Raw genomic sequence first — 223,707 nt, 5'->3', positions numbered from 1 at the left:
TCAAACTGCTCGTGGTCGATCTGTAGGCCTTTATCGAGCAGTTCCTCTTTCGCCGTCGATGCTTTCATTCACGATCGAGGTTCTCATGGCCGAACAAAAACCCACTCGCTAGAGGTGTAGTATTTAAACAAGTCCTCAGATCCAGGTCTAAGCAGTCTGATTCAAACGGACTTATTAGTAGTTGAAACGAAAACCCTCGCTGGAGGTTCGCCTTATATACACCCGGCTCACCCATAGCAACATCTACACTGATGTAGCATCGAGATTGGAGCGAATGGCTGACTCGTTGTGGTACCCGTCCGTCGAAGACGTCGTCGCCATCCACGACGACATCGTCGCGGAGTACCCCGACACTCCCGCCGGTGTTCGGAACCGCGGTGACATCGAGTTCGTATTGAACTACATCGAAGCGGGCAGCTTTGGTTCCTCGCCGGACACATCCACGAGAAGGGTTATCACCTCCTCCGGCTCCTCGTCGCCAATCATCCCTTCGTCGATGCGAACAAACGAACTGCGCTCAACGTGACGGTCGTCTTTTACTTCCTCAACGGATATCGGTTCGAATACGACGACGAAATCAGGACGATTCTGAAGGAATTCGGCACCGACGAAGCGGCTGTTGACGAGGAGAATACTACCGAGTATCTGCGATCCCACACCGCGGAACTGGATCTGGCCGGCGAGATCGAGGAGTGGCGAGACGAACTCGTCCGACACGGGCTAGACCAGTTGACCGGCGATTCGTCGGACCCGAACGATTAACGGCGTTCGACGCGTCCGTTCAGGCATGGCCACCGAAGAAAGCGCAGAAACGGCCTCCCCGCTTGATGACGTGATGGAGGACATCCGGCGGGAACTGGTTCGACGGGTCGCGGAGGACGACCGAGATGCGAACCGGGACATCTACGACGCTCTCGAAGACGAATAACCAGACAGTACCGAGCAATCGTTAGTCGGAGCCGGCCAGACCAAATCACTCTGCGAGTGATTTTCTCTATCGAATCCAGCTTTGCCTGTACGCGACCCCCACCGATGCACCAGTAGGCGGCCACCTGTCGAACGAAAGCACATCCTTGGAGTATTCCGACGTCTACTCCGACGCCGTCATGCGATTAGAAGACTACGGGCGCGACGGGATTTGAACCCGCGGCATCTTGGTCCGGAACCAAGTGCTCTGTCCGCTGAGCTACGCGCCCACACGAACGCGTATTTCGGGCGAGCGTTTAACGCTTCTGTCTCGGTGTCGCGTCCGCGCCGCCGTCGGGCGATACGGACGGGCCACGGCGACGCCGAGCCGTGGATCCTCCCGCGGATCGTCCGGTAAACGGGCGGACGACGTGAAGGCGGTTCAGACGGCGTACGCCCGGGTGGTCGCCACGAGCGCCTTCCGGTAGTCGCTCTCGGTCGGGTCCGGTCCGAGCGCGAGGAACCGCCGTTTAAACGCGTTCACGTCGACCGCGGGCGCGTCGCTTCCCGCGGCGCGGGCGAGGTCGTAGATCCGGTGGGTCGGCGGCGCGATGTCGTGCCGCTCGATCAGCGCGAGCGCGAACGCGGCGTTCACCGCGGTGATCTCCGGGTCCGCTCCCGCGGTCGACGGGTGCGATCCGGGGCGGGGCGGATCAGGGCGGTCCGCGACGGCGGCCGCCAACGTCGACTCCAGGAACCCGAGCAGTTTGTCCGCGGGGGCGACCGAGAGCGTGATGTCGTCGGCGTAGATGTCTTTCATGTGGTTGGCGATCTGGTAGCAGTGCGCGAACTTCTGTCGCTCGACGCGCTCGCCGGCGAGCCCGAGGTAGAGCGCCTCCTCGGTCGATTGGACGTGTGAGGCGTGACCCTCCTCGTAGCGGGCCATGTGCGAGAGCTCGTGGACGGCCAGCTCGCGCGCCATCGCGCTCGTCGCCGCCCGTCGAGAGACGTTCAACACGTGGTGGTCCCGGTAGTGGCCGGCCCACGTCCGTTCGTCGGGGTCCTCGCGAACGCGCACGCGGACTGGGTTCTCCAGCGAGAACTCGGTTTCGAACAGGTCGGCCGCACTCAGAAAGGGGTCCGGGGGGACGTCCCCCTGTACGCGGAGATCCATGCGTGTATTTGACATACCGTCTGTGGATAAGTCTCTTGCGGCGCTTCGGGCCTCCTCGACCGATCCGTCCGCTTCCGTTCCATACGTCCAAACCGATCCGGCCGCTTCCGCTCCGTCCCACACCGCCCCGTTCGCCTCGTCGCGCGACCGTTTATGTCGTCGCGCGCTCGATCGGGACGCATGACCGTGTACGTGGCTTACCGGGGCGGCCTTCACGTCGTCGACGTCGACGAGAGCGGAGCCCCGCACGATGGCTCCCCTGACGGGGTCCTCCTCGCGGATCGCGACGTCGAGTGTCTGGCTGTCCACCCGGATGCGCCGGACCGGGTGTTCGCCGGGACGTTCGGCGGGGGACTGTACCGCACGGCGGACGGTGGCGACTCCGTCGAGCGCGTCGGTGTCGACGGGATCGACCACGACGCGGTGACCGCGGTGGCGACGTCGCCGGTCGATCCGGACGAGGTCTGGGTCGGCACCGAGCCGTCCCGGCTGTACCGCTCGACCGACGGCGGCGACTCCTTCGAGGAGGTGTCGGGGGTGGCGACGGTTCCGTCCGCGCCCGAGTGGTCGTTCCCGCCCCGCCCGGACACCCACCACGTGCGCTGGATCGAGGCGTGTCCCGCGGACCCCGAGCGGTGGTACGTCGGCGTCGAGGCGGGCGCGCTGGTGGTCACCCCCGACGGCGGCGGGACGTGGATCGACCGCCCGCCCGGCTCCCGCCGCGACAACCACACGCTCGCGACCCATCCGGACGCGCCAGACCGCGTCTACGCTGCCGCCGGCGACGGATACGCCGAAAGCGACGACCGGGGAGCGACGTGGACGACCCCGCAGGACGGGCTCGACCACCGGTACGTCTGGGGGCTCGCGGTCGACCCCGGCGACCCCGACACCGTCCTCGCGAGCGCCGCCGCCGGGGCGGGCGACGCTCACCGACGGGGGAACGCGTACCTGTATCGGAAGCGCGGGTCGTCCTCGCCGGTGACCGACGGCAGGGCGGACGGACCCGACGCCGGATCGGCAACGACGTGGGAACGGCTCGACGACCGCGGGATCCCGACCGGCGAGGGGACGTACCGCGCCGTCCTCGCGGCGGGCGTCGCCCCGGGCGAACTGTGGGCGGTCCACGACCGTGGGCTGTATCGGACACGCGACGCCGGCGACTCCTTCGATCGAGTGCCGGTTCGCCTCCCGGAGGCGACTCCGCGTGCGCTCGTCGTCGCTCCGTAGCGGGGCGATCGGCGGCTCAGTCGTCCGCGAGACGTTTGTGCATGACCGTGGCGCTCGCCGGACAGTAGTCCGCGAACTGCGCGGTCTCCCGGATCGCGTCCGGGACCGCCGCCCGCGCCACGCGTCCGTAGCCGCGTCCCTCGAAGAACGCCGTCGCCGTCGTCGTGAGGAGGAAACAGTCGACGACGCCCGCGTCCCGAGCCGCGGTCTCGAGCGCGTCACACACCGCCGTGCCGTAACCACGTCCTCGAACGCCGTCGGCGACGACGACGGACCGAAGGAGCCCGACCGATCCAAACGTCTCGACTCCGCCCACACCGATGGTCTCCCCGTCGTGAACGGCGAGGGAGAACGCCTCGGGTTTCGATCGGACGTCGTCGGTCGGGAGCCCGTTGTCCCGCAGGAGGCGCTCGACGGTCCCGATCCTCCCGGCCGTTTCGGCGGGTCGGAGCGTCACTGTGGGGTCGACCATACGTCCCGTTGGGGCACGGCCCGCAAAACCGTCACGGCCGCGTCGGGACGTCCCGTCACAGGGGGAGCGCGGAGGCCGTTCCGCGGGTTACCGGTCGTTCCGCTCCGGCTCCTGTCCGTCCTCGGCCACGATCGGGAGGCGTATGCTGACGACCGCGCCGCGGGGGTCGTTGTCGGCGTACGAGACGGAGCCGCCCGCGTCGTCGACGACCCACCTCACGAGCCAGAGGCCGAGCCCGGAGGCGTGCTCGATCGGTGTCTCCTGGCCGCCGGTGAGCGACGGCCGCTCCTGCGGGGGGATCCCCGGTCCGTTGTCGGCGACCGACAGCACGGCGTCATCGCCCTCGCGCTCGACGGTCACGGTCACCTCGGGGTCACGGTCGCAGTGGTCGATCGCGTTCGTGACGAGCTCCTCGACGGCGACCGTCACCCCGGCACCGGACCGAACCGTCGCCGGCATCAGCGTGGCGTCGACGATAGCGCCCGGGTGTGCGCTCCGGAGCGTCGCGAGCGCGTCGGCGACCGCGTGATCGAGCCGGAGCGGGTCGTCGGTCCCGTCGCGCCCGTGGAGGATGGACCGGAACCGACGGGCCGCGTCCGACAGCGACAGGAGGCTCTCGGCGGCCGACCGTATCCGCGCCGTGTGGAAGGCGGGATCATCGGCCTCGTCCTCCAACTCGGCGACGTGGCCGAGGACGACGTTGAGTCGGTTTCGGAGGTTGTGTCGCAACACTCGATCGAGCACGGCGAGACGGATCTCGCGTTCGCGCCGATCCGTGACGTCGCGCTGGAACCCGAGGAAGTACTCCACCGCCCCGTCGGGGCCGTGTATCGGGGCCACGTCGAGCGCGTTGTACCACCGCGTTCCGTCGGCCCGTTCGTTGAGTAGCTCGACGGAGACGGGTTCGCCCTCGTCGATCGCCCGTCGAACCCGCGCGATCGTTTCCGGATCGGTGTCCGCACACTGGAACAGTCGCGGGTTCCGACCGAGCACCTCCTCGTGGGACCATCCGGTCAGCCGCACGAACTCGTCGTTGACGTAGACGAGGGGGTTGTCCGGCAGCGAGGGGTTGGTGATCGTCATCCCCACCGTCGCGGTGTCCATCGCACGGCGGTACAGCCGAAGCTGATCCTCGCGGGCCCGCCGCCGGGAGACGTCGTGAACGACCACCTGCACGTCCGCGTCGGGGATCCCTTGGCGAGCGGCGACGTCCGGACCACGGGTCGGACCGTCGGCCGGGCCATCGGTCGGCTCCGCGGGCCCGTCGTCGACCGCGGTCGCCGCGATCTCCGTCGGGATCGACCGGCTCCCACCGACGATCGACGCCTCCACGGGACCCGTCTCGCCGTCCGACGACAGCCCGTCCAGCAGCGACGCGACCCGGTCGCGGTCCGACTCGGCGATCAGCGAGATAAACCGGGTCCCGTCGACGGCTTCCGCGGCGGGCGCGAGCAGCCGGGTCGCCTCCGCGTTGCGGTACACGACCACGCCGTCCGAGAGCAGGAACACCGCGGCCGGCGTCCGCTCGATGAGACGGCGGTACCGCTCCCGGCTCCCGGCGAGCGCCGCCGACAGCCGTCGCACCGACAGCGCGCCCTCCAGCCGCCGGCACAACACGACCGATCGAAGCGGCGTCCCCAGCACGTCCGTAACGACGTCGGCCGCGGAGTCCGGGAGCGCGGCGAGCGCCGCCGACGCGTCGCCGGGCGCGACGAGCAGGCACGGCCGGATCCCATCGCCGTCGATGCGGGCGGCCCGGAGCGCCCCTTCGGCCGCCCGAAGCGAGGCGACGTCGACCAGACAGCAGTCGAAGGCGACCGTCGACAGCTCGTCGGGGGCCGCCACGACCGGATCGTAGCCGTGGCGATCGAGCCACTCCACGAGCAGCCGACGGTCCTCGCCGGGGCGGAGACAACAACAGATCCGCGCGTATGAGCCCTCACGTCGCTCCTCACCGGAGCCGCGTTCGTCTCCACTCCCGCCGGAGCCGCGTCCATCGCCATCCGCATCGGAGCCGTGTCCATCGCCGCGCCCGTTCCGTCGTCGATCGTCGCCGCCGGATCGGTCGGTCATTCGGTCACTCGTCGCCCGTGAACTCGGGGGTGCCGGTGAGTATCCCGCGGAGGTTTCGGAGCGGTTCGCCGAGGGCGATCCCCTCCGCCGTGATCTCGAATTCACGGAGGGTCCGCTCGAAGTCGCTCGCGCGCTTTTTCAACACGCCGGTCGCCTTCCGGAGCTCGCCGTCCATCTCCAGGTACCGGATGAAGAGGATGGTGTCCGCGAGGTAGCTGATCCGGTCGCTCGTCGGCTCGAAGTCCCCGGTGACCGTGCCGACGTCGTCGATGAGCAGCGTCGTCACGTCCATGTTCCGGAGGTACCGGCACAGCGCGTGGATCTCGCGGACGAGGTCGTCGTCCTCGCCGCGTATCGACAGCCGGTAGCCGGCGAGACCGTCGATCATCACCGTCTGAGCTCCTCGGTTCTCGACCTCCTCGCGGACCCACGCGGCGAACTCGTCGGCCGAGACCTCGAGCGGCTCCACCTCGACGAGCGACAGCGTGCCGTCCGCGCGCATCTCGTCGATGGGGATCCCGATCGCTTTCGACCGGTGCGTGAAGGAGGCGACGTCCTCCTCGAACAGGTAGATCACCGACCGCTCGCCGCGGGCCGCCGCCTCCTTCGCGAACTGGCTCCCGGTCGTCGTCTTGCCGGCCCCGCTGGGGCCGGAGACGACCGTCACGCTGCCGCGCTCGATCCCGCCGTGCAGGAGGGCATCGAGGTCGTCGACGCCCGAGGAGACCGTGTCCCCCGAGAGCTGTCGGCGATGGTCGGTCGGAACGAGCTTCGGGTACGTCCAGATCCCGTCGTCGTCGATCCGAACGGTGTGAGAGCCCGAACGGAACCCGGAGCCCCGAAACTTGTTCACCGTCACCGTCCGCCCCTTCCGCTCGTGGCGGAGTTCGAGGCTCCCGTCACAGAGGAACTCGAGGTCGCCGACGGCGTCGTTGCCGATGGGCTGGGCGGTAAAGAGCGTCGTCACGTCGTTGTCGGTGAGGTACCGCATGAACGACGCCGCCTCCCGGCGGAACTGGTAGTCGTCGCGCACGAGGTTCCGGAGCTGCGTCAACGGGTCGACGAACGCCCGGTCCGGTTCGACGCGATCGAGGGCCTCGATGATCCGGCCGCTCACCTCGCCCGATTCGACCTCGTCGGCGGCGAAGACGCCGTACGTCCGGTCCTCGGTGAACACGTCCGCGCCCGGGGTGAGGTCCAGGAACTCGACGCCGTCGAGGTCGAACCCCAGCGTGGCCGCGTTCTCGCGGATCCGCTCCGTCGGCTCCTCGAAGTTGACGAACAGCGTCGACTCGCCGGCGTCCGCGCCGGCGGTGAGGTAGTGGAACCCGAGGACGGTCTTCCCCGTGCCGGGCCCGCCCCGAAGCAGATACGACCGGTTCGGGAGCAGCCCCCCGTCGAGAACCGTATCGAGCCCGTCAATGCCGGTGCTCGCTCGGGCGTCGTTTCTCATTATCTACGTCTCCCGTTCGACGGGCATGAAGGTAACTGAATCAGGAGTCGTCGCGATCGCGCCCCCTCAGAGGTCCGCGGTCCGGATCCACATCCCCTTCGAGGCGGGCGCGGAGCGCTCGAACCCCCACCGCTCGTAGAAGCCGTCGACGTCCGCCAACAGGTTGACGTAGCCGCCGTCGGGCGCGTTCTCTCGCAGCCAGTTCGCCAGCGCGTCCATCATCGCGGTGCCGAGCCCGCGCCCCTGGTGTGGCGGCGTGACGGCCATGTCGGCGACGTGGAAGACGGAGCCGCCGTCGCCGACGATCCGCGCCATCGCGACCGTCTCCGGCTCGCGGCCGTCCCCGACCGCGACGACGTGGACCCCGTACGTCGTGTTCGGCAGGCCGCGCGCGACCGCCTCGCGGCTCCGCTCGGCCATCCCGGCGGCCCGGCGCAGCCGCAGGAAGTCCGCGACCGACGGCGTCGTCTCCCGGAGCTCGTATCCCTCCGGAACCGCCGGATCGGCCCGGCGAGGGCCCCGTTGCGGGACCCGTTCGGCGTCGCTCATACGCGTTCTGGGTGCGGGGCGAGAATGACCGTTTCGGAAGGACGTGAGAGCGACCGTCCCGGAAGGACGTGAGAGCGACCGTCTCGGAAGGGTGCGGGCCGCGGGGAGTCGAGGAACGGGAGGCCGTCGGGGCGGGACCCCCACCGAGGGATCGCGCTCCGGGCGGGATCGCGGTCAACGACCGCTCGGAAGCGGGGCGTCTACTCCTCGGTCGCGTCGTCGGCGTCCGTCGCGTCGCCGTCCTCCGCGTCCTCCTCGTCGTCCGGCTCCGCGAGGAGGTCACGCTCCGCGAGGATCGCCTCCAGCTCCTCGTTCGAGGGCTGGGTGAACGTCTCGTCCTCGACGGTGATCGTGGCGACGCCGACGCCGTCGGGGGTGAGCCCGTCCTCGTTGGTCTGCCCGAGCGCGTCGAGCGCGAGCCCGAGCGCCTCGTCCGTCGTGAGCCCCTCGTCGTACTCCGCCTCGAGGAACTCGCGGAGGTCGCTCCGGTCCGAGCCGATCGAGAGCGCCTTCCACTCGTATGGCGTGCCCGACGGGTCCGTCTCGAACAGCCGGGGCTCGCCGTTCTCGATGCCGCCGACGACGAGGGCGACGCCGAACGGGCGCGCGCCGCCGACCTGCGTGTACTGCTGGATGTGGTCAGTGATCGTCTTCGTCAGCGTCTCGATCCCCATCGCTTCGCCGTAGCGCAGGCGGTTGATCTGCGCCTGTCGGCGCGCGAAGTCGATGAGCTGGCGCGCGTCGGCGACGTGGCCCGCGCTGGCGATGCCGACGTGGTCGTCGGCCTTGTGGAGCTTCTCGACGCTCTCGGGCTCCATCAGCGGGGAGCGCGCGCGCTTGTCCGCCGCGAGGACGACGCCGTCGGCCGCACGGATGCCGACGCTCGCCGTCCCTCGTTTCACTGCCTCCCGCGCGTACTCGACCTGGTAGAGCCGACCGTCGGGGGAGAAGATGGTGATGCCGCGGTCGTACGCCTGTTGTTGGGATTGGCCCTGCATGATATCACTCGGTGTCGAACGCCGTCGCGCCGACGTCCCCCGACCCGGTCCGCACGTCGTACGCGTCCCCACGCACGACGGCGGTCGCGTCGGCGTCCGCGAACGCGACGTCTCGCTGTGTTAGATCGCCGCCCGCACGACCCATATATCTTTCCTCACAGGCACGCACCGTGCCGGAGATCCCGCGGACGTGGATCCCAACCGGGTCGCCGCCCACCTCGCTCACGCAGGCGATCGCCGCGCGTGCGTCGTCGACGTGGCCGCGCCGCACCCGGAGTATCGCCTCGCCCTCCCCGTCGGCGTGCGAGAACGCGAGCAGTTTCAGCCCCGCGTCCGCGCTGCCGGGGTCTCCGAGAAGGTTGCCCGCGGCGTACCACACCGCACGCTGGAAGCCCCGACGCGACACGTCGGCGTCGGGCCACGTCTCGATCCCGACCGCGACGTACCGCCAGTGCGGCCGGAGGTGTTTCGGGAGGTGTTTCATCGGCGTTCGTTCCCCGTCATTCCGCGCCGGGCACCTCGTCGCCGGACCCGATCCGCTCGGCGACGAGCACGCCGACCTGGTCGTGGACGCGCTCGGCGACGACGACCGCGAAGCCGACGTCGGTGAACGCCTCGACGAGCGTCCCGACCGTCGAGGGGTCGTCGACGTCGGGGTTGTAGAACGGCTCGTCGGGGTCCGGCCCCTCGAAGAACATGACGTCGCCGAGGACGATCCGGCGCGCGCCCGTCCCGGCCATCACGCGGATCGCCGCGCGCTTCTCGTCGTCGTCGAGGTGATGGAGCGCGAAGTTGGAGGTGACGACGTCGACCGCGCGGCCCGTCGGGACGTCGGGGTCACGGAACTCGCCGTAGCCGAACTCGACGTTTTCGATCCCCGCGTCCGCGGCCTTGCGGCGCGCCCGATCGAGCATCCCTTCGCTAATGTCGCGGCCGATCACCCGCTCGGCGTCGGGCGCGAGCGCGAGGGCGATCGCGCCCGTCCCGGTGCCGAGGTCCAAGACGACGTCGTCGCGGTCGGGGTCGGCGTACTCGATCACCAGCGCGGCACACGCGCGGTACTCCGCGCCCTTTTCCTCGTCGTAGTCGGCCGCCTGCTCCGTGAACCGGGCGGCCATCTCCTCAACGCTGCGTTTCATACCGTCCACGTCGGACCCCCGGCTCAATGAAGCCCTCGGAGAGCCGCTCCCGGTTCCGCTCCGCGATACCCCCCCACGCCCGGAGCCCCTCGCGGACCCACTCCGGGTCGAAGCCGGCGGCCTCGCCGACGGCGACGACCTCCCGCGGGGCGCGGAGCTCGAGGTGTGACCCCGCGTTCGCGCTGACGACGTGAGGCGCGTCGTAGTAGGTCACGATCTCGCGGAGCTTGCGGAGCGCGGCGAGGCTCCGCACGCGCTGGCCGCCGGTCGCGCGCAGGACGGGCCCGAAGTCGAACTCCACGTGGACGCCGTTGTCGCGGGCGGCCTTCGCGAGGACGTGGTTGAACCCGCCCCCGCCGCGCGTCGGGCGGACGAGGACGTCGACGCGCGGCTCCTCGACCGCGAAGCGGTTCAGCCGGTCGTCGCCGCCGACGACACAGACGACGGTCCGATCGGGGCGGTAGTTGCCGACCGCGCCGCCGGCGCTGCCCGGGTCGTCGGCGTCGATCTCGACCGCGTCGACGACGTCGACCCCGTAGCGCTCACGGATCGCGACGGCGTCGCCGCCCCGCGGCTCGTCGGCGTCCGCGCCTCCAGAGTCGCCCTCTCGTCGACCGTCGTCGCCCGAGTCAGCCTCCCGTCGTCCGTCATCACCCGCATCGTACCGATCGCCCTCGCCCGCCTCGCCGATCCCGGGGAGCGCGTCGCGCGTCCGCACGACGATCCCGTCGTACCCGTGGCGGGCCGCCGTCCGGGCGTGGCGGGAGACCGTGGCGTCGCCGTCGGGATACGCGTGGACCGCCTCGTACATGTCCCTCGCTTCTCGACGGGGGGGTTTCGTCGTTGCGTTTTCGGCGGGGAGTTGGACGAGGCTTTCGGCGGGGGCTTTCGGCAGGAGCTTTCGGCGGGGGCTTTCGGCAGGAGCTTTCGGCGGGGGACTTTCGGCAAGGGTTCTCGGTGGAGGTTCTCGGCGACGGTCGACTACCCGTCCGCCCGGAGCTCGCGCCAGGACCACACGAACCGCTGGAGCGCCGTCACGTGGGTGAAGACGGCGAAGAAGACGACCGACCACTCGACCAGCGTGAACCCGTAGACGGCGGGGTTCGTGACCGTCGCGACCGCGGCGACGACGCCGACGATGACGAGGATGTCCGCGCGGCCGAGCAGCCCGCCGTAGATCCGGCCGAGCCCTAACGCGTCGCCCTGCGTGCCGAGGTACGCGGTGAGCAGCACGCCGGAAACCGCCAGAATGCCGAGCCCGTGCTGTCCGACGCCGACCGCGAGCCCGCCCAGCACCATGACGTCGCCGTACCGGTCGAGCACGTGGTCGAGGAAGTCGCCGAAGTCGGAGGCCGTGTCGGTCGCGCGCGCCACCGCGCCGTCGAGCACGTCGAGGAACCCCGTGAGCAACACGAGGACGGCGGCGACGCCGTACCACGCGGGCTCCGACCCGCCGAGGACGAGCGCGTACCCGCCCCCGGCCGCGGTGCCCACGGAGACGATCGTGATCGCGTTCGCGGAGACGCCGACGCGCTCGGCGGCCGCGACGAACGGGGCGATCGCCCGGTTCGCGACCGGCCGCAGCCTGTCCAGCGTCATCGCTTCCCCCACCCGCCACGTTCGGTGGCCATGCTACGCGCCGCTACTCGGGGGCGGGCCATAAGTCGACGTGGTCGCGGCGAACGAACAGCGCGGCCGCGGCGACTGGAAAGCACGGGCGCGGCGACCGCAACGCGTTGCGCGACGAACGAAAAGAGTTGTATCGCCCCGCCCGGAGTACCCGCGTATGTCGTCGTCCCCGCGCCGCTGGAGCCCCGGTTCGGTCGGTTCGCGGAGCCTGCTCGCGGTCGTCGCGATCGCGGTCGCCGGGCTCGCGCTCCGCCTGTTCGATCTCGGCGGGCGAGTGTTTCACTGGGACGAGGGGCGCGTCGGCTACTGGACCCTCCGGTACGCCGAGACGGGGGAGTTCGCGTACGCGCCGATCATCCACGGGCCGTTCCTCCGTATCGTCAACGCGACCGTCTTCGGCGTCCTCCCGCCGACCGACGGGACCGCCCGGCTCGTCGTCGCGGTCGTCGGCGGGCTGCTCCCGCTGTCGGCGTGGCTGTTCCGGGCGCACCTCGACCGCGCGGAGGTCGTCGCGCTCGCCGCGTTCCTCGCGTTCAACCCGTTGCTCGTCTACTACTCGCGGTTCATGCGCAACGACGTGTTGGTCGGTGGCTTCGCGCTCGTCGCCCTGGGGTTCGCCGTCCGCGCGCTCGACACGCGCCGCCTCCGCTACCTCTACCCCTCGGCGGCCTTTCTCGCGCTGTCGCTGTCGACGAAGGCGAACACGATCCTCTACGTCCTCTGTTTCGCGGGCGCGGCCGCGCTCGTGGTCGACCACCGGCTGGTCCGGCGCGTGCACGCCGGCGAGTCGGTTCGCGGCGTGTGGCGAGCGTGGCGGGCGGCGGCCGGCGAGGCGCTCCGGGACGCCTCCGGCGACCGGCCGGCGCGGCTCGTCGTGCCGGCCCACCTCCTCGGCGCGGCCCTGACGTTCCTCGCGATCATCGTCGCCCTGTACGCGCCGCGGCCGCTGCTGTACGCGTCGCTCGAGGACCCATCGCTCTGGCTGACGGTGATCCACGAGGCGACGGTCGGGTCCGCCCGCGAGCTCGTCGACCTGTGGATCGCCGGCGACATGCAGTCGAACCCGTACCTGGAGTTCCTCGGCCACGAGCTGGAGACGCTGGCGTACGGGGCCGCCGTCGTCTGCGCGTTCGCGATCGTCGGCGTCGTCGTCGACGGCTACGTCTCGGACACGTCGGCGACCGTGGCGGAGGATACGGGACGGGACCCGGGAGGCGATGCGGCGCGGACCGCGGGAGACGATGCGGCGCGGACCGCGGGGGACGATGCGGGGCCGACGCGGGCGGACGGCGGAGCATTGGCTCGGTCCGGCGAGGGAGCGTCGCCCCCGGGGGCCGCGACGGTCCCGGGGATCCCTGCGGGACGGAGTCGGGCGTTCGTGGCGTTCGCGACCTACTGGGCGCTGGCGAGCCTCCTGGGGTATCCCGCGGCCACCGACATCAACGCGCCGTGGTCGGCGGTCCACGTCGTGATCCCGCTGACGGTCCCCGCCGCGGTCGGCGTCGTCTACGTCGCGCGCCGCGGCCTTCGGGCCGCCCGCCTCGCGGACCGCGAAACCGCCGCGCTGGCCGCGGTGGTGCTGCTCGTCGCCGGCGCGGGGATGGTCGCGCCGACGGCGACCTACTGGAACTCGACGGACGCCGGCCAGACCGAGATGGTGCAGTGGGCCCAGCCGCACAACGACCTCCGAGTGTCGCTCGACGACGCCGAGGCCGCCATCGCCGCGAACGGGGGCGACGTCGACGTGCTGTTCGTCGGGGGGGATATCGACGACCGCGACGCGGCCTTCTACGTCGCCGACGAGTCCGCCGCCGACGACAAGGGCGCGCCGGGCGGCTGGTACGACCGGCTCCCCCTGCCGTGGTACTTCGAGCGCGCGGGAGCGACGGTCGACAGCGTGCCGCCCGACGCCGACCACGCCGCGGTACTCGCGGACGCGCCGCCCGTGGTGGTCGTCCCTGCGGCGGACCGCTCGGCGGTCGACCCGCACCTCGACGGCCACGTCGCCCGCGAGCACGAGCTCCGGCTCTGGTCGTTCCCGGTAGTCGTCTACGTCGACGAGGGCGCGGTGGCGGCCGCCGACCGCGACCGCCGGGGATGACTCCGCGGATCGGACCGGGGATCCGGTACCGGGTATCCGGCATCCGGTACCGGGCACCGGCCGGCGGTCGGTGACCCGCGTGTAGTGGCGGTGGCGGTTTATCAGTCGGCGTAGCGGCGACGTCGAACACTGATGCGGAGGCGTCGACGGTTCGGTTCGACGGTCGCGGTTCGACGGTTTCGATTCGACGGTCGCGGTTCGAAGCGATCCTCGAATCACGACCACGCCGCGACCGTCCCGCACCTCACGCCTCCCCAGCCTCGTCGGCCGCCGGTGGCGGCCGACTCCCTCGCGCTCGGTTCGCGCCCAGCGGGCGCTCACCGGAGCGCGCCGGCCGCGTCGTGACTGATAAGGGCTGTCGCGGGTCGCGGGTCACCGGTCGCCAGTCACCGGTTTCCCAGATCGATCCCTTATAAGCGCCGTTGTTGAATGCCCGACCTAACCGGTTATAAGAGTCGTCGCCGCTCACCCGGTCCGGTCCCTCATCAGTCTCGCATCGCTCACCCGGTCCGATCAGCTATCCGCTGTTGGCAGGGGGTCGGTCCGACGGCGGTTCGTCGACGATCGGTCCCCGAACCCTTTTAAGCGCTCCCGAACGCGCTCGGGCGGGCGATATTCGGGGCATAACAATCCCGGGAACGGACGAGGGGCCGGCATGGAACCGGAGACCGTTCGGTCGCGGTGTGACGAGATCCTCGATCAGGTCGCGCGGGCGGTCGTGACCGAGCGGTCGACGCTGGAGACGGTCCTCACCGGCGTCGTCGCCGACGGGCACGTCCTGCTGGAGGACGTCCCGGGGACGGGAAAGACGCTGACCGCGCGGTCGTTCGCGGACGCGATCGGCGTGTCGTTCAACCGCGTGCAGTTCACGCCGGACCTCCTGCCGGCCGACGTCATCGGCTCGAACGTCTTCGACGAGGCGACCCGCGAGTTCGAGTTCCAGCCGGGGGCGGTGTTCGCCAACGTCGTGCTCGCCGACGAGATCAACCGCGCGCCGCCGAAGACGCAGGCGGCCCTGCTGGAGGCGATGGAGGAGGGACAGGTGACCGTCGACGGCGAGACGTACCCGCTGCCCGACCCGTTCGTCGTCATCGCCACCCAGAACCCGGTCGAGTCGGACGGGACGTTCGAGCTCCCGGCCGCACAGACGGACCGCTTCATGGTGAAAACCAGCCTCGGGTACCCCGACCGCGTCGGGGAGCTCGAGCTGCTCGACCGTCGGGCGTCGCGCGCGTCGAAGGCCCCCTCGGTCGAGCGCGTCTGTACCGCCGAGCGGCTCGACGGGATCCGGGCGTTTCCGGAGTCGGTCCGCGTCGCGGGCGCGGTCCGCGAGTACCTCGTCGACGTCTCGCGGGCGACGCGGACCGACGACCGCGTGCGGACCGGGGTGTCCCCCCGCGGGATCCAGCGGTTCTTCGAGGCGGTCCGCGCGCGGGCGGCGCTCGCGGGGCGGTCCTACGTCACCCCCGACGACGTCAAGGCGATGGCGCGACCGGTGTTGGCCCACCGGATCGTCGTCACCCCGGACGCCCGCGTCGACGGGGTCCCGGCGACGGCGATCGTCGCCGACGTCCTCTCCGCGACGCCCGTGCCACAGCGCCCCGAGTGATCGCCGTGACGTCGTCGGGAGCCGAGTCGACCGGGCCACTGCCCAGTCGTTCACCGATGGGAGCCGAGCGAGAACGCGACCGCGGCCAACAGGAGCGCGACCAGCGCCCCGAACGGGAGCCCGTCGATCCCGAGGCGGGCGACCCCGAGGACGACGACGACGGCGACGGCGGCGACCCCGACGCCGGCCCCCGCGTGGACGAGCTCCGCCCGGGCGGTGGCGGCCCCGTTGTCGGCACCGACCTGTCCGCCGAGCGAGACCGCGTTCTCCGCGGCGTCCCACGAGAGGACCGTCGCCGCCGTGGCGACAACCAGCGCCGTCGTCGAGGCCCCGCGGACGAACCCGGCGGCGAGCACCCCGAGGAACACCAGCCCGACGCCGGCGTCGACGACCCCCCGCGCCCATCGGAATCGCGCCGGGACGAGCGCGACGGCGAGCACCCAGAGCCCGAGGAGCCCGGGTAGCAACACGACCCGATGGGTCACCTGTGCCGGTCGTAGGACGGCGTCCACGAGCGCGACGGCGACGACGAGGGACCCACAGAGCGCGAGCCCCGCGCCGCCGAGGGCGACGACGGACCGCCCACGCAGCCACGCCCGACCGCCGAGCGCGACCATCCCGACCCCGACGGCCGTCGTGGCGACGATCCGCCGCTGGATCGCGGTTTCGGTGACGAGACCCGTCGCGAGGAGCCCGAACCCGAGCGCGAGGACGACGCCCGCGGACGTCGGCCGCCGAACGAACCGCTCCGGACCGCCCCCGTCCGGCGTCATTGGCCCCACCGCTCCACCGCGGCCACCCCGGCCAGCGCCGCGCCCAACGGCTCGGCCGGGTCCCAGTCGACGGCGGGGATCCCCGCGTTCCGGAGGGTCGTCAGCCGGTTCGAACGCTCGATCCGCACCAGCCGGCTTCCGGGGGTCCGATCGGTCGTGACGTCCGGGCTGACGACGGTGACCGGGACGCCGTCGCTCTCGAACCGCTGGGCGATCCGTGACCCCACGTCGTCACAGAGCGGGGTCAACAGGAACACCTGCGTGTCCGGCCCGATCGCCTGCCGCACCCGGGCGAGCCGCCGGTCGAGCGTCGCCGTCTCGCCGCCGGTCGCCCCGCTTCCGTGGCTCGTTTTGCCCCCGTCGCTCGCCGCACCACTCCCGTCGCTCGCCGCACCACTCCCGTCGCTCGCCACACCACTCCCGTCGCTCGCCACACCACTCCCGTCGCTCGCCGCACCACTCCCGTCGCTCGCCGCACCACCCCCATCAGCCGGCGGCGACCCCGCGAGGGTGGTCCCGCTCGCCAGCCGCCGGTGGAACCGGTCGGCGTGGTCGCGGCCGCTTCCCGGGGGGAGGAAGCCGTCTCCACGCCCCCTTCCTTCGCCCCCTTCGCCGCCGGCTGCCGAGCGCCCGAACGTGGCCACCCCGACGCGGTGGCTCGCCGCGAACAGCGCGTCGCCGATCCGTCCGGCGGCGTCGGCGGTGAGCGCGACCGCGTGCGGCTCGGTGGCGTCGCTCGCGAGGACGGCCTCGGGCCGTGCGTCCACGCAGATCAGGGCGTCCGCGTGTCGCTCCGTCCGGAACGACACGGCGGTGAGCTCGCCCGTCCGCGCGAACCGCCGCCAATCGATCCGGCTCGCGGGGTCCCCCCGCTCGTATCGGTCGACGGAGTGGAACTCGATCCCGCTCCCGCCGTCGTCGGTGGCGAGCGGGCCGACCCGGTGGCGGCTCCGGGCGCGCAGGGGGACCGTCGGGAGCCGCGAGGCGCACTCGACCGCGTCCGGCTCGGCGACCGTCGTCTGGACCTCGATCGCCCCGCTTGCGTCCCGACAGAGCACCGTCGCCGGTCCGAACCGGTGGCGGCCGGGCCGCGCCCGGAGCTCGTACCGGCACGTCGCCTCCCCGCCGGGACGCAGCGTCGTCGCCAGTCTTGGCGAGCCGTCCCGAACCGGGAGCATCGGCGGGACGCCGTCGACGACGCGGAGGTCGAACAGTGTCCTGTCGCCCTCGTTCCGGACCGTCGTCGAGACCGTCACGGGGTCGTCGGCCGACGGCGACCCCGGGTCGATCCTCCGCGTGACCGAGACCGTCGGGTCGGGTGCCGCGGTGGCGTGCGGGTAGGCGGCGAAGGCGACGCCGATCCCCGCGGCCAGAAGCAGCGCGGGGCGCTTCGCCAGCACGCCGACGGCCATCGCGAGGAGAGCGACGGCCACGACGCCCCGCCAGCGCCCCGTGAACCGGGTCGTGGTCGCGGAGCTGCTGGCGGACGTATCCGCCATCACGCGTCACCCCCGTCCGCCCGGCTCCGCTTCGGCGGGTCGCTTCGGCCCGCTCTCGGCGCGTTGCGTTGGCCCGCCCCGTTCGATTCCCGGCCCGTCCGCTCGATGGCGTCGACGGTCCGGCGGAACGCGTCGTCCCCACGGACCGCGTTCCGGAGGGTCAGCGCCGCCCGCCCCGTCCACCCGCCGGCGTGGTCCCGGTCGACGAGGTATCGGGCGGCGACGGGGTCGTCCGTCCACGTCCCTTCGGCGACCCGCTGCTCGGCCACGGCGCGCGAGCACCCCTCCGCGCGGGCCGTCGCGCGGACCGCCGCCCGTTCGAGACGGTCGCGACGGTCGTGACGGTCGTGACGGGCCGCAGTCTGTCGATCGCTGCGGAAACGAGCCGAAAACCTCGCCCCCCGGCGGTCCAGGTCCGCGCCCGGATACGGCCCCGATTCGACGCCCTCGACGACCGTCGGGGTCGCCTCGTCGATCCCCCGGACGCGACGCGACGCGGCGACGAGCCCGGAGAGCGCGACCGCGGCGACCCCGAGGACGGCCACGACCACGTAATCGCTCCCGAGCGTCTCGATCGCCGCACCGACGGCCGCCTCGACCGGGAGCCGCTCGGCCGTCCCCGGCACGAACGCGACGACGAGTCCGACGCCGAACACCGCGACCCCGACCGCGACGAGCGCCACACGGACGACTCGCGCGGCGGTCGCGAGCGCGCCCGTCACGGGTTACCTCCGCCGAGCCGACGGAGGCCCTCGCGGGCCCGATCGGCCTCCTCGGCGGCGGCGACGCCGCCGTAGTGGACGCGCTCGAACGCCGTGGCGATGGCCTCGACGGCCGCCTCGTCAAGCCCGCGGTCGCGGGCGAGCGCCCGACACTCGCCCGTGGTCGTCGTCTCGGGGTTCTCGAGTGCGAGCCGCCGGACCAGCGCGACCCACGCCCGATCGACGTCGGTCGACGGCTCGGTTCCGGGCCAGGCGTCGACCCGCGAGGAGGACCCGCCCGATCCGCTCGACCCATCCGACCCGTCCCGCGTTCCCGCCAGGAGCCGGGCGAGGAGCGCGCGCAGGCGGTCGCGGTACCGGTAGCCGAGCGCCACCGCCGCCACGAGGACGGCGAGCGGGAGGATCGCCCGAAGCACCGCGGCCAGGAGGGCGAGCAGGCGGTCGAACAACGTCGATTCCTCGGGGTCGGCGAGGCCACCGTCACCCCCCACGCCGCCCGGCCCCTCTTCGTCGCCGCCGTCGCCCGAACCGTCCTCGGGAGCGTCGCCACCGCCCGGTCGCTCTTCGGGCTCGTCGCCGCCATCCGGACCGCCGATCGGAGGACCGAGACCCGGGCCCGCGTCGCCGTCCTCTGGCGTCTCCGACCCCTCTCCGTCCCCCGTTTCCTCCTCTTCTTCGTCGACGTCGCCCATCTCCTCGAGGATGCCGGCGGCGTCGCCCTGGCCGATCGGAAGCCGGTCCCAGTCGGGGTTGATCGCGTCGTCCGGGTCGGTCGTCAGCGACGTGTCGAGGGTCGTCGAGGCGACGCCCAGCGCCGACACCGACAGCAGGGCGATCACCACGGGCATCGCTCGTCTCGGGTTCATCTCCCTCGGGACGATGCTCGGCGATCGGTCCGACCCGGGGATCGACCGTCGCTCGGACCCGGCGATCGACCGTCACTCGGACCGGGGGATCGACCGTCGCTCGGACCCGGCGATCGACGATCGGTCTGAGCCGGTCGGCGGTCGGGGGCGCGTTTCGGCCGTGGCTCGGCGGCGGCCCGCTGCATTCGGCGGAGCGAAGCGTGTCGCGGCCATAGTTATACGCGGCCTATCCGCCACACCCCGCTCGACTTCGCTCGCTCGCCCTTCGTCGCCCCGGCGGGTTCTACCGGTCGGTCGAGCGGCGTCCCGGACCGTCCTCGCCCGGGACCGGCCCGGTGCGGGCCGATACCGTCCGGTACGCTCCGGATACCGATCGGGTTGGCAACCCTTATCCTGCGGCCTCCGATACTCACGCCCATGTCAGTCACGTTGCCAGGGCCGACGCTCGGGGTCGTCGGCGGCGGACAGCTCGGCCGGATGCTCGCGGAGGCGGCCGCGCCGCTCGGCGTCGACGTCGTCGTCATGGACCCGACGCCGGACTGCCCGGCCGCGTCGGTCGCGCGCGACCAGATCGTCGCGGCGTTCGACGACCCGGCGGGGCTCGACGAGCTCGCCGCCCGCGTCGACGTCCTCACCTTCGAGATCGAGCTCGCGGACCCCGAGCTGCTGGCGGAGGCGAGCGCCGCCCACGACGTCCCGGTCCACCCGGATCCCGGGACGCTCGAGACGATCCAGGACAAGCTCGTGCAGAACGAGGCGCTCGCGGACGCGGGGGTGCCCGTCCCGGAGTTCGTTCCGGTCGCGACGGCCGACGGGCTCGAACGCGTCGTCGAGGAGTTCGGCGGGGCCATGCTGAAGGCGCGCCGCGGCGGCTACGACGGGCGCGGCAACGTCCCCGTCGCGGAGCCGGCGGACGCGGCGGCCGCGTTCGACGCGATCGGCGGCGACGCGATGGCCGAGCGGTTCGTCGACTTCGAGCGCGAGATCGCGGTGATGGGGCTGAAGGGGGCCGACGGGGAGACGCGGACGTACCCCGCCACGGAGACGCTCCACCGCGAGGAGATCCTCCGTGAGAGCGTGACGCCGGCCCGCGCGGACGACGCGGTCGTCGCGGCGGCGGAGGCGGTCGCGCGGGACGTCCTCGACCTGCTCGACGGGCGGGGCGTGTACGGGATCGAGCTGTTCGAGACGACCGACGGCGACGTGCTGGTCAACGAGATCGCCCCGCGGCCGCACAACTCGGGCCACTGGACGATCGAGGGCGCGCGGACCTCGCAGTTCGAGAACCACGTGCGCGCGGTGCTCGGCTGGCCGCTCGGCCCGACGGACCCCGTCGCGCCCGCGGTGACCGCCAACCTCCTCGGCGACGTCGAGGAGGCGGGACCGGCGACGCTCCGCGGCGTCGAGTCGGTGTTGGCCGCGCCCGATGCCGACCTGCACTGGTACGGGAAAGCCGACGTGCGCCCGCTCCGGAAGATGGGCCACCTCACGGTCACCGGACGCGGCGAGGACGACGCGGACGCCGACCGCGACGCGCTGCTGTCGCTCGCGCGGGAGCTGCGCGACGGCGTGACGTTCCGGGCGGCCTGACGGCAGGACGGTCCGGGCGGACTGACGAAGGCCCGACTGCGGGCCCCTCCGGTAGCTACTTACTCGTCGCTCCGGACCGGTAGCGTATGTCGGAGCGTTACGACGTCATCGTCGTCGGCGTGGGCGGAATGGGGAGCGCGGCGGCGTACCACCTCGCCGACCGCGGGCTCGACGTCCTCGGGTTGGAGCAGTACGACGTCCCCCACGACAAGGGCTCCTCGCACGGCGTGACGCGGATCATCCGCAAACCGCAGTACGAGGACCCGGCGTACGTCCCCCTCGTCGAGCGGGCCTACGAGCGGTGGCGCGACCTCGAGGCGTTCACCGGGCGGGACCTGCTGTACACCACGGGAGGGATCGACGCCGGCCCGCCGGACAGCGACGTGGTCCGCGGATCGATCGCGTCGTGTCGGGAGCACGACCTCGACCACGAGGTCCTCGACGCCGCCGCGGTGAACGAGCGCTTCCCGGGGTACGACCTGCCGGCGGACCACCGGGCGGTGTACCAGCCCGACGGCGGCTTCCTCGTCCCCGAGCAGTGTATCATCGCCCACGTCGAGGCCGCGCGGGCCGCGGGCGCGACGATCCGCGCCCGGGAGGCCGTCCGGGACCTCACGCCGCGGGGGTCCTCCGCCCTCGACGACTCCGAGGGCGCGGACGGGAGCGTCCGGGTGACGACGACGAAGGACACCTACGAGGCGGACCGCGTCGTCGTCACGGCGGGGGCGTGGGCCCCGAAGCTCCTCCCCGAGTTGGAGGGGATCGCGGTGCCGGAACGGCAGGTGCTCGCGTGGCTGCAGCCGCGGACCCCCGCCCGGTTCGAGCGCGACAGGTTCCCCGTCTTCGTCCACGAGACGGACGAGGGCCACTACTACGGGTTCCCGCGACACGACGTGCCCGGCTTCAAGTTCGGGAAGTTCAACCACCTCGGCGAGACGGTCGACCCGGACGCGATGGGCCGGGAGCCGCGCCCGCGCGACGAGCGGGTGCTCCGCGAGTACGCCGAGCGCTACTTCCCGGACGGCGCGGGCCCGACGACGAAGCTCGCGACCTGCACGTTCACGAACACCCCGGACGGGCACTTCGTGCTCGATCGGCTTCCGGACGAGCCGCGGATCACCGTCGGGGCCGGCTTCTCCGGACACGGCTTCAAGTTCGCGAGCGTCGTCGGCGAGGTGCTCGCGGACCTCGCCGTCGACGGCGACACCGACCACGACGTCGACCTGTTCCGGGCCGACCGGTTCGCGTAACGAACCCGTCGTCCCGGCTCTGTTGAAAGCCTCTGGAAGAGATATCTCGTGACTCGATTGCGGTCAATACAGGGGAGCCACGTATCGATGCCGAACGTTGACCTCGCCACAATACGTCAGCAACGGCGTCGACGAGCTGATCCGCGGTGAGAACGAATTCGAGGCAACGCACGACAGTTCGACCGAACACTAGCGAAGTGCCGTTTCTCACGGAGAACAGCGGTTCCGTCGTGTCCGGCCGCCTTTCCTCGCTCGCGCCGTACTCTGCCGACCGTCCCTCGGCCGCATCACATCCCGCAACTCCTTATAAGCCGCCGCCGAATCTCGGCGTATGCCCACGGTGCAGGACCTCATCGACCGACTCGAGGCGGAGGCCGAAGCGGACGCCGACCCGACGACGACACCCGACGTCGGGATCGTCATGGGGTCGGACTCGGACCTCCCGACCATGGCCGGCGCGTACGACGCGCTCGAGACGCTCGGCTTCGCGGAGCAGACCGACTTCGACGACGCTCCCGACGCGCGGTTCACCTACGAGAGCTACGTCGTCTCCGCACACCGCACGCCGGAACTCATGTACGCGTACGCGGAAACGGCGGCCGCCCGCGGCCTCGACGTCGTCATCGCGGGCGCGGGCGGGAAGTCGGCGGACCTCCCGAACATGACCGCGTCGATCGCGTACCCGATCCCGGTGATCGGCGTCCCGGTACAGGAGAAGTCCGTCGACTCGGTGATCGGCATGCCGACCGGCGCGCCGATCGTCGCCGTCGACGCCGGCAAGTCGTTCAACGCGGGGCTGTCGGCGGCCCAGGTGCTCGCGCGCGAACACGACTCGATCGAGGAGCGGCTCGTCGACTACCACGAGGGGTTAAAAGGCAGTGTCGCGGACGTCTCGGCGGACCTCCACGACCTCGGGATCGACGGGTTCCGCGAGAAACACGGCGGGTAGCCGGCCGGCCCCGTCGACGGCCCGCCCTGGTGTCCCGTCCGCCCGCCGGCGGATCCGGCCGGGTTCCCCGGTACCCCACGGGGTTTATCACCGAGTCACCAAGGGCGCACACCGACCGTGAAGGCGACGTTACGGGGGATCGACGACGGCGTGAACGAGCTCCGGCGCGACCCGCGGACCCCGGTCCTCGTCATGGTCGCCGTCGGCTGGTTCCTCTCGCTCGGCGTCCGACTCGTCTACCCCGCCGTCATCCCGCACCTCCGGACGGCGTACGGGATCACTCTCTCGACCGCCGGACTGCTCCTCACCGCGCTGTGGCTCGCGTACGCGCTCGGGCAGCTCCCCGGCGGGATCCTCGCCGACCGGTTCGGCGAACGGGCGGTGCTCGTGACGAGCACGTTCGTCTCCGGGGTCACCCTCGGGCTGGTCGTCGTCGCCGGGGTCGTCGAGCTCCTGTTCGCGGCGACCGTCCTGTTCGGGCTGAGCACCGCGCTGTACGGCGTCTCTCGCTTCACGATCCTCTCGAACGTCTACCCGGAGAACGACGGCACCGCGATCTCCATCACGATGGCGGCCGGCGACCTCGGAAACTCTCTGCTGCCGCCGTTCGCCGGCTTCCTCGCGGTCACGTTCGCCTGGCAGTTCGGCTTCGCGTTCGCGGTCCCGCTGTTCCTGCTCGCGGCCGTCGGGCTGTACCTCACCGTTCCGGCGGGTGCGGACGGCGAACGCGGGCAGCGCGACGACGACGCCGACGACGCCGACGGCCGTGTCGAGGGAGACGACCGCGGGCGGCTACCCCGCGCGCTCGACACGGCCCGTGAGGTCGGCCGCGGCCTCCGGAGCCGTCCCGTGATCGTTGTGACGGGGATCCAGACGCTCGCGTACTGCGCGTGGCAGGCGTTCACCGGGTTCTACCCGACGTACCTCATCGACGTGAAGGGGCTCGCGCCGACGACGGCGACGCTGCTGTTCGGCGGCTTCTTCGCGATGGGCGTCCTCGTGAAGCCGATCACCGGGCGGGGATACGACGTGTACGGGGTCCGGCGAACCCTCCCGACGGTGCTCGTCGTCGCCGGCGGCTCCCTCGCGGTGCTCCCGTTCGTGGGGTCGTTGCCGGGGCTCGTCGTCCTCACGCTGTTTCTCAGCAGCCTCCTCGGGTACGCGTCGGTGACGCTCCCGTACCTCACGAGCGCGCTGCCGACGGCGGTTCAGGGATCGGGGCTCGGCGTGCTCCGGACCGGCTACATGGTGATCGGCGCGGCGAGCCCGGTCGTCGCCGGAACGCTCGCGGACGCCGGCCGCTTCGACGAGGTGTTCCTGCTTCTGGCCGGGCTCGTCCTCGTCGCCGGCGTGTGCTGTGTGCTCCTCCCCCGAGCGTCGTCGACGTAGCTCCGGTCTCACGGTCGATCCGCCGGTCCGGCGGGCGCTTGCCCATTCGGCCGGCGCGTCGGCGCGCGCACACGAGAATCAACGCTTATGAGGGGGCGGTTCAAACCCCCGCACGTTACGGAGACCTATATGAGCGATTGGATAGCGATCGGCGCACTGGCGGCCGTCGGCCTGTTCATCCCGTTGGGGATGATGGTAGTGTCGGCGTTGATCCGCCCAAGCGTGCCGGAACAAGGCAAAAGTACCATCTACGAGTCCGGCGAGACCCCGACGGGCACGACGCGGATCCGGTTCAACATTCAGTACTACATGGTCGCGTTGCTGTTCGTCGTCTTCGACATCGAGACCGTGTTGCTGTTCCCGTGGGCCGTCATCTACCGGCCGGCACTGGAGCAGGGCGTCCCGATGTGGGACCTCCTGTGGCCGATGCTGGCGTTCGTCGGGATCCTCGCGGTCGGACTCGTCTGGGCGTGGCGGACGGGCGCGGTCAAGTGGACCAAAAGCCCCCGCGCGACCCGCAGAAAGACGGAGCGTGACGTGAACCAATGAGCAGCGAACAGCAACCCTTCATCACCGACGAATCGCGCGTGGTCACGAAGACCCGAGACAGCCGCATGGAAGGCCAGGGGGACCGGTTTAACTCCCGCCTGCGCGAGGCGTTCGGCTCCTCGCCGTTCATCCTCACCAAGTTCGACAAGTTCCTCAACTGGTGTCGCGGCTCCTCGATGTTCATGCTGCAGTTCGGGATCGCCTGCTGCAGCATCGAGATGATGCACACCTACGCGGTGAAACACGACCTCGACCGCTTCGGCTCCGGGGTCCCGCGCGCGTCGCCGCGGCAGGCCGACGTGATGATCGTCCCGGGGACGATCGTCTCGAAGTTCGCCCCGCGGATGAAGCGCGTCTACGACCAGATGCCCGAGCCGAAGTTCGTCGTCGGGATGGGGTCGTGTACCATCTCCGGCGGTCCCTTCCAGGAGGGGTACAACGTGATCAAGGGCGCGGAGGAGGTCATCCCGATGGACATCCACGTCCCGGGCTGTCCGCCCCGCCCCGAGGCGCTCGTGTACGGCGTCGTCAAGCTCCAGGAGCGCGTCGCCAACGGCGAGGCCGCCCCGGTGACGGTGAAGCCGTACGAGCTGGAACAGTTCTCGGACCTCGAACAGGACGAGCTCGTCGACACGCTCGTGGACCAGATCGACGAGGACGAACTCGTCATGCGATACAACTTCGCTGATTCGCCATGAGCCTCGAACCACTAGACTCCCCCGACGCCGACGTCGTCCCCGACCGGACGCCCGAGGAGCTGGAGGCGTTGCTCGGTGACCTGGTCGTCGGACGGGACGACCACCTGAACGCCCCCGGCTTCGTCATCCGACCGGACACGGTCCAGGAGACGCTCTCGACGCTGAAGTCCGAGGCGGGCTACGACCACCTCTCGGTCGTCACCGCCCAGGAGTACGAGAACCGGTACGAGTCGATCTACCACCTGAAGAAGTTCGACGACCCGACCCAGGAGGTCAGCGTCGTCGTCCCCGCCGACAAGGACCACCCGGTCTCGGAGTCGGCCGAACCCGTCTTCCGCACGGCCGACTGGCACGAGCGGGAGGCGTACGACCTCATCGGGATCGAGTACGACGGTCACCCGGACCTGCGTCGGATCCTGCTGCCGGAGACGTGGCAGGGGCACCCGCTGTCGCTGGATTACGACCAGAACCAGCCGCAGATCGCGTCGCTGCCCGCCCACGTCAACCCGATCCAGGAGCACCACAAGGACGCCGAGTCGGACACGATGTACCTCAACATCGGCCCGCACCACCCGGCGACACACGGCGTGCTCCACCTGAAGACGGTGCTCGACGGCGAGCAGGTCGTCGACGTCGAGTCCGACATCGGCTACCTCCACCGCTGTGAGGAGCAGATGGCCCAGAACGGAACCTACCGCCACCAGATCATGCCGTACCCCGACCGCTGGGACTACATCTCGGCGGGCCTGCTCAACGAGTGGGCGTACGCGCGTGCGGCGGAGGACCTCGCGGACATCGAGGTGCCCGAGTACGCACAGGTGATCCGCACGATGGGCGCGGAGATGTGCCGGATCGCCGCACACATGCTCGCGCTGGCGACGTTCGCGCTCGACGTGAACGGGGACTTCACGGCGACGTTCATGTACGCGATCAACGACCGCGAGCGCGTCCAGAAGCTGCTCGAGGACCTCACGGGCCAGCGGCTGATGTTCAACTACTTCCGGCTCGGCGGCGTCGTCTGGGACCTGCCGGAGCCGCGCGAGGAGTTCTTCTCGAACACCCGCGACTTCCTCGACCAGCTGCCCGGCTCCGTCGAGGAGTACCACGACCTCATCACCTCGAACGAGATCTTCCAGATGCGGACGATCGACACGGGGATCCTCCCGCCGGAGGTCGCGAAGAACTACGGGGCGACCGGTCCCGTCGCCCGCGGCTCCGGCGTCGACTACGACCTGCGCCGCGACGACCCCTACGGCTACTACGACGAGCTGGAGTGGGACGTCATCACCGAGGACGGCTGTGACAACTACAGCCGCCTGCTCGTCCGGATGCAGGAGGTCGAGGAGTCCGCGAAGATCATCGGCCAGTGTATCGATCTCCTCGAGGACTGGCCCGAGGAGGAGCGGAACATCCAGGCGAACGTGCCGCGCACGCTCCGCCCCGACGACGACGCGGAGATCTACCGCGCCGTCGAGGCGGCGAAAGGCGAGCTCGGGATCTACATCCGCTCGGACGGGACGGACAAGCCCGGCCGGTTCAAGATCCGGTCGCCCTGCTTCTCGAACCTCCAGACGCTACCCGAGATGGCGAACGGCGAGTACATCCCCGACGTGATCGCCGCGTTAGGGAGCCTCGACATCGTGCTCGGGGAGGTGGACCGCTGATGTCGGCGGCCCCGGCACAGCTGTTCCCCGAGTTCATCGCCGAGACGCTCGGGCTCCCCGGCGTGGCCGGCGAGGTCGTCGCCGCGCTGATCGCGGCGTTCGTCGTCGGCAACATCGTGCTGGCGTTCACGGGCGTCGCGGGCCCGTGGGCGAAGCGGAAGATCACCGCGGCGTTCACGGACCGGGTCGCGGTCGACCGCGTCGGGCCGTTCGGGCTGCTCATCATCCCGGCGTCCGCGGTGCAGCTGCTCGCGAAGGAGCTCATCGTCCCCGAGGGCGTCGACCGCCCGACGTGGGACCTCGCGCCGATCGTGTTGCCCGCGTCCGCGCTGCTCGGCTTCGCGGTCATCCCGATGGGCCACCTCGGCCCGGTGAACCTCCAGCTCGCCGACCCCGAGGTCGGGTTGGCGCTGGTGTTCGCGTTCGCCTCCATCGCCTCGGTGTCGCTGGTGATGGCGGGCTACGCGTCGAACAACAAGTACTCGATGCTCGGCGGGCTGCGCGCGGTCGCACAGAACCTCGCCTACGAGATCCCGCTCATCGTGACGGCGATGTCCGTCGTCATCTTCGCGGGGACGCTCCAGATGAGCGGCATCGTCTCCGCCCAGCAGGAGGTGCTGTTCACCGTCGGCGGCTTCGACGTTCCCGCGTGGTACGCGCTCGTGAACCCGTTCGCGTTCGTGCTGTTCCTCACGGCGAACATGGCGGAGATCGGGCGGAACCCGTTCGACATCCCCGAGGCGCCGACTGAGATCGTCGCGGGGTACCAGACGGAGTACTCCTCGTCGTACTTCGTGCTGTTTTACCTCGGCGAGTTCGTCCACATCTTCCTCGGCGGGGCGATCCTCGCCGTGACGTTCCTCGGCGGCGCGGCCGGCCCCGGACCGGAGAGCATCGGGTTCGTCTGGTTCGTGGTGAAGATATGGGCGTTCTTCCTGTTCACGCAGTGGTGCCGCTCGGCGCTGCCCCGCGTCCGTATCGACCAGCTCATCGAGATCGGCTGGAAGGGAATGCTGGTGCTGTCGTTCGCGAACCTGGTCCTCACGGCGGTGCTCGTGGGGGTGATTGTGTAATGATCGGACTCATGAAATCGATGGCGACGACGATGAAGCACGCGCTCGACGGGAAGACCTTCACGGTGAAGTACCCTGAGGAGGCCCCCGACGTGAGCCCGCGCTTCCGCGGCGTCCACAAGTTCAGTCAGGAGCGGTGTATCTGGTGTCGACAGTGCGAGAACGTCTGTCCGAACGACACGATCCAGATCGTTCAGGACGACCAGCGAAACGGCGAGCAGTACAACCTCCACATCGGACAGTGTATCTACTGTCGGCTGTGTGAGGAGGTCTGCCCCGTCGACGCGATCCTGTTGACCCAGAACTTCGAGTTCACCGCGGACACGAAGGACGACTTCGTGTACAACAAAGAACAGCTCAAGAACGTCCCGTGGTACAAGGGTATCGACCCGTTGGAGTCCCGTAATCCCGACCGCAGCGCGTGGATCGGCGAGGGCGACGGCGAGGTCGACTACCAGTAGCGGGCCGTCTCGAAATCTTCAAAGGGCTTCTCAAAGGAGACAGATACAATGGTTTATGAAACCATCGCGTTCGCGCTGTTCGCCGCGGTGACGTTGGCGTTCAGTGTGGGCGTCGTCTTAGCGCGCGACGTGTTCCACGCCGCGCTGCTTTTAGGCGGTGCCCTGACGAGCGTCGCGGTGCACTACGTGATGTTGCAGGCGGAGTTCTTGGCCGCCATGCAGATCCTCGTCTACGTGGGCGGGGTTCTCATTCTCGTCACGTTCGCCGTGATGCTCACGCGATCGGAACGGAACACGGAGGTGAGTAGTCTATGAGTGACACGGGCGGTTCAAGCCGGATCGTTCCGGCGCTCGCGGTCGGGGCGCTGTTCGCCCTGATGGCGGTGACCGCGATAACGGCGGAGTTCGGGGAGGCGGCGGGCTTCCCCGAGGGCGAGTCGGTCGTCCACAACATCGGGTACGCCCTGTTCAACCTCGGCGACCACGGCGTCGCGACGATCCCCTCCGAAGGGTTCCTCGCGGCGTTCCTGATCGTCGCGGTCGCGCTCGACGTCGCCGTCGACGGCGCCATTTACCTCGCGAAGCGCGAGGAGGAGGGCTCCATCGTCTCGGCGGTCGGTTCGGCGTTTACCGACGGCGGGCGTAGAGGGGGTGAGCGGTAATGGTGCCGCCGGAGTGGTACCTGCTGTTGTCTGCCGCCATCTTCTGTATCGGGCTGTTCGGCGTCCTCACGCGGCGGGACGCGCTGTACTTCCTCATGAGCGTCGAGCTCATGATGAACGCCGCGAACATCAACCTCGTCGCGTTCGCGCTGTACTACGGCGACCTGACGGGACAGGTGTTCGCGCTGTTCGTCATCGCGCTGGCGGCCGCGGAGGTCGCGATCGGGATCGGTATCATCCTCGTGTTGTATCGTAACTTCGGTGAAACGGACGTGACTGTTCCAAGGGAGATGAGGTGGTAAGATGACGTTACTCGATATCACGGAGGCGGGACGATGGTAGACGCGTTCGCGTACGTGCCGGCCATCGTGCTGTTGCCGTTCTTCTCGTTCCTGGTGGCGCTCGGTGCCGGAAAGTACCTGCCGAAGGGCGGCGCGTTCGGCGGCATCGCCGCGACGGCGGGGTCGTTCCTGCTGTCGCTGTGGGTCGCCGCCACGGTGCTCGGCGGCCGCACGTACAACGAGACGATCTACACGTGGGCGGGCGGCGACCAGTTCGAACTGACGTTCGGGCTGCTCATCGACCCGCTGTCGGCGCTCATGCTCGTCATCGTGACGCTCATCGCGCTGCTCGTGCACGTCTTCTCGCTGGGGTACATGAACGACGAGGGCGAGACGGGGCTCCCGCGCTACTACGCCGGGCTCGGCCTCTTTACCGCCTCCATGCTCGGGTTCGTCGTCGCCGACAACCTGCTCATGGCGTTCATGTTCTTCGAGCTGGTCGGGCTCTGCTCGTACCTGCTCATCGGCTTCCACTTCCGGCAGCCGGGGCCGCCGTCGGCGGCGAAGAAGGCGTTCCTCGTCACCCGCTTCGGTGACTACTTCTTCCTCGTCGGCCTCGTCGCGGTGTTCGCGACGTTCGGCACGGCGCAGTTCGCCGGGCCGGAGTCGTTCCCCGCGCTCGCCGAACAGGCGCTGAACGGGAGCTTCGACGCGTGGACGCCGCTCGGCCTCGGCGTCGAGCAGTGGTTCACGATCGTCGGGCTGCTCGTGCTCGGCGGCGCGGTCGGCAAGTCCGCGCAGTTCCCGCTGCACACGTGGCTCCCGGACGCGATGGAGGGCCCGACGCCGGTCTCCGCGCTCATCCACGCGGCGACGATGGTCGCGGCCGGCGTCTACCTCGTCGCCCGGATGTTCGGCTTCTACGCGCTGACCCCGACGACGCTCGCGATCATCGCGTTCGTCGGCGGGTTCACGGCGCTGTTCGCCGCGACGATGGGCGTCGTGAAAGAGGAGCTGAAGCAGGTGCTCGCCTACTCCACCATCTCGCAGTACGGCTACATGATGCTCGCGCTCGGCGCGGGCTCGTACGTGGCCGCGACGTTCCACCTGCTGACGCACGCCTTCTTCAAGGCGCTGCTGTTCCTCGGTGCCGGCGCGGTCATCATCGCGATGCACCACAACGAAAACATGTGGGACATGGGCGGGCTGAAATCGAAGATGCCCGTGACCTACTGGACGTTCCTCGCGGGGTCGCTCGCGCTCGCGGGCATCTTCCCGTTCTCGGGCTTCTGGTCGAAAGACGAGATCCTCTATGAAGCGTTCATCCACGGCCTGAGCGATCCGCTCCTGCTCGGCGGCTGGATCATGGGGCTGCTCGCGGTGCCCGTGACCGCCTTCTACACGTTCCGCATGGTCTTTTTGACCTTCCACGGCGAGCCGCGCTCGGAGACGGCGCGTGACCCGCACGCGGTGCGGTGGAACGTGAAGGGGCCGCTGACCGTGCTCGGCTCGCTGGCGGTCGTCGCCGGCTTCGTCAACATGGTGCCGGTCCAGAAGCTGCTCGGGATCGAGGGGATCGACTTCCTCACCCAGTGGCTCGACAACGACTTCGGCGGGATCGACGGCGTGAGCTACTCGCACTACAACGACCTGCTCGCGACGTACGCCGGCTACGAGGCCGGCGAGATCGCCGGCAGCGCGGAGACGACGCTGATCGTCGCGGCCGGGCTCTCGCTCGGGCTCGCCGTCCTCGGCGTGCTCGTCGCGTGGAAGCTCTACGACGTCCCGGAGCCGACCGAACACACGGCGAAGCTCGGCGGCGCGAAGGACGTGCTGTACAACAACTACTACCAGGACGAGGTGCAGGTGTGGCTCGCCTACCGGACGGAGGACGTCGCGGGCGGCGCGGACACCTTCGATCAAGGGATCATCGACGGCGTCGTCAACGGGATCTCCTCGGTGAGCCTCGCCGTCGGTGACCGGGTCCGCCGGATCCAGACCGGCGTCGTCTCACAGTACGCAGCCATGCTCACCCTCGGGCTGGTGGTGCTGATACTCGTCCTCGGCGTTACCGGGGGGTGGTTCCTATGATACTCGAAGCACTGATCGCGTTCACGTTCGCGAGCGCGCTGGTCGTCCTGCTCGCTCCGAACGAGTGGGCCGGACGGCTCGCGTTCGCGCTCAGTCTGGTTCCCTTCGTCGGGAGCCTCTACCTGTGGTCACAGTTCGAGGCGGGTGGTAACGCCCTCACGGGCGGCACCATCGCCTTCGAGACGCGCATCGAATGGCTGGAGGTCGGCGGCCGGTCGGTGTCCTGGTTCGTCGGGCTGGACGGCATCAGCCTCCCGCTCGTCGTGCTCACGACGTTCCTCGTGCCGCTGGCGATCGTCAGCGCGTGGACGCCGATCGACACGCGACAGAGCCAGTTCTACGGGCTCATGCTGTTCATGCAGGCGAACCTGATCGGCGTCTTCACGGCGCTCGACTTCTTCCTCTGGTTCGTCTTCTGGGAGGCCGTCCTCGTGCCGATGTACTTCCTCATCGGTATCTGGGGCGGCCCCCGCCGGAAGTACGCCGCGATCAAGTTCTTCGTCTACACGAACGCGGCGTCGCTCGTCATGTTCATCGGGTTCATGGCGCTCGTCTTCGGGCTCGGTGACTCGGTGAGCTCCTTCGCGCTGCCGGAGATCACCCAGGCGATCGCGGCCGGCGAGCTCGGCAGCTGGTTCGGGATCGCGCCCGGGACGCTCGCGATGATCGCGTTCCTCGCGATGTTCTTCGGGTTCGCCGTGAAGGTGCCCGTCGTCCCGGTTCACACGTGGCTGCCCGACGCTCACGTCGAGGCACCGACGCCGGTGTCGGTCATGCTGGCTGGCGTCCTCCTGAAGATGGGGACGTACGCGCTGCTCCGATTCAACTTCACGATGCTGCCCGAGCAGGCGTCCGCGCTCGCGGTCCCGATCGCCGTCATCGCGGTGATCAGCGTGATCTACGGCGCGATGCTGGCGCTGGCACAGCAGGACCTCAAGCGCATCGTCGCGTACTCCTCCGTCTCCTCGATGGGCTACGTCATCCTCGGGCTGGTCGTGTTCACCGAGTACGGCGTGGGCGGCGCGACGTTCCAGATGGTCGCACACGGCCTCATCTCGGGGCTGATGTTCATGGCCGTCGGCGTCGTCTACAACGCGACGCACACGCGGATGGTCGGCGACATGGCCGGCATGGCCGACCGGATGCCCGTCGCGGTGGGGATCCTCGTCGCCGGCGCGTTCGCGTACATGGGCCTGCCGCTGATGGCCGGCTTCGCGGGCGAGTTCTTCATCTTCGTCGGCGCGTTCGGTGCCGACGCGGCGCTCCCGTACGCGCCCGTCTTCACCGCGCTGGCGATGTTCGGTATCGTGATCGTCGCCGGCTACCTGCTGTCGGCGATGCAGAAGACGCTGTTCGGGCCGTTCCGGCTCGAAACCGACTACGAGGTCGGCCGTGCGCCCGTTCACGACGTCGCGCCGCTCGCGGTGCTGCTCGCGGCGATCATCGTGCTCGGCGTCGCGCCCGACCTGTTCTTCGAGATGATCCGTGATGCTGTCGGCCCCGTGGTAGAGGGGGTGACCGTCGATGGTTGAACAGCTCCCCGAGTGGGCCGCGCTGGCCCCGGCACTGACGCTGGCGTTCACCGGGCTGGCGCTGCTGTTGGTTGACACGATTCGGCCCGAAGCGCGGTCGAACACGTCGATGGCCGTCACGAGCGCGCTCGGCGCGCTCGCGTCGCTCGGCTTCACCGTCTGGTTCGTCGTCGCGGGCACCGGCCACGCCGACACCGGCGGCGCGATCTACCTGTTCGCGGACGCGATCAAGGTCGACACGATGGCGCTGTTCTTCACCGCCATCTTCGCCTCGGTGACGGCGCTCGTCGTCGTCGCGGCACACGACTACTTCCACGACCACGAGAGCCCGGCGGAGTTCTACTCGCTGGTCATGTTCGCGGCGACCGGGATGTCGCTGCTCGCGGTCGCCAACTCGCTGGCGATCGTGTTCGTCGCCTTGGAGATGGCGTCGCTGCCCTCGTACGCGCTGGTCGCGTTCCTGAAACGCGACCGCGGCAGCGTCGAGGCCGGCCTGAAGTACTTCCTCGTCGGGGCGGTCTCCTCGGCGATCTTCGTCTTCGGCATCTCGCTCGTGTACGCCGCGACCGGCTCGCTGATCCTCGGCGACGTCGCCGAGGGCATCGCGAACCTCGACGGCCTCACGGGCGTCGCCGGCCTCGGGATCGTGATGATGATCGGCGGGGTCGCGTTCAAGACCGCCTCCGTCCCGTTCCACTTCTGGGCCCCGGAGGCGTACGAGGGCGCGCCCGCTCCCGTGAGCGCGTTCCTCTCGTCGGCGTCGAAGGCCGCCGGCTTCGTGGTCGCGTTCCGCGTGTTCACCGAGGCGTTCCCCGTCGGGGCGTCGCTGTCGGCGGGCATCGACTGGGTGCTCGCGTTCGGGATCCTCGCGGTCGTGACGATGACGCTCGGTAACTTCGCGGCCGTCGTGCAGCCGAACGTCAAGCGGATGTTGGCGTACTCGTCGGTCGGCCACGCCGGCTACGCGCTGATCGGGCTCGCCGCCCTGTCGGCGGGCAGTGCCGGCAACAGCTCCGTGATGGGTGCCGCGATGGCGCACCTGCTCGTCTACGGGTTCATGAACACCGGCGCGTTCCTCTTCGTCGCGATGGCGGAGCGATGGGGCGTCGGACGGACGTTCGAGGACTACGCGGGGTTAGCGAAGCGCGCGCCGATCGCCTGTACGGCGATGGCCGTGTTCATGTTCTCGCTGGCCGGGCTGCCGCCCTTCGCCGGGTTCTTCTCGAAGTACTTCCTGTTCATGGGCGCGATCGACAACGGCTTCGTCTGGCTGGCGGCGATCGGCGCGATCAACAGCGTCATCTCGCTGTACTACTACAGCCGGGTCGTCAAGGCGATGTTCCTCGATGACCCGTCGACGCCGACCGCGCTCGACACGCTCGACGTCAAGCCGACGGCGCTGTACGCGGCGGTCGTCTTCGCCGCGGTCGGCACCGTCCTGCTGCTGCCCGGCTTCGGTCCCGTCATCGAGACGGCCGAGGCGGCCGCGTCCGCGCTGTTCTAACGCGGCCCCGGGCGGTTTCACCGCGGATCCGTGCGGTGCTAACGCGGGCCCGTGCGCTTCGGGTCCGACGGCTTTCGGTTCGGGCTTCCGTACTTCGTTTTTCGAGATATCTCGTCCGTCGCTCCCCGTCCGTTCGCGTCGGAGTCGCCCGACCGAGAGGATTTAACACGTCCGCGGAGAGGGTAGCGGTATGGCATCCACGCCCACCGTCGATCACCGCCTCAGCGACCGCGACGAGAACGTCCACCTCGGGATCTGGGACAACTCGCTCGATCCCGCCCTCACGGTGGAGTCGGGCGACGTCGTCCGCTTCGAGTGTCGTGGCGCGCCGAACGGCTCGCTCGACGCCGAATCGACGGTCGCGGACCTGGCGAACCGGTCGTCGGCCGGACACCCACTGACGGGCCCCGTCGCCGTCGCGGGCGCGGAGCCGGGCGACGTCCTGCAGGTCGACCTCCTCGCGTTCCAACACAAGGGCTTCGGCGTGAGCTACTTCCCGCCGGGCGAGTCGGGGCAGGGTCTGCTCCCCGAGGAGTTCCCGGAGCCGGGGATCCACGTGTGGGACCTCGAGGGTGACGTAGGCCGGTTCGTGAACGGGATCGAGGTGCCGCTCGACCCGTTTCCGGGCGTCGTCGGCGTCGCGCCCGCGGCGGACGGCGAACACAGCACGACCCCGCCGCGGCGCGTCGGGGGCAACATGGACGTCAAACACTTCACGGCCGGGTCGACGGTGTACCTCCCCGTCGAGGTCGCGGGCGCGCTGTTCAGCGTCGGCGACTGTCACGGCGCACAGGGCGACGGCGAGGTGTGTCTGACGGGTATCGAAGCGCCGATGTTCGTCACCGCGCGCCTCTCCGTGCAGACGGACATGGCGATCGACCAGCCGCGGTTCGAGACGAACGGGCCGTTCACGCCGACCGGTCACGACGAACGGATGTACGGGACGACCGGGATCGCCGACGACCTGATGGAGGCGACGAGGCTGGCGATCCGCCACATGATCGACTACCTCCACGAGGAGCGAGGGCTCACGCGGGCGGAGGCGTACATCCTCTGTTCGGCGGCGGTCGACCTGAAGGTGAGCCAGGTCGTCGACGCGCCCAATTGGACCGTCTCGGCGTACCTCGCGGAGAGCCTCTTCCCGCCGACGGACCGCACGGATCGGGAGGAGTAGCGAAGGGGCCGAGAGGGACGGGTCGGTGCGGCGGGAGGAGCGGGTCGGCGAATCGCGAAAAACGAGTCGGTCGACGGCCGTTACAGGTCCTCCGCGACCGCCTCGATCACGCGGGCGCTCGTCCGGACGCCGTTCTCGAAGCAGTCGACGTCGAGGTGTTCGTTCGGCGAGTGGTTCCCCTGGTCGTGGTTGGCGTAGGGGACGACGAGCACGGGGACGTCGGCGAGCGCGTCGACCTCGCGGAAGTACGCCGCCGGGAGGCTGCCGCCGAGGACGGGGAGTTCGATCGGCGACTCGCCCCACACCGTCTCGAGCGCGCGATCGACCGGGTCGGCCGCTGGCGTGTCCACCGGGGTCTTCATCGGCGGGAACGTGCTGTGTTTCGTCGCCTCGACGTCGGGGTTCACCGCGTCGAGGTGCGTCTCGATCGCCTCGAAGACCGCGTCCGGGTCCTGTCCGGGGACGAGCCGACAGTCGAACTTCGCCGACGCGACCGCGGGCAGCACCGTCTTCGTTCCCTCGCCCTGGTAGCCGCCGGAGAGCCCGTTGATCGTCAGCGTCGGCCGCGTGAGCAGCCGCTCGTAGTAGGGGCGCTCGCTCGCGAAGTGGGTCAACTCGAGCTCCGCCGCGATCGACTCGGCGTCGTCGGGGATGGCCGCGACGAGCTCGCGGTCCGCCTCCGTCACCTCGATCCCGTCGTGGAAGCCGTCGACGACGACCTCGTCGCCGTCGGCCGCCCGCATCGACGACAGCGCCTCGACGAGCTCGTTGGTCGCCGCGGGCACCGGCCCGCCGAAGTTGCCCGAGTGGAGGTCGGTGTTCGCGGTGCGGTGGTCGAGCTCGACCGAGAGCACCCCTCGGTTGCCGTAGATCAGCGTCGGCTTCCCCTCGCGGACGCCGTCGGCGTTCGCGACCGCGTGTCGCGGGCCGTCGGCGACGTAGACGAGGTCGACGTCGGCGAGTTCGGCCGGCTGGGACCGGAGGTACTCGCGGAGCCCGTCGCTACCGCTCTCCTCGCCGCCCTCGACCACCAGCTTCACCTCGACGTCCGGGAAGGCGTCGGCGGCGAGCAGGGCGTCGACCGCGAACGCGTGCGCCGCGAACTGCCCCTTGTTGTCGCCGGCCCCGCGCGCGTAGATCGAGCCGTCGCGGATCGTCGGCTCGAAGGCGGGCGACTCCCACTCGTCGTCGTCGCCCGGCGGCTGGACGTCGTAGTGGCCGTAAAACAGCACCGTCGGGACGTCGTCCTGGGTGTCCCCGTCCGCCGCCCCGGAGCCGTCGGTCGGGCCGCGTTCCGCGTACACGACCGGGTAGCGGCTCGTCTCGATGGCGCGGGCGTCGAGCCCGGCGTCGGCGAGCGTCTCGACGACGAGGTCGGCGGCGTCGTCCATCCCCTCCCCGGTCGTCGAGACGCTCGGCTGGGCGAGCAGCTCGAACAGTCGGTCGCGGTAGTCGTCGAGGCGGTCGTCTATCGTCGTCGCGAGCGCGTCGGTCGGCATGCCTGCACCGACGCCGGGGTGGGCCCTCGGGTTTGTGGTGCCGGCACGGTCGGCCGGTGTTCGTGTCGACCGGTATGCGTATCGCACGGTGTTCGCATCGGGATCGGAGACCGCGTCGGGAGGACGTTCGCGTCGCCCGACCGCCGCCGGGTCGGGAGTCGACCGAAACGACAAGGGCGTTCCGGGCCGAACGCCCGGACATGGCTACCCTCCTCGTCGTCGGCGGCAGCGGGTTCATCGGGCGGTCGGTGTGCCGGATGGCGGTCCGTGACGGCCACGACGTCCGGAGCGTCTCGCGTCGGGGTCGCCCCGACGTCGACGCGCCGTGGACGGATCGAGTGTCGTGGACGAGCGCCGACCTCTTCCGCCCGAACGTCTGGCGTGACCGGCTCGACGGCGTCGACGCGGTCGTCCACTCGGTCGGGACCCTGACGGAGGCCCCGACCGAGGGCGTCACGTTCGAGCGGACGAACGGCGACGCGGCGGTGATCACGGCGCTGGAGGCCGAGCGCGCGGGCGTCGGGACGTTCGTCTTCCTCTCGTCGGCGGTGAAGCCGCCGGGCGTCCGGGGCGCGTACTTGATCGCGAAACGGCGCGCGGAGGCGTCGATCGCGGGGCTCGATTTCGACGCCGTAACGCTCCGCCCGGGGCCGGTGTACGGGCCCGGACAGACGCACTTCCCGAGGCCCGTCAACGCCCTTTTCCGGCTCGTCGCGTCGGTCCCGCCGCTGGCCGAGCGGCTCGGGGAGTCGCGGCCGCTCGCCGTGGAGACGGTCGCGCGGGCGGCGTACCGGACCGCACTGGACCCGGACGAGACCCTGCTCGACGTCGCGGACGTGCGGCGCTTGGGGCGGTGACGGGACGGTGACGGGACGGGCGACCGTCGCTCCCGCGGCACTGGGGCGACGGCTGGGAGGGAGCGAAGGCGATGGCTGGGAGGGAGCGAAGGCGACGGTGCGAGGGCGACGACTCGACGACTCAACGATGCGACGACGCGACGCCGGACACGGGGGGCGGGTGACCCGTGGGTAACGACGACGCCCGGATCGACATGACGACGGGAGCGATCCCGCCGCGGCTGTTCCACCTCGCGTGGCCGCTGGTGCTCGGGAACCTCCTCCAGACGCTGTACAACCTCGCGGACATGTTCTGGGTGGGACGGGTGAGCACCGAGGCGGTCGCGGCCGTCTCGTTGATGTTCCCGCTGTCGTGGCTGTTCGTCTCCACGGCGATGGGGCTGACGGCGGCGACGATCGCGCTCGTCAGCCAGCACGTCGGCGCGGGCAACGACCGGCGGGCGGACGCGATCGTCGCCCAGACGTGTCTGCTCGCGACGGTCGTCTCCGTCGCGCTCGCCATCCTCGGGTTCGCGACGCGTCACTGGCTGTTGTTCTGGATCGGCGCGCGAGACGCCGTCTTCGTCGAGGCGCTCGCGTACATCGAAGTGATCTTCCTCACGCTGCCGCTCACGTTCCTCTTTTTCGCCTTCCGGTCGTCGTTACAGGGCGCGGGCGACACGAAGACGGCGATGTGGCTCGTCGCGGTGTCGGCGGGGCTCAACATCGTCATCGACCCGTTCTTCATCCTCGGGTGGGGGCCGTTCCCGGCGCTCGGCACGCAGGGGGCCGCGGTCGCGACGCTCATCGCCCGCCTGTTCGCGACCGCGATCGGGATCTGGATCCTGGTGAAGGGCGACTGGGGGGTCCAGCTACACCTGCGTGACCTCCGACCGGATCCCGAGATCCTCCGGAAGCTGATCGACGTCGGCTACCCCGCGACGATCGACGGCTGGGCGCGGTCGTTCGCGGCGGTCGCGATGGCGGCGCTGGTCGCGCGCTTCGGCCCGGCGGCGACCGCGGCGTACGGGATCGGCGTCCGGCTGATGTCCGTCTCGTGGACGGTCGCGGGCGCGGTCGGGCAGGCGACGGCGACCGGGGTCGGCCAGAACCTCGGGGCGGGCGCGCCGGAGCGGGCGGTCGCCGTCGCCCGGGTCGCGACGCTCGCGACGATGGGGCTGTTGGGCGTCGCCGGCGGGCTGGTGTGGCTGTTCCCCGCGCCCGCGATCGGCGTCTTCATCGACGACCCGGCGACGATCGCGGAGGGAGTCGTCTTCCTGCGGATCGTCGCGCTGTCGTGGGCGTTCTTCGGCGGCCTGATGGTGATTCAGGGGGCGTTCCGCGGGGCGGGCCACACGAAGGCCGCGATGGCGCTGTCGATGCTGTCGCGGTGGGTGTTCCGGATCCCGCTCGCGGCGGTGCTCGCGTTCGGGGCCGTGGCCGTGACCGTCGGCGGGTTCGCGGTCGGCCCCGTCTCGGTGCCGGCCGTCGACGTCGGCTACACCGGGCTCGATTGGGGCGTTGCGGGGCTCTGGTGGGCGTACGCGGCCGCGGCGGTCGCCTCCTTCGTCGTCGGCGTGGGGTGGTTCCTGCGGGGGACGTGGACCGAGGCGGTCATCGAGGACTCCGGGGACGGCGACGCGGACGCACGCGAGGGGTCCGTCCCGGAGACGACCGACGACTGAGGCGGCGGGGGAGCGCGGACGGGGTCAGTCGTGTAACGGGCGTCGGTGTTTGCGTTCGGGCCGACTGCGACACCTTTTCGGTACCGACGCGCGACCGCCGCGGTATGCGTCGGCTCCGTCTCCCGCTCGTACCGAAGCCGCTCCGTTGGGGGGTCGTGCTCGCGGTCGCCGGCACGATCCTCTACTACTCGATCCTGACGCCGCCGGGGTCGGGCACGTTCCGAACCGGCCCGCTCGGGTTGATCCCCTTCTCCGACTGGCTCCACTTCCTGGCGTACGGCGGGTTGGCGGCCACGCTCGCGTACGCGCTCCACGACTCGCCGCGCACGGACCGGCAGGTGCTCGTTCTCGTCTTCGTCGTCGCGTTCGGCTACGGCGCGGCGATCGAACTCCTGCAGGCGACGATCCCCTCGCGGACGTTCGACGTCGCGGACATGGCGGTCAACGCCCTCGGCGCGGCGATCGCGGTGGGCTGCTGGCGCGTGCTCTCCCGATACGCGCGCTTCTACCGGGCGGCCCGGCCGACCGACCTGGAGGCCCCGATCGAGTCGCCGTAGAACGACGCGACGGTGGTCACTCCACGTCCCGCAATACCGTCTCCCCGGGACGCGTCCGCGCGCCGGTCGCCAGCGACACGCCGGCGTTGAGGCTCGTGTCGATCCCGGTCCGGGCGTCGTCGCCGCAGACGACGCCGAACTTCCGGCGCCCCGTCGACGTCGACTCGCCTTTCACCCGGAACCGGACGGGTTCGCCGTCGTGTCTGAGGTTCGCGACGTTCGTTCCCGCCCCGAAGTTGACGTCCCGCCCGAGCACGCTGTCGCCGACGTAGCTCTGGTGGCCGACGGTCGCGCCCGCACAGAGCACGCTGTTTTTCACCTCGACGGCGTGGCCCACCGAGGCACCCTCGCCGAGGTAGGTGACGCCGCGCACGTACGCGTTCGGGCCGACGGTCGCGCCCGCGTCGAGGTAGGCGGGGCCCTCGATCGTGACGCCCTCGCGGACGGTCGCGCCCTCGGCGACGAAGACGGGGCCTCGGAGCGTCGCGCCCTCGCGGACGGTTCCGTCGATACGAACCTCGTCCGCGTCCGCGTCGGCGACGGCCTCCGCGACCGCCTCGGGGACCTTCCACTCGTTGGCGGCCAGCAGCTCCCACGGCCGGCCGACGTCGAGCCAGCGCTCGAACGGGACGGCCCGGACGGTCCGCTCGCGGCAGGCCCGCTCGAGCACGTCGGTCAGCTCGAACTCGCCGCGCTCGGTCGCCGGGACGTCGGTCCAGTCGGCGGCCGCGGCGGGGAAGACGTAGACGCCGGCGTTGATGAGGTCCGACGGCGGGTCGTCGGGCTTCTCGACGACGCCGACGACGCGGTCGCCCTCGGTTTCGAGCACGCCGTACGCGCGCGGGTCGTCCACGCGGTAGCTCCCGACGGCGGGGCCGCCCGCGAACAGCTCGCGCAGCGAGGGGGCGTCGTACAGCCCGTCGCCGTTGAGGACGGCGAACGGGGCGTCCGCGAGCGCGGGGACTGCCCGCCGAACCGCGTCGGCCGTGCCGCGCTGTCGCTCCTGGACCACGTACTCGACGTCGACGCCACGGTGAGCGTCGCCGAAGCGGTCGCGGACGGCGTCGGCCTCGTAGCCGACGACGACGACGAAGGAGGTGGCCCCCGCGTCGACCGCGGCGTCCATCGCGTGTTCGACGAGCGGCCGCCCGGCGACCGGGAGGGTCGGCTTCGGCCGGCGGTCCGTCAGCGGTCGCATACGGGTCCCCTGCCCCGCGGCGAGCACGACTGTTTGCATGGGTCGGCAACCGGGCGGTCGCCACTAATCGCTTCCGGGATCGGCGCTGGCGTTCCGGGATCACGGACGGCGGTTCGCGACCGACGAACCAGGACTCGCGAACCGCGGCTCACGGACCGCGCCCGATCCCCGGTCGGGGGAGAAGGTTAACGGTCACGGCGCGACACCGATCCGTCATGTTCGGAACGAGCGGCATCCGCGGTCCGGTCGGGGAGGAGGTGACGGCCGCGTTGGGGCTTCGGCTCGGCCGCGCGGTCGGGTCCGACGCCGACGTCTCGCGTGCAGTCGTCGGCCGCGACCCGCGAGCGAGCGGTATCCCGCTCGGGGACGCCCTCTCGGCCGGGTTCCGCGAGGTCGGCGTCGACGTGGTCCGGCTCGGGATCGCCGCGACGCCGACGATCGCGCGCGCGGTCGGGTCGCGGGGGGCCGACGTCGGCGTCGCCGTGACCGCCTCGCACAACCCGCCCCCGGACAACGGCTTCAAGCTGTGGAACCCGAACGGGCAGGCGTACCGCGAGCGCCAGCGCGAGGCGGTTACGGAGCGGCTGGAGGCGGGCACACCCGACCTCGTCGGTGCGGCCGACATGGGGTCGGAGTCCCGCTGGGACGGCGCGGCGGACGCTCACCGCGCGGCGCTGCTCGAGGCGGTCGATGGCGGTGCTGACGCCGACGCCAAGGCGGACGTCGGGGGTGGCGCCGAAACTGATCTCGACCTCGACGTGATCGTCGACGTGGGGAACGGCGCGGGCGGGCTCACGGCCGACGCGCTCGTCGCGCTCGGCTGCCGCGTCGAGACGCTGAACGCACAGCCGGACGGGCGCTTCCCCGGCCGGCCGAGCGAGCCCACCGCCGAGACGTGTTCGAGCCTCACCGCCCTGGTCGGGGCGACGGGCGCGGACCTCGGGATCGCCCACGACGGCGACGCCGACCGGACGATGGCGGTCGACGACCGCGGCCGGTTCGTGTCGGGCGACGACCTGCTGGCGGTGTTCGCGCGGCACGCGGTCGAGGCTGCGAGTCCGGCGCATGGGGGGCAACCCGACGACGGTCCGGGCCCGACGGTGGCGGTGCCGATCGACACGAGTCGGGCGGTCAGGGAGCACCTGCGGGCGGTCGGCGGCGACGTCGTGCGGACGCGGGTCGGCGACACCTACGTCGCCGAGGCGGTGACGGAGCCGGGCGTCGTCTTCGGCGGCGAGCCGAGCGGCGCGTGGATCTGGCCCGCGGGGACGCTGTGTCCGGACGGGCCGCTCGCGGCGGTCCGGCTGGCCGCGCTCGCCGCCGAGCGCCCGCTGTCGGAGCGCGTCGACGCGGTCCCGACGTACCCCATCGTTCGCGAGAGCGTCGCGGTCGACGACGGGGACAAACGCGCCGTGATGGCCCGCGTCGCCGAGCGGGCGGCGGAGGCGTACGACGACCCGTCGACGCTCGACGGCGTCCGGGTCGACACCGACGCCGGCTGGTTCCTCGTCCGCGCCAGCGGCACCCAGCCGCTGATCCGGGTGACGGCCGAGGGGGAAACCGAGGCGGACGCGACCGCTCTCCTCGCCGACGCCCGGGCGCTGCTGGACGGGTCCTGAACCGTCCTGAAACTCGGCCAACGTTTCGAGAAAGCTTTTACCCGCTTACCGAAAACGGTGGGCCATGCAAGCCGTCGTACTCGCCGCCGGGCAGGGGACCCGCCTCCGACCCCTGACCGACGACAAGCCGAAAGGAATGGTCGAGGTCGCGGGGAGCCCGCTCCTCACGCACTGTTTCGACAGCGTGATCGATCTGGGGGCCGACGAGCTGCTCGTCGTCGTCGGCTACAAGAAGGAAGTGATCATCGACCACTACGGCGACGAGTACGACGGCGTGCCGATCACGTACGCCCACCAGCGGGAGGCGAACGGGCTCGCGCACGCGCTGCTCACCGTCGAGGAGCACGTCGACGACGACTTCATGCTCATCCTCGGCGACAACGTCTTCCAGGCGAACCTGCGCGACGTCGTGCGCCGCCAGCGCGAGGACCGCGCGGACGCGGCGTTCCTCGTCGAGGAGGTGCCGTGGGAGGAGGCGTCGCGGTACGGCGTCTGTGACACCAACCAGTACGGCGAGATCACCGACGTCGTCGAGAAGCCCGACGACCCGCCGTCGAACCTCGTGATGACGGGCTTTTACACGTTCACGCCCGCCATCTTCCACGCGTGTCACCTCACGCAGCCCTCCGACCGCGGGGAGTACGAGCTCTCCGACGCCATCGACCTCCTCATCCAGTCGGGCCGCACGATCGACGCGATCGGGCTCGACGGCTGGCGGATCGACGTGGGGTATCCCGAGGACCGCGACGAGGCCGAGCGCCGCCTCACCGGCGACGTCGCGGGGGCGGACGCCGAGGACGCCGAAGACGCCGAGGGCGCGGAGTCGTAGTCGGGCCGCCCGGATCGCAACGACCGCCGACCGCCGATCGGTGATCCGCGCCGCCGATCCATCCATCGAACAGCATCGTCGATCGACCACCGACACCACACTTCATGACACAATGACGCTCACGACGGCCGTCGTGCTCGCCGGCGGCGAGGGACGCCGCCTGCAGCCGCTGACCGCGAACCGCCCGAAACCGCTGTTGCCCGCCGGGGGACGCCCGATCCTCGAACACGTGTTCGACGGGCTCGTCGCCGACGGGATCGACGAGATACACGTCGTCATCGGCTACCGCGGCGACCGCGTGCGGGACCGGTTCGGTCCGACGTACCGCGGCGTCGACCTGGTCTACCACCGGCAGGCCAAGCGGCTCGGGAGCGGCCACGCGCTGTTGCAGGCGCGGGCGGCGATCGACGAGCCGTTCCTCGTCGTCAACGGGGACCAGCTCGTCGAGCCCGGGCTCGTCGCCGACGTGACCGACAGCCACGAGGGGACGGACGCGCTCGCGACCCTCGGGGTCGTCCGCACCGCGGCCGCGACCCGGTACGGCGCGGTCGAACTGGGCGCGGACGGCGAGGTCGTCGACCTGATCGAGCGCCCCGACGAGGGCGACCACGAGCTGTTGAACGCGGGCGTGTACGCCTTCGACCGCGGTTTCTTCGACGTGCTCGCGGAGTCGCCGCGGGTGGACGGCTCGATCCCGCTGCCGACGGTCGTGGCGCGGGTCGCCGACGCCGACGGCATGGCGGTCCGGGGCGTGCGGACGGAGGGGTTCTGGACGGACGCGACGTACCCGTGGGACCTCCTCGAAGCGTCCCAACACCTGATGGCGCGCGGCTGGATCCGCGTCGCCGGCGGCGGCGGCGACGCCGGTGATCGCGACGACGCCGGTGATCGCGACGACGTCGGTGATCGCGACGAGACCGCGACCGACCGCTGGGTCGCGGATTCGGCACGGGTGCACCCGAGCGCGACGCTTCGGGGGCCGGTCGTGGTCGACGACGACGCGGTGATCGGCCCGGGGGCGGTGGTCGGCCCGAACGCCGTCGTCGGGCGGAACGCGACCGTCGAATCGAACGCGGTCCTTCGCGGCACCGTCCTCGACGAGGACACGCGCGTCGGCGCGAACGCGACGCTCGTCGACTGCGTCACGGGCCAGCAGGCGCGGATCGGCGCGGGCGTGACCGCCGCGGGCGGGCCCGCCGACGTCCGGATCCGTACCGACGTCCATCCGGACCGCCGGCTGGGCGCGGTGATCGCCGACCGCGCGACGGTGGGCGGCGGGGCCACCCTCGCGGGGGGCGTCCTCGTCGGGCCGAGCGCGACGGTCGGCGACGGGACCCGCGTGCGGAGCAACGTCGCCGCCGACGAGGTGGTGCGGTGATGTCTCGATGGTTCGACGGACACGAGGTGACGCGATAATGTGCGGGATCGTCGGCTACGTCGGCGACGGCGACGCCACCCGGGTGTTGCTGTCGGGGCTCAACCAGCTGGAGTACCGCGGCTACGACTCCGCCGGGATCGCCGTGAGCGACGGCGGGGGCGAGATCTGCGGCGACGGCGGAGTCGACGCGAACGGCGGCGTGAGCTCCGACGGTGCCGGAATCGACGTTCGCAAGCGCGCGGGCGAGTTGGAGAACCTGGAGGCGGCGATCGAGTCGGGCGCTCCGACGGGCTCGGTCGGGATCGGCCACACGCGCTGGAGCACGCACGGGCCGCCGACCGACCGCAACGCGCACCCGCACACCGGCGAGACGGGCGCGGTCGCGGTCGTCCACAACGGGATCATCGAGAACTACCGGGCCCTGAAGGAGGCGCTCGTCGACGCCGGCCGGACGTTCGAGAGCGACACGGACACGGAGGTCGTCCCGCACCTCATCGAGCAGGCGCTCGCTGACGGCGCGGACCCGGAGACGGCGTTCCGGCGGGCGGTGTCGCAACTGGAGGGGAGCTACGCCATCGTCGCCGTCTTCGAGGGGGTCGACGCGCTGTTCGCGGCGCGGAACGACTCGCCGCTCGTGCTCGGCGTCGGCGACGACGGCTACCACGTCGCCAGCGACGTGCCGGCGTTCCTCGAGTTCACGGAGCGGGTCGTCTACCTCGAGGACGGCGAGACGGTGGTGGTCCGCGGCGACGGGGCCACCGTCCGCGACGGCGACGGCGACGTCGTCGAGAAGGCGGTGACGACCGTCGACTGGGACGTCGAGGACACCGGCAAGAGCGGCTACGACCACTACATGCTCAAGGAGATCCACGAGCAGCCGACCGCGCTCCGGCAGTGTCTCTCGGGGCGCGTGAACGAGCTCGACGGGACGGTCGAGCTGCCGGAGGTCGACGGGGTCCCCGCGCCGTCGACGGTCCACCTCGTCGCCTGCGGGACGTCGTATCACGCGGCGCTCGTCGGCGCGGCGCGGTTCCGCGAGGCGGGGACGCCCGCGCAGGCGTTCCTCGCGAGCGAGTACGCGGTGCGGACGCCGCCCGTCGGCGACGCGCTCGTGATCGGCGTCACCCAGAGCGGCGAGACGGCGGACACCCTCGCCGCGCTCCGGGCCGCGCGCAGTCGCGGGGCGCGGACGCTCGCGGTGACGAACGTCGTCGGCTCGTCGGCGGCCCGCGAGTGCGACGACGCGGTGTACATCCGGGCGGGCCCGGAGATCGGCGTCGCGGCCACGAAGACGTTCACCAGCCAGGTCGTGTCGCTATCGCTGCTCGTCGAGCGGCTCGCCGGGTCGGCGACCGGGTCGGAGGCGTCGCGGGAGCGGCTCGCGGCGCTTCGCGACCTGCCGGGGCTCGTCCAACAGGTGCTCGACGAGTCCGCGGCGGCCGCCGTCGCCGAGGCGTACGTCGGCCGGGACGGCTACTTCTTCATCGGCCGGGGGCCGAACCACCCGGTCGCGCTGGAGGGCGCGTTGAAGTTCAAGGAGATCACCTACGAGCACGCCGAGGGGTTCGCGGCCGGCGAGTTGAAACACGGGACGCTGGCGCTCGTGACCGAGCGGACGCCCGTGATCGCGGTCGTCACCGGCGACGACGCGGCCGCGCGCAAGACCGTGAGCAACGTCAAGGAGGTCGAGGCGCGCGGTGCGCCCGTGATCGCGGTGACCGACGGCCGCGCCGGCGTCGCCGAGTACGCGGACCACACGCTCGCGCTGCCCGACGCGCATCCGAGCGTCCTCCCCCTGCTCGCGAACACGCAGCTCCAGCTGGTGGCGTACCACGTCGCGAACCGGCTCGGCCGGTCGATCGACAAGCCGCGGAACCTCGCGAAGAGCGTCACCGTCGAGTAGCGCCGGCGACCGTCGGTGCCCGTTTCGACAGCGGGGTCTCGATCGTACGCCCGCATTACGGTCCGGAACCGCCGTTCCACCGTCCCGGTCGCGTCACGACTATGCAGGGCTTACTTCCGCTTGATCCGTCATTACAATGACTCGATAGGCCTCTTACGTGCCTATGTCGAGTCGACGGGCCGTCGTCTGGTGGGCGTGCGTAGCGGTGTTTCTGTCGGGGGTCGTTCTCGGCGGCGTGGCCCTCGTCGGATCGTCCAGTGCCGATACCCACGCCGGGATCAACGTGGTCGAGGCCGACCTGGTCGACGGTTCGATCGTCGAGGGGGGGCGCGCCGAGGCGACGGCGCGCGTCGAGAACGACGGCGACCGAAGACAGGTCCTCGTCGTGGCACTCACCGCGAACGACGCGACCGTCGCCAGTCAGCTGGTTTCCGTGCGCGGCGGCGAGTCGAGGGAAGTGCGTCTCACCTCGCGGTTCGACGAGGCGGGCGAGTACGTGATCGCGGCGAACGGCGTCGAGGCCGGAACGCTGACCGTCGAGCCGGTACCGGGGGTGGACGTGACGGACGTGGAGCTCGATTCCGGATCGGTCCCCGAAGGAGCGGCGGTCGGGATCACGGCGACCCTCGAGAACGGCGGCGACCAACGCGACGTCCTCGTCGTGGCACTCGAAGTCGACGACGCGACCGTCGCCAGCCGACTGGTTTCCGTGCGCGGCGGCGAGTCGAGGTCGGTCCGTTTCGTCGAGTCGTTCGACGAGGCGGGCGAGTACACGATCGCCGTGAACGGCGTTGAGGCCGGAACGCTGGTCGTCGAACCGACGCCTGAACCAACACCGGAGCCAACGCCGACGCCGACGCCTGAACCCACGCCGACACCCGAACCAACACCGGAGCCAACGCCGACACCCGAACCAACGCCTGAGCCAACACCGGAGCCAACGCCAACGCCTGAACCAACGCCTGAGCCAACACCGGAGCCAACGCCAACGCCTGAACCAACACCGGAACCAACGCCGACACCTACGCCGACGCCTACGCCAACGCCTGAACCAACACCGGAACCAACGCCGACGCCGGAACCGACCCCAACACCGACGCCCGAACCCACGCCGACACCGGAACCGACCCCAACACCGACGCCCGAACCCACGCCGACGCCCGAAGTCGCTCCCGCCGAGATCGCCGCCATGCTCGCCGATCCGGTCGTCACCGTGGGCGAGCCGGCGGTCGTGAACGCGACCGTCGAGAACGCCGCCGAGCTCGACGGTGAGCGCTCGGTCGAGCTCGAAGTCGACGGCGTCGTCGTCGCCAACGAAACCGTCTCCGTCGATGGCGACGAGGCGGCGAGCGTCTCCTTCACCGAATCGTTCGACGAGGCGGGCGAGTACGCGATCGCCGTAAACGGCGTCGCCGCCGGACCGCTGGCCGTCGAACCGGCTGCCGAACCCGAGCTCTCAGTGACGAACGCGACCGTGGACCCGAACGCGATCCTCGCAGGTGGATCCGTCGAGGTCGCGGCGACGGTCGAAAACCGCGGCGAGCAGGCCGGCGAATCCGATATCGGACTCGAGATCGGCGGAGAGATCGCCGATCGTCGGACGGTCTCCGTGTCGGGCGGCGGCTCGGAGCGCGTCTCCTTTACCGAATCCGTCGACGAAACCGGGACGTATGAGATCGCCGTGAACGGGACCGTGGCGGGAGCACTGACCGTCGAAGCCGACGACGGCGACGAGGCGGACACGGTGGACGGTTCGGACTCGTCAACGACGTCGAGTTCGTCGGGTTCCTCCGGGTCGTCGAGTTCGTCGGGTTCCTCCGGGTCGTCGAGTTCGTCGGGTTCCTCGTCCACGTCGGGAACCGGAACCGGTGCGAGCAGTTCCGGCGGGAGTAGCTCCGGCGGCGATTCCGCCGAGCCGACGACGACCCGATCGATGGCCGACGGCACCGTCGTGGTCGAGGTGACCGGCGCGAGCGGCGATCCGATAGCCGTGCCGCTGGAGGCGTCCGGCCCGTCCGAGGCGGATCCCGCGGTGTCGCTGTCCGCGCTCGTGATCGACCCGCGTGACGACCGCGCCGAGTTCGAGGCCACGATCACGGCTCCGTCGGCGGGGCCTGGAGGGCTCCCCGCCATCCTGCACGGTGAGGCGCTCGCGTACGTCGACCTCCGGACGGACCTCGACGCGAACGAGACGACCGACGTGACCCTGCGTTTCGACCTCGACCGGGCCGCGATCCCCGACGAACTCGACTCCGAGGCCATCGAGGTGCTGCGGCACGCCGACGACGAGTGGACCACGACGGACGTGGACCACGACGTCGACGGGGACACACACACCGTGACGCTTCCCGAGGCCTCGCCCGTCGCCGTCGCCGCCCTCGAACCCGGCACCGTCGAAGTCGTGGACGCCGAGGTCCCCGCCGGCTGGGTCCGTACCGGTCACGAGACCACGGTGCAGGCGACCGTCCGCAACCCCGGCGACCGGCCGGAAACGCACACCGTGACCGTCCGCATGGACGGCGAAGCGGTCGGGGAACGGACGGTGTCGCTCGAGCCCGGGGAGACCGAGACCCTCGATATCGGGTTCGAACCAACCGGTGACGGGGCGGTGACGCTCGACGGCACCGAGGCGGGCGTGATCGCCGTCGGAGACGGCCCCGAGGATCGATCGGGGGACGAGTCAGGCGACGGTTCTGGAGACGGCTCCGGGGACGACCCCGAGGACGGCGGAGCCGTCCCGGAAGGCGAGGCCGACACGTCGGACGGCGTTCCGGGGTTCGGCCCGGTCGCGGCCACGGTCGCGCTCCTGGTGGCGACGCTGTTGGGTCGGGTGCTGGTGGGTCGGCGTTGGCGAGTCGAACGCTGACGAGTCGGGCGCTGGGTGGCCGATCGCCGGTGGATCGGGAGCGACGCTTCTGAACGAGCGGGGGGTCCGGTAGGTCCGGACGCGACCGTCGAAGCCGGGTCGTCCGAGGGATCGCGGCGGAGGGGAGCGAAACCGCGGTCGTTTTGTGTGCCCCTCGTAACCGTCGGATATGCACGTTCTCGTCACCGGCGGGGCCGGCTTCATCGGGGGCCACCTCGCCGAGGCGTTCCTCCGCGACGGCCACGACGTCACCGTCCTCGACAACCTCGAACCGTTCTACGCGGAGGGGATCAAACGCCACACGCTCGAGGTCCACCGGTCGGTCGCCGACGCGGGCGACGCGACGTACCGATTCGTCGAGGGCGACGTCCGCGACGCCGACACGGTCGCGGCGGTCGTCTCGGACGCCGACGTCGTCGTCCATCAGGCCGCACAGGCGGGCGTCCGCGAGAGCGTCGACAACCCGCGCAAGGTGGCCGACATCAACGTCGACGGGACGGTGAACCTGCTGCAGGCGTCGACCGAGGCGGACGTCGACCGGGTCGTCGTCGCCAGCTCCTCGTCGGTGTACGGAAAGCCCGTCTCGCTGCCGTACGAGGAGTCGCACCCGACCGAGCCCGTCAGCCCCTACGGCGTCTCGAAGCTCGCACAGGAGCACTACGCGCGCGTCTACACGGAGCTGCACGGGCTGCCGACGGTCTGTCTGCGCTACTTCACCGTGTACGGCCCGCGGATGCGCCCGAACATGGCGATCTCGAACTTCGTCTCCCGGTGTCTCAACGGCGAGCCGCCGGTCGTGTACGGCGACGGCACGCAGACGCGCGATTTCACCTACGTCGCGGACGTCGTCGACGCGAACCGGACGCTGTTGACGTGCGACGCCGCCGACGGCGAGGTGATGAACGTCGGCAGCGCCGACACCATCTCGATCCAGGCGCTCGCGGAGACCGTGCGCGACCAGCTCGCGCCCGAGCTCGCGATCGAGTACGAGCCGGCCCGGGAGGCGGACGCCGAACACACCCACGCGTCCGTCGCGAAGGCCCGCGAGCGGATCGGCTACGAGCCGTCGCGGTCGATCGCCGAGGGCGTCGGCGAGTTCATCGACTGGTACCGCGCGAACCGCGAGTGGTACGAGCCGCTCGTGCGGTCGTCGTAGCCGGACGCGATCGGCGCGGAGAGGAAGGGGCGGTTGGTGGGGAGGAGGAGGTGGAGGAGGAACCGATCGGCGAGGTGGAGGAGAGAGGTCGGTGGGAGGAGCGACTCGACGAGGAGACGGGCGGTCGGCGGGTCAGACGACGACGGAGACGACGCCGCCGCCGACGATCGCGAGCCCGCCGAGGCCGAAACAGACGGCCCAGAAGGGGACGCGCTCGACGACCCGCATCAGCGCGTCGATGGTGAGGTAGCCGACGAGCGCGCTGACGACGAGCGCCACGAGCGCCGCCGTCGGGCTGATCCCCGGCAGTCCCCCCGCCCCGAGCACGGTGAGCGCCGCGCCGCCGAGGCTCGCGGGGATCGAGAGGAGAAACGAGAGCCGGAACGCCGCGGGCGGGTCGTAGCTCCGGAAGAGGAACGCGCTCGTCGTCACGCCCGACCGGGAGATGCCCGGCAGGATCGCGACGCCCTGGACCGCGCCGACGAGCACGGAGTCAGCGAACGTGGGCTCGGTCGTCCCGCCCATCGACACCGACTCGGAGGCGATCTGCAGGACGCCCGTGGCGATCAGGAGGACGCCGATCGCGGCGATGAAGACGCCGCCGGTGAGCTGCCCGGCCAGGTCGACGGCGAACACGTACAGCGGGATGCCGACGAGCCCGGTCATCGCGCAGGCGACGACGACGTAGCTCGCGATCGCGTTGTCGTCCTCGTAGGCCGCGTCGGGCCGCCAGCCGGGGACGGCTCGGGCCGCGGTCCGGATCTCCTCGCGGTAGTACGTCGCCGCCGACAGCGTCGTCCCGACCTGCAAGAAGAGCGCGAGCTGGAGGGCGGTGTCCGGTTCGGTCCCCGCGAGCGTGAGGAACAGCGCGAGGTTCCCCTGGCTGGAGACGGGGAGCCACTCGACGACGCCCTGTACGATCCCCGCGAGCACCGCGACGAGGAGTTCCGTGGTGGTCACTACGCGTACTGCGGCCAGCCGGACACTTAAGAAGGGGCGATCCGGGGCGGGCGGCTACCGCGGGCCGTCGCTCGCGTCGGAGTCGTCGTCCGCATCGGGGTTGTCGCCCGTGTCGGCGTCGCTCTCGCCGTCCTCGCCGCCCGCGTCGCTCTCGCCGTCCTCGCCGTCACGCCCCGGGGGGTCGGGCGGTTCGAACGCGGCGATCGCGAGCTCGACGGGGCGGGTCTCCCGGAGCGTCGCCCAGTCGCGCGTGTCGCGCGCGGCGACGAGCCCGGCGACGGCGAGCGCGAGCCCGACCGCGAGGGTCGTCGTCGAGGGGCCGCCGCGGAGGGCACCGATGGCGACGACGAGCCCGAGCGCCGACAGCGCCAGGCCGGCGACGCGCAGCGGGGTCGCCCGGGCCGTCTCGGCAGCGTCGCGGGCGAGCCCGACCGCACGCGAGCCCGCCGCCGCGCCCGCGAGGGCGTCGACGACGCGGTCGAGGACGCGGAGGACCGGGCCGACCGTCCGCGTCTCGCGGAGGTCGATCACGATCACGTCCGGGTCGGGCTCGGCGGTGAGCCAGCGGTAGAGCGCGGAGCCGCGGGTCCACCGGGCGGCGCGCCCGCCCACACCGCGTGCGACCGAGAGGAACCACGAGCCGGCGAGCGCGGGGGCGTCCGGGGTGCGGTCTCGGGTGTGGTCCGGGGTGCAGTCGGCGGTGCGGTCCGGAGTTCGATCCGGGGTGGAGTCGGCGGTGCGGTCCGGAGCGCGGTCCGCGGGGCTCATCGGTCGACGCGCACCACCTCGGCCTCGACGGTGACGGTGCCGAGGTCGAGGACGACCGTCGAGCCGGTGCGTAGCGAGTCGCCCTTGAACCGGACGCCGGTCGGGGTCTCACGCACCTGGAGGTCGGCGGTGATCGTCACGTCGCGCTCCCTCGGGTGGTCGACGACGTTGACGGTGCCGTCGTCGCCGGTCGCGATGATGATCGACGGCTCCGTCTCGACGGCGGTGACCTCCGCGACGGGGTCGTCGACGGGGCCCTCGGTCATGCCCGGCTCGACCGCGTCGGCGGTGTCCTGACGGACCTCGTCCATCCGAAGGGTGACCGTGCGGGTCGCGGTCTCGCCGAGCCGGAAGTCGCCGCCGACGCGCTCGATCTCGGCGTCGAGCGTGTAGTCGGCCGCGGGCAGGCTGACCGACTGGCCGCGTCGGAGCGGGACGCCGCCGAAGCGCGTCCGGTCGTCCTCGCGGTGAGCGTCGAGGACGGCCTCGACGTAGAGGCGGCTCCGGTCGGCGTCGCGGGTGGCGAAGGTCGCGACGTCGTCGATCGTCGCGACGGTGCGGCCAGCCAGCCGGACCTCGTCGCCGGGGGTCACGCTCTCGGCGGTCTCGGCGTCGAGCGTGTCACGGAGGACGACCGTCCGCTCGTCGCGGTCGAGCGCGGCGTCGTCGCCGACGGCCCGGATCCGTCCGTCGACGACGTAGCGGTCCGTCTCGAGGTCCAGCGTGCGGCCGAGCCGCGGCGGCGCGTTCGCGTACCGCACGGCGTCGTCGTCGAGCTCGCCCGCCAGTTCGACGCGGAGGGTGACGCCGACGTCGCCGCCGTGGGGCGTCACGTGGACGTCCGTCACCGTGAGCGTCGAGTCGGCGTCCGGCTCGTACGTGTCGCCCTCCCGGACCGCGTCGGCGACGTAGGCGGGCTGGGGGCCCAGATCGAGGGTGGCGTAGGTGGTCTCGATGTCCGGCGCGTCGGGTTCGGGGTCGGGGTCGCCCGCGAACACGAGCGCGACGCCCGCGACGCCCACCGCGAGGACCACGAGCACCACGAGCACGTCGACGACGTTGACCACGCCGAACAGGTCGCCGTCGTCGTCGATCAACTCCATCGGTGATCCCCCGAGTATGACATTACACAGACGATATTAGCCGTAAAGTAAAACGCTGCCGTTCGTCGCTGCGCTCGGCCGCCGCGTTCAGGGCCGAGGAGTGCCCCTCCGGAACGCGTTCGAGGAGTCGCTGCCACGCTCCGGGCGTCACGGCCCGCAGCGCTCGCCGTGGCTATCTGAACGCTTTTGAACTCACCGGATAAGGGGTCCGACGTGGAAGGTGAGCGCATACTCGTGACGGGGGGTGCGGGATTCATCGGCTCGAACCTCGCGAACCGCCTCGTTCCGAACAACGACGTGATCGTCGTCGACGACTGTTCGCTCGGCACCGCGGACAACCTCTCGCCCGACGTCGAGTTCCACGACCGATCCGTGCTGGACGACGCGCTCCCGACGGACGTGGACGTCGTCTTTCACCTGGCCGCGCTCTCCTCGTACGCGATGCACGAAACGGACCCACGGCGCGGCGTGCGGGTGAACGTCGAGGGCTTCGTCAACGTCGTCGAACAGGCTCGACGGGACGGCTGTGACGCGGTCGTCTACGCGTCGAGCTCCTCGGTGTACGGGACGCGGACCGACCCCGCAGCCGAAGCGACGACCGTGTCGGCGAACACCGGGTATGAGGCCTCGAAACTGGCTCGCGAGCGGTACGGCGAGTATTTCTCGGCCCACTACGACATGTCGATCGCCGGGCTCCGGCTTTTCTCCGTGTACCAGGGCTACGGCGGCGCGGAAACTCACAAAGGGAGGTACGCGAACGTGATCGCCCAGTTCGCGGCCGACATCGCCGACGACCGGCCGCCGGTGGTGTACGGCGACGGGACACAGACACGGGACTTCACGCACGTCTCCGACGCCGTGAGGGCGATCGAACTGGCCGGTGCCCACCGGCTGGACGGCGTCTACAACGTCGGGACCGGCGACCACCACTCGTTCAACGAGATCGTCGACCTGTTGAACGAGACGTTGGGCACGGACGTCGCCCCCGAGTACGTCGCCAACCCGATCCCCGGGTCGATATACGTCCACGACACCCGTGCGGACGCCTCGAAGATCGGTGCGGCGACCGGCTGGGAAGCGGAGATCGACATCGAAGCGGGCATCGAAGCCGTGTGTGAACCGTACTGACCGGGCCGTGAGCCACGGTCGGCCAGCGACGTATCGCCGGCAACGACGGGGGCGTGCCAGCGCGGCGGCGCGGGCGGATTACTGCGGCGCAGGCGGGTCACTGCGGCGCGGGTTCAGGTCCACGGGCGGGTTGCCGCCCCTCCGTCGGGAGTCGACGCGGCCTGCACGATCCGAAAAGGGCGACGGGTCGTGACCGGAAGGGATCGGAGCGTCCGGCCGGAATCCGATGAATTATCCATAGGGCCCGTATCCAGAGCGCATGAGCGGGGTCGAAGCGTCCAACGCCGTACTCGGTTCCACCGCCCTGATCCCGGTTCTCGAGGTGGTGCTAGTCGTCGCGATCGCTCTCGTCGGCTGGCATTACGTCGGCTATCCGCTGACGATCGGTGTGCTCGCTCGGACAGCGGCACGGGGTGGAAACACGGGGAACACGGGGAACGCGAGGAACGCGGGGAACGCGACGCACGCCTCGGCGAGGAACGGGCCTCGGCCATCGGTAGCGATCGTCCTCACCGTGTACAACGAGGGCGACCGGATCGTCGATCGGATCGAGAACTGCTACGCGTCGACGTATCCGAGCGAGGAGCTTCGGATCGTCGTCGCCTCCGACGGCTCGACGGACGACACGGTCGACCGCGTCGCGGCCGCGTTTCCGGACGTGACGGTCGTCGACTGCGCCGTCCGGAACAAAGCGCGGACGCGGCACCGGGGCGTCGAGACGACCGACGCCGAGGTCGTCGTCTTCACCGACGCCGAAACCAGGTTCCACCCCGACTGTCTCGAACGGCTGATCGATCGGTTCGCCGATCCGACCGTCGGCGTCGTCTCCGGCTCGCTCGTCTCGAACGACTTCGAGGAGGGATCGATCGGGACGACGATGGGGTGGTACTGGCGATGGGAGTACTTCCTCAGGGCGAGCCAGAGCGACTTCGGGCTCCTTCCGAAGCTCTCGGGCGCGCTCATGGCAGTCCGCCGGTCGTGTTACGCCCCTGCGGCGGAGGGGATCGACCTCGACCAGACGGCGGGACTCGACGCGGTCCGTGAGGGGTACCGCGTCGTGTACGAACCGGCCGCCGTCGCGACGGAGCGCTTCGCGACGACGCCGAGCGGCGAGTTGGTCACCCGACGCCGCCTCACGATCCAATCGTGTACGACGCTGTGGCGGTATCGCGACGTGTGTAGCCCGCGTCGGCGTCCGCTGTTCACGGCGTCGACGGTCTCGTATTGGCACCTCCGATACGCGATCCCGTGGCTGTTGCTCGCCATCGCCGTTTCGAGCGTGAGCCTCGCGCCGACGCACGCGGCGGCGTTCGGGATCGCCCTGCTGGTCGGCGCTGCGAGCGGCTGTGCCCTGGTGGGTGCCGTCCTCGATCGGCTCGGAATCACTCTGGTGCCGTTCTCGATCGCGTTCGCGTTCGCCTGGGCGAACGCCGGGCTGTTCCTCGGAACGCTCGAGTTCCTCGCCGGGCGGCGAGTGAACTCCTACAAACCGATCTGAGGCCGGGGAACTCGTCGACGTGCTCGGCGGCTTCGTCAGCCCCGTCAGCCCCGTCAGCCCCGCGTGTCGTCGTCTCGTCCGTCGAGCGCGGTGCGAACCGCGGCCCGCATTCGGTCCCGAAACCGCTCGTCGTCGAACCGCTCCGCCGACTCGCGGAGCGCGTCACGCAGCCGTCGCTGCAGCGCGTCACGCGTCAGGACGCGCTCGATCGTTTCGACCGCGTCCCCGTCGTCGTACATGGCGTCCGGCGCTCCCCGAAGGATCTCCCGTTGGCCGCCGCTCGCGTGGACGAACGGGACCGCTCCCGCCACGACCATCTCCGCGATGGCGATGCCGAAGTGTTCGTTCCGCATTCCGTGCAGCCCGTATCGATGCGTCGTCAACAGCTCGAACAGCCGGTCCCTGGACACCGCGCCGTCGACGTGGACGAAGGGCAAGGCCTCGGCCTTGGCTCTGACCGCCCTCGCGTAGCCGGCGTTATCGTCCGGACCGACGAGGTGGTAGTGGACGTCGTGTCCGCGGTCGACGAGCGCCGCGACCACGTCGATGGACTCGAGCAGCCGTTTCTCGGGCGACAGGCGGCCAACCGAGACGAACCCGTTCTCGCGGCGGTCCCAGTCGACGCCCTCGGCTCGGCCGACGGAGACCGGCGGGTAGCAGACCTCCGGGGTGAGTCCGTAGGTGTCCTCGACGACGCCCGCGGTCCAGTGCGAGTTCGCGAACGCGACGGCGTCGGACAGCGGGTTCTCTGGGATCCGGTAGACGAGGTCACAGCCGCGGAGGTAGGTCCGGTAGACGAGGCCGCCCCGGTCGGACGCGTCCGGTTCGGCCCGGTCGAACGTCGGGTAGTGGACGTACTGGACCGACGGCCCCGTCAGGTCGTACTCGTCCATCGTACTGACAACGAGGTCGTACTCGGATTCGACGGCGCGCAGATAGCGGTTGAACGCGAGCTGTTTCATCCGCCACAGCCGGTGAGGAAACGTCTCGAAGAACCGAGCGAGCGGCCGAGGGGCGAGCCGAACGGTCACCCGGTCCGGGTCGACGTCCGTCCCGAAGTACGCGTTTCGCTCGGCAATCGCCGGCGGCTTGTCGGTGACGAGCGTGACGTCGTACTCCCGTTGCAGCGCTTCGAGCGTACAGAGCAGCACCCGTTCGCTGCCGCCCTCACCGAGCGGGGCGTGTGCCACGGCGATCGTCTCCATCGGGTGGCGTTCACCGCAGGGGTGTATACGTGTACCGTTCGGCCGACCGATACGGTCTTGTCTCCCGGGCGTGCACTCCGAGCATCGATCCGATGCGTCCGCTCCGCGTGGCGGTTCTCGACCCGGGCGGGTTCACGCCGCCGTACACGCACCGTCTCTGTTCGGCGCTCGGCCGGCTGGGACACGACGTCCGCCTGTTCACCGCGCCGTCCGACTTCGCGACCGGGTCGGTGGGGGCTCCCCGGGCGTACTCCCGCGAGGAGTTCTTCTACCGATGGGTGACCCGCACGTTCGAGCGCGAGGGCCTCGGCCGCCTTTCGGCGAAAGGGGTCGAACACGTCCGGGATTCGGTCCGTCTCGTGGCCGCGCTCGAGCGGTGGCGGCCCGACGTCGTTCACGTCCAGTGGTTCCCGCTGCCGCCGATCGACGTCCTCGTGCTCGAGCGCCTGGCGGCCGTCGCCCCGGTCGTCCACACGGTTCACGACAGCGAGCCGCGGTCGCGGGCGCGGCTCGCGCGCGTTCGACGCCTCGGCACCGACCGCCTTCGCCGGCGGTCGGCGCGGCTGATCGCTCACACCGAGTACACCCGGACGAACCTGCGCGCCCGACGCGGGATCGACGACGACGCGATCGCGGTCGTCCCGCACGGCCTGCTGCACCGGCCGCGGGACCCCGAGCCGTCGCGAAGGAGTGACGGGTCGTCGCGAGGGGACCCCGAGCCGTCGCGGGGGGAGTCCGGGTCGTTGCGACGGGACTCCGGGTCATCGCGGGGGGGCGACGGGGCGGACCACCCCGCTGACGCCGAGTCCCGCGTCCTGCTGTTCGGGTCGATCAAGCCGTACAAGGGGCTCGACACGCTCGTGCGGGCGGTCTCGCACCTGCCGCGGGCGGTGCGGGCGACGACGACGCTCCACGTCGCCGGGCGGGCGCGGATGGACCTCGCGCCGATCACGGAGCTCGCGGGCGAGCTCGGCGTCGCCGACCGGATCGAGTGGGATCTCGGGCACGTCGACGACGCGGGGCTCCGCGACGCGTTCGACCGGGCGACGGTCGTCGCGTTACCGTATCGCCGCATCGACCAGAGCGGCGTCCTCCTGACGGCGATCGCGCGCGGCGTCCCGGTCGTCGCCGCCGACGTCGGCGGCTTCTCCGAAACGATCGACGACGGGACCCACGGCCACCTCGTCCCGCCCGCCGACCCGCGGGCCTTCGGGTCGGCGCTCGGCCGCGTGCTGGCCGACCGCGTCCATCGGTCGCGGCTGGAAGCGGGGATGGCGACCCGTGCGCGCGAGTGGCCCAGCTGGGAGGCGATCGCCGCACAGACCGTCTCGGTGTACCGGGACGCGGCGTGACGGTCGCGGGTGGGTGGATGGGTCGCGGCCGGGGACCCGGCACTCACGTCGGCGAACGGATGCGTTTATCAGGGCGGTGGCGTTTCGTTCGGGTAGTAGCTGTTTCATCTCCATGGCGACGAACGACTCCGAATCCATCTCACGGCGGCAGAAGATCGACGCGCTGCTCGACGTCGCGCGGTACAAGCCCCGGTTCACGGCCGGGATCGTGGTGCTCGGCGTCGTTGCGGCGGTGCTCGAGGGCGTGGGGCTGAGCTTCATCCTGCCCATCGTCGACCTGGTGCAGTTGGAGGACCCGGCGGCGGAGGCCGACGGGCTGCTCGCCGTCTTCGTGACGGTGTACGGGGCACTCGGGATCCCCTTCTCGCTCGGGTTCGTGGTGTTGGGCGTGTCGGCGGTGATGGTCGCGCGGTACACGACGAGCTTCGCGGTGGCGTGGCTGCGGGAGGCGGTGCGGACCTACTACATCCGGGACCTACAGGACCGGGCGTTCAAGAACGCGCTGCACGCGCGGGTGGAGTACTTCGACGAGGAGGGTTCCGACGACATCCTGAACGCGATCGTGACGCAGACGACGTACGCGGGGCGGGTGATCCAGCGAGTGATTCAGCTGTTGGAACAGGCGTTTCTGGCGATGGCGTACTTCGTGATCGCGCTGGTGATCGCGCCCCTGCTGACGCTCATCACCGTCGTGATCCTAGGCGGCTTCACCGTCTTCTTCCGCGTGGTGATCGAGTCCGGCTACGACATCGGCGATCGGGTCGCGGACGCAAACGAGGAGCGACAGGAGGCGGTGCAGGCGGGGACACAGGGGATCCGTGACGTTCGGATCTTCGGCGTCGCCGACGAGCTGTACGGGGACTTTCGAGACGCGATCGAGAAGTTCACTACGGAGCGCATCACGCTCCGGCGGAACGAGGCGGCGATCGACAAGTTCTACAACCTCGTCGTGGCCGTCTCGGTGTTCGTGCTGATCTATCTCGCGCTGACGTTTGCGGATCTCTCGCTCGGTGCGCTCGGGGTGTTCCTCTTCGCGATGTTCCAGCTCGGTCCGCGGGCAAGTAACGTGAACAAGCTCTACTATCAGGTGGAGAACGACCTCCCACACCTCGTGCGGACGCTCCAGTTCGTCGACGAGCTGGAGACGTATCAGGAGCCCGAGGACGCAACACGGGAGGTACCTGAAGAGGTGACGCACGTTGAGTTCGATGACGTCCACTTCTCGTACAACGAGGAGGAGGAGGTGCTCCGCGGGATCGACTTCGAGGTCGAGAAGGGAGAGTTCGTCGCGTTCGTCGGGCAGTCGGGTGCGGGGAAGTCGACCATCGTCTCGTTACTTGCGCGGATGTACGACCATGATTCGGGAGAGATCCGAGCGAACGGAGTCCCGATCGGTGAGGTGGACCTTGCAGAATGGCGCGACCGGATCTCGGTGGTTCGTCAGAATCCGTTCATGTTCAACGACACGCTGCGATACAACCTCTCGATCGGAAATCGGGACGTAAGCGAGGCGGAGCTGGATCGTGTGTGTGAGATCGCGAAGGTGGACGAATTCCGAGACGACCTACCTGAGGGCTACGATACGCTGTTAGGTGATGAAGGCGTTCGACTGTCGGGTGGACAGAAGCAGCGTGTGGCACTGGCGCGGGCCCTGATCGAGGACGCTGATCTTCTGATCCTCGACGAAGCGACCAGCGACCTCGACACGAAGCTTGAACGGCAAGTGCAGGCGGCGATCGAGGAGATGGACCGGGAGTACGCCATCGTCACGATCGCACATCGACTGTCGACGGTGAAGAATGCGGACCGTATTTATACTGTAGAAGGTGGTAAGATCGTCGAATTTGGGTCACATGATGAACTGCTTGGACAAGACGGAAATTATTCGGATTTATACCGAATCCAAAATGTAAAATAGAACCGACTAGTATGATACGTTATGCGGATTGAGTATTACAACCAAAGACGACATGCGTCTAAAAGCTGCATAGTATCATAGAATGCTCCAAAGCTACTCAAAAAAGATTCAAGGATGGTTTGCTGGAGATATTTTAAATGTCAATAATATTAGATTATATGCCCCCACCGAAACAGTTGATCCATGGCTTAAAGGTCATATAATACAAGGTAGCTATGAGAGTGCAGAGAGATCATTAATAAACAACTATTTTCCAACAAACACAGACATAATTGAATTGGGGGCCGGAATTGGATATATCTCATGTGTTGCAAACAATACAAAAAACGAGCACCATACACATGTTGCGGTTGAACCAAACAAGCAATTAATTAGCCTTCTGGAAAGGACGCGAGATCTAAACAATTCAGATTATGAAATTATGAGTGCTGCGTATTCTCCTGATAGTGATACTGTTAATCTTACCGTCCAAGAACGATTTTGGGGCGGAAGTCCACATAATACTAAGGGAAAACACAGTATGACTGTTGATTCAACTAATATAAAACAACTTTGTGAATTGTACAACCTTGATACATTTTCACTAATTTGTGATATTGAAGCATCAGAAGTAGATCTAATTGAATCTGAATTAGAAACACTTGAAAATCACTGTCAGTTTATGCTCATTGAATGGCATGATAACAAACCTCGATTTGAAGATCTTCATGACCGAATTCAACGGGCACGGTCGACGCTTGAGACGTCGTTCGACAAGATCACTTCTTCGTCGAACGTGGTAGCATATAGTAATCCCAGATTCGATTAGTTATTATATACTCCGACAATTTATATATTGTTCTAAAGTGTTTTAAATAATATAATTCATATCTCAATATTTTGTGAGAGGTATTCACACATCAACACGGAGAATCCCTTCCTTGCTGAGTTGCTGAAATCCTTCTGGGGTCCAGATGCCATCAATCCGATATAGTATGACATAATCTATGTCTATAGTCCACACTCCGATTAGATGAAATTCAAGAGGTATCGAAGTGGATTGTGTCTAATACACGGTGATAAATTCGATCGAGCTTTGAGCTCCAATCTGCCTGTGCTGCTATTTCCTTGCGAATATTCTTGTTTGTCTCCCATGAGAGAGCTTCATCACATGCGTTCGAAAAGTCAGACGATTGAGCGGACGTATGTATGTATACTCCATTCTGAGTCCATTGGTCCGTGGAGGGTAGCCCGCAGCCAACTACTGGAAGGCCACTGGCCAAGTACTCATGAAACTTGAGTGGGAACACGGCTTCATTATACTCAATCTCTCGGTACGGCATGAGTCCGACATCAAGACTGTTCATTACTTTCGGAACCTCATGAGGTTCAACCGCACCGATCCAAGTGACGTTTGAAGTCTCTAGTAGATGGTCGATATCTACTCCATATCGTGGCCCAACTAGAATGACATTCCATGACGGATTCGATTTTGCGATTCCATCTAATACTTGATAATCAATTTTCTTTTTTAATTTTCCTACAAACCCTAATCGTGGGCGATTGAATTCTTCTATTTGATCGTATGTCTCCTTCGCATTAAATTTGTCAAGATCAACCCCCGTTTCTTCGAGATGGATCGGCGCAGTTGTATGTGCTTTTAGTTTATCATATAAATATTCAGATGAGGCAAATACGATGTCCGTGTGATCCAGTATCTTCTTTTCATTTAATAGTGAAAATAGAGCTGAGATTCTGTCTCTATATGACTCAAGTATTCCCTTCTCATGCCTGTATTTCCAGCCAGTAGTAGTGTGATTGTCACTACAATCGTATATGATCGCATCCCATAGGTCCCTATTTTCACAAAGAAAAGAAAATTGTGGGGAGTAGTACCATAGAACGGTCTTCTCTCCAAGAAATTGTCTGATCTTTGATTCAATTTCCCTTTTGAAATAGCTCTTGAAAACAGGTCTATCTATTAACCTATTCCGAAGTCGTACTGGGCCACACTGTGTCGGAACTGTGATCTCTCGGATTAGACCATTTTTATTCTCGCTTTTCCATTCAGAGATAGCATCAGGGTAAATCCAGAGAACCATATTAGTCGTAGGTAGATTGGACAGATAATTTGCTAATCGGTGTTCTCGATGTGGTATCTCGTGGGCATACTCGTGGTCACCCACAATGACATGTGTGATCGTATTATGCACCATTATTGAATTGGAGTGGCCTGATAATGTAGTATCTACCGATGTGTCTTGTTGAATCTGGTCTCGAATTGCTGTTTGGCTTTTGAGTAATGCCCTTCTGCAGGAAATTATAATACTGCTGAACTGTCGCTATCAAGTCGAAGAGGGTAAGCACTGGGTCAGCGATGCCCGACATGGTAATTTACCGAGCGGATTGTTTTGTTAAGCACGTTAGTAGTGCCTTCGTCCTTTTCGAGTCAAAAGATACAGTTCGCTAGTGCAGATGTCCTTCCAAAGAACAATGAATGGATGAAATTATGATGGTTGAAATCATGTGACTGAATACTCGGTGATTAATTTGATCAGACAAAGAATTTTAGACATTTCATCACTATGTGCAAGTCGTGGATTAAAAGCAGCTATGAACAAAGTACGTAATGAATTTAAACGCTATCATCGGAGAGTAATATATATGTTGAATCGTTCTATATTGTATGGCTGTGATATAATATATATCAACCCAAATCAGATCTGTCGATCAACAGGGAGAGTGGGTGCATATGAATATAGAAGAGCCGATGTAGGCATTGTCCTCGATGGAAACTGGGATAAAGAAGGTACTACTTATCACAAGAAACGATTTTATGAGTCTATTCAAAGACGTTTTGATCATGGAATAGATTGGGAATGTACTACGTTAGCAGAATATAAGAAATCAAATGATAAAGAATTCGATTCTTACACTGAAAGAATAGAAGATCTGTGTTACGACATGAAAGAGAATGGATATAAATCACAGGAAGAATTGTCAGAAAAACCATATTCGATACCTCTTTCAAAGGATCTTTACTGGGATGAAATTGCTGTTGATATTGGTCGAGATGGTGAATTCCTTTGGGTAGATGGACGACACAGGCTTGCTATCGCACAATACCTTAATATAAAACAGATACCTGTTGTCGTGATTGCTCGTCACCAAAAGTGGCATGATAAATCTTCAAGATATAATAGAGAGTCGCGTTAATTCAAGCACGTTGTGGCAACGGCAAAGGCTCGGAGCCACGATCCTATTGTCTTAACTCTTCCTTTTTACATATTTGAAAAGAAGAATGTAAGATAATCTGGCATTCCTAAGGAGCACCTCTACTCTCTTCACAGAATGAAAGATTAGGAACCTCTCCGCAGTTGCACCGACATGACTCTTACAGATATTTTGTAACTTAATTCCAGTGTTTTCATCGAAATATATCCCAAACAGATTGACAGGTGGCTCTGTAGTTTTGGTACACGGTGCCGGATTTCATGGGTATCGAACGCTCCGGCGAAGGTTGTAGACGGTGGCTTTCAGCAGCATTTCGCGGAACTCTAACCACCAGCTCTGCGCACGCACGGCGGAGCCGAGCGTGCGCTTAATCGATGAGAAGATGGTTTCTGACATAGAACGTTGATGGTAGCGACCACCGTCTATGCAGGCGTTGTAGCGTGATCGGGTGGATTCATGACCCGGTATTTAATCAATGGTCAGATCCCGTTTTCGCGGAGTTCATCGCGGAAGGATTTGGCGTCATAGCCACGATCAACAGTGAGACTCCGAAGGTCGTCGGTCTTGCGTCGGCGACCTACGGGCCGATCTTCGCATCGTGTTTCTTTGAGGTCGTTGAGTGGATGTCGATAATGTCCGTAATTCGATATCTATGGGAGCCAACTTTTAGCGCTCGAACGCGGTAGTTCGTGCGGTTGGCGTAGTGACGGCTGGGCTGATCACGGTCAAAGCCAGTCGAATCGATAGCAGCGTGGCCGGTGCGTTTCTCGGCGCATCAGCCGAGAAACGCACGCCACGTCTTGGTCGGAATCCGCTCAAACCACGTGCGAAGCACCGTGTAGTGTGGAAGCCTAGTGAGTCCGACCTCTTCAAGAACGCCGGGCATTTCTGAGAGCAAATCCACCACAACGCGGTAGGATTTGACCAACTCGATGCGGAGTGCATGCACGGTGAGCATCGCCCACTCGGCGAACCCGCCTCCCCTCGGAGTCGGCGGGCTCGTCCGGATTAGCAACAACTGATCTAGCCTTAGCGACCGTAACACGCGTGAAGAGACGGATTTCGGATATCAAACCAATCTGTCTCTTCGCTTTCTACGGCAATAACGCAGTCGAATCCCTCGCGTCTAGCGGAACTACAGAGCCAGGTAATTATGGGTCTACAGTTAGTTTGCTGTGCGATAGAGACAATACCCCAAGCATATGGAACTTATCACTGATCCATGAGTGAGGCCAATAGTAGAAAATGTCTCAAATAATTGTATAATGATCATTGTAATTGTTAAGCTGAGTAGAAACTGATCTTCATTCGACATATTTGTTCTGGAAAACCTAGAAAGTATGATATAGTGGAAAAGAATGTACGAGATACCACCAACAATACCAGTATGAAGAAACATGCGAAGATACGAATTGTGCGGTGAATAGCCTTCAAACCTCTCTGGAAGTAATGGAGACATGAAATCGTATCCAAGGTTATACCCCATTCCAGCTATTGTGTTATCCCTTATGAGATTAGCAGTTGCTTCCCATAAAAGTAATCTATTTGTAAAATCGACAGGCAGCAAGTATAGTAACTCGATTCTACCGAGCAGTGCTATTGCTATGACTAAAGAGATCGTAGTGAAAACACAGTCTACAATCACTCGGCTAAGACTACCAATATTCAATTTATTCATAATAAATAGAGATGCATATATTAATACACCAGAAAAGAATATTAATGAGCCAGATCGGCTGCCAGTAAGATACAAACATATCGCTGACAGGGAAAAGAACAGTAAGTACCTCCACTTCCGCGTTTTTAATAATAAGTATGCCGAGACCAACGATCCGGGACCAACAAGACGAGCTAGGCCATTAGGATTGCCGAATACTGATTGTATTCTCAGTACCTCAACATTTGTTCCGAGGATCCGTATATTATGGCCTGTGTGCAACTCAACAGGTAATACAACTATTTTAAATTCTCCGACTAAAAGAGGTAGTAATCCAAGACTTCCTAGTAGAGCAGATAATAATGCAATATAGTGTAAGAAGACATTGAGTGATACCGCTTTTGGTACCAAGTAGAGTAGCATAATAAGAATACTTGATAATGTAACCGCCATCCCAACTTCCACAAGCGATTGCGTAATCACTGTGGAATATATATAGATAAGTATAAATAAAATTAAAAAAATAAAGCTTTGACGACCCCATACTCCCATCTTTGAATCATTTTCAAGAAGAATCGTTAAGGAGAGTAACGATATATATAATACCATTGATATTTGGGTGAATAATCTAGCTTGCCCTTGATTATATGTAGCAACGGTGAAAACAGATAGTATCAGTACGATCAATACCGATCTGTCACGAAAAAGAAGCGGACTAAGTGATTTTAAAAAGGAGCCACTGTTCATTATCTCTGATCGATCATTGATGTGCAAATACCTATATATTGCGAATCACTTTTAACTTTATACGAATGCTGTAAAAAGGATGGCTTCAGAAGCTCCTCTTGTCAGTGTTGTTATTCCTACTTACAATCGACCGAAAATGGTTAATGAAGCAATCAAGAGTGTTTTAGACCAATCATACCAGAATATTGAAATATTGGTTATCGATGATGCTTCAACCAAGGAGATAAAGTTCCTATATGATCAGAACCATAACATTTATTACAAAAAATTCGAAAAAAATCAAGGTGCCAATGCTGCACGTAATTGGGGTATTAAGAATGCCAATGGAGAGTATATTGCTTTTCTTGATGATGATGATCAATGGAAGAAAACTAAGATAGAAAAGCAAATAAATAAAATTCATCGAAATGATTCTGTTGGTGTCGTCTATACTGGGCAAGAATTTGTAGATGGGAATGGGAATACAATTAAAACTTTTACTCCTACCGTCCGTGGAAATATACGACGGTATTTGTTCTCTGGAGGTGTCATTGGTGGCTTTTCCAGTGTCTTAGTGAGTCATCATTTGATAAATTCCGTTGGTAAGCCAGATCCAGAATTGCCAATCATGCAGGATCGGGAATGGTGGATAAGATTGGCATCAGATACTAGTTTTGAGTCTGTTCCTGAACCACTTGTTATTCGTAGATTTGGTGAATATGATCAGATCGGTGACCGGCATACCGAACTTCGTGATGTTGCATATCCAAAAATATATGAAAAGCATAAAAATTTAGCGAAGAGTGAAGGCGTACGATTCCAACTAAGATTCAAATCAATGTTTCTTAAACGTATTGGCAGATCTGCACTATACCTTGGTAGATACTCTGAAGCTAGGAGGTATTTATTTAAATCGATCATGTATAATCCATTGTCTGTTGGCACAATTTTATTATTTATTATTTCGCTCGGAGGAAGCCCTTTATACCGATTTGCTAAGTATTTTAGAGACAAGATTCGTGCTCTCACGTGCATCTAATGCTGATAGAGTGACACTCGTTTCTCGATCAAAAATTTCAAATCCCATCATCAAGTTCTTCTTTTGAGAAACTGATGAAACCTTTAATCATCTCAAACCTATATCCAGATAAATGTCGTCCAGTATATGGCATATTCGTTCAGTATCAAGTAAAAACTCTGCAACGAATGGGTCACGATCCAGAAGTTATTTCCCCACACCCTTATATTCCGTCTCTTCCAGGTATTTCTGAAAAATACAGATCACTTCATAGAGATGTTCCATACAAATTGCAAATGGACGGTATAACGACTCGGTATCCTCGAACAATCTCACTACCAAATAAGCACACTCAGGCATTAACCGCGATTATCTCTCGCTTTCTTTCTCGTAAATGGATCTCGTCCCTAGAAAACGATAATTTCACACCGGATGTGATTAATGCACACGTTGCGAATCCAAACGGATATGCATCTATTCCGGTTAGCAAGCATTTTGATGTTCCACTCGTGACGACGGTTCATGGAGCAGATCTAAATCTTCTGTACGAACAATTCTTTAATCGCTTTATAGTAAATGAATGTCTGACACAATCTGATGCTGTTCTTGTGAATAGCCAGAAAATAAAACGGCAAATCCCGGAGCATGTAGCAAGGGAAACGGAAATTCACGTTATCGCAAACGGAATTCCAGTCTCAAAAATAGATGAAGTAAAAAACAGGGACGTTCCCGCTGAGATCTCGGAAGATAAGCTGACAATCATCTCAGTTGGTGACTTAATACGATCCAAGGATCAATTGACTGCTCTTAAGGCGCTTTCCCAGCTAGATATTGATTATCAATATATTCTCATTGGTGATGGACCATACCGACAAACCTTAGAAGAATATGTGGAAGAAATGAATATGGAGGACGTGCTATTTCTTGGAGAGATCCTAAATGAAAAGGTATTTGAGTACCTTTGGAACTCTCAGGTTTTTGTGCTTCCCAGTTACCGCGAAGCGTTTGGTATTGCATATCTAGAGGCCATGGCATGTGAATTACCCGTGATTGCCTGCCAAAATGAGGGCCCAGAAGAATATATTACACATGGAAAAGAAGGATATTTAATCAATAAACAAGACCACGAGGAGTTGGGATCTTATTTATTAAAATTATCGCGTGATAAATCGTTACGAGATGATTTAGCGGCTTCTGGAAGAAATATCGCGCAAAATTATTCGTGGGAGACGAACGTACAGGAAGTGGAGCGTATCTACCGATCTCTAATCAACGAGCAATAGTGCAAGAATGATGATCCAAATAACTCCTCTGATATCACTAGAAATAATTCTCGTGGCCACGTTTATATTGTGTTTGAGTTCAATGCTACATACGTTCTTTTTTTACCCGGCCACATTGTATTTATATAACAGATTGTGTTCCAGTGACCAAGCAGTTCAGTTAGACAAGCTTCCATCCACCGCTCTCATCATTGCAGCGTACAATGAGGAGGACGTCATTGCCGAGAAGATAGAAAATAGCCTCAAATTAGAGTATCCCACCGATCGACTCAACGTCGTCGTGTTCTCAGATGGATCCGACGATACAACGGACGAGATCGTTCGGTCATATGAAAATCAGAATGTTACTCTCGTACGTATCGAGGGTCGAGTTGGAAAGACCGAGTGTCAGAATCGCGTGGCCAAACTCGTTGATGAGGAAATCCTCGTCTTCTCCGACGCGAACAGCATGTACGAGCCCGATGCGCTGAAGGAGTTAGTTCGAGGGTTTACACCCCGCATCGGGTGCGTGGTCGGCGAGCTCCGCTACCACGATTCGAGTAACGTGGAGGGAGAATCAGTCTATTGGCGGTACGAGTCACGGATCAAGCGACTCGAATCAGCCACAAGTTCACTCATCACAGGTAACGGTTCAATCTACGCAGTACATGCCGAATCATACGTCCCACAACCGGCCGATGCGATCAGTGACTTCACCGAACCGCTATCTATACTCCGAAACGGAGGGCTGGTGAAATACGCACCGAAAGCCGTCGCATGGGAAGAGACTGAAAAGAATGCCACTAACGAATTGAATCGTCGGATCCGGATCGTTACCCGGAGCTGGAACAGCATTGTCAGATACCCTGATCTTTTAAACCCACTCTCACATCCTCGCATCGCCTATCAGTTGTGGTCTCACAAAGTTCTTCGATGGTTATCACCCGTATTCCTTCTCGCCATCGCCGTTTCAAACGTCGGCTTGGTCGCCCTTTCTAACCCGACTTTTTACACTATTCCTCTCGTCGGTCAAGGCGTATTCTACTCACTCGCTGTCGCCGGGTATTTCTCTGAAAAGGGGTACTTAAAACACCGCGCAATAATCCACATTCCGTTCTACTTTATCCAAGCCAACTACGGAATGTTCCGTGGATTACTCAACTTCCTTCAGGGATCAAACGTCATTGTCTGGGATACAAGTGACCGGACATAGATCCAACTCTCGTATTTGCTTTACTTGTTTTATTATTCATTACCTCGAATCGAATATTCACTTAATATGCACCATATCGACCGCATTCCCCCTTGAAGTGTGAATTACCGGCGCGTGGCTGAGATCAGATGAAATCACAAGCGACCTCCACACGCCACCGCTGCAAGTGAAGCGGCGGAAACGGGTGGAGTCTGGCGGGGTGTGGTGAGGTGGCGGAGCGAGGTGTGGTTGGGCGGGATGCAGTGATGAAGGCGGACCGTCGACGCGACGGACGACCGGAGGCGTCGACCGTGACGAATCGATCGGCGTCGACGAGAGGGGGTCAACGGGGGGCATGTCGGCCGCCGGCCGGGTCGATCGACACCCACACCCCACCGTGTCGAGTGTTCTCGTCGTCGACGATGACGCACGCCACGACCGACGTGACCGGGGGGCCCCAACGGTGGTGTCGAGAGTACGTTTCGTCTGTCCGGCACCCGGGACGGACCACACGGAGAGAGTACGTTTCGTCTGTCTCGCTCCTTGGCGGGCCACAGAGGGAGAGTACGTTTCGTCTGTCTCAGGTCTCCCTGAGGGAGAGTCTCGCCGGCGACCCTTTTAGGGGCCCGAAGTAACCTCCCCGCCGCCGTCGTCCGGATCGACGACCCTGTCGCAGGCGGGTCAGCCTCCGAACCCACCAACCGAGACAGACGAAACGTACTCTCCCTCTCCTTCCTTCCTTCCTCTCCTTTCTCTCCTTTTCCTCGCTCCTCGATGAATTATCGGGACCCGCACTCTGAGACAGACGAAACGTACTCTCTCCCTCGATAACAAACGTCCAAAATAGCTATGGTCCAACGGTCCCAACACGACGGTATGTCGAGCGGGACCATCGATATCGACGAGTTCGAGAACGCCGACGACGACGGGTTCGAGGAACGGAACGACACCGAGCGGATCGTCCTGTTTCTCGACGAGAACGACGACCGTGCGTGGAAGGCGGCGACGATCGCCGACCGGCTCGGGCTCGATCCGGACGCCGTCAGTGCGATCCTCTCACGACTGAAACAGCGGGGCCTCGTGCGACACAAGCGCCCGTACTGGGCGATCGCTGACGACGAGGAACGGCTCCGGGCCGCCTATCGGCTGCACCGATACCACGAAACCGCGAACGAACGGTACGGCGAGGAGCGTCTCGAGGAGCTCCGAACCGACGAGACGGAGCGCGTGCAGTGACCGAGTTCGACGCACTCGAGCGCGGCGATGTCGTGTGGGGAACTGACCCGCTCTCTGACAAAGGCCGTCCGATGCTCGTATTGGGGACGCCCAGGTTTTCCAGCCACGGGCTGCAACTCATTACGGTCCCGATCTCGACGAAGACCTATCACGAGGAGTCGCTCGTGCTCCGAGACGACGACTACGCGGGCGATCCGCTCGGGAAACGGAGTCACGTCCTCGCGTGGTCGTTCGCGACCCTCAACAGCGCTGCAGAGGTAGCGTTTTACATGACCTCCCTCGTCGATGACCGCCTCGAGGACGTGGCGACACGATCGATCGGCTACGTTTCCCGATGAACCGCACGATATCCGGCTCTGGTGAATCGCTGTAAGGCGGCAGGCTAGGTCGTCAAATCAAAGGCAGAAAGCGGGAAATCGGCAATGCGTGACGTCGAAGAAGTTCCGCTTCACGAGCAAAGCGGTGTCTGTAGTTAACAACGCTGTTGGTGACCGAGGCGAAGCCGCTGCCCCCGAAAGGGACGGGAGATTCACCGACTACGGCGTCGTTTCGCACCCCTGTCTCCGGCTCTAGTGATTCATCAGAGCCGACGAAACGTACTCTCTCCGTTTCTCTCACGGACCCAATCCAACGAGACGGAGCCGGCCGGAGCGACGCCGGCGGCGGCTCCCTACGGCGTGTCGAGAACCGTCCGCAGATCGCTTACGACCGCCCATATCTGCCGGATGACGATCTTCAGATCGTACCAGAACGACTGCCGGCGGATGTACTCGAGGTCGTAGCGGAGCTTCTTTCGCGGCTCCGTGCTCTTCACGTCGTTGACCTGGGCGAGCCCGGTGAGCCCCGGCTTCACGAACCAGCGTTTCCGCCACGAATCCGTCTCGCGCTCCAGGAGGGTCTCCTCTTCGGTCCAGGCCGCTCGCGGACCGACCACGCTCATGTCGCCTTTGAGGATCGTCCACAGCTGCGGGAGCTCGTCGAGGTGGGTCCTCCGGAGGACGCGCCCGACGCGGGTGATCCGGTCGTTGTCCGCGTCCGCCGAGGGCGTCGCCGACGCCCCTTTCGGGGTCATCGACCGGAACTTCGCCACCGTGATCGTCTCGCCGAGCCCGGCGGTCCGCTCCTGTTGATACAGGACGGGACCCCGATCGTCGAGCGTGATCGCGACCGCGATCGCGACCATGACCGGCGCGAAGACGACGAGACCGACGATCGCGAAGGCGACGTCGAACACGCGCTTGAAGAAGTAGTCCTGGACGTCCCACGGTTCAACCTCGACGTCGACGAGAGGGCCCTCCCCGCTCCCGGCGGTCAACACGCTGTCGGCGAACGCGCGGTGGACCTTTGCCGCGACGCCGTGTTCATAGCAGGCGTCGAGCGTGCCGAAGAACTCGGCGCGGTCCGGCTCCGAGAACGCGAGCACCACCGTGTCGACGTCGTGGCCGACGAGCAGGTCCTCGATCCGGGAGAGCCCGCCGAGCCGATCGATCTCCGGGGCCCCGCCGTCGGCGACCGCGGCGATCCGCTCGCGCTCCGTCCTCGCGAACACGGCGGAGGGGGCGAGGTACCCGAGGAACGAGAACGACGTTTCCGCGGCGAGCCGGCGGATCTGCTCGGCGTCGTCGCCGACGATGATCGCGCGGCTGGGCTCGGTCCGGGGCTGCCGGCGGATCCCGACGAACCACGCGGGCACGAGCAGGAGGAGCAGCCCGATCGTGATCGTGAGCGTCGCGCGTGGCACCCGCAGCGACCACTTGAAAAAGCCGAGCGTCGCGATCGCGAGCCCGGCGACGAGCACGCGCTTCTGTGCCAGCAGGACCACGTCGAGCATGCGCCGCGGTCGGGGCTTGTACAGCGGGATGAGGCTGCCGACGATCGCGAGCAGGCTCAACCCCACGACGAGGAAGAGCCGGTCGCCCGACAGCACGATCGGGTCGAGCCGGTCGAACAGCGGGACGTACGTCGTGAACAACGACTGTGGAACCGGGTGGTTCGCGATGAGCGTGGCGGCCGCTGCGAGCGCGGCCACGCCGAACACGCTGAGGAGACGGTATCGCCACCCGGAGAGCATTACCCGATTCGTATCATTGAGTGTATAAAAGAACTGTGAACGAGCCGACGGAATCGACCTCCTGGTCTCCACTCACTCGTTGCTCTCGTCGTTGTCGTCGCTGTCGTCGTTGTCGTCGCTGTCGTCGCTACCGTCGACGACCTCGCCACCGTGGACTGCCTCCGACGACACGGCCACCGCCCTCTCGCCATCGTCCGCGCCCGCAGCGTCGAGCGTCCCGCCTTCCGCCTCGTACTTTCCGGGGTGGGCGACGACGACCGAGAAGGCCCCCTCGTCGTCCGCGGTCGTGCGGCGTTCGTACGTGAGCGACTCCCCGTCGACGTCGACGTCCGCCCGAACGAGCACGGTCGCGCCGGGTTCCGCCTCCCCGACGAGCGTCGCGCCCGCGACCGGGCGGAACACCTTGATCCCCTCGTCTGCGGTGGTGAACGCGAGCTGGAAGCGCCCGGAGCCGTCCGCCGTCCCGCTCGCGCTCCCGGCTTCCTCGAACAGCTGGGCGTACGTCGTCTCCGGTGGAACCTCGGCGTCCACCTCGTTGACGGCCACGTAGCCGACGCGCCCCTGGAACTCGTCGGCGTGTGCGTCCGGGTCGGCGTCCCGAATGAACGGCTCATAGGTTCGCTGTGCGTAGCCGTACGTGTCCGACTCCCCGCTGACGGCGTAGTTGTACATCCGGTTGCGTCCCCATCGGCTCAACACGAAGTCCTCACCGTCGTGCTCGGCGGCATCCGCGGCGATCCAGTCGATCGCCTCGGCCTGCTCGTCGGTCGGGGCGACCGCGTCCATCACCGCGGGGACCATGAACAGGCTCAGGCTGGCGACGACCAGAACCGCGCCGACGGCGTAGCCGGCGCGCTGCCACGAGCCGCCGGGGAGGCCGAGATCGAATCGAACCCGTTCCTCACGGTCACCGAAGGGGGCCGGGCGTTCCGCGACGTCGACGACGGAGAGCAGGTGGACCAAGCCGAGCCCCGCCAGCACCGCGACGACTCCGGTCGCCTCGCCGGCGAACCGGATCTGGACGAGCGCGAACCCGATCAGCGCGTACGCGTAGCCGGCGACGACGAGCCAGCGCGGTTCGTGGTCGTGGACGCATCGCCACGTCACCCAGCCGAGCACCGGCAGCGCCACGAACAGCAGCCAGCCGAAGTGGTCGACGGGGCCGAAGAAGACGCCGTAGTCGGCGTCGAACAGCGACCGCGTCTCGGCGGCGTAGTCCCGACCGAGCAACGAGTCGCGCGCGCGATCGGTCAGCCGGTCGGCCTCGTCCGGGCGGAGGCGTCCGAATCCGAGCCAGAGAGGAACGACGCTGAACGCCGCGAGCCCGAGGTGGATCCCCGGGTGGGCCCCGCTGTGCTGGAGAGCCGCCGCGGCACCCGCCACGAAGGCGACCCCGACGCAGACCAACAGGAGCGAGTAGACGGCCACGGGTTCCTGCCACCCTGCCTGCGTGTGTAACGCGTACGCGAGCAGGAACCCGACCCCGAGCGCGCTCACGAGAGGGACGGCGGCGACGAGCGGGTTCCATCCGGCACGCATGTCCGAGGTCGCACGGATCGACGCGTAGACGGCGAGCCCGACGAGGAGGACGGGCGAGCCGTTCCACGTGTGGACCATCGCGGCGAAGACGACGCCGAGGGCGGCGACGACCAGCCACGTCGCGGGCGAGGTGAGGTGTCGGAGCCGCTCCGTCGCGGCGCGTCGCTCCTGGTCGCGAGCCAACCAGAGCACGCCGACGATCGAGAGAGTGAGCCAGACGTAGTCGACGGCGTGGTGGTCGAAGAACCCGATCCCCGAGTAGAGGGCGTGCCCGGGGAGCAGCGCGAAGGCGACGACGGACGCCACCGCGACGCGCTCGTCGTTCGTCGTCCAGAGCGCGACGAGGTAGACGCCCGCGCCCACGACGAGCGCGCACGCGATCGGGATCCACGCGACGACCATGGCGGCGTCGTCGGCCCCGCCTCCGAGCGCCTCGGTCGCCCACCAGCCGATGGTGTACGTGAGCGGCTCGCCGCTGGCTCGCCCTCCGAGCACGCCGGCGATCCCCTCGAAGTCGAGCGGGTCGACGTCCGACGCCGTCAACCGCTCGACCCAGTAGAGGTAGTGGTACGGGTCGTTACCCGGCAAGAGGACGCGGTCCTCGCGGAAGACCCGGCGGATCGTCACGACCCGCATGAGCATGAGCAGGGCGAACGCGCCGACGAGCCCGACGAGGAGATCGCGGTGGGCCCCGTCGCGGACGTTCTCGACGCGTTCGCGAACCCGCACTCCGATCCCGGTTCCCTCGCCCGTCTCCCCCGCCGCGCCGCCCGTGTAGGGGTCGCCGTCGAGCGCGGCGCGGACGGCGTCGGGGTCGGCGAGTCGGTAGTCGCCGTCGCGTTTCGTCACGATCCCGCGCGAGACGAGCTCGCCGAAGGTGCCGGAGTCGACGTCGACGTCGTCGAACGTCCACGGGCCCGCGACGTCGACCGCGAGGGCGTCCTCGAGCGCCGCCTCGACGTCGGGGCGCTCGTCGAGGAGCGCGCGCGTCTCCGCGTACGGGTCCGCCATATACTCGACACCTGCGCGGGCGACCGAGTAAAGCCCTGCGTTGCCGCGCGCCCGCGGGTCGACTACACCGACCACCACACGTCCACCGCGCGTCGACCACACGCCCACTGACACGCCCACCGCGTGCCGGTCGATCGCGGACCCGTCGACGGCACCACGTCGATCTCTCGCCGACCCACGACGGCCCTCCGCGACCGACGACGACAACCCCCCGTCCCGCTCGCCACAAAGCATATATGCCGGATCCCGGGAGACGGCGTCAGACGCCCGTTTGCGGGAGTGTGACGCTTTCACACGCCACCCCAATCAACACAAAGTATTTATAACGAGCGACAAAGGTTTCGGGTGTACCCCTACCCAAGTGGCAGTACATGAGTATCTGCGACCGAGTCCGGCCGCACCCCGAAGAAACGTAGGCGTCGACGAAGACCGGGCACCTCTCCGAGGTCAGGAGAAAGCTGCTGTCGCGTGCAGACCGCAACTAAACAATGACAAACGACAATAACACACGCAAGAAGGCCAACGCGGTCTTCTTCAGTGCTATCATGGTCCTTTCCATGGTTGCAATCGGCTTCGCGGCGATGCCGGCTGCGGCCGCGGGTAACGACCATGGCGACTTTACGTATGACCCGTCCAACCCCTGGCAGGGAGAGGACGTAACGACTGAAGACCTCGGTTCCACTGACGGTCAGCAGTTCCAGCTTCGCCGTGTAACTGGAACTGACGATGGTCAGGTGTCCAGCAGTGCGTTCATTGAGGACGTCTCTGCGGGTACCGATGGTGAGGTTACCATCGATACCGAGGACCTCGATGCCGGTGATTACTTCATTTCCGGTGGAGACTCCTCTAACATCGTCCTCAACCGGACGCCGATGCAGGGCGACACCTTCGAGATCCGTATTCAGGACCTCGACGCTGACTTCGACGATGACGAGGTCGCTGACGCTGGTGGCGACTCCACCACTGACCTCGAGATCGACTCGAACCGTGGTACGTACACGCTGAACGTCAGCGCTGACGGCGACCTCGACGACGAGGAGCTGTTCGGCATCTTCGCTCCTGACGAGGACTACGACGACGCTTCCACCGACGACAACCGCACCGCCGTTGGTGACACTCCGAACGAACTGTTCGGTCCGTTCGACGCCTTCCTCTACGAGACGGATGAGGAGGACGCTGACGAGAAGATCGGTCTGTACCAGATCAACGACCGTGAAGAGGAAGTCGACTTCGACGGCATTGACGACGGCGACTACGAGTTCCTCTTCGAGGTTGACGACACGGCCGCCGAAGACACCGCAGAGATCACCGTTCGCGACGTTGCGGACGCCGAACTCGAATTCGTTGACTCCACCGTTAGCACCGCACAGGGTGGTGTCACTAGCGTGACGATCGCAGCGAACGACGCCGCAGACGAGGGTACCCTCGTCATCGGTGAGGAAGACGACTTCGGCTACCAGCTGAACGTCACCATCGATGACTTCAACGATGATGACGAGATCACGGTGTACTTCAACACCTACACCGCTGGCACGAGTTCCAGCGGTGAGGTCGAGGCACACGGCGACGTTATCTGGGTCGATGAGGATGACCTTGACGAAGACGCCGGGATCAGCGTCGACGAGGAAGTGACGGACGACCTCGAGTTCATCCTGAGTACGGGTGACTACGACATGTCCGTTCTCGCCGAGATCGGTGACTTCGAGGAGACCGTCGAGAACCCCGACGACGTCGGGTCGCTCCTCATCGAGGACCGCGAAACGAACGAACTCAACGTCTGGACGGCCTCCGACGACACTGTTGACGACATCGACGACGTCGAAGACGTGCTCGCCGGTGCCGGCGCAGGCAACATCACCGAGCGCGACCTCGTCGCGCAGGACGACTGGGCCATCCACCAGCTCGACGCGACGGGCCTCGAGGGGATGTTCCAGTACATCGAAACGAATGATGGCGTCGAACTCACGGACCTGATCGACAGCCAGGCTGGTCAGTCTCTCTTCGAGGAGAAAAACAGTGACCGTGCAGCCCGCATCCGTCTCCGTGAGACGCGTGACAGTGCTGGTCCGAACACCGCACGCCGCGTTGTTGACCTCACCACGAACGACGTCGAGGTCATCACGACGCCCGGTGAAGACGGCGTCTTCGTCGCGATCAACACCGACGATTGGAACGACGAGAACACCGCGTTCACCAGCGGGAGCAACCCGGAAGCTCTCGATGACGAAGAAGACTACGAGTTCAACATGAACTTCCGCGTCGAGGACGAGTGGCTCCTCGAGTGGGACTCTGAGGACGACGACGACCTCGACGACCTCTTCGAGGAGATCGACTCCACGTACGACGTTGAAGAGCGTACCGGCGAGTTCGCCGAGGACCCGTACAACGTGACGGCCACTGAGGACGTCGAGCTGACGGCCATGACGAACATCGCACCCGGTAGCGAAGTCAACATGCGCGTCCGCTCGTCGGGCGACACCCGTCCCTCGTTCATCATGACCGAGAGCGACCTCGAGGTCACGCAGAACGAGGACGTCACGGGTACCTTCGACTTCAGCGACACGAACACCGGCGACACCTTCGACCTCTCGGTCCGCTCGGGCGGCTTCCCGGAGCAGCCGGAAGCTGACGGCAACGTTGTCGACGCCGTCGAAGAGGAGACGGAGACGCCGGAAGAGACTGAGACGCCTGAGGAGACCGAGGAACCGGAGACCGAGGAACCGGAGACGGAGGAGCCGGAGACCGAGGAACCCGAGACTGAGGAACCCGAGACTGAGGAACCGACGGACGATGACACGCCCGGCTTCGGCGCTGTCGTCGCCCTCGTCGCCCTCATCGCCGCCGCGTTGCTCGCGACCCGCCGCCGTCCCTAACACGGACGACAGCTGAGCGCGACCACCGCACGGCGACCCAGGTTTCAACCACCGGCCCACGCGGGTCGGCCCCTTCGCGGCTTTCTTTATCACACTCATACCGGCCAGCGACGACCACCGCTCGCGGTTCGTGCTTTTCGAGCAGGCCACAACGCCCATACGGCCACACCGAATAGAGGGTTCCATGCCCGACCGCCTCGAACGAGACGTACTCGACGATGTCCACCGACACCGAGAGACACGTGATGTCGGCACCCGGACTGCCTTCGACGTTTCGGCGGACCCCCCGGACGGCGAGGCACGCGCGACGGTCGCTCTCGACGTTGAGACGCCGCTCTCCGAGCGTGAGGCGGAGCTCCGAGAACAACTGGAAGCGGGCGAGATCGACGAGGAGGAAGCTCAGGAACTCTACCAGGAGGCCCAACAGACGATCATCGACGGACTCATCGAGGTGATCGAGACCCATGCCACCACCCGCGACGGGCTCGACGTCGTCGAAACCCGGTATCGGACGGCCTCCGCGCTGGTTGACGGGGAGGCGCTGAAGATCGTCCGCCTCGTCGATCACGAGAACGTGAGCGCCGTCCTCGCCGCCGCGGACTTCGAACCGCCGGACGCGAACGATGACGATGACGCTCGCGGCGGGTAGCGAGAGGTCTGCACGGTACGAGAGTCCGAACGCATCGCCACTGACCCACCGGGCGGATCGGTACGCGAGTTGAGTCCCACACTACGTCCTTACCCCTCCAAGCTGAACTCGAGGCTTCGATATCCACGCATCGACGTCCCCACCGCATCAGTGCGGGCCGTGTATCCCGCGACGATCATGCTACTGTTTGTCATCGTGACCGCGGTAGACACCACGGCGAGGCCCACCGGGGACACCAACGCTCCCTCCGACCGACGCTGCCGTCCTAACACGGACGACAGCTGATCGCGACCACCGCACGGCGACACACGACCACCGACGCGTCCTGACGACGCGCGTCGACGTTCCCCGACACCCCCGGCCACGAGAGCCGACCACCCCCGCGCGCGCGCCACGCGTCGCCCCCGCGCTCACCCTCGGATCCACCCCGGATCGCCCGCGATCGACCCCCGATCCTCGGTCGCTCGACCGCCGTCGACGGGACCGCCGAGAGCCCCCGCTTCGTTTCCGTGCGGTGGTACGTCCGACGCGCCCGCACTCGCGCCGTCAGCGTCGCCGGCTGCGTCACGCCCGCTCGGACGCGTCGCGATCCCCACGGCGACGCCGTGCAGTGGTTTCACGCGGGCGACAGTCTCCGGTCGCCTGAAACGAACGCCATCACAAGCCCTATATGCGGACCAGTGACTGGGTCTTGACAACTCGAACGCACGCCCGCCGATCGACCCGTCGTCCACGCCCGTCCGCGTCCGGTCGCGTCGTCGTCCGGGCTCGCGTGACCCCGTGGCGTCGACCCGTCGACGCGCGCGGTCGCCGAGTCGCCCATGACGCACGACAGTCCGACCCGTCGCCCGACGCTTGCGGTGTTGTGTGTGCTGACCCTCCTCGCCGGTATGGCCGGGATCGCGATCGTCTCCGAATCGGGGGCCGGAAGTATCAGCAGTATTGGTACTGTTGAGGATGTCGGCGTCGGACCGGATCAGACACAGACGATCGAGGATATCTCGATTCGGGATGACTCTGAATCAGTGACTGTCAGTGTCGGTGATTTAGTCGATGCTGGCGCAGATTTTGACGACGATTCCAGCTCGTACACTATTACAAACGGGCAATCTGCAACCGAAGACGAGGTAACAATTCATAACGCAGACACGTCCGATGCGACGGTTACGATTCAAGAGTCCGCATTGGATAGCCCAACGAATTTTGACCTGATTATTTCAAACGTCGATACGACAGGAGTCGCAACTATTGACCGCTCTCTTGAACGAAGGAACGATGACTTAGAATATCGAGTTCAGCAAGGATACTCCTTCACGTACGGATCTTTTTCTGTCGTCTCAAAGGCGGATACCCGGATCGAACAAGATGCCTACGATCATGAAACGAAGAGCATCGAGGTAACCGATGTTCAATTAGAAGACCCAGAACAGGACTATTTGGCGATTTGGCAAACCGATGAGGACGGTTCTATAGCCAATACGATTGGATTTCAACAAGGAGATCAGGGAACCGTCTCAGTCGATATCGATGAGATCCAAGGAGATACTGAACTCGCTGCTACAATCCATCTTGGTGATGATGGGCTCGATAAAGACGTCATTTATGCTGGTGATCTTGAGACAGTAACTGCTCCAAAGAAGGGAACGTTTGAGAGTGATTCCATAACTGCAGACCCTTCAAATGCAGATGTTCAAGACTCGACACATACCTTTGAGGCAACGATCATCGAAAATTCTGCAACCAAGGGAGGAGACCTGGATCGAATTCTCATTGAGTATTCAAGCTCGTTTACCGATCAAGGCGGAAACCTTTCCAAACTTGGCTCGTCAGAAGATTTGAGTGGACTCTCGATTCAGCGTGAGGAGGATGTGATTGAATTCGCCGATCGAGATGGGGTTGAAGTTCATGCAACCGCTGGACAACTCACGGTTGATGTGTCTCAGGTAGAAGACGTACCCCGTTTGAAGGAAGGCGATACTGTTTCTCTTTCTTATGATTTAATTACCAATCCACAGGAAAGCAGCGAGTACAGTGCTGATGCTGTGATCTATTCTCAGTCGAATAACATGGATAAAGGCTCACAAACAATATCTATTTCTGAAAGCTTGGAAGATGGAGATGTCTCGATTCAAAGCGAGCCGGTTCATTATTTGAGTCACGAGAACCGACTAGACAAAGAAGAAACCGCCGTTATTGAAATACCATTTAATATTGCAATCGATGACAGTCAGGGTACAATCACCGTTGAGACTTCATCGAATAGTTCCTCATCATTCGACCTTGGGGAAGACACCGACATGTACCAGCATAATAGTGGGCAGCTAATTATCGATGCTACAAAACTTGATTCGCCAGTAACTCTTGAGAGTGGACTCTCACCACTCGTAGAGGACGTTGTTTTACAAGACATTCATCCCGAGGGAAAAGGAGAACCAATACAAGCGGAAAGGCGATCGATTCGATACTCTGGCACAACGATCTTTGACAGTACTAACACTACTGTTTATCAAGGAGCTTCTGTTGCAATCGAACACCAAGAGTCAGAAGAATTTACGGTTGATATTGCTAACGAAGACGAACAATCACAACTGCTGTCTGGGACCAACAGTCAGATTTCATTATATGAGACGACCAACCAGCCTCTGGGGAAGTATACGGTTGCAAGTCCGATCTTTGCAGATGATTCCTCTGTAACGTTAGAAAGTGCGAACCTTCTACTGGAGTTGTCTGATTCTGAATTCGATGTCGATGACTCAATCACTGGACAAGTTGAATCACAGATATCTGAGGATACGATTTACTTAGAAATATACACCGACTCTGGTGAGTTGAAGACTAGTAAATACGTGTCTTTAGACGAGGGTGACACCAAATCGTTCAGCTTTGATTCTCTTCAAACCGGGTCATACTCCATACGAGTAATTGATCTCCAGTCTGGAATCAGATCATCTTCATCATTCTCTGTTGCGGATCAGCCAACAGCAGAAGTGGGGCTTCATAACGAACCATCTAACCACACCATCGGAGATTTACTAGACCTCAAAATTAGTACGACTCACCCCACTGAAACCGCCCACCTCCGTCTCGCGTCGGCGGACGGCGACTACACGGGGACGTTCGCGGTCGACCTCTCGGAGGGCGACCCGGCGACGGTGCGGCTCAACACCTACGCGCTGGGCGATCCGGACCTCGCTGCGGACGCGGCGACGGTCGTCGACGGCCCGGCGGCCGTCACGCTCGTCGACCAGACCGCGGTCCCCGACGCCACGATCGACGCGGGCCCCTACGACGTGACGGTCCGCCCCGACGCGGGCGCGGAGCCGGACGACGCCGCGACGCTGACGCTCGCCGAGCGCGACACCGAGGCGGTCACGGTGCTCGCGAGCGACGCGCACGACCCCGCGGACCTGACGACGGCCGACGCGATCACGGCGGCGACCGCGGAGGGGTCGCTGACGGAGGCGGACGCGGTCACCGACGACGACACCGTCGTCTACGCGCTGGCGGCCACGGGCCTCGACGGACTCGTCGCGACCGGCGCCCCGATCGACACCCTCGGCGACCTCGACGCCCGGACGGGCCTGTCGCTGACGGTGCGGGGAACGGACGTAGAGGACGGGGGGAACACGGACGACGAGAGTGACGACGCGGAAGACGACGAGGGTGACGACGACACCGACCCCGTCGCGGCGAACCTCTCGGACCCGTCGTTCGCGGACGCGACGACCGTGGTCGCGGACGACGGACGCCGGTACGCCGTCTTCGAGCAGGCGACCATGGCGTTCGAGGACGAACCGCCCGCCGCCGGCGACGACCTCGCGGTCACCTTCGCGGTGACCGACGACCGGCTCCGGGACGGAACGGAGGCGACGGAGGGGACGGACGACGGCACCGACGACGCCGAGACGGTCACGACGACGGTCACCTACGCGGGCGACGGCGAGTCGGAACACGAGGACACGAGCGGTTCGGGGACGGACGGCGAGGATGGCGGGGATGGCGAGGATGGCGGGGATGGCGAGGACGGCGGAGGCAACGACGGCGACGAGGGCGGCGGGGACGGAACCGTCGACGATGGCGTGGCGGTCGACGACGGGGGAACGGGTGACGACGCCGACGCCACCGCCGGGGCCGACGCGGAGACCGACGAGACGGAAGACGCCGTTCCGTCCACCAACGAAACGGACGTCGCCGACGCCGACCCCGAGGAGGCGGATCCGGACCCCGATGCGGCCGACGACTCGGCGGCCGATCGATCGGCCGGGAGCTCCGGCGGCGGGTCGACGGGTCGATCGGGTGGCGGCTCGAGTGGCGGGGGAACCGCCGAACGCGACGAGCGCGACGCGACCGCCCTCGACCCCGACGGGCGGGTCCGTCTCGATCCGCCGGTCCCCTACGAACGCGCGACGCTGAGGGAGGACCCGGCATCCCCCCTCACTCTCGACGAGTCGGGTGACGGCTCCGTAGCGAACTGGGCGGACGGCTACCTGACGGACGGGGAGATATCGCTCTCCGATCTGGACCGGGACGCGTTAGGGGACGGCCGCGAGCCGTGGATCTCCGTCGACGAGGTGCGCGAGTTCGCCCCCGCTACGGCCCTGCTCGCGGCGGTGCTTGCCGTCGGGCTGCTCGTCCGGCGGAGCCGGTAGGTGGCGTCGGGGGGCGGACCTCCCACCATCAACTCTCGTCACCAACCGAGCCCGAGGAGGCGGTTCGCCGCGAGCCCGGCGGCGACGACGAGCAGGAGCGCGGCGACGGTGCCGAACGCGATCCCCCACCCGGCGACGTCGGCGAGGAACCCGACGACGACGCTCCCCGAGGCGGCGACGAGCATGTAGACGGTGCGGACGAGCCCGAAGCCGGCCCCCTGCTCGGAGGCCGAGAGGTGATCGAGGAAGCGCGGGAGGAGCGCGGCCCCGAAGCTCATTCCGATCCCGATGAGCGCGACGGCGACCCCGATCAGGACGACGTTCGGCGTCGCGAGCGCGAGCGCGATGCCGGCCGCCCCGACGACGACACAGACCGCGGTGGTGGCGTCCCGGCCGACCCGGTCGGAGGCGATCCCGACGAGCACCTGCGCGATCCCCTGGGCGACGAAGTAGCCGCCGAAGGCGATCCCGGCGGCGGTCGCCGAGTAGCCGTGATGCTCGATGAGCAGCGTCGGGAGGAAGGAGGCGACCCCCTGCCACGCGAACTCGCCGAGTGCCGCCAGCACGACCGTAAAGCCGATCGCCGGCCGCGAGAGCAGCTCGGCGAGCGGCCCCACGCGGAACCGCTCGCGGAGCGGCTGGTCGGGTCGCTGCGGCTCCGTCGGGCGCACCCCCGCCGCGAAGAGGACGACGCCGACGAGCCCTACGACCCCGCCGAGCGCGACCGCGGGCCGCCAGCCGTAGCGGACCGCGACCCACGTGACGGCGACGGGCGTGAGCAAGCCGGCGACGGTCGCGCCCGTGTTGTGGATCCCGACGGCGGTGCCGACGTCGTCGTAGATCCGCGCGAGGAACGTCGTGCCGACGCTGTAGTGGAGCCCGGCCACCGCCCCGAGCAGCACGGTCGTGACGACGAACGCCGGGTAGGCGGGCGCGAGCGCGATGAGCAGCGCGGCGACCCCGGTGCCGCCGACGGAGACGAGGATCACCGCGCGCTCGCCGTATCGGTCCGCGAGCACGCCGCTGGGGAACTGCGCGAGCCCGTACGCGAGCCACATCCCCGACAGCGCGAGCCCGATCGCGGCGTTCGACACCGCGAACGACTCGGTGATCCGGGGGACGACCGGGCTGATCGCGAGCCGCCCGAACATCGTGACGAAGAAGGCGAACGTACACAGCGCCAACACCCGGTCCCGGTAGCGGAGGCCGGCCGCTCGCTCGACGACGGAGGACACTACGCGGTCGCACGCGAGTGCCGGTGGTAACGCTGCCGATCCTCGGATGGACCTAAACGGTTCGGTGACGGCAAACGCGACGTTGCAGTCACGCGGCTCCGCGACGGCGCGCGGGTCGGTGACGGGGCGCGAATCGGTGACGACACGCGGGTCTGTGAGGAACCCGGATCAGGTGGTGAACAGCTCGGTGTCGTCGGGCACCGCGAACAGCCCCATCCGGACCCCGGCGTCGAGCCAGCCGTAGCCGTACGAGTACGACGCGAGCGCGTTCACGGGGTCGTTGGCGGCCCGGAAGTGGCGGCCGTCCTCGAGGTACGACTCGGCCATCTCGAGGACGTCCGCGGCGGCCGAGCCGAGGGGCGTGTCGGCCGGCGGGCGCGGCTCCGCGGCCGCCAGCGCGTCCGCGAGCATCCGCCCGTAGCGGTCCGTCTTCTCCTCCAGATCGGCGGCCATACGCCGCGTTGCTCGCCGCGGAGCAAAAGCCCGTCGGGGACGAGCCACGCGGCCGGGCGGGTCACCCGAGCAACGACCGGAGCGAGCGCGTTTCGACGCCGCACTCGTCGCGGTACGCACACGACGAACACCGGTCGTCGTCGACGCGCGGGGGCGGGCCGTCGATCCCGCGCGCCGCCCGGAGCGCCCGCCGGTACGACGCGGTCCGCCGGAGCGTGACGCGAACCGCGCGGACGACGCCGACGGACGGGTACTCGACGAACGCCCGGGGGATCTCCCGCTCGTGTTCCCACGCGAGCGCCTTCGCGGCCGCGACCGCGCGGACCGACTGCGGCCCCCACACGCCCTGCTCGGGCGGCTCGCCCGGCGAGACGACGACGGGCACGGGCGGACGGGCGTCGTCGTTGTCGTCGTCCCCGTCGCAGTCGTCGTCGCCGTCGCGGTCGTTGTCGTCGCCATCCTCGTCGCAGTCGTTGTCGTCGCCGTCCTCGTCGTTGTCGTCCTCCCCATCGATGCCACCGCCGTCGTCGCCTCCACCGCCTCCACCGCCGCCATTGCCGTTCCCGCCGACCGGGTCCAGCACCTTATGAACCGTCCCGTGACAGTCGCGGCCGGCGACGAACGCCCGCTCGCGGGCGGGGTCGACGAGCCGGTCGTACGCGTCGTGGTCGCGCAGCCGCGAGAGGTTCCGCCGGTACGCCGCCGGCGACCGCCGGATCGGGAGCCGTCTGAGCGTCGCGTCGGGCGCGTCGACGAGTTCGGGATACCGGAAGGCGAGCGCGATCCGGGCCCGTGGCTCGGGCGGGACCGACCGGTCGTCGTCGCGACGAACGTAGTAGAGCTGTCGGGGACAGAAGGCCGCGCGGGCGACGTCGCTGAACGGGATCACGCGCCGGGGTGGCCCCGGCTTCGTACGTATACGTTCGGGTCGGCGACCGGCGTCGCCCGAGCGATCGAACGGAAGCGGACGAGGCGGCTCGATCGATCCGGAAGGAGGTATTAAAGCGACACGTCGGTCTCGAGGTCCTCGGTGGCGTCCCGCAGTCCGTCCTCGCGGGCGTCGGCGGCGTACGACCCCTCGATCGCGGCGTCGGTGAGCAGCTCGCGGAACTCGTCGTGGAACCGGCCGTTCGCCCGTGCGGCGGTCAGTTCGGTGCGTGCGACCGCGGCGTACTCGGCGATGGTCGCGGCGTCGACGTCGAGCACCGTGGCGCACTCCTCGACCGGGCGCTCCTCGGCGACCAGCCGCTTCAGTCGTCCGTAGTCGAACGGCGCGTCGCGGTCCGCGTCGGCGACGAGGTGGAGATCGAGGCGCGCGCGCCGGACGGTCGCGGCGTCGACGTCAAGGGCCGTGGCGATCCCGGCGTCGTCGTCCCCTTCGAAGTAGCCGCGCACGACGCGCTCGTAGCCCGCGTCGTCCAGGGCCGTCTCGAACCCGTAACGGTCCCGCATCGTGGCGATCAGCTCCCGGACGCGCTCGTCGACCGCGGCCTCGTCGCGGCCGGTGAGGGACCCGGGCGACTCGGATTGGGACTCCGTCACCGTGTCCGCGCCGGTGGCGTCGATGAAGAGGTCGCGAAGCTCTTCGGTCTTCTCGTCCATGAGGACGAAAGGACGCGCTCCGGGGGCAAAAGCGTACCGGGGACCTCAGGGTCGGTCGTCCGGGTTTCGGGGCGGGCGACGTGGATCCGCCACACCGTAAACCAAACAGTTGAAGTCGGTTTACGAGAGAGCCGTCGCCATGGAAACCCGGACCGACTCCGTCGACCTCGTCGGCGACGAGGCGGCGACCAATCTCGCCCGCGCGGCGCTGTTCGCCGCGCTCGTCGGCGCGTTCGCGTACGTATCGTTCCCGTTCCCGCTCTCGCCGGCCCCCGTCACCCTCCAGGTGCTCGGCGTCTTCCTCGCGGGCGTCTTCCTCGGGCCGGTCTGGGGCGGCGCGGCGCTCGTCCTCTACCTGCTCGCGGGCGCGCTCGGCGCGCCGGTGTTCTCCGGCGGGTCGGCCGGGCTCGGCGAGCTCCTCGGCCCGACCGCGGGCTACCTCTGGTCGTACCCGATCGCCGCCGCGGTCGTCGGGGCGGTCGTCCACCGCGGCGCGACGCTCCGGGCCGTCGACACGATCGGCGTCCCGACGCTCGTCGCCGGCATGGCCGCCGGCGTCGTCGTCGTCTACACGCTCGGCGTGTTCGGCATGATGGCCGTCCTCGGGCTCACCCTCGGCGAGGCGTTCCTGCAGGGAGCCGCGGTGTTCCTCCCGGCCGAGGCCGCGAAGGTCGCCGTCGCCGTCGGGATCGTCCGGTCGGACGCGATCGCCGCCGCCTGACCGTGATCCGCGCCAGCGGGGTCACCTGCCGATACGGGGCGCGTGCCGGGGACCGCAGCGACGGGGCGGCCGGCGGCGACGCCCCGCCCGACGGCGGCTCGGCGACCGGGATCGTCGCCGTCGACGACGTCACCCTCTCGATCCCCGACGGGGAGTTCCTCGTCGTCGCGGGCCCGAACGGCTCGGGGAAGACGACGCTCGTCCGGACGTTCAACGGGCTCGTCCGCCCCGACGTCGGATGCGTCTCGGTGAACGGCCGCCGGGTCGAGGCGGATCTCGTCGCCGCGCGCGCCGCCGTGGGGATGGTGTTTCAGGACCCCCGCGACCAGCTGGTCTCCGCGACCGTCGGCGGCGACGTCGCCTTCGGGCCGGAGAACCTCGGGCTCGCCCGCCCGGAGATCGACCGCCGCGTCCGCGAGGCGCTGGCGGCGGTGAACATGACCGGCCGCGAGGACGCCCGGATCGACGCGCTCTCCGGGGGCGAACGCGAACGCGTCGCCATCGCGGGCGCGCTGGCGATGGAGCCGGACCACCTCGTCTGTGACGAGCCGTTCACGGGGCTCGACGAGCCCGCGCGCCGCTCCGTGCTCGACCGGCTCCGGGCGCTCCACCGGGCCGGGACGAGCGTCGTCGTCGTCACCCACGACCTCCGGGACGTCTGTGCGCTCGCCGACCGGGTCGTCGCGCTTTCCGACGGCCGCGTCGCCGTCGACGCCCCGCCGGAGGTCGCCGTCACCCGGCTCCCCGCGCTCGGCGTCCGCGTCCCCGACCGATACCGGCCGAAGCCGTGACGCTCTCGTACGTCCCCGACGGCTCGCCCGCCCACCGGCTCGACCCCCGGTCGAAGCTCGCCGTGCAGGTCGGCTTCGCGGCCGCGGCGTACGCGTACACCACGCCCCGCGGGTTGGCCGCCCTGACGGTGGTCGCGGTGGTCTGTCTCCGGCTCGCGGGCGGGGGGCCGCGGTCGCTGTGGGCGTATCGCTTCGCGCTGCCGTTCCTCGTCGCCGCGCCGGTCGTCGCGGGCGCGACGCTCGGGGCGCCGTGGTTCCGCGTCGACCGCGCCGTCGAGACGTCGCTGGCGAGCTATCGCGTGCTCCTGGTGTTCGTCGTCGCGGCCGCGTACGTCAGGTCGACGCCCGTCCGCGACTCGCGGGCGGCGATCCAGCGGACCGTGCCCGGGCGGGCCGGCGCGTTCCTCGGCGTCGGCGTCGCGCTCGTCTTCCGGTTCCTCCCCCTGTTGCGCCGGGACCTGGCGACGGCGCGGGAAGCGGTCGCGGCCCGCGGCGGCGACGCCCTGCCGGTCCGCGATCGGATGCGGCTGGTCGCGGTCGCCGGGATCAACCGCGCGTTCGGACGGGCCGACCGGCTCGGGACCGCGCTCTCCGCGCGCTGTTTCGCGTGGAACCCGACGCTCCCCCCGCTCGCGTTCGGGCGGGTCGACGCCCTCGCGCTCGGGTTCGGCGTCGGGTTGGCGGTCGTCGCGCTCGCGACGGTCGTTTGAAACGGTAACGGGCGCTCCCGACCCGACTCACTCCTCCAACCGTCGCCGACGGCTCTGGCTCGAGCGCAGGTCGCGGCGGACGCCAGTGGTGACCATCGAGACCGGAACGACGACCACGGAGACCACCGCGAACAGCGCGAGAAGCGGCGGCGACGGGAGCAGCGGGAGCACGGCCGTGGCGGACGCCCCCTCGTCGAGGATCGCCATCAACGCCGTCGTCTCGGTCGTAAACGTCACGAGGGCGATGAGGAACGCGTACGCGAACACGACGGAGATCGCGGTCCGGATCGGTCGGGTGATCACGCGGCGGACGTGGTACTTCGCGGACGCGACGAGGACGTCCGGGTGTTTGAGGGCGCGGCGGAGCAGGCTTCGATTGGAGCGAGACATGCCTGTCGTTCACAGGCAGGGGTAATCAATCTCCGACCCCAACGGTGGCGGTCGGCCGTCGGCGTCCGAAACCGGCTCCGAAGGCGGAAGTATGAAAGGGCGAAGGGGAGACGTGACGGTCGATGACGCTGCGGAGCTTCCTCGACGGCGTCGAGGCCCCCGAACGGTCGCTCGTCCTGCTCAACCGGAGCGCCCCGCTGCCGGTCAAGCGGCTGCTGGAGCGGCTGTTCGAGGGGCAGCCGGTCGAGATCTCGGAGTCGACGGTCCCGGACGGCGACGAGGACCTCGTGTTGCTCGTCGAGGACGGGACGGTGATCGAAAGCGCCACGCTGGAGGCGTTCCAGAACGATATCCTGCTCGTCAATTCCGACCTGTTCGTCACGGGCGCGCGCGGGCTCGAGGAGATCGAGCCGCTGCCGATCCTCGAACGGCTCGACGAGATCCCCTTCTCGATGCGGGGCTACCCGATGTCGAACGGCGAGAAGCTCCTGTTGATACTTATCTCGCGGTACATCGAGCGGAGGGCGTGGGTGCGCGGCGGCGGAACCCTCCGCGCGTCGTTCCAGTCGCTCTCGCGGATCGCAGACGAGATCGGCACCCAGCAGGTGTACCGTCGCCTCGACGCCACGGACGTCGACGTGCACGTGTACGGGGCACCGGGGTGGGACCCGCCGCCGAACTCGACGATCACCGCCCACGCGGGGTACGGGCCCGACTTCCTCGACTCGTGGTTCGTCGTGTACACGCCCCCGGAGGGCGGGGACGGCCACGTCGCCCTGCTCGCGCTGGAGAACGACCCCAACGAGTGGGACGGCTTCTGGACGTATCGCCCGTCGCTGGTCGCGGACGTCGACGCGTACATCGCGCGGAACCTCTAGGACGCCGTACGGAACCGCTGGGAGCCCGATACCGGCAAACGGCGGACGGGAACGCCCGTCCGCGGGCCCGCCGTTGTGACAAGTTTTAACCCGGCCGTACCCGGGGGATCGATCATGACTCCGCTGCAGGCGGCGACCCGGGAGACGTTCTGGACGATCGGCCCGATAGGGAAGGCCGCGTTCTACTGGCTCGCCGCGGTCGCCGTCCTCGTCTTCCTCTACGGCGTGTACGCGCGGTTCGCGTCGTACACGCAGGGACGCTCGGACCCACAGGATCGGCTGTCGGACCTCCCCGGACGGGTGCTCGCGGCGACGAAGACCGTGTTGTCGAACGAGAACCAGTACGACCGGGACCTGTACGCGGGCGTGATGCACACGTTCGTGCTGTGGGGCTTCCTCGTGTTGGTCGTCGCCACCGCGATCCTCGGCTTCGACATCGACGTCTACCGCCCGCTGACGGGCGGGTCGTTCTGGGTCGGCGACTTCTACCTCGCCTACCAGTTCGTCGTCGACGCGTTCGGGCTGCTGTTCGTCGTCGGCGTCGGGATGGCGATCTACAAGCGCTACCGGAACCGCGAGGGGCGGCTCTGGGGGAAACACACCTCGCTCGAGGACGACGCGTTCGTCTGGACGCTGTTCCTGCTCGGCGTCGGCGGCTTCCTCGTGCAGGCGATCGGGATCGTCGGCCAGCCCGAGCGCGCGGGCGAGACCGTGAGTTTCGTCGGGATGGCGATGGCCGCCGGCTTCCAGTGGGCCGGACTGACGCAGGCGGGCGCGGAGGCGGCCTACGGGGTTATCTGGTGGCACCACTCGCTGCTCGCGTTCGCGTTCATCGCGTGGATCCCGTACGCGAAGCCGTTCCACATGATCTCCTCGTTCGCGAACGTCGTCGCCCGCGACGAGCGGGCCGGCGCGCGCCTCCCGAACGTCCCCGCCGACCTCGACCACACCAACGCCGAATCCATCGCGGACTTCACCTGGAAGGAGCTCATGGACGGCGACGCCTGCACCAAATGCGGCCGGTGTTCCGCGGCGTGCCCCGCGAAGGCGGTCGGACGGAACCTCGACCCGCGTGACGTGATCCTCGATCTCAAGGCGTACCGCGAGTCCGTCAGCGACGACCCGGTCGTCGGCGCGCGCGGCTCCGGGACGGCGGCGACCGACGGGGGATCGACCGTCGCCGACGGCGGGACGGTCCCGATCGTCGCCGACGAGGGCGGCGTGATCGCGAGCGAGTCGATGGAGTCGTGTATGGCCTGTATGGCCTGTATGGACGCCTGCCCCGTCGACATCGAGCACCTCACCTCGTTCACGCGGCTGAACCGCCAGCTCACCGACGAGGGCGCGGTCGACTCGCACCTCCAGGACGTGTTCCAGGACGTGATGCGGACGGGCAACACGTTCGGCGAGTCGGCGTCCGCGCGGGGCGACTGGGCCGACGAGCTCGAGTTCGACCTCGCGGACGCCCGCGAGACCGAGGTCGAGTACCTCTGGTACGTCGGCGACTACCCGAGCTACGACGACCGTAACAAGCGGGTGGCGCGTTCGCTCGCCCGGCTGTTCGAGGCGGCCGACGTCGAGTTCGGGATCCTGTTCGACGACGAGAAGAACGACGGCAACGACGTCCGCCGGATCGGCGAGGAGTTCCTCTACCTCGAGCTGGCGGGTCACCACGTCGAGACGTTCGCCGACTGCGAGTTCGACTCGATCGTCTGTACGGACCCGCATTCGTACAACACGATGAAAAACGAGTACCCCGAGGTCGACTTCGCGGAGTTCGCGGACGACCCGATGATGCCGTTCGACCGCGAGGAGCCGTGGAACGCCGACGGCGACGTCGACGTGCTCCACTGGACGCAGGTGGTCGAGGGGTTGGTGGCCGACGGGCGGCTCGGCCTGTCGGGCGACGAGCTCGACTACACCGTCACCTACCACGACCCGTGTCACCTCGGCCGGTACAACGACGAGTACGAGGCCCCGCGCGAGCTGATCCGGGCGACGGGCGCGACGCTGTTCGAGATGCCCCGGTCGCGCGAGGACTCGTTCTGTTGTGGCGGGGGCGGGGGCGGCCTCTGGACCGAGCACGACGAGGAGGTGAAGCCGAGCGAGGAGCGCCTCCGCGAGGCCGTCGAGGACACCGACGCGGGCGACGCCGTCGAGAAGTTCGTCGTCGCCTGCCCGATGTGTACGACGATGTTCGAGGACGGGCGCAAGACCGGCGGCTTCGAGGACGACCTCGAGGTCGTCGACGTCGCCGAGCTGCTTATCGAGGCGCTCGAAGCGGGCCGATAAGGGGCTCCGGCGACGGCTAACGGTCGCTCCCCGAGGGTTTACGCACGCGCTCGCCCAACCGGTTAGCATGGACGCGTTCCTCCTCGCCGTGCTCGTCGGCCTCCCGCTCGCGTGGCTCGTCGCGTTCGCGGCGTACGCGTACGTCGACGCGCCGAAACACGGGATGAACCCGAAGAAGTGGGCCGCGATCTCGTTTTTCGTCCCGCTGTTCGGCTTCTTCGCGTACCTCTTCGAGCGCGACGAGCAGTCGTACGACCCGGCGGAGGACCCCTACGCCGGCGGCGACGCCGCCTTCGGGATTCACGAGTCGCGCCGGGGAGAGAAACCGCTCGGTCCCGCGGGAACGAGCGTCGACGGGGACGGAGGCGGGGAAGCGGTGGGTGATAGGGAAACAGCGAGAGAGGGGAAGGCGACGGAGGACGGGAAAGCGACGGAGGACGGCGACCGCAGCGAAGGGACGGGAACGACCGGCCGTACCGACGACTGACCCGAATTTTCAGTCGTCGCAGCCGACGACGAGGACCGGAACGGACGCGCCGCGCTGGACGCGGACCGGAAGGGGGTCGGGGTGTAGCAGGCGGTCGAGGCCGGTGCGGCGCGCGGAGCCGACGACGATCAGGTCGGCGTCGTGGGCCGCGGCGAACGAGAGCGTCTCCTCGTGGTCGGTGCCGTAGCGGAACCGTTTCTCGACGTCGACGCCGAGCGCCTCACCGCGGGCCGCGGCCTCCTCGACGGCCGCCTCGCCGGCGCGCTCGCGACGTTCGACGACCACGTCCCAGTGTTCGGTCGTGTCGACGACGTAGAGCGCGTCGACGGCGGCTCCGTGGGACGCCGCGATGTCGAGCGCGGCGTCGACCGCGGCCCGCCCCGTCGCCTCCCCGTCCGTCACGACCAGCACGCGCTCGAAGACGCCGGCCGGCGTCGCGGACTCGGCGGGCGCGGTGGGTGCGGTGGGGACGGCCGACACGTCGTCCCGTTGGCTCGTGTCGTTTGTGGAGGTCGAGTCGCCCGCGGCGATCGGATCGCCTGTGGCGGCCGTGTCGGTCACGGGGTCGCGATCCGACGAGGCGTCGGTCGTCAGCGGGTCGGCGGGTTCGGGATCGAGTTCGACGGACATGGGTTCTCAGGGGGCGACGCGGTCGGCGCGAACGGCCGGCCGTCGCCCTGTCTACCCCTTACTTACAGACACACTCACTTAACAATTTTTGACAGGATAGACGATTATCATTATCTATCGCGTTCCTCGTGCCGATCGTGTTTTCTCACGGTCCATCAGTACTCGATCGTCACGAGACGACGCGACGGAGTGGACAGTTCGTGTGACGGATCGTCACACAACGATAGCTAACGCGGGCTTCAGGCCCCGCCGACGTGGTCGTCGAGGAACGCCGCGATCCGCTCGAACTGCTCGATCCGGTTGTCGCGGCTCGTCGTGTGGTGGCCCTCGTCGTCGAAGACGCAGGACTCGACGGGGACCCCCCGCGCCGACACCGCGTCGATGATCTGTTCGGCCTCGCTCACGGGCACGCGCGGGTCGTTCGCGCCGTGTTGGACGAACAGCGGGCACGCGATCCGGTCGACGCGGTGGATCGGGCTGATCCGCTCCAACAGCTCGGTGTTCTCCAGCGCGCCGTACTCCTGCTCGCGGTGGGACCGCCGCCACTCCCCGGTGTTCTCGAGGAACGTCTCGAAGTCGGCGATGCCGACGAAGTCGACCGCGGCGGCCCACAGGTCGGGGTACTCCGTGATCGCCGCGAGCACCATGAACCCGCCGTAGGAGCGGCCGTACGCGACGATCCGGTCGTCGTCGACGGCCGGCCGGTCGGCGAGCCAGTCGACGGCCGCCGCCAGGTCGGCCACCGAGTCCATCCGCTTGTCCGTGTCGTCGAGGTGCGTGTACGCCTTCCCGTACCCGGAGGAACCGCGGACGTTGGGCTCGAACACCGCGTACCCTCGGCGGAGGTAGAACGCCTTCATCGGCTGGAACCACGGCCGCCGCTGGTGTTCGGGGCCGCCGTGGATGTCGACGATGACCGGCACCTCGGTCGCCGGGTCGTCGGCGTCGACGCCCGGCGGGAGCGTCCAGTACGCGGGGATCTCGCGCCCGTCGAACGTCTCGTACCGGACGATCTCCGGCGCGGGGAACGTCTCGTGCGGGAGCCCCAGTGTCCCGTGGTCGGCGAGCACCGTCGTGGTCGGCCGGTCGTCGACCGCGACGACGACCGCACGCCCGGGGCGGTCGGTCGCGGAGTGGCCCGCGACGAGGCGTTCGGCGTCGGGGCCCCACGCCAGCGTCTCGATCACGCCGGGGTCGACGGCGTCCGCGGCGACGTCCGGTTCGGCGATCGGTCGGACCGTCGTCGGGTCCGCGAGCTCGCCGACGACGAGCTCCGAGTAGCCGTCGACGTTGGCGGTGTACGCGACCCGCCCCGACCCGCGGTCGAGCGCGTAGCCGTCGACGTTCCAGCCGTCGCGGGCGGCGACGACCGACAGCGCCGGATCGTCGGGGCCCGCGGGGCGCTCGTCGGGGGACGCGCCCGCGACGGCCTCGAGGTCGAATCGGGCGAGGACGGTGTGGTCGTCGGGCTGGTTCGTCCGCACGTAGAGGCCGCCGTCGGCCCCGAACGTGGGGTCGGCGTACGTCGCGTCGTCGTCCGCGTTCACGCGGATCACCGCGGGGTGTGACGCCAGATCGGTGGGGGCGGTGGCGTCGGTAGCGGTGGCGTCGGTAGCGGTGTCGTCGGGGGCGATAGCGGCGTCGGTGTCGGCGGCGACAGTCAGGTCGAGGACGTACAGGTCCTGCGCGAAGCTCGCGCGCGCGTCGATCAGCGCGAGGCGGTCGCCGTCGGGCCCCCACGCCGCGACCTCGAGGAACCCGCCCAGGCCTTCCAAGACGACGTCGCTCCCGTCGGCGGTCGCGTCGCGCCGCTGGACGTGCACGTCGAAGGTGTCCGTCCGTCGTCGGTTGGCCGCGTACGCGATCCGGTCGCCGTCGGGGCTCCAGCCGCCCCACGAGTGGATCGACGACGGGTCCGCGGTGAGGTCCGTCTCCTCGCCGGTTTCGAGGTCGTACACGAACAGCTGGTCGCGTTCGTCGCTGCCGCGGTCCATCCCGAAGGCGGCCTCCGCGCGCGTCGGCGACGCGGCGACGAACGAGACGCGCTGGTCGTGGCCGGTGAGTCGTTCGGGGGCGGCGTCCGCGCCCGCGCGCCGCCAGACGTCGGGCGAGCCGGCGGTGTCCGCGAGGTACAACAGCGTCCCGTCCGCCGTGAACGTCGGCTCGGAGACGGTGTCGATCCCGAGGTATCGGGCGACCGGGTAGTCCGGCAGGTCGTCGGTGGGCATACCCGACCCATCCCGGGACGCCTCTTAAGTGGTCGGGGCGGGGACGACGTTGCCGGCTGTCCCGTTGCCGGCAGTCTCGTTCCCGACGAGCCCGTTGCCGGGGAGCCCGTTCCCGGACGACTCCCGAAGCCGACGGCGAGCGGGCGACGGCAGCCGCCGTCCGGGAGACGACCGCCGATAGCCGGCACGGGAGACCCGCTACCCGTAACGTTTTGCCCCCGGCCGCCGGCGGGTCCGCCATGCCAGAAACCGACGCCGACCTGTACGGCATGACCTGGGAGGAGGCGGGTGAGGCCATCGAGCAAGCCGATCTCGCGGTGTTGCCCACGGGCAGCATCGAACAGCATTCGACGCACCTGCCGGTGTCGACCGACACGCTCCGGTCCGACCACCTGACCGCCGAGCTGGTCGACGCCGCCGACGAGTTCGACCTCGAACTGCTCCGGCTCCCGCCGCTCCCGTACGGGCACTCCGAACACCACATGACGTTCCCCGGCACGGTGTCGCTGTCCGTGAGCACGTACGTCGACGTGCTCCGCGAGATCGGCGAGTCGCTCGCCGAACACGGCGTCGACCGCCTCCTGATCGCCAACTTCCACGGCGGGAACCGCGACTCGCTGTCCGTCGCCGCCAACCGGCTCGTTCGCGACACCGACATGGCCGTCCACTGCGTCCACTGGACCGAGTTCGCCCGCGACGACCTCCGCGAGGAGTTCGGCGAGGGGTGGGGTCACGCCGGCGACCACGAGACGAGCTTCGTCGAGCTGTACCGCCCGGACCTCGTGAAGGCGGAGAAGAAGGAGCCGCAGAACGCCGCCGAGATGCCGAAGACGGGGACGTACGAGTACTTCAGCGACGTGACTGAGCTGGGCGGGCTCGGCGACCCGACGAACAGCGACCCGGAGGCGATGGAGCGGATCGTCGCCGACGCGACGCGGGCGATCCTGTCGGCGGTCGTCGAGGACGTCGAGAACGGCTGGTAGCCGGACCGCGCTCGAGTCTGAACGTCGCTCGAGCGGGCTCGTGGCCGGGGGCGCTCGGCCGGACACCCCGCGAACCGGATCGTCCGTATCGAAGCGATTAAGCGCCGAACCCGCCAAGCCCGGGGTATGTACCACCTCATCGTCCGTGGCGACCCGGGCATCCGCAAGGACGCGATCATCGAGCACGACGGCGAGGAGCTGATCTGCTTTTCGATCAACAAGCAGGGCGAGTGGCACGGCCCCGACGAGCCGCAGCTCTGGTGTACGGTCGGCACCCAAGAGGAGCGCGAGACGTACGAGAAACGCGAGTACGTGCCCCACTGGCTCGACGTCGAAACGATCGACGCCGAGGCGCTCGACGTGATCAAAGCGAAGGGCGACCTCTCGGTTTAATTCGGAGAAAGCGGGGGACGGAACGCGATTCCGAGGCCGGTCCTCCCCGCGTGTCCCGCACCGAGCTTCGCGAGGGGCCGCCCTCACTCCAGAACACCCGCGGAGCTTCGAGGTCGTCCCTCACGCTGGCGGGTCCGTGTCGCTCACGCCGACGGATCCGCGCCGTTCACACCGGCGGGTCCGACAGCCACGCCTCGATCGCGGACGCCATCGCGCCGCGCCGGTGGACGGTCCCCGACTCCGGGTCGACGACGGTGCTCTCGACGCCGTCGGTCTCCCCGTCGTCGACGACCGCCGCGACCCCCTCGCGGATCCGGCCGTCGAGGTCCGCGACGCGCCGCACGCTCCCGTGCCCGGAGACGTTGGCGCTCGTCGCCGTCAGCGGCCCCGTCTCCCGCAGCAGCGCGAGCGCGACCGGGTGGTCCGGGACGCGGACGCCGACGCGGTCGCGGCCGCCGGTGAGGGCGTCCGGGACGGTCGGTTCGCGCTCGACGACGACGGTCACCGGCCCGGGGAGGAACGCGCGCATGAACGCGAGCGCGCGCTCGCCGGGCCGGGTGTACCGCTGCGCGCGGGCGATGCCGTCGACGCCGAGCGAGAGGGGGTCGTCGCGCTCGCGGCCCTTGAGATCGAAGACGCGGCCGACCGCGTCCGGGTCGAGCGCGTCCGCGCCGAGGCCGTAGACGGTCTCGGTCGGGTAGACGACGAGGTCCCCGTCGGCCACCGCGTCGGCGGCGCGGCGGATCGACGCGCGGGTTTCTGGCGGGATCCGGTCGTGATGATCGGCGGTCACGGCTCCCCGTTCGTCGGCGGGGCGAAAAAGGCTCACGCGTCGGGGGCCGTCCCACCGTCCCGCCGCTCCGCCGTTCCGTCCCGTCGTTCTGCCGTCCCGCTGTCCAGCCATTCCGTCCCGCCGTCTCGCCGCTCCGCCTCAGTCCTCCCCACCCTCGCCGCGGCCGCTTATAAGCGGCCGCGGGCTCCCTCGCGCGCTCGCGCTCGCGTCGGGGGACGCGAGCGCGGGCCGCGCGCCGACCGCAGTGACGACCGCGTGCCGATCGAGGATTCGTTTAAAACGAACGGAGGCCGTTCCACGAGCCCTTATAAGGAAAACCGGCGGCGGCTGGGCGGAAGGTCAGTCGTCGGCGGTGGCGACGGTTTCGGGGTCGACGCCCTCCTCGGCGGCGGCCGCCGAGAGGAGCCGGTCGAGCCCGTCGACCATCGCGACGACGCTGGCGCGGGTGATGTCGGCGTCGGAGGCGGAGACGCTCACGGAGCGGTCGCCCCGCGAGAGATCCACCTCGACGGTGACGACCGCGTCGGTCCCGCCGGTGATCGCGTCGACGTGGTAGGAGTCGAGCTCGAAGGAGACGCCGTCGCCCTCGCCGTCGTCGCCCGCGAGCGCGGCCCGGACGGCCTCCAACCCGGCGTCGACGGGGCCGGAGCCGGTGCCGGAGGCGACGCGGTGGTCGTCGCCGACGCGGAGTCGCACGGAGGCGGTCGGGAGGTTGCCGCCGGAGGTCGCCGAGAGGTCGACTAACTCGACGTGGCGGTCGCGCTCGCGCCCCTGGACGTCCTCCGTGATCGCGAGCAGGTCGGCGTCGGTGACGCGCTTGCCGCGGTCGCCGAGCTCCTTCACCCGCGAGACGACCTCGCGCAGCTCGTCGGCGTCGACGTCGAGGTCGTGTTCCGCGAGGGCGGCCGCGACGCCCGCGCGACCGGCGTGCTTGCCGAGGACGAGCCGGCGCTCGCGGCCGACCGTCTCGGGCGGGTACGGCTCGTACATCGTCCCGTCCTTGAGCGTCCCGTCGGTGTGGATCCCCGACTCGTGGGCGAACGCGTTCGCGCCCCCGACGGCCTTGTTCGGCGGGAGCGCGACGCCGGTCACGTCCGCGACGCGCCGACAGAGCCGGTAGAGCCGCTCCAGTTCGATCGTGTCGACGCCGTAACAGCGGTCTAAGGCGATCGCGACCTCCTCGAGGGCGACGTTGCCCGCGCGTTCGCCGACGCCGTTGACGGTGCCGTGGACGAGGTCCGCGCCCGCCTCCAGGCCCGCGTGGACGTTCGTCATCCCGAACCCGAGGTCGTCGTGGGTGTGAACGCCCGTCGGGCCGAGGTCGGCGAGCCGGGAGACGATCTCCGCGGTGCGTTCGGGCCCCGCCGCGCCGACGGTGTCACAGTAGCAGACGCGGTCCGCGCCCGCGTCGAGCCCCGCCCCCAGTAACCGTTCGAGGTAGTCGAGGTCGGCGCGGGAGCCGTCCTCGCCGAGCACCTCGACCCACAGCCCGTGGTCGGTCGCGTACTCGACCAGGTCGACGGTCGTCCCGACGACGTCCTCGCGGGTCGATCCGACCTTCGTCTCGACGTGTTTGTCCGAGGCGGGGACGACGAGGTTGACGCCGTCGACGCCGCAGTCGAGCGCGCGGTCGATGTCCGCCTGCACGCCGCGTGCGAAGCTGGTGACCGTCGCGTCGAGCCCCTCGCGGGCGACTCGGCGGATGCCCTCGCGCTCGCCGTCGGAGGTGCAGGCCGACCCCGCCTCGATCACGTGGACGCCGGCCGCGTCGAGCTCGTGACCGAGCTCGACTTTGTCCGCCGGCGTGAGCGAGACGCCGGGCATCTGCTCGCCGTCGCGCAGGGTGGTGTCCAGGAGCTGTACCTCGTCGAGCGTGGTGAGTGGGTTCAAAAGGGCCTCCATGTCGTCTCCGCGTCCGTGTCGGTCGTCGTCGCTGTCGCGTTCGTCGTCGCTGTCGCGGGCGTCCTCGTCGTCACACCGGTCATCGCCGCGCCGGTGGCTGTCGCGTTCGTCGTCGCCGTCGTCGCGTCGGTCCTACCGGAGAATTTCGCAGCCAGCCGCCGTGTGGCGACTTCCTCTATCCTCCGAAGGTCCACGACCGTCTCGTGTCATTCGTATCCGTGGACATGGGACTCACACATATAAACCGTCGGATAGCGACAGGTTTGTCCAGACGATCCTCGGCGAAGCCGGCGCTTCGTCGAGGATTTCTCGGCGAGGGCCTCTCGGAAGAGATCGCTCGGCGCGGATCCCTCGACACGTGCAAGCGTGGACAGCGTTATGCCGGGCCCGGGTGACGCTCCCCCATGAGGAGGGTCACGATTGACGACGTCGACGTCGTCACGAACCCGTTGGGCGTCCACGACGTGCGAAAGCCCGTCTCGCGCGCGCTCGGCACCGAACACGTCGCGATGAACTACTTCGAGCTCGCGCCCGGCGACGCGTTCGCCGGCGGCCTCCACGCCCACGGCGATCAGGAGGAGGTGTTCTACGTCCTGTCGGGCGTCGCCACCTTCGAGGTGGGCCGCGAGCGCGAGCGCGTCGACGTCGGGGCCGGCGAGCTGATCCGGTTCGCGCCCGGCGAGTTCCAGTCGGGGTTCGTCCGCGAGGACGCTACGGAGCCGGTCGTCGCGTGGGCGTTCGGCGCGCCGGGAGCCCGCCACGACTGGGACGCGATCGAGACGATCGCGGACTGCCGGACCTGCGACGAGGAACGCGCACACCGGACCGCCCTGACCGACGACGGGCGCTTCCGGTTCACCTGCGTCTCGTGTGGGACCTCCTTCTCGCCGTGAGGGACGCCGACGCGGCCTTATAAGTCGACGCGGGGGAGAGGTCGGGTATGAGCGACCACTCGGCGGACGACGCGAGGGCGGGCGACGCGAGGGCGGACGACGCGAGGGCGATCGACACCTACGAGGTACTGATCGTCGGGGGCGGCGTGGCGGGACTGATGGCCGGCGTGTACACGGCCCGCGCGAGCCTCGACACGGTCGTCGTCACCGCGGACGACCCGATCCTGACGCGCAACGCGCACCTCGAGAACGTGCCCGGATTCCCCGCCGGCGTCAACCCGCGGCTCTTCCTCGACATGCTCCGGTCGCAGGCGACCCGCAACGGGGTCGACCTCCGGTCCGGACGAGTGACCCGGATCGACCGGGTCTCGGACGGAGCCGCCGCCGACCTGCCGGACGCGAGGTTCGTCGCGACGGTCGACCGGGGGGACGCCGTCGCGGCCGAGCGCGTGATCGCCGCCTCCTGGGCGGACGCCGAGTACCTGGAGCCGCTCGGCGTCGACCTCCGGGCGGCGGGCTCGAAGACGTACGTCGAGGACGACGGGCTGGGGCGGACGTCCGTCGAGGGCGTGTACGCGGCGGGCCGGATCGCCGAGCGCTACCACCAGACCGTGATCGCGGCGGGCCACGGCGCGGAGGTGGCGACGACGCTGATCCACGACTCGGCGGTCCCCTTCTACCACGACTGGGTCGCGCCGGAGGGGTACTTCACCGACCGCGGGCGCGACGTCCCGCCCGGCTGTGAGGAGGTGTCGGAGACGGAGCGGCGCGCCCGCGAGCGCGAGTCGATGGCGGCCATGCGCGAGTACTTCGCCGAGCCGCACGACGAGCGCCAGCGCACGCACCCGAGCCTCGTCGACGACGCGCGGGGTCGGCTCCCCGAAGACGAGTAGTCGACGCGGTCAGGCGACCACAGCACCGTCGATTCAGGCGACCACAACACCGCCGACTCAGGCGACCACAACACCGCCGACTCAGGCGACCACAACACCGCCGACTCAGGCGACCACAACACCGCCGACTCAGGCGACCACAACACCGCCGACTCAGGCGACCCGCAGCACAGACGCGGTCAACGCGAGGACGCCGACGACGAGGAACAGGTAGTTCGCCCGGGGGTTCTTCGCGGGCGTCAGATCGAGCGTGAAGTGGGCGTCCGAGACGGGACGGAACGGCCGGATACCCATCGGCGTGATGGCGTCGCCGGCGATGTGCGAGAGCAGAGTGATCGTCACCACGGTCCCGACGAACGTCGGGGTCCACGCGGGGGTGGTCGGGACGACGAGCGCGCCGACGAGCGCGGCGACGAGTGCGGCGAGAGCCCCCGTCACGAACGCGAACAGGAGGGTGTGTGTCGGGCCGCGGTGCGGGATCGGAAGCCGCTCGTCGGCGTCCGGGAGGGTCGCGAACGCGACGGCGAGGAGGCCGCCGAGGGCCGCCAGCCGCGGCTCGCCGGCGTCGAGGGCGATCCCCGCGATCGGCGCGTACGCCAGCAGGCCGAGCCCGACGTGCCCCCGCCAGTACATACCCCACCTCGGCGATCCGAGGGCAAAAAGCCGTCGTCGACCCGACCGGGGACGCCGCGGACGGTCGGGGGTCGCCCCCGGCTCGACTCGTAGCCTTTTTACGCGCGCTGACGGTAGACGGAGTCACTATGGCTGACGACAAGGCTCGAAGCACCGGCAGTGCGGGCCGATTCGGGGCCCGATACGGCCGCGTCGCTCGCAAGCGGGTTCAGGAGATCGAGGAGGACATGCGGAACGCCACGGTCGACGGCGACGACGTCAAGCGCGTCGGAACCGGGATCTGGGTCAACGAGAAAACCGGCGAACAGTTCACCGGCGGGGCCTACCGGCCCGAGACGCCGGGTGGACGCACCGTTCGCCGCTCCATCCGCGCCGCCCTCGCCGACGAGGAATAGATGAGCTACAAGTGCTCCCGCTGTAAGCGCGACGTCACCCTCGACGAGTACGGCGGCGTGCGCTGTCCGTACTGTGGCCACCGCGTCCTCTTGAAGGAGCGCGGCGGCGGCATCAAGGAAGTCACCGTCGAGTAACCGTCGCGCCCGCCGATACCGTGACGACCGCGACGACCGCGCCGGCGACCCGCGAGCACGACGCCACGCTCCGTTTCCGATACGCTACCGAGCGGCGCGCACGCGTCGTCGCCGACGCGCTGGTCCCCGAGGTCGGCGAGATCGACGACGCCCGCTCGGCGGCGACCGTCGATCGCGACGGGGCGGTCGTCAGCGTCCGCGTCGGGGCCGACGACCTGGTCGCGCTCCGGGCCGGGATCAACAGCTGGTCCCGGCTGGTCGCGGTCGCCGAACGCGTGTCGAGCTGACCGAGCCGGCCAGGTAGACTGATCTATTATCGCCAAAATCTGGCCATACAGTCGCTCTCGAACCGATTTTCATCGAGACGGCTCGTCGTCGGAGAAGTCGGGGGTTTTTCCGTCCGGACCACCACCGACTTCGTATGCAGGGCAACATGCCGCCGGAAGCACAGGAGAAGATCGAGGAGCTGCAGGAACTCCAGGAGACCGCACAGCAGGTCGCCCAGCAGAAGGAGCAGGCGCAGACCGCGCTCAACGAGTCGAAGACGGCACTCACCGCCCTCGAAGACATCGACGAGGACGCGGGGATGTACCGCGAGATCGGCGAGATCCTCGTCGAGACCGACTACGAGTCCGCCTACGACGACCTCGAGAACAAGGTCGAGTCCCTCGAAGTCCGCACCGAGCAGCTCGAGAAGCAGGAGCAGCGCGTCCAGGAGCAGTTCGACGACCTCCAGGGCGAGCTCCAGCAGCTCCTGCAGGGCGGTGCCGGCGGCGGCCCGATGGGGCCGGGCGGCCCGGGCGCGGGCGGCGCGTAAATGAGCGACGACGAACAGGGCGGGAACGACCCGAGCGACGAGGAGGTCGTTCGGACCGCGGCGGAGGCGGCCGAGGGCGTCGTCTTCTCGTACTACGCGCAGTCGGACGTCACGGACCTCGACGTCACGGTCACGTTCGAGGACGGCGTGCTCGACGTCGACGTCTACCTGAACGCTCCGGGCGGCTCGGATCCGAACGTCTCGGATCCGGACGAGTCCGATCCGGACGACCCCGACCCCGACGCGGTCGCCCGCGAGGCCGCAGAGACCGCCGGCGAGGCGGTCGACGAGCTGTTCGGCGCGTAACCGACGCGCCCGCTTTTGTGACGCCGCGTCTCCAGCGTGAGCCGCGGTATCGATCGAAGCCGAAACAACCGGCAATTATTAGTTCCGTCCATGTGTATTGGTGACGTATGTCGTCCACGAACCGCGGAACGTCGGCGTTCGAGCGGCTCCGTGCGCGCTTCGACGGCGAGCCGTACGTCTGTGACGCCTGCGGCCGAGTCGACGGCGAGGGATCCTGGCACGCCGCCACGAGCGGGTCGGCGGTCGTCTACCGGCGACGGTGTCCGAGCTGTGGCGTCGAGTCGGTGCGCGACTACCGCCTGTCGTCGGATCGCGACCAGGCACGGCCGGGAACCACTAGGTGACGAAGAACAGCAGGAGGCTGACCGCCATCGCGAGCAGCGTCACCGCCGCCGCCAGCGCGCCGCCGAGCGAGAGCGCCGTGTTCGCCTGCGTCGCGAGCGTCTCCGTCCGATCGTTGCCGAACACGACGACGCGGGCGTGTTCGGTCCCGCCCCCGACCGCGACCGGCTCCAGGTCCGCCCGCGCCTCCCGCGCGAGCGACGCGACGAGGTCGGCGAGCTCGCCGCCGTCGATCCGCTCGCCGACGCGGTTGTCGGCACGCGTCCGGTTGACGACGTGGGTGTCGGTCGTCAGCACCTCGGCGTGGTCGATCCCGGTCGCGTCAGCGACCGCCTCGAGCAGTCGCTCGCGCACGCCCGGAACCACGTTGTTGCCGTCGATGAGGACGTAGGCGGCCTCGACGTCCGTCGCGCGGGTCACCGCGACCCGGACCCCGAGCGGCCCGATCCCGTCGGCCGGCGTCCACTCGGTCGGGTCGTCCGCGACGCCGAGTTCCAGCGGCCCCCGGGCGGCGTCCGCGAGGGTTCGTCCGGTCTCCCCGGCCGCCGCGAACAGGTCGTACGAACGCTCGGAGCCGGGAGTGACGTGCCCGAGGTCCGGACCGTCGAGCCCGCCGTGGCAGTTGTGCGCGTCGGCGAGGAGGACGGTCCCGATCCCGGCCGCCCTGAATTCGGCCATCGCGGACTGCCCGACCGCGAAGTCGACGTCGTCGGCGGTCGACGGCGCGAACGTGTTGACCGCCAGCGCGGTCTCGCCGAACCCCTGTCCGAGCATCGTCGCCGCTCCGGACCGCGTCACCGTGGGCCCGGTCGCCTCGCGGGTGAACGTCGCGCTCGCGTGCGCGCGGTCGGCCGCGTCGAGGACGGCGTCGACCTCCCGACCGGAGACGAGGTTGAAGTCGTGACCCGCCGTGGCGTGCGGCGGGAAGCCGAGCCCCTCCGCCCGGCGCGCCGCTCGCACCGGGAGGTTGCCCCCGCCGATCTCGCCCATGGGGCCCGGATGGACCATCGGGAGGACGAACCGGGCCTTCTCGCGGCCGAGCGCGGTCGGATCGATCCCGGCCGTCCCGTTCGGCTCGTCCGTCCCGTTCGGCTCGTCCGTCCCGTCCGGTTGGTCCGTCCCGTCCGATTCGTTCGTCCCGTCCGGTCCGTCGTCGCTCGTTCTCGCATCCGCCGACTGCGCCCCGTCGTCCGCGAGCGTCCGGAAGGAGACGACGGAGACGGGGACGATCGCCTCCTGTCCGAGCGCCTCGAAGAAGCGTTCGAGGTCGCGTGACCCCTCGGCGACGTGGCCGATGAAGCCGCGGACGAAATCGAGCACGGAGACGCCGAGGCTCCGCCGCCACGGGCGGTCGATCCCGACGAGGAACGCCCAGACCGCCGCCGCGTACACGACACACAGCGCGGCGAGCAGCGCGAAGTGGTCGGGGGCGACCGCCTCGAACGCGGGCGGGCCGGCGTCGCCGCGCGCGAGCCACGCCACGTACGCGTCGTACGCCGAGCTCCCCTCGAGCAGCTGGACGGTTCCGCTGTAGACGAACAGCAGGAGCCCGCCGACGACGGTCTGGATCGACGCGGGCAGGCAGGCGCGCGCGATCGACAGCCGGGAGACGGCGAGGACGACGAACAGCCGCACGGCGAAGATCGACGCGAGCGCGACGACGAGCGCGTCGAAGACGAACCGCTGGTCGAACCCCGCGAGGACGCCGACGACGCCCGCGGCGACGAGCGCGACGACGACGAGCACCTCACAGCACAGCGCGAGCAACGCGGAGGCGTTGTACGTGAGGTCGCCGCCGAGCGCGCCGTCGACGGTGGTCGTCGTGAACGCGGCGACGAGCGTCGGGACGCCGATGAAGAAGATCCCCTGCCAGGCGTCCTGTCCGACGAGCAACACCGGGTGGATGGGGCCGATCGTCGACGTCGCGTCGAAGACGGCGATCCCGGTGATCCCCGCGATCAGGACCGCGACCGAGAGCGTTCGCGGCCAGTGCGGAAGCCGGAAGACGAACCGCGAGAGGTCCGCGAGCCGGCCCTGTGTCGCGGTCATACCGATCCCTCGACGCTCGCCCTCAAAAGGCCCCCGAACGTTGAAGCGCCGTGGTCGTGATGACTGGTACCATGTACGACGAGATCCTCCTGCCCACGGACGGGAGCGCCGGGATCGCGGCCGCCGTCGAGCAGGCGTGTTACCTCGCGGAGCTGGCCGACGCGCGGGTCCACGCGCTGTTCGTCGTCGACGAGCACGTCGCCGGCGCGACCGAGTGGGACGTGGTCGTCGAGCGCGAGGAGGCCCGCGGCGAGGCGGCCGTCGAGGCGGTCGAGGCGGCCGCCGTCGAGCGCGGGATCCCCGTCGAGAAACACCTCCGCCGCGGGCGGCCGCACGAGCAGATCCTCGACGCGGTCGACGCCTACGACGCCGACCTGATCGTGATGGGGACCCACGGACGGACCGGCCTCGGACGGTTCCTCACCGCGGGCTCCGTCGCCGAGCGCGTCGTCCGCTACAGTCCCGTGCCGGTGCTCACGGCGCGGGCGGGCGAGGTCGTGGAGACGCGTCGCGGCTGAGCGAGGTCGTCGGGAAGCCTCGCGGCTGAAGGAATCACCGGGCGCGCGTCGCTCGCGAGCGGCGGAGGTCGGCGGCGGCCGCGGCGCGGTGCGGTGCGGTCCCGCGGCCGCCGCCGGCCGAGGCTGGGGAGGGCGAGGGTGTGGAGGACGAAGGCGCAGAGGACGACGTCCACCCTCGACCGTTCGCCGCCGGTGGCGGCACGGCCCTTATAAGCTCGAAACGACCTTTATATGCCCGAAACGTCCCTTATAAGCCGTCGACGCGGTGGCTGTGACCCCGTCGTCGGCGTGTCGTCGGCTCCGTCGACGCGATCGGCCGTGTATCAGTGGCGACGGCGCTGGCCGCACCCGCGGACCGCACCTGATCGCGGAACCCGCTCCGCCGACCGTCCCGCACCGCGGCCTCAGACCTCCCCAGCCTCGCAGTCGGGGACCGCCGGAAGTGCCCGGCGGTCCCCGACTGCTCCCTCGCGCGCGTTCCTCGCACGCGCCAACCGCACCGCTCGGTTATCCGCGGCGTCGTCCCCGTTGGGGGGCCATTTATAACCGCTCGATCGGTCGCGGGATCGCTCGGTGCGTCGCCGTTCTTCGGCGATGGGACGCGACCGACGGCGGGTGCCGCTGTTACGCGGCCTCGCCGTCGCTACTCCGTCAGCAGCTCCCGGGCGATCGTGTTCCGCAGCACCTCGCTCGTCCCCTCGTAGATCTCCGAGAGCTTCGCGTCCCGGTAGAACCGCTCGGCGGGGAAGTCCGTGGTGTAGCCGTAGCCGCCGTGGATCTGGATCCCCTCGTTGGCGACCTCGCGGGCGATCTCCGAGGCGTACAGCTTCGCCTGGGCGGCCTCCTTGATGAACCGCTCGTCGCGCTCCTTGCGCGCGGCCGCCTTATGAGTGAGCAGCGTCGCCGCCTGCACCTTCGTGTCCATGTCCGCGAGCTTGTGCTGGATCGCCTGGAAGTCGGCGATGGGGCCGCCGAACTGCTCGCGCTCCGTCGCGTACGCCCGCGCCGCCTCGAACGCCGCCTGCGCGATCCCGATCGAGCGCGCGGCGATGCTGATCCGCCCGCCGTTGAGGGTCCGCAACGCCTGCAGGAAGCCGTCGCCCGGCTCGCCGAGCAGCCGGTCGGCGGGGAGCCACAGGTCGTCGAACCGGAGCTCCGCGGTCGGACAGCCCTTGTCGCCGAGCTTCGTCTCGGTCCCCTCGACGACGAACCCGTCGTCCGTCCCGGGACGCACGACGAACGCCGAGATCCCGTCGCGGCCCGCCTCCGGGTCGGTCTTCGCGAAGACGACCACCGTGTCGGCGACGGAGCCGTTCGAGGTCCAGAGCTTCCCGCCGGACAGGACGTAGCCGTCCCCGTCGCGCTCGGCGGTCGTCGTCATCGCGGGGACGTCCGACCCCGCGCCCGCCTCCGAGAGCGCGAACGCCCCGATGTCGACCCCCTCGTTGAGCGGGGTGAGGAACCGCTCGCGCTGCGGCTCGTCGCCGAACGCGTACAGCATGGTCCCCGCCAGCGAGGTGTGCGCGGCGACGATCGTCCCGAGCCCGCCGGACCCCCGCGAGATCTCCGCGAGCGCGACGACGTAGCCGTGCGCGTCGAGGCCCGCGCCTCCGTACTCGGTCGGGAAGGGCATCCCCATGAGCCCCAGGTCGGCCAGCTCCCCGACCAGGTCGGCGGGGAACTCGTCGGTCCGGTCGATCGCCGCCGCGCGGGGAACTACCTCCTCGTCGACGAACTCGCCGACCGTGTCGCGGATCTGTCGGTGCTCCGCGGAGAGCGTCACGTCCATGCCACCACCTCCCGCCCCGACGCCTTAGCGGTTTTCACACGGTTGTACACGGACGGGTCGTTCGCGGGAGGTCAAAACCCCGCTATCGGCCGGTTTCGCCCCGATCCGCGGTCGTCTCCGTGCGAGTCCGTCCCGCGAGGCTTTTTTATGGGTTGTGCCGTAAGAACGGGTAACTGAATGAGCGGACGAGAACACGGTTCCGTCGAGCCGGACCTCGCGTGGTGTCACGAGGCGGTCCAGGGCGTGTCCCGGACCTTCGCGCTGACCGTCGACGTGTTGGACGAGCCGATGGCCTCACAGATCTGTCTCGGCTACCTCCTCTGTCGCGTCGCGGACACCGTCGAGGACGCGGGCCACATCCCCCCGGGGACACAGAGCGACGTGCTCAGGACGTACAGACGCGCGATCGACCCCGACGAGGACGTCGACATCCACCGCTTCCGCGAGGAGGTCGACGAGTGGCTCCCTGCGCCCGCCGACCGCAACGACGACTGGGCCGTCGTCGCGGAGTCGCCGACGATCGTCGCGACGTTCGAGGAGCTGGACGCCGACGTCCGCGCCGCGATCGTTCCCCCCGTCGTCGAGATGGTCGACGGGATGGCGATGTTCGTCGACCGCCACGCCGACGAGGGCGGGCTCCGCATCGGCGACCGGGCCGAGCTGGAGCAGTACTGCTACTACGCCGCGGGGACGGTCGGAAACCTCATCACGAACCTGCTCACGCGGGGCGAGGTCACCGAGGAGCGCGCCCGGCGGCTCCGCGAGACGGCCGAGGAGTTCGGGCTCCTCCTCCAGCTCGTCAACGTCTCGAAGGACGTCTACGACGACTACACCGAGGAGAACAACGTCTACCTCCCCGCCGAATGGCTCGCGGACGAGGGGGTCGACCAGGAGGCGATCATCGCCCCCGAGAACCGGGAGTCGTCGGCCCGCGTCGTCGACCGCACCGCCGACCACGCGCGCTCGTTCCTCGACGACGCGCAGGCGTATCTCGAGACGATGCCGCTCTCACACGGCAACACGATCGAGGCGTGGTCGGTGCCGTACCTGCTCGCGGTCGGCACGCTCCGCGAGCTCCGCTCGCGGCCCGAGGACGCGCTCACCGAGGCGGGCGTGAAGGTGTCGAGACAGGAGGTGTTCGCCGTGATGTCCGTCGCCGGCGACGCCGGCCGCGACTCGCTGGCGGAGCTCCGCGAGACGATCGCCCGCACCCCGTACCACCGCGCGGTCGAACCCGCGGACTGATCTCGGGTCGACACTCGGATTGCCCCTCGAACGGACCCTCGAAGTGCCCCTCGAACCGACCCTCGAATTGACGCTCGAATCGACCCTCGAATCGATCCTCGGTCGCGTGCCCGTTTTCGAACGCTTATAAGTTCCCCGTGACAACGACCACGCATGACCTTCGGACACGCGACGGGGGGACGCCGATGACGACACTACGGCTCCATCCCCGCGTACGGCTCGTCTGGGCCCTCCGCGCGGCGCTGCTCGCCGCGTTCCTCACGCTCCCGCTCGCGGCCGGTGCCTACTTCGGCTACCTGCCGGAATGGGTCCCGATCGTCGCCGGCGCGGCGTTGCTCGCCGTCGGCGTCGGCCACGCCCTCCTCCGCTATCGCCGGTGGAGCTACGAGATCCGCGAGGACGCGCTCTACCTCGACCGGGGCGTCGTCACGCAGGTCCGGACCGCCGTGCCGCTGGTCCGGATCCAACACGTCGACTCGCGGCGCGGCCCCGTCGAGCGGGGCGTCGGGCTCGCGTCGTGTGTCGTCTACACCGCCGGCTCCCGCGGCGCGGACGTCCGGATCCCGGGGTTGACCCCCGAGCGCGCCGACGACCTCCGCGAGGAGCTGAAACGGCTCGCGATCCGCGCCGACGGGGAGGACGCGGTGTGAAGCTGGCCGTCCAGTCGATCCCGTACCGCGCGCTCCAGAAGGTGTCGGGGGTCGTCATCCTGCTCTTCTTCCTCGCGACGGCGAACGACTGGGGGACCCACGTCGCCGTCGGGGCCTCGGCCGCGGTTCTCGCCGCCGCCGGCGCGTACGAGGTCGCCTACTACCGCCGGTTCGACTACGAGCTGACGGCGGACACCCTCGACATCTCCTCCGGCGTGATATCCCGCCGCGAGCGCGAGATCCCGTACCGGCGGATCCAGAACGTCGACGTGAGCCGGAACGTGATCCAGCGCGCGATCGGCATCGCCGCGGTCGACCTCGAAACGGCCGGCGGCTCCAGTACCGAGGGGTCGATCCGGTACGTCACCCCCGCGGAGGCGACCCGCCTCCAGCGCGAGGTCCAACGGCGCAAATCGGCGACGAAGGCGCGCGCGGGCGGAACGGGCAGTGCGACCGGCGTGGGTACCGCGACCGGTGCGGCCGGAGACGCGAGCGACGGCGACGACTTCGCGGAGCCGGTCGAGGAGGACCTGTTCGCCATCTCGCCGGGCGAGCTCGCGCTCGTCGGCGCGCTCTCGTTCGACGGCCGACTCATCGGGCTGCTCGCGTTCGTCGCGTCGGGGTCGGTGCCGGTGTTGTCCGGCTTCCTCCCGGCTTCCTCGGCCGCGCTGCTCACGGCGACCGCGGTCGTCGGGTTGGGGCTGTTGGTCCTCGTCTCGTGGGTCATCGGCGCGGTCGTCGCCTTCTCGAACTACTACGGGTTCCGGCTGTCGCGCGCGGGCGACGAGCTGCGCTACGAGCGCGGGCTGTTCCGCCGCTACAGCGGCTCGATCCCGACCGAGAAGGTCCAGACGCTGACGATCTCGGACAACCCCGCGAAGCGGGCCCTCGGCTATGCGACGCTGTCGATCGAGACGGCCGGCTACGCGCCGGGACAGGGCGGCGACTACGGCAGTCAGGCGGCCGTCCCCATCGCGGCCACCGATCGCGTGTACGACCTCGCGCGCGAGGTCGAGGCGTTCGGCGATCCCGAGTTCAGCCGCCCGCCGACGCGGATCCGCTGGCGATACGGCTTCCGGTACGCGATGGTCGTGACCCTCCTCACGGGGATCGCGTTCGCGATCGACTGGTGGGTCGCGGCGACGCTGCCGTGGTACGGGCCGCTCGCGCTGCTCCTCGTCGTCCCGCTCGCCGCACACCTGAAGTGGAAACACCGCGGCTACTGGCTCGGCGAGAACCACCTCCTCACCCGGAACGGCTTCTGGAGCCGACAGGTGAAGGCGGTCCCGTACTACCGGATCCAGAACGTGATCGACACCCGGACCGTCTTCCAGCGGCGATGGCGCGTGGCGACGGTCGTAGCCGACACCGCCGGGACCGGCTCCATCGTCGGGGGCGACGCCGCCGCCGTCGACTTCGACGTCACCGAAGCGGTCACGCTCCGCGAGGAGCTCACCGACAGGCTCCAGGACGCGCTCGTCGAGCGTCGCGCGCGACGGGAGCCGTTCGAATGGCTCGACGTTGACGACACCGACACGGACGACACCGACGACGAGGAAGACACCGACACGGACGAGGAGGCCGGGACCAACGACACGAGCGAGACGACGGCTGACGGCGTCGACGCGGACGACAGTACCACATCCGGCGACGCCGAACTCGACGAGACAGAACCCGACGACACCGGACCCGGCGACACCGCTGCCGACGGCGTCGTTCGGCCGGAGTTCGGGGCGACCGACCGCGACTACTCACAGCCCGCGGAGACCGTCGACACCGGCGACTACGCGGTCGATCACCACCCGTCGGACGCGGACGTCGCTTATAAGGGAGACGAGAACGGCGACGACGGCCTGGACGGTTTCGACGACGACGATGGCGAGGACGAGGCCGAGGTCGACAGCGAGAACGGCGTGGACGACGGCGAGAACGGCGTGGACGACGGGATCGACATCGCCGACGCAGAAGACGACGTGGACGACGACACTGAAGGCGACGCAGAAGACGATGAGAAGCGACGCTCCGACCGGTAACCGATGTGTACGGGGGCTACCAGGCGTTCCGGAGGACGGCTTCGATGTCGTCGGGGTCGCCCGTCAGCCCGGCGGGGGCTCGCTCCATCGGCGGGTCGTCGGCGATGAACTCGGCGATAGCCGGCAGGTCGGCCTCGCGGGTCGCGTCGAGGTCGCGGAGCCGCCGCGGGAGCCCCATCCCGTCGCGGACCTCGGCGACCGCCTCGACGACCGCGTCCGCGACGGCGTCAGCGTCGAGCCCGTCGACGTTGACACCGAGTCCCGCCGCCAGGGCGTCCCGGCTCGCGTCGACCTCCCCGAAGAGGTACGCGAGGACGTGCGGCGCGAGTATCGCGTGGATCGCGCCCTGGTGGACGTCGTACCGTCGCGAGAAGCCGTGTCCGAACGCGTGGATCACCGATATCTTCCGGTCGAACTGGACGAGCAGCGTCCCCGCCACGGCCCGGTCCAGCCAGCGGGGAGCGTCGTCGTCCCCGTTTTCGTCCCCCGCATCCATCCCGTAGTTGCCGTCCGCGACCCGGGGGAGCGCGTCGCGGAACAGCCGGAGCCCGTGGATCGCCGACGCGTCGCTCACGGGGGAGGCGTCCCGCGCGTACGGCGTCTCGAGTCCCTTGTTGAACCCGTTCATCGCCGACCCGACGAGCACGCTCCGCGGCGTCGTCGCTACTAGCTCGGGGTCCGCGAGGTCCGCCATCGGCAGCACCTCTCCCCGCGCCGTTATCGGCTGACCGGTCGGGGAGTCGGCGGCCGGCAGCACCTCCAGCGACCCGCCGAGCGAGACGTCCGCGCCCGCGAACGTCGTCGGGACCACGATCACGGGCACCGTCGGGTCGCCCTCCAGCGGGGCGATCGACCCCCCTTCGGCCTCCGCTTTGAGGTCCGCGACGTCGCGGCCGTCCGCGGCGAGTATGGTCGCTTGGCGGGCGACGTCGAGGCTGCTCCCGCCGCCGACGCCGATCACGACGTCGGCGTCGAGCCGGTCAACCTCGTCGACCACGGCGGCCGCCGTCTCGATCCGTTTGCTCGGGGTCGTCTCGGCGAACGTGCCGGCGTGACGGTCGCCGAGCCCCTCGCGGATCGGGTCCATCAGGTCGTCGTTCGCGCCGACGTTCGACCCGCAGACGACGAGCGCGGCGTCGAGCCCGTGGTCACCGAGGTACGCGCCGAGGTCGGCGGCGCGCCCGCGTCCGAACAGGATGTCACAGCCCCGGTAGTCGTGGTCGAAGGCGTCCGCGATGGGTATCATCCTCGAACGGTACCACGGCCGGCGGCTTGTACCTGTGGGACCGTGACGCACGCTGCCGGAAGCGGTCCGGGAAACGGACCGGGAACGAAACGGAGAACGGACCGGGAACGAAGCGGAAAGCGGAACGGAAAAAACCGGTCTCGTCCGCGGTCAGTACTCCTCGTACGCGAGGTTCATCAGCCACTGCGAGAATGCGTCGGACTGCGGGTCGATCTCTTCCTCCCCGATGAACGGGGAGAGCATGTCGTCGGCCATCAACAGCGCGAAGTCGAGGTCCCGGGCCGCGGGTTCGAGGTAGTACGTGTTGTGCCCGTTGTAGACGGTTTCTTCCCGCTGGATGAGCCCGGACCCTTCCAACGCCTCCGCGATACGGCTCCCCTTCCGCGAGGAGACGTCGAGTTCCTTCCAGAAGTCGCTCTGGTGGATCCCGCCGGTCTCGCGGATCAGTTCGAGGCCGGCGTGCTCGTCTTCCGACAGCTCGGCCTCGAGTTCGGACACGCTCATACCCCAAGGACCGCCCGCGAGTCGCTTAAAACTGGCTTTCCGTCACGTCCCGACCGCGATGGTCCGTGGGGCGTTCTGTGGGGACGTTCAGTGGGGACGTTCTGTGGGGACGTTCAGTGGGGACGTTCAGTGGGGACGTTCAGTGGGGGGCGTTTAGCAGTCGCTGTCGTCGCTGAAGCCGTCCGGGAGCGCCACCGGCTCCGCGGGCGTCTCACACGGCGGGCCGTCGGCGAACGCGAACTCGGGGTCCGGCCCCGTGCGGATCCGCGAGAACGACCGCGTCCCGAAGCCGTCGCCGTGGAGGCACGCCCCGTACGCGTGCGTCGAGAGGACGTCGCCCGCCCGATCGAGCCACGCGGTCGCGTTCTCCTTGGAGCGGGGTGCAAGCGCGCGAGCGACCCGGCGTGCGCTGTCCGCACGGTCCGCGCCGTGCTCGGCGCGACGGTCGGGGATCGCAAAGCGCGCCCGCCCGTTCACGACGCCGCCCACGTTGCCGACGACGTGCACGCCCGGTTCGAGCCGGGTGACGTCGAGCTCGCCGTCGTACGAACAGCAGAAGGCGTCGTCGTCGTCCGCGAGGACCAGGTTGAAGCCGGCGTACGCGCGTTCCGCGACCTCGCCCTCCAGAACGCGGAGGGCCGCCGCCGCCGAGCCCGCCCGGAGACAGTCGTCGACGAGCAGGCCCCGGGAACGGTCCCCCGCGCGGTCGGCGTCGAGCCAGCGGTTCGTGACCGCGACGACGAGCCCGGACCCCGTACAGCCGATCCAGGTCCCGCCGGCGACCGCGTCCCGCGGGGCGACGGACGGCGGATCACCGTCGCGGACCGCGGGCGGCTCGGACGGCCGATCGAGCGACTCGTCACGGTTGGCGGCGACGGCGGTCGGCGCGTCGGCGAAGACGCGCCAGGCGAGCGCGAGCGTGCACACGCCCACCGGTGGGAGCGGGCGGGGGAAAAGTGCGCCGGCGGTCGGACGGTCGTCCCGAAGCTTTACTCAGGATAGAAGAAATGTTTTAGCCGGTCGGGCCCTCGGGACGGACATGAAAGCGATCGCGGTGTACGACGACGGCGACGAGCCGGTGATCGTAGAGAAGCCCCGGCCGGAGCCGGCCCCCGGCGAGGCGCTCGTACGGACGCTCCGGGTCGGCGTCGACGGCACCGACCACGAGGTGATCGCAGGCGGCCACGGCGGCTCGCCCGCGGGCGACGACCACCTCGTGTTGGGTCACGAGGCGATCGGCGTCGTCGAGGACCCCAACGACACGCCGTTCGAGGCGGGCGACCTCGTCGTCCCGACGGTCCGGCGACCTCCAAACGGGGCGAACGAGTACTTCGCGCGCGGCGAGCCCGACATGGCCCCATCGGGACAGTACCACGAGCGGGGCATCGTCGGCGACCACGGGTTCATGGCGGAGTACTTCACGAGCCCCGCGGAGTTCCTCGTCGCGGTTCCGCCCGCGCTCGCCGAGTGGGGGTTCCTCGTCGAGCCCGCGTCGATCACGGAGAAGGCGGTCGAACACGCGTACGCGAGCCGGTCGGCGTTCCACTGGGAGCCGGAGACGGCGCTGGTGCTCGGCAACGGCTCGCTCGGGCTGCTCACGGTCGCCATGCTCGACGACGAGTTCGACCGGATCTACTGTCTCGGCCGCCGGGAGCGGCCCGACCCGACGATCGACGTGATCGAGTCGCTCGGCGCGACGTACGTCGACTCGAACGAGACGCCGGTTCCGGAGGTCCCCACGGCCCACGAGCCGGTCGACTTCGTCTACGAGGCGACGGGCTACGCGCCCCACGCTTTCGAGGCGATCGAGGCGCTCGCGCCCAACGGGGTCGGCGCGCTATTGGGCGTCCCCGGCGACTGGGCGTTCGAGGTCGACGGCGGACGGCTCCACCGCGAGCTCGTCCTCCACAACAAGGCCCTGGTCGGCAGCGTCAACTCGGGGTACGAACACTTCGAGGCCGCCGTCGACCGGTTATCCGGGCTCGAGGAGTCGTTCTTCGCGGATCTCGTCACCGGCGTGTACGGGCTCGACGAGTTCGAGGCCGCGTTCGCGGATGACGACACGACTATTAAAACGGCGGTCGAATTCGCCGCATATGAAGAACGTTGACGACCTGATCGAAAGCGCGGCCGAGCTCGCGGAGCGAGGCCTCTCGCGCGGGGAGATCGCGGACGAACTGAACGTCTCCCGCGAGACGGCGAGCTGGCTCGTCGAGCGCGCCGGCGGCGACGACGAACCGACCGAGCCGGCCGACGACGGCTCGACCGCCGACATCCACGTCGACTGGTCGGCGATCGGCCGGGACTCCGCCCGGCTCACGTACGCCGCGCGGGCGATGGCCGACCTGCTGGCGAAGGAGGGCGAGGAGGTCGACCTCACGGTCGGCATCGAGAAGGCGGGCGCGCCGCTGGCGACCGCCATCGCCGCCGAACTCGACACGGACCTGGGCACGTACGCCCCGGCGAAACACCAGTGGGAGGAAGGCGACATCGCCGAGCACGGCGGCGGCTTCTCCCGGAACTTCGCGGCGATCCGCGACCGCGACTGCTACCTCGTCGACGACATCATCACGAGCGGCACGACGATGCGCGAGTCGATCGAGGCGATCCGTGACCACGGCGGCGAGCCGGTCGCCTGCGTCGTGCTCGCGGACAAGGTCGGCTACGACGACATCGACGGCGTCCCCGTCCACTCGCTCATCGACGTCGTCCGCGTCGACCGGCAGTAGGTCCGAACGAAGTCGGGCCGAACGAAGCCGGGTCGAACGAAGCCGGGTCGAACGAAGCCGGGTCGAGCGAAGTCGGATTGAGCGAAGCCGGACCGAACCAAGCCGGACCGAACGAGCCGCAACCCCTTTGCGTCGCGGTGCCGTACGCGACGCTATGACGTTCAGTCCCGAAAGCAACGCTGACGAGGCCGAGGTCTCCGAGCGCGTCGACGAAGCGATCGAGGGGAACGACGTGGTCCTGTTCATGAAGGGGAACCGCCTCATGCCGCAGTGTGGCTACTCACAGCGCGCGCTGGAGCTGATCGGCAAACACGTCGAGGAGTTCGAGACCGTCGACGTCCTCCCGGCGCTGCCGCAGTACCGCGAGGCGCTCGCGGACCACAGCGGCTGGGAGACGATCCCGCAGACGTACGCGGGCGGCGAGTTCATCGGCGGCAGCGACGTGCTCGCGGAGCTCGACGAGCGCGGCGAGCTCGCGGGCGAGCTCGGCGCCGAGTGATCGCCGGGCCGGCGATCTCCCGGCCGATCCATAGGTTCTGAAGGGCAGGCCATATAAGCCTACGCCTCCTATGTGGGGTAGGTGCAGTCGCAGCCACTCGCGCCGCGACGACCGGTTCGACCCACCAACCCACCCTATCAACAATGTCAGGCCGCGTGTTCCGACTCCATTCGACGCTCGAACTGCCACTCGAAGACGTAGAGACGTACTTCGAAGAAGCTCCCGACCTCCCGCCGGAGGTCGCCGGTATCGACATCACGCGTCGAAACAACACCCTCATCATCAAGGCGGTCTCCGACGACGAGAGCATCAGCAAGTACACCCCGACCGCCCAGCTGAAGGCGTCGGTGACGGAGACGCGCGTCTACGAGGAGGAACCGCCGCGGGCGGGTGGCCCCCAGTGGATGGACGACGAGGAGGAGGAGATCCCCTCCGAGCTCGTCGAGTTCGCCTGCTTCAAAGGCGACCGCGAGACGGTGTTACAGAACACCGCCCTCCAGTATCCGATGTTCCTCGTGTTGCGCGAGCTGGCGCTGCTCGCCGAGAAGGGGACGTTGACGGCGATCACCGAGGAGGGCGACGAGCTCGAGGCGACCCGGATCGTGGAGGGCGAGCGACGCCCCGCGAGCGTCGAGGTCGTCGAGAGCCCACAGGGTGCGGGCGACGGCGACGGCGGCGTCAACTGGCGCGACAACAAGTTCATCAGCGATTAAGCCGCGGACACACGCCCTCTTTTCGACCGGTTCGGCTGATCGACCCGTACTCGACTCCCCGACCGGCTCGTGGACGGACTCGGTGACGGTCTCGCTGACCATTTCGGTGACGGTCTCGCTGACCATTTCGGTGACGACGTCGACGGATCCGTTTTCAGAGACGTGTCGCCGGCGCGGTCAGTCGTCGTTCGCGGGCGTCGACGCCGCCTCGCGCGACAGCGCGTCGAAGCCGCGCTCGAGGTCCGCGAGCAGGTCGTCGATCCCCTCGATCCCGACCGAGACGCGGATCAGGGTGTCGGAGATGCCGAGCGCCTCACGCTCCGCCCGCGGGAGGGGTTCGTGGGTCATCCCCGCCGGCAGCTCGATGAGGCTCTCGACGCCCCCGACCGACACCGCGAGCGTGAACTCCGTGAGGGCCTCGAGGAACCGCTTCGCGTCGTCGATCTCGCCGTCGAGCTCGAACGAGAGGATCCCGCCGAATCCGGACATCTGCTCGCACGCGAGCTCGTGGTCCGGATGGCTCTCGAGTCCCGGGTAGTGGACGGCCGTCACCTCCGGTCGGGACTCGAGGAAGCGCGCGACTGCGAGCGCGTTCTCCTCGTGTTGCCGCATCCGCGGGCCGAGCGTCTTGATCCCCCGCATGACGAGGTAGCTGTCGAACGGGGGGCTCATCGCGCCGACCCCGACCTGCTGGAGGAAGCGGAGCTCCTCGGCGAACGCGTCGTCGTCGGTCACGACCGCGCCGGCGACCGCGTCGGAGTGGCCGTTCAGGTACTTCGTCGTGCTGTGGACGACGACGTCCGCACCCAGCTCGAGCGGGCGCTGGAAGTACGGGCTCGCGAACGTGTTGTCGACGCCGAACGTCGCGTCGACCCCTGCGGCAAGCTCGGCGATCGCCGCGATGTCACAGAGCGCCAGCTTCGGGTTCGTCGGCGACTCCATCCAGACGGCGGCCGTCTCCTCGCGGAGCGCGGCCGCGACCGCGTCGAGATCGGTCGCGTCGACGTACGTCACGTCGACGCCGAGGCGCGCCGAGAACACCCGGTCGAGCATCCGGCGCGTGCCGGCGTATAAGTCCTCGAAGGCGACGACGTGGTCGCCCGGCTCCACGCACGCGAGCAGCGTGGTGAAGATGGCGGCGGTCCCCGAGGCGAACGCCGCCCCGTGTTCCCCGCCCTCCAGCGCGGCGATCCGCTTTTCGAGCGCGTGGCGGGTCGGGTTCGACAGCCGGGAGTAGACGAACTCGCCGGCGTCGGGGTTGACGTCCTCGAGTCGCATCTCGGTGTCGAGCCCCGGCAGCGCGAACGTCGACGCGAGATGGATCGGGGAGACGACGTCGCCCGCCTCGCTGCCGGTCCCGAACGGGTCCTCACCCTCCGAAACAGCGAGCGTGTCGAGCGTCTTCTCCGTGTGATCGTCCATACCGTCGACTCCGTCGCCGAGAACATAATAATTTATCATTTTATAGTAATATCCGAGTGGTCCACGTATTACTGACGGGGATGACGGGCCCCCGAGTCGGGGGATCGGGTCGGTTCTCGACCGCGGAGAACCGGGAGTCGGTTTCTTGACGACGGTGGCCGAAACACGAACGAGGGAGCATGTACGACGATATTCTGGTTCCGACGGACGGCAGCGAGGGGGCAGAGCAGGCGCTGGCGCACGCGCTCGATCTGGCGACGACGTACGGATCGACGGTCCACGCCGTTTACGTGGTCGAGCCGGTGTACGCGGCGGAGGCCGGCACCGGCCGGATCATCGAGGCGATGCGCGAGGAAGGCGAGCGAGCGGTCGCGTCGATCGCCGAACGCGCGTCGGCGGAGGGCATCGAGGCGGTCACCGCGGTCCGAACCGGAGGCCCCTCCGCCGAGCTGCTCGAGTACGTGGCGGACAACGGGATCGACCTCGTCGTGATGGGGACGCACGGTCGAACCGGGCTGCGCCGGTACCTCCTCGGCAGCGTCACGGAGCGGGTGGTTCGCCTCTCGGACGTCCCGGTGCTTACGGTTCGGACGGGACCGGCCGCCGACGAGTAACCGTTCGGCGGGTCGATCTCGGACGGGGACGGGAGCGAACGAGCCGATCTCGGACGGGGACGGGAGCGAACGAGCCGATCTCGGACGGGGACGGGAGCGAACGAGTCGAGCGCGGCAACGAAGGGCGAGACCGCGGACGCTTTATCGGCCGCGACCGTCCGATCGGGCATGACCGGCGATTGGGTGAGCCTCTTTTCGGGCGGCAAGGACTCCTCGTGGGCGCTGTACCGCGCGCTGGAGGAGGGCCTCGACGTCTCACGGCTGCTCACCGTCCATCCCGCGGGCGACTCGTACATGTACCACACGCCGGCGACGCGGCTGGCCGGGCTCGCCGCCGAGAGCGTCGGGATCGACCTCGTCGAGATCGAGCCGGACGACTTCGGGGCCGACGACGTCGACGACGCGGGCGCACAGGGCGACGCGGAGCTGGAGCCGATGGAGGCCGCGCTCCGCGGGATCGCCGCCGCGGACGACGTCGACCTCGCGGGCGTGACCGCCGGCGCGGTCGAAAGCGAGTTCCAGACCGACCGGATCCGCGGGATGTGCGACCGGCTCGGGATCGACCTGTTCGCCCCGCTCTGGCGGGAGGACCCCGTCGAGCTCGCCGAGGCGATGTTCGACGCCGGCTTCGAGATCCGGATCGTCCAGGTGGCCGCCTACGGGCTCGACGAGTCGTGGCTCGGCCGGCGATACGACCGCGAGGCGCTCGCGGAGCTGCTCGAGCTGCGCGCGGAGTACGGCGTCCACCCGCTCGGCGAGGGCGGGGAGTTCGAGACGTACGTCGTCGACGGCCCGCACATGGACCGTCGGATCGAGCTGTCGTACGACACCGTCTGGGAGGGCGATCGCGGACACGTCGTCGTGACCGACGCCGCGCTGGAATAGGGGCGATCGGGGCGGCGCTCAGTCGTCCCCGTTCAGCTCCGCGGTCACCGTGATCTCGACGGCGGCGTCCGGCGCGGGGAGCCGCGACACCTCGACGCAGGTCCGGGCGGGATACGGTTCGTCGAGGTAGGCCTCGTACGCGCCGTTAACCGCCTCGTAGTCGTCCATGTCCGTGAGGTAGACGGTGGCGCTGACGATCGCGTCGGCGCTCGTCCCCGCCGCCTCAAGGATCGTCTCGACGTTCCGGAGGGTCCGTGTCGTCTGCTCGGCGACGTCGTCGGAGAACTCGCCCGTCTCTGGGTCGCTCCCGGTCTTGCCCGAGACGCGTACCGTGTCGCCCGAGACGATCCCCTGTGAGTACGGTCCGAGCGCCGCCGGCACGTCGTCGCTTTCGATCTCGTGCATCGACCTCGACGACGTCGGAAACCCGTTTGAAGCTATCGGCGTTTTCGATCCTCTCGGCCCGCTGCCGCAGTGGACGACCGGAACCACTACCTCCCCACACGGAGTGCGGCCCGCATGGACCTCGGATCGCGGACACTGGACGGCACGTCCCTGCTCCTCGCCTTTCTCTCCGTCGTGATCCTCCTCATCGGGGTCGCCAACCTCGCCGCGCGGGAGGTCGGTCGCGCGTTCGTGTTGGTCGCGCTCGCCGCGTCGCTCCTGCTGGTTACGCGCTACGTGGAGTGATCGTAGTCGACCGCGCCGAGCCGGCGGCGAGACTCGGCTCTTCGACTCCACTTCGTTCCGTCAAAAGAAGCCGGAGGAGGGATTTGAACCCTCGACCTATTCCTTACGAAGGAATCGCTCTGCCAGCTGAGCTACTCCGGCGCTCACTCACACGTATCCCGAAGAGGAAAATAAGGGTTCCGGAACGACGGCACCCCGTCGGGTCGTACCGTGCGACGAGTCGACACGGCGTGCGGGCGTCGATGTCGATGGATCCTCCCCGGTGGCCGGGGATCGCGGAGTCGAGATCTTCAACCGACGATCTGATCAGTACAGTTCCGATATCGACCCGATCATCGATCTAGTATCCCTTAAGAGGTGTGGATACCTCGATTACATACGAATAATATAAGGGAAACAGCTAAAGGCTCGCTCAGGCTGCGTTCGGTCGACGACGCACGCCACCCGCGTGCCGCGACGGCGGGGATCGACTCCCTCGGTGGCGTCTGCCCGGTCGAAGCCCGTACCGGGCGTCGACGCGATCGCCGGCGGATCCCCATCCCGAGCCGGCGACCCGCTCGTCACGGTCAGCGATCCACCGCGGCGGTCGTGGATGACCCCACGCTTCCGGCGTGTCCAAGCGCGAAATCGCCTCTGGTCCGACGTTCCCGCGGCCGCGAACACATGTCATGTAACGGGCCCCGGCCGCGACGTCCGATGGTCAGCCGGGCGTCGCGGCGCTTCGTCACGGACCTACCGACCGAGGAGCCGGCGGCACGTCGCCGCCGTCGCGAGCACGCCGTCCCCGCCGGCACCGATCAGTCCCGCGAGGCGGACCTCCGCGGGGAACGCGCCGATCCGACGGGCGAGCCGGCCGGGTCGCGCGGCCGCCCCGATGAGGGCGACCGTCCGCCCGCGGACGCGGAACTCGAGCGTGAGGTCCGCCGTCCGCAAGAGCCGATCGGGCCCGACGAGGCCGGCGGAGTCGGGAAGCTCGCGCGCGACCTCGACGGCCGCTCGGACGGTCGGCACCTCGACGAACAGCCGCTCGCCGGTCGAGCGGACCGCCATGGGGACCCCGTCGACCGTGAGCGTGAGGTCCTCGGTGACGACGGCGAGCGGACTCCCCCGCTCAGTCGTGCTCACGGGTCGTGATACGGACCGTGCCGTCGAGCCGCCACGTGGCGTGTTCCGCACCGTCGCCCGCGACGCTCGGAACGTCGACCGACAGCTCCTCGAAATCGTAAACGATCTCCGCGTTTCGACCGGTGAGTCGGTCGTAGAGTCCGATAGCGAGGTCCGGCCAGGTGGTCGTCGCGTCGATCCGATCCTCGGGGTCCTCCGTTTCACTCATACCGTCGAGTGGGTCCCCGCGAAAGGAATGCGTTGTTACCAGATAGTCGGCGCGGGCAGTCGCCCGTTGGCCCTCACCGACCCGATCGACGTCCGCGTATCAGACCCGTTCCAGCCGGACGTCCAGACAGACGTTGTGCTCGTGTGGCGCGTACGACCGCACGATCCGCTCGGTCTCGACGGCGACCGTGTACTCGTCGCCGGCGGCGGCGCGGATCGCCTCGAGCCCGGGGCCGAACGGGTCGTCCTCGTGCTGGATGTCGTAGTAGTGGATCAGACACGCGTCGCCCGCGAGCGCGACGGCGACGTCGAGGAACTCGTCGGCGGAGTGGGGGAGGTTCATCACGAGGCGGTCGGCGGTCCCCGCGTAGTCGTCGACGAGCTCCCGCACGTCCCCGGCGATCGCCGTGATCCGGTCCGCGACGCCGTTGCGCGCGGCGTTCTCCCGGAGGTACTCGATCGCGACCGGGTTGAGGTCGCAGGCGACGACGTCCGCGCCGGCGGCGGCCATCGGGACCGCGTACGGCCCCACGCCCGCGAACATGTCGATCACGGACTCTCCGGGCGCGACCCCCCCGACGACGCGGTGGCGCTCCGTGGCGAGCCGCGGGGAGAAGTACACCGCCGCGACGTCGAGCGCGAACTCGTGGCCGTACTCGCGGTGGACCGTCTCCGTGCCGTTGCCGGCGAGGACGTCCCACTCGCGGACGCGCAGCTCGCCTTCGATGGGCGACGCGCGGTTGAGGACGGTGTCACAGGGGAGGTCCGACGCCATCACCGCCGCAGCGATCTCGCGGGCCCGCTCGTCGTCGTCCTCGTCGACGATGACGATCTCCCCGAGCCGCTCGAGCGAGGGCTCGTAGCCGAGTATCTCGGCCGGCGTGCGCGGGCGGTCCCGTCGGTCGGCGTCGCGCTCGACCACCCGGTCCAGGAGGTCGTCGGGGACCCCGTCGGGGTCGGTGACGGGGATGTATATCGTCGCGTCGACGACGGCTATCCGGTGGTCGCCGTCGAGGACGTCGGCGTCGGCGAGCCGCGCCCGGACGGATTCGCCGCGCTCGCGGTCGACGGCGACGCAGGGAACGCTCATCGACGGATCCACGCGGGCCGCCCGATAAAGGCTGACGCTTCGACACCGGTCGGCGAGACGGGGTTCCGGGTCGGGCCGACGATCGAGGCGGGGAGTTTCGCCCGATCGAGGCGGGGGTTTCGCCCGGTCGAGTGTCGGGCCGACGGACGCCCTCAGCCGTCCCCCGCGTCCGCGACCGCCGCGAGCAGATCGTCGGGGTCGACGTCGGGGTCGACGACCACCGGCGTTCCCGCCGCGTCGCGGACGGGGCGGTTCGGTCCGGCGACCGTCCCGACGACAACGGTCACGTCCGCGGCCGCCGAGAGCCGCCGGGCCCGCGCGGTCGTGTCGGGGTCGGGGGCCTCGAACGGCGGGCTCGTGACGGCGGTCGCGCCGGCGTCCGCGGCGACCCCCGCGACCGCGTCGGTCTCGGGGACGACGCCGACGGAGAGGTCGTGGCCCGCGGCCGACAGCCGTGCGAGGACGCGACCGGCCCCGCGACCGGTTCCGACGACGTGGACACGGCGAGGGTTGACGTCGCGCCGGGGGAACGGGGTAACCGCCGGCGCGCCCGTGGCGGGGTCGCGCCCGACGAACGCCGCGGCGTCGAACGTCTCCCGCAAGGTCTCGGCGTCGAGGACGTCGTCTGGAGGGCCCGCCGCGTGGACCCGCCCGCCGGCTATCAACACGAGCTCGTCGCAGTACCGGGCGGCCATCCCGAGGTCGTGGATCGCGGCGACCGCGGTCTTCCCGTCGTCGACGAGCCCGCGCACGAGTTCGAGGGTCCGGACCGCGTGGTTCACGTCGAGGCTCGCGGTCGGCTCGTCGAGGAGGAGCGCGGGGGTCGACTGCGCCAGCGCCCGCGCGAGGAGGACGCGCCCGCGCTCGCCGCCGGACACCTCGGTGATCGGGCGGTCGGCGAACCGCTCGACGTCCGTCACCGCCATCGCCTCGCGGACCGCGGCTGCGTCGTCCGCGCCGTGGCCGTCGAAGCGACCGAGGTGCGGGGTCCGCCCCATCTCGACGACGTTGCGAACGGGGAAGTCGAACGAGAGCGACGTCTCCTGGGGGACGCTCGCGATCCGCCGACCCATCTCCCGGGCCGACAGCCCCGACGCCGGGTCGCCGGCGACGCGGACCTCGCCGGCGTCGGGATTCAACACGCCCGTGATCGCCCGGAGCAGCGTCGTCTTGCCGGCCCCGTTCGGGCCGACGACCCCGACGAACGTCCCCCGGTCGATCGTCGCGTCGACCCCCGCGAGGACCGACACGTCGCCGAAGGAGACGGAGAGGTCGCGGACCGCGATCATCGGGTCCGCGTCGACGGGGTCCGCAGCGGGGTCGGTGGGGTCCGTGGCGGAGCCGGCGGCGGTGGCGTCGTCACCGGGGTCCGTGGCGGAGCCGGCGGCGGTGACGTCGTCGTCGGTGAGGGGCCGGTCCGCCGTGTCGTCGGCGCTCACAGCTCGTGCACCTCGCGGTTCATCAGGAGGTAGATGAAGAACGGCGCGCCGACCGCGGCCGTGATCACGCCGACGGGGAGCTCCGCGCTCCCGGAGCGCGCGAGGGTGTCGGCGGCGACGAGGAACGACCCGCCCGCGAGCGCCGCCGTCGGGAGGAGCACGCGGTGGTCGGGGCCGACGACGAGCCGGAGCATGTGCGGGATTATCAGGCCGACGAAGCCGATGACGCCCGCGAACGCGACGCCCGCCGCCGTGATGAGCGCCGACGCCGCCAGCAGCACCCGCTTGGTGCGTTCGACCTCGATCCCGAGCCCGCGCGCCTCCTCCTCGCCGAGCAGGAGGACGTTGAGGTCCCGCGTGTACGCCATCAGCACGACGAACAGCGGCGGAACGACGATGGCCGTCACGGCGACGTCGCCCCAGGAGGCCGCCGAGAGGTGCCCCATCAGCCACGCGACGATCCGACGGAGCGACTCGCCCGCCTGCAGCTGGAGGAACGAGATGACCGCACCGAGGAACGTCTGGATCGCGACCCCCGCGAGAAGCAGCGTCGCCACCGGGGTCCGGCCGTGCCGGGTCGCGATGGCGTACACGCCGAAGGCGGCGACGATCGCGCCGACGAACGCGAAGAGGCTCACGCCCGCCCCGCCGGAGAGCCCGACGTCGACCGCGCCGACGAGCGGGAGCGCGAGCGTCGCCGACAGCGACACGGGGAAGACGATGAACGCGACCGCGCCGACGGCCGCGCCCGAGGAGACGCCGATGATCGAGGGGTCCGCCATCGGGTTCCTGAAGAACCCCTGCATCACGGTGCCGGCCGCCGCGAGCGCGAAGCCGACGATCGCGGCGAGGACGATCCGGGGGAGCCGCACGTACAGGACGATCCGGCGGTGAACGTCGTCGACGGGGAACGCGAACGGCGAGCGGTAGACGACGTCGGCGGTCGGCACGGCGAGCGTCCCCGAACCGCGCGCGCCGGTCTCGACGCCCGCGGGGACGACGACCGCGTTCAACACGATCTTCACGACCTCCGCGGGAGGGATCTTCACCGGCCCGATCCCGGCGCTCACCGTGACGGCGAGCGCGAGCAGCGCGGCTAACCCCGCCGACCACGCCGTCGTCCGCGCCGCGAGACCCATTCGATAGCAACACGACTTGTAGTAGGTAAATACTTATTGGACCGGCGGCGTCGATCGATCATGCGAACGAACCCAACGGCCGCGCTGCTCGCCGCGCTGCTCGTGACGACGGCCCTGGTGGGCGGGGCCGCGGGCGTCGCCGCGGGCGGCACGATCACCGGCAACACGGCTGTCGGCAGCACGACGGCGGGCGAGGCGACGACCGACAGATACGACGCGACGGACGGCGGAGACGGCGACGAATACGAGGCGTCGGCCGGGGTCGCGACCTGCGAGTTCCCGCTCACCGTCACGGACGCGACGGGCGAGGAGATCGTCGTGGAGGGGCCGCCCGAACGGATCACGACGACGAACCCCTCGGCCGCACAGATCCTGTGGGAGATCGGTGCGCGGGACCGTGTCGTCGGCGTGACGCAGTACGCCGGCTACCTCGACGGGGCCGGAGAGAAGGAGAACGTCTCCGCGTCGTTCGGCGTCGACGTCGAGAAGATCGTCGGGACGGACCCCGACCTCGTGTTGGCCCCGAACGCCTCCGCGGAGGCCGTCGAACCGCTTCGCGACGCCGGCGTGACCGTCTATCACTTCCGCGAGGCGACGGACGTCGACGACATCGCGGACAAGACCGCGACGGTCGGCGCGCTCGTCGGCGAGTGCGAGGCCGCCGCCGACACCAACGCGTGGATGTACGAGGAGGTCGACGCGGTCACGGAGCAGACCGCCGACCGCGACCGCCCCGGCGCGCTGTACCCACTCGGTTCCGGCTTCGTCGCCGGCGGCGGGACGTTCATCGACGAGATCATGACGATCGGCGGGGTGGACAACGTCGCCGCCGAGCACGAGGGCTACCCGCAGCTCTCCCCCGAAGTGGTCCTCGAGGCCGACCCCGAACTGATCCTCGTCATCGACCGGCATCCGGGGATCCTCGACGAGGAGCCGTACGCGAGCACGACCGCCGGGATCGAGGGGAACGCCGTCGAGATGGAGGTCCACTACCTGAACCAGCCCGCGCCGCGGAGCGTCGTCGAGTCGACGGCCACGCTCGCGGACGCCGTGGAGTCGTACGACGACGCGCGAGCGAACGCGGACGGGACCGACGACGGGGCCGACGACGCCGCGTCCGGCGCGGACGACGCGGGCGACGCGGGCGACGCGGGCGACGCGGAGGATACCGACACCCCGGCGTCGGCCGACGACGACGGCGGAACGACGGGTAGCGAGGCACCCGGGTTCGGCGCGGCGGTCGGCGCGGTCGCCGTCCTGATCGCGTCGCTCGCGGCCGTGCGGGCGGGACGACGCCGGTAGGGGCGGCGGTGTCACGGAGACGGACGTCGGGGCCAGTCGAAACGACCTTACGCCGGGGGCCCGGCCGTCCGGTATGGTCGAGAACGTTGTGTACCCCGCCTACTTCGACGCGGCGCTGTCGCGGTCCGAGGGGCGTCGCGTCCCGGCGGACCTCGCGGTCGAGGAGCCGACGGTCGACGAGATCGCGCAGGCGGTCCAACAGGTCGGCTACGACGCGGTGATCGAACGCGACATGACGTACTCCCGCGAGTTCGAGCCGCGCGGCGCGGTGGTCGTGCAGGGCACCGAGGACACGGCGAAAAACGACCTCGTGCAGGCGATCGCCGCCTACGTCGGCGTCCTCAGGGAGTGACGATGCAGCGCGTCGGCACCGTCGTCAGGACCGCACAGGGGCTCGCGATCGCGCGGGTCGACCCGGGCGAGGAGCCCCCGGACATCGGACGGGCCGTCGTCGACGAGTCGCTGTCGACCGTCGGGCGCGTCGTCGACGTGTTCGGGCCGGTCGACCACCCGTACGTCGCCGTCACGCCGAACGACGGCGTCGCGCTGGCGACGCTCGTCGGCGGGAAGCTGTACGCGCGGTGAACCGCGCACGGTCCGTTTCAGCCGTCCGCTCTACTTAAATACCCTTCCCCATCAGGTGGCTGCGGAGCACGTCCGGCGTCTTGAGGCCCGCCTCGGTGTTGAGGAGGACGACGGTCTCGTCGCCGTCGAAGAACCCCTCCTCGGCGGCGGTCCACGCGCCCGCGGGGGCGGCCCCGCCCGCCGTTCCCATCTCCAGCACCTCGTTCTGGGCGACGGCGACCGCGCTCGCGAGGATCGCGTCGTCGGTCGCGGTGACGGCGGTGCCGCCGCTCTCCCGAACGGCCTCGACCGCGGGAACGCCCCCCGCCGGGTCCGGGATCTCCAGCTCGCCGCAGATCGTGTCGGGCGTCGACCACGGCTCGGGTTCGTCGAGCCCGCGCTCGACCGCGGCCGCGATCGGGGCACAGCCCTCCGGCTGTGCGGCGACGAGCCGGGGCATCTCCGCGATCGCGCCGAGCCGGTCGAGCTCGGTGAAGCCCTTATAAACGCCCGCGAGCACCTCGCCGGAGCCCGTCGGGACGACGACGACGTCGGGCGCCTCGCCGAGGTCGGCGACGAGCTCGAACGCGAGCGTCTTGATCCCGTCGTGGCGGTACGGGGTGGTGAACTCGTCGAGGCTGGTGTAGTCGGTCGCGAGCTGCTCGTCCACGGCGGCGGCCGCCTCCGGGTACCGCCCGCCGACGACGCGCATCTCGCCGCCGTGGACGTTCGTCATCGCCTTGTTCGAGAACGCACACCGCGACGGGACGAACGCGTACGACCGGAGGTCCGCACGGCCCGCGTACGCCGCCATCGACTGGCCGGCGTTGCCGGGGCTCGCACAGACGAGAGGCTCCACGTCCCGCCCGGCGGCGGCCGCCCCGGCGACGGCTGTGACCGCGACGGAGAGTCCACGATCGAGCACGGTGCCCGTCGGGTTCCGCGCCTCGTCCTTGACGTACACCGCCGCGACGTCGAGCTCGTCGGCCAGCCGCTCGGTCGGAACGAGCGGGGTCGCCCCTTCCCCGGCCGAGATCGCCGCGTCGGCGGGGAACGGGAGCAGCGCGTCGAACCGCCACTGGCCTCGACCCGGGGTCGGCGGCGAGCCCGTCGCCCCGGCGGACGCCGTCGCCGCAGTGTTCCCCCTCTCTCCGGCGCTCGGCGGGGCCAGCAGCGCGTCGGCGTCGACGGCGTCGTAGTCGTAGGTCGGATCGAGGTACCGCCCCCCGTCGGGGACCTCGTGGGGGTCCGCCGTCTCGTGGACCCGGCCCGACGCGCGACTCTCCAGCCCGCGGAACGTCTCCGTCGTCTCCATACCGTCGCTTTCGGCGGCGGCGACTAATCGCTTCCCTCTCCGCGCGCACGTCGCCGGGCGATCCCGCCGTCGCTTATAAGCACCCCGCCCGAACGTCGACCCATGAACGGAGACGCCATCGTGGTCGGCGGCGGGCTGGCGGGGCTCGTCGCGGCGACCCGGCTCGCCGACGCGGGCGCGGACGTGACGCTGTACGAGCGACGGCCGGCGGTCGGCGGCCGAATCCGGAGCCGGGAGGTCGACGGCTTCACGCTCGACCGGGGCTTCCAGGTGCTGTTCACGAACTACCCGGCCGTCGCCCGCGAGGTCGACCTCGGGGGCCTCGATCTGCAGCGGTTCGCGCCGGGCGCGACGATCTGCCGACCGGGGTCGCGAGCGGTCCTCTCGGACCCGTTCCGCGACCCACGTCGCGTCGTCGAGTCCGCGCTCAACCACGAGATCCCCTTCTCGGACAAGCTCCGGACGCTCGCGCTCCGGCACGACCTCTCGAAGCGCGCCGAGGCCGACGCCTTCACCGGCCCGGACGCGTCGATCCGCGAGTACCTCTCCGACTGGGGGTTCTCTGAGGCGTACGTCGACAACTTCGTCGCGCCGTTCTACGGCGGGATCACGCTCGACCGCTCGCTGTCGACGTCCAAGCACGTCTTCGAGTACACGTTCCGCGCGATGAGCCGCGGCGCGATCGCGGTCCCCGCGGGCGGAATGGGTGCGCTCCCCGCACAGCTCGCCGACCGCGCCCGCGAGGCCGGCGTCGACCTCCGGACGGGCGAGGACGTCGAGGCGCTGGACGTCGGGTCGAGCGGCGGCCGGTTCCGGCTCGGCTCGGGCGGTCCGGCGGACGGGGCCCGCGTCGAGCTCGCGAACGGGTCGACCGCGGACGCGGACCTCGTCGTCGTGGCGGCGACGCCCCCGGAGGCGCGCCGGCTGACGGGCGTCGAGGCGATCCCGACGGAGGGCGTCGGCTGCGTCTCGCAGTGGTACACGCTGCCCGAGGGAACGGCGTTCGGGACGGGAAAGCGGATCCTGCTCAACGCGGCCGACGAATCGCCGAACGCGGTGGTCCCGATGTCCGAGGTGGCCCCCGACTACGCGCCCGACGGCCGGGCGCTGCTCGTCGCGACGTTCCTCGGCGCGGGGGCGGCCGAGCGGGACGACGGGGCGCTCCGGGAGGACACCCGCGACGCGCTGTCGGCGTGGTACCCCGAGCGCGGGTTCGGCGGGCTCGAGGTCGTCGGCACCGACCGGATCCCGTTCGCGCAGTTCGCCCAGCCGCCGGGCGTTCACGGGACCCTTCCGGACCCGGACGCGCCGGAGGGGCCGGTGGTCCTCGCGGGCGACTACACCGAGTGGTCGTCGATCCAGGGCGCGCTCGCGAGCGGGCGACGCGCGGCGGAGTCGGGGCTCGGTCACTTATAAATTGGAGTCGACCGTGGTCGGCGATCGTTTATAAACAAGAGCCGATTCGACGGTCGGGCCGAGCGCGGGTCCTCGACCTCCCCAGCCTCGGCCGGCGGCGGCCGCGGGGCCGCACCGCAGGGCCGCACCGCAGGGCCGCACCGCCGCACCGCCGCACCGCAGGGCCGCACCGCCGCACCGCAGGGCCGCACCGCCGCACCGCCGCACCGCCGCACCGCAGGGCCGCACCGCCGCACCGCCGCACCGCACCGCGCCGCGGCCGCCGCCGACCTCCACCGGAAATCGGAGATTTCCGAGCAGTCGGACGGAGTCCGACGACCTCGCGCGCGCTCTCGGGCTCCCGTCGGTCGCCCTCGGGACCGCGCGCGCCGACGGTGGACGGTCGGGTCGCGAGACTCTGTTATAACCGGGCGATCGGATCGGCTCGGACGTTCATACCGAGGCGAGCGGCCCGTCCCTCTCCCTTATAAACGGGGCCGACGCGGTGCGGTCGCCGATGGCCGTGCGGTCACTCCTCGCGGCGGAACGCGCCCTCGCCGTGTTCCGCGACGGCCGCGAGGAACGCCTCGCGCTGTCGTCGCAGCTCCGGCGGGAGATCGGCGTACGCGTCGGCGAACAGGTCCGCCGGGTCCGGGGTGACCGCCTCCGCGGCGTCGATCGCGTCGGCGACGACGTCGTCGGCGTGCTCGTGGACCGCCGCGACGTCCGCGTCGTCGATCCGCCCCGTCTCCCGGAGGAACGTCTCCAGTCGGTCGATCGGGTCGATGGCGCGCCACCGATCGACGGCGTCAGGGTCGCGGTAGGCGGTGGGGTCGTCGGCCGTCGTGTGCGCGCCGTACCGATACTCGACGAACTCGATCAGGGTCGGACGCGGCGTGTCCTCCGCCAAGCCGGGGTCGTCCGCTGGGTCGGGGCCGTCCGCTGGGTCGGGGTCGTCGTCGTCCGGATCGGAGTCGCCGCGCGCGCGGTCGACGGCGTCCCTCATGGCGGCGTAGCTCGCGAGGGGGTCCATCCCGTCGACGCGGACCCCGTCGAAGCCGTAGGCGGCCGCCTTCGCCGCGAACGTCTCGCTTGCGGTCTGGCGCGACTCGGGGATCGAGATCGCCCAGCCGTTGTTGTGACAGCAGAACACCGTCGGCGTGTCGAAGACGCCCGCGAAGTTCAGCGCCTCGTGGAAGTCGCCCTCGCTCGTCGCGCCGTCGCCGAAGTGGCAGGCGACGACCCGGTCCTCGTCGTGGTAATCGAACGCCCACGCCGCGCCGACCGCGTGCGGGAGGTGCGCCGCGATGCCGATGTTGAGCGGGAAGACGTTCCCCTCGGCGATCGCGGCCGTCCCCGACTCGTGGCCCAGCCAGTAGGGGAGGTACTCCGCGAGCAGGTCGCGGACGACGACCGCGCCGTGCTCGCGGTACTGGTAGCTTATCAGGTCGCGGTCGGCGAGCGCGTGCGTGGATCCCACTGCGGATCCCTCTTGGCCCGCACAGGGCGCGTACGTCCCCATCCGACCCTGCCGCTGGAGGCTGACCGCGCGCTCGTCGAAGCGCCGCGTCGTCACCATGTCGCGGTAGATCTCGACGAACGTCTCGTCGTCGAGGTCCGGCACCGTCGCCCCCGGGAGGGGTCGTCCCTCGGGGCCCAGCACGCGCCGGACGTCGGCGTCCGCGAGCGGGTCGTCACCCGTCATCGGTCGAACACCGCCACACAACCGCCGGTCGCCGTCGTCCACCCGTTCATTGCCGTGGACTGTGTACTACACTCCCAAGGAGGTAGCGGTCGCGGAGGCGCCATCACGTCCGGCGCGGGCGTCCCGAACGGAGACGACCCCGACTCCGACGCGATCGATTCAGGGCGTGATGACGGCGCGGCCGTCTATCTCGCCGCGTTCGAGCTCCTCGGCGACGGTGTTCACGTCGTCGAGGCCGTAGCGGCTCGTGTGGAGGTCGACGTCGCCCTGTTCGACCAGCGCGACCAGCTCCTGCAGCTCCGTATAGCGGCCGACGATGTTGCCGACGAAGGAGAACTCGCCGTTGACCAGCGCCTGTGAGGGTTCGTGGACGTGGCCGCCGTAGCCGATGACGTGGTGATCGCCGCCCGACGCGGTGACGTCCGGGGCGTACGCGGTGGTCACGTCCGCGCCCACGAAGTCGAGCACCTGCGCGGCACCCCGTCCGTCGGTGATGTCGTCGAGCGTCTCGCGGACGTCGGCTTCCTCCGGGTTGATGAGGTGTTCGGCCCCGTACCGGTTCGCGAGGTCGAGCGCGGAGTCCTTCACGTCGACCGCCGTGAGACGGGCCGCGCTCATCGCGTCCAGACACTGGAGGCCGATGTGGCCCAACCCGCCGACGCCGATGACGACGGCGTGGTCGCCGGGGTTCAGCTTCGCAACCGCCTTTTTCGCCGCGTGATAGGCCGTGATCCCGGCGTCCGCGTGCGGCGCGATGTCGACCGGATCGATGCCGTTCGGTAGCGGGATCACCGCCCGCTCGCTCGTGTGCAGAAACTCGGCGAATCCCCCGTCGGTCGTCAGCCCGTTGAAGGCGCTGTCCGCACAGTACATCGTCTCGCCGAGCCGACATTGACGACAGCGGCCACACGTCTGCACCGGGTGACACACCACGGGGTCGCCCGCCGAAACCAGGTCGACTTCCGAACCGGTCTCGACGACGGTCCCCGCGTTCTCGTGGCCGAGCGTCATGGGCAACGGCTGCGGGACGTACTCCTCCCACATCCCTTCGATGACGTGGTTGTCCGTCTGGCACCACCCGGCCCCCTCGACCTCGACGATCACCTCGTGTGGCCCGTCGATCGTCGGCGGATCGACCTCCTCGACGACGAGCCCCTCGCTCATGTCATGCGTGTACTCGTGTAGTCTGGCTGCCAGCATACAGTCGTGTCTGACACAGACACGCATAAACATTCGTTATGAATGTGGGAGAATAGGTTGCCAACGTTCGACGGACGTCGCGCCTCGACCGACTCACAGCCGGTGGCGGAACTCCCCGAGCGGCGGAAACGTCAGCGTCTCCTGGGTCGCCGAGTCGTAGACGAGCGGACACAGCCGATCGGGGTCGTCGACGAACGGCGAGTCGAACTCGTCGGCTGACAGGTCGTTGATCACGACGCCGGGGGCCAGCCGGTTGAACGCGGGCAACAGCAGCACGTCGGCGTCGCGGAAAGTGCCCTCGCCGTAGAGGAAACACGGATGGCGGTCGCCCTCGATCTGGACCGTCGGATGGACGTGCCCGACGAGGTAGCGGCCCGCGACGGCCGACGGCGGCTCGTGGCCGTGACAGACGACGGTTCGCGAACGGGCGGCCGTCGACGACCCCTCGACGACGTACTCGTCGTGGATCGGGCCGTCCCACGCGGCCGACAGCGCGGTGTCGTGGTTGCCCGCGACGAGCACGAGCTCGGCCCCGGCCGCGCGACACGCCGCCGCGAGGTCGGCGAGGCTCGCACGGCTCCGCTCCGAGACCCCGTCGAACGTGTGGACCACGTCGCCCGCGAAGACGACCGTCTCGGGGTCGAAGTGCGCGAGGAGCGCGTCGAGCCGTTCACGGAGGTCCTCGCGCTCGCCGAGCGGGAAGGCGACGGCGGAGGCCTCGTCGCGCCCGACGTGGACGTCGGCGACGACGAGCGTCCGGGCGGACTCGAGGAACGCGGCACGGTCACGGAGAGTGACGCCGTTCACACCCGTGCCTCGCATGGCTCCGATATAACGCCGTCGGGGGCGTCGTCGCGGAGCGTTGCTGTGCGTTACCGCCCGAAGCCGGGCACGGGATCGGCGCGCTCGGCCGTCCCGTCGGCGTGGTTGCTGGCGGTCGCGTACGCCTCCCGGACGCGCCGGAACGCGCGCTCGTCGCCGCCCTGGTCCGGGTGTACCTCCTTGACCCGCTCGCGGTACGCCCGTTTCACCGTGGCGGCCTCGGCGTCGGTCGAGAGCCCGAGCTCTTCGAACGCGTCCGCGACCGGATCGCGCGTCGATCGCGCAGCCGACGGCTGTCGGGGCCCCCACTCGGGTTCGGTCACCTCGAACGGGAGCCGGCGGCCGAGCCCGCGCCCCGGCATCTCGTGCTCACACAGGACGGTGAACACGCCCTCGCCCTTCAGCTCGAAGTAGTCGTGTGCGTCGAAGGTGATCGCGACGCCCCGCTCCGGGAGGTAAAAGGGCACGACGACGCCACCCAGGGAGTGTCCCTCGCGGAAGCGCTCGCCGATCGCCGAGAGGTACTCGCGGATCTCACGCCGTCGCCGCGCGTCGCCGTCGGTGCTCCGACCGCTCGCCGCGCTCGCCGTCGGCGGGGACAGGCGGGTCCCGAGGTAGAAGACGAGGGCGACGACGACGGAGGCCGCACCCCCGAGCGCCGTACCGACCAGCATCCACGGCGGGACGATACTGATGACGTCGGCAGTCACACCCGCCGTACGGGACGTATCCGTATGAAAGTCTCGGCGGAGCGGTCGGAGCTGTCGGTGCGGTCGGAGCGGAAAGCGTACGGTTCAGGTCGGAGCGACCGGCGTTTCGGTGGCGATCGGCGCTCTGGTGGTGGCCAGCGTTCCGGTGGCGGTCGATCCCTTGGGGTGGCGTTTCAGGTCGGCTCCTTCGCTCAGATCAGGTCCTTCGATTTGAGCCCCTCGATGATGTCGTCGACGAGGTCCTCGGCCGACTCGTAGGGGAACTCCTGGTCGCTGCCCAGCTTGGCCGCCAGCTCCATCGCGGTGAAGCTCACGTCGCCGGCCTCGAACTTCGTCCCCGGGCCGTCCGGCAGCGCGGGGACGAGGTCCATCTGGTTGTTGACGGGGTAGTCGGCGTTCTCGAAGGCGTCCGTGAACTGGCTGCGTAGCTCGGCTTCGACGTCGGTCATACCCTCACGTGTCCGGAGCGACCGCAAAAGCGTTGCGGAACCTGAAAGAACCAACACCTGGTTTATCGTTTCTCAGCGTGTCGTGCCGGATCCTTCGATCCTTTACGCGTGGGGTTTGAGACGCCGGTATGCCGTTTCCGTTCGATTACGACCTGCTGTGTGAGCTGACCGAGGCGCGGGGCGTCCCCGGCTACGAGGACGACGTCCGCGACATCGTCCGCCGCGAGTTCGCCGACACCGCCGACCGCGTCCGCACCGACGCCATGGGCAACGTCGTCGCCACGATCGAGGGCGACGGCGACTACGCGGTCGCCGTCGCCGCCCACATGGACGAGATCGGGTTCATGGTCCGTCACGTCACCGATGAGGGCTTCGTACAGGTCGACCCGCTCGGCGGGTTCGACCCGCGGGTCCTCCGCGCCCAGCGCGTGACCGTCCACGGCGAGGAGGACCTCACGGGCGTCATCGGCTCCGTGCCCCCGCACACGCTCACCGACGACCAGCGCGAGAAGGCCGACGAGGTGAAGGACGTCTACATCGACGTCGGTCGCGACGGCGAGTCGGTCGCGGAGCTCGTGAGCGTCGGCGACCTCGTCACGCTCGACCAGACGACGGCCCGGATGGGCGACCGGATCACGGGCAAGGCGCTCGACGACCGGGTCTGTCTGTTCGCGACGCTGGAGGCGGCCCGTCGGATCGAGGACCCCGACGTGACGATCCACTTCGCGGCGACCGTCCAAGAGGAGGTCGGGCTCCGCGGGGCCTACGCGCTCGGCGTCGACATCGACCCCGACCTCGCGATCGCGCTCGACGTCACGGTCGCCAACGACGTCCCGCAGATCGGCGAGGAGGCCGACGCGGTGACGCGGTTGGGCGAGGGGACCGCGATCAAGCTGAAGGACTCCTCGGTGATCACCAGCCCGAAGGTCCATCGCCGGCTCACCGACGTCGCGGAGGCGGCGGGCATCGACCACCAACACGAGGTGCTGCCCGCGGGCGGCACCGACACGGCCGGCTTCCAGCACTCCGCGGGCGCGAAGCCCGTCGGCGCGATCTCGATCCCCACCCGATACCTCCACACGGTAACCGAGACGGCGGACGCCGGCGACGTCGCGGCGACGATCGACCTGTTGACGGCGTTCCTCGAGTCCGAAACCGGCGACCACGACTACACGCTCTGAGGTCGTCGACGGATGACCGGTGTGGACGCGTTCGACGGGAACGAAGCGACGCGAAAGGCGTAGACGGCCGCGGGGTCGTCGGCGGTCGCGACAGACCAAACCCGTTTTAAGCGTCGGCGTCGAACCCCCTCCAAGGTAGATTTCCATGGAAATGCCACGTCGTTTCAACACGTACTGTCCCAACTGTGACTCCCATCAGGAGCACGAAGTGGAGAAGGTCCGATCGGGCCGTGCGACCGGTCTGAAGCGCGACGCGCGACAGCGACGCCGCGCCCTCGCGACGATCGGCAACGCCGGCGGGTACTCGAAGGTCCCCGGTGGCGACAAGCCGACGAAGAAGACGCACCTGAAGTACCGCTGTGGCGACTGCGGCAAGGCCCACATGCGCAAAGGCTGGCGCGCCGGCCGGCTGACGTTCCAGGAGTAACCATGGCAGGAAGCTTCATCCGCGTCGCCTGCGGCGACTGCGAGAACGAACAGGTCGTCTTCAGCAAGGCCGCCTCGGTCGTGTCCTGTGCGGTCTGTGGCACGACGCTCGCGACCCCGACCGGCGGGGAGGCCGAGCTCCACGGCGAGACCGTCGAAACCGTTGAGGCGCGGTAACCGCCTCACACCCCCGATATGAAGTACAGCGGTTGGCCCGAACCCGGCGAGCTCGTGGTCGGCGAAGTCGACGAGATCGCGGACTTCGGCGTCTTCGTCGACCTCGACGAGTACGAGGACAAGCGTGGCCTCTGTCACATCAGCGAGGTCGCTTCCGGCTGGATCAAGAACGTTCGCGACCACGTCCGCGAGGGACAGACGGTCGTCGCGAAGGTGTTGGAGGTCGACGAGTCCTCCGCGCAGATCGACCTGTCGGTCAAGGACGTCAACGAACACCAGCGGAAGGAGAAGATACAGGCGTGGAAGAACGAGCGCAAGGCCGACAACTGGATGCTCATCGCGCTCGGCGAGGACGTCGCCGACGAGCGGTACACCGAGGTCGCCAACGCGCTCTTAGTCGAGTACGAGTCGCTGTACGACGCCTTCGAGGCCGCCGCGATCCACGGCGAAGAGGCGCTCGACGACGTCGACATCGACGACGACGCGGCCGTGGCGGTCGTCTCCGCCGCCCGCGAGAACGTCTCCGTCCCGTACGTTGACGTCACGGGCTACGTCGACCTCGAGTCGGCGGCCCCCGACGGCGTCGACGACATCAGGGCGGCCCTGCAGGCGGCCGAGGGGAACGGGGAGGTCCCCGACGGCGTCGAGCTCGACGTCGGCTACGTCGGCGCGCCCGAGTACCGCATCAAGGTCCGTGCGCCCGACTACAAGACGGCGGAGGACCAGCTCGAGACCGCCGCGGCCCGTGCCCGGGACGCGATCGAGTCCGTCGGCGGCGTCGGTGGCTTCCACCGCGACCGCCACGAGGACGACGAGTAACGTCTCCTCGACCCTCCGCCCGTGAAATCCGACATCAGGGTCTGTTCGGCGTGGATCGACACACACGAGCGACCGGTGTACACCCTCGGCGACCGCTGTCCCGACTGCGGGGCGGCGACCGAGAACAGCGCGCCCGCCCCGTTCGGCCCCGAGGACCGGTACGGCGAGTACCGGCGTCGGGTGCGCGCCAGACGGCGCGAGTAGCCGACGTTCAACATCCTCGAAGCCGCCGGCTCGGGACTCTCGAGACGACTCGCGAGCCGCCCGGCTTGCCTCCTCGAATGACCACTCTCTTGTGACCGCCGCCCGGACGGATACGGTATGGACGATATCGAGATCGACGAAGTCGCGACGCCGGCGCTCGACGACCCGGTCCTGATCGAGGGGCTTCCGGGAGTCGGTCACGTCGGGAAGCTCGCCGCGGAGCACCTGTTGGAGGAGTTCGACGGCGAGCTCGTCCGCCGAGTGTACGCGACGGAGTTCCCGCCGCAGGTGAACGTCGACGACGAGGGGGTCGCGGAGCTCACCTGCGCGGAGTTCCACGCCGTCGAGACCGACGGCTCCGACCTGCTGGTGTTGACCGGCGACCACCAGGCGGCGTCGAACGACGGCCACTACCAGCTCACGGACGCCTTCCTCGACGTCGCCGAGGAGTTCGGCGCGAAACGGGCGTTCGCGCTCGGCGGCGTCCCGACCGGGGAGCTCGTCGAGGAGTACACCGTGCTCGGTGCGGTGTCGGACGGGGCCCTGATCGAGGAGCTGGAGGCCGCGGACGTCGAGTTCCGGCCGGACGAGCCCGCGGGTGGCATCGTCGGCGTGTCGGGGCTCGTCCTCGGGCTCGGCGGCCGGCGCGGCTTCGAGGCCGCCTGTCTGATGGGCGAGACCAGCGGCTACCTCGTGGACCCGAAGAGCGCCCGCGCGGTCCTGGAGTCGTTGGAGACGCTGCTCGATTTCGACGTCGACTACGCGACGCTCGAGGACCGCGCGGAGGAGATGGAGGAAGTCATCGGGAAGATCCGCGAGATGCAGGAGGGCCCGAGCGCGGCCGACGACGAGCTCCGTTACATCGGGTAGCTCGCCACCGGTTTCGGCCTCCGTCGCTTCGTCCGTCTTCGGTTCTCACTCGGTTGCGTTCACCCCCGCTTCCGGCAGACATAACACGGATCGACGATCATCGTTCATGTATGACAGAGGTACGCGTCGCGGGGGTCGGGCTCACGAAGTTCGGACGCCAACCGGAGCGAACGGGCCGTGACCTGTTCGCGGAGGCCGCGCTCAACGCGTTCGCGGACGCGGACGTCCCGCGGGCGGACGTCGACGCGCTCAACTACGGCAACTTCATCGGCTCGCTCGCGGAGAACCAGGGCCACCAAGCTCCCCTGATGGCGGAGGCAGCCGGGCTCCGCTGTCCGGCGACTCGCTACGAGGAGGCGTGCGCCTCCGCCGGGGTCGCGGTCCGGGAGGCCGTTCGAACCGTCCGGAGCGGCGAGGCCGACGTCGTCGTCGCCGGCGGGATGGAGCGGATGAACAACCTCGGGACGGGCGACGCCACCGCGGGGCTCTCCATCGCGGCCGACGACCTCTTCGAGATCCGCGCGGGGATGACGTTCCCGGGCGCGTACGCGCTCATGGCGCGGGCGTACTTTGACGAGTACGGCGGGGGGCGAACCGACCTCGCACACGTCGCCTCGAAGAACCACGCGAACGCGGTCGACAACGAGTACGCCCAGTACCGGCGCGAGGTCACCGTCGAGGAGGCGCTGGACGCTCCGCCGATCGCGACTCCCCTCCACCTGTTCGACGCCTGCCCGATCACCGACGGCGCGAGCGCGCTGGTGCTCGTCTCGGAGGCGTACGCGGACGCGAACGACCTCGACGCCCCCGTCGCGATCACGGGCACGGGACAGGGCACCGACAACCTCGCGCTCGGGGACCGCGAACACCTCACGCGGACGCCGGCGGCGGACGACGCGGCGGCGACCGCGTACGACGAGGCGGGGATCGGGCCGGACGACGTCGACCTCGCGGAAGTCCACGACTGCTTTACGATCGCCGAGGTGTTGGCGACGGAGTCGCTCGGCTTCTTCGCGCCCGGCGAGGGGATCTCGGCCGCCCGCGACGGCGTGACGACGGCCGACGGCGACCTCCCGATCAACCTCTCGGGCGGGTTGAAGGCGAAGGGGCACCCCGTCGGGGCGACCGGCGGGTCACAGATCGTCGAGTTGACGCGGCTGCTCCGCGGCGACCACCCGAACAGCCGACACGTCCCCGACGCGGAGGTCGCGGTCGCACACAACGCGGGTGGCACCGTCGCGAGCGCCGTCGTTCACGTGCTGGAGGTGGCCCGATGACGGGGGCGGCCGGCGACGCCGGGTACGACGAGTGGCTCGCCGCGCTGGCGGACGGCCAGGGCTTCTACCTCGAATCGCCAGCGGGACACGGGTCGCTTCCCCCGCGGCGGGTCTGTCCCCACTCGGGATCGACGGAGCTCACCGCCGAGCCGCTCCCCGAGGTCGGGACGCTCGAGACGTTCACCGTCGTGCACGTGCCGACGCCGCGGTTCGACGACGACGCGCCGTACGTCACGGCGATCGCCGACTTCGGCGCGGTCCGGCTCACCGGCGTCCTGCGTGGTGTCGATCCCGAGGCGGTCGACGGGATCGACCTGGGGATGGCGGTCGAGGCGGGCGTGGAGGAGCGGGAAACGGACGGGAAGCGGATCGTGGTGCTTCGTCCGGCGTGAGCGCGGGGGAGTTCGTCGCGGGACGTAGCGGTTAGTCGCGAGTAACCAGTTCGACCTCGTGGCCGTCCTGGTCTTTCGTGAACGCGTAGCGGTCGTTACAGGACTCGGGGTCGCGGTAGTCGGGCGCTTCGCGCTCCATGAGATCGGCCCAGGCGTCGTCGAGGTCGTCGACGCGGATCGCGAGGTGGCCCCACGCGTCGCCCATCGTGTAGGCGCGGCCGTCGTAGTTGTACGTGAGCTCCAGCGCCATCGCCTCCTCGGCGGCCCCGTCGGGCTTCATGAAGTAGTTCGCGAAGGTGTCCGACTCCCAGCGGCTGGTTTCGCCGTACTCGAACTTCCGGGTCCAGTAGCCCAGCGCGGCGTCGGCGTCCTCCACGCGGATCATCGTGTGGTCGATGCTCCACTTCTCGCCGTAGTCGCGTTTCACGATCTCGATCTCGTGGCCGTCGGGGTCCTTGACGAACGCGTAGCGGTTGTTACACGACTCCGGGTCGCGGTAGTCGTCGACGCCGCCCTCCATCAGCTCGTCGTACGACTCCTGGAGCTCGTCCTCGGGGACGCGCACGGCGATGTGGCCCCACGCGTCGCCCATCTCGTAGGACCGGTCGTCGTGGTTGTACGTGAGCTCGAGGCGCGCGCCGTCCTCGTGGTCGTTCTCGGGGCCGAGGAACACGTTCGTGAACGTGTCGGCCTCCCAACGGCCCTTCTCCTCGTAGTTCAGGTGAGTCTGGTACCAGTCGAGGCTCTCCTCGAGGTCCTCGACGCGGATCATGACGTGGTCGAACACTCCGGACATAGCCGACACGTCGGTCGCTCGCCTCAAAAGCGTACTGAAGGGGGAAGCCGAACCCCTGCCGTGACGCTCGGAGTGAGGAACACGGCGAACGGGTCGACGGGGTCGCGGCGTGCCCCTCCGGGTCCGGCAGGCACTTGGAGCCACCGACACAGGGACGAGTATGAACGCCACGTACCTACCGTACGCCCTCCTCGCGATGGGGGCCTACGCGCTCGTCTCCCCGCTCATGCGCGTCGCGACCACCGGCCCCGACGCCGTTCCGAGCGACGTCGCCGTCGTGATCTCGAACGTGCTGCTCGTCACCATGGCCGGTGGGGTGCTCGTCTACACGGGACAGGGCTTTACCACGCATCTGGGGTCGCCGAAAGTGCTGCACGTCCTCGCGGCGGGGGTGTTCCTCGGGATCGGGATCCTCGCGCTGTACCGGTCGCTGGCGCTGGGACCGGTGAGCGTCGTCACGCCGATCTTCGCGATGTTCCTCGTCTTCTCCTCGCTCATCGGAGTCCTCGTTCTCGGGGAGTCGTTCTCCGCCCGGAAGGCGCTCGGGATCGTCTTCGCGATCGTCGCCGTCTACCTCGTCTCGGGGGCCTGACGAGCCGAGAGAGGGTGCCGTTTGCGGGGTCGATTCGCGGGGTCGGTTCGCGGGGGACGGTTCCGAGAAGTACCTTCGATGGATGTCTTCGCTGGCTCTGTTGAGTTCTCCCACAGTTGAGATTTTTCACGCTCTCGATCGCTCAGTAGAGGGGGACGAATCGACCGAGCCTGGAACCGAGCGCCCGCATATAAGTGGATTGGACTAGGAAACGCCCAGCTGAGCAAACGCCAATATGAACAAGCCCCGTATAAACGATCGATCGCGGCCGTCGCGCGCGAGGTCGTCGGACTCCACCCGTCTGCCGAGGTTGGGGAGGTGTGAGGAGGCGGTGCGGGTGAGTACGGGTCCGTTCGTTCCTCGTTCGTGATCGCACCGAACACCGCTGATCCGTCACGACGCTCCACTGATACACAGCCACGGCATTCCTCCGCGATTCTTTATAAACACGACGAGCGACGACGCACCCGATACGCACTTTCCGGAGATCCACCGTTTCAGACGAGGAGCGGTCTGGAACGGAGGGTCTCAATCGAGCCTCTCCGATGGGTGCCTTCGAGGACGTACTCGAGGCCGCGCTCGAGGCGTCGAAAGCGTCGTTCACGAACCCTCACGAGCCGGTGACCGCTGCCGCGTGACGAAACGACTTTAGCCTCGCCGGGAAACTGTCGGTGTTCGCAGTGTCCCGTGTCCCCAACCCGTTCCGCCTCTTCATCCTCTACATCGGCTTCGGCCTCGCCCGCTTGGGGCTGATCGACCGCCACCGAGTCGTCCGAACGACGGACCTCGCGTGGCCCCGCATCGTCACCGGGATCGCCCGCATGTCGAAGAACGCGGTCGACGTGGCGATGGTCGGCGTCGCGGTCGGCACCAGCGCCGTCGCGGGCGTCGGCTTCGCCGGGCCGTTCTGGGGGCTCGCGTTCTCGATCGGCGGCGGCGTCGCCGGCGGGACGATCGCGTTGGTGTCCCAGCGCTACGGGGCGGAGGCGTTCCGCGAGCTCGGCGACGCGGTCCGCGCAAGCACGCTCCTCGTGGTCGTGGTCAGCCTTCCGGTGTCCGTGCTGTTCTGGACGTACCCGCACGAACTCATCTCGCTGCTGAGCAGCAACGAGCGCGCGATCGATCTGGGAGCGGACTACCTCCGGATCGTCGGGCTGGGCGTCCCGCTCGCCGGGCTCAACCTCGTCGGGAGCCGGGTGCTCGTCGGGTGTGACGACGCGTACACCGCGATGCAGGTCCGCGCCGGCGGGGCGGTGGCCAACATCTTCCTCAGCGCGTGGTTCATCTTCGGGATGGGGTGGGGCGTCGAGGGGGCCGCCGTTGGCACCGTCCTCGCGAACGTCATCGTCACCGTGGGGTTCGCGGTCGGACTCGCGTGGGGGTATCTGCCCGGCGTCGGCGCGTTCCCCGTTCGGATCGACCCGTTCGGGTCGTACCTCAACGCCGCGATGCTCCGTGACCTCGTGAAGATCGGGCTCCCCGTTGGGCTTCGGAATCTCGTCTGGACGGTCGCGGAGTTCCCGATGCTCGCCATCCTCGACGTGTTCGGCGAGAACACCGTCGCCGCGTTCGTCATCGCCCGACGGATCTGGGGGCTGATGAACACGCCAGGCTGGGGGTTCGGCCTGGCCTCGTCGAGCCTCGTCGGCCAGGAACTCGGCGTGAACGACCCGGCCGAGGCGGAGGCGTACGCGCGCGACATCATCCGGTTTTCGGTCGCGACGTACCTCGTCTCGTCGGTCCTCATCGCGTTCTTCGCCACCGACATCGTGGTGTTGTTCGCGGAGGGGCCGGAGAGCCCGGAGGTGCCCATCGCGGTGACCCTCGTGTACGCCGCCTGCTTCGCGGTGATCTTCCAGGGCGTCTCCGGCGGGGCGGCGGGGCCGCTCGACGCGGCGGGTGACACCAAGGTCCCGTTCGCGAGCCAGTTCGTCGGGATGTTCTGCGTCTCGATCCCCCTCGCGTACCTCGGGGCGACGACCGCGCTCGGCCTGTGGGGACTGTATCTGGCCTTCGTCGCCGAGACGAGCATCCCCGCGGCGATCAACTACTGGCGGTTCCGATCGGGCAAGTGGAAGGCGATAAGCAAGGCGTATCGTCCGGACGTCGCCGCCAGCGACGACTGACCGGTTCCGGAGCGGTGCGGTACCGAACGGCGGTTGGAACGCGTCTGGCTGCGAGGGGACCCGGTTGGGGGAGGTCCAGTTGGGAGAGGGTCGGTTTGGAGGATGGACTGTACGGGATCGGGACGGGCACACACCCCTCGTTTCGTCTGTTCTTTGGCTTTGAAGAGGGGGGCGGGCTGGGCGAGGGTAGGGGGGCACACCCCTCGTTTCGTCTGTTCTTCAGTTCAGTAGTGGGCAGGGGGTGGTGGCAGGATGTGGAAAGGAAGGAGGTAGGGCAAGGAGGAGAGGGAACTGGGAGAAAGAAGTGGTCAATGAGGGGGCCGTTATAAAGTGCAAGGAGAATACCTGCGCCTTTAGGCGCAGGATGAATCCGACAACTGTGGATCAAACAACGCTTGGATAACATAGCCTGAGTTTCCAATACATACTTTCAAGAGATAAGAACCGTTACACGATGGTAAGGTCAGGTCGGAACGGAGCGGATTCCGAACGACCTCCGGAGGCGGCCAGCCCGCCCACGTAACGAGGCAGTATCCGAAATGCCGACGTGGTAAACGTGAATCCTCGAAGGGTTCGTCTCGTGCCCGTCGGTTGAGCAAGCTCGAAGATAACTCCGAATCCGTTGATGCATCAGCGACTCCCTGCTGGCAAAAACAATAGGTGGGAGTCAACGATGTCGAGGATAGGAGTAACGGCGGTTTGGCACCGCCAGTCAGCCACCGACCACGACGACTGGGTTAAACGAGTTCCCGCTAAGTGGCGGCGTCCGTGGTTGCAAACCTGAAACTCCCACCGCTCGGGATTCCTCCGCGTTCACGCGGAGGAGGATATCAACAGAACGTGTCGGACTCGATCGACTGGCGCGTGTCGAGAACGATCTCCGGGTCCAGCGTCAGCTCGTACTGGTAGTGCGCGCCGCCCGCGCGCCCGGAGTTCTGTTCGGTCCGCTCGAGGAACCCGAGCATGGTCAAGTCGGCGAGGTGGTTCTGGATACTCTTCAGCGTCGTCAACGGGTCGTGGTCCCACCCGACGGCGACCCGCTCGTAGACGTCGCGTATCTCCTTGGACCGAACCGCCGTCCGATCGTCCGTTTCGAGCCGGGCGATCGCCTCGAGGATCAGCTGTCCGTGGACGGTCTGATCGCGGAGCTTGTCCTGGACGCGACCGCGCTGGACACGCTCGGCTGCGGCGGCGATGTGCTCGTCGCTGATCGTCTCGGCACCCGCCTCCTCGGCGACGTCGCCGCCCTCCCGAAGCAGGTCGATCGCCTGTCGCGCGCTTCCGGTGTCCTTCGCGGCCTTCGCCGCACACAGCGCGATCGCCGACTCCTGCGGGACGCCGTCGACGAGCGCTTTCTCGGCGCGTGCCGAGATGATCGAGCGCAGCTCCGCGGCGTCGTACGGGGAGAACGCGATCTCCTTTTCCATGAGCGTGTCCTTCACCTTCGGACTCAACGAGGAACGGAACGTGTAGTTGTTGCTGATACCGATCACGCCGACCCGCGCGTCGGTTAGGTGACCGTTCGCCCGGGCCCGTGGCAGCTCGTACAACAGCGTGTCGGGGTCCGAGAGGTGGTCGATCTCGTCGAGGACGAACATGAACGTCCCGCCGCGAGCGTCCATCTCGTCGTACAGCGTCTCGATCGCGTGCGAGGTCGACAGCCCCGTTTCGGGGAACCGATCGTCGTCCGCCCCCCGGATACTGTTTATCAACGACCGAACCGTTCGGTACACGCTATCGTCGTTGCAGTTGTGGAAGTGAACGTGCAGTTCGTCCGCGGCCGGTCGGTTCTCGATCTCGTCGGCGAGCGCGTCGAGAACGTACTCCGTGACGGCGGTTTTCCCGACTCCGGTCTTCCCGTAGACGAACACGTTCGACGGGTTCCGACCGAACAGCACGTCTTTTAAGGCGCTCCGGTAGGCGTCGATCTCGTCGTCGCGCTCGACGATCACGTCCGGACTGTACTCCTCGGAGAGGATTGCCTTCTCCCGAAAGAGGGTCTCCGTGATCCCCGAAAAGATGTCGTCGCCCATCTATCGTTCGACTTGACACGAGTATACTATATAAATTAGACGTTTTCTGTTTCGCTTGTTTCGCTTGATTTGCTGGATTCCTCATTCGGAAAGCGGTCGGAGAGAAGGGCTACAACCACAAACCGACGCGACCCAAGCCGTTCCAGTACGTGAGTTATAGCGGATCACCCACGTCACCGACCGGTCAAGAACAGACGAAACGAGGGGTGTCCCCCTATCGAACCTTCGGTGTGTGCGTCCATTTAACACACGTCCGTGTCTCGCGTTTCGGCAGGAACGTCGACGGAACCCCCTCGTCGATTCGACGGCGTTCTGCTCGATAGGGCAGGGCTCCACTCGGCAGGGAAGGTTCTTGTGAAGGCCACACCCCCGCCAACGACGTGGAACAGACGAAACGAGGGGTGTGCCCCTCACGTCCCGTTCTCCTGTCACTGACGAACCGATGACAAGTCGTCGCTGACGAGCCGCCGCTGACGGGCAGCCCTCCCAGGCAACGCCCCCACCCGTTCGAGCGCCAAGAACAGACGAAACGAGGGGTGTGTGTCCTCTCGAAACGCCTCAATTCGTTCGGAACGGCGGTCCGTGACTCGCTCTCCCGTTCTCTCCTTCCCGTTTCACACTTCTTCCCGTCTCAGCCGAAACAGCCTCCGCAGGGCGTCCCCGTACAGGACGGCCGTAAGCGCGAGAGTGACGACTGCCCCGACGGGAAGCACGCTGAACCAGCCCGTTCCCGCCGCCTGCCCGACGCCGAAGCGTCCCGCCAGCCCGACGGTCACCCACGACGTCGCCAGGGCCGCCAGCACGAGCAGCCCTCCTGTTACTCGACGGTCCTCGCGCCCGAGCGCCGCCCCCGAAGCCGCGCTCGCCACGGCGAGCAGGTGGAACCCGAGCGCGAGCGGCCAGACCTGGATGGATGCCGGCAGCGTCGAGAAGGGACGGACGTGATCGCCGAAGTACGACCAGACCGGGTAGAGGTGGATCCCAAGTCCCGAAGCGGACGGTCCGGTGTTCACGAAGCCCCATAGGCTCACCAACGTGAGGTCCCCGCTTCCCGAGGGGACGACCGCCACCGGAACGACGAGCAACAACAGCACCGCGAGCACCGATCGGCCCCCGGAGACGTCATCCCGGGGGAACGCGTCGGTTGCGTCGTTCCGGCCAGCCGTGACGTCGCCGACAGCGTCCTCGTTGCCGGCAGGATCTCCGCCTCCTCCGGCGTCCCTGTCACTCGCGGCGTCGTTCCGCAGGTTTCGCACGCTCGTCGAGACGCATTCGTCCGGAACGCGGCAGTCCGCACCGACGCCCCGAGCCGATCGTGGCATGGTCGCCTCTCGGGCGGCGGTAGGTATAGCTGGTTCGTCCGTGGGAGTTAGGTATCGCTGGTCGGGTCGTGGAAGCGCGGATCCGTCCGCGAGGAGCTGGTGCGTCCGGAGGAGTCAGCCCCTTCTCGAAGAGTCACTTCCGCGCGACGATCCGGAGCACGTCCTCGTCGGCGAGCTCGTGGCCCTTCCCGACCTGCTGTTCGTCGTGTTTCGCGCTCGGGCCCGTCACGCGTGCGAACTTGAACCGCTCCTCGAACTCCCCGCCGATCTTCTCGCAGGCGTCGCCGACGGTGTCGCCCTCGAAGAGGATCAGCGGCTCCTCGTAGTCGACGCCGCGACCCGGCTTGTCCATGTAGATCCGGACGAGTCCGAGCTCCTCCCACAGGCGCTCCCGCAGCCCGTCGAGCCCGCGCCCCTCTTCGGCGGAGATGAACACGACCTCGTCGGGGTCGAGCCCCCGCTCACGGATCTCCGCTTGGACCGTCGGGAGGTAGTCGCGGTCGATCAGGTCGGCCTTGTTCACGGAGACCATCGACGGGAGGTACACCCGGTTGTCCATGACGCCGTCGATGAGTTCGTCGATCGTCAGGTCGTGGGCGATCGTCACCTGCGCGTTGACGTAGCCGTACTCGCGAAGGACCTGTTTCACGGTCTCCTCGTCGAGGCCGACGCCGTCCCCCATCGTCACCTGGATCCCGTCCTTGTGCGTCTTCCGGACGTTGATGTTCGGCGGTTCGGTGTCGATCCGGATGTTCGTGTTGTACAGCTCCTCGGCGAGCCGGTCGTACTGTTCGATCTCGAACACGGAGAGCATGAACACGACGAGATCGGCGGTCCGAACGACCGACAGCACCTCCTTGCCGCCGCCGCGTCCGCCCGCCGCACCCTCGATCAGGCCGGGGACGTCGAGTATCTGGATGTTCGCGCCGCGGTACTTGAGCATGCCCGGGTTCACGTCGAGCGTCGTGAACTCGTAGGAGCCGACCTCGCTGTCGGCGTTGGTGAGGGCGTTGATGAGCGTCGACTTGCCGACGCTCGGGAACCCGACGAGCGCGACCGTGGCGTCGCCGTGTTTCTCGACCGCGTAACCGTGACCGCCGCCCGCAGAGGACTGGTTCTCCAGCTTCTCCTTTTTTTCCGCGAGCTTCGCCTTCAGCCGTCCGATATGTGCCTCCGTGGACTTGTTGTACGGCGTGTCGGCGATCTCCTCGCGGAGTTCTTCGATCTCTTCCTCCAGTCCCATTGGTATACGGTCCGCCGTTCGGCTCGTTAAAGTTGTTCCTTCGCGACGACGCCCCTCGACGGACCCACCGTTCGAGGACGTCCGCTCCCGTCGACCGCCCGCAGTGATCGCGTGAAGTAGTTGGAACGCCGATATTTCGACACGGTTATATCGGCGACACGTGATCGAACGAACGTCGAATGCCGGACCCGACGAGCCTCAGAGACAGCACCCAGATCGTCCTCCCGTGTCGTGCCCTCGACGGGGTCCGCGACGGGCTCCACGAGCGATTCACCGTCACGGTGTTCGAGGCGAACGGCCAATGTCGGATCATCGGCAGCCCGGTCGAGATCAAAGCCGCGAGCAGCTACCTCGCCCGACAGGGCGTCGCCGTCGCCTGAGCACGTTCTTCGAGTCCGACGCGTCAACCCACCGTTAGCGGAGATGCCCCGCCACCGGGAACCCGTCTCTGGTCATCGGCGATGAGCTGATCACTCATAAGCGGTCGACTCCAACGGAAGCGCGGCCAGCCTCGACCGACGAGAACCACGAAGGCTTTCGACCGACGAGAACCACGAAGGCTTTCGACCGACGAGAACCACGAAGGCTTTCGACCGACGAGAACCACGAAGGCTTTCGACTGGCGAGCGACTGCGGTCGGACGAAAACCATCGTCGATTACGGTCGAGTGAACGAAAACGGCCGGTCGATTACGGTCGAGCGAACGCCGGACGTCGATTCGGCCGATCAGCCGATGACGCCGACGAGCAGCTGGGCGGTGACGAGGACCAAGAACACGAGCCCGGCCGCGAACGAGCCGGCAGCGATCCCGTGGGCGTTTCCGAGCCCGCGTCCGCGAGCGCCGAAGTATGCGCCGAGAAACACGAAGCCAGTGATGAGGAGCCCGACAGCCGCGTACACGACCCCAAGCATCATCCCGGAGACGCCTTCCGGCAGCCCGAAGTCACCGACCGCCAGCACCGCGGCAGCCCCAACGCCGACGGTCACGACGACGAAGGTGATCGACCACACCGCGGGCGTCCGAACGAGCTCGCTCAGACGGTTCGATACCACCGTGTACTTGTCTCCCGATTCCTCCTCACGGGGTGGTTTCCGCTGGCCGCCGATACGTGCGACCGCGACGAACGTGGCGACGACGAGCAACCCCATCAGCACGGTACTCAATATCGTAAGCGAAACCATAGTTTCCTCGTTAGTGGTGGGTTTCGTCGTGTGTACAAATAGCCTTCGTATATGGCCACGGGAATCGGATCCGGGCGCGCTACAAAAGAGCTAAGTGCGCCATCGCCAAGGGGAACACAAGAGCAGAGCGACAAACATGATAGACTCACTTATCCTGCAACAGGGGAGTGGCTGGCGCGCGCAGGCGGAGGTCTTCGACGAGATCTTCTTCGTCTTCCTCGCGCTCGGCACGCTCGTCGGCGTCGTCGTGGTTGCATACACGCTGTGGAACGCGTACAAGTACCGCGACGACGGTGGCGAGCCGAAGGACGACTTCGATGCACCCGTTGTGGGCGAACTGCCGACCGGACAGGGCGGCCCGAAAGCCAAGAAGCTCTTCCTCTCGTTCGGGCTGAGCGCGATCGTCGTCATCAGCCTCGTCGTCTACGCGTACGGGCTCCTCCTCTACGTCGAGGAGGGACCGGACACCGACGGCGAGGGCGACATCGAGATCGTCGTCGAAGGGTACCAGTTCGGCTGGGACTACCTCTACCCGAACGGACACACGGAAACGAACGAGCTCGTCGTGCCCGCCGACGCCCGGATCGACCTCGCGGTGACATCACGGGACGTCTGGCATAACTTCGGTTCATCAGAGTTACGCTTCAAAGCCGACTCTATCCCGGGTGAAACCGCCCATACGTGGTTCTCCGTCTCCTCCGAGGAGGTCGAAGCCCAGGGCGGCGAGGCGACGTTCCTCGTCGAATGCTTCGAGCTCTGTGGCTCCGGGCACTCGGCGATGGACGGGCAGATCACGGTCCTCCCACAGGACGAGTGGGAGGAGTGGTACGAGGGGACCCAAACGGATGACGAAGACGACGACAATGACACCGACAACGACGACGGGAACGGTGACGAGGGTGGTGACTGACAATGGCTGACCTCCCGCCGACGACCTCGGTCCGCCGCTGGCTCGTCACGACCAACCACAAGGACATCGGGATCCTCTACACGATCACCGCGCTGTTCTTCCTGCTGTTCGGCGGCGTGCTCGCGCTGCTGATCCGCTTACAGCTGTGGGACCCCGCGAACCAGGTCATGTCCGGGCTCGCGTACAACGAGGCCGTGACCGCCCACGGGCTGATAATGGTGTTCTGGTTCCTCTCGCCGTTCGCGTTCGGCTTCGCGAACTACTTCGTCCCCCTGCAGATCGGGGCCGACGACCTCGCGTTCCCGCGGCTGAACGCGCTCTCGTACTGGATGTACCTCTTCTCGGGCGTGCTGCTCGGGATCAGCTTCTTCCAGGGTGGGACGCTCGACGCGGGCTGGACGATGTACGCCCCGCTGAACGTCCCGATGTACACGCCGAGTATCGGGTCGACCGGGGCCGTCCTCGCGCTGTTCATGTTCGTCGTCGGCGTCACCGCGTCGACGGTGAACTTCCTCACGTCGATACACCACTCCCGGGCCGAAGGGATGGGCCTGATGGACATGCCGATGTTCACGTGGTCCATCCTCGCGACCGTCTGGATGATGCTGTTCGCGTTCGCGGCGCTGCTCGCCGTCGGCCTCATCCTCGCGTCCGACCGCGTGCTCGGCAGCGTCTACTTCTCCGCGACGGAGGGGGGGTCGCTGCTGTGGGGGCACCTGTTCTGGTTCTTCGGCCACCCAGAGGTGTACATCGTGTTCTTCCCGGCGCTCGGGGTGATGTTGGAGCTGTTCCAGACCTTCTCCGGCCGGCGGCTCGTCGGTCGGAAGTGGGTGATCATCTCGATCTGTCTGATCTCGGTGCAGTCGTTCCTCGTGTGGATGCACCACATGTTCCTGACGACGATCAACCTCGAGATCAAGACGCTGATGATGGCGACGACGATCGGGATCTCGCTGCCGTTCGACCTCCTCGTCTTCGCGCTGATCTACACGCTGATCAAGGGGCGGATCCAGTTCACGACGCCGTTCCTCTTCGCGTTCGGCGCGCTCCTGCTGTTCATCCTCGGGGGCATCACGGGCGTCTTCCTCGGCGCCATCGTCCTCGACTACGAGTTCCGCGGCACCTACTGGGTCGTCGCACACTTCCACTACGTGATGTTCGGCGGTGCGACCGCGCTGTTCGGCGGAGCGTACTACTGGTTCCCGAAGATGACGGGGAAGATGTACGACGAGTTCCTCGGAAAGGTCCACTTCGTCGTGTTCTTCATCGGCTTCAACGCGGTGTACTTCTCGATGTTCCTCGCGTGGGAGACCCCGCGCCGCGTCTACGAGTACAACCCCGCGTTCCAGGGCATGCACCAGGCCGGGACGATCGGCGCGTTCCTCCTGGGGGCGTCGTTCTTCATCATGTTCTACAACTTCGCGAAGTCGTACGTCTCCGGCCCCGACGCCGGCGACAACCCGTGGGACTACTCGCGAACCGCCGAGTGGGCGATCTCGTCGCCGCCGCCGCTCGAGAACTGGCCGAACCGGCCGTCGTACGCCTCCGGCAAACTCGAGTTCGTGAAGGACTACGTTCCGGACGGCGGCCCCGCGGTGAAGGCCGACGAGGACGGCAACGCGGTCACTGACGGCGGCGACAGCCACTCCGAGCACATCCGGAACTACCCGTACTGGGACAAACACCCGAGCCACGCCAGCATCTGGCCGATACTGTTGTCGCTCGCGACGGGTATCATGCTCCTGGGCCTCTCCGGGTTCAACAACTCGACCGAGTTCCACTTCGGCGACAGCGTCTCGCAGTTCTCGGTCGAGGTCCTCAATCCGGTGTACCCGACGCTCACGGTTCTCGGTCTGTTGGGACTGATCTGGGCCGGGTGGAAGTGGGGCGCTGAGGACTTCTACGCGCCGCCCAGCGAGTTCGGTGAGCGGTGGCCCTTCGAGGGCGTCGAGAAGGTGAAGCTGGGGATGTGGTTCTTCCTCGCGTCCGACGTGATCGTCTTCGGCGCGTTCATCTCCGCGGCCGTGTTCATCCGCTGGAACGCCGGCTGGATGTCGTGGGAGCCGATCCCGGCGTCGCTGCCCGGCCTGATAAACACGTTCGTGCTGCTCACCTCGTCGTTCACGGTGATCCTGGCGCTCGTTGCCGCCCACCGTCAGCACCGGACGGGGCTGCTCGCGTCCATCGGAGCGACGATGCTGCTCGGGTTCACCTTCCTGGCCGTGAAGGCTTGGGAGTGGTGGGAGAAGATCTACGTCGACGGGGTCTACCTAGCGACGGTGCCCGAGGGCTACTCGGCGATCCAGGCCAGCGTCTACTTCGTGACGACGGGGCTCCACGCGGTCCACGTCATCGGCGGGCTGCTCATCGCCATGTTCCTGTTCGTTCGCGCCTACCGGGGCGCATACATGGAGGACGGCCGGCCGGTCGAGTACTTCGGCCTCTACTGGCACTTCGTCGACATCGTCTGGGTGTTCCTCTTCCCGCTGTTCTACCTCTTCTGAGGGGGTGCGGGACCCCGGGCGGTTCGGTTCTTTTCGGTTCTTTTCGGTTCTTTTCGGTTCTTTTCGGTTCTTTTCGGTTCGGTGTGCTTCGGTTCGACTCCTTTCGATTCGGTTCTCTTCGCCCCCTCGTCGCGAGTCCGATTCGTCTCGCTCGCGACGGGAGGAACCAACCGTCGGAAGCTCGCGTTCCGAACGCGGGTCTCATGGAAGGAACGGAACTGGTGTCGTGAAAACGGCAGCGACGCTCTTGGCATCGGACGTACGAACAGAACGCCCCGCCCGGAGTCGGATCGACGCTTGTCGGCGAGTCAGTTCCCGTCCGGCTTCGGGAGGTCCTCGGTGCACCAGTGACAGAAGTCGAGCTCAGCGTCGACTTCCCGGCCGCAGTGGGGGCACTCGACGACCCGCGGCGCCTCGGGCGGGACCGCCGCTCCCGCCGGCGCGCTCGCGTCGCCTTCGGGGGCGACCCGATCGGTGCCGGCGACGCCGACGGACGCCGACTCGAGGTCGCGGTTGTGACGGACGGCGACGACGTAGGCGTCGATCACGCTGGCGGCGATGACGGCGAACACCGGGAAGAGGTCGCCGATCGGGACCCCTGTGCCGGCGTACAGCTGTTCGATGGCGGCTTCGGGGACGAACAGGATCCCAACCGCCGTGACCGCGAGGAACCACCCGAACGCCCGCCCCCACCGCCGGAGATACGCGTGTCCGAGCCCGGTGACCAGTAGCGCCAACACCACGGCCAACCACGGCCGCTTGCGGCTCGTCTCGCTCATGCTACGGTGGTTCGGTACGGCAGTAATGAGTGTTGGGACTCCGGCGGGGCGAGGCGTCGGTTACGCGCCACCGCTCGCCCGCCCCTCGCTCCTCGTCTGTCATCGCTCGCTTGTTCACCCGTCCCGTGTTATCATCCGTCCCGTACCACCGCCTGCCCCGTGCCACCATCCGTCCCGTACCACCGTCGGGTCACTGCCGCCGGTAGCGCTCGGAGCGTTTATGCCGTTGACGCGCCGAACACGCGTATGATGACTGCGGTCATGACCCTCGGGTTTCCGACGGGCCAGCTCCTCTACGGGCTGTGGTACGCGCTGCTCGGCGTCGCGTTCTGGACCGGCGGGTTCGTCGTCGCATACTTCCTGTGGAAGCGCTGGCGCGGCGACGGGCCGCGCTCGGATGGTTAATTCTTTAAGCCCGCGAGCCAAGACTCAACTGAATAATGGCGTCCGACTCCGTGAAACTCTATACGGCGATTTACGTCGCTCTACTCGTCCTGGCGTTCTCGAAGTTCGTCTTCTTCGAGTTCCCCGAGTACTTCACGTACGGCCAGGCGTTCGCCGGCACGATGGTGGCCGCCGCGATCAAGTCCGTCCTCATCGTCGGCTACTTCCAGCACCTCCGCTGGGAGAACAAGTCGCTCACGTACCTGATGCTGCTCGCGCTCGGACTGGCGATGCTGCTGATGGCGGCCGCGACGTACTCCATTACGTAGTGTCCCGCCGCCCGACGTAACGCACCGACGACGACTGGTTCGACCGACACCCCATCGACGGCGGTCGTCGTTCTGTGACCGTCTCCTTCCGTCTCGACCGTCCCGCTCGTGCAGACCGTTCAGCCTCCTCCGCCCCACCCGTTCTTCCCCCTCCGCCCCGCCTGTTCTTCCTCCTCTATCCCACCCGTTCTTCCTCCTCCGTCACGAACCGTTTCCCTGTCCCGTCGACGGTCCGTCTCAACCGTCGGTCACCGCCACGGCAGGCATCTGCCGACTCGCTGGTCACTATCCGACTGCAGCTTTTAGTAGTCGGACACGGATACGTTCCATATGGAGCTCCGAGCCGCGACGCCGGAGGACATCGACGAGGTACGCTCCGTCGCACGCGCCTCGTTGTCGTCCTCGTACGGCCACGCGCTGGACGAACCGTTGTTGGACGACGTCGTTGAACGGTGGTACGACGCGGACGAGCTCGGCGACGACATCGTCGACCCGGACACCGTGTTTCCGGTCGCCGTCGCGGACGGCGCGGTCGCCGGCTTCGCCGAGAGCTACGTCCAACGCCGCCGCGAACGGGTCGGCGAGATCGACTGGCTGCACGTCCACCCCGACTATCGCGGTCGGGGGCTCGGCTCTCGCCTGCTCGAGTGGGTCGAAATCCGGCTTCGGGAGGCCGACGTCGCCAGCATCGAAGGGCGCGTCCTCGCCGAGAACGCGGACGGGACGGGCTTTTACGAGAGCGAAGGGTACGAGCTCGCCGGCGAGCACACGGTCGACATCGGTCGCGAGACGTTCGTCGAACGGCGGTACCGAAAGCGACTGAGCACGGCGGAGGCAACGAGGAGGGAGTCGTACGAGACGGAGGACGGCGAGACGGTGTACATCGCCTTCGAGGAGAGCGACCGTGGCTCCGACGCGCCCTTTTATGCGGTCTACTCCGACGAGGAGCACACCGAACGCTACGGCTACCTCTGTGGGGCCTGTGAGAGCCTCCGCGTCGCGGTCGACACGATGGACCGCATCGAGTGCCAGACGTGTGAGAACCGCCGCCGACCGACGCGCTGGGACGCGGCGTACTTATAACGTCTCCTTGACGCCGAGGACGCTCTCTTCCTTCTCGCGGCCGGGGTCCCACTCGTCGCCGTCGCGGTCGGCGGCACGGTGCTCCTCGACGGTTCGCGCCATCGCTTCGTCGACGGGCGTGGATTCCCAGCCGAGCGCCGCGAGCTTACACGTGTCGAGCAGGTGCGGGTACTCCCGATAGAGGACGAAGTCGTCCGGCGTGAGACCGCCGGCGGCGAGCGCGTCCGCCCCCGCGTGAACGACCTCGCAGTCGGTGTCGGCGGCGTCGGCGACGAGCCCGATCGTCTCCGTCAGCGTCACGGCGCGCCGGTCGCCGACGTTGTACGCCTCGCCGGGCTCACCGCGTTCGGCGACGACTCGAAGCGCGCTCGCGACGTCCTCGACGTACGCGCGGTGCCAGAGGTTCTGTCCGTCGCCCGGAACGATGACGCGGTCGTGTGCGATCACGCGGTCGATCCAGTAGTCGAGCCGCTCGGTGTAGTCGTACGGCCCGTAGACGATACACGGGCGGACCGCCATCGCGTTGACGCCCCGCTCGGCGGCCTCGAAGACGGCACGGTCGCCGCCCGCCTTCCGGTTGCCGTAGGTGTCGGCGTCGTCGCGGTCGGCCTGTGCGGGCGTACAGGGACGAAGCGGCGTCTCGTTCTCGCGTTTGGGGACGTGCTCCTCGGCGTAAGCTGCCCCCGACGAGACGTAGACGTATCCGTCGACGTCGGCGAAGACGTCCGTCGCGGCGTCGACGTCCGCGGGACGGTACGCGACGCAGTCGATGACGACGTCCGGGTCCACCGAGAGCTTCGCCGTTCGGAGGTCGGTTTCGTTCGTCCGATCGCCCTCGACGTGGGTGACGAGTTCCTCGTCCGCGAACGGGTTCTCGTGCGTGCCACGGTTCAACATCGCGACCTCGTAGCCGTTCGCCAACAGCTCCGCGACGGTGTGGCGGCCGATGAACCGTGTGCCGCCGATGACGAGTGCGGTATCGCTCATGTGAGTCCCTCCACACGGCCCGAGCAAAAGGCGTGTGGTGTGTCCGCCGGGTCGTATCGGTCGGCCGCGGCGGCGGATCGGTCGGTCGCGGCGAGTCGGGGAGTCGGTTCCGCCGCGGCGGCGGGTCCCGAGTCACCCCGCTTCGGTCAGTCGTCGCTCGGGGCGTGCCCGGCGGCGTCGACGGCGGCGTCGACGGCGGCGTCGGCCGGCTCCGGCAAGTCCTCGCGTACGTCCGTTCCCGTTCCCTCGGCGATGACCGCGGCGTAGGCGTCGGGGAACACGCGGACGAAGTCCTCGACGGCGGCGGGCCAGTCGTCGAGCAGCTCGGCCGCGCGGTCGCTGTCGGTGTACGTGCGGTGGTTCTCGACCAGCCGGCGGAGCATCGCGCGGTCGCGCTCGTCGAGCGTCGTCGACAGCGACACCATTCCGCGGTTGAGCCGCGCGTCGATCCGGTCGTCCGGGTCGTACACGTACGCGACCCCGCCGGACATCCCGGCCGCGAAGTTGCGCCCGGTCTCGCCGAGGACGGCGACGACGCCGCCGGTCATGTACTCACAGCCGTGGTCGCCGACGCCCTCGACGACCGCCTTCACGCCCGAGTTCCGGACGCCGAACCGCTCGCCGGCGACGCCGTTGACGTACGCCTCGCCCGACGTCGCGCCGTACAGACAGACGTTGCCGGCGACGACGTTCTCGGCGGGATCGTAGCCCGCGTCGGCCGGCGTGTCGATAACGACCCGCCCGCCGGAGAGGCCCTTGCCGACGTAGTCGTTGGCCGCGCCCGTGAGCTCGAGCGTGATCCCCGACGCGAGGAACGCGCCGAAGCTCTGGCCCGCGTAGCCGTCGAAGCGGCAGGTAACGGTGTCGTCCGGGAGCCCCTCGCCGCCGTGTTCGGAGACGACCCGGTTCGACAGCGCCGCGCCCACCGCACGGTCGACGTTGTCGATGTCGCGGGTGAGCGCGACCGGGCTCCCGTCGGCGAGCGCGGGCTCGGCGTCGTCGATGAGGCCCCAGTCGAGCAGCCCGTCGATCCCCGGGTGGTCCTGCTCGCGGGTCTTCACCCGCGTCTCGCCGGCCGGCTCGGCGATGACCGCCGAGAGGTCGACGTGTCTCGCCTTCTCGTGATCCGTCTCGCGCTGGGTCAGCAGCCCCGGACGGCCGATGAGATCCTCGAGGTCGGTGTAGCCCAGCTCGGCCATGAGCTCGCGGAGCTCCTGGGCGATGAACGTCATGTAGTTGATCACGTGCTCGGGCTCGCCGGGGAACCGCTTCCGGAGGTCCTCGCGCTGGGTCGCAACCCCGACCGGACAGGTGTTCTCGTGACACTGGCGGGCCATCACGCAGCCGGAGGTGACGAGCGAGGCGGTGCCGAACACGTACTCCTCCGCGCCGAGAGCGGCGGCGACGGCGACGTCGCGACCCGTCTTCAGCCCGCCGTCGGCGGTGACGCGGATCCGGTCGCGAAGCCCGGTCGCTCGGAGCATCTGGTTGGTCTCGGCGAGCCCGAGCTCCCAGGGGAGTCCCGCGTTCTTGATCGAGGTCTTCGGCGACGCCCCCGTCCCGCCGGAGTGGCCGGAGACGTGGACGACGTCGGCGTTCGCCTTCGCGACGCCCGCCGCGATGGTGCCGATCCCGGCCTCCGAGACGAGCTTCACGTTGACGTCGGCGTCCGAGTTGGCGGCCTTCAGGTCGAAGATGAGCTGCTTGAGGTCCTCGATCGAGTAGATGTCGTGCTGGGGCGGCGGCGAGATGAGCCCGACGCCCGGGGTCGAACAGCGGACGTGAGCGATCATCTCGTTGACCTTCTCGCCCGGGAGGTGGCCGCCCTCACCGGGCTTCGACCCCTGTGCCATCTTGATCTGGAGCTCGTCGGCGCTCGCGAGGTACTCGGCGGTGACCCCGAACCGGCCGGAGGCGACCTGTTTGACTGAACACTCCTTTTCGGTGCCGAACCGTTCGGGGGGTTCACCGCCCTCGCCGGTGTTCGACTTCGCACCGAGCCGGTTCATCGCGATCGAGTTGTTCTCGTGGGCCTCCGGCGAGAGGCTCCCGAGGCTCATCGGGGCCGTCGAGAAGCGCTCGACGATCTCCTCGACCGGCTCCACCGTCTCGATCGGGACCGGATCGCGGTCGGAGTCGAACTCCAGCAGGCCGCGGAGCGTCTGGAGCGTCTCGGACTGGTCGTTGACGAGGTCCGCGAACTCCCCGTACTGCTCGTAGTCGCCGCCGCGGACCGCCTGCTGGAGCGTGCCGACGGTCTGGGGGTTCCACCCGTGGTGGACGCCGGACGACCGGTTCTCGTACTCGCCGATCGTCTCGAGTTGGGGATCCGCACCGAACGCCATCGCGTGACGCGCGCGGAGGTCGTCCTCGATCCCCTCGATGCCGATCCCCTCGGTGCGGATCTCGGTGCCCTCGAAGAACTCGCCGACGAATCGCGAGTCGAGCCCGACGGCCTCGAAGATCTGTGCGCCCTGGTACGACTCGACCGTGGAGATCCCCATCTTCGCCATCGTCTTCAGGAGGCCGTCCTCCAGCGCGGAGCGGTAGGCGGCGAGCGCCTCGGTCTCGTTCGCGCCGTCCGGGCCGGCGACGACGTCGGCGATGGAGGCGTACGCGAGGTACGGGTCGACCGCGTCCGCGCCGTAGCCGACGAGCGTCGCGAGGTGGTGGACCTCGTGCGGCTCGCCCGACTCGACGACGAGCCCCGCGCGGTTGCGGAGCCCGTTTCGGACGAGGTGGTGATGGACCGCGCCGGTCGCGAGCAGACTCGGGATCGCGAGCCGGTCCGGGTCGATCGCGCGGTCCGAGAGGACGACGACGTCCGCGCCGCCCTCGATGGCCGCGGCCGCGTCCTCGCGCAGGCGGGCCACCGCGTCCACGAGCGACCCGTCGTGGTGGTACGTCGCGTCGATCGTCTCGGAGACGAACCCGGCGTCGTCCCTCTCGTCACCCTCGCCGCCGCCGAGACGCTTCAGCGCGGCGGTCTCGGCGTCCGTGAGGACCGGCGAGTCGGCGACGATCTGGTGGGCGTGCTCGGGGGTCTCGGCGAGGAGGTTCCGCTGTCCGCCGATCCGCGACTCCAACGAGGTGACGAGCTCCTCGCGGATGTAGTCGATCGGGGGGTTCGAAACCTGTGCGAACAGCTGTTTGAAGTAGGAGAACAGCGGCCGGTCGACGTCCGCGAGCACCGACAGGGGCGTGTCGTCGCCCATCGAGCCGACCGGGTCCTTCCCGGACTCGGCCATCGGCTCGACGAGGTGGTTCAGCGAGTCGGTCGTGTAGCCGAACGCGGCCTGGTGAGCCCGGACGGTGGGTGATTCGGAGTTCTGGTCCGCCGGGTCGTCGACTCCGGGGGCCGCGTTCGCCTCGTCGACTCCGGGGGCCGCGTCCGCCTCGTCGACATCAGGGGCCGCATCCGCCCCGTCGACGTCGCCGAAACCGACGGCGGTCCCGTCGTCGGCGTCGACGAGGTCCTCGAGGTCGGCCTGGTGTTCGGCCACCCACCGGCCGTACTTCTCGTCGGTGAGGTCGGCGAACACGTCGTCGTCGGGGACGATACGTCCCCGCTCGGGGTCGGCGACGAAGATCTCGCCGGGCTGGAGCCGTCCCCGACGCGTCACGTTCGCGGCGTCGGTGGGGAGCGCGCCGACCTCGCTGCCGACGACGAGGCGGTTGTCGTCGGTGACCTCGTAGCGACACGGGCGGAGCCCGTTTCGGTCCAACACGCCGGCCACCGTCTCGCCGTCGAAGCCGATGACGAGCGCGGGGCCGTCCCACGGTTCGACGAGCGAGGCGTGGTAGTCGTAGAAGTCACGGCGAGCCTCGTCCATCAGGTGGTCGTCGCGGAACGCCTCCGGGACGAGCATCCGGAGCGCGTGCGGGAGGTCGCGGCCGGTCTGTAAGAGGAGCTCGAGCGCGTTGTCGACGCTCGCGGTGTCGGACTGGTTCGGGTCGTTGATGATCGGCTTGAGCGTCTCCAACTCGGGGCCGAACGCGGGGTGTTCGAGGTCGTTCTCCCGCGCGCGCATCCAGTTGATGTTCCCCCGGATCGTGTTGAACTCGCCGTTGTGGACGACGTTTCGGTACGGGTGTGCGAGGTGCCACGCGCCCAGCGTGTTCGTCGAGAACCGCGCGTGAACCAACGCGACGTGGCTCGCGAACCGCTCGTCCGTGAGGTCCGGGTAGTAGTCCGCGATCTGTGAGCCCTTCAGCAGCCCCTTATATACGACGCGGCGGCGGTCGAGCGAGCAGACGTAGAACCGCCCGGCGCCGTCGAGGTCGGCGACGGTGTTCTCGATCTCCCGGCGGGCGGCGTACAGGGCCCGGTCGAACCCGAGAGTCTCCGGGTCCGTGTCGGACGGGACCGACCCGTCGTCGGCGAAGCGGGCGGCGAGGCCGGCCCCCTCGACGGGGGCGACGAACAGCTGTTCGATCTCCGGCTCGGAGTCGAGTGCGGTCGCGCCGAGGTCGGTGTTGTCCGTCGGCACCGACCGCCACGCGAGCACCTCCAGCCCGTAGACGGAGAGCGTCTCGGCGATGACGTCGTGGATCGCGGCCTGGACGTTGGGCTCGCTCGGCATGAACAGGGAGCCGACGGCGTACTCCGCGGGCAGGTCCGCGTCGACGACCTCCCGGAAGAACGCGTCCGGACGTGCGACCATGATCCCGGCCCCGTCGCCGGTGTTCGACTCCGCGCCGGTCGTGCCGCGGTGTTCGAGGTTCTCGAGGAGTCGGACCGCGTCGGTGACTGTTCCGTGGGTGGGCGTCCCGTCGAGGTCGACGATGCCGCCGATCCCGCAGTTCGACCGGTCGTCGTCCGGCGACGCGAGGCCCGCGTCGCGGCCCGCCGTCCCGGAGTCCTCCGGACCGCGGGTGGTACTACGTGGCTTGGTCATACTCCTTCCTCACTACCCGCTAGATAAAGGTGTGACCCTGATAGGGGTAGGATCCCTTGGCCACACATTAGGGAATATAAGGTAATTATCCATAAGGGGTTGGCATAGACTACCACGGGTTGACGAAAGGTCCGCACTCGATCGTATTTCAACAAGAAGTACGGAAATACGCAACACGCCTCTCGCTTATGAGTGGATTCTACGCAAATAAGTATACGTCCGTGTATCGAGGGTGTCCCCCGATCAGTAGGACTTCGCGAAGAACGCCGTCCGCTCCGCGTCCGCCTCACAGATCGCACACGCCTCATCGCCGTCGCCGTCGACGTACTCGTCCTCGTCCTCGAACGGAACCATGACGATCTCCGCGGCGATGGGCTCCTTGATCGCCTCCTCGCAGGCCTCGTCGCCGCACCACGGGGCCTTCACGTAGCCGCCGTGCTGGCCGAGCGTCCCGAGGATGCCGGCGCGGTCGTCGGCCTCGCGCACCTCGCCGTCGAGGTTCTCCTCGGCGGCCGCGTACAGCTTCGCGTACACCTCGTCGAGGTGTGATCGGACCGTCTCCGCGACCCCGTCGCGGTCCACGACGGTCTCCTCGCCGTCGGGCCGGTGGTTGAGGGTGAGCTCGTCGTCTTCGACCTCGTACGGACCGATCTCGACCCGCAGGGGGACGCCGTTGAGCTCGTGTTCGTTGAACTTGAAGCCGGGGTTGCGCTCGTCGCGGTCGTCGAGCTCGACGCGCACGCCGGCGTCGTCGAGGTCGTCGGCGACGCCCTCGGCGTACGCGAGCACCTCGTCTTTCGTGTCCTCCTGCCAGATCGGGACGATCACGACCTGCGTGGGCGCGACCGTCGGCGGGAGGACGAGCCCCTGCTCGTCGGAGTGGGTCATGATCAGCGCGCCGAGCGCGCGCCAGGAGAGCCCCCACGAGGTGGTGTGGGCGACGCGGTCCTCCTCGTCCTCGTCGGCGTACGTGATGTCGAACGCCTCCGCGAACGAGCTGCCGAGGTGGTGGGAGGTCGCCCCCTGAACCGACTTCCCGTCGGGCATCAGCGCCTCGACGGTCGTCGTCGTGTCCGCGCCGGGGAACTTGTCGTGGTCGGGCTTCTGCCCGCGGAGGACCGGGATCGCCAGCAGGTCCTCGTAGACGGACTCGTACTGGTCGAGCCGCGTCAGCGTCTCCGTCCACGCGTCCTCGTAGGTCGCGTGGGCGGTGTGGCCCTCCTGCCAGAGGAACTCCTTGGTGCGGAAGAACGGCTTCGTCTCCGTCGCCTCCCATCGGACGACCGAACACCACTGGTTCACGCGCAGCGGGAGGTCGCGGTGGCTCCGGACCCACTGGCTGATGTACGGCGTGATGATCGATTCGGAGGTGGGCCGGACGGCGAGCCGCTCTTCTAACTCCTTCGTGCCGGCCTCGGTGACCCACGCGACCTCGGGATCGAACCCCTCGACGATGTCCTTCTCGCGTTCGAGGTACGACTCCGGGATGAACAGCGGGAAGTAGGCGTTCTGGACGCCGGTGTCCTTGAACTTCGCGTCGAGGAACCCCTGCAGGCGCTCCCAGATGGCGTACGCGCGCGGGCGCGTCACGATGAACCCGCTCATGCCCTCGGGGCCGTAATCGGCCAGCCCCGCCTTCCGTACGACCTCGGCGTACCACTCGCCGGTGTTGTGTGACTTGGACTCGGTGATGCCGAGGTCCTGGTCGTCGTCGCTCATTGTTCCCCACAGGGTGGGTCGCGGGCTTAAAACGTCCGAAGCCGCGTCGGCCGGGCCGTCCTGGGGCCGCTCACCCGCCGTTGATCCGGTACACCCGAATCGTCCCGGTGTCGCTCACCCGCCGTCGATCCGGTACTCCCGAATCGTCCCGGTGTCGCTCACTCGCCGTCGATCCGGTACACCCGAACCGTGTCGTTCTCGAAGACCACCTCGCCGGCGTCGTCGAAGTCGACCGCGCCGTAGCGCGCCCGCTCGGTCGGCCCGACCCAGACGTAGTCGACGTCGTAGGCGTCGAGGACGGCGGCGCGCTCGTCCGCGTCGCCCGCGTACGCGCGATCCACGTCCGCGACCCGGCCGTAGTACGCCTCCTCGCCGCGGTAGCCGACCTGATGGGCCCACCCGGCGACGGTCGGGATCCCCGTCAGGGTGGAGGCGGGGTTCGCCCGCCAGTCGTACATCCCCGGCGTGGTGGGTTCGGCGGCGAGCCCCTCCGGCGACCGGCTCGCGCCCGGGGCCTCGAGCAGGGTGTCCTCGTGGGTCGCCGTCGCGTCGAGCCAGTCGATCGCGGCCGCCTCGGCCGGGTGTTCCGCCGCGGCGAAGGCGGTCGCGTCGAGCGTCCCCGCGTCGTGCCGGTCGAAGTGGTCCGCGAGCGCCAGTCCCGCGTACGGGGCCGCGAGCAGCACGATCGCGACGACGAACAGGCGGGCGACGGGGACGGACCCGATCCCGGACGCCGGATCCGCTCCCGTCGGAGCCGTCCCCGCCGGAGCCGTCCCTTCACGTCCGCCAACCCCGCCGGACTCGCCGAACTTGCCGACCCCGCCGAACCCGCCGGCCCACAGCTCGGCGAGGACGACGCCGAGCGCGACGCCCCAGACCGCCCAGACCTGCGAGTACACCTTAAATACCGTGTTGAGCCGGCCGGGGCCGGCGGCCTCGACGACGTAGACGAGCTCAACGATCCCGACGAGCCCCGCGCCCCCGACCAGCAGCGCGGTCTCGAACCCGACGTCACGACCGAGCCGGAGCGCGGCCCAACCCAGCGCGAGCAGCGGGACGACGACCGCGACCGCCGGGAACCCGGAGAGGACCGCCACCGCGACGACGGCGGCGATCCCGACGGCCACGACTCCCCGATCGCCGCCCCCGTCGTCGTCTGCCCCGAGCCGCCCGACGAGGTACGCGAGGAACCCGGCGAGGAAGAGGACGTGCACGAGGAGCAGCTCCCCCAGGCCGGACCGGTCCGCCGCGTCGAGGAGGGTCGGCTCCTGTCCGGTCGACGCGGCGAGGAGGAAGGGCGCGCCGATCAGGAAGGCGAGGCCGCCGGCGACCGCGGCGACGACGAGGGCACCACCGGTCCGCTCGATCTCGGTCGCGACGGTCGGCGACCGCACCCGGTCGCGGACGGCCGCCGCGACGGCCGACCCGCGGGGGAGCAGCGACAGCGGCGTCGCGGGCGCGAACGCGAGCGCGAGCCAGAGGATCCCGATCGTCGTCGGGACGTCCCACGTGTGGATCACGACCTGCATGCCGCCGATCAGCGGGACGACCCCGAAGACGAGCACCCGCCGCCGGCGGCGCTCCGCGCCGGGCGTCCGCCAGTAGGCGTACGCGACGCCCGCGGCGAGCAACAGGAACGGGAGCCCCATCATGTGCGCGTGGAGGTCCCCGTTGAGGAACGCGAACAGCGGGAACTCGGTTATCGTCCCGTCGATCACGCGGCTCGCGTCCCAGTAGAAGAACCCGTCCGCCCCCGCACGGAGGTCGGCCGCGGAGACGCGCCCCGCGGCGACGGCCTCCGCGAAGCGGTCGCCGGCCCCGCCCGGCAGGACGCCCGCCACGACCTGGACCGCGGTGACCGCGTTGCCGGCGAGCGCGACGACGAAGACGGCCGCGACGCCCGCCCGAAACCCGTGTTCGTGCGACCGGGCCGCGTCGGCCCCGCGGTCGGCGGCTCGCCCGGCGGCGATCCCGCGGGCCAGCTCGAACGCGGCGGCCGCGAGACACCCGTAAAAACCCGCGAGCGCGAGGTTGTACGCGTACTCGGGGGCGGTTCCGGTCAGCATGGTCACGAGGGCCGCGGCGAGGTGGCCCCCGTAGTAGTAGTTCAGCGACTCGCCGGCGAACCAGAAGTCGTAGACCGGCACCACGTCCGCCCGGAGGGTGGCGCGGAGCAGCCCGTAATCGAGGAACTTCTCGCCGCCGATCGCGTTCACGGCAGGGTCGGCGGCCCGGATCGCGACGACGAGCAGGAACGCGCCGACGAAGACGACGGCGGCGGCCCACACGGACCGCCGGTTGACCGGGCCGACGTCCGGCGCGAGGCGGATCTCGCGCCGCCGGAGCGCGGTACGATCGAGCCCGAAGACCGCGGAGAGCGCGGCCAGGACGAGCAGCGCGAGCCAGAGAGTGGGCCGACCGAACCCGATCCGGCCCGCCCAGTAGCCGACGAGGACGAGGACCAACAGCGCGACGGTCGGCGCGAAGCCGAGCCCCGCCCCGGGGAACGCCCGGAACACCCGGGCGGTGAGGGGGGCGGCGAGCGCCGCGAGCGCGAGGAACGCGAGGAGCCACCACGCGACCAACACGTATTCCATGGGAGGGAGACACGACCCCGGGACTATACGGCTTCGGGTTTCTCCCGGTCGTCTCGTCACGTTCGGCGGGTGGCTGTGCCGGATTCGGCGGGCGGCTGTGCCGGGTTCGGCGGGCGGATACGTCGCGTCCGATCGGCCGTCGACCCGATGGCGCTCCCTCCGGAGTCGTCCGAGATTTATAAGGAATGGCGACGTGGGTCGCACATGGTGATCGTTGCCGCGGTCGATCGGTCGGATCGGGCACACGAAGTCGTCCGCGAAGCGGTTTCGCTCGGAAAGGCGTTCGGCGATCCCGTTCACGTCGTCCACTCGATGACTCGTTCGGAGTTCATCGACCTCGGGCTACGGAGCGTCGAGAGCGACGACCGCGTGACGATGGACGAGGTCCGCGAGATGGCCCGGAAGGTGGCGAGCGACGCCCTCGAGGACGCCGGCGTCGACGGCTCCGTCGACGTCAGTACCGTCGGGCTCATCGGGGACCCCGACGAGTCGATCGTCGACTACGCGGGTCGCGAGGACGCCCGCTACATCGTCGTGATGGGCCGGAAGAAGTCGCCCACGGCGAAGGCCCTGTTCGGGAGCGTCGCCCAGTCGATCCTCCTCAACGCCTCCTGTCCGGTCGTCACGCCGTCGGTTCGACGACACGACTGACGTCGCTCCCGCCCGCTGCCCCGCTCCCGCCTGCCGCCTCGCTCCCGCGAGTCACACCCCTTTTTACCCGGCGTGACGGATGGCCTCCCATGTCGCTCGGGATCGTCGTTCCCGCCTATCGCCCGGACGTCGACGCGCTCCGCGGCTACGTTCGCGCGCTCGAGGACCGGCTCTCGCCCGAGCGGATCCGGATCGAGTCGGACGCCGCAGACCCGGAGACGGCGGCCGCGCTGACGGACCTCGCGGGGGCGTTCGACGCGGTGTCGGTCAACGCGGTTCCCGACCGTCGGGGAAAAGGGGCCGCCGTCACCGCCGGCTTCGAGGCGCTCGACACGTCCGTGCTCGCGTTCGTCGACGCGGACGGCGCGACCCCGGTCGAGTCGGCCGTGGACGTGATCGGTCCCGTTCGTCGCGGGGCCGTGTCCGTCGCGGTCGGCTCCCGTCGCCACCCCGACGCGGACGTGACGATGCATCAGGGTCACCTCCGGCGGTTCCTCGGCGACGGGTTCGCGTGGCTCGCCCGACGCGTCGTGGGGTCGACCGGCGCGCGGCTGTACGACTATCAGTGCGGCGCGAAGGCGCTTACCGCGGAGGTGTGGCGAGCGGTCAGGGACCACCTCCACCAGCCGGGGTTCGCGTGGGACCTCGAGTTCGTCGCGGTCGCGGCCGCGTGCGGCTACCGCGTCCGCGAAGTCCCGATCACGTGGGAGGACAAGCCCGGGTCGACGGTCGCGCCCGTGCGCGACACGGCTGCCATGTTCGCCGGGCTCCTCCGAGCGCGCCACCGCGCGGGGATCGTCTCCGGAAGCGCGGTTCATCGGTCGATCGCCCGCGACCCCGGTCCCCCGTTGGTCGACCGTGCAACCGATCCCGCCGGCGGCGACCGTGCGACCGATCGTGCGGTCGACCCCGGAGTCGACGGGCGAGGGCCGGGATGACCGGCGTGCTCGACGAGCTGGCGACGGGCCGACGGTTCGGGAAGTTCGCGTCCGTCGGCGCGGTCGGCGCGGTCATCGACCTGTCGATCTCTGCGACGCTCACCCTCGCGACCGCGCTGCCGCCGGAGCTCGCGAAGGTCGTCGGTGCGGAGGCCGCGATCGTGACGATGTTCCTCATCAACGACCGGTGGACGTTCCCCGACCACGGCGTCGGCGGGGGGCGTGCGAAGCTCCGACGGCTCCTCAGATCGAACCTCGTGCGGGCCGGGGGGGTCGCGATCCAGGTGGCCGTCGTCTTCGTGCTCACGCGGCTGGACGTCGTCGTGACCGTCGCCGGCACGAACGTCTGGGACGCGCTGACGATGCCGATCGCGATCGGTGCGGCGTTCCTCGTCAACTACGTCGCCGAGAGCCTCTTCACGTGGCGCGTCGCGGACGACGATGACTTATAAACGGGTGCGGGAAGAAACCGCATACGGGCGACCGGATCAGAACCCTTAACCGTGAAACGTGGTTTGAATATGATAGCGGGATGGGATAGCCAGGAGATTCCGCCGGGCTCATAACCCGGAGATCGGTAGTTCAAATCTACCTCCCGCTACTTCTTCACGACGCTCCGACCGATAGACGGTCGGCGTCCGTCTCGACACGTCGTCATCGTCGTCGTCGTCTTCGTCATCGTCACCGGTCCTTCACCGATAGGTTCGTCACTGTCACCGGTAGTTCCGCCGAGCCCTGTCGCTCCTCGTCGAGCCCTGCCGCATCTCGCCGAGCCCTGTCGCTCCTCGTCGATGCTTCGCTCCGCGAACGAGCGGCTCACTCGTGGGGGTATCGCCCCGTCTCGCCACACTCCAGACAGCGGACGACGACGTGGCCGGGCTGGAGCCGGACCCGGCTCGTCTTGCCCGGCCGCAGGTAGACCGCACAGGCGTCACAGGTCTGCCGCTCGAACTCCCGGGGGACGCCACAGCGGTTCCGCTCGGCGATCCGCCGCGCGAGGCGGACGTACTCGCGGGCCCGGTCGTACTCGTCGTCGACGACCGCCTCGCGGGCCAACGCGAACAGGCGCTCGATCCGTTCTGCCGGGATCCCCATACCTCGTCGGGGGACACGCCGCGGCAAAGGTATTGTCATCGTCGGCGGAGCGTCGTGAACGGCCCCTCCGTCCGACAACCCGCAGGCTTTTGACGCCCGCCGACAATCCGCGGTTATGAAGGAGTCGCTGATGGACATCATCTGCTGCCCGCTCGACAAACACGATCTCGAACTCGACGTCGACGAGCGCGACGGCGAGGAGATCCTCGAGGGAACGCTCACCTGTACGGAGTGTGGCGAGACGTACCCGATCGAGGACGGGATCCCGAACCTCCTGCCGCCGGACATGCGCGAGGAGGCAGCGTAACCCCTCCGTGGACTGAATCTTTTTCTATGATGGGTTCGACAGGGACTCTGTGCCGACACTCTCCGTCGAACTGAACGGGGACGCCGTTCACTCGATCCGGGCCCCCGACCGGTTCACCACGAATCGGCCGTTCTCGATCGAACTCGAGAACCTCGGCCGGTCGACGCACGTCCACCTGCACTTCGACGACGAACTCGACCGGGTGGCGTCGCTCACGACGGCGAACCACTACGTCGAGGACGAGGCCACCAGGCGTATTCACGTCTCCGTGAACGAGCTCGACGAGCCGGTCCAGGGCAAACTCAAGGTCGTGACGGGGTACGGCTCCGGCGTCGAGTACGTCGACGTGCGGATCGACCCGCCGGTCGACCGCTCGGCCGACGACGTCGTCGTCGACGAGTCGCTCTCGAAGCCCCCCGAACGCCCGCCGGAGCCGCCGGTCACCCAGCGGTTGGCGACGGCGCTCGATCGCGCCGTCGAGAACGGGGGGCTTCCGGCGCTCGGGCTCGCGCTGCTCGCGGTCGTCGTCGCGGTCGCCGTCGCGGTCGCCGTCGACAGCGTGATCGTGCTGTTGGGGATCGGCGTCGTGGTCGGCGTCGCGCTCGCGGCGGCGCTGTTCGTGCTGTGGTGAGTCCGTCTCGCGGCGGTTCTGAACGGCCGAGCCGACGCGTCGGGGCGGACTCGCCGCGTCCGCGTCGATCCGGGATCCGCGCGCTTTTAGGTGTCCCGGCGGAACGGAACCCATGAGCTTCGAGAAGGAAGACACGGTCACGTTCCACGACAAACACAGCGACTACGACGGCGAGACCGGGACGATCACGCAGGTGATGGAGACGATGTTCGGGGAGGCGACCTACACCGTGAGCTTCGAGGACGGTCAGGAGACGGGCGTCCCCGAGGACGCGCTCGACCTCGTCGAGAGCGAGGAGTAACAGCGCCCCACCACGAGGTACCGCATGCCCAGAGTTCCGTTCCACTACGTCGACCTCCGAACGTTCGTGTACGCGACCGAGGACGAGAAGCGCGTCGAGGAGGCCCTCCGCACGTTCCTCCCGGAGACGGTCGATCTCGATCGCGTCGAGAACGTCGGCCATCACGGCGACCGGATCGTCGTGCTCTCGGCCCGCGTCGAGACTGCCGACGAGATGCGACACGTCCTCGACCGCCTCGCGACGCTCGACGACCTCGACCGGGTCCTCGACGAGCTCGACGACCGCGTCGACGACAACTGCGCGCTGTTCCTCCGGCTGGACAAACAGGCGGCGTTCAAAGGCGACGTGCGGCTCGGACCGGGGATCACGCTCCGATCGAAGGTGGAGGCGTACCCCGCGAAGAAGGAGGCGGCCGTCGCGAACGCCCGCGAGACGCTCGAACGGCTCGCCGCCGGCGACGAGACGTAGATATCCGGAGACGTACCTGAGACGGGAACGACCTGAGACGGCAACTACCTGAGAGGTCGGTTCCTCCTTTCCAGCGCCTTTTTGGGGACGCTATCATCCGCGCGTCAACCGCTCGCGTTCAGTCCCCGTCGGGCCACTTGATCGAACAGCCCTGCGACGGGCGGTCCGGGATCGCGACCTCGTCGCCGGCGAGGACCGCCTCGACGGCTTCCCGAACGTAGTACTCCGTCGCCTCGTCGTCGGGGCTGAGCGCGTCGTCGAGCCGGCCGTGGTACCGGAGCCGCCACCCACCGTCCTCGCGGCCGAACAGGAACGGGTCGGGGGTACAGACCGCGCCGTACGCCTCGGCGACGGAGCCGTCGGCGTCGCGGAGGTACGCGTCGTACGCGATCGTGCCGTCGGCGACGTGTTCACGCATCGCCTCGAAGGAGTCGTCCGCCTTCTCCGTGGCGTCGTTGGGGTTGATCCCGACGACGTCGAGCGCGTCGTAGTCGGCCGCCAGCTCGTTGAGGAGGTCGAACTTCGCGATCGCGTACGGACAGTGGTTGCAGGTGAAGACGACGAGCAGCGCGTCGCCGTCGAACGAGTCGAGCGTGTACGTCTCGCCGTCGGTTCCGGGAAGCTCGAAGTCCGGCGCGGCGTCCCCGCGGTCGAGCTCGGAATCGGATTCTGTCAACACCATGGGAGGCGATAGCGCCGCGGAACCCAAAGCCGTTCCGGGGACGTTCCGAGGGCGTTCCGGGAATTTTCCAGGGGCGTTCACCGCCGTCCCCTGACGCGGACCGCGGCGAGCGCCAGCAGGCACCCGCCGACGCCCGTCGTGATCCCGCTCGCGACCAGCGACGCGTCCCGGACGAGACGAACGACGGCGACGAGCGGGGCGGGGTCGATCGCGGTCGCGTCGCCGCCGGCGAAGAGCGGGATTCCGTCCCCGACCGCAGAACCGAGAGGGCCGACGGAGCCGAGGAGCGCGGCGGCGACGACCACCACGAGGGCCCCGACCCCACCGACGGCGACGAGAACCGCCCCGACCCGAGCCGGCCGCACGGACGACCGCCCGGCGACCCGCTCGTGGGCGTACCCGTCGTCGCGACCGCGCCGAGGGCCGTTTCGTGTCGTCGTTCGGCCCCTACGCACCCGCCCCTCGTCGTCGTCGTGGACCCGGCCACGAACGGCCGGACCTCCGATCTGCTCCCGTCCGGTCGGGTCGCTGTCGATCGACATACGCCGCGGTGGCGTCGGTATCGGAGATGAACGTTTGGGGGACAGCCGGCGGACGGGTCGCGACCGTCGTTGCGGAGTCGGGTGCTTTTAAGCGATCGGGGGCGAACCGTCGGGGCATGACGACGTCGAGCGGTCCCCGATACCTGACGCTGCGACTCCTCTGTGCGAACGCCGTCGGCATGGTCGCGTTCCTCTCGGCGTTCGTCGTCGCGGAGGACTTCGCGATCGCGCTCATCGCGGGCCTGATCGTCGGGGCGATCGGCTACGTCGCGTCGAGCGCGGTCGTCGACTACGCGGCGGCGGGAGCCGGCGGCGAGCACGACTGAGCCGTTCGGGCCGTCCGGGGCGGCTCCCGGGCAAGGTTGATACGGCAGCGGGTCACCATCGTGGTATGGCAGACGACACCGACGCCACGGGCCGGGACGAGCCGAATCCGTTCCGCTTCGAGAACGAGGTCCCAGCCGGCGAGAAACGCCACTTCCGGTCGGAGGTGTCCGAGACGTACCTCGGCGACTCCGTCGAGATCCCGGTGACGATCGTCAACGGGGAGCGTGACGGGCCGACGGTGTTCGTGACCGCGGCGCTCCACGGCGACGAGCTCAACGGCGTGAAGGTGGTCCAGGACGTCGCGGCCCGATACGAGCCGGACGAGATCGCCGGCACGCTCGTGTTGTTACACGTGGTGAACGTGCCCGGCTACCTCGCCCAGCAGCGCTACATCCCCATCTACGACCAGGACCTGAACCGGTCGTTCCCCGGGCGGGCGCGGTCGAACACCGCGGAGCGGATCGCGAACGTCGTGTACAAACGCTTCATCGAGCCGTGTGACTACGGGATCGACCTCCACACGTCCACGCGCAACCGCACGACCATGTATCACGTGCGCGCCGACATGGCCGACCCCGAGGTCAACCGCCTCGCACGGGCGTTCGGCTCGAACCTCGTGCTCGCCGGCGAGGCCGACGAGGGGAGCCTCCGCTCGGTGGCGACCCGGAACGGAACGCCGACGATCACCGTCGAGATGGGGAAGGCACACCGCTTCCAGCTGCCGCTGATCGACCGCGCGCTTGACGGGATCGAGTCGGTGCTCGCCGAGCTCGACGTCCTGCCCGGCGAGGCGGTCGACTGGCCCGGCTGGCGGCGCGTGATCGATTCGGCCACCGAGAAGACGTGGCTACGCGCCGACCAGGGCGGGCTGGTGGAGATGCTGTACGACAACCCGCTGGTCCACGAGGGCGACGCGGTGTGTCGGATCTCCGGGCACTTCAGCCAGAGCGAGGTGATCGTCCGGGCCCCGTTCACCGGGCTGTTGGTCGGCGTGTTACAGAACCCCGTCGCCGCCCCCGGACACCCGCTCTGTCACCTCGTCGGCGTCGGCGGCGAGACGCTCGCGGAGATCGAACGCGAGATCGAGTCCGGCGAGTTCACCGAACAGCCCTGGGCGTGACGGCGTCCGGGGCTTGATCGGGCGATACGGCCGCCGCGGGATCGATCGGGCGATACGGCCGCCGCGATCAGTCCGTGGCGTCGGGGGTCGGCGGCGACCCGCCCAGCCGGTCGCGGTCGTGCGGGGCGTCCCAGTCGAGGTCGGGCCCGCGCGCGACGATTCCGGTCGGGGTCACCTCCGGATGCGTGGTGTAGTAGTGTTCCTTGATATGCGCGAGGTCCACCGTGTCGGCGACGCCCGGCGTCCCGAACAGGTCGCGGACGTACGGCCAGAGGTGCTCGTACTGGTGGACGTACCGGACGTTACACATGAAGTGCGTGTGGTAGACGTGGTCGAACCGCACGAGCGTGGTGAACAGACAGAGGTCCGCCTCAGTGAGCCGGTCGCCGGCGAGGTAGCGACGGTCCGCGAGGTGGTCGTTCCAGCGGTCCAACGCGTCGAACAGGTCGTCGACCGCCTCGTCGTACGCCGCCTGCGAGGTCGCGAAGCCCGCGCGGTACACCCCGTTGTTGACCGGCTCGTAGATCGCGGAGATCAGCTCGTCGACGCGCTCGACCCCCGCGGGATCGTCGGGGAGGAGGCTGACGCCGTTGCCGAGGTCGTCGAAGGCGGTCGTCAGCATGCGGAGGACCTCGCGCGACTCGTTGTTGACGACAGTATCGGTTTCGGTGTCCCAGAGGACGGGGACGGTCACGCGACAGGTCGCGTCGGGGTCGGCGGCGACGTACAGCTCCCGGAGGTAGTCGCTGTCGTGGACTCGGTCGGGGGTACAGCCCTCCTTTTCGGGCGAGAACTGCCAGCCGTCCGCGCCGCGCCACGGGTCGACGACGGAGACGCCGATGGCGTCCTCCAGCCCGAGCAGCGATCGCGCGAGCAGGGTCCGGTGGGCCCACGGACAGGCGTACGAGACGTAGAGGTGGTAGCGGCTCGCCTCGGGCTGATACCGGTCGGTCGGCTCCGCATCGATATGGGCAGGGACGTCGCTGCCGGCGATCCAATCGCGGAACGTCGTCTCGCCCCGTTGGAACGTCCCGTCGTCGTCGGTCGACTCGTACGCGTCGGTCCGCCACTCCCCGTCGACGAGCTGGTTCATACCGATCGGAGGGCTTCCACGACAATAATCGGACCGGGGACGCGGCCGTTACCGGGCGCGGTGCTGTCGGGATGGGAGACGACGGCCCCCCAGTGTTTTACCCTGCGCCGCCGGAGCGACGGTATGAGCCGAACGACGGAGCCACGGGCGGGAGGGCCGACGGTCGCGGTCGTCGGCGGCGGCGCGGTCGGGGTCACGGCGGCGGCCGACCTCGCGGCCCGGGACGCGGCGGTGACGCTGTTCGAGCGCGGCGATCTCGGGGACGGGAGCTCCGGGCGCGCGGCGGGCGTGCTGTACGACGCCTACGCCGAGGACGTCGACGCCGCGCTCGCGGCCCGCGCGATGGAACGTTTCCGGGAGCTCTCCGGGTCGCTTCCCGGGTTCGAGTTCACGCCGTGCCCGTACGTGATCGCGGTCCGTGACGGGGACGACGACGCCGAGGCGGTGCCGGCGATGGTCGATCGCATGCGCGCACACGGGCGGGACGTCTCGGTGGTCGACCCCGAAGCGCTCGGCGAGCGGTTCCCGCTCGCGACCGACGACCTCGCCGTCGCGGCCGTCGCGGAGGGGGCCGGCTGGGCCGATCCCGGGAGCTACGTCTCGGCGATGGCCGACCGGGCTCGCGAGGCGGGGGTGACGATCGAGACGGGCGTCGAGGTCGAACTCGCGGAGGGCGGGGAGGGCGGAGATGGTGGAGAGGTCGAGGAGGGTGGAGACGGCGGGGATGGTGGAGAGGGCGGCAACGACACCCTCGAGCCGACCCTCCGCGTCGACGGGACGCCCCGCCGGTTCGACGCGGTCGTCGTCGCGGTCGGCGCGCACACGGAGCGGTTCTTCTCGACGGCCGAGGTCCGGCTCCCGGTCAAGCCGTATCGGGTGCAGGCGCTCGTGAGCGACGCCGCCTACGACGGCCCGATGACGTACGACGCGACCGCGGGCGTCTATTTCCGGCCGCACCCGGCGGGGCTGTTGGCGGGCGACGGCACCGTCCCCGTCGAGGCCGACCCCGACGACTACGACCGCGACGGCGACGACTGGTTCGTCGAGGACGTCTCGGTGACCCTCCGCGAGCGGGCCCGCCACGACCCCGCCGTCGACCGCGCGTGGGCCGGGCTCTGCACGGCAACCCCGGACGGCGACCCGCTGGTCGGCCCGGTCGCCGACGGTGTCTTCGTCGCCGCCGGCTGGCAGGGTCACGGGTTCATGCGCGCGCCCGCCTTCGGCGAGCACCTCGCGACCGGGGTGCTCGCGACGCTCTCACCGGACGACGGCGAGATCGAGGACGGCGACGGGAACGCGAGCGAGAGCGAGGACGCGAACGGGAATGTGAGCGAGAACGAGGACGGAAACGAGAACGCCGACGCCGAGTCGCCGTGGATCGACGCGTTCGACCCGACCCGGTTCGACGGCGACGAGTCGTTCGAGATCCGCGAGGGGATGACCGTGCGGAGCCGCGGCGACTGACGGCGTCGCCGGGCACCGTTTATAAATGGCCCGCGCTCCTGGAGCGATCGTTTATAAACCGCGTACGCTCTCGACAGATCGCTTATAAGCGGCGTGTGGTTCAAGAGCCGCCGCGGCCGCCTCCGCTACCGCTCGTCGCTGCCCGAGCCGTTCCCCGCGTCGTCGCCCTCTCCGTTCTCCTCGACGACGTCGACGCGGCGCGTCGATTCGTCCTTGGGGATCTCGACCTCCAGCGTCCCGTTGCGGGTGAGCGTCGCGTTCGACCCGTGCGGCGTCACGTCGGCGTCGTGCGGGAGGTCGGCGCTCCCGGACAGGGTGAGCCCGCGTCCGGGGAACATCATCTCGTAGCCCTCGTAGAAGTCCCGGAAGCGGTCGATCCGCACCTCGACGGTGTGATCGAGGAACTTCACTTGGATGTCCTCGCCGCGGACGCCGGGCGCGTCGAAGACGACGAGGTACGCCTCCTCGCTCTCCAGTAAGTCGTACGAGAGGGGTCGCTTCTCCTGCATCTTGCTCCACCCGCGACCGACGCGCTCCAGCGCCTTGCGGAACGCCGAGCGGCCGGCGTCGAGGAATCGTGTCACCCGGCTACACCTCGATCTCGGAGAGCTGGGTTCCGCCACAGTACGGACACGTTAGGTCCGCGACGGAGTGGTCGTCGGGGACGTCGTACGTGTAGTGGTTCTCGAACATGTCGAGCTCGCAATCGGCGCTCTCGCATTTGACCTCCTTCGTCGCGGGCATATACCGATCCGTTGGGTCGGGGAGGGCTTAAACGACGTGGCGGCGGTCCGGACGACGGACGGCGGCGAGCGACGTGGCGGCGGTCCGGACGACGGGCGGCGGCGAGCGACGGCGGTGCGAGGGGAGCTTACAAACCGCCGCTCCGCAGCCTCGCCGGCACGACCGTGGCCTCGGCGAGGACGACGCCGACCCCGCCGACGAACGTGCCGAGGATCAGGACGTCGCCCGCGAGACGGACCGGAACCTCGAGCACGAGCGCGGCACCGAGCGCGAGGGGGAAGCCGAGCAGTACCGCGCCGGCGAACCCGGCGAGGAGCAGGCCGCGGCGGTCCGCGGGGAGGCGGTCCCGCGCCAGCCACGCGACCGGACCGCACAGCAGGCCGGTGACGAGCGCGACGAGCGCGACGCCGACCCACGGCGCGTCGGGGGTGCCGACGAGCCGGACGCCGCTCATCCCCGCGAGCAGTCCGATCGAGAGCAGTCCGAGGGCGGTTCCCGTCGAGGGCGCTTGGAGGGCGGGCATGCCCGAGACGTCTCCTCGGCGTCCCTTAAGGGTGCGGTCGAACGGACTGAACCGGCGGATCGACCGGACCGGCCGGACCGACCATCCGCACGCGTTTTCCGTCTCGGCCGACTACGGCGGCGCATGACTGACCCGGCCGACCTCTCGGTTACGATCGTCGACGGGTACGTCGACGAGCCGGCGCACTTCGGGGTGCCGCCGTACCTCTCGACGTACCCGCGGTACACGGCCGGCGCGCTCGTCGACGCGGGCGTTCCCGAGCCGTCGATCACTTACCACACGATCGACGAACTGCGCGAGGATCGGGGCAAACACGCCGACGTCGCCGACGCGGACCTGTTCGTCTACGTCGGCGGGATGACCGTCCCGGGCAAGTACGTCGGCGGGACCCCCGCGGAGCCCGACGAGGTGCGCGAACTCGGCTGGACCGCCGACGGCGTCACCCTGCTCGGCGGGCCCGTGCGGTTCGGCGTCGGCGAGGAGAACGCGGGCGCACAGGAGACGGAGCGCGACGACCTCGACTACGACTTCGTCGCGAAAGGCGACGTCGAGGCCGCCGCGTACGACCTCGTCGCGAACGGGCTCGAGGGGTTCGGCGACCGCATGCGCGACAACGCGGAGGTCGACCGCTGGGCCGCGGCGGGCGCGTTCGTCGTCGAACAGCACCCGAACCACCCCGACTACCTCATCTGCGAGATGGAGACCTCCCGCGGCTGTGCGTACCGCTGTTCGTTCTGCACCGAGCCGCTGTACGGGAACCCCGCGTTCCGCGCGGCCCGCTCGGTCGTCGACGAGGTCGACGCGCTCTCGGACAGGGGGGTCGCACACTTCCGGCTCGGCCGACAGGCGGACATCCTCGCGTTCGGCGGGGACGGCGAGGCCCCGAACCCGGACGCGCTCCGCGAGCTGTACGGCGGGATCCGCACGGTCGCTCCCGACCTGGAGACGCTTCACCTCGACAACATGAACCCCGTGACGATCACGGAGTACCCCGAGCGGTCCCGCGAGGCGATCCGCGTCATCGCCGAGCACAACACCCCCGGCGACACGGCCGCGTTCGGCCTCGAGTCCGCGGATCCGGTCGTTCGTGAGGAGAACAACCTGCTCGTCTCCGCCGCGGAGTGTCTGGAGGCGGTCCGCGTCGTCAACGAGGAGGGCGGCTGGCGTCCCGGCGACCCCCCGGACGACGACGGGCTCCGCCGCGGCCCCTCCACGGGCCCGGACGCCTCGCCGCGGCTCCCGAAGCTCCTGCCCGGGATCAACCTCGTGCACGGGCTGACCGGCGAGCGTGAGGAGACGTTCGAGCACAACAAACGGTTCCTCCAGACCGTCTACGACGAGGGGCTGATGCTCCGCCGGATCAACATCCGACAGGTGATGGCGTTCGCCGGCACGGAGATGGCGGAGACGGGCGCGGAGATCGCTCACGACCACAAACGGCAGTTCAAGGCGTACAAACGCGAGGTCCGCGAGACGATCGACAACCCGATGCTCGACCGGGTCGTCCCGCCGGGAACGGTCCTCCCGGACGTCCACCTGGAGTACCACCAGGACGGCAAGACGTTCGGCCGACAGCTGGGCACGTACGCGCTCCTCGTCGCCGTCCCCGGCGAGCGCGAGCTCGGGACCGCCCTCGACGTCGCGATCACGGACCACGGCTACCGGTCGGTCACCGGCGTCCCGTACCCGATCGACGTCAACGCCGCGTCGATGGCCGAGCTCACCGCGATCCCCGGGATCAACCGCGGGACGGCGGGCGACATCGTCGTCGGCCGGCCGTACGGGACGGTCGCCGACGTCGACGCGGGGGTCGCCGACCTCACCCGGTTCGCGGTCGCGGGCGACGTCGACGCGCCGATCCCCGGAGCCGACGCCGAGGGGTTCGACCGGACCGCGGCCGGCCCCGGGACGGGGGTCACGGAGTCGACCCTCGGCCGCGGGATCTGATGGGTCCCGAGGTGGCGGACGGGCCCGACGCGGGCCGGGTCAGTCGCGTTCGGGTCCCCGTCGAGGCGCGAGTCCCCGGCGGGTCGACGAACGCGTATCTGGTCCGCTCGGCCGCCGGGACGCTCCTCGTCGACCCGGCCGCCCGAACCCCGGGACTCGACGACGCGGTCGCCGCCGTCGAGGCGGCGGGGAACCCGGTCGACGCGGTGGCGGTCACGCACACCCACACGGACCACGTCGGAGCGGTCGCGACCTACGCCGAGCGGACGGGGGCGACGGTCCACGCCCACGCGGACCACGTCGACCGGTTCCGCGCGGCGACCGGGTGCGACCCGGACGCGACGTTCCGCGACGGGGACGCGATCGGGGGACGCGACGTGATCGCGCTCGACACCCCGGGCCACGCGCCCGATCACGTCGCGTTCGTCGTGCCGGAGGGCGGCGGGACGGGGGACGTGGGTTCCGCAAGCGACGACCCCGGGGCGCGGACGGTCCTCGTCGGCGACCTCGCGTTCGCGACCGGCAGCGTCGCCGTCGCGGTCCCCGACGGCGACCTCTCGGCGTACCTCGAGAGCCTCGAGCGGGTTCGGGGACTCGACGCGGCCCGACTGTATCCGGGCCACGGCCCGCCGATCGAGGACCCGGGTGCGACCTGCGACCGACTCGTTAGGCACCGACTCGACCGCGAGCGACGGGTGCTCGCGGCGATCGAGGGCGGTGCGGGAGACGTTGCCACCGTCGTCGACGCCGCCTACGACAAGGACCTGACCGGCGTCGAGGCGCTCGCGCGCGGGACGGTCGTCGCACACGTCCGGAAGCTCGTCGCGGACGGGCGGGTGGCGGCCGACTGGGGTGAGGCTGGATCGGGTGCGGATGGTCCCGGCGCGGACGGATTGGACGCGGATGGACTGGACGCGGACGGACTGGACGCGGACGGCCAGGGTTCGGACGGTCCGAACGCCGGCGACTCGTGACCGGTGACCCTCGTCGGTTTGGCCTTCGAGTGTGTTTGGCGGCGTTTGGGTGTGTTCGACGGTGTTCGCGCGCGTTCAGCGGCGGGAGACGTCCGCGCGGCGATCCGTCACGACCCCGTGTTTCGCGTCGGCGACGGATCCCGGCACCCCACCGTCCTCGTATCGCGAGCCGAGCGACGCGACCAGGGCGTCACGGACGCACGCGCGGGCGTTCGCCCCGACGGCCGTCGCCGACCCCGAGAACTCGGTCGGCTCCCCGCCGGGGTTGGACCCGACGACGATCGCGTCGCTCGTCGTCCCCGGGAAGCCGGTCGTCGCGAGCAACGTCGCCGCCTTCGCCTCCGCCGCGACGGCGACGAGGTTCGCGAGCGCCCCGGGCGCGAGGTCGCGGGTCGTCCCGACGAGGAGGTTCACCGTCCCGACCGGCGGATGGCGGCGGTCGGCATTCCCTTCGCCGTCGTCGCGATCGGTCGCGTCACGAGCGATCGCATCCTGAGCGACCGCATCATGAGCGGCCGCGTCGCGGCGGGCCGACCCCGCCACGGGAAGCGCGGCCGGGTTCGACACCCCGGCGGTCGAAACGGCGGTGACCGTCCCGAGGCGCGCGACCCGGGCGTGTCGCTGGTCGACGCCGGTGAGCAGTCCCGGATCGGTGGATCCGATCGCGAACCCCGCGGCGGCGGCCCGCCCCTCCACGTACGCCCGGAGGTCACGGGCCCCCTCGTCGCCCCACCCCTCGGGAACGGTCACGTTGTACGCGGCGTCGGAGGTCCGGACGCCGCCGTCGAAGCCGGTCGAGAGGAACCGAACGGGGCCGGCCGGTCGAGCGAACCGACACACCCCGTCGGCGACGTCGACGTCGAAGCCGCGGTCGCTCATACCGCGAGCGCGTCGAGCAGCCGGTCGTTCTCGGCCGGGCGGCGCACCGCGGTCCTGAGGTGGTTGTCGAGCCGGTTGAACGTCCGGGCGTCCCGGAGGACGACCCCCGCCTCGCGGGCGGCGTCGAGCACGTCGTCGGGGTCGTCCGCCCCGACGTCGAACAGCAGATAGGGAGCGTCCGACGGGTAGACGTCCCAGCGGGCGGAGAGCCGCGTCGCCATCCGGTCGCGCTCCTCGGCGACGCGCTCGCGGGTGCGCTCGACGAACGCCTCCTGCTCGAGACAGTGGGTGCCGACGGCCGTCGCCGGCGTCGACAGCCCCCACGATACCCGCGCCGCGTCGAGCCGGTCCCGAAGCCGTCCCGTCGCGGCGAGGAACCCCGCCCTGAGCCCGGGGAGGCCGAACATCTTCGTGAGCGAGCGCGCGACGACGACGCCGGGCTCGCCCGCGAGCGATGCCCGCGGGGTGAAATCGAGGAACGCCTCGTCGACGAACAGCGTCGTCCCGGCCACACGGCAGCGCTCCGCGAGCGCGAGCAGGTCACAGGTCTCCGCCGTCTCGCCGGTCGGGTTGTTCGGGTTGCAGACGACGACCATGTCGTACTCGCTCGGGTCGTCGACCTCGACCACCTCGTCGTGAGCGATCCCCACCGGCGTCGCCCCCTGCAGGCGGATCTCGCGCTCGTACTCGCCGAAGGAAGGTTCGGGAACGAGCACGGCGTCGCCCTCGCCGATCGAGACGGAGAACAGCAGCCGCATCCCGTCCATCGCGCCCGCCGACGGGATCACTTCCTTCGGTTCACAGCCGACGTACGCGGCCGCGGCCGAGCGGAACTCGCCGTAGTCGTCGGCCGGGTAGCGGCGCGAGACCGACAGCGCCGCGTCGTAGACGGGTGCGACACCCGGCGGCCGTTCCGGGTTGGTGTTCGCGCTGAAATCGATCACGCGCGGGTCGTCGGTCCCGCCGTGTGGAACGCGGTTCACGTCGTCCAGCGCGTTCGGGTCCATATCCTCAGTGGAATGCCGGCAAGACTACTAAATCCTGCGGCTTCCGGAACTGTGGGATCGTGGTTCTCGAGGGTTTGGAGCCGTCATTCCCGTGGAACGTGCTCGCGGGCGGCGGCCAGGTCCGCCGGCCGGTTCACGTTGACCGCGACCGACCCGCGCTCCCACACGACGACCTCGTCGTCGCCGTCCCCGACGACGTTCAGTCCGGCGGGCGCGACCGTCCGGCCGTCGTGGACGAACGAGGTGTCCACGCTCACGCCACGGTCGCGCTTCGTCGCGGCCGGGACACACACCGACACCGAACGCGGCGACGTCGTCTCCGAGCACGGGGACGTCGACTCCGAGCACGGTCCCGACGAGCCGTCCGCCAGCGAGACCGATAGGGCGGCGACGTCGTCGACGTCGCGGGCGCGGAGCAGCGGGAGGTCGGCGACGACGGAGACTGCGGGACCGTCGACGGCGTCGAGCCCGCGCCGGAGGTCGGCGACGTACCCCTCGCCGGACCCGACGACCACCTCGAGCGGGACCGCCACCGCGTCGGCGAGCCGCCCGTCGAGGCGTGCGACCGTCGCAGGTGTGTGGGGCGAGGCAACTGCGACCACCCGCTCGACTCGGCTCCCGGCGAGCGCGTCGAGCACGCGGTCGATCATCGGTCGACCGCCGACCCTGACCAGCGGCTTCTCCGTCTCGCCGCCGAGCCGGGTGCCGCGGCCGCCGCACAACAGGACGGCCTCGCGGGGCGGTGTCGCCGGCCCGTCGGCATGCCCCGCGTCACCGGCATGCCCCGCATCGCCGACACGCCCCACATCGCCGACACGCCCCGAATCGCCCACACGGTCCGCGTCGTTCAGACGATCGCCCACGCGATCACCCCCGCGTGGAGCGCGACGGCACGGCCGAGCTCGTTCGCCGCGCCGAGGACGTCGCCGCTGACCCCGCCGAGCCACGGACGCACGCGAACGAGCAGCAGGAGCGCGACGGCCGGCCCGGCGAGTAAGGCCGCGAGCACGACCCGGAACGCCCCGGCCGGCGGGGCGAGCAGGACGGTCGCCGACAGCAGCGCCACCGGGACCAGCGACGCCGGGCCGACCGCGGTCGCGAACGCCGCCCCGAGCCCCTCGTGGGCCGGCCGACCGAGACAGACCAGGAGCGCCATCCCGGCCTTCGCGCCGACCTCGGCCGCGAGCACGACCCGGAACGCGACGGTTCCGACGCCGGACGCGCCGCCGGCGAAGCCCGTCGCCAGCGCGAGCGCCCCCAGGGTCGTGGCGAGGAGCGTCACCCCGAGCGCGAGCGCGCCGCCGACGCCGAGCGCCGAGTCCTTCAGGACCGCCCCCCGGCGCTCCGGGTCGTGGACGGCGACGGCGTCGCCCAGGTCGGCGAGCCCGTCGGCGTGGGTGACCCCGCCGACGACGTACAGCGCGACGAGGTAGAGCGCCGCCGCGGTCCACGGGGAGGGAGCGAGGAACGCCAGCCCGGCGAGCACGCCGACGACCGCGCCGACGACCGGCAACGTCCACGGCGACCGCCGGAACGAGTCCCAGTCGGCCGGCCGGCCGCCAGGGACGGGGATCCGCGTGAGAAAGGTGATCGCGCCACGCAACGCCGGAACCGGGCGGGCGGGTCCGCTCGGAGGCGTCACCTCGGAACGGACGTCGTCGGTACCGGTGGCGTCGGCGCCGTTGCTGTCGCCGTCACTGTCGCGATCGTCGTCATCGCCGTCATCGCCGTCGTTTCCGCTGCCGTCGTCTCCGTCGTTTCCCCCGCCGTCGATTCCGTCGTTTCCGCTGCCGCCCCTCATAGCGCGACCACCGCCACGGTCAGGGCGACCCCCAGCCAGCCCGCACGGGAGACGAGCCGGACCCCGTCCCGCGCGGCGGCGCTCGTGGGAAGATCACGGCCGTCGAACAGGACGTACGCGCCGGGTTTCTCGAGCCGGACGTCGAGCACCGCCGCGGCCGTCGCCATCGGCCAGCCGGAGTTCGGCGAGGACGGCTCGTGGGCCGCGGTCCGCGCTCGCCGGAGAGTAGTGACGACCGCCGTCGGCCGCCCGACGACGGCGAGAAGCAGCGCCGCGATCCGCGCGGGGATCCACATCACCGCGTCGTCCAGCCGGGCCGGCCCCCACCCGGCCCGGCGATGGGGATACCCCAGCATCGAGTCGAGGGTGTTGACTCCCTTCACCCACGCGGCCGCGCCCGCCGCGAGCGCGAGGGTTCCCGTCGTGGCCACCCCCGTCGCCTCCGCGACGACCGCGACGAGGGCGAACGCGGACAGCGGGGCGATCAGGCCGTCGGCCAGGTTCTCGGCGGCGCTCTCGACCGCGGCCGACCGGACCTCCCCGGCGCTCAACCCGCCCGCGTCCCTCCCGGCCAGCGCCCGGAGCCGGTCGCGTGCGATCTCGAGGTCCGTGTCCGTGAGGGCGACGACGTCGCTCGCGACGTCGGTCAGCAGTCGATGGCTCGAGCAGCCGAACAGGACCCCGGCGGCGACGACGGCGGCGAGCCGCGCGTCGAGCGATGCGACGGCGTGCACGCTCCCCCACGCGAGCCCGGCGAACGCGAGGGGGAGGACCGCCGCGACCGCCACACCGACGAAACGAGTGTCGGGTGCGCGCTCGTCGACGGCGGCGACGGCGCGGCCGAGCCACGCGACGGGGTGGACGCGTGCCGGCGGCTCGGCCACGGTTCGGTCGAGGGCGGCGGCGAGCGCGACGGCACCCCCCGCCGCGAGGCTCACGGCTCGGCCTCCAACTCGCCGGCGAGCGCCGTGAGCGGGGTCTCCGTCACGTCGATGAATCGCCCGCCCACCTCGACGACGCCGCCGTCCGCGGTCGCGTCGTCGCCGACGTGTGTGAGCGCGGCCGGGTCGACGTCGAGCGACGCGGCGGCCGCCTCGAACGCCTTCCGGTGTGGCTTCCGCCAGCCGCAGCCGACGCTCGTGGTGACGGCGTCGAACTCGCCGCGCAGCCCCGCGCGGATCAGCGTCCGCGGGACCAACTCGGGCACCGCACAGTTCGAGAGGAGGCCGACCGGCCCGCGCGCCGCCGCCGCGCGGATCGCCTCCACGGCCCCGTCACGTCGGGTGACGTTCGGATCGAACGCGGCGACGACCGCGTGCCGGGCGACGTTCCCCGGGGCGTCGACGCCGCGCGACGCCAGCGCCCGCGCGACGTGGGCCGGCAGGGGGACTTCCGCTCCCGGCGGCGCGTCGACGTGGCGTTCGCCGTAGGCGACGTGCCAGTCGTCGGGGACGTCGACGCCGCGCGACTCCAGCTCGCGGGCGACGACTTCCGCCGGGTCCGACGGGTAGTCGACGTCGACGAGCGTGCCGAACAGGTCGAAGGTAACTGCCACGATACGCACGGATACGGTCAAAACGTGATTGAAGCTGTCGGTCGCGGCGGGTGATGACGGGCGGTCGTCCTCATCCTCGATCGACCCGATCTCACCGCCGATTCCGATCCTTCACCGCCGATCCGAAGATCTCCGCTTCCGACGACTCCCCGACCGGTCGGGACTCACGTGAGGGCTGGGAGGAGGTGCAGGATATAAAAGCGGTAGAGCCCGGTCACCCACGCGCAGAGCCAGAGGATCATGAAGCCGGCGACGCCGACCCGAAGCCGGCTCCGCCAGTGACCCATGTTCTCGTGGAGGTCGTCGATGTCGGCGTCGGGGTCGTGATACGCGCCGGACCCGTGTTTCGCCTGGAAGATCCGAACGATCCCCGTGAGCGCGAAGACGAGCAGCGCGTACGCTTGCAGCCCGAAGAAGGCGTGTATCACCGCGTCGCCGGTCATCTGACCGAGGATCCGCGGGAGCATCCACGTCACGACGGGGACCGTCGTCAGCGACAGCCCGACGGCGATGTACTTCAAGTGATGCGTCAACACGTTCCACGTCACCGTCTCGGCGTCGATCATGATCCACGCGCCGTAGAGCAGGAACGGGAGGCTCGCGGTCACCGACAGCCCCGCCGCCGCCGCGATGACCGACTCGTCGACCATGAGCGACGTTCGGCCCGCGGCGCGTAAAACTCCCCGATCCCGGCGAGCGGGATGATTCAGCGACGCGACTTATAAGCGCTCGTCGGGCGAAAGCCGTTAGCGTCCGGAACGCGTAGCCCCGGACGATGGACGACGCCCCGACGCGATCGGAGCCCGACGCCACCGATCGGAACGACGGTACGGAGCCGAGCGGCGTCGAAAGCGAGGATCGCCCCGATCCCGACGCGGAGCTCGAGGCCCTCCGGGAGCGGGTGGACGCCGAGTACGACTTCGACGACTTCGGGCCCTCGGACATGGCTCGGATGAGCGCCGACGAGTGGGACGCCGCCTTCGACCCCGACACGTGGATCACGGGCGACGAGCTGCTCGACCGCGCCGAGGACGAGTTGAAGTCACGGATCGCCCGCCGGGAGGTGTTCGGGATCCTCGAACGCGTTCGCGAGGACGGGCGCGAGCGCGTGCTCGTCTACTCCGACGAGGGCTACGCGATCGTCGACCCGAGCGGCGAAGTGACCGGTCGCGGGACGGTGCTGCGCGACGTCGAACCCATCGTCGCGCTGGCGGCGATGGAGGAGTACGACGTCCCGGAGCCGCCGGACGACTGGTCGCTCCCGCATCCGGACACCGTGCCGCAGGGGTCCGGCGAGTTCGGAAACCTGATGATCCAGGCCATCGCCGCCATCCAGCTGCTCGCGGGCGTGGCGCTGCTCGGGTCGTGGCTGTTCCTCGGCGTCGAGACGATCGTCGCGCCCGCGGTCGGGCTGTTGTTTCTCCTCGTCGGCGTCTTCCTGTTCGCGATGGTCGCGAACGCCCGCCTCTCCGATCGGTTCCGCGCGGAGGAGTACCGCGAGCGGCTGCGGGCGCTTCGCGACGCGGAGGAGCGGCCGGCGTTCGTCCCCGTCGACGGACCCGCCGTGAACGACGACGACGGTGAGCGATGAAACGCCCGAAAACGGGGGACACAGGGCCTATCCTGTCTCCCCATCGGTCGGTGTTAGTCGGTGGGTTTAAGCGCGCGCCGTCCTGACGGTGATCCGTATGAAACGGCGGGAATTCGTGCGAACGGCCGGCGGTGCCACCGCCGCGGTCGCCGCCTCGACCGCAGCGACCGGCACGGTCTCGGCCGAGGAAAGCCCCGACTTCGAGGGCTATCTCGACGGCGTCGACGGGGGGTATGAGGACCTCCGCGGCCAGGACGAGGTCGTCGTCGACGTCGGTGCCGAGGGGAACGGAGGCGACCTCGCCTTCTCCCCGGCCGGGATCTGGATCGACGAGGGAACGACGGTTCGCTGGGTGTGGACCGGTGGCGGAGGCGCACACAACGTCGTCGCCGACGAGGAGAACACCGACTTCGAGAACGACCACTCCGACATCGACAGCGGGAGCCCGGTCGACGAGGAGGGGTACGAGTACGAGTACACCTTCGATGACGGCGGCCGGACCGGCTACGTCTGTGCGCCCCACCGTGGGGTCAACATGTTCGGTGCCGTCGCCGTCGGCGACGAGGTTCCGGTCATCGAGCCGGGGCCGGACGACGGCTGGCCCGAGGACCCCGGCCAGTGGGGCGTGCCGATCCACGCCCACTGGGTCGGCGTCGCCTCGGTGTTCGGCATCGTGTTGACGTTCGTCTTCACGTTCTACATGCTGAAGTACGGCGAGTCCGCACACACCGGCCACGGGGGGAACCGATGAGCTCCAGCGGCTCCTCGTACGGCGACATTCACCGGTACGAACCCGCCCGCGAGAGCACGACGGCCGCCATCGCCATCGTCCTGTTGACGGTCATCGAGGTCGTCTTCGTCTTCCTGTTCGTCTACGGGCTGATGTTCGGTTGGGCGTCGACCGAGTTCGGCAACATGTACATGGGTGCGCTGCTCGCGCTCATCTTCATCGACCTCGGGTTCATCCTCCTGTTGTACCGCAAGGAGTTCCTCCCCGACGTCATGATCGTCAAGAAACGCCGCCGCAAGTGGGAGGACCTCTACGTGCGCGAAGAGCAGAAGGACGGCGTCGAACTCGAAGCCGGTGACGCGTGGGACACGGTGAAACGCGCGATCTACCCGTACTACAAGCGGTGACACCACAATGAGCCTCAAGAAACAAGACGAGATGGACCACAACGCGTGGCTCAAGCGACAGGACCTCACGGTCATCGAGACCGCGTTCCTCACCACGCTCATCTGGCTCGACAAGCGCCTCCGCATCGTCGACTACCTCGAGCTGCTGGAGACGATGTACTACCGCGCGAACCTCCAGATGCCGAAGAGCCACACCGAACAGTACGACCTCGACAACAAGTTCTGGTACTGGTACCCCCTGTACTCGCTCGGATCGCTCTCGATCGTCGCCTATCTGGTGGCGGCCGTCTCCGGCGCGCTGCTCGGGTTCTACTACTCCCCGTCGACCGCCGGTATGGCCGCACAGGGCGACCCGACGGCCGCGTACGACTCCGTCGTCGAGATCATGCAGGACGTGCAGTTCGGGTTCATGCTCCGCTCGATCCACCGCTGGTCCGCCCAGTTCATGGTGGCGGCGGTGTTCCTCCACATGCTGCGCGTCTACTTCACCGGCTCCTACAAGGAGCCCCGCGAGGTCAACTGGATCCTCGGCATCGTGCTCATCGGCCTGACGCTGCTGTTCGGGTTCTCAGGGTACGTGCTGCCGTGGAAGCAGCTGTCCTTCTGGGCGGCACAGATCGGCGTCGAGATGGCCCTCGCGACCCCGTTGGTGGGTGAGTGGGTGGCCCAACTCCTGTTCGGCGGGTTCACGCTCGGACAGGCGACGCTCGTGAGAATGTACATCCTGCACGTGTTCGTGTTGCCGTTCGTGGTCACGGCGCTCATCGCGCTCCACGTCGGCATCGTCTGGGTGCAGGGCATCGCGGAGCCGCACTAATCCAATGACCGACGACAACCACGCTACGACCGACTCGCCCGGCGACGCCGAGCGAGCCCTGACCGACGGTGGCACCGACGAGGAAGCGCGCACGGACGGTGGACCTCCGGCCACGGTGCCGCCGGACGACGAGACGCCGACGTGGTCCGAGCGGAAGGAGCACACGCAGGGGCTCTCACAGCTCACCTACCAGTACTTCGAGCGCTCGCGCCGCGAGGACGAGGACCTCCGAGCCGAGTCGACGTACGTCGAGCGCGACGTGTTGGGATTCCCGACGTGGCCCCACGAGACCATCCGCAACCTCGCGATCTCGAGCTTCTTCATCGGCGTCATGCTGCTCGTCTCGGCGCTGTTACCGCCGCACTTCGGCGCGCCCGCGAATCCCGGTTCGACGCCCGCGATCATCCTTCCTGACTGGTACCTCTACTGGTCGTTCGGGCTGCTCCACCTCGACCCGATCAACCCCGAACTCGCGGTGCTCGGCGGCGACAAGGTCATGTCCGACGAGCTGTACGGGCTCGTCACGCACGGCGTGATCTTCGGGTTCATCGGGCTCGTCCCGTTCCTGAACAAGGGAAGCGCTCGCCGACCGGTCGAGGAGCCGCTCTGGGCGGCGATCGGGGTCTCCGGCGTGATCTTCTCGGTCACGATCGGCATCCTCGCCATCCAGAACCTCGTCCCGATCGAGCTCGACCTCCTGTTGAACCTCGTGTTCCTGCTCCCGGTGCTCGGCGCGATCGTGACGTACGCCGTCCTGAAAACGATGCGCGAGGGGTACATGTACGACCTCAACCGGCGGTACTACATGCTGCGGCCGCCCAAATAACGTCACACGAACGGCTCCGGCCGGCTTCCGTTCCGTCTCCGTTATCTCCCGATGCCTACACCAGACACCAACGACGACGTGCAAGCCGTCGACGAGACGGGCGACCCGATCGCGAAGGACGACCCCGACGACCCGCGAAACGAGCCCATCGGCCCGCGCGTCGGCCCGGACGGTCGCGAGGTCGTCGTTCCCCTTCGGCTGTACAAGACCGTCGTCGTCTTCTCGACGCTGGCGGCGGTCGTCACGTTCTTCGTCGGGTTCACGCTCATCGACGCGGCGACCCTCCAGGTGAGCTTCGTCCGGACGACGATCGTCTTCGTGCTCGACTCGATCGGGCTCGGGCTCGCGGAGGACGTGTTGAGCGCGGTGCTCGTCATCGCCGGCGTGTCGTCGATCCTGCTGGGAACGGCGATGTACGTGCTCGGAACGAGGTTCCGAGCCCAGGGAATGGGAAAGGCTCAAGAGGACTCCAGCGAAGGGTAAGGTAATGGCAGACGAGTTCATGAAGGGCCTGGCTCTCTTCACCATCGGGGGGCTCGGGTGGCTCACGTTCGCCGGCTGGTACCGGACGCCGAGCTTCTACGACATCAACCAGCTGTTCGCCGATCCGCGGGCCGCACAGAGCGTGTACGACGAGATCGGGATCTTCGCCGGCGATGCCTTCTTCTGGCTGATGATCGTCGGCGCGCTCACGTTCTGGGTCCTCGTTCCGGCGAGCCGCGAGCTGCGTGAAGCGCTCGCCGACGACGCGGCGAACTGACCGTCGATCGGCGTTTCCTCCGGTTTCTCGTCCGTTCTTCGCCGTCTACGCATCTCCCGTTTTCACCACCGCCCCCGACGTCAACGACCTACCCGGCGGTGCGCCCGTCGCCTTCCGAAGACGTCGCATCGGAGCTCCCTTCGAGCCAGGGGCTCCGATCGGAAGAGCCGGCATGTTACGTGTGGCCGGTGTGATGTGTGGCTGTTGTGACACGAGGGCGGTCCCGACGGGGACTCCGGTGTGACTCACGTGGCGGATCGTCCGGATCGACGATCGTGCAACGGCGCTGAAAAGGGACGTATCGGCGGATGCGAGAGCGACGGACGCGACGAAGGGGAGCGCGAACTCAGGCGATGATCTGGCCCCAGACGCCGGAGACGAGGAAGAACAGCGCGTAGTAGCCCGCGTAAAACACCACGAGCGCTGAGGCGACGAGCGCGCTTTTCGGGGCCTCGATCGTCATGTCGTTGCGCGCTTCGACGTTTCGGGCCTCGAACTCGAACAGGTCCGCGACGAGCATCGTCACGACGAGCACGGAGAGGATGACGCCGCCGGTCGGCGCGTCGAGCGCGAACAGGAAGCTCAACAGGATGAGCCCGATGTTCGTGAACGCGTGGGGCGTGTACGGCTCGACGCTGTCGCCGTCTTCGGCCTGTTCGACGTGGCGTCCGTGCGCGAGGTGTCGGGTCGCGAGGTTCGCGACGGCCATCACGAGGATCGCGAACGGCAGCACCGGCCCGACGACCGCCAACCAGTCGAGCGGCACGAGGAACTGCAGTGGGTCCATACCATCACTTCCGTGCACGACTCATTAGAGTTTTTCCAATCGGCGGCGCTCACTCGGGGGCGTCCGTCGTCGGAACCGACACGATCTCGATCCGCCCGGTCGCGGCGACGACGATCGGCTCGTACGGCGGGACGGTCCCCCGTCGACGGTCGTCGAGCACGACCGAGACGGGCTCCTCGTCGCGCTCGACGGAGAGGGTGACACGGTCGGGAACGACCCACGCGTCGGGCCGGGTCGTAAACGGTGCGACGGGGACGACGGAGAGTCCCGTTCCCGGCTCCAGCGTGGGGCCCTCCGCGGCCCCCGCGTACCCGTCGCTCCCGAGCGGCGTCGCGACGACGACGGCGTCCCCGCGAAACGTCGACGTCCGTCCGGCGGGGAACGACACGCCGTACTCCGAGATCCGTGCCGGTTCCTTCGTGAGCAGCGTGACGTCGAACAGCGCCGTCCCGACCGGTTCGCGGTCGCCGACGGTGACCGTCAGGAGGGGGTGGTCCCACGAGCGACCCCGGCCGTCGAGCAGGGCTTCGACGGCGGCCGCACCGACCCGGTGCGGGACGGCGAAGCGTCCGGTTCCGATCGGGAGCACGGGCGCCGACCCGTCTCCCCTCGCCGCGGCGGACAGCGCCCGCTCTCCGACCGCGACGACGACGTCCGCGTCGGCCGGGTCCGTCAGGAGCCCCCCGTTCGTCTCGACGGCGTCCCGGAGGTCGCGTTCGGCGTCGCCGTCCCGGAGGTCGCGTTCGGCGTCGCCGTCCCCGCGGTTGGCGTCTCCGTGGTCGAGGTCACCGCCCCCGTGGATCGCGACGCGACGCACCGGCTCGATCATACGCGTCGTCCGCGTGGCTCGGGTGAAAAACCCCCGGTTCCGATCGGGGGGCCGGGTATCGGAACCGTCTCGTGCCGGGGTTCGAAGGGACGTGCGAAGTGGTGTGGGACGCCCCTGTCGCGGCGGCCGCTCCGTTATCCGAGCGCGATAGTCGGCAGGGCGACCGCGGCCGCGGCCTCGAACGTCGAGCCGTACACGTGGTTCAACAGGAGGTAGGTCACGACGCCGAGGACGAGCGAGAGCAGCCACGAACCGGCCGCGATCCGTCCGACCGTCGCGTGGGGCGTCTCGTGGCGAAGCTCACGTTCGGAGTGGGTCAGCCCGAGGATCACGGCGTAGAGGACCACGGGGACCGCGAGCACGGAGAGGACGATATGGACCGCGAGCATGACCAGGTACGCGTAGTAAGCGAGGTCGGGGCCGACGAAGTACTTCGTGCCGCCGCCGGCGACCCGCGGGAGGTACATCGAGAGGAACACGAGGATCAGCGCGAACGAGACCACCATCGCGGCGGCGTGTTTCCGGACTTCGTCGCGACGGATCCAGTACAGTCCGAGCGAGAGCGTCACCACCGTCACGGTGTTGACGGCGGCGATCGCGTGGGTGAGCAGGTCGACGGTCCCCCGGGTGAGATCGGGGAACAACGACTGAAAACCGGGGACGAGGAACACGCCGAGGACCGCCGCGTAGCCGACGGCGGTGAGGAGCACGGTGAGCGTCCCGGCCCGTTCCTTGGCGCGGGCGCGCACGCTGGCGACTGACATACCGATCGATCCGTTCGCACGGGTAATCCGTCTTCGGGTTTTCCCGCTCGCCGGGACCGGCCGTCTCGGGCGACCGAGGGCTCAGATCACGCCCGTCGTCGTCGCGACCTCGATCGCGGCCTCCTCGCTGATCCCGCCCTGCAGGATCGTGTAGCGGTCGCGGATCTCGTGGGCCCCGGTGAACGCGTCGATGAGGTCCTGGTCGTCGATCCCGAGCTCCGCGGCCGTGTTCGGCGCGTCGAGCGCCTCCAGCGCGTTTCGGATCGCGGCCCACTGGCCGTCCTCGCCGCTGTGGAGGTACTCGGTCATGATCGAGGCGACGCCCACCTGATGGCCGTGCAGCGCCGCACCGGGTGCGATCCGGTCGAGCTGGTGGGAGATGAGGTGTTCGGCCCCCGAGGCCGGACGGGAGGAGCCCGCGATCGACATCGCGACGCCGGAGGAGACGAGCGCCTTCACGACGACCCACGACGACTCCTCTAACCCGGGTTTGATCATGTCCGCGCTCTGGACGAGCAGCTCGGCGGTCATCTCCGAGAGCGCGCCCGCGTACTCGCTGTACTCGACGTTTCGGAGGCGGCGGGCGAGACGCCAGTCCTTCACTGCGGTGTAGTTCGAGATGATGTCCGCACAGCCGGCGGTCGTGAGCCGCCACGGCGCGTTCGTGAGCAGCTCCGTGTCGGCGACGACCGCCAGCGGCGGGTCGGCGGCGACGGAGTGACGCGTGTCGCCCTCGGGGATCGACGACCGGCCGGAGACGATGCCGTCGTGCGAGGCGACCGTGGGGACGGAGACGAAGCCGACGCCGAGGTGGTCGGCCGCCATCTTCGCGGTGTCGATCGGCTTGCCGCCGCCGAGCGCGATGAGGTAGCCCGGATCGACCGCCTCGGCCGTGTCGATCAGCTCCTCGACCGCGTCGAACGACGCTCGCTCGACCACGGCGGTCGAGGGGTCGTCGAACTGCTCCCGCACCCGGTCGCCGGCGATCCCGTTCGGCGTCGGGCTCGTGACGATCAGGGGCCGCCCCGAGAGGTAGAGCTCGTCGACGGCGTCGCCGAGGTCGTCGACGACGCCGTGCCCCACGAGGACGCTTCGAGGGAGCTTGATCCACTTCGACTTCTCGAACATACCGAGGTGATCACGCCCCCGCGTGAAAGCCGTTGTCCATCGGCACCTCGCCGGTGCGCCTCCTCGACGTGCTCCATCGATACGCCGTACCGGCGCGCCCATCGACGTGTTCCATCGACGCGTCCCATCGACGTGTCCATCGGCGCGGCGACGGCTCACCAGGCGAGGACGCTCGTCGCGGCGTCGACGAGGAAGAAGACGCCGAAGCCGGCGAGCACGAGCGCCGAGCCGACGGCGACGACCGGCGCGAACGTCTCGATCCGGCGCTCGGCGGCGACGAGCGCCGCCGGGAACGCCACCACCCACCCGAACACGCCGGCGAAGAAGCCGCCCAACAGCGCGGGGGACCCGGTCGTGACGACCAGGGTGCCCGCGAGCTCGCCGCCGACGATCGGGAGCCGGGCGAGGACGTCGAGCCGGCCGGGCCGGAGGAGGCCGACCCCGACGGTCAGCCAGAAGAGGACCTGATACGGGTTCGTCAGCGCCAGCGCGAGCGCCTTTCGGAAGCCCTTCCCGGCGGCGATACGCGGCGTGTCGCCGGCCGTCGGGAGGAACGAGGCGCGGGCCCCGCGGGCCGCGCCGACCGCGAAGTAACACATGAGGACGCCGCCGACGGCGACCATGCCCGTCTGGAGCCGCGGGACCGATTCGATGAACGAGACGACGCCGACGTACGCGAGCACGAAGAACAACACGTCCGCGGTCGCCGCGCCGAGGCCGGCGCGGGCCCCCGCGAACCACCCGCGGAAGACGGCCTCCTCCGCGATCACCGCGTTCATCGGGCCCGGCGGTGCCGCCAGCGCGAGCCCGAACAGTCCTCCGACCGCGAACGTGACGACGATATCCACGCCTCCGGACACGTCGAGACCGGTGAAAAACCCCCGGCACGGAACCGTGTCCCTCAGGGGTGTGCGATCGACACCGATGGACGATCGTGGACAGTACACCCCCGAGACCGACACTCCGACGACCGGATCGCTCACTTCCCGTCGTTCCGATCCTGTCCGTCGCTCACTCCCCGTCGGTCCGGTCCGCGTCCTCGACCCGGATCGACCGGGCGACGTCGGCGGGGAGGCTCTGCTCGCCCGTCGGAGTCCGGACCGTCACCATCCCGAAGGGGGCGACGTCGACGACCTCGATCTCCGTCCCCGGCGTGACGCCCGCCGCGGCGAGATACTCGAGCTCCTCCTCGTCCCGGTCCGACACCCGCGTGACGACGAGCCGGTCGCCCTCGACGTGATCGGAGAGCCGCGGGCCGCTTCCCTCCTCGATCGGCTCGAGGTCCGCGCCCGGGATCGGGTCTCCGTGGGGGTCGACCTCGGGGTCGCCGAGCGCGTCGGCCACGCGCCGCTCGAACTCCTCGGAGATGTGGTGTTCCAACGCGTCGGCCTCCTCGTGCACCTCGCTCCAGTCGTAGTCGAGCTGCTCGGCGAGGAACGCCTCCAGCAGGCGGTGGTGGCGGACGACCTCCAGCGCGACCGCCTCGCCCTCCGCGGTGAGCTCGACGCCCTGGTACGGCTCGCGATCGACGAGCCCCCGGTCGGCGAGCTTGCCCAGCATGTCCGTCACCGACGGGGCCGTCTTGTCGAGATACGCCGCGATCGCGGACGTCGAGACGGGCGGCCCCTCCTCCGACTGGAGGACGTAGATCGCCTTGAGGTAGTCCTCCATGACGTCGCTGAGCATTTATAAGCGATCGTGGTCGCGTCGGCATATAGCTGTCGGGACCCCGTGTGCCCCAGTGTGGTCTCACGTGCTCCCGTGTGGCCCCGATCCGACGCCGACGCCGACGACAACGACGCCGCTGACGACGACGCCGACGCTGACGCCGACGCCGAGCCGCTTCCGGCCGTCGGACGTGCCGCTCGGTTAGGATTCCTGTAATCCCTCGTCCCGGAGCGCCTCGTTCAGGTCCTCCCGCACCCGCTCGCCGGTCTCGCGGTCCATCGCGGTCGTGACGATCCGGTTCTCCTGGACGCTGGAGCCGTCGCGCAGGAGGAGCCGGACGTTGCCGTTCGTCCCCGCGCGCGTCGCCTTCGCGCGCAACCCGGTCCGGGAGCCGGTGCCGCCGGCGTCGATCGGGCCCGGAACGATCTTCTTCACGTGCGGGTGTCCGGCGACGGTCCCGATCGCCTTGCGTCCCTTGCGCCCGCCGATGAGCGTTGAGTGTGAGCCGCCGATCTTCTCGCGCGGCGGGGTCTCGACCACCTCCAGCGCGCGGTCGCCCCGTCGATCGAGCACCCAGTCGACGACCGCGCCGTGTCCCTCGGTCCCGTCGATCGCGTCGTCGACGCCGCCATCGCTCGGCGGGACGCGGTAGAACTCGTAGTGCACCTGTGCGCGCGTCTCGCGGACGGGGTCGCGGTCGCCGGCGGCGTACACCGTCTCCGGGCGCTTCCGGCGGAGCTCGTCCGCGACGCGGCCGGCGAAGTTCCGCAGCTGGACCGCCGTCAGCTCCTGGTCGGTCTCCGGGCGGGTCGTCACCGTCGTCGTCCCGATCACCTCGTCCTCGTCGAGGATCGTCAGGCGCGCGCGGTCGGGCGCGAACTCGACGACGACCGCGTCGGCGTTGGCGGTGTTGCAGGTGAGACAGTAGTCCCCGGGCTTCTCGAGCGGGGTCCCACACCGCCGGCAGTTCATGCCGGGGAGACGCACGTGGCGGGTAAAAGGGCGTTCGTTCCGGGTTCCCCTCCCGGGTGGTCCCTACGTATGTCGGAACAACGTTGATGCCCCGTCCGGCGGTGGGTGAGCCGTGAGCTACCTGACGCCTCCGGGACGCCTTCCGGCCGGCGCGACGGCACGGGGTGAGTCGGCGTGGAACTGATGGACGTGACGCTTCGGGAGGGCGACCAACAGCCCGGGCGGGACTACGACCTCGACGCGAAGCTGGAGGCCGGGCGCGCGCTCGATCGGCTCGGGATCGGCTACCTGCAGGCGGGATTCCCGGCGACCGGCGAGCGCGACCGCGAGGCGATCGCCACGCTGGCGGCCGAGTGCGACGCCGCGGTGGTCGGTCTCGCCCGTGCGCTCCCGTCGGACGTCGACGCCGCGCTCGACGCGGAGGCCGACGTCGTCGACGTGTTCGCCCCCTTGGGGACCCACCACCTCGACCGCGTTCTCGGGAAGACCCGCGAAGGGATGATCGAATCGGTTCGCGACGCGCTCGACCGCGTCGACGACGCCGGCGCGACGGCACACCTCAGCCTGCTGGACGCGTTTCGGACGGATCCGGAGCACGTCCGTCGGGCGTTCGCGACGTTCCCCGACGTCGAGTACGTCACCCTGGCGGACACGGTCGGCGTCAGGACGCCGGCGCGGGTCGCCCGGCGGCTGTCCGAGCTCGACGAGCACGTCGACCTGTCGCGCGCGGGCGTCCACTTCCACGACGACCTCGGCGTCGCCACGGCGAACGCGCTCGTGGCGGCCGACGCGGGCGTCGGGAAGGCCGACGTGAGCGTCGCCGGACTGGGCGAGCGGGCGGGGAACGTCCCGCTCGAGGAGCTCGTCGTCGCGACGGCGATCGCTGACGACGACCCGGGCCCGGACCCGGGCCCGGAGCCGGAGCCGTTCGGGATCGACGCGGACGGACTCGTTCCCGTCTGTGAGGCGGTGCTTGCGGCGCTCGAGGAGCCCGTCCCGGAACGGAAGCCCGTCCTCGGCGCCGAGGTGACCCGCCACGAGTCCGGACTGCACACGGCGGCGATGCTCGACGACCCGAGCACCTTCGAGCCGTACGCGCCGGACCGGTTCGGTGGGAGCCGCGAGCTGGTGTTCGGGGTCGGAACCGGGAGGCGGGGCGCGAGCCGGCTGCTCGAGCGGGCCGGCGCCGAGCCGACTCCGGACGCCGTCGAGGCGCTGCTCGAGCGGCTCGCGGCGAACGGACCGGTGACGACCGACGAGGCGGTCGAGCTGGCCGCGGCGGTCCACGCGGACGGACCGGACCGCCCAGCCGACGGCGACGGCGACTGATCAGCGCACGCTTCGCTCGGACTCGTCGGCGGCGGGGGCCGCGAGCGCGCGGGTCAGCAGCTTCTTTTCGGCCTTGCGGAGGTGTTCGAGGAACGTGGGGTGGGTGATCCCGAGCTCGCTCGCGACGGTCTCGGCGTCCGCCCCACGCGGCCAGTCGTAGTAGCCGGCCTCGATGGCGGTCTCGACCGCCTCCTGTTGGCGGCGCGAGAGCCCTGACGGGCGGTCCGGGACCCGCGAGAGCTTCTCGACGTGTGGCGTCCCGATCGCCTCCAACCCCTCGACGATGTCGCGGATGTCCGCCCGGGAGAACGCCAACACGTCGAACACCCGTTCGGTGCCGAGCGCGCGGTCCACGCCGTGGAGCATCCCGTTGTGTCTCCGGATCACCGGGATCGCCCCGCAGGAACGCTTCCGAACGAACAGCGTCGTCTCGCCCGCCGTTCCGACGCGCTCGACCGCGCTCGACTCCGCCAGCCGGGCCGCGATCTCGTCGCGCTGTTCGGGGACTTCGGCGACGAACGTGAGGGTTCCGTCGTCGTGAACCTCCTCGTGGGTGACGACGATCGGCCGGTCGAACTCGCGGGTCACGTCGTTGAGGACGTAATCCGAGTCGAGGTCGAGCCGGATCGTGGTTCGGAGCATATCGCCGAGTCGCCTTCGGGACGCAAGAGCGTTCTCCCTTCCACCTATATAAAGCACCAACACGAGTAGGCTCAAACCCTATCCCTCCGACCCCATTTGATGAGATCATGTCTCATGCCATCGTTCGTGACAGTACCGTGCGACGGACGCGCACGGGAGGACGGGCGATCGGCGGCGGACGCTGACCACGTGCGGACATCCACACCAATGACACGAACGCTCACACGACGTGACACGCTGAAAGCGGCGGGTATCGCGGCGACGGGAACGATCGGGCTCGCGGGCTGTCTCGGCGAGGAGGGGGAGTACCCGTCCGACGACCTGACCGTGATCATTCCGTTCGACGAGGGCGGCGGCTCCGACACGATCGTCCGGCAGATGGCGGACCCGCTCTCGGAGGAGTTGGGCGTCAACATCCGCCCGGAGAACGTGCCGGGCGCGGGGTCGATGCGTGGGATCGGGCAGCTGCTCACCGAGGAGCCGGACGGCTACACCTGCGCGAAGTTCAACCCGCTGACGACCTCGATCCAGGCGATGGTCAACCCGCCGGACTTCGAGATGGCCGACCTGAAGGGGCTCGCGACGATCGGGTTCAACGCGATCGTCCTCGTCGCCGACGCCGACGAGGAGGTCGACGGCCTCGACGGCCTCATCGACGGCTACACCGACGGGGAGTACGACAACCTCGGCGGGCTCGGCGTCAACTACCTGCCGAACGCGATGTTCTTCAAGGAGCGGTTCGGCATGGAGTGGAGCAACTACATCGAGTACAGCGGGGCCGGCCCGATCAACCAGGCGGTCGCCTCCGGGGAAGTTCCGGCGGCGGTCACCTCCGACGCCGGTGCCGCACAGGCGGTGGAGAGCGGCGACGTCGACGTGCTCGCCGTCCTCACCAGCAACGGGAGCGAGGTCTTCCCGGACGCGCCGACCGTCCCGGACCTCGGCTACGAGAACATGGACTTCATCGGCCAGGTCACGCGGGCGATGTGGGTCCCGCCGGAGACCCCGGACGACCGCGTCGAGACGCTCGCCGAGGGGATCGAGGCCGTCATCGAGGGCGACGTCATGCAGTCGTGGTCCGACGACACCGGCAACCCGATGACGTACGGGTCGCCGTCGGAGGCCGACGACGTCCTCGACCGGGTGTGGACCGAGATCCCGGACGTCGTCGACATCGACGAGCTCCGCGAGGCCTCGGAGTAGTCGCGGAGGATGGAGGGCAAGGACCGAACCGAGATCGCGCTGCTGTTCGTCTTCCTCGCGGTCGCGACCGGTTTCGTCGTGCAGACCTTCGGCTTCCGGTCGAGCTCGGCGGCGCTGTTCCCGCGGCTGACCGCCGCGGTCGTCCTCGTCGGGGGCGTCCTACTGCTGTTCGAGAGCCGGCTCCCCGAGCCGGTCCGACGGGTCGTCGCCGAGCCGGTCGACCTCGTCGACCGCGAGGAGTTCGGGTCGGTTGACGACGGAGACGATCCCAGCCAGGGTTCGACCGGGGACGGAACGGGAACGGATCGGGGCGGGGACGGAACGGGAACGGATCGGGGCGGGGACGGAACGGGAACGGATCGGGGCGGGGACGGAACGGGAACGGATCGGGGCGGGGACGGAACGGCGACGAGCCGAGACGCCGGCTCCCGATTCACCCCGAGACAGTTCCTTTTCGCCGCGGTCACGGGCTACGCGGCGCTCGCGTACGTGGCTAGCATCCTCGTCGCAACGCCGCTTTTCGTCGCGGCGTACGGCCGCTGGAACGGGCAGCGACCCGCGTACGTGGCCGTGCTCGCGCTGGTCGGCGTCGGGCTCTGCTGGCTGTTCATCTGGCTGGCGAACGCCCCGCTCGATCGCGGGCTCCTGTTCCCACGGGGGATCCTCTAGATGACGTTCGCCGCCTTCCTCGAAGGGCTCCAGATCGCCTTCTCGTGGCCGACGATCGGCTGGATGGTCGCCGGGGTGCTCCTCGGCATCGTCATCGGGGCGGTGCCGGGTATCGGGCCGAACCTCGGGATGGCCGTCACGCTGCCGCTGACGCTGCCGCTCGGCGGGACGAACGCGATCGTCCTGCTCATCGGGATCTACTCCGGGTCGATGTACGGCGGGTCGATCGCGGCGATCCTCGTCAACGTCCCGGGCACCGCCGCGGCGGCGGCGACGACGTTCGACGGCTACCCGCTCTCGCGACAGGGCGTCGCGTCGATGGCGCTGTCGGCGTCGGCCGTGAGCTCGGCGCTGGCGGGCTTCATGACCGTCGCGGCGTTGATCGTCATCTCGCCGCTCATCGTCACCATCGTCTTGGCGATGGGGTCGCCGGAGTACTTCCTCGTCGCCGTGCTCGGGCTGTCGATGATCACCATCGTTGCGCGCGGATCGATGGTGAAGGGGCTCGTCGCCGGCGCGTTCGGGCTCATGCTGACGACGATCGGGATCGCCCCGATGCTGTCCGAGGTGCGCTTTACCGGCGGGTCGCTCGCGCTGTACGACGGCCTCTCCTTCGTCGCGGCGATCCTCGGCCTGTTCGCGATCGCCGAGATGCTCAAGCTCGCGGGCGAGTCCGGCGGGATCGCCCGCGAGGACGTCGACACCTCCGGGAGCGTCTGGGAGGGCGTCCGGGAGGTCGCCGCGCGGCCGGTGACGGTCGTAAAGTCGGCGTTCATCGGAATGTTCATCGGCTCGCTCCCCGGGTCGGGCGCGGCCGTCTCCAACTTCGTCGCCTACGGGGAGGCGATGCGCTCTTCGGAGTCCGACGGATTCGGGCGGGGCGAGATCGAGGGCGTGATCGCCGCCGAGGCGTCCAACAACGGGACCGTCGGCGGGTCGCTCATTCCGGCGCTGTCGTTCGGGATCCCGGGCTCGGGGGCCACCGCCGTGCTGCTCGGCGGGCTGTTGATGCACGGGCTCCAGCCCGGCCCGGACATGTTCGACGGCGAGCTCGCGCTGACGTACAGCCTGTTCGTCGCGCTGTTCCTCGGGAACGCGATCATCCTCGTCGTCGGCCTCGCGCTGATCACCCGAACCGAGTACTTGACCAAGGTCAACACGGACTACCTCATCCCCGTGATCGTCGTGTTGGCGATCGCCGGCGGGTTCACCCTCCGCAGCAACTGGGCCGACGTCGCGACGATCGTCCTGCTCGGGGGGATCGGCTACTACATGTTCGAACACGACTACTCGGTGATCGCCTTCATCCTCGGGATGGTTCTCGGGCCGATCGCCGAGGAGAACTTCACCCGTTCGCTGCAGCTGTCGGACGGGTCGTGGACGATCTTCGTCGCGAGCTGGCCCTCCCGCCTGCTCGTCGCCGCCGTCCTGGTCATCCTCGTCGGGCCGCTGCTCAAGGACTGGTACGTCTCGCGCGGGCACGGCGCGACGTGACCCGACGCCGCACGGCCCTTCGACGACTCCGAACCGACGTCGGCACGGCCTCCACACGGGCCGGTCGGACCGACACCGAACCACGCGAAACCGATTCCACATGACTGACACCGACGCGAAGACCGACTTGGATCGCCCGCTGGACGACGTCACCGTCGTCGAGCTCGGCCACATCGCCGCGGGGCCGTTCTGCTCGCTGCTGCTCGCCGAACTCGGCGCGGAGGTGGTGAAAGTCGAGCGCCGCGCGAGCGGCGGCGACTCCGTCCGGGACAGCACCCCGGTCGGGAACGGCCTGTTCAACGCGGTCAACCGGAACAAGCTGGGGATCACCCTCGACCTCAAGACGGGGGGCGGCCTCGACGCCTTCACCGACCTGATAGCCGAGGCGGACGTGTTCGTCGAGAACCTCCGCCCCGGCGCGCCCGACCGGCTCGGGATCGGCTACGACGACCTCCGCGCGGTCAACGAGGGGCTCGTCTACTGCTCGGTGAAGGGGTTCAACGAGGGGCCGTACGCGTCGTACCCGGCGCTCGACCCCGTCGCGGAGGCGCTCTCCGGGTTGATGAGCGTGACGGGCCACCCCGGAAACCCGCCCGCACGGGCGGGGACGAGCGTCGCCGACATGACCGCGGCGCTGTTCGGCGCGTTCGGGGTCGTCGCCGCGCTCCGCCAGCGCGAGCACACCGGCGCGGGCCAGCGCGTCACCGCGCCGCTGTTCGAGAGCACCGTCTCCCTGATGGGGTACTGGCTCGTCTACGCACAGACGTCCGGGGAGACGCCCGACCCGATCGGGGCCGGCCACGACAACTGGGCCCCGTACGACGTGTATCGGAGCGCCGACGACCGCTGGGTGTTCGTCGGCCCCTCCTCGCAGGCGCAGTGGGAGCGGCTCTGTGACGCGCTCGACGTGCGGCTCCACGAGGAGGACCGGTTCGAGACCGTCGCCGACCGGCGACGCAACGAGCCGGCGTTGGACGAGGCGCTCCAGGCCGTCATCGGATCGATCCCCGCGGCGGCGCTCGTCGAGGGGTTGCGCGAGGTGGACGTCCCCGTCGCCCCCGTTCAGGACGTCTCGGAGGTTCCGACGGACCCGCACCTCGTCGAGACCGACGCGCTCGGCGAGGTGGAGACCGCGACCGGCGACCACGAGACGGTGACCGTCCCGAAGCTCCCGATACGGTCGTCGGCGTACTCCCGGATCGACCCCGCCGACCCGCCCGCACTCGGAGCAGACACGGAGCGAGTGCTCGAGGAGCTCGGCTACGACGCGGACGAGATCGAGCGACTCGAGCGGGACGGCGTGATCTGAACCGGCGCTCCCGTTCCCGCGTTTCTTCCACCGATCGGCTCCGTGGCGTTTCCCGTCGATCGGCTCCGTGGCGTTTCCTCCCGACCCGTGGCTTCAGTCGCGAGTTCCGGACTCCAGACACGCGGCGACGACGCGTAGGGCCGCCTCCCCGCGAACCTCGTTCGCGAGCAGGGGCACCCGTTTGACCTCGCGCCCGCGGAAGAGGTCGGTCGCGCGCCGGAGGGCCTGCTGTTGGACCTCCCACCGCCGCGCACAGAACTCACAGCCCTCCGGGTCGGGCTCGACGATCCACTCCGGGTCGACGTCAGCGACGTCGCTCACGCGCTCCATCACGCGGTTGACCACGAGCGTGTGGACCGGGATCTCGAACTCCTCGAGGCGGGCGACCAGGCGCTCGGACTCGACGACGCTCATCTCCTCGGGGATCATCACGACGCGGAAGTCCGTCCTCTCGGGGTCCTGAAGGACGGCGCGCAGCCGCTCGATCCGGTCGCGAAGCTCGTCGAGGTCGGCGGTGGGGTCGGCGTCGTCGCCGCCGCCGAACATGCCTTTGAGGCCGTCCATCATCCCGGAGAACTGCTGGCGGAGCTTCAGCATTCGCCCGAGCATTGAGTCCATGATCTCCGGCAGCTGGAGGAGCCGGAGGGTGTGGCCGGTCGGCGCGGTGTCGATGATCACCCGGTCGAACCGCGGGTCGTCGAGGTATTCGAGGAGCTGGCGCATCGCCGCCGCCTCGTCCGCGCCGGGCATCGTGCCGCCGAGGAGCGAGCCGGGGGCGTCGTCCATCCCCTCGGCGGCGTCCGCGGCCGCCCCGCCCATCGGCCCCATGCCGCCCATCGCGTCGCCCATGCCGCCGATCCCGCCGAGCGGGTCGCCGTCCCCGCCGAACGGCCCCTCCGCCATCGCGGCGTCGGGGTCGATCTCGGCGGCGAACAGCGGCACGTCCTCGCGGATCCGCGCGGGCTCCGCGGGGACGTCGACCTCGAAGGTGTCCGACAGCGAGTGGGCTGGGTCCGTCGAGACGACGAGCGTTCGGACGCCGCCGGCGGCCGAGGAGAGCCCCGTCGCGGCCGCCATCGTCGTCTTCCCGACGCCGCCCTTGCCGCCGTACAGCACGTACTCGGGTGCGTCGACCCCCTGTGGGAGGTCCGCACCGGCGTCGACGGTCGCAGCGTCTTCGGCGGTCGCGGCGTCTTCGGCGGTCGCGGCGTCTTCGACGGTCGCGGTGTCCTCGACGCGCTCTACCGGCTCGACGTCGATCTCGTCCATACCCCACGTCGTGACGGGGCGTTTGTGTACCCGTCGGTCCGCGCCGGGAGGTCTCGTGTCGCCTCCCGCCGTCGCTCCCGTCTCTTATAAGCCGCCGTCGCTCCCGTTCCTTATAAGCCGCCGTCGAGCCGTTCGACGACGGTCTGGAGGTCCGCTTCGGCCTCCACGTCGCGTTTGACGTCCTCCCGGCGACGGACCGCTTCGGAGTCGGCGTCGTACGCGCGGACGTACTCGGCGCGGGTGTGTTCGTCGAAGGCGTGCCGGATGGCGAAGTAGCCGTCGGGGACGATCGTTCCACACACCTTACACTCGTGGCGTTGGTGCTCGCTCGTCTGGTGGACGATCGCCGACTCGACGTCGTCGAAGGAGGCGTCACAGCCGTCGATTCCGCACGTCCAGCGGGACATACGTGGCGGTCGGCGGGGAGGGGGTTAACCGTTTTCCCCGCAGTCGCGGCGGACGGGCGAACGACACGCCTTTGCTCGGCCGCGTCAACGTCCGTCCGTGACCCGACCTCGCACCCGTGTCGACGCCCACGTGAAGGTGCTCGACGCCCACGTCGTCGCCCTCGCGAAGGAGCGCGGGATGGACGCCATCGTGTACGCCCCCCACTTCACGCGGCTCCCGTCGATCCGGGAGCGGGCCGCCCGTTTTTCGGACGACGAGCTGGCGGTCCTCCCCGCCCGCGAGGTGTTCACGGGCGACTGGGGGAACCGGCGGCACTTGCTCGCGCTCGGCTTGACCGAGCCGGTCCCCGACTACATCACCTTCGAGGCCGCGATGGCGGAGTTCGACCGGCAGGACGCCGCGGTGCTCGTCCCGCACCCAGCGTTCGCGACGGTGTCGCTGACGCGCCCGGAGATCGAGGCGCACGCCGCTCGGCTCGACGCCGTCGAGACGTACAACACGAAGCTGCTTCCGCATCAGAACGCCCGCGCACAGCGGATCGCCGACGAGCTCGACATCCCCGGGTTCGGGTCGTCGTACGCCCACCTCCGGGGGACCGTCGGCGAGGCGTGGACGGCGTTCGACGGGCGGCTCGCCGACGCCGAGGCGATCGTCGACGCGTTCCGCGAGGGGCGGCCCCGAACGGTGGTTCACCGCGGCGGGCTCTCCCACCGGCTCCGCGGGCTCCTCGAGTACGCCCATCTCGCGTACGAGAACACGTGGACGAAAGCCGACCGGATCTTCCTGTCGGGCGACGAGCCGACCCTCCCGACGAACGTCGCCTACGAGGGACGCTTCGACGACGTCAGCGTCTACACGGGCGGGATCTCGGACTACCGCCCGCGGTAGCGGGGCGTTCGACCGTCGTTTATAAGTGGTTCGTCGGTGTTCGGCGGTCGTTTATCAGTGATGCGTCGGTGTTCGTCGGTCGTTTATAAGGGGACGTGGAAGCCGCCGCGTTGCCACCTCGGGTGAGTGGGTCATTTATCACGTTTCGAGGGGATTTTCGCGGTCGCGGGGCCGCACCGGGTCACACTGGGTCACACCGGTCGCATTGCACCGCACCTCTGCCCTCCCCAGCCTCGGTCGACGGCGGCCGCGGGACCGCACCGCGCCGCGCCGCGGCCGCCGCCGACCTCCCTCGCGCGCGTTTCTCGCGCGCGCCACGTTGTGAGCTCGAGCTCAGCAGGTCGACGAGCCGGCTCAGTGACGTCGACGAGCCGGCTCAGAGGCCGAATCCGGCGGCCGCCACGGTCACGTCCGTGTCGAGCTCGACGACGTACGTGTGGACCGCCCAGAACGCGACGATCTCGAGGGCGGTGATGATCACGGTGAGGAGGTCCGCGTACTTGCTGCTCGTCGTGACGCCGAACGGGAGCGAGTACTCCTGTTCGGACAGCGGGTGGAAGAGCGCGATCCCCCGGCGGCTGCCGACCAGGTCGAGCACGTAGTGGGTCAACACGCCGATCCAGACGAAGTGGAGATTGTCGAAGAGGATCGGGTACGCGAGGAACACCCCGAGAACGGGAAGGCTGTGGAGCGTTTTCCGGTGTTTCCCGAAGGCGGTGTCGACGTCCGGGAACAGCGCCCCCAACACGATCGGGACGGATATCTGGGCGATCTTCGTCGCGGTGTCGAGGTCGACGCCCGGCTCGAGCACGAACCCGATGCCGATCGCGAGCAGGATCCCGTTGAGCACGTGGCCGCGTTTGTTCATATCCGCGAGTCGAACGGGGGTCCCTCAAAGCTGTGGATCCCGCCCGACGCCGTCGACGTGGCGGCGATCGCGGCGCGCGACGTTCCGTCCTTGCCCCGTCCTCGTCCCGAAAGAGCCACGGGGGTCGCCCTCGACCGCCCCCCATGGAGTACGAGGAGCCGCAGTTCTTCCACGTGATGGAGTACGCGGCCGCCGCCGACGGCGACGTCATCGACATGGTGAGCGGGAACCCCGACTGGGAGCCGCCGGGCGCGATCCGCGAGGCGCTCGCCGAGTACGCCGAGCTCCCGAGCGACGCGTTCCAGTACCCGCCGAGCGAGGGCCTCGTGGAGCTGCGGGAGGCGATCGCCGCCCGTCGGAACGTCGACGTCGACCAGGTCGTGGTCACGAACGGGACCGGCGAGGCGAACTACCTCGCGATGGCGCGGGCGTTCGAGCGCGACGCCGGGTCCGAGGCGCTGCTCATGGACCCCGTTTACCCGTACTACCCCGGGAAGACCGAGCTGCTCGGCGGCGAGCCGACGCTCGTCCCGACCGAACGCGACGGCGGGCTCGACGTCGACGCCGTCCGCGCGGCCGCGAGCGAGGAGACCGCGCTGATCGTCCTCAACACCCCGAACAACCCGACGGGAGCCGTCTACGACGTCGAGGCGGTCCGCGAAGTGGTCGCGATCGCCGAGGCCGTCGACGCGCTCGTCCTCGTCGACGAGGTGTACGACCACTTCGACCACACCGGGTCGTTCGAGTCCGCGCTCACGATCGACTCCGACCGCCGGATAGTGACGAGCGGCTTCTCGAAGTCGATGGCGATCACGGGGTTCCGCGTGGGCTACGCGGTGTTCCCCGACGAGCACGTCTTTCAGGCAAAGGCCCGCCACATGCTCGTGAACGTCGCCGGCGCGCGCCCGTCGCAGTACGCCGTCCTCCACGCGCTTCGGCGGACCGAGCCGGAGTACTACGCGGCCGGCCGGGAGCTGCTCGCCGACCGGATCGACGCGTTCACCGCCGCGCTCGACGAGGCCGGCGCGGAGTACACCCGTCCGGAGGGGGCGTTCTACGTGCTGGCGCGCTTCGAGGGGTTCCCCGGCACGATGGAGAACGTCAAGCGGCTGATCGACGAGGTCGGCGTCGCGGGGATGCCCGGGGACACGTTCGGCACCGCGCGCGGCGACTGGATCCGCTTCGCGCTCGTCACCCCCCGTGCGGTCGAGGCGGCCGAGCGACTCGCCGAGCGGTTCGGCGAGTAGGCCGAGCGACTTGCCGAGCGGTTCGGCGAGTAGCCCGGGCGACGGCCGACTGTCGGTCTTCGTCCGATCTAACCCGATCCGACCCGATTCGACCGTCGGCCACAGGACTATCAGGTTGGAAACCCAACGGAAAGTATGGCAGACGACAAGCGTGGTCGGGACAAGCAGGCACGGGACGCGGAGCGTCGCCAACAGGAGCGCGAGATCGACGCGGCGGTGGAGCGCGGCGACGAGCCGGAGCCGCCGCTGGCCCCGGAGCTGCTCGACGACGTCGAGGCGGAGCTCGAGGCGGTGTCGTTCCCGGCGACGGGGGCGGAGGTCGTCGCGGCGGTCGGCGACCACGAGATCCGCGCGCCCACGGCGACGTACACCGTGGCGGAGCTCGTTCCCGACGCCGACGAGGAGCGCTTCGAGTCCCCGGCCACGGTCCGAAAGCGGGTCCGCCGGCCGAGGGTCGCCGCGACGATGAAGCGGATCGTGGAGGCCACCGCGACGCTACAGCGGGTGGACCTCGACGGGTCACAGCGCACGGGGTACGAGAAGACGCTCACGGAGCTCGCGACGGTCGCACCCGACACCGAAGGCGTCGAAACGATCGGCGACTGGATCGTCGATCGGATCCGCGACGACGGCACGCTCCCGGGGTCCCGCGCCGTCCGCCGGGAGGCGGCGTCGTTCTGTCGTGAGCGGGGGTACGACGTCAGCAAAGACGACTGGCTCGGGATCTGACGTTCGCCCGTTCTCCCTGATCGTCGCTCTCCCGACCCGCCCACCGGGTCGCCCGTCCGGCCGTTCACTTGGCCGCCCGATCAGCCGAAGTTCTCCACCTTCGCGGCGTCGGCGTCGCCGCCGGCGGCCTCGATCGCGGCCGCCGCGTCGTCGACGAAGTCGGCGAAGCCGTAGACGAAGACGGTCTCGCCGTCGGCTCCGGTGACCGTCTCGCCGACGGCGTCGGTTAGGTCGTCGCTCTCCCCGAGCAGGCGGACGGTCGCACCGTCCGCGCGGAGCGCGTCCAGCCGGTCCCCGTGGGCGGGCTCGTCGTCACGGTACACCACGGCCGCCTCGCCGCCGTCGGAGAGCGCCCGCTCCGCGATGGCGACGGCGGGCCCCACCCCGGGGCCGCCGGCGAGCACGACGACCCGCGGCTCGCCGTCGTAGTGGTCGTCGCCGTACGGGCCCGAAAGCGTCATCTCGACGCCGACGTCGAGGTCGGCGAGGAACGCCGAGAAGTCGCCGCCTTCCTCGGGATCGATGCCGGCGGTGACCTCGAAGGTCCCCTCGGTCGTCGGCGACGAAAGGGTGTAAAACCGGGCGACGGCCTCGCCGTCGATCTCGGTGCCGAGCTTCACGAACTGGCCGGGCTCGGCGGCGAACCCGTCGGGCGTCTCGAAGCGGATGGCGTACGTGTCGGGGCCGACGTCGTCGACGGCCGTCACGGTGACTGTCGCGTCCATACGTCCGGTTGTGGAGTCGGACACAAACGTGTTCCCGTCCCGGCGCGACTCGCCACGGGTCAAAGGGGTTCGACGACCGTCGAAACGCGGTCCGATCCGGATCGATGACCACGCCGATCGCGGTGGACGTTTGAACAGTACGGCGCGTTTCTTCGGCGGCGTACGCGTCACGACGCGACAATATTCGCGAGAGAGTGAACGTTCGTTCAGAAACGCGGCGGTGACTCCTTCCAGAAGCCTTTTGATTGGTCCGGTGGAACCAACGAAATAGTATGCCAGCGGACTTCAACTGGGCCGTCGGCGGGGAGGCCGGCGACGGCATCGACTCGACGGGCAAGATCTTCGCCCAAGCGCTCTCGCGATCGGGTCGACACGTCTTCACGTCGAAGGACTTCGCGTCCCGGATCCGTGGTGGCTACACCGCGTACAAGATCCGAACGTCCGTCGACAAGGTACAGAGCGTCGTCGACCGCCTCGACGTACTCATCGCGTTGACTCCCCGAACGATCGAGGAGAACCTCGACGAGCTCCACGACGGCTCGGTCATCATCTACGACGGGGACCGAACGACGATGCAGAACGTCGAGATCCCCGGCGAGATGGTCGGGCTCGACGTCCCCCTCAAGCGGCTGGCCGAGGAGGCCGGCGGCGCGATCATGCGGAACGTCGTCGCGCTGGGAGCCGCCTGCGAGGTCGCCGAGTTCCCGATCGAGAACCTCGACTCCGCGCTCGAAAAGCGGTTCGCGGACAAGGGCCAGAAGCTCGTCGACAACAACAAGGAGGCGGCCCGGGCGGGCCAGTCGTACGTCGCCGAGGAGTACGACCACGAGTTCGACTACGAGCTGGAGACCACCGACAACGACTACGTCCTGCTGAACGGCGACGAGGCGATCGGGATGGGCGCGATCGCCGCCGGCTGTCGGTTCTACTCCGGCTACCCGATCACGCCGGCGACGGACGTGATGACGTACCTGACCGGCCGCATCGAGCAGTACGGCGGCCACGTCGTGCAGGCGGAAGACGAGCTGTCCGCGATCAACATGGCGCTCGGGGCCGCCCGCGGCGGCGCGCGCGCGATGACGGCGACGTCCGGACCGGGGATCGACCTGATGACCGAGACGTTCGGGCTGATCGCGACGAGCGAGACCCCGCTCGTCATCTGTAACGTGATGCGCTCGGGCCCCTCGACGGGGATGCCGACGAAACAGGAGCAGGGCGACCTGAACCACATGCTGTACGGCGGCCACGGCGAGATCCCGCGGTTCGTCCTCGCGCCGACGACGGTCGCGGAGTGTTTCTGGAAGACCGTCGAGGCGTTCAACCTCGCCGAGAAGTACCAGATCCCGGTGTACCTCACCGGCGACCTCGCGATGGCGGTCACGGAGGAGACGTTCCCGCCGGAGGCGTTCGACATGGACGCCGTCGAGATCGACCGCGGGTTCGTCGTCGACGAGTCGACGATCGACGACCACCTCACCGAGTCGGGCGGCTTCAAGCCGCACGAGATCACCGACGACGGGATCTCGCCGCGCGCGCTCCCCGGCACGGCCGACGGCGCGCACATGTCGACGGGCCTCGAGCACGACGAGCAGGGCCGGCGGACCGAGGACACCGACATGCGCGTCGAGCAGGTCGACAAGCGGAACCGGAAGGTCGAGACGGCACAGGAGCGGGAGGACTGGAGCCCGCGCGAGTTCGGCGAGGCGGACGCGGAGAACCTCGTCATCTCGTGGGGGTCGAACGAGGGCGCGCTCGTCGAGGCGCTCGACCTCCTCGCGGACGACGGAACCGACGTTCGCGTGCTCTCGGTGCCGTACCTCTTCCCGCGACCGGACCTCTCGGAGGCCGTCGCGGCGGCGGAGAACGTGATCGTCGTCGAGTGTAACAACACCGGACAGTTCGCCGACATCGTCGAACACGACGTGTTGGAACGCGTCGACCGCATCAACAAGTACACCGGCGTGCGATTCAAGGCCGACGAACTCGCAGACGATATCAAGGAGACCCTGGAGGCGTCCCAATGAGCTCAGAGATCAGATTCACCGACTTCAAGTCCGACAAGCAGCCGACGTGGTGTCCGGGCTGTGGCGACTTCGGCACGATGAACGGCATGATGAAGGGCCTCGCGGAGACGGGGAACGACCCTGACAACACCTTCGTCGTCGCCGGCATCGGCTGTTCCGGAAAGATCGGCACGTACATGCACAGCTACGCGCTTCACGGCGTTCACGGCCGGGCCCTGCCCGTCGGGACGGGCGTGAAGCTCGCGCGCCCCGACATCGAAGTGATGGTCGCGGGCGGCGACGGCGACGGCTACTCCATCGGCGCGGGCCACTTCGTCCACGCCGTCCGGCGCAACGTCGACATGACGTACGTCGTGATGGACAACCGCATCTACGGCCTCACGAAGGGGCAGGCCTCGCCGACCTCGCGCCCGGACTTCGAGACCTCCACCTCGCCCGAGGGCCCGAAACAGCCCCCGGTCAACCCCCACGCGCTCGCGCTCGCGTCGGGCGCGACGTTCATCGCGCAGTCGTTCTCCTCGGACGCGCTCCGCCACCAGGAGATCATCCAGGAGGCGATCGAGCACGACGGCTTCGGCTTCGTGAACGTCTACTCGCCGTGTGTCACGTTCAACGACGTCGACACCTACGACTACTTCCGCGACTCGCTCGTCGACCTCGCGGAGACGGACCACGACCGGACCGACTACGAGGCCGCCAAGGAGGTCATCCTCGACTCCGACAAGGAGTATCAGGGCATCCTGTATCAGGACGAGGAGTCGGTGCCGTACCACGAACAGCACGGCGTCGACGAGGACATGTCCGTCATCCCGGACGGCGCGCCCGAGGGCGCGACCGACCTCGTCCGCGAGTTCTACTGACCCCCGTCGCAGGCTTTACTGATTCTCCGTCGCGGGTTTTACTGACCCCTGTCGCGGGTTCTACTGACTCCCCATCCGCGGGTTTCACTGACGTCGGAAGCTCGTCGGTCGAAGGGCGACTACCTTTCGTCCGGTTCGCGGTCGCGTCTCCGATACGTCCGAGCCGTGACGCGCCCCGCACGTCGACGACGAGCCGACGGCCACGGACGTGGTTCCGTGCGACGGTCCTCGACGGAACCTGTACATCGGCGTGATCGGTGACGGACTCGTTTGCGGTCGCGTCTCCTGGCCGCCCGATCCGTCCGAGCCGTTCTCCGGATCCGCCGCGGTAATCCGACCTCGATAGATCGTCAAAAACGGGCGACCACGGCCCTCTCGCGACGGGTTCCGGACGGTTTCAGCAACACTAATTACCCGGACCTATATTGACGGTGTATGGTTGACCGCTACGACGTCGTGATCGCGGGCGCGGGCCCGGCTGGTGCACAGTGCGCCCGCGATCTGGCGGCGCGGGGTTACGACGTCGTCGTCCTCGAAACGGAGCCCGAAGACGAGTTCCCTCGACAGAGCAACAAATCGACGGCGGGGACGTTCCCGTCGATGATGGCGTCGTTCGGGATCCCGGACGACGTGGTGATGCAGTACACCGACGACGTGGTGTTGGAGTCGCCGAACGACTACTACGAGACGTACCAGCCGGGGGCCGTCCTGGAGTTCGCGGAGTTCAAGCGCTTCCTCGTCGCCGACGGCCGTGAGAAGGGTGCGGAGTACCGGTTCGACTCGCGCGTTTCGCGACCGATCCTCGACGACGACGGCGTCATCGAGGGGGTCAGGTACGCCGGCGACGAGGAGGTGTACGGCGACGTGATCGTCGACGCCACCGGCCCGGCGGCCCCCGTTGCGAGCGCGCTCGACGTCGTCGACCTCCGTCGGGAGAACCAGGCGATCGGCATCGAGTACGAGCTGGAGGGCGTCGAGATGAACCACCCCGACTACGCGGACCTCCGCCGGGCGATGATGCTCCGGCTCGACCACGAGATCGCGCCGGGCGGCTACTCGTGGATCTTCGCCACCGGCGAGGACACGGCGAAGGTCGGGCTCTGTTACATCCAGAACGACAGCCACCGCGAGTTCGCCGCGGAGGGACAGACGATAGACGGCTACCTCGCGGAGTGGCTGGAGAACGACCCGCGGTTCGCCGACGCCGAGCAGCTCGGCGGGAAGGTCCACCGCGGCTCCGCGCACATCCAGATGCCGGACCGAATGCACACCGACGGCTTCCTCGCGATCGGCGACACGGTCCCGTCGATCGACCCGCTGTGGGGCGAGGGGATACACAAGGGAATGAAGTCCGCGCGGGCCGCCGCGGTCACGATCGACCAGTGTCTCACCGACTCTGGCCGGCCGACGGACGCCGACAGCCTCGCGACGTACGACCGACTCTGGCACGAAGAGGTCGCCCCGCGGATGCGGGCGCGGCTCATGCTCACCGAGATGCTGTACCTCGCGCCGAACGAGCGCTACGACCGCTTCATGCGGGACCTCCAAACGACGGACGACGACACGCTCGCGCTGGCCAACGAGGGACACAAACGGGCGATGGCGAAACTCCTTCATCTCAGCGACCTCCCGCTGCTCGCGAAGTACGCCCGCGAACACTTCCTCTCGTAGGACGCCTCCCGGAAGACCCCTCTCGAAACACCCCTCTCGTAGGACTCCTCCCGGAAGCCTCCTCCCGGAAGACCCGGAGCGCAGCTACACCCCGAGCGCCTCGACGATCCTCGCACGGACCGCGAGGAGGTCCTCGTCGGTCCGTTCACGCGGTCGATCGGCGTCGACGTCGACGACGGTCTCGACCCGTCCGGGCTGGTCGCCGAGGACGACGACCCGGTCGGCGAGGTATGCCGCTTCCTCGACGTCGTGGGTGACGAGGACGACCGTCGTCCCCCGCTCGGCACAGGCGTCACTGAGGTGGTCCTGCTGTTCGTGTTTCGTCAGCCGGTCGAGCGCGGAGAACGGCTCGTCGAGCAACAACACGGAGGGATCGTACGCGAGCCCGCGGGCGAGCGACACCCGCTGTTTCATCCCGCCCGAGAGCTCTGCGGGTCGACGCTCCGCGAACCCGCCGAGGCCGACGATGCGGATCAGCTCGTCGATGCGGGCGCGTGCGTCCGGGTCGGCGGCGTCCACGTCCGCTGGGAGCCCGACGGCGACGTTCCCGCGGACGTCGGTCCACGGGAGCAGGCGCGGCTCCTGGAACACCATCCCGACGGCGTCGCTGCCGCCCTCGCGGACGTCGTCGCCGTCGACGGCGGCGCGCCCCTCGAACCGGTCTTCCAACCCCGAGAGCACCCGTAGGAGCGTGCTCTTCCCGCAGCCGGACGGGCCGACGACCGCGACGAACTCCCCCCCTCGGACGGCGAGGTCGACGTCCGCGAGCGCGACGGTGTCGCCGTAGCGCTTCGTCAGTCCCCGGACCGACAGGGTCGGCTCCGACGGGGCGTCCGCCATCGGGTCGTCATCCCTCGGAGGGTCCGCCGTCGGGTCGTCATTCCCCGAAACGTCCGCCCTCTCACCAGTCGACGACACGACGTTGCACCCCCTTGACGGCCAGGTCCGAGAGGTTCCCGAGGAAGGCGAACAGCAGGATCGATCCCACGATGACGTCGGGTCGTGCGAGGACGCGCCCGTCGCTCAGCAGGAACCCGATCCCCTGGCTCGCCGCGATCAGTTCGGCGGCGACCACGAACATCCACGCCAGCCCGACGCCGCCGCGGATCCCGACGAGGAGGCTCGGCAGGGCTGCCGGGAACACGACGGTCCGAAGCGCCTCGACGCGGCCGAGGTCGTACACCTCGGCGACCTCCAGTAAGTCCTCGCTCACCTCTCCGATCCCCGTCGAGAGGTTGAGATACACCGGGAAGAACGCGCCGACGGCGATGAGTAGCACCTTCGCCCCCTCGCCGATGCCGAACCACAGCAGGAACAACGGGACCCACGCCAGCGAGGGGATGTTCTTGAGGCTCTGTAACAGCGGGTCGAGCAGGTCGCTCGCCAGCCCGGAGAGCCCGGTGAGCGTCCCGAGCCCGGTCCCGACGGCGACCCCGAGGAGGACGCCGAAGAACACGCGCTGGAGCGTGATCGCGACGTGGCCCCACAGGTCGCCGGCGACGCCCATCGCGTAGAGCGTGCCGACGACGCGCAGCGGCTCGGGCAGCTGATGGGCGGCGAACACGCCCGTCGTCACGAGGAGGTGCCACACGACGACGAGCAGCGCGGGTACCACGAGCCCGAGCAGCCATCGGACGCCTCCGATCGCGGGGATCGGAACGTCCCGCAGCCGGGAGCGCTCCTCGGCGGTCGCCACGTCAGTTCACCCCGTTCGCGAACCCCGTGTCGAGCAGGTCGTCGACGCTGCTTGCGGGGTCAGCGTCGTCGTTGACGAGGCCCTCCCGCTCGAGGATCGGCGCGAGGTCGGCGAGCAGCTCCCGATGGGCGCTCTCGGGGATCGGATCGGAGAGGTCGTTTCGCGCGGTGAACACGCGTTCGGCGACCGGCTCGGACATCTCCGACTCGGCGGCGAGGATCCCGGCCGTCTCCGTCGGGTTCTCGATCGCCCACGCCCGACCGCGCTCGTACGCCTCGATGACCCGACGCGCGTCCTCGGGGTGGTCCGCGAGGAACCCGTCGAGGAAGTTGAGGAACCCGTACGTGTTGTAGGCGGGCTCGCGGAAGAACAGCTCCGCGCCGTCGTGTTCGAGCTCGAGCTCGGCCATGTGTGGGTCGAGCCCCGCCCACGCGTCGACGTCGCCGCTCGCCAGCGCCGACTGTCCCTCCGGGTGTTGGAGATGGACGACCTCGACGTCGTCCTCGCTCAACCCGACCTCGTCGAGCGCCTGCAGCAGGAAGAAGTACGGGTCGGTGCCGCGAGTCGCCGCGACCTTCTTTCCCTCGAGGTCGGCGACACCCTCGATCTCCCGATCCGCGAACGTCACGAGCGCCGTCCACTCGGGTTCGGAGTAGACGTACGGCGTCGTGATCGGGACGCCGTTCGAGCGGGCCATCAGCGCCGCGACGCCCGCCGTGGAGGCGACCTGGGCCGCGCCGCTTTGGGAGTACTCGTTGGCCTCGTTGCTGCCGAGGCTGAGTACCCACTCGACCTCGACCTCCGTGTCCGCGAACGCCTCGGTCAGCCACCCGTGCTCGCGCAACACGAGGCTGATCGGGTTGTAGTAGGCGTAGTCGACCGTCACCGTCCGCCCGTCGTCGCCGACGCAGCCGGCGAGCAGGGCCCCGGCGGCCCCCGCCCCGGCCCCGCGAAGGAACTGTCTTCTGTTCATCGTGTCCCGACCGACGGGCTCCACTCATAAGCTAATATAGCTAAAACGCATATTCGAAGGTAGCTATGATGCACTATAGTAATAATCTATGGAGGCGTGTGAGGCACACATCGAGGGTCCCGTACTGACCGTGGCCGAGACGTACGATATCGTGGACTGTCCGGCTGGTCGGGAGTGAAAGGGTCGGGGATAGGGCGCTTTGAGATAGCGGCAGATATCACGGGAGGGGACGAGTGTCCGGCCCGTCTCCTCTGCGGTTACGGATTACTGATCGCTTCCGGCGTTCGTGGGATCCTCGATACCGTGACCGGGGCCTCCGATGTCGATGATCGGCCCATCGTCGACGATAACGTCCCGTTCGAGAAGGCGGTTCCCGTCCAGGTCGACGTACGAAAACGCGCCCGTTCCCGAAACGACGTGTGCCGCCGTATGGATCGCGACGGCGCTTTCGAGCATGCAACCGATCATGAGGTCGACGTTCGCGGCCTCGGCGATAGCGACGATGTCGAGTGCGTCCAGGAGACCCGCTTTTCCGAGCTTGAGATTGAGCACGTCCACGGCGTCTTCGCGGACCAAACGGATCGCGTCGGCCGAGCTGAACAGCGATTCGTCGGCCGCGATGGGAACCGGTACGCGTCGACTGGCTTTGCTCAATCCGACGACGTCGTCTCGATGAACCGGCTGTTCGATGAGGTCGAGACGGACCCCGTGATCGCGCATCTCCTCGGCGAACCGCACCGTTTCCCCAACGGTCCAACCTTGGTTTGCATCGACCTTCAGGCTCGCGTCCGGTGCGACTTCGGCGATAGCGAGCATCCGATCCACGTCCGCTGAGAGGTCACCTCCCGTCTTCACCTTCAGCTGCTGATACCCAGAGTCGGTGGCATCGGCGGCGCGAACACGTGCGTTTTCGGGGTCGACGATCGGTATCGTGATGTCCGTTTCGACCGGCTCCACAGGTCCCCCGAAGAGCTCAGCCATCGGAACTCCCAGCTCTCGGCAATACGTGTCGACGATCGCCGTCTCCACCGCGAGCCTGGCGGACGGACACGTGGGGAACGCGGCCTCGAGGGACGACGAAAGCGCTCGGAACCGGCTGACGTCTGCCCCTTCGATGACCGAGGCCATCTCGGTGGCTATCGCGATCGCCGATCGCTGTGTCTCTCCGGTTACCGGAGCGATCGGTGCACCTTCACCGTATCCCGTCGTTCCGTCCTCGGTCTCGATCGAAACGAGCACGTTCGACGCGGAGCGCTGTACTCCGAGAGCGATCTCGAACGGCTCCGCGAGCGGCAGATCGTACGGCTCCACGTTCACGTCGACGATACGCCTCATTCGTCGACCTCCGCTAACACCGCATCGAGGATCCGATCGGTCCCGCCTGGCTGGAACACGTTCCCGACGGGGACGTCCGTTCGAGCGCTGTGATCGTCCTGATCGTCCCACGTCGAGACGGCGACGACGTCCGAGTCACAGAGCTGGCTGATGAGTGACCGCTCCGTCGCTTCCCCCCACACGTCGAACCGATCGAAGTGCGTGCGTGTCCTTCGATCGGGGTCGTCCGTTAGGACGACCGCGTCCGGCCAGGACCCGTGAAGGATAGAGAGCGTGACACCGGAGTACGCCCGGTGTGATAACGACGCCTGTCCTTCCACGAACACGATCTCGTGGCCTGCCGCGGCGTCACACACGAGGTCCTCGACGGCCCCTGCTGTGAAATCCGCGGGTACTCTGTCGATCACCACTCCCGAATGTGCACCGACCATGATTCCCGTCTGTCCGGTTGCGACCCAAGCAGCATCGATCCCCCGCTCACGGGCTTTGCGGTACAGCTCGAACGTCGTCGTTCGCTTTCCGACGGCACAGTCGGTTCCCATAGTTAACACGATCGGTACCTCGAGGTCGTCCACGCGACCGTCGCCGACTCGGAGGTCCCCGTCCGCCGGTGGCTTCCGCACGTCGTACAGCGTCACGCCCGCCTCGTCGGCGAGGGAACGCCAGTCCGGATCGTCGGACAGGAAGACGTGGAGCCCGGACACTACGTGGCACCCGCTTCGGATCGCGGTCTCGATGTCGGACCGCCATTCCGCGGGGAGCTCGCCGCCGGCCGGAGCGACACCGATCACCAACACGTCCGCGTTCGGGGAAACGTCGAGTGCCTCGGTCATCGACTCGACTACCGGTACGTCTTCGACCCCGTCGTCCTCGAGGACGTCGCCTGCGGACCGACCGGCGGCGGTCGAATCGACGACCGCTTCCACGTCGAACACCTCGCTGTGGAGGGTCACGCCGTTGGCCGTCTTCCCGCCGGTCTTCCCGAACTCGCCCTCCGCGAGGACGATCGCCGGTACCGGACCGTCGAACTCCGTGCGTAGATCCATGTACGGCGTCTGCGCGACATCGTCACAAAGACTCACACCCCATCATGACCGGGGTCGTTCCACCGCCACCGGTTCTCGACGTGCGACAAATTTATGCCCCGCTGTATCGCGGTGATAGTTGTCAATGAGCAGTACAGCGTCAGGACCCACGAACGACCTTCCCGGAGCGCGGCTCCGGCTCAAGATCTGGCACCCGAACTGTTGGACGCTCGATGTGACTGAAGACACCGGGGCGGGGCTGATCGCTGACGGTGTGTACACTGTCGACTCGCGGGTTAAAGCCCACTTGATAGCGTTCAGCGACCGCTCTGCACGTATCGACGACCTAATCAGTGCGGTTCGCGACTCGACGCTGACCGACAGCGTGGCTGTGATGGGAAAGCAGTACGACCTGACGCCACGGCAATCGCTTCCCGGCAACGCGACCCGTGAACTGTTCGTGACCTACGAGCCGACGAACAGCATCCACGAGGCGCTCGTTTCCCGTGGGTTCATCCCGGACGAGCCGATCCGGGTAAAGGAGGGATACGAGTACTGGACCGTGGTTCTCGACGGCGAACGTTCGGACATGACCCGTCGTCTCGACGAGATCCGTGAGGAGATGAACGCGACTATCGAGATCCGACAGGTCGAAACTCCGGTCGATCTCAACGGGAGCGGCGACCAGTTCACCGACCTTTCGGAGCGACAGCGTGAAGTGTTCGAACTCGCTCGTGGAGAGGGGTACTACACGTGGCCGCGTGAAGTGTCGGCGACCGAACTCGCCGAGGAGATCGATCTCTCGCAAGCGACGGTTCTCGAACACCTTCGAAAGGCGGAAGCGAAGATCCTCGGGCCGGACTGATGAGTCCCGACGCCGAGGACGGCGGCGATCAACCGAGCCATCCGTTGGAACGGGCCTTCGACGAAACGACCGGCGAGTTCCAAGCGACTGACGGTCGGTCCGCAACCGTCGATGACCCCGCGACGGCTTCCGACGGCAACGAACCGGTCCCGTTTCGAGAGCGTGCTCGTCGACGGCTCGGTCTGACATCCCGGCAGTGGACGCTGGCGATCAGTCTCGCGATCTTCGCCCCGTACCCGCTGTTCGTATACCTCCTCTTGGCGACGTCCCTTGGCGGTCCGTGGTTCATTGGAACCACTGTCGCGTATTCGATCGTGGCGATCGTCGCGAACTTCGTGTTGTAGGTCCTTCAACGGGAAGGATGACTGACCCCGTCGTCGACACGCGGTGAACCCGTGGACGCGGAACCCGGATCAGAGCAGATAGGCGTTGAGGATCCTGAGGTTCTTCCCGAGCCCGTCAACCGCTTCGTTGTGGGCTTCCAGGGCCTCCCGTGCTTGCTGGAGATGGGGCTCGGGATCCGCTTCCGGAACCTCTCCGGAATCGATCGCATCGATGTTCTCGCCGATGGCTTCGAGGGCAGCACGCATCGCGGTTTCGAACTCTTCGAGGAGACCGTGGTGCGACGTCAGCCCGTCGAGGGCCTCATCGCGGTTGCGTACCGCCTGCTCCGTCTCGAGATGGGACGCCGAAGCTTCGAGCGACGCGATCTCTACGGATTCCCGTTGGAGTTCGGTTCGGAGCTCGTCGAGCGCACCCCGTTCCAGCGCGATCACTTCCCGGGTTTCCGTGAGGACGACGTCGTCGAGCGGACACGAACACTCCGACCGGAGCGTCGACTCACGGGTCGCTTCGAGCTGTACGACGCGTTCGACCGCTTCGACGAGCTCGTTCATCTCGTCAGTCCCCGTTGGCCCCCGTCCCCGCCGCCGATGCGTCGTCTATACCGTCCGCCGGTTCGACCGGATCGGTTTCGGATCCGATAGGGGTCCCGGGTTCGGGTGCGTCCTCGCCGGCTATCGCGTAGTACGCCTCGGCGTGCCGGTATCCGTTCTCGTCGTAGTACGGGTGGCAGGCGACCCGTCTCCCCTCTTCCCGTCGATCGGTCGGTTCGAGCTTCGGATCGACGTGCTTGCAGATCTCCGTGCTCTCCTGGCAGCGGTCGATGAACCGACACCCGTCGGGGAGGTTGATCGGATCCGGAACCGATCCCTCGATCTCCGCATGGGTGCGGTCGCGGAACGGATCCGGTTCGGGAGCCGCCGCGAGCAGACTCTTCGCGTACGGATGTGTCGGATCCTGTATCACCGCCTCCGTCTCGCCGAACTCGATCATTCGGCCGAGATACATCACCCCGATCCGGTCACAGACGTGACGGAGCATCGAGAGGTCGTGGCTGATGATGAGGATCGTCAGGTCCAACCGTTCGTTGAGCTCCTCCAGTAGGTTGAGGACGCCGGCGCGGATGCTGACGTCCAACATCGATACCGGCTCGTCCGCGAGCAGGAACTCCGGTTCCAACACGAGCGCCCTGGCGATCGCGACGCGCTGTTTCTCCCCGCCACTGAGCTGATGCGGATACTGATCGAGGAACTGCTCGGGGGGCTCGAGTCCGGCCTTCCCGAGCGCGTCGACCACCTGGTCGGCACGGTCTGCCGGAGACTCCCCGATGTCGTGTATCTTCAGCGGCTCGACGACCGTATCGAACACCGTCCGCCGCGGGTTGAGGCTCTCGAAGGGGTCTTGGAATATTATC

219 protein-coding genes, 3 tRNA genes and 3 pseudogenes (2 of these 225 cut by a window edge) are annotated in these 223,707 nt (G+C 68.4%); 125 read left to right on the top strand and 100 right to left on the bottom strand.

Annotated elements, in window-relative coordinates; all coding sequences use genetic code 11:
- Positions 1-68, bottom strand: the 5' portion of a protein-coding gene (locus tag GRS48_RS10730; protein WP_159486281.1) for a restriction endonuclease. Its footprint begins 970 nt before the window's first position; the window shows 68 of its 1,038 coding nt (coding positions 1-68); it begins with the start codon at positions 66-68; its stop codon lies beyond the left edge, outside the window.
- Between the two features lie 206 nt (positions 69-274).
- Between GRS48_RS10730 and GRS48_RS15240 the strand changes: the two are divergent.
- Positions 275-762, top strand: a pseudogene (locus tag GRS48_RS15240) (type II toxin-antitoxin system death-on-curing family toxin).
- 25 nt (positions 763-787) lie between these two features.
- Complete coding sequence (locus GRS48_RS15090; protein WP_200840251.1) at positions 788-928, top strand: hypothetical protein; 141 nt, start codon at positions 788-790, stop codon at positions 926-928.
- Positions 929-1,123: 195 nt separating this feature from the next.
- On the opposite strand, the gene GRS48_RS10720 is transcribed toward GRS48_RS15090, so the two are convergent.
- Positions 1,124-1,196: transfer RNA gene (locus GRS48_RS10720), tRNA-Arg, on the bottom strand.
- Between the two features lie 152 nt (positions 1,197-1,348).
- On the bottom strand, positions 1,349-2,080 hold the full coding sequence (locus GRS48_RS10715; RefSeq protein ID WP_159486279.1) for a DUF5781 family protein: 732 nt from the start codon (positions 2,078-2,080) through the stop codon (positions 1,349-1,351).
- 180 nt (positions 2,081-2,260) lie between these two features.
- Here GRS48_RS10715 and GRS48_RS10710 point away from each other — a divergent pair, with 180 nt between their 5' ends.
- The gene (locus GRS48_RS10710) at positions 2,261-3,310 is read left to right on the top strand and encodes a hypothetical protein (RefSeq protein WP_159486277.1); all 1,050 of its coding nucleotides are present in this window, start codon (positions 2,261-2,263) and stop codon (positions 3,308-3,310) included.
- A gap of 16 nt (positions 3,311-3,326) precedes the next feature.
- On the opposite strand, the gene arsN2 is transcribed toward GRS48_RS10710, so the two are convergent.
- The 9 genes from arsN2 to GRS48_RS10665 all read right to left on the bottom strand — a co-directional run bounded on the left by arsN2 (position 3,327) and on the right by GRS48_RS10665 (position 11,593).
- Positions 3,327-3,782, bottom strand: a complete 456-nt coding sequence (arsN2, locus tag GRS48_RS10705) for an arsenic resistance N-acetyltransferase ArsN2 (RefSeq protein WP_159486275.1) — start codon at positions 3,780-3,782, stop codon at positions 3,327-3,329.
- An 87-nt stretch (positions 3,783-3,869) separates the two neighbouring features.
- A complete protein-coding gene (locus GRS48_RS10700; protein WP_159486273.1) occupies positions 3,870-5,855 on the bottom strand; it encodes a PAS domain S-box protein in 1,986 nt (661 codons plus the stop codon).
- 4 nt (positions 5,856-5,859) lie between these two features.
- On the bottom strand, positions 5,860-7,308 hold the full coding sequence (locus GRS48_RS10695; protein ID WP_159486271.1) for an ATPase domain-containing protein: 1,449 nt from the start codon (positions 7,306-7,308) through the stop codon (positions 5,860-5,862).
- A gap of 66 nt (positions 7,309-7,374) precedes the next feature.
- The gene (locus GRS48_RS10690; protein ID WP_159486269.1) at positions 7,375-7,857 is read right to left on the bottom strand and encodes a GNAT family N-acetyltransferase; all 483 of its coding nucleotides are present in this window, start codon (positions 7,855-7,857) and stop codon (positions 7,375-7,377) included.
- A gap of 200 nt (positions 7,858-8,057) precedes the next feature.
- The gene (psmA, locus tag GRS48_RS10685; RefSeq protein WP_159486267.1) at positions 8,058-8,855 is read right to left on the bottom strand and encodes an archaeal proteasome endopeptidase complex subunit alpha; all 798 of its coding nucleotides are present in this window, start codon (positions 8,853-8,855) and stop codon (positions 8,058-8,060) included.
- Between the two features lie 4 nt (positions 8,856-8,859).
- Complete coding sequence (locus tag GRS48_RS10680; protein WP_159486265.1) at positions 8,860-9,339, bottom strand: Rpp14/Pop5 family protein; 480 nt, start codon at positions 9,337-9,339, stop codon at positions 8,860-8,862.
- A gap of 16 nt (positions 9,340-9,355) precedes the next feature.
- Complete coding sequence (locus GRS48_RS10675; protein ID WP_159486263.1) at positions 9,356-9,994, bottom strand: class I SAM-dependent methyltransferase; 639 nt, start codon at positions 9,992-9,994, stop codon at positions 9,356-9,358.
- Positions 9,978-10,805, bottom strand: a complete 828-nt coding sequence (locus tag GRS48_RS10670) for an RNase P subunit p30 family protein (RefSeq protein ID WP_159486261.1) — start codon at positions 10,803-10,805, stop codon at positions 9,978-9,980. The genes GRS48_RS10675 and GRS48_RS10670 overlap by 17 nt, the downstream gene beginning before the upstream one ends.
- Positions 10,806-10,975: 170 nt before the next feature.
- The gene (locus GRS48_RS10665) at positions 10,976-11,593 is read right to left on the bottom strand and encodes a CDP-alcohol phosphatidyltransferase family protein (protein WP_159486259.1); all 618 of its coding nucleotides are present in this window, start codon (positions 11,591-11,593) and stop codon (positions 10,976-10,978) included.
- A gap of 187 nt (positions 11,594-11,780) precedes the next feature.
- Here GRS48_RS10665 and GRS48_RS10660 point away from each other — a divergent pair, with 187 nt between their 5' ends.
- Both GRS48_RS10660 and GRS48_RS10655 read left to right on the top strand, forming a co-directional pair.
- Complete coding sequence (locus GRS48_RS10660; protein ID WP_159486257.1) at positions 11,781-13,724, top strand: flippase activity-associated protein Agl23; 1,944 nt, start codon at positions 11,781-11,783, stop codon at positions 13,722-13,724.
- Positions 13,725-14,379: 655 nt separating this feature from the next.
- Positions 14,380-15,333: a MoxR family ATPase gene (locus GRS48_RS10655; RefSeq protein WP_159486255.1), complete on the top strand. Its 954-nt coding sequence runs from the start codon at positions 14,380-14,382 to the stop codon at positions 15,331-15,333.
- 50 nt (positions 15,334-15,383) lie between these two features.
- On the opposite strand, the gene GRS48_RS10650 is transcribed toward GRS48_RS10655, so the two are convergent.
- The 4 genes from GRS48_RS10650 to GRS48_RS10635 are packed head-to-tail and all read right to left on the bottom strand — an operon-like array spanning position 15,384 to position 19,193.
- Positions 15,384-16,106, bottom strand: a complete 723-nt coding sequence (locus GRS48_RS10650) for a hypothetical protein (RefSeq protein WP_159486253.1) — start codon at positions 16,104-16,106, stop codon at positions 15,384-15,386.
- Complete coding sequence (locus GRS48_RS10645; protein ID WP_159486251.1) at positions 16,103-17,605, bottom strand: DUF58 domain-containing protein; 1,503 nt, start codon at positions 17,603-17,605, stop codon at positions 16,103-16,105. Before GRS48_RS10645 ends, GRS48_RS10650 begins: the two co-directional genes overlap by 4 nt.
- Positions 17,605-18,327 carry a hypothetical protein gene (locus tag GRS48_RS10640; RefSeq protein ID WP_159486249.1) on the bottom strand — a complete coding sequence of 241 codons (723 nt, stop codon included), beginning with the start codon at positions 18,325-18,327 and terminating at the stop codon, positions 17,605-17,607. Before GRS48_RS10640 ends, GRS48_RS10645 begins: the two co-directional genes overlap by 1 nt.
- Positions 18,324-19,193: a DUF4129 domain-containing protein gene (locus GRS48_RS10635; RefSeq protein WP_159486247.1), complete on the bottom strand. Its 870-nt coding sequence runs from the start codon at positions 19,191-19,193 to the stop codon at positions 18,324-18,326. The genes GRS48_RS10640 and GRS48_RS10635 overlap by 4 nt, the downstream gene beginning before the upstream one ends.
- A gap of 417 nt (positions 19,194-19,610) precedes the next feature.
- On the opposite strand from GRS48_RS10635, the gene purK reads away from it, so the two are divergent.
- The 16 genes from purK (at position 19,611) to GRS48_RS10555 (ending at position 36,060) form a co-directional block, all read left to right on the top strand.
- Positions 19,611-20,783, top strand: coding sequence for a 5-(carboxyamino)imidazole ribonucleotide synthase (gene purK, locus GRS48_RS10630; RefSeq protein WP_159486245.1), 1,173 nt, complete (start codon positions 19,611-19,613; stop codon positions 20,781-20,783).
- Between the two features lie 86 nt (positions 20,784-20,869).
- Positions 20,870-22,033, top strand: a complete 1,164-nt coding sequence (solA, locus tag GRS48_RS10625) for an N-methyl-L-tryptophan oxidase (protein ID WP_159486243.1) — start codon at positions 20,870-20,872, stop codon at positions 22,031-22,033.
- A 331-nt stretch (positions 22,034-22,364) separates the two neighbouring features.
- A complete protein-coding gene (purE, locus tag GRS48_RS10620; protein ID WP_159486241.1) occupies positions 22,365-22,982 on the top strand; it encodes a 5-(carboxyamino)imidazole ribonucleotide mutase in 618 nt (205 codons plus the stop codon).
- A gap of 192 nt (positions 22,983-23,174) precedes the next feature.
- Complete coding sequence (locus GRS48_RS10615; RefSeq protein ID WP_159486466.1) at positions 23,175-24,371, top strand: MFS transporter; 1,197 nt, start codon at positions 23,175-23,177, stop codon at positions 24,369-24,371.
- Between the two features lie 129 nt (positions 24,372-24,500).
- Positions 24,501-24,920: an NADH-quinone oxidoreductase subunit A gene (locus GRS48_RS10610; RefSeq protein WP_159486239.1), complete on the top strand. Its 420-nt coding sequence runs from the start codon at positions 24,501-24,503 to the stop codon at positions 24,918-24,920.
- Positions 24,917-25,618, top strand: coding sequence for an NADH-quinone oxidoreductase subunit B (locus tag GRS48_RS10605; RefSeq protein ID WP_159486237.1), 702 nt, complete (start codon positions 24,917-24,919; stop codon positions 25,616-25,618). The genes GRS48_RS10610 and GRS48_RS10605 overlap by 4 nt, the downstream gene beginning before the upstream one ends.
- Positions 25,615-27,282: an NADH-quinone oxidoreductase subunit D gene (locus GRS48_RS10600; protein ID WP_159486235.1), complete on the top strand. Its 1,668-nt coding sequence runs from the start codon at positions 25,615-25,617 to the stop codon at positions 27,280-27,282. The genes GRS48_RS10605 and GRS48_RS10600 overlap by 4 nt, the downstream gene beginning before the upstream one ends.
- The gene (locus GRS48_RS10595) at positions 27,282-28,355 is read left to right on the top strand and encodes a complex I subunit 1 family protein (protein WP_159486233.1); all 1,074 of its coding nucleotides are present in this window, start codon (positions 27,282-27,284) and stop codon (positions 28,353-28,355) included. The genes GRS48_RS10600 and GRS48_RS10595 overlap by 1 nt, the downstream gene beginning before the upstream one ends.
- Positions 28,355-28,816, top strand: a complete 462-nt coding sequence (locus GRS48_RS10590; protein WP_159486231.1) for an NADH-quinone oxidoreductase subunit I — start codon at positions 28,355-28,357, stop codon at positions 28,814-28,816. Before GRS48_RS10595 ends, GRS48_RS10590 begins: the two co-directional genes overlap by 1 nt.
- A 48-nt stretch (positions 28,817-28,864) precedes the next feature.
- Positions 28,865-29,131: an NADH-quinone oxidoreductase subunit J gene (locus GRS48_RS10585; protein WP_159486229.1), complete on the top strand. Its 267-nt coding sequence runs from the start codon at positions 28,865-28,867 to the stop codon at positions 29,129-29,131.
- Positions 29,128-29,478: a hypothetical protein gene (locus tag GRS48_RS10580; protein ID WP_159486227.1), complete on the top strand. Its 351-nt coding sequence runs from the start codon at positions 29,128-29,130 to the stop codon at positions 29,476-29,478. The genes GRS48_RS10585 and GRS48_RS10580 overlap by 4 nt, the downstream gene beginning before the upstream one ends.
- Positions 29,478-29,780 (top strand): NADH-quinone oxidoreductase subunit NuoK, encoded by a 303-nt coding sequence (gene nuoK / locus GRS48_RS10575; RefSeq protein ID WP_159486225.1) that lies wholly within the window; start codon positions 29,478-29,480, stop codon positions 29,778-29,780. Before GRS48_RS10580 ends, nuoK begins: the two co-directional genes overlap by 1 nt.
- A gap of 33 nt (positions 29,781-29,813) precedes the next feature.
- Complete coding sequence (gene nuoL / locus GRS48_RS10570) at positions 29,814-31,850, top strand: NADH-quinone oxidoreductase subunit L (protein WP_159486223.1); 2,037 nt, start codon at positions 29,814-29,816, stop codon at positions 31,848-31,850.
- Entirely contained in the window at positions 31,847-33,382 is a 1,536-nt protein-coding gene (locus tag GRS48_RS10565; RefSeq protein WP_159486221.1) for a NuoM family protein, read from the top strand. Before nuoL ends, GRS48_RS10565 begins: the two co-directional genes overlap by 4 nt.
- A complete protein-coding gene (locus GRS48_RS10560; RefSeq protein ID WP_159486219.1) occupies positions 33,375-34,886 on the top strand; it encodes an NADH-quinone oxidoreductase subunit N in 1,512 nt (503 codons plus the stop codon). The genes GRS48_RS10565 and GRS48_RS10560 overlap by 8 nt, the downstream gene beginning before the upstream one ends.
- Before the next feature lie 190 nt (positions 34,887-35,076).
- Complete coding sequence (locus GRS48_RS10555; protein ID WP_159486217.1) at positions 35,077-36,060, top strand: acetamidase/formamidase family protein; 984 nt, start codon at positions 35,077-35,079, stop codon at positions 36,058-36,060.
- Between the two features lie 80 nt (positions 36,061-36,140).
- On the opposite strand, the gene GRS48_RS10550 is transcribed toward GRS48_RS10555, so the two are convergent.
- Positions 36,141-37,559, bottom strand: coding sequence for a M20/M25/M40 family metallo-hydrolase (locus GRS48_RS10550; protein ID WP_159486215.1), 1,419 nt, complete (start codon positions 37,557-37,559; stop codon positions 36,141-36,143).
- 200 nt (positions 37,560-37,759) lie between these two features.
- On the opposite strand from GRS48_RS10550, the gene GRS48_RS10545 reads away from it, so the two are divergent.
- The 3 genes from GRS48_RS10545 to GRS48_RS10535 all read left to right on the top strand — a co-directional run bounded on the left by GRS48_RS10545 (position 37,760) and on the right by GRS48_RS10535 (position 40,637).
- A complete protein-coding gene (locus GRS48_RS10545; protein ID WP_159486213.1) occupies positions 37,760-38,416 on the top strand; it encodes an NAD(P)-dependent oxidoreductase in 657 nt (218 codons plus the stop codon).
- Positions 38,417-38,610: 194 nt separating this feature from the next.
- Positions 38,611-40,080, top strand: coding sequence for an MATE family efflux transporter (locus tag GRS48_RS10540; protein ID WP_159486464.1), 1,470 nt, complete (start codon positions 38,611-38,613; stop codon positions 40,078-40,080).
- Between the two features lie 104 nt (positions 40,081-40,184).
- Positions 40,185-40,637, top strand: coding sequence for a VanZ family protein (locus tag GRS48_RS10535; protein ID WP_159486211.1), 453 nt, complete (start codon positions 40,185-40,187; stop codon positions 40,635-40,637).
- A 16-nt stretch (positions 40,638-40,653) separates the two neighbouring features.
- On the opposite strand, the gene glmU is transcribed toward GRS48_RS10535, so the two are convergent.
- Positions 40,654-41,874, bottom strand: a complete 1,221-nt coding sequence (gene glmU / locus GRS48_RS10530; RefSeq protein ID WP_159486210.1) for a bifunctional sugar-1-phosphate nucleotidylyltransferase/acetyltransferase — start codon at positions 41,872-41,874, stop codon at positions 40,654-40,656.
- Between the two features lie 176 nt (positions 41,875-42,050).
- Between glmU and glmM the strand changes: the two genes are divergently transcribed.
- The 6 genes from glmM (at position 42,051) to GRS48_RS10500 (ending at position 51,586) form a co-directional block, all read left to right on the top strand.
- Complete coding sequence (gene glmM / locus GRS48_RS10525) at positions 42,051-43,454, top strand: phosphoglucosamine mutase (RefSeq protein ID WP_159486208.1); 1,404 nt, start codon at positions 42,051-42,053, stop codon at positions 43,452-43,454.
- A 64-nt stretch (positions 43,455-43,518) separates the two neighbouring features.
- Entirely contained in the window at positions 43,519-44,283 is a 765-nt protein-coding gene (aglF, locus tag GRS48_RS10520; RefSeq protein ID WP_159486206.1) for a UTP--glucose-1-phosphate uridylyltransferase AglF, read from the top strand.
- Positions 44,284-44,395: 112 nt separating this feature from the next.
- Positions 44,396-45,661: a sugar phosphate nucleotidyltransferase gene (locus GRS48_RS10515; RefSeq protein ID WP_159486204.1), complete on the top strand. Its 1,266-nt coding sequence runs from the start codon at positions 44,396-44,398 to the stop codon at positions 45,659-45,661.
- 37 nt (positions 45,662-45,698) lie between these two features.
- Positions 45,699-47,564: a glutamine--fructose-6-phosphate transaminase (isomerizing) gene (glmS, locus tag GRS48_RS10510; protein WP_159486202.1), complete on the top strand. Its 1,866-nt coding sequence runs from the start codon at positions 45,699-45,701 to the stop codon at positions 47,562-47,564.
- 163 nt (positions 47,565-47,727) lie between these two features.
- Complete coding sequence (locus GRS48_RS10505; RefSeq protein ID WP_159486200.1) at positions 47,728-50,430, top strand: CARDB domain-containing protein; 2,703 nt, start codon at positions 47,728-47,730, stop codon at positions 50,428-50,430.
- A gap of 169 nt (positions 50,431-50,599) precedes the next feature.
- The gene (locus GRS48_RS10500; protein ID WP_159486198.1) at positions 50,600-51,586 is read left to right on the top strand and encodes an SDR family NAD(P)-dependent oxidoreductase; all 987 of its coding nucleotides are present in this window, start codon (positions 50,600-50,602) and stop codon (positions 51,584-51,586) included.
- Between the two features lie 132 nt (positions 51,587-51,718).
- Here GRS48_RS10500 and GRS48_RS10495 read toward each other — a convergent pair whose 3' ends face one another.
- Genes GRS48_RS10495 through GRS48_RS10485 form a run of 3 tightly spaced genes read right to left on the bottom strand, consistent with a single transcriptional unit; the run spans position 51,719 to position 54,417 of the window.
- The gene (locus GRS48_RS10495; protein ID WP_321168399.1) at positions 51,719-52,546 is read right to left on the bottom strand and encodes an undecaprenyl-diphosphate phosphatase; all 828 of its coding nucleotides are present in this window, start codon (positions 52,544-52,546) and stop codon (positions 51,719-51,721) included.
- A gap of 54 nt (positions 52,547-52,600) precedes the next feature.
- Entirely contained in the window at positions 52,601-53,314 is a 714-nt protein-coding gene (locus tag GRS48_RS10490) for a hypothetical protein (protein WP_159486196.1), read from the bottom strand.
- Positions 53,311-54,417, bottom strand: coding sequence for a DUF4330 domain-containing protein (locus GRS48_RS10485; RefSeq protein ID WP_159486194.1), 1,107 nt, complete (start codon positions 54,415-54,417; stop codon positions 53,311-53,313). Before GRS48_RS10485 ends, GRS48_RS10490 begins: the two co-directional genes overlap by 4 nt.
- 213 nt (positions 54,418-54,630) lie before the next feature.
- Here GRS48_RS10485 and GRS48_RS10480 point away from each other — a divergent pair, with 213 nt between their 5' ends.
- Positions 54,631-55,545: an NAD-dependent epimerase/dehydratase family protein gene (locus GRS48_RS10480; protein WP_321168398.1), complete on the top strand. Its 915-nt coding sequence runs from the start codon at positions 54,631-54,633 to the stop codon at positions 55,543-55,545.
- 259 nt (positions 55,546-55,804) lie between these two features.
- A complete protein-coding gene (locus GRS48_RS10475; RefSeq protein ID WP_159486190.1) occupies positions 55,805-57,043 on the top strand; it encodes a glycosyltransferase in 1,239 nt (412 codons plus the stop codon).
- A 53-nt stretch (positions 57,044-57,096) separates the two neighbouring features.
- Here GRS48_RS10475 and GRS48_RS10470 read toward each other — a convergent pair whose 3' ends face one another.
- On the bottom strand, positions 57,097-58,248 hold the full coding sequence (locus tag GRS48_RS10470) for a glycosyltransferase (protein WP_159486188.1): 1,152 nt from the start codon (positions 58,246-58,248) through the stop codon (positions 57,097-57,099).
- Positions 58,249-58,340: 92 nt separating this feature from the next.
- Here GRS48_RS10470 and GRS48_RS10465 point away from each other — a divergent pair, with 92 nt between their 5' ends.
- The 3 genes from GRS48_RS10465 (at position 58,341) to GRS48_RS10455 (ending at position 62,326) form a co-directional block, all read left to right on the top strand.
- Complete coding sequence (locus GRS48_RS10465) at positions 58,341-59,600, top strand: glycosyltransferase family 4 protein (protein ID WP_159486186.1); 1,260 nt, start codon at positions 58,341-58,343, stop codon at positions 59,598-59,600.
- A 112-nt stretch (positions 59,601-59,712) separates the two neighbouring features.
- Positions 59,713-61,518, top strand: a complete 1,806-nt coding sequence (locus tag GRS48_RS10460; protein WP_159486184.1) for an ABC transporter ATP-binding protein — start codon at positions 59,713-59,715, stop codon at positions 61,516-61,518.
- Positions 61,519-61,600: 82 nt separating this feature from the next.
- The gene (locus GRS48_RS10455; RefSeq protein ID WP_159486182.1) at positions 61,601-62,326 is read left to right on the top strand and encodes an FkbM family methyltransferase; all 726 of its coding nucleotides are present in this window, start codon (positions 61,601-61,603) and stop codon (positions 62,324-62,326) included.
- Between the two features lie 211 nt (positions 62,327-62,537).
- On the opposite strand, the gene GRS48_RS10450 is transcribed toward GRS48_RS10455, so the two are convergent.
- Entirely contained in the window at positions 62,538-63,599 is a 1,062-nt protein-coding gene (locus tag GRS48_RS10450; RefSeq protein WP_159486180.1) for a glycosyltransferase, read from the bottom strand.
- A 424-nt stretch (positions 63,600-64,023) separates the two neighbouring features.
- On the opposite strand from GRS48_RS10450, the gene GRS48_RS10445 reads away from it, so the two are divergent.
- A complete protein-coding gene (locus tag GRS48_RS10445) occupies positions 64,024-64,713 on the top strand; it encodes a hypothetical protein (protein ID WP_159486178.1) in 690 nt (229 codons plus the stop codon).
- A 276-nt stretch (positions 64,714-64,989) separates the two neighbouring features.
- On the opposite strand, the pseudogene GRS48_RS10440 reads toward GRS48_RS10445, so the two are convergent.
- Positions 64,990-65,804, bottom strand: a pseudogene (locus tag GRS48_RS10440) (IS5 family transposase).
- A gap of 92 nt (positions 65,805-65,896) precedes the next feature.
- Positions 65,897-66,811, bottom strand: coding sequence for an O-antigen ligase family protein (locus tag GRS48_RS15430; RefSeq protein WP_394351201.1), 915 nt, complete (start codon positions 66,809-66,811; stop codon positions 65,897-65,899).
- A gap of 403 nt (positions 66,812-67,214) precedes the next feature.
- Here GRS48_RS15430 and GRS48_RS10430 point away from each other — a divergent pair, with 403 nt between their 5' ends.
- The 6 genes and pseudogenes from GRS48_RS10430 to GRS48_RS10405 form a co-directional block, all read left to right on the top strand.
- Positions 67,215-68,153 carry a glycosyltransferase family 2 protein gene (locus tag GRS48_RS10430; RefSeq protein WP_159486174.1) on the top strand — a complete coding sequence of 313 codons (939 nt, stop codon included), beginning with the start codon at positions 67,215-67,217 and terminating at the stop codon, positions 68,151-68,153.
- 74 nt (positions 68,154-68,227) lie between these two features.
- The gene (locus tag GRS48_RS10425; RefSeq protein WP_159486172.1) at positions 68,228-69,415 is read left to right on the top strand and encodes a glycosyltransferase; all 1,188 of its coding nucleotides are present in this window, start codon (positions 68,228-68,230) and stop codon (positions 69,413-69,415) included.
- An 82-nt stretch (positions 69,416-69,497) separates the two neighbouring features.
- On the top strand, positions 69,498-70,607 hold the full coding sequence (locus GRS48_RS10420) for a glycosyltransferase family 2 protein (RefSeq protein WP_159486170.1): 1,110 nt from the start codon (positions 69,498-69,500) through the stop codon (positions 70,605-70,607).
- An 855-nt stretch (positions 70,608-71,462) separates the two neighbouring features.
- Positions 71,463-71,822 carry a helix-turn-helix domain-containing protein gene (locus GRS48_RS10415; RefSeq protein WP_159486168.1) on the top strand — a complete coding sequence of 120 codons (360 nt, stop codon included), beginning with the start codon at positions 71,463-71,465 and terminating at the stop codon, positions 71,820-71,822.
- Positions 71,819-72,160 carry a PemK-like protein gene (locus GRS48_RS10410; protein WP_235028045.1) on the top strand — a complete coding sequence of 114 codons (342 nt, stop codon included), beginning with the start codon at positions 71,819-71,821 and terminating at the stop codon, positions 72,158-72,160. Before GRS48_RS10415 ends, GRS48_RS10410 begins: the two co-directional genes overlap by 4 nt.
- An 88-nt stretch (positions 72,161-72,248) precedes the next feature.
- A pseudogene (locus GRS48_RS10405) lies at positions 72,249-72,392 on the top strand (IS5/IS1182 family transposase); the annotation flags it as partial.
- Between the two features lie 100 nt (positions 72,393-72,492).
- Here the strand turns inward: GRS48_RS10405 and GRS48_RS10400 are convergent.
- Both GRS48_RS10400 and GRS48_RS10395 read right to left on the bottom strand, forming a co-directional pair.
- Positions 72,493-73,893: a sugar transferase gene (locus GRS48_RS10400; RefSeq protein ID WP_159486166.1), complete on the bottom strand. Its 1,401-nt coding sequence runs from the start codon at positions 73,891-73,893 to the stop codon at positions 72,493-72,495.
- A gap of 72 nt (positions 73,894-73,965) precedes the next feature.
- Positions 73,966-76,443, bottom strand: a complete 2,478-nt coding sequence (locus tag GRS48_RS10395; protein ID WP_159486164.1) for an MFS transporter — start codon at positions 76,441-76,443, stop codon at positions 73,966-73,968.
- 488 nt (positions 76,444-76,931) lie between these two features.
- Between GRS48_RS10395 and GRS48_RS10390 the strand changes: the two genes are divergently transcribed.
- From GRS48_RS10390 to GRS48_RS10380, 3 genes are all read left to right on the top strand, one after another.
- Positions 76,932-79,316 (top strand): BGTF surface domain-containing protein, encoded by a 2,385-nt coding sequence (locus tag GRS48_RS10390; RefSeq protein WP_159486458.1) that lies wholly within the window; start codon positions 76,932-76,934, stop codon positions 79,314-79,316.
- Positions 79,317-79,500: 184 nt separating this feature from the next.
- Positions 79,501-79,965: a hypothetical protein gene (locus tag GRS48_RS10385; protein WP_159486162.1), complete on the top strand. Its 465-nt coding sequence runs from the start codon at positions 79,501-79,503 to the stop codon at positions 79,963-79,965.
- Positions 79,966-80,855: 890 nt separating this feature from the next.
- Positions 80,856-84,614 carry a hypothetical protein gene (locus GRS48_RS10380; protein WP_159486160.1) on the top strand — a complete coding sequence of 1,253 codons (3,759 nt, stop codon included), beginning with the start codon at positions 80,856-80,858 and terminating at the stop codon, positions 84,612-84,614.
- 38 nt (positions 84,615-84,652) lie between these two features.
- Here the strand turns inward: GRS48_RS10380 and GRS48_RS10375 are convergent, their stop codons facing one another.
- From GRS48_RS10375 to GRS48_RS10360, 4 genes are all read right to left on the bottom strand, one after another.
- On the bottom strand, positions 84,653-85,849 hold the full coding sequence (locus tag GRS48_RS10375; protein WP_321168397.1) for an MFS transporter: 1,197 nt from the start codon (positions 85,847-85,849) through the stop codon (positions 84,653-84,655).
- A gap of 168 nt (positions 85,850-86,017) precedes the next feature.
- Positions 86,018-86,302 (bottom strand): DUF357 domain-containing protein, encoded by a 285-nt coding sequence (locus tag GRS48_RS10370; RefSeq protein WP_159486158.1) that lies wholly within the window; start codon positions 86,300-86,302, stop codon positions 86,018-86,020.
- 61 nt (positions 86,303-86,363) lie between these two features.
- On the bottom strand, positions 86,364-87,191 hold the full coding sequence (locus GRS48_RS10365; RefSeq protein WP_321168396.1) for a hypothetical protein: 828 nt from the start codon (positions 87,189-87,191) through the stop codon (positions 86,364-86,366).
- 110 nt (positions 87,192-87,301) lie between these two features.
- Complete coding sequence (locus GRS48_RS10360) at positions 87,302-87,904, bottom strand: hypothetical protein (RefSeq protein WP_159486156.1); 603 nt, start codon at positions 87,902-87,904, stop codon at positions 87,302-87,304.
- Between the two features lie 139 nt (positions 87,905-88,043).
- Here GRS48_RS10360 and GRS48_RS10355 point away from each other — a divergent pair, with 139 nt between their 5' ends.
- From GRS48_RS10355 to GRS48_RS10345, 3 genes are read left to right on the top strand one after another with little or no spacing between them, the layout of a single operon-like run.
- A complete protein-coding gene (locus tag GRS48_RS10355; RefSeq protein ID WP_159486154.1) occupies positions 88,044-88,625 on the top strand; it encodes a biotin transporter BioY in 582 nt (193 codons plus the stop codon).
- A 2-nt stretch (positions 88,626-88,627) separates the two neighbouring features.
- Positions 88,628-89,416, top strand: a complete 789-nt coding sequence (locus GRS48_RS10350; RefSeq protein WP_321168395.1) for an ABC transporter ATP-binding protein — start codon at positions 88,628-88,630, stop codon at positions 89,414-89,416.
- The gene (locus GRS48_RS10345; protein WP_200840249.1) at positions 89,413-90,126 is read left to right on the top strand and encodes an energy-coupling factor transporter transmembrane protein EcfT; all 714 of its coding nucleotides are present in this window, start codon (positions 89,413-89,415) and stop codon (positions 90,124-90,126) included. Before GRS48_RS10350 ends, GRS48_RS10345 begins: the two co-directional genes overlap by 4 nt.
- A 27-nt stretch (positions 90,127-90,153) precedes the next feature.
- Here the strand turns inward: GRS48_RS10345 and GRS48_RS10340 are convergent, their stop codons facing one another.
- Entirely contained in the window at positions 90,154-90,516 is a 363-nt protein-coding gene (locus GRS48_RS10340) for a hypothetical protein (RefSeq protein WP_159486152.1), read from the bottom strand.
- A gap of 122 nt (positions 90,517-90,638) precedes the next feature.
- Between GRS48_RS10340 and GRS48_RS10335 the strand changes: the two genes are divergently transcribed.
- The 3 genes from GRS48_RS10335 to GRS48_RS10325 all read left to right on the top strand — a co-directional run bounded on the left by GRS48_RS10335 (position 90,639) and on the right by GRS48_RS10325 (position 94,173).
- Positions 90,639-91,394 (top strand): histidine kinase, encoded by a 756-nt coding sequence (locus GRS48_RS10335; RefSeq protein WP_159486150.1) that lies wholly within the window; start codon positions 90,639-90,641, stop codon positions 91,392-91,394.
- A gap of 114 nt (positions 91,395-91,508) precedes the next feature.
- The gene (locus GRS48_RS10330) at positions 91,509-93,686 is read left to right on the top strand and encodes a 4Fe-4S dicluster domain-containing protein (protein WP_159486148.1); all 2,178 of its coding nucleotides are present in this window, start codon (positions 91,509-91,511) and stop codon (positions 93,684-93,686) included.
- A 67-nt stretch (positions 93,687-93,753) separates the two neighbouring features.
- Positions 93,754-94,173, top strand: a complete 420-nt coding sequence (locus GRS48_RS10325) for a PLD nuclease N-terminal domain-containing protein (protein WP_235028044.1) — start codon at positions 93,754-93,756, stop codon at positions 94,171-94,173.
- A 9-nt stretch (positions 94,174-94,182) separates the two neighbouring features.
- Here GRS48_RS10325 and GRS48_RS10320 read toward each other — a convergent pair whose 3' ends face one another.
- Positions 94,183-94,803, bottom strand: a complete 621-nt coding sequence (locus GRS48_RS10320) for a universal stress protein (protein ID WP_159486146.1) — start codon at positions 94,801-94,803, stop codon at positions 94,183-94,185.
- A gap of 239 nt (positions 94,804-95,042) precedes the next feature.
- Complete coding sequence (locus tag GRS48_RS10315; RefSeq protein ID WP_159486144.1) at positions 95,043-97,031, bottom strand: S9 family peptidase; 1,989 nt, start codon at positions 97,029-97,031, stop codon at positions 95,043-95,045.
- Between the two features lie 239 nt (positions 97,032-97,270).
- Here GRS48_RS10315 and GRS48_RS10310 point away from each other — a divergent pair, with 239 nt between their 5' ends.
- On the top strand, positions 97,271-98,014 hold the full coding sequence (locus tag GRS48_RS10310; RefSeq protein WP_159486142.1) for a creatininase family protein: 744 nt from the start codon (positions 97,271-97,273) through the stop codon (positions 98,012-98,014).
- Positions 98,015-98,140: 126 nt separating this feature from the next.
- A complete protein-coding gene (locus GRS48_RS10305) occupies positions 98,141-98,407 on the top strand; it encodes an HAH_0734 family protein (protein WP_159486140.1) in 267 nt (88 codons plus the stop codon).
- Between the two features lie 166 nt (positions 98,408-98,573).
- Here GRS48_RS10305 and GRS48_RS10300 read toward each other — a convergent pair whose 3' ends face one another.
- The 3 genes from GRS48_RS10300 to GRS48_RS10290 all read right to left on the bottom strand — a co-directional run bounded on the left by GRS48_RS10300 (position 98,574) and on the right by GRS48_RS10290 (position 101,296).
- Positions 98,574-99,200, bottom strand: coding sequence for an L-threonylcarbamoyladenylate synthase (locus tag GRS48_RS10300; protein WP_321168394.1), 627 nt, complete (start codon positions 99,198-99,200; stop codon positions 98,574-98,576).
- A gap of 339 nt (positions 99,201-99,539) precedes the next feature.
- Positions 99,540-101,102, bottom strand: a complete 1,563-nt coding sequence (locus GRS48_RS10295) for an alpha-isopropylmalate synthase regulatory domain-containing protein (RefSeq protein WP_159486136.1) — start codon at positions 101,100-101,102, stop codon at positions 99,540-99,542.
- Entirely contained in the window at positions 101,087-101,296 is a 210-nt protein-coding gene (locus GRS48_RS10290; RefSeq protein ID WP_159486134.1) for a hypothetical protein, read from the bottom strand. Before GRS48_RS10290 ends, GRS48_RS10295 begins: the two co-directional genes overlap by 16 nt.
- Positions 101,297-101,506: 210 nt before the next feature.
- On the opposite strand from GRS48_RS10290, the gene GRS48_RS10285 reads away from it, so the two are divergent.
- Positions 101,507-101,995, top strand: coding sequence for a cupin domain-containing protein (locus tag GRS48_RS10285; RefSeq protein ID WP_159486132.1), 489 nt, complete (start codon positions 101,507-101,509; stop codon positions 101,993-101,995).
- 158 nt (positions 101,996-102,153) lie between these two features.
- Complete coding sequence (locus tag GRS48_RS10280) at positions 102,154-102,888, top strand: thioredoxin reductase (RefSeq protein ID WP_159486450.1); 735 nt, start codon at positions 102,154-102,156, stop codon at positions 102,886-102,888.
- 153 nt (positions 102,889-103,041) lie between these two features.
- Here GRS48_RS10280 and GRS48_RS10275 read toward each other — a convergent pair whose 3' ends face one another.
- The gene (locus GRS48_RS10275; protein ID WP_159486130.1) at positions 103,042-103,521 is read right to left on the bottom strand and encodes a metal-dependent hydrolase; all 480 of its coding nucleotides are present in this window, start codon (positions 103,519-103,521) and stop codon (positions 103,042-103,044) included.
- A gap of 128 nt (positions 103,522-103,649) precedes the next feature.
- Between GRS48_RS10275 and GRS48_RS10270 the strand changes: the two genes are divergently transcribed.
- The 6 genes from GRS48_RS10270 to GRS48_RS10245 all read left to right on the top strand — a co-directional run bounded on the left by GRS48_RS10270 (position 103,650) and on the right by GRS48_RS10245 (position 105,518).
- The gene (locus GRS48_RS10270) at positions 103,650-103,916 is read left to right on the top strand and encodes a 50S ribosomal protein L37ae (RefSeq protein ID WP_159486128.1); all 267 of its coding nucleotides are present in this window, start codon (positions 103,650-103,652) and stop codon (positions 103,914-103,916) included.
- Positions 103,917-104,051 carry a DNA-directed RNA polymerase subunit P gene (locus tag GRS48_RS10265; RefSeq protein ID WP_137688958.1) on the top strand — a complete coding sequence of 45 codons (135 nt, stop codon included), beginning with the start codon at positions 103,917-103,919 and terminating at the stop codon, positions 104,049-104,051.
- Between the two features lie 20 nt (positions 104,052-104,071).
- The gene (locus GRS48_RS10260; protein ID WP_321168393.1) at positions 104,072-104,338 is read left to right on the top strand and encodes a KEOPS complex subunit Pcc1; all 267 of its coding nucleotides are present in this window, start codon (positions 104,072-104,074) and stop codon (positions 104,336-104,338) included.
- A 146-nt stretch (positions 104,339-104,484) separates the two neighbouring features.
- Entirely contained in the window at positions 104,485-104,868 is a 384-nt protein-coding gene (locus GRS48_RS10255) for a prefoldin subunit beta (protein WP_159486446.1), read from the top strand.
- Complete coding sequence (locus GRS48_RS10250) at positions 104,869-105,174, top strand: DUF3194 domain-containing protein (protein ID WP_159486126.1); 306 nt, start codon at positions 104,869-104,871, stop codon at positions 105,172-105,174. It abuts the gene before it with no gap.
- Between the two features lie 107 nt (positions 105,175-105,281).
- Entirely contained in the window at positions 105,282-105,518 is a 237-nt protein-coding gene (locus GRS48_RS10245) for an HVO_0649 family zinc finger protein (RefSeq protein WP_159486124.1), read from the top strand.
- On the opposite strand, the gene GRS48_RS10240 is transcribed toward GRS48_RS10245, so the two are convergent.
- Positions 105,511-107,565, bottom strand: a complete 2,055-nt coding sequence (locus tag GRS48_RS10240; RefSeq protein WP_159486122.1) for a DUF2070 family protein — start codon at positions 107,563-107,565, stop codon at positions 105,511-105,513. The two genes, GRS48_RS10245 and GRS48_RS10240, sit on opposite strands and share 8 nt — an antisense overlap.
- A gap of 71 nt (positions 107,566-107,636) precedes the next feature.
- Here GRS48_RS10240 and GRS48_RS10235 point away from each other — a divergent pair, with 71 nt between their 5' ends.
- The gene (locus GRS48_RS10235) at positions 107,637-108,083 is read left to right on the top strand and encodes a universal stress protein (RefSeq protein ID WP_159486120.1); all 447 of its coding nucleotides are present in this window, start codon (positions 107,637-107,639) and stop codon (positions 108,081-108,083) included.
- Between the two features lie 643 nt (positions 108,084-108,726).
- On the opposite strand, the gene GRS48_RS10230 is transcribed toward GRS48_RS10235, so the two are convergent.
- Positions 108,727-109,872: an acyl-CoA dehydrogenase family protein gene (locus GRS48_RS10230; RefSeq protein WP_159486118.1), complete on the bottom strand. Its 1,146-nt coding sequence runs from the start codon at positions 109,870-109,872 to the stop codon at positions 108,727-108,729.
- Between the two features lie 177 nt (positions 109,873-110,049).
- On the opposite strand from GRS48_RS10230, the gene GRS48_RS10225 reads away from it, so the two are divergent.
- The 3 genes from GRS48_RS10225 (at position 110,050) to GRS48_RS10215 (ending at position 113,800) form a co-directional block, all read left to right on the top strand.
- On the top strand, positions 110,050-111,117 hold the full coding sequence (locus tag GRS48_RS10225) for a phytoene/squalene synthase family protein (protein ID WP_159486116.1): 1,068 nt from the start codon (positions 110,050-110,052) through the stop codon (positions 111,115-111,117).
- A gap of 185 nt (positions 111,118-111,302) precedes the next feature.
- Positions 111,303-111,767, top strand: coding sequence for a PH domain-containing protein (locus tag GRS48_RS10220; RefSeq protein ID WP_159486114.1), 465 nt, complete (start codon positions 111,303-111,305; stop codon positions 111,765-111,767).
- The gene (locus tag GRS48_RS10215) at positions 111,764-113,800 is read left to right on the top strand and encodes a PH domain-containing protein (protein ID WP_321168392.1); all 2,037 of its coding nucleotides are present in this window, start codon (positions 111,764-111,766) and stop codon (positions 113,798-113,800) included. The genes GRS48_RS10220 and GRS48_RS10215 overlap by 4 nt, the downstream gene beginning before the upstream one ends.
- 16 nt (positions 113,801-113,816) lie before the next feature.
- Here GRS48_RS10215 and GRS48_RS10210 read toward each other — a convergent pair whose 3' ends face one another.
- From GRS48_RS10210 to GRS48_RS10200, 3 genes are all read right to left on the bottom strand, one after another.
- A complete protein-coding gene (locus GRS48_RS10210; RefSeq protein WP_159486112.1) occupies positions 113,817-115,046 on the bottom strand; it encodes an iron-containing alcohol dehydrogenase family protein in 1,230 nt (409 codons plus the stop codon).
- A gap of 150 nt (positions 115,047-115,196) precedes the next feature.
- Positions 115,197-115,550, bottom strand: a complete 354-nt coding sequence (locus tag GRS48_RS10205) for a MarR family transcriptional regulator (protein WP_159486110.1) — start codon at positions 115,548-115,550, stop codon at positions 115,197-115,199.
- A 153-nt stretch (positions 115,551-115,703) separates the two neighbouring features.
- On the bottom strand, positions 115,704-116,477 hold the full coding sequence (locus tag GRS48_RS10200; RefSeq protein ID WP_321168391.1) for an NRDE family protein: 774 nt from the start codon (positions 116,475-116,477) through the stop codon (positions 115,704-115,706).
- Positions 116,478-116,589: 112 nt separating this feature from the next.
- On the opposite strand from GRS48_RS10200, the gene GRS48_RS10195 reads away from it, so the two are divergent.
- From GRS48_RS10195 to GRS48_RS10180, 4 genes are all read left to right on the top strand, one after another.
- Positions 116,590-117,660, top strand: a complete 1,071-nt coding sequence (locus GRS48_RS10195; protein WP_159486108.1) for a glucose 1-dehydrogenase — start codon at positions 116,590-116,592, stop codon at positions 117,658-117,660.
- Positions 117,647-118,279 carry a transcriptional regulator GfcR gene (gene gfcR, locus GRS48_RS10190; protein ID WP_159486106.1) on the top strand — a complete coding sequence of 211 codons (633 nt, stop codon included), beginning with the start codon at positions 117,647-117,649 and terminating at the stop codon, positions 118,277-118,279. The genes GRS48_RS10195 and gfcR overlap by 14 nt, the downstream gene beginning before the upstream one ends.
- Positions 118,280-118,433: 154 nt before the next feature.
- Positions 118,434-118,778 carry a glutaredoxin gene (locus GRS48_RS10185; RefSeq protein ID WP_159486104.1) on the top strand — a complete coding sequence of 115 codons (345 nt, stop codon included), beginning with the start codon at positions 118,434-118,436 and terminating at the stop codon, positions 118,776-118,778.
- 143 nt (positions 118,779-118,921) lie between these two features.
- Positions 118,922-119,491 (top strand): hypothetical protein, encoded by a 570-nt coding sequence (locus GRS48_RS10180; RefSeq protein ID WP_159486102.1) that lies wholly within the window; start codon positions 118,922-118,924, stop codon positions 119,489-119,491.
- 177 nt (positions 119,492-119,668) lie between these two features.
- Here GRS48_RS10180 and GRS48_RS10175 read toward each other — a convergent pair whose 3' ends face one another.
- Positions 119,669-120,913, bottom strand: a complete 1,245-nt coding sequence (locus tag GRS48_RS10175) for a PLP-dependent aspartate aminotransferase family protein (RefSeq protein ID WP_159486100.1) — start codon at positions 120,911-120,913, stop codon at positions 119,669-119,671.
- 179 nt (positions 120,914-121,092) lie between these two features.
- Here GRS48_RS10175 and GRS48_RS10170 point away from each other — a divergent pair, with 179 nt between their 5' ends.
- Positions 121,093-121,527, top strand: coding sequence for a universal stress protein (locus tag GRS48_RS10170; protein ID WP_159486098.1), 435 nt, complete (start codon positions 121,093-121,095; stop codon positions 121,525-121,527).
- Between the two features lie 168 nt (positions 121,528-121,695).
- Positions 121,696-122,412: a diphthine--ammonia ligase gene (locus GRS48_RS10165; RefSeq protein WP_159486096.1), complete on the top strand. Its 717-nt coding sequence runs from the start codon at positions 121,696-121,698 to the stop codon at positions 122,410-122,412.
- Positions 122,413-122,430: 18 nt separating this feature from the next.
- Here GRS48_RS10165 and GRS48_RS10160 read toward each other — a convergent pair whose 3' ends face one another.
- Positions 122,431-122,817, bottom strand: coding sequence for a RidA family protein (locus tag GRS48_RS10160; protein WP_159486094.1), 387 nt, complete (start codon positions 122,815-122,817; stop codon positions 122,431-122,433).
- A 69-nt stretch (positions 122,818-122,886) separates the two neighbouring features.
- On the opposite strand from GRS48_RS10160, the gene GRS48_RS10155 reads away from it, so the two are divergent.
- On the top strand, positions 122,887-123,102 hold the full coding sequence (locus tag GRS48_RS10155) for a hypothetical protein (protein ID WP_159486092.1): 216 nt from the start codon (positions 122,887-122,889) through the stop codon (positions 123,100-123,102).
- 68 nt (positions 123,103-123,170) lie between these two features.
- Here the strand turns inward: GRS48_RS10155 and GRS48_RS10150 are convergent.
- The 6 genes from GRS48_RS10150 to btuC all read right to left on the bottom strand — a co-directional run bounded on the left by GRS48_RS10150 (position 123,171) and on the right by btuC (position 128,102).
- Positions 123,171-123,243: transfer RNA gene (locus GRS48_RS10150), tRNA-Thr, on the bottom strand.
- Positions 123,244-123,834: 591 nt separating this feature from the next.
- The gene (locus tag GRS48_RS10145; protein ID WP_321168390.1) at positions 123,835-124,227 is read right to left on the bottom strand and encodes a peptide ABC transporter ATP-binding protein; all 393 of its coding nucleotides are present in this window, start codon (positions 124,225-124,227) and stop codon (positions 123,835-123,837) included.
- Positions 124,214-124,435, bottom strand: a complete 222-nt coding sequence (locus GRS48_RS10140) for a hypothetical protein (RefSeq protein WP_159486090.1) — start codon at positions 124,433-124,435, stop codon at positions 124,214-124,216. The genes GRS48_RS10145 and GRS48_RS10140 overlap by 14 nt, the downstream gene beginning before the upstream one ends.
- 99 nt (positions 124,436-124,534) lie before the next feature.
- Complete coding sequence (locus GRS48_RS10135; RefSeq protein ID WP_159486088.1) at positions 124,535-125,524, bottom strand: class I SAM-dependent methyltransferase family protein; 990 nt, start codon at positions 125,522-125,524, stop codon at positions 124,535-124,537.
- Positions 125,525-125,676: 152 nt separating this feature from the next.
- Complete coding sequence (locus GRS48_RS10130; RefSeq protein ID WP_321168389.1) at positions 125,677-126,963, bottom strand: ATP-binding cassette domain-containing protein; 1,287 nt, start codon at positions 126,961-126,963, stop codon at positions 125,677-125,679.
- Positions 126,960-128,102 carry a vitamin B12 ABC transporter permease BtuC gene (gene btuC / locus GRS48_RS10125; protein ID WP_159486086.1) on the bottom strand — a complete coding sequence of 381 codons (1,143 nt, stop codon included), beginning with the start codon at positions 128,100-128,102 and terminating at the stop codon, positions 126,960-126,962. Before btuC ends, GRS48_RS10130 begins: the two co-directional genes overlap by 4 nt.
- Before the next feature lie 60 nt (positions 128,103-128,162).
- Here btuC and GRS48_RS10120 point away from each other — a divergent pair, with 60 nt between their 5' ends.
- From GRS48_RS10120 to GRS48_RS10110, 3 genes are all read left to right on the top strand, one after another.
- The gene (locus GRS48_RS10120) at positions 128,163-129,404 is read left to right on the top strand and encodes a PGF-CTERM-anchored ABC transporter substrate-binding protein (RefSeq protein ID WP_159486084.1); all 1,242 of its coding nucleotides are present in this window, start codon (positions 128,163-128,165) and stop codon (positions 129,402-129,404) included.
- A gap of 73 nt (positions 129,405-129,477) precedes the next feature.
- A complete protein-coding gene (gene srp19 / locus GRS48_RS10115) occupies positions 129,478-129,756 on the top strand; it encodes a signal recognition particle subunit SRP19 (protein ID WP_159486082.1) in 279 nt (92 codons plus the stop codon).
- A gap of 2 nt (positions 129,757-129,758) precedes the next feature.
- On the top strand, positions 129,759-129,989 hold the full coding sequence (locus GRS48_RS10110; RefSeq protein WP_159486080.1) for an H/ACA ribonucleoprotein complex subunit GAR1: 231 nt from the start codon (positions 129,759-129,761) through the stop codon (positions 129,987-129,989).
- Between the two features lie 34 nt (positions 129,990-130,023).
- On the opposite strand, the gene GRS48_RS10105 is transcribed toward GRS48_RS10110, so the two are convergent.
- The gene (locus tag GRS48_RS10105; protein WP_159486078.1) at positions 130,024-131,283 is read right to left on the bottom strand and encodes a pyridoxal-phosphate dependent enzyme; all 1,260 of its coding nucleotides are present in this window, start codon (positions 131,281-131,283) and stop codon (positions 130,024-130,026) included.
- 102 nt (positions 131,284-131,385) lie between these two features.
- Here GRS48_RS10105 and GRS48_RS10100 point away from each other — a divergent pair, with 102 nt between their 5' ends.
- Positions 131,386-132,699, top strand: coding sequence for an NAD(P)/FAD-dependent oxidoreductase (locus tag GRS48_RS10100; RefSeq protein ID WP_159486076.1), 1,314 nt, complete (start codon positions 131,386-131,388; stop codon positions 132,697-132,699).
- A gap of 508 nt (positions 132,700-133,207) precedes the next feature.
- Here the strand turns inward: GRS48_RS10100 and GRS48_RS10095 are convergent.
- The 5 genes from GRS48_RS10095 to GRS48_RS10075 all read right to left on the bottom strand — a co-directional run bounded on the left by GRS48_RS10095 (position 133,208) and on the right by GRS48_RS10075 (position 137,564).
- Positions 133,208-134,383: a thiamine pyrophosphate-dependent enzyme gene (locus GRS48_RS10095; protein ID WP_159486074.1), complete on the bottom strand. Its 1,176-nt coding sequence runs from the start codon at positions 134,381-134,383 to the stop codon at positions 133,208-133,210.
- A 159-nt stretch (positions 134,384-134,542) separates the two neighbouring features.
- Positions 134,543-135,583 carry an NAD(P)-dependent alcohol dehydrogenase gene (locus GRS48_RS10090; protein WP_159486072.1) on the bottom strand — a complete coding sequence of 347 codons (1,041 nt, stop codon included), beginning with the start codon at positions 135,581-135,583 and terminating at the stop codon, positions 134,543-134,545.
- 93 nt (positions 135,584-135,676) lie between these two features.
- The gene (locus GRS48_RS10085) at positions 135,677-136,405 is read right to left on the bottom strand and encodes a metallophosphoesterase (protein WP_159486070.1); all 729 of its coding nucleotides are present in this window, start codon (positions 136,403-136,405) and stop codon (positions 135,677-135,679) included.
- A gap of 50 nt (positions 136,406-136,455) precedes the next feature.
- The gene (locus GRS48_RS10080) at positions 136,456-137,115 is read right to left on the bottom strand and encodes a J domain-containing protein (RefSeq protein ID WP_321168388.1); all 660 of its coding nucleotides are present in this window, start codon (positions 137,113-137,115) and stop codon (positions 136,456-136,458) included.
- Between the two features lie 191 nt (positions 137,116-137,306).
- Entirely contained in the window at positions 137,307-137,564 is a 258-nt protein-coding gene (locus GRS48_RS10075) for an MTH865 family protein (RefSeq protein ID WP_159486068.1), read from the bottom strand.
- 128 nt (positions 137,565-137,692) lie between these two features.
- On the opposite strand from GRS48_RS10075, the gene GRS48_RS10070 reads away from it, so the two are divergent.
- The 8 genes from GRS48_RS10070 to GRS48_RS10035 all read left to right on the top strand — a co-directional run bounded on the left by GRS48_RS10070 (position 137,693) and on the right by GRS48_RS10035 (position 142,910).
- On the top strand, positions 137,693-138,745 hold the full coding sequence (locus GRS48_RS10070; protein WP_159486066.1) for a M42 family metallopeptidase: 1,053 nt from the start codon (positions 137,693-137,695) through the stop codon (positions 138,743-138,745).
- A gap of 145 nt (positions 138,746-138,890) precedes the next feature.
- A complete protein-coding gene (locus tag GRS48_RS10065; protein ID WP_159486064.1) occupies positions 138,891-139,172 on the top strand; it encodes a 50S ribosomal protein L44e in 282 nt (93 codons plus the stop codon).
- 2 nt (positions 139,173-139,174) lie between these two features.
- Positions 139,175-139,348, top strand: a complete 174-nt coding sequence (locus GRS48_RS10060) for a 30S ribosomal protein S27e (protein ID WP_159486062.1) — start codon at positions 139,175-139,177, stop codon at positions 139,346-139,348.
- A gap of 18 nt (positions 139,349-139,366) precedes the next feature.
- The gene (locus GRS48_RS10055) at positions 139,367-140,167 is read left to right on the top strand and encodes a translation initiation factor IF-2 subunit alpha (RefSeq protein ID WP_159486060.1); all 801 of its coding nucleotides are present in this window, start codon (positions 139,367-139,369) and stop codon (positions 140,165-140,167) included.
- Positions 140,168-140,188: 21 nt separating this feature from the next.
- On the top strand, positions 140,189-140,371 hold the full coding sequence (locus GRS48_RS10050) for an RNA-protein complex protein Nop10 (RefSeq protein WP_321168387.1): 183 nt from the start codon (positions 140,189-140,191) through the stop codon (positions 140,369-140,371).
- 117 nt (positions 140,372-140,488) lie between these two features.
- Positions 140,489-141,241: a proteasome assembly chaperone family protein gene (locus GRS48_RS10045; RefSeq protein WP_159486058.1), complete on the top strand. Its 753-nt coding sequence runs from the start codon at positions 140,489-140,491 to the stop codon at positions 141,239-141,241.
- Positions 141,242-141,351: 110 nt separating this feature from the next.
- A complete protein-coding gene (locus tag GRS48_RS10040; RefSeq protein ID WP_159486056.1) occupies positions 141,352-142,518 on the top strand; it encodes a thiolase domain-containing protein in 1,167 nt (388 codons plus the stop codon).
- Entirely contained in the window at positions 142,515-142,910 is a 396-nt protein-coding gene (locus tag GRS48_RS10035; protein ID WP_159486054.1) for a Zn-ribbon domain-containing OB-fold protein, read from the top strand. Before GRS48_RS10040 ends, GRS48_RS10035 begins: the two co-directional genes overlap by 4 nt.
- Before the next feature lie 31 nt (positions 142,911-142,941).
- Here the strand turns inward: GRS48_RS10035 and GRS48_RS10030 are convergent, their stop codons facing one another.
- On the bottom strand, positions 142,942-143,706 hold the full coding sequence (locus GRS48_RS10030) for a VOC family protein (protein WP_159486052.1): 765 nt from the start codon (positions 143,704-143,706) through the stop codon (positions 142,942-142,944).
- A 160-nt stretch (positions 143,707-143,866) separates the two neighbouring features.
- Between GRS48_RS10030 and GRS48_RS10025 the strand changes: the two genes are divergently transcribed.
- A complete protein-coding gene (locus GRS48_RS10025) occupies positions 143,867-144,298 on the top strand; it encodes an EamA family transporter (protein ID WP_159486050.1) in 432 nt (143 codons plus the stop codon).
- 680 nt (positions 144,299-144,978) lie between these two features.
- Positions 144,979-146,424, top strand: a complete 1,446-nt coding sequence (locus GRS48_RS10020; RefSeq protein WP_321168386.1) for an MATE family efflux transporter — start codon at positions 144,979-144,981, stop codon at positions 146,422-146,424.
- An 830-nt stretch (positions 146,425-147,254) separates the two neighbouring features.
- On the opposite strand, the gene GRS48_RS10015 is transcribed toward GRS48_RS10020, so the two are convergent.
- The 3 genes from GRS48_RS10015 to GRS48_RS10005 form a co-directional block, all read right to left on the bottom strand.
- A complete protein-coding gene (locus tag GRS48_RS10015) occupies positions 147,255-148,457 on the bottom strand; it encodes an orc1/cdc6 family replication initiation protein (protein WP_159486048.1) in 1,203 nt (400 codons plus the stop codon).
- Between the two features lie 614 nt (positions 148,458-149,071).
- Entirely contained in the window at positions 149,072-149,779 is a 708-nt protein-coding gene (locus tag GRS48_RS10010) for a TIGR04206 family protein (RefSeq protein WP_159486046.1), read from the bottom strand.
- A gap of 133 nt (positions 149,780-149,912) precedes the next feature.
- Positions 149,913-151,022, bottom strand: a complete 1,110-nt coding sequence (locus GRS48_RS10005; RefSeq protein ID WP_159486044.1) for a GTP-binding protein — start codon at positions 151,020-151,022, stop codon at positions 149,913-149,915.
- Between the two features lie 179 nt (positions 151,023-151,201).
- Here GRS48_RS10005 and GRS48_RS10000 point away from each other — a divergent pair, with 179 nt between their 5' ends.
- On the top strand, positions 151,202-151,402 hold the full coding sequence (locus tag GRS48_RS10000) for a hypothetical protein (protein WP_159486042.1): 201 nt from the start codon (positions 151,202-151,204) through the stop codon (positions 151,400-151,402).
- Positions 151,403-151,748: 346 nt separating this feature from the next.
- Here GRS48_RS10000 and GRS48_RS09995 read toward each other — a convergent pair whose 3' ends face one another.
- Positions 151,749-152,204 carry a hypothetical protein gene (locus GRS48_RS09995; protein WP_159486040.1) on the bottom strand — a complete coding sequence of 152 codons (456 nt, stop codon included), beginning with the start codon at positions 152,202-152,204 and terminating at the stop codon, positions 151,749-151,751.
- A 136-nt stretch (positions 152,205-152,340) separates the two neighbouring features.
- On the opposite strand from GRS48_RS09995, the gene coxB reads away from it, so the two are divergent.
- Entirely contained in the window at positions 152,341-153,114 is a 774-nt protein-coding gene (coxB, locus tag GRS48_RS09990; protein ID WP_159486038.1) for a cytochrome c oxidase subunit II, read from the top strand.
- A 2-nt stretch (positions 153,115-153,116) separates the two neighbouring features.
- Entirely contained in the window at positions 153,117-155,618 is a 2,502-nt protein-coding gene (locus GRS48_RS09985; protein WP_159486036.1) for a cbb3-type cytochrome c oxidase subunit I, read from the top strand.
- 308 nt (positions 155,619-155,926) lie between these two features.
- Here GRS48_RS09985 and GRS48_RS09980 read toward each other — a convergent pair whose 3' ends face one another.
- The gene (locus GRS48_RS09980; protein WP_159486034.1) at positions 155,927-156,397 is read right to left on the bottom strand and encodes a zinc ribbon domain-containing protein; all 471 of its coding nucleotides are present in this window, start codon (positions 156,395-156,397) and stop codon (positions 155,927-155,929) included.
- Between the two features lie 246 nt (positions 156,398-156,643).
- On the opposite strand from GRS48_RS09980, the gene GRS48_RS09975 reads away from it, so the two are divergent.
- The 3 genes from GRS48_RS09975 (at position 156,644) to GRS48_RS09965 (ending at position 158,193) form a co-directional block, all read left to right on the top strand.
- On the top strand, positions 156,644-156,802 hold the full coding sequence (locus tag GRS48_RS09975; RefSeq protein WP_159486032.1) for a hypothetical protein: 159 nt from the start codon (positions 156,644-156,646) through the stop codon (positions 156,800-156,802).
- 35 nt (positions 156,803-156,837) lie between these two features.
- Entirely contained in the window at positions 156,838-157,110 is a 273-nt protein-coding gene (locus tag GRS48_RS09970; protein WP_159486030.1) for a cytochrome C oxidase subunit IV family protein, read from the top strand.
- Between the two features lie 330 nt (positions 157,111-157,440).
- Complete coding sequence (locus tag GRS48_RS09965; protein ID WP_159486028.1) at positions 157,441-158,193, top strand: GNAT family N-acetyltransferase; 753 nt, start codon at positions 157,441-157,443, stop codon at positions 158,191-158,193.
- Here the strand turns inward: GRS48_RS09965 and GRS48_RS09960 are convergent.
- From GRS48_RS09960 to GRS48_RS09945, 4 genes are all read right to left on the bottom strand, one after another.
- On the bottom strand, positions 158,188-159,180 hold the full coding sequence (locus GRS48_RS09960; RefSeq protein ID WP_159486026.1) for an NAD-dependent epimerase/dehydratase family protein: 993 nt from the start codon (positions 159,178-159,180) through the stop codon (positions 158,188-158,190). The genes GRS48_RS09965 and GRS48_RS09960 overlap by 6 nt on opposite strands.
- 146 nt (positions 159,181-159,326) lie before the next feature.
- Positions 159,327-164,078: a glutamate synthase large subunit gene (gene gltB / locus GRS48_RS09955; RefSeq protein ID WP_159486024.1), complete on the bottom strand. Its 4,752-nt coding sequence runs from the start codon at positions 164,076-164,078 to the stop codon at positions 159,327-159,329.
- A 243-nt stretch (positions 164,079-164,321) separates the two neighbouring features.
- A complete protein-coding gene (proS, locus tag GRS48_RS09950) occupies positions 164,322-165,797 on the bottom strand; it encodes a proline--tRNA ligase (RefSeq protein WP_159486022.1) in 1,476 nt (491 codons plus the stop codon).
- A gap of 158 nt (positions 165,798-165,955) precedes the next feature.
- A complete protein-coding gene (locus tag GRS48_RS09945) occupies positions 165,956-168,394 on the bottom strand; it encodes a DUF2298 domain-containing protein (protein ID WP_159486020.1) in 2,439 nt (812 codons plus the stop codon).
- Between the two features lie 204 nt (positions 168,395-168,598).
- Between GRS48_RS09945 and GRS48_RS09940 the strand changes: the two genes are divergently transcribed.
- The 4 genes from GRS48_RS09940 (at position 168,599) to GRS48_RS09925 (ending at position 170,584) form a co-directional block, all read left to right on the top strand.
- Positions 168,599-169,045, top strand: a complete 447-nt coding sequence (locus tag GRS48_RS09940) for a universal stress protein (RefSeq protein WP_159486018.1) — start codon at positions 168,599-168,601, stop codon at positions 169,043-169,045.
- 89 nt (positions 169,046-169,134) lie between these two features.
- Positions 169,135-169,983 (top strand): glycosyltransferase, encoded by an 849-nt coding sequence (locus tag GRS48_RS09935; protein WP_159486016.1) that lies wholly within the window; start codon positions 169,135-169,137, stop codon positions 169,981-169,983.
- The gene (locus GRS48_RS09930; RefSeq protein WP_159486014.1) at positions 169,980-170,435 is read left to right on the top strand and encodes a GtrA family protein; all 456 of its coding nucleotides are present in this window, start codon (positions 169,980-169,982) and stop codon (positions 170,433-170,435) included. The genes GRS48_RS09935 and GRS48_RS09930 overlap by 4 nt, the downstream gene beginning before the upstream one ends.
- Positions 170,436-170,509: 74 nt before the next feature.
- Positions 170,510-170,584, top strand: a tRNA-Met gene (locus GRS48_RS09925).
- A gap of 215 nt (positions 170,585-170,799) precedes the next feature.
- Here the strand turns inward: GRS48_RS09925 and GRS48_RS09920 are convergent.
- A complete protein-coding gene (locus GRS48_RS09920; RefSeq protein WP_159486012.1) occupies positions 170,800-171,078 on the bottom strand; it encodes a ribonuclease P protein component 4 in 279 nt (92 codons plus the stop codon).
- Positions 171,079-171,193: 115 nt separating this feature from the next.
- Here GRS48_RS09920 and GRS48_RS09915 point away from each other — a divergent pair, with 115 nt between their 5' ends.
- The 4 genes from GRS48_RS09915 (at position 171,194) to GRS48_RS09900 (ending at position 172,785) form a co-directional block, all read left to right on the top strand.
- On the top strand, positions 171,194-171,385 hold the full coding sequence (locus GRS48_RS09915; protein ID WP_159486010.1) for a methytransferase partner Trm112: 192 nt from the start codon (positions 171,194-171,196) through the stop codon (positions 171,383-171,385).
- 49 nt (positions 171,386-171,434) lie between these two features.
- Positions 171,435-172,016, top strand: a complete 582-nt coding sequence (locus tag GRS48_RS09910) for a hypothetical protein (RefSeq protein WP_321168385.1) — start codon at positions 171,435-171,437, stop codon at positions 172,014-172,016.
- 112 nt (positions 172,017-172,128) lie between these two features.
- Positions 172,129-172,317, top strand: a complete 189-nt coding sequence (locus GRS48_RS09905; protein WP_159486008.1) for a DUF1918 domain-containing protein — start codon at positions 172,129-172,131, stop codon at positions 172,315-172,317.
- Positions 172,318-172,341: 24 nt separating this feature from the next.
- A complete protein-coding gene (locus tag GRS48_RS09900; RefSeq protein WP_159486006.1) occupies positions 172,342-172,785 on the top strand; it encodes an RNA-binding protein in 444 nt (147 codons plus the stop codon).
- Between the two features lie 118 nt (positions 172,786-172,903).
- On the opposite strand, the gene GRS48_RS09895 is transcribed toward GRS48_RS09900, so the two are convergent.
- Positions 172,904-173,467 (bottom strand): thioredoxin family protein, encoded by a 564-nt coding sequence (locus GRS48_RS09895; RefSeq protein ID WP_159486004.1) that lies wholly within the window; start codon positions 173,465-173,467, stop codon positions 172,904-172,906.
- 77 nt (positions 173,468-173,544) lie between these two features.
- On the bottom strand, positions 173,545-174,009 hold the full coding sequence (locus GRS48_RS09890) for a hypothetical protein (RefSeq protein WP_159486002.1): 465 nt from the start codon (positions 174,007-174,009) through the stop codon (positions 173,545-173,547).
- A 116-nt stretch (positions 174,010-174,125) separates the two neighbouring features.
- Here GRS48_RS09890 and GRS48_RS09885 point away from each other — a divergent pair, with 116 nt between their 5' ends.
- On the top strand, positions 174,126-174,335 hold the full coding sequence (locus GRS48_RS09885) for a hypothetical protein (RefSeq protein ID WP_159486000.1): 210 nt from the start codon (positions 174,126-174,128) through the stop codon (positions 174,333-174,335).
- A gap of 65 nt (positions 174,336-174,400) precedes the next feature.
- Positions 174,401-175,456, top strand: coding sequence for a succinylglutamate desuccinylase/aspartoacylase family protein (locus GRS48_RS09880; RefSeq protein WP_159485998.1), 1,056 nt, complete (start codon positions 174,401-174,403; stop codon positions 175,454-175,456).
- Between the two features lie 67 nt (positions 175,457-175,523).
- On the opposite strand, the gene GRS48_RS09875 is transcribed toward GRS48_RS09880, so the two are convergent.
- The gene (locus GRS48_RS09875; RefSeq protein WP_159485996.1) at positions 175,524-176,549 is read right to left on the bottom strand and encodes a glutathione S-transferase family protein; all 1,026 of its coding nucleotides are present in this window, start codon (positions 176,547-176,549) and stop codon (positions 175,524-175,526) included.
- Between the two features lie 123 nt (positions 176,550-176,672).
- On the opposite strand from GRS48_RS09875, the gene GRS48_RS09870 reads away from it, so the two are divergent.
- Positions 176,673-178,013: an FAD-binding oxidoreductase gene (locus GRS48_RS09870; protein WP_159485994.1), complete on the top strand. Its 1,341-nt coding sequence runs from the start codon at positions 176,673-176,675 to the stop codon at positions 178,011-178,013.
- Between the two features lie 125 nt (positions 178,014-178,138).
- Here GRS48_RS09870 and GRS48_RS09865 read toward each other — a convergent pair whose 3' ends face one another.
- The 3 genes from GRS48_RS09865 to GRS48_RS09860 form a co-directional block, all read right to left on the bottom strand.
- Positions 178,139-178,597 (bottom strand): Hsp20/alpha crystallin family protein, encoded by a 459-nt coding sequence (locus tag GRS48_RS09865; RefSeq protein ID WP_321168384.1) that lies wholly within the window; start codon positions 178,595-178,597, stop codon positions 178,139-178,141.
- Positions 178,598-178,601: 4 nt separating this feature from the next.
- Positions 178,602-178,757, bottom strand: a complete 156-nt coding sequence (locus tag GRS48_RS15085; RefSeq protein WP_200840248.1) for a hypothetical protein — start codon at positions 178,755-178,757, stop codon at positions 178,602-178,604.
- A gap of 127 nt (positions 178,758-178,884) precedes the next feature.
- On the bottom strand, positions 178,885-179,280 hold the full coding sequence (locus tag GRS48_RS09860; RefSeq protein ID WP_159485992.1) for a hypothetical protein: 396 nt from the start codon (positions 179,278-179,280) through the stop codon (positions 178,885-178,887).
- A gap of 123 nt (positions 179,281-179,403) precedes the next feature.
- Here GRS48_RS09860 and GRS48_RS09855 point away from each other — a divergent pair, with 123 nt between their 5' ends.
- Positions 179,404-181,227, top strand: coding sequence for a radical SAM protein (locus GRS48_RS09855; protein WP_159485990.1), 1,824 nt, complete (start codon positions 179,404-179,406; stop codon positions 181,225-181,227).
- On the top strand, positions 181,227-182,201 hold the full coding sequence (locus GRS48_RS09850; protein WP_159485988.1) for an MBL fold metallo-hydrolase: 975 nt from the start codon (positions 181,227-181,229) through the stop codon (positions 182,199-182,201). The genes GRS48_RS09855 and GRS48_RS09850 overlap by 1 nt, the downstream gene beginning before the upstream one ends.
- 75 nt (positions 182,202-182,276) lie before the next feature.
- On the opposite strand, the gene GRS48_RS09845 is transcribed toward GRS48_RS09850, so the two are convergent.
- The 7 genes from GRS48_RS09845 to GRS48_RS09815 all read right to left on the bottom strand — a co-directional run bounded on the left by GRS48_RS09845 (position 182,277) and on the right by GRS48_RS09815 (position 188,093).
- Complete coding sequence (locus tag GRS48_RS09845; protein WP_159485986.1) at positions 182,277-183,080, bottom strand: adenosylcobinamide amidohydrolase; 804 nt, start codon at positions 183,078-183,080, stop codon at positions 182,277-182,279.
- Positions 183,077-184,087: a histidinol-phosphate transaminase gene (locus GRS48_RS09840; RefSeq protein ID WP_159485984.1), complete on the bottom strand. Its 1,011-nt coding sequence runs from the start codon at positions 184,085-184,087 to the stop codon at positions 183,077-183,079. Before GRS48_RS09840 ends, GRS48_RS09845 begins: the two co-directional genes overlap by 4 nt.
- An 83-nt stretch (positions 184,088-184,170) precedes the next feature.
- Complete coding sequence (locus tag GRS48_RS09835) at positions 184,171-184,893, bottom strand: NTP transferase domain-containing protein (protein ID WP_321168383.1); 723 nt, start codon at positions 184,891-184,893, stop codon at positions 184,171-184,173.
- Between the two features lie 41 nt (positions 184,894-184,934).
- A complete protein-coding gene (gene cobS / locus GRS48_RS09830; protein WP_200840247.1) occupies positions 184,935-185,888 on the bottom strand; it encodes an adenosylcobinamide-GDP ribazoletransferase in 954 nt (317 codons plus the stop codon).
- A complete protein-coding gene (locus GRS48_RS09825; protein ID WP_321168382.1) occupies positions 185,885-186,826 on the bottom strand; it encodes a CobD/CbiB family cobalamin biosynthesis protein in 942 nt (313 codons plus the stop codon). Before GRS48_RS09825 ends, cobS begins: the two co-directional genes overlap by 4 nt.
- Positions 186,823-187,443, bottom strand: a complete 621-nt coding sequence (locus tag GRS48_RS09820; protein WP_321168381.1) for an HAD family hydrolase — start codon at positions 187,441-187,443, stop codon at positions 186,823-186,825. Before GRS48_RS09820 ends, GRS48_RS09825 begins: the two co-directional genes overlap by 4 nt.
- A gap of 164 nt (positions 187,444-187,607) precedes the next feature.
- Complete coding sequence (locus tag GRS48_RS09815) at positions 187,608-188,093, bottom strand: hypothetical protein (protein ID WP_159485980.1); 486 nt, start codon at positions 188,091-188,093, stop codon at positions 187,608-187,610.
- Between the two features lie 125 nt (positions 188,094-188,218).
- Here GRS48_RS09815 and GRS48_RS09810 point away from each other — a divergent pair, with 125 nt between their 5' ends.
- The 7 genes from GRS48_RS09810 (at position 188,219) to GRS48_RS09780 (ending at position 192,574) form a co-directional block, all read left to right on the top strand.
- Positions 188,219-189,034 (top strand): hypothetical protein, encoded by an 816-nt coding sequence (locus GRS48_RS09810; protein ID WP_159485978.1) that lies wholly within the window; start codon positions 188,219-188,221, stop codon positions 189,032-189,034.
- Positions 189,035-189,131: 97 nt separating this feature from the next.
- Positions 189,132-189,785, top strand: coding sequence for a halocyanin domain-containing protein (locus GRS48_RS09805; RefSeq protein WP_159485976.1), 654 nt, complete (start codon positions 189,132-189,134; stop codon positions 189,783-189,785).
- A complete protein-coding gene (locus GRS48_RS09800) occupies positions 189,782-190,171 on the top strand; it encodes a hypothetical protein (RefSeq protein WP_159485974.1) in 390 nt (129 codons plus the stop codon). The genes GRS48_RS09805 and GRS48_RS09800 overlap by 4 nt, the downstream gene beginning before the upstream one ends.
- Before the next feature lie 7 nt (positions 190,172-190,178).
- Positions 190,179-190,988, top strand: a complete 810-nt coding sequence (locus tag GRS48_RS09795) for a cytochrome bc complex cytochrome b subunit (protein ID WP_159485972.1) — start codon at positions 190,179-190,181, stop codon at positions 190,986-190,988.
- 4 nt (positions 190,989-190,992) lie between these two features.
- Complete coding sequence (locus tag GRS48_RS09790) at positions 190,993-191,814, top strand: cytochrome bc complex cytochrome b subunit (protein ID WP_159485970.1); 822 nt, start codon at positions 190,993-190,995, stop codon at positions 191,812-191,814.
- A gap of 51 nt (positions 191,815-191,865) precedes the next feature.
- Positions 191,866-192,297, top strand: a complete 432-nt coding sequence (locus GRS48_RS09785) for a hypothetical protein (protein ID WP_159485968.1) — start codon at positions 191,866-191,868, stop codon at positions 192,295-192,297.
- Positions 192,298-192,301: 4 nt separating this feature from the next.
- Positions 192,302-192,574 (top strand): hypothetical protein, encoded by a 273-nt coding sequence (locus GRS48_RS09780; protein WP_159485966.1) that lies wholly within the window; start codon positions 192,302-192,304, stop codon positions 192,572-192,574.
- 346 nt (positions 192,575-192,920) lie between these two features.
- On the opposite strand, the gene GRS48_RS09775 is transcribed toward GRS48_RS09780, so the two are convergent.
- The 7 genes from GRS48_RS09775 to GRS48_RS09745 all read right to left on the bottom strand — a co-directional run bounded on the left by GRS48_RS09775 (position 192,921) and on the right by GRS48_RS09745 (position 198,722).
- Complete coding sequence (locus GRS48_RS09775) at positions 192,921-193,361, bottom strand: hypothetical protein (RefSeq protein ID WP_159485964.1); 441 nt, start codon at positions 193,359-193,361, stop codon at positions 192,921-192,923.
- A 49-nt stretch (positions 193,362-193,410) separates the two neighbouring features.
- The gene (locus GRS48_RS09770; protein ID WP_159485962.1) at positions 193,411-194,190 is read right to left on the bottom strand and encodes an NAD(+)/NADH kinase; all 780 of its coding nucleotides are present in this window, start codon (positions 194,188-194,190) and stop codon (positions 193,411-193,413) included.
- 134 nt (positions 194,191-194,324) lie between these two features.
- Positions 194,325-194,954, bottom strand: a complete 630-nt coding sequence (locus GRS48_RS09765; protein ID WP_159485960.1) for a DUF420 domain-containing protein — start codon at positions 194,952-194,954, stop codon at positions 194,325-194,327.
- Positions 194,955-195,035: 81 nt separating this feature from the next.
- The gene (locus GRS48_RS09760; protein ID WP_159485958.1) at positions 195,036-196,082 is read right to left on the bottom strand and encodes an NAD(P)-dependent glycerol-1-phosphate dehydrogenase; all 1,047 of its coding nucleotides are present in this window, start codon (positions 196,080-196,082) and stop codon (positions 195,036-195,038) included.
- Positions 196,083-196,237: 155 nt separating this feature from the next.
- Positions 196,238-196,930, bottom strand: a complete 693-nt coding sequence (locus GRS48_RS09755; RefSeq protein ID WP_321168380.1) for a LysE family transporter — start codon at positions 196,928-196,930, stop codon at positions 196,238-196,240.
- Between the two features lie 163 nt (positions 196,931-197,093).
- Positions 197,094-197,768, bottom strand: coding sequence for a metal-dependent transcriptional regulator (locus GRS48_RS09750; RefSeq protein ID WP_159485956.1), 675 nt, complete (start codon positions 197,766-197,768; stop codon positions 197,094-197,096).
- A gap of 183 nt (positions 197,769-197,951) precedes the next feature.
- Entirely contained in the window at positions 197,952-198,722 is a 771-nt protein-coding gene (locus GRS48_RS09745; RefSeq protein WP_159485954.1) for a DUF2103 domain-containing protein, read from the bottom strand.
- 174 nt (positions 198,723-198,896) lie between these two features.
- Between GRS48_RS09745 and GRS48_RS09740 the strand changes: the two genes are divergently transcribed.
- Complete coding sequence (locus tag GRS48_RS09740) at positions 198,897-200,051, top strand: LeuA family protein (protein WP_394351199.1); 1,155 nt, start codon at positions 198,897-198,899, stop codon at positions 200,049-200,051.
- Here GRS48_RS09740 and GRS48_RS09735 read toward each other — a convergent pair whose 3' ends face one another.
- Entirely contained in the window at positions 200,052-200,693 is a 642-nt protein-coding gene (locus GRS48_RS09735) for a helix-turn-helix domain-containing protein (RefSeq protein WP_159485952.1), read from the bottom strand.
- Positions 200,694-200,900: 207 nt separating this feature from the next.
- Between GRS48_RS09735 and GRS48_RS09730 the strand changes: the two genes are divergently transcribed.
- The 4 genes from GRS48_RS09730 (at position 200,901) to GRS48_RS09715 (ending at position 205,368) form a co-directional block, all read left to right on the top strand.
- Complete coding sequence (locus GRS48_RS09730) at positions 200,901-201,896, top strand: tripartite tricarboxylate transporter substrate binding protein (RefSeq protein WP_159485951.1); 996 nt, start codon at positions 200,901-200,903, stop codon at positions 201,894-201,896.
- Positions 201,897-201,905: 9 nt separating this feature from the next.
- Positions 201,906-202,565: a tripartite tricarboxylate transporter TctB family protein gene (locus tag GRS48_RS09725; protein ID WP_159485949.1), complete on the top strand. Its 660-nt coding sequence runs from the start codon at positions 201,906-201,908 to the stop codon at positions 202,563-202,565.
- Positions 202,566-204,059, top strand: a complete 1,494-nt coding sequence (locus GRS48_RS09720) for a tripartite tricarboxylate transporter permease (protein ID WP_159485947.1) — start codon at positions 202,566-202,568, stop codon at positions 204,057-204,059.
- A 100-nt stretch (positions 204,060-204,159) separates the two neighbouring features.
- Positions 204,160-205,368 (top strand): CaiB/BaiF CoA-transferase family protein, encoded by a 1,209-nt coding sequence (locus GRS48_RS09715; RefSeq protein WP_159485945.1) that lies wholly within the window; start codon positions 204,160-204,162, stop codon positions 205,366-205,368.
- 93 nt (positions 205,369-205,461) lie between these two features.
- Here GRS48_RS09715 and GRS48_RS09710 read toward each other — a convergent pair whose 3' ends face one another.
- Together GRS48_RS09710 and GRS48_RS09705 are read right to left on the bottom strand one after the other, a co-directional pair.
- Positions 205,462-206,637: a TRC40/GET3/ArsA family transport-energizing ATPase gene (locus tag GRS48_RS09710; protein WP_159485943.1), complete on the bottom strand. Its 1,176-nt coding sequence runs from the start codon at positions 206,635-206,637 to the stop codon at positions 205,462-205,464.
- Between the two features lie 110 nt (positions 206,638-206,747).
- On the bottom strand, positions 206,748-207,044 hold the full coding sequence (locus GRS48_RS09705) for a hypothetical protein (RefSeq protein WP_159485941.1): 297 nt from the start codon (positions 207,042-207,044) through the stop codon (positions 206,748-206,750).
- Positions 207,045-207,141: 97 nt separating this feature from the next.
- On the opposite strand from GRS48_RS09705, the gene GRS48_RS09700 reads away from it, so the two are divergent.
- Entirely contained in the window at positions 207,142-207,933 is a 792-nt protein-coding gene (locus tag GRS48_RS09700) for a PHP-associated domain-containing protein (protein ID WP_321168379.1), read from the top strand.
- Positions 207,934-208,309: 376 nt separating this feature from the next.
- On the opposite strand, the gene GRS48_RS09695 is transcribed toward GRS48_RS09700, so the two are convergent.
- Positions 208,310-208,801 carry a metal-dependent hydrolase gene (locus GRS48_RS09695; RefSeq protein ID WP_159485939.1) on the bottom strand — a complete coding sequence of 164 codons (492 nt, stop codon included), beginning with the start codon at positions 208,799-208,801 and terminating at the stop codon, positions 208,310-208,312.
- Positions 208,802-208,944: 143 nt separating this feature from the next.
- Here GRS48_RS09695 and GRS48_RS09690 point away from each other — a divergent pair, with 143 nt between their 5' ends.
- Both GRS48_RS09690 and GRS48_RS09685 read left to right on the top strand, forming a co-directional pair.
- Positions 208,945-210,048 carry a pyridoxal phosphate-dependent aminotransferase gene (locus GRS48_RS09690; RefSeq protein WP_159485937.1) on the top strand — a complete coding sequence of 368 codons (1,104 nt, stop codon included), beginning with the start codon at positions 208,945-208,947 and terminating at the stop codon, positions 210,046-210,048.
- A gap of 135 nt (positions 210,049-210,183) precedes the next feature.
- Complete coding sequence (locus GRS48_RS09685) at positions 210,184-210,777, top strand: hypothetical protein (protein WP_159485935.1); 594 nt, start codon at positions 210,184-210,186, stop codon at positions 210,775-210,777.
- Between the two features lie 80 nt (positions 210,778-210,857).
- Here the strand turns inward: GRS48_RS09685 and GRS48_RS09680 are convergent, their stop codons facing one another.
- Positions 210,858-211,502, bottom strand: coding sequence for an FAD-dependent oxidoreductase (locus GRS48_RS09680; RefSeq protein ID WP_159485933.1), 645 nt, complete (start codon positions 211,500-211,502; stop codon positions 210,858-210,860).
- A 272-nt stretch (positions 211,503-211,774) separates the two neighbouring features.
- Between GRS48_RS09680 and GRS48_RS09675 the strand changes: the two genes are divergently transcribed.
- The 3 genes from GRS48_RS09675 (at position 211,775) to GRS48_RS09665 (ending at position 216,057) form a co-directional block, all read left to right on the top strand.
- Positions 211,775-213,526, top strand: coding sequence for a 2-oxoacid:acceptor oxidoreductase subunit alpha (locus GRS48_RS09675; protein WP_159485931.1), 1,752 nt, complete (start codon positions 211,775-211,777; stop codon positions 213,524-213,526).
- Complete coding sequence (locus GRS48_RS09670; protein ID WP_159485929.1) at positions 213,523-214,386, top strand: 2-oxoacid:ferredoxin oxidoreductase subunit beta; 864 nt, start codon at positions 213,523-213,525, stop codon at positions 214,384-214,386. The genes GRS48_RS09675 and GRS48_RS09670 overlap by 4 nt, the downstream gene beginning before the upstream one ends.
- 435 nt (positions 214,387-214,821) lie before the next feature.
- A complete protein-coding gene (locus tag GRS48_RS09665) occupies positions 214,822-216,057 on the top strand; it encodes a digeranylgeranylglycerophospholipid reductase (protein ID WP_159485927.1) in 1,236 nt (411 codons plus the stop codon).
- A gap of 84 nt (positions 216,058-216,141) precedes the next feature.
- Here GRS48_RS09665 and GRS48_RS09660 read toward each other — a convergent pair whose 3' ends face one another.
- The 5 genes from GRS48_RS09660 to GRS48_RS09640 all read right to left on the bottom strand — a co-directional run bounded on the left by GRS48_RS09660 (position 216,142) and on the right by GRS48_RS09640 (position 221,107).
- Positions 216,142-216,897, bottom strand: coding sequence for an ABC transporter ATP-binding protein (locus GRS48_RS09660; RefSeq protein ID WP_159485925.1), 756 nt, complete (start codon positions 216,895-216,897; stop codon positions 216,142-216,144).
- A gap of 61 nt (positions 216,898-216,958) precedes the next feature.
- A complete protein-coding gene (locus GRS48_RS09655; protein WP_159486421.1) occupies positions 216,959-217,726 on the bottom strand; it encodes an ABC transporter permease in 768 nt (255 codons plus the stop codon).
- Between the two features lie 28 nt (positions 217,727-217,754).
- Positions 217,755-218,726 (bottom strand): aliphatic sulfonate ABC transporter substrate-binding protein, encoded by a 972-nt coding sequence (locus GRS48_RS09650; RefSeq protein WP_159485923.1) that lies wholly within the window; start codon positions 218,724-218,726, stop codon positions 217,755-217,757.
- 264 nt (positions 218,727-218,990) lie between these two features.
- The gene (locus tag GRS48_RS09645; RefSeq protein WP_159485921.1) at positions 218,991-220,061 is read right to left on the bottom strand and encodes a dipeptide epimerase; all 1,071 of its coding nucleotides are present in this window, start codon (positions 220,059-220,061) and stop codon (positions 218,991-218,993) included.
- A complete protein-coding gene (locus GRS48_RS09640; protein ID WP_159485919.1) occupies positions 220,058-221,107 on the bottom strand; it encodes a DUF1611 domain-containing protein in 1,050 nt (349 codons plus the stop codon). Before GRS48_RS09640 ends, GRS48_RS09645 begins: the two co-directional genes overlap by 4 nt.
- Positions 221,108-221,231: 124 nt before the next feature.
- On the opposite strand from GRS48_RS09640, the gene GRS48_RS09635 reads away from it, so the two are divergent.
- Positions 221,232-221,951: a helix-turn-helix domain-containing protein gene (locus GRS48_RS09635; RefSeq protein WP_159485917.1), complete on the top strand. Its 720-nt coding sequence runs from the start codon at positions 221,232-221,234 to the stop codon at positions 221,949-221,951.
- Complete coding sequence (locus tag GRS48_RS09630) at positions 221,951-222,295, top strand: hypothetical protein (RefSeq protein ID WP_159485915.1); 345 nt, start codon at positions 221,951-221,953, stop codon at positions 222,293-222,295. The genes GRS48_RS09635 and GRS48_RS09630 overlap by 1 nt, the downstream gene beginning before the upstream one ends.
- Before the next feature lie 69 nt (positions 222,296-222,364).
- Here the strand turns inward: GRS48_RS09630 and GRS48_RS09625 are convergent, their stop codons facing one another.
- Positions 222,365-222,847, bottom strand: a complete 483-nt coding sequence (locus tag GRS48_RS09625) for a hypothetical protein (protein ID WP_159485913.1) — start codon at positions 222,845-222,847, stop codon at positions 222,365-222,367.
- 4 nt (positions 222,848-222,851) lie between these two features.
- Positions 222,852-223,707 carry the 3' portion of an ABC transporter ATP-binding protein gene (locus GRS48_RS09620; RefSeq protein ID WP_159485911.1) on the bottom strand. The gene runs 302 nt beyond the window's last position, so 856 of the gene's 1,158 nt are visible here — the last part of the coding sequence; the start codon falls outside the window, past its right edge; the stop codon is at positions 222,852-222,854.

The organism is Halorubrum sp. JWXQ-INN 858 (assembly GCF_009806985.1).
Taxonomy (GTDB): Archaea; Halobacteriota; Halobacteria; order Halobacteriales; family Haloferacaceae; genus Halorubrum.
Note: the sequence above shows the minus strand (reverse complement) of the source record. Positions and strands in the feature narration are given on the sequence as shown.

Excerpts from the sequence above, each read along its gene's own strand:
- GRS48_RS15090 (WP_200840251.1), top strand. The coding sequence starts at position 788 with ATGGCCACCGAAGAAAGCGCAGAAACGGCCTCCCCGCTTGATGACGTG.
- GRS48_RS10715 (WP_159486279.1), bottom strand. The coding sequence starts at position 2,080 with ATGGATCTCCGCGTACAGGGGGACGTCCCCCCGGACCCCTTTCTGAGT.
- GRS48_RS10710 (WP_159486277.1), top strand. The coding sequence starts at position 2,261 with ATGACCGTGTACGTGGCTTACCGGGGCGGCCTTCACGTCGTCGACGTC.
- arsN2 (WP_159486275.1), bottom strand. The coding sequence starts at position 3,782 with ATGGTCGACCCCACAGTGACGCTCCGACCCGCCGAAACGGCCGGGAGG.
- GRS48_RS10700 (WP_159486273.1), bottom strand. The coding sequence starts at position 5,855 with ATGACCGACCGATCCGGCGGCGACGATCGACGACGGAACGGGCGCGGC.
- GRS48_RS10695 (WP_159486271.1), bottom strand. The coding sequence starts at position 7,308 with ATGAGAAACGACGCCCGAGCGAGCACCGGCATTGACGGGCTCGATACG.
- GRS48_RS10690 (WP_159486269.1), bottom strand. The coding sequence starts at position 7,857 with ATGAGCGACGCCGAACGGGTCCCGCAACGGGGCCCTCGCCGGGCCGAT.
- psmA (WP_159486267.1), bottom strand. The coding sequence starts at position 8,855 with ATGCAGGGCCAATCCCAACAACAGGCGTACGACCGCGGCATCACCATC.
- GRS48_RS10680 (WP_159486265.1), bottom strand. The coding sequence starts at position 9,339 with ATGAAACACCTCCCGAAACACCTCCGGCCGCACTGGCGGTACGTCGCG.
- GRS48_RS10675 (WP_159486263.1), bottom strand. The coding sequence starts at position 9,994 with ATGAAACGCAGCGTTGAGGAGATGGCCGCCCGGTTCACGGAGCAGGCG.
- GRS48_RS10670 (WP_159486261.1), bottom strand. The coding sequence starts at position 10,805 with ATGTACGAGGCGGTCCACGCGTATCCCGACGGCGACGCCACGGTCTCC.
- GRS48_RS10665 (WP_159486259.1), bottom strand. The coding sequence starts at position 11,593 with ATGACGCTGGACAGGCTGCGGCCGGTCGCGAACCGGGCGATCGCCCCG.
- GRS48_RS10660 (WP_159486257.1), top strand. The coding sequence starts at position 11,781 with ATGTCGTCGTCCCCGCGCCGCTGGAGCCCCGGTTCGGTCGGTTCGCGG.
- GRS48_RS10655 (WP_159486255.1), top strand. The coding sequence starts at position 14,380 with ATGGAACCGGAGACCGTTCGGTCGCGGTGTGACGAGATCCTCGATCAG.
- GRS48_RS10650 (WP_159486253.1), bottom strand. The coding sequence starts at position 16,106 with ATGACGCCGGACGGGGGCGGTCCGGAGCGGTTCGTTCGGCGGCCGACG.
- GRS48_RS10645 (WP_159486251.1), bottom strand. The coding sequence starts at position 17,605 with ATGGCGGATACGTCCGCCAGCAGCTCCGCGACCACGACCCGGTTCACG.
- GRS48_RS10635 (WP_159486247.1), bottom strand. The coding sequence starts at position 19,193 with ATGAACCCGAGACGAGCGATGCCCGTGGTGATCGCCCTGCTGTCGGTG.
- purK (WP_159486245.1), top strand. The coding sequence starts at position 19,611 with ATGTCAGTCACGTTGCCAGGGCCGACGCTCGGGGTCGTCGGCGGCGGA.
- solA (WP_159486243.1), top strand. The coding sequence starts at position 20,870 with ATGTCGGAGCGTTACGACGTCATCGTCGTCGGCGTGGGCGGAATGGGG.
- purE (WP_159486241.1), top strand. The coding sequence starts at position 22,365 with ATGCCCACGGTGCAGGACCTCATCGACCGACTCGAGGCGGAGGCCGAA.
- GRS48_RS10615 (WP_159486466.1), top strand. The coding sequence starts at position 23,175 with ATGGTCGCCGTCGGCTGGTTCCTCTCGCTCGGCGTCCGACTCGTCTAC.
- GRS48_RS10610 (WP_159486239.1), top strand. The coding sequence starts at position 24,501 with ATGAGCGATTGGATAGCGATCGGCGCACTGGCGGCCGTCGGCCTGTTC.
- GRS48_RS10605 (WP_159486237.1), top strand. The coding sequence starts at position 24,917 with ATGAGCAGCGAACAGCAACCCTTCATCACCGACGAATCGCGCGTGGTC.
- GRS48_RS10600 (WP_159486235.1), top strand. The coding sequence starts at position 25,615 with ATGAGCCTCGAACCACTAGACTCCCCCGACGCCGACGTCGTCCCCGAC.
- GRS48_RS10595 (WP_159486233.1), top strand. The coding sequence starts at position 27,282 with ATGTCGGCGGCCCCGGCACAGCTGTTCCCCGAGTTCATCGCCGAGACG.
- GRS48_RS10590 (WP_159486231.1), top strand. The coding sequence starts at position 28,355 with ATGATCGGACTCATGAAATCGATGGCGACGACGATGAAGCACGCGCTC.
- GRS48_RS10585 (WP_159486229.1), top strand. The coding sequence starts at position 28,865 with ATGGTTTATGAAACCATCGCGTTCGCGCTGTTCGCCGCGGTGACGTTG.
- GRS48_RS10580 (WP_159486227.1), top strand. The coding sequence starts at position 29,128 with ATGAGTGACACGGGCGGTTCAAGCCGGATCGTTCCGGCGCTCGCGGTC.
- nuoK (WP_159486225.1), top strand. The coding sequence starts at position 29,478 with ATGGTGCCGCCGGAGTGGTACCTGCTGTTGTCTGCCGCCATCTTCTGT.
- nuoL (WP_159486223.1), top strand. The coding sequence starts at position 29,814 with ATGGTAGACGCGTTCGCGTACGTGCCGGCCATCGTGCTGTTGCCGTTC.
- GRS48_RS10565 (WP_159486221.1), top strand. The coding sequence starts at position 31,847 with ATGATACTCGAAGCACTGATCGCGTTCACGTTCGCGAGCGCGCTGGTC.
- GRS48_RS10560 (WP_159486219.1), top strand. The coding sequence starts at position 33,375 with ATGGTTGAACAGCTCCCCGAGTGGGCCGCGCTGGCCCCGGCACTGACG.
- GRS48_RS10555 (WP_159486217.1), top strand. The coding sequence starts at position 35,077 with ATGGCATCCACGCCCACCGTCGATCACCGCCTCAGCGACCGCGACGAG.
- GRS48_RS10550 (WP_159486215.1), bottom strand. The coding sequence starts at position 37,559 with ATGCCGACCGACGCGCTCGCGACGACGATAGACGACCGCCTCGACGAC.
- GRS48_RS10545 (WP_159486213.1), top strand. The coding sequence starts at position 37,760 with ATGGCTACCCTCCTCGTCGTCGGCGGCAGCGGGTTCATCGGGCGGTCG.
- GRS48_RS10540 (WP_159486464.1), top strand. The coding sequence starts at position 38,611 with ATGACGACGGGAGCGATCCCGCCGCGGCTGTTCCACCTCGCGTGGCCG.
- GRS48_RS10535 (WP_159486211.1), top strand. The coding sequence starts at position 40,185 with ATGCGTCGGCTCCGTCTCCCGCTCGTACCGAAGCCGCTCCGTTGGGGG.
- glmU (WP_159486210.1), bottom strand. The coding sequence starts at position 41,874 with ATGCAAACAGTCGTGCTCGCCGCGGGGCAGGGGACCCGTATGCGACCG.
- glmM (WP_159486208.1), top strand. The coding sequence starts at position 42,051 with ATGTTCGGAACGAGCGGCATCCGCGGTCCGGTCGGGGAGGAGGTGACG.
- aglF (WP_159486206.1), top strand. The coding sequence starts at position 43,519 with ATGCAAGCCGTCGTACTCGCCGCCGGGCAGGGGACCCGCCTCCGACCC.
- GRS48_RS10515 (WP_159486204.1), top strand. The coding sequence starts at position 44,396 with ATGACGCTCACGACGGCCGTCGTGCTCGCCGGCGGCGAGGGACGCCGC.
- glmS (WP_159486202.1), top strand. The coding sequence starts at position 45,699 with ATGTGCGGGATCGTCGGCTACGTCGGCGACGGCGACGCCACCCGGGTG.
- GRS48_RS10505 (WP_159486200.1), top strand. The coding sequence starts at position 47,728 with ATGTCGAGTCGACGGGCCGTCGTCTGGTGGGCGTGCGTAGCGGTGTTT.
- GRS48_RS10500 (WP_159486198.1), top strand. The coding sequence starts at position 50,600 with ATGCACGTTCTCGTCACCGGCGGGGCCGGCTTCATCGGGGGCCACCTC.
- GRS48_RS10490 (WP_159486196.1), bottom strand. The coding sequence starts at position 53,314 with ATGAGCCCCGCGGACCGCGCTCCGGACCGCACCGCCGACTCCACCCCG.
- GRS48_RS10485 (WP_159486194.1), bottom strand. The coding sequence starts at position 54,417 with ATGGAGTTGATCGACGACGACGGCGACCTGTTCGGCGTGGTCAACGTC.
- GRS48_RS10475 (WP_159486190.1), top strand. The coding sequence starts at position 55,805 with ATGAGCGGGGTCGAAGCGTCCAACGCCGTACTCGGTTCCACCGCCCTG.
- GRS48_RS10470 (WP_159486188.1), bottom strand. The coding sequence starts at position 58,248 with ATGGAGACGATCGCCGTGGCACACGCCCCGCTCGGTGAGGGCGGCAGC.
- GRS48_RS10465 (WP_159486186.1), top strand. The coding sequence starts at position 58,341 with ATGCGTCCGCTCCGCGTGGCGGTTCTCGACCCGGGCGGGTTCACGCCG.
- GRS48_RS10460 (WP_159486184.1), top strand. The coding sequence starts at position 59,713 with ATGGCGACGAACGACTCCGAATCCATCTCACGGCGGCAGAAGATCGAC.
- GRS48_RS10455 (WP_159486182.1), top strand. The coding sequence starts at position 61,601 with ATGCTCCAAAGCTACTCAAAAAAGATTCAAGGATGGTTTGCTGGAGAT.
- GRS48_RS10450 (WP_159486180.1), bottom strand. The coding sequence starts at position 63,599 with ATGGTTCTCTGGATTTACCCTGATGCTATCTCTGAATGGAAAAGCGAG.
- GRS48_RS15430 (WP_394351201.1), bottom strand. The coding sequence starts at position 66,811 with ATGCTACTCTACTTGGTACCAAAAGCGGTATCACTCAATGTCTTCTTA.
- GRS48_RS10430 (WP_159486174.1), top strand. The coding sequence starts at position 67,215 with ATGGCTTCAGAAGCTCCTCTTGTCAGTGTTGTTATTCCTACTTACAAT.
- GRS48_RS10425 (WP_159486172.1), top strand. The coding sequence starts at position 68,228 with ATGAAACCTTTAATCATCTCAAACCTATATCCAGATAAATGTCGTCCA.
- GRS48_RS10420 (WP_159486170.1), top strand. The coding sequence starts at position 69,498 with ATGCTACATACGTTCTTTTTTTACCCGGCCACATTGTATTTATATAAC.
- GRS48_RS10415 (WP_159486168.1), top strand. The coding sequence starts at position 71,463 with ATGTCGAGCGGGACCATCGATATCGACGAGTTCGAGAACGCCGACGAC.
- GRS48_RS10400 (WP_159486166.1), bottom strand. The coding sequence starts at position 73,893 with ATGCTCTCCGGGTGGCGATACCGTCTCCTCAGCGTGTTCGGCGTGGCC.
- GRS48_RS10395 (WP_159486164.1), bottom strand. The coding sequence starts at position 76,443 with ATGGCGGACCCGTACGCGGAGACGCGCGCGCTCCTCGACGAGCGCCCC.
- GRS48_RS10390 (WP_159486458.1), top strand. The coding sequence starts at position 76,932 with ATGACAAACGACAATAACACACGCAAGAAGGCCAACGCGGTCTTCTTC.
- GRS48_RS10385 (WP_159486162.1), top strand. The coding sequence starts at position 79,501 with ATGCCCGACCGCCTCGAACGAGACGTACTCGACGATGTCCACCGACAC.
- GRS48_RS10380 (WP_159486160.1), top strand. The coding sequence starts at position 80,856 with ATGGCCGGGATCGCGATCGTCTCCGAATCGGGGGCCGGAAGTATCAGC.
- GRS48_RS10370 (WP_159486158.1), bottom strand. The coding sequence starts at position 86,302 with ATGGCCGCCGATCTGGAGGAGAAGACGGACCGCTACGGGCGGATGCTC.
- GRS48_RS10360 (WP_159486156.1), bottom strand. The coding sequence starts at position 87,904 with ATGGACGAGAAGACCGAAGAGCTTCGCGACCTCTTCATCGACGCCACC.
- GRS48_RS10355 (WP_159486154.1), top strand. The coding sequence starts at position 88,044 with ATGGAAACCCGGACCGACTCCGTCGACCTCGTCGGCGACGAGGCGGCG.
- GRS48_RS10340 (WP_159486152.1), bottom strand. The coding sequence starts at position 90,516 with ATGTCTCGCTCCAATCGAAGCCTGCTCCGCCGCGCCCTCAAACACCCG.
- GRS48_RS10335 (WP_159486150.1), top strand. The coding sequence starts at position 90,639 with ATGACGCTGCGGAGCTTCCTCGACGGCGTCGAGGCCCCCGAACGGTCG.
- GRS48_RS10330 (WP_159486148.1), top strand. The coding sequence starts at position 91,509 with ATGACTCCGCTGCAGGCGGCGACCCGGGAGACGTTCTGGACGATCGGC.
- GRS48_RS10325 (WP_235028044.1), top strand. The coding sequence starts at position 93,754 with ATGGACGCGTTCCTCCTCGCCGTGCTCGTCGGCCTCCCGCTCGCGTGG.
- GRS48_RS10320 (WP_159486146.1), bottom strand. The coding sequence starts at position 94,803 with ATGTCCGTCGAACTCGATCCCGAACCCGCCGACCCGCTGACGACCGAC.
- GRS48_RS10315 (WP_159486144.1), bottom strand. The coding sequence starts at position 97,031 with ATGCCCACCGACGACCTGCCGGACTACCCGGTCGCCCGATACCTCGGG.
- GRS48_RS10310 (WP_159486142.1), top strand. The coding sequence starts at position 97,271 with ATGCCAGAAACCGACGCCGACCTGTACGGCATGACCTGGGAGGAGGCG.
- GRS48_RS10305 (WP_159486140.1), top strand. The coding sequence starts at position 98,141 with ATGTACCACCTCATCGTCCGTGGCGACCCGGGCATCCGCAAGGACGCG.
- GRS48_RS10295 (WP_159486136.1), bottom strand. The coding sequence starts at position 101,102 with ATGGAGGCCCTTTTGAACCCACTCACCACGCTCGACGAGGTACAGCTC.
- GRS48_RS10285 (WP_159486132.1), top strand. The coding sequence starts at position 101,507 with ATGAGGAGGGTCACGATTGACGACGTCGACGTCGTCACGAACCCGTTG.
- GRS48_RS10280 (WP_159486450.1), top strand. The coding sequence starts at position 102,154 with ATGGCCGGCGTGTACACGGCCCGCGCGAGCCTCGACACGGTCGTCGTC.
- GRS48_RS10275 (WP_159486130.1), bottom strand. The coding sequence starts at position 103,521 with ATGTACTGGCGGGGGCACGTCGGGCTCGGCCTGCTGGCGTACGCGCCG.
- GRS48_RS10270 (WP_159486128.1), top strand. The coding sequence starts at position 103,650 with ATGGCTGACGACAAGGCTCGAAGCACCGGCAGTGCGGGCCGATTCGGG.
- GRS48_RS10265 (WP_137688958.1), top strand. The coding sequence starts at position 103,917 with ATGAGCTACAAGTGCTCCCGCTGTAAGCGCGACGTCACCCTCGACGAG.
- GRS48_RS10255 (WP_159486446.1), top strand. The coding sequence starts at position 104,485 with ATGCCGCCGGAAGCACAGGAGAAGATCGAGGAGCTGCAGGAACTCCAG.
- GRS48_RS10250 (WP_159486126.1), top strand. The coding sequence starts at position 104,869 with ATGAGCGACGACGAACAGGGCGGGAACGACCCGAGCGACGAGGAGGTC.
- GRS48_RS10245 (WP_159486124.1), top strand. The coding sequence starts at position 105,282 with ATGTCGTCCACGAACCGCGGAACGTCGGCGTTCGAGCGGCTCCGTGCG.
- GRS48_RS10240 (WP_159486122.1), bottom strand. The coding sequence starts at position 107,565 with ATGACCGCGACACAGGGCCGGCTCGCGGACCTCTCGCGGTTCGTCTTC.
- GRS48_RS10235 (WP_159486120.1), top strand. The coding sequence starts at position 107,637 with ATGTACGACGAGATCCTCCTGCCCACGGACGGGAGCGCCGGGATCGCG.
- GRS48_RS10230 (WP_159486118.1), bottom strand. The coding sequence starts at position 109,872 with ATGGACGTGACGCTCTCCGCGGAGCACCGACAGATCCGCGACACGGTC.
- GRS48_RS10225 (WP_159486116.1), top strand. The coding sequence starts at position 110,050 with ATGAGCGGACGAGAACACGGTTCCGTCGAGCCGGACCTCGCGTGGTGT.
- GRS48_RS10220 (WP_159486114.1), top strand. The coding sequence starts at position 111,303 with ATGACGACACTACGGCTCCATCCCCGCGTACGGCTCGTCTGGGCCCTC.
- GRS48_RS10210 (WP_159486112.1), bottom strand. The coding sequence starts at position 115,046 with ATGATACCCATCGCGGACGCCTTCGACCACGACTACCGGGGCTGTGAC.
- GRS48_RS10205 (WP_159486110.1), bottom strand. The coding sequence starts at position 115,550 with ATGAGCGTGTCCGAACTCGAGGCCGAGCTGTCGGAAGACGAGCACGCC.
- GRS48_RS10195 (WP_159486108.1), top strand. The coding sequence starts at position 116,590 with ATGAAAGCGATCGCGGTGTACGACGACGGCGACGAGCCGGTGATCGTA.
- gfcR (WP_159486106.1), top strand. The coding sequence starts at position 117,647 with ATGAAGAACGTTGACGACCTGATCGAAAGCGCGGCCGAGCTCGCGGAG.
- GRS48_RS10185 (WP_159486104.1), top strand. The coding sequence starts at position 118,434 with ATGACGTTCAGTCCCGAAAGCAACGCTGACGAGGCCGAGGTCTCCGAG.
- GRS48_RS10180 (WP_159486102.1), top strand. The coding sequence starts at position 118,922 with ATGTCAGGCCGCGTGTTCCGACTCCATTCGACGCTCGAACTGCCACTC.
- GRS48_RS10175 (WP_159486100.1), bottom strand. The coding sequence starts at position 120,913 with ATGGACGATCACACGGAGAAGACGCTCGACACGCTCGCTGTTTCGGAG.
- GRS48_RS10170 (WP_159486098.1), top strand. The coding sequence starts at position 121,093 with ATGTACGACGATATTCTGGTTCCGACGGACGGCAGCGAGGGGGCAGAG.
- GRS48_RS10165 (WP_159486096.1), top strand. The coding sequence starts at position 121,696 with ATGACCGGCGATTGGGTGAGCCTCTTTTCGGGCGGCAAGGACTCCTCG.
- GRS48_RS10160 (WP_159486094.1), bottom strand. The coding sequence starts at position 122,817 with ATGCACGAGATCGAAAGCGACGACGTGCCGGCGGCGCTCGGACCGTAC.
- GRS48_RS10140 (WP_159486090.1), bottom strand. The coding sequence starts at position 124,435 with ATGAGTGAAACGGAGGACCCCGAGGATCGGATCGACGCGACGACCACC.
- GRS48_RS10135 (WP_159486088.1), bottom strand. The coding sequence starts at position 125,524 with ATGAGCGTTCCCTGCGTCGCCGTCGACCGCGAGCGCGGCGAATCCGTC.
- btuC (WP_159486086.1), bottom strand. The coding sequence starts at position 128,102 with ATGGGTCTCGCGGCGCGGACGACGGCGTGGTCGGCGGGGTTAGCCGCG.
- GRS48_RS10120 (WP_159486084.1), top strand. The coding sequence starts at position 128,163 with ATGCGAACGAACCCAACGGCCGCGCTGCTCGCCGCGCTGCTCGTGACG.
- srp19 (WP_159486082.1), top strand. The coding sequence starts at position 129,478 with ATGGTCGAGAACGTTGTGTACCCCGCCTACTTCGACGCGGCGCTGTCG.
- GRS48_RS10110 (WP_159486080.1), top strand. The coding sequence starts at position 129,759 with ATGCAGCGCGTCGGCACCGTCGTCAGGACCGCACAGGGGCTCGCGATC.
- GRS48_RS10105 (WP_159486078.1), bottom strand. The coding sequence starts at position 131,283 with ATGGAGACGACGGAGACGTTCCGCGGGCTGGAGAGTCGCGCGTCGGGC.
- GRS48_RS10100 (WP_159486076.1), top strand. The coding sequence starts at position 131,386 with ATGAACGGAGACGCCATCGTGGTCGGCGGCGGGCTGGCGGGGCTCGTC.
- GRS48_RS10095 (WP_159486074.1), bottom strand. The coding sequence starts at position 134,383 with ATGACGGGTGACGACCCGCTCGCGGACGCCGACGTCCGGCGCGTGCTG.
- GRS48_RS10090 (WP_159486072.1), bottom strand. The coding sequence starts at position 135,583 with ATGCTGGCAGCCAGACTACACGAGTACACGCATGACATGAGCGAGGGG.
- GRS48_RS10085 (WP_159486070.1), bottom strand. The coding sequence starts at position 136,405 with ATGCGAGGCACGGGTGTGAACGGCGTCACTCTCCGTGACCGTGCCGCG.
- GRS48_RS10075 (WP_159486068.1), bottom strand. The coding sequence starts at position 137,564 with ATGACCGACGTCGAAGCCGAGCTACGCAGCCAGTTCACGGACGCCTTC.
- GRS48_RS10070 (WP_159486066.1), top strand. The coding sequence starts at position 137,693 with ATGCCGTTTCCGTTCGATTACGACCTGCTGTGTGAGCTGACCGAGGCG.
- GRS48_RS10065 (WP_159486064.1), top strand. The coding sequence starts at position 138,891 with ATGGAAATGCCACGTCGTTTCAACACGTACTGTCCCAACTGTGACTCC.
- GRS48_RS10060 (WP_159486062.1), top strand. The coding sequence starts at position 139,175 with ATGGCAGGAAGCTTCATCCGCGTCGCCTGCGGCGACTGCGAGAACGAA.
- GRS48_RS10055 (WP_159486060.1), top strand. The coding sequence starts at position 139,367 with ATGAAGTACAGCGGTTGGCCCGAACCCGGCGAGCTCGTGGTCGGCGAA.
- GRS48_RS10045 (WP_159486058.1), top strand. The coding sequence starts at position 140,489 with ATGGACGATATCGAGATCGACGAAGTCGCGACGCCGGCGCTCGACGAC.
- GRS48_RS10040 (WP_159486056.1), top strand. The coding sequence starts at position 141,352 with ATGACAGAGGTACGCGTCGCGGGGGTCGGGCTCACGAAGTTCGGACGC.
- GRS48_RS10035 (WP_159486054.1), top strand. The coding sequence starts at position 142,515 with ATGACGGGGGCGGCCGGCGACGCCGGGTACGACGAGTGGCTCGCCGCG.
- GRS48_RS10030 (WP_159486052.1), bottom strand. The coding sequence starts at position 143,706 with ATGTCCGGAGTGTTCGACCACGTCATGATCCGCGTCGAGGACCTCGAG.
- GRS48_RS10025 (WP_159486050.1), top strand. The coding sequence starts at position 143,867 with ATGAACGCCACGTACCTACCGTACGCCCTCCTCGCGATGGGGGCCTAC.
- GRS48_RS10015 (WP_159486048.1), bottom strand. The coding sequence starts at position 148,457 with ATGGGCGACGACATCTTTTCGGGGATCACGGAGACCCTCTTTCGGGAG.
- GRS48_RS10010 (WP_159486046.1), bottom strand. The coding sequence starts at position 149,779 with ATGCCACGATCGGCTCGGGGCGTCGGTGCGGACTGCCGCGTTCCGGAC.
- GRS48_RS10005 (WP_159486044.1), bottom strand. The coding sequence starts at position 151,022 with ATGGGACTGGAGGAAGAGATCGAAGAACTCCGCGAGGAGATCGCCGAC.
- GRS48_RS10000 (WP_159486042.1), top strand. The coding sequence starts at position 151,202 with ATGCCGGACCCGACGAGCCTCAGAGACAGCACCCAGATCGTCCTCCCG.
- GRS48_RS09995 (WP_159486040.1), bottom strand. The coding sequence starts at position 152,204 with ATGGTTTCGCTTACGATATTGAGTACCGTGCTGATGGGGTTGCTCGTC.
- coxB (WP_159486038.1), top strand. The coding sequence starts at position 152,341 with ATGATAGACTCACTTATCCTGCAACAGGGGAGTGGCTGGCGCGCGCAG.
- GRS48_RS09985 (WP_159486036.1), top strand. The coding sequence starts at position 153,117 with ATGGCTGACCTCCCGCCGACGACCTCGGTCCGCCGCTGGCTCGTCACG.
- GRS48_RS09980 (WP_159486034.1), bottom strand. The coding sequence starts at position 156,397 with ATGAGCGAGACGAGCCGCAAGCGGCCGTGGTTGGCCGTGGTGTTGGCG.
- GRS48_RS09975 (WP_159486032.1), top strand. The coding sequence starts at position 156,644 with ATGATGACTGCGGTCATGACCCTCGGGTTTCCGACGGGCCAGCTCCTC.
- GRS48_RS09970 (WP_159486030.1), top strand. The coding sequence starts at position 156,838 with ATGGCGTCCGACTCCGTGAAACTCTATACGGCGATTTACGTCGCTCTA.
- GRS48_RS09965 (WP_159486028.1), top strand. The coding sequence starts at position 157,441 with ATGGAGCTCCGAGCCGCGACGCCGGAGGACATCGACGAGGTACGCTCC.
- GRS48_RS09960 (WP_159486026.1), bottom strand. The coding sequence starts at position 159,180 with ATGAGCGATACCGCACTCGTCATCGGCGGCACACGGTTCATCGGCCGC.
- gltB (WP_159486024.1), bottom strand. The coding sequence starts at position 164,078 with ATGACCAAGCCACGTAGTACCACCCGCGGTCCGGAGGACTCCGGGACG.
- proS (WP_159486022.1), bottom strand. The coding sequence starts at position 165,797 with ATGAGCGACGACGACCAGGACCTCGGCATCACCGAGTCCAAGTCACAC.
- GRS48_RS09945 (WP_159486020.1), bottom strand. The coding sequence starts at position 168,394 with ATGGAATACGTGTTGGTCGCGTGGTGGCTCCTCGCGTTCCTCGCGCTC.
- GRS48_RS09940 (WP_159486018.1), top strand. The coding sequence starts at position 168,599 with ATGGTGATCGTTGCCGCGGTCGATCGGTCGGATCGGGCACACGAAGTC.
- GRS48_RS09935 (WP_159486016.1), top strand. The coding sequence starts at position 169,135 with ATGTCGCTCGGGATCGTCGTTCCCGCCTATCGCCCGGACGTCGACGCG.
- GRS48_RS09930 (WP_159486014.1), top strand. The coding sequence starts at position 169,980 with ATGACCGGCGTGCTCGACGAGCTGGCGACGGGCCGACGGTTCGGGAAG.
- GRS48_RS09920 (WP_159486012.1), bottom strand. The coding sequence starts at position 171,078 with ATGGGGATCCCGGCAGAACGGATCGAGCGCCTGTTCGCGTTGGCCCGC.
- GRS48_RS09915 (WP_159486010.1), top strand. The coding sequence starts at position 171,194 with ATGAAGGAGTCGCTGATGGACATCATCTGCTGCCCGCTCGACAAACAC.
- GRS48_RS09905 (WP_159486008.1), top strand. The coding sequence starts at position 172,129 with ATGAGCTTCGAGAAGGAAGACACGGTCACGTTCCACGACAAACACAGC.
- GRS48_RS09900 (WP_159486006.1), top strand. The coding sequence starts at position 172,342 with ATGCCCAGAGTTCCGTTCCACTACGTCGACCTCCGAACGTTCGTGTAC.
- GRS48_RS09895 (WP_159486004.1), bottom strand. The coding sequence starts at position 173,467 with ATGGTGTTGACAGAATCCGATTCCGAGCTCGACCGCGGGGACGCCGCG.
- GRS48_RS09890 (WP_159486002.1), bottom strand. The coding sequence starts at position 174,009 with ATGTCGATCGACAGCGACCCGACCGGACGGGAGCAGATCGGAGGTCCG.
- GRS48_RS09885 (WP_159486000.1), top strand. The coding sequence starts at position 174,126 with ATGACGACGTCGAGCGGTCCCCGATACCTGACGCTGCGACTCCTCTGT.
- GRS48_RS09880 (WP_159485998.1), top strand. The coding sequence starts at position 174,401 with ATGGCAGACGACACCGACGCCACGGGCCGGGACGAGCCGAATCCGTTC.
- GRS48_RS09875 (WP_159485996.1), bottom strand. The coding sequence starts at position 176,549 with ATGAACCAGCTCGTCGACGGGGAGTGGCGGACCGACGCGTACGAGTCG.
- GRS48_RS09870 (WP_159485994.1), top strand. The coding sequence starts at position 176,673 with ATGAGCCGAACGACGGAGCCACGGGCGGGAGGGCCGACGGTCGCGGTC.
- GRS48_RS15085 (WP_200840248.1), bottom strand. The coding sequence starts at position 178,757 with ATGCCCGCGACGAAGGAGGTCAAATGCGAGAGCGCCGATTGCGAGCTC.
- GRS48_RS09860 (WP_159485992.1), bottom strand. The coding sequence starts at position 179,280 with ATGCCCGCCCTCCAAGCGCCCTCGACGGGAACCGCCCTCGGACTGCTC.
- GRS48_RS09855 (WP_159485990.1), top strand. The coding sequence starts at position 179,404 with ATGACTGACCCGGCCGACCTCTCGGTTACGATCGTCGACGGGTACGTC.
- GRS48_RS09850 (WP_159485988.1), top strand. The coding sequence starts at position 181,227 with ATGGGTCCCGAGGTGGCGGACGGGCCCGACGCGGGCCGGGTCAGTCGC.
- GRS48_RS09845 (WP_159485986.1), bottom strand. The coding sequence starts at position 183,080 with ATGAGCGACCGCGGCTTCGACGTCGACGTCGCCGACGGGGTGTGTCGG.
- GRS48_RS09840 (WP_159485984.1), bottom strand. The coding sequence starts at position 184,087 with ATGGACCCGAACGCGCTGGACGACGTGAACCGCGTTCCACACGGCGGG.
- cobS (WP_200840247.1), bottom strand. The coding sequence starts at position 185,888 with ATGAGGGGCGGCAGCGGAAACGACGGAATCGACGGCGGGGGAAACGAC.
- GRS48_RS09815 (WP_159485980.1), bottom strand. The coding sequence starts at position 188,093 with ATGGTCGACGAGTCGGTCATCGCGGCGGCGGCGGGGCTGTCGGTGACC.
- GRS48_RS09810 (WP_159485978.1), top strand. The coding sequence starts at position 188,219 with ATGGACGACGCCCCGACGCGATCGGAGCCCGACGCCACCGATCGGAAC.
- GRS48_RS09805 (WP_159485976.1), top strand. The coding sequence starts at position 189,132 with ATGAAACGGCGGGAATTCGTGCGAACGGCCGGCGGTGCCACCGCCGCG.
- GRS48_RS09800 (WP_159485974.1), top strand. The coding sequence starts at position 189,782 with ATGAGCTCCAGCGGCTCCTCGTACGGCGACATTCACCGGTACGAACCC.
- GRS48_RS09795 (WP_159485972.1), top strand. The coding sequence starts at position 190,179 with ATGAGCCTCAAGAAACAAGACGAGATGGACCACAACGCGTGGCTCAAG.
- GRS48_RS09790 (WP_159485970.1), top strand. The coding sequence starts at position 190,993 with ATGACCGACGACAACCACGCTACGACCGACTCGCCCGGCGACGCCGAG.
- GRS48_RS09785 (WP_159485968.1), top strand. The coding sequence starts at position 191,866 with ATGCCTACACCAGACACCAACGACGACGTGCAAGCCGTCGACGAGACG.
- GRS48_RS09780 (WP_159485966.1), top strand. The coding sequence starts at position 192,302 with ATGGCAGACGAGTTCATGAAGGGCCTGGCTCTCTTCACCATCGGGGGG.
- GRS48_RS09775 (WP_159485964.1), bottom strand. The coding sequence starts at position 193,361 with ATGGACCCACTGCAGTTCCTCGTGCCGCTCGACTGGTTGGCGGTCGTC.
- GRS48_RS09770 (WP_159485962.1), bottom strand. The coding sequence starts at position 194,190 with ATGATCGAGCCGGTGCGTCGCGTCGCGATCCACGGGGGCGGTGACCTC.
- GRS48_RS09765 (WP_159485960.1), bottom strand. The coding sequence starts at position 194,954 with ATGTCAGTCGCCAGCGTGCGCGCCCGCGCCAAGGAACGGGCCGGGACG.
- GRS48_RS09760 (WP_159485958.1), bottom strand. The coding sequence starts at position 196,082 with ATGTTCGAGAAGTCGAAGTGGATCAAGCTCCCTCGAAGCGTCCTCGTG.
- GRS48_RS09750 (WP_159485956.1), bottom strand. The coding sequence starts at position 197,768 with ATGCTCAGCGACGTCATGGAGGACTACCTCAAGGCGATCTACGTCCTC.
- GRS48_RS09745 (WP_159485954.1), bottom strand. The coding sequence starts at position 198,722 with ATGAACTGCCGGCGGTGTGGGACCCCGCTCGAGAAGCCCGGGGACTAC.
- GRS48_RS09735 (WP_159485952.1), bottom strand. The coding sequence starts at position 200,693 with ATGCTCCGAACCACGATCCGGCTCGACCTCGACTCGGATTACGTCCTC.
- GRS48_RS09730 (WP_159485951.1), top strand. The coding sequence starts at position 200,901 with ATGACACGAACGCTCACACGACGTGACACGCTGAAAGCGGCGGGTATC.
- GRS48_RS09725 (WP_159485949.1), top strand. The coding sequence starts at position 201,906 with ATGGAGGGCAAGGACCGAACCGAGATCGCGCTGCTGTTCGTCTTCCTC.
- GRS48_RS09720 (WP_159485947.1), top strand. The coding sequence starts at position 202,566 with ATGACGTTCGCCGCCTTCCTCGAAGGGCTCCAGATCGCCTTCTCGTGG.
- GRS48_RS09715 (WP_159485945.1), top strand. The coding sequence starts at position 204,160 with ATGACTGACACCGACGCGAAGACCGACTTGGATCGCCCGCTGGACGAC.
- GRS48_RS09710 (WP_159485943.1), bottom strand. The coding sequence starts at position 206,637 with ATGGACGAGATCGACGTCGAGCCGGTAGAGCGCGTCGAGGACACCGCG.
- GRS48_RS09705 (WP_159485941.1), bottom strand. The coding sequence starts at position 207,044 with ATGTCCCGCTGGACGTGCGGAATCGACGGCTGTGACGCCTCCTTCGAC.
- GRS48_RS09695 (WP_159485939.1), bottom strand. The coding sequence starts at position 208,801 with ATGAACAAACGCGGCCACGTGCTCAACGGGATCCTGCTCGCGATCGGC.
- GRS48_RS09690 (WP_159485937.1), top strand. The coding sequence starts at position 208,945 with ATGGAGTACGAGGAGCCGCAGTTCTTCCACGTGATGGAGTACGCGGCC.
- GRS48_RS09685 (WP_159485935.1), top strand. The coding sequence starts at position 210,184 with ATGGCAGACGACAAGCGTGGTCGGGACAAGCAGGCACGGGACGCGGAG.
- GRS48_RS09680 (WP_159485933.1), bottom strand. The coding sequence starts at position 211,502 with ATGGACGCGACAGTCACCGTGACGGCCGTCGACGACGTCGGCCCCGAC.
- GRS48_RS09675 (WP_159485931.1), top strand. The coding sequence starts at position 211,775 with ATGCCAGCGGACTTCAACTGGGCCGTCGGCGGGGAGGCCGGCGACGGC.
- GRS48_RS09670 (WP_159485929.1), top strand. The coding sequence starts at position 213,523 with ATGAGCTCAGAGATCAGATTCACCGACTTCAAGTCCGACAAGCAGCCG.
- GRS48_RS09665 (WP_159485927.1), top strand. The coding sequence starts at position 214,822 with ATGGTTGACCGCTACGACGTCGTGATCGCGGGCGCGGGCCCGGCTGGT.
- GRS48_RS09660 (WP_159485925.1), bottom strand. The coding sequence starts at position 216,897 with ATGGCGGACGCCCCGTCGGAGCCGACCCTGTCGGTCCGGGGACTGACG.
- GRS48_RS09650 (WP_159485923.1), bottom strand. The coding sequence starts at position 218,726 with ATGAACAGAAGACAGTTCCTTCGCGGGGCCGGGGCGGGGGCCGCCGGG.
- GRS48_RS09645 (WP_159485921.1), bottom strand. The coding sequence starts at position 220,061 with ATGAGGCGTATCGTCGACGTGAACGTGGAGCCGTACGATCTGCCGCTC.
- GRS48_RS09640 (WP_159485919.1), bottom strand. The coding sequence starts at position 221,107 with ATGGATCTACGCACGGAGTTCGACGGTCCGGTACCGGCGATCGTCCTC.
- GRS48_RS09635 (WP_159485917.1), top strand. The coding sequence starts at position 221,232 with ATGAGCAGTACAGCGTCAGGACCCACGAACGACCTTCCCGGAGCGCGG.
- GRS48_RS09630 (WP_159485915.1), top strand. The coding sequence starts at position 221,951 with ATGAGTCCCGACGCCGAGGACGGCGGCGATCAACCGAGCCATCCGTTG.
- GRS48_RS09625 (WP_159485913.1), bottom strand. The coding sequence starts at position 222,847 with ATGAACGAGCTCGTCGAAGCGGTCGAACGCGTCGTACAGCTCGAAGCG.